The sequence below is a fragment of the Peribacillus sp. SRI_006 genome (assembly GCF_057586375.1).
On the sequence record NZ_JBYCZT010000006.1, the window covers coordinates 115,076 to 341,093 of the forward strand.

At 42.0% G+C, this 226,018-nt stretch carries 204 protein-coding genes, 1 tRNA gene, 1 other RNA gene, 3 pseudogenes and 5 riboswitches (1 of these 214 only partly in view); of the genes and pseudogenes, 58 read left to right on the forward strand and 151 right to left on the reverse strand.

Annotation, left to right across the window (positions count from 1 at the left end; translation table 11 throughout):
- A protein-coding gene (locus tag AC2YHV_RS10235; RefSeq protein ID WP_487373145.1) for a YuzC family spore coat inner layer protein crosses the window boundary here: on the forward strand, positions 1–65 show its 3' end. 307 nt of this gene lie to the left of the window's left edge; only the last 65 of its 372 coding nucleotides appear in the window; the start codon falls outside the window, past its left edge; the stop codon is at positions 63–65.
- A 63-nt stretch (positions 66–128) separates the two neighbouring features.
- Here the strand turns inward: AC2YHV_RS10235 and AC2YHV_RS10240 are convergent, their stop codons facing one another.
- Complete coding sequence (locus tag AC2YHV_RS10240; protein WP_487373146.1) at positions 129–1,634, reverse strand: leucyl aminopeptidase; 1,506 nt, start codon at positions 1,632–1,634, stop codon at positions 129–131.
- Positions 1,635–1,902: 268 nt separating this feature from the next.
- Between AC2YHV_RS10240 and AC2YHV_RS10245 the strand changes: the two genes are divergently transcribed.
- Together AC2YHV_RS10245 and AC2YHV_RS10250 are read left to right on the forward strand one after the other, a co-directional pair.
- Positions 1,903–2,385, forward strand: a complete 483-nt coding sequence (locus AC2YHV_RS10245; RefSeq protein ID WP_487373147.1) for a divergent PAP2 family protein — start codon at positions 1,903–1,905, stop codon at positions 2,383–2,385.
- Between the two features lie 9 nt (positions 2,386–2,394).
- Positions 2,395–3,183, forward strand: coding sequence for a cobalamin-binding protein (locus AC2YHV_RS10250; RefSeq protein WP_063574764.1), 789 nt, complete (start codon positions 2,395–2,397; stop codon positions 3,181–3,183).
- Positions 3,184–3,243: 60 nt separating this feature from the next.
- Here AC2YHV_RS10250 and AC2YHV_RS10255 read toward each other — a convergent pair whose 3' ends face one another.
- From AC2YHV_RS10255 to AC2YHV_RS10270, 4 genes are all read right to left on the reverse strand, one after another.
- Positions 3,244–3,936, reverse strand: a complete 693-nt coding sequence (locus AC2YHV_RS10255; protein ID WP_048687644.1) for a 3D domain-containing protein — start codon at positions 3,934–3,936, stop codon at positions 3,244–3,246.
- A 354-nt stretch (positions 3,937–4,290) separates the two neighbouring features.
- Positions 4,291–4,608 carry a YuiB family protein gene (locus tag AC2YHV_RS10260; RefSeq protein ID WP_063574762.1) on the reverse strand — a complete coding sequence of 106 codons (318 nt, stop codon included), beginning with the start codon at positions 4,606–4,608 and terminating at the stop codon, positions 4,291–4,293.
- A 107-nt stretch (positions 4,609–4,715) separates the two neighbouring features.
- Complete coding sequence (locus tag AC2YHV_RS10265) at positions 4,716–5,195, reverse strand: NUDIX domain-containing protein (RefSeq protein WP_053537405.1); 480 nt, start codon at positions 5,193–5,195, stop codon at positions 4,716–4,718.
- Between the two features lie 202 nt (positions 5,196–5,397).
- Positions 5,398–6,612: an NAD(P)/FAD-dependent oxidoreductase gene (locus AC2YHV_RS10270; RefSeq protein WP_063574761.1), complete on the reverse strand. Its 1,215-nt coding sequence runs from the start codon at positions 6,610–6,612 to the stop codon at positions 5,398–5,400.
- Between the two features lie 474 nt (positions 6,613–7,086).
- On the opposite strand from AC2YHV_RS10270, the gene AC2YHV_RS10275 reads away from it, so the two are divergent.
- Positions 7,087–8,079, forward strand: coding sequence for an NAD(P)/FAD-dependent oxidoreductase (locus AC2YHV_RS10275; protein ID WP_487373148.1), 993 nt, complete (start codon positions 7,087–7,089; stop codon positions 8,077–8,079).
- Positions 8,080–8,386: 307 nt separating this feature from the next.
- On the forward strand, positions 8,387–8,509 hold the full coding sequence (locus AC2YHV_RS10280) for a hypothetical protein (protein ID WP_328118308.1): 123 nt from the start codon (positions 8,387–8,389) through the stop codon (positions 8,507–8,509).
- A gap of 87 nt (positions 8,510–8,596) precedes the next feature.
- Here the strand turns inward: AC2YHV_RS10280 and AC2YHV_RS10285 are convergent, their stop codons facing one another.
- Both AC2YHV_RS10285 and AC2YHV_RS10290 read right to left on the reverse strand, forming a co-directional pair.
- On the reverse strand, positions 8,597–8,959 hold the full coding sequence (locus tag AC2YHV_RS10285) for a HesB/IscA family protein (protein WP_487373149.1): 363 nt from the start codon (positions 8,957–8,959) through the stop codon (positions 8,597–8,599).
- A gap of 353 nt (positions 8,960–9,312) precedes the next feature.
- Positions 9,313–9,549, reverse strand: a complete 237-nt coding sequence (locus AC2YHV_RS10290; RefSeq protein WP_034310204.1) for a YuzB family protein — start codon at positions 9,547–9,549, stop codon at positions 9,313–9,315.
- Positions 9,550–9,837: 288 nt separating this feature from the next.
- Here AC2YHV_RS10290 and AC2YHV_RS10295 point away from each other — a divergent pair, with 288 nt between their 5' ends.
- On the forward strand, positions 9,838–10,905 hold the full coding sequence (locus AC2YHV_RS10295; RefSeq protein ID WP_048687320.1) for an NAD(P)/FAD-dependent oxidoreductase: 1,068 nt from the start codon (positions 9,838–9,840) through the stop codon (positions 10,903–10,905).
- Between the two features lie 71 nt (positions 10,906–10,976).
- Here AC2YHV_RS10295 and AC2YHV_RS10300 read toward each other — a convergent pair whose 3' ends face one another.
- Positions 10,977–11,306 (reverse strand): YuzD family protein, encoded by a 330-nt coding sequence (locus AC2YHV_RS10300; RefSeq protein ID WP_487373150.1) that lies wholly within the window; start codon positions 11,304–11,306, stop codon positions 10,977–10,979.
- Between the two features lie 164 nt (positions 11,307–11,470).
- Here AC2YHV_RS10300 and AC2YHV_RS10305 point away from each other — a divergent pair, with 164 nt between their 5' ends.
- Entirely contained in the window at positions 11,471–11,707 is a 237-nt protein-coding gene (locus AC2YHV_RS10305; protein WP_034310199.1) for a NifU family protein, read from the forward strand.
- Positions 11,708–11,898: 191 nt separating this feature from the next.
- Here the strand turns inward: AC2YHV_RS10305 and thrB are convergent, their stop codons facing one another.
- The 5 genes from thrB to yutH all read right to left on the reverse strand — a co-directional run bounded on the left by thrB (position 11,899) and on the right by yutH (position 17,410).
- The gene (gene thrB, locus AC2YHV_RS10310; RefSeq protein ID WP_487373151.1) at positions 11,899–12,843 is read right to left on the reverse strand and encodes a homoserine kinase; all 945 of its coding nucleotides are present in this window, start codon (positions 12,841–12,843) and stop codon (positions 11,899–11,901) included.
- Positions 12,840–13,901 (reverse strand): threonine synthase, encoded by a 1,062-nt coding sequence (gene thrC, locus AC2YHV_RS10315; protein WP_053536744.1) that lies wholly within the window; start codon positions 13,899–13,901, stop codon positions 12,840–12,842. The genes thrB and thrC overlap by 4 nt, the downstream gene beginning before the upstream one ends.
- Positions 13,898–15,196, reverse strand: coding sequence for a homoserine dehydrogenase (locus tag AC2YHV_RS10320; protein ID WP_034310194.1), 1,299 nt, complete (start codon positions 15,194–15,196; stop codon positions 13,898–13,900). Before AC2YHV_RS10320 ends, thrC begins: the two co-directional genes overlap by 4 nt.
- A gap of 192 nt (positions 15,197–15,388) precedes the next feature.
- Complete coding sequence (locus AC2YHV_RS10325) at positions 15,389–16,303, reverse strand: L,D-transpeptidase family protein (RefSeq protein WP_231892148.1); 915 nt, start codon at positions 16,301–16,303, stop codon at positions 15,389–15,391.
- Positions 16,304–16,408: 105 nt separating this feature from the next.
- A complete protein-coding gene (yutH, locus tag AC2YHV_RS10330) occupies positions 16,409–17,410 on the reverse strand; it encodes a spore coat putative kinase YutH (RefSeq protein ID WP_057278053.1) in 1,002 nt (333 codons plus the stop codon).
- 206 nt (positions 17,411–17,616) lie between these two features.
- Here yutH and AC2YHV_RS10335 point away from each other — a divergent pair, with 206 nt between their 5' ends.
- Positions 17,617–18,114: a phosphatidylglycerophosphatase A family protein gene (locus AC2YHV_RS10335; RefSeq protein WP_034311650.1), complete on the forward strand. Its 498-nt coding sequence runs from the start codon at positions 17,617–17,619 to the stop codon at positions 18,112–18,114.
- Between the two features lie 61 nt (positions 18,115–18,175).
- On the opposite strand, the gene AC2YHV_RS10340 is transcribed toward AC2YHV_RS10335, so the two are convergent.
- Both AC2YHV_RS10340 and AC2YHV_RS10345 read right to left on the reverse strand, forming a co-directional pair.
- Positions 18,176–18,943, reverse strand: coding sequence for a TIGR01457 family HAD-type hydrolase (locus tag AC2YHV_RS10340; protein WP_034310188.1), 768 nt, complete (start codon positions 18,941–18,943; stop codon positions 18,176–18,178).
- Between the two features lie 24 nt (positions 18,944–18,967).
- Positions 18,968–19,405 carry a DUF86 domain-containing protein gene (locus AC2YHV_RS10345; protein WP_048688255.1) on the reverse strand — a complete coding sequence of 146 codons (438 nt, stop codon included), beginning with the start codon at positions 19,403–19,405 and terminating at the stop codon, positions 18,968–18,970.
- A gap of 343 nt (positions 19,406–19,748) precedes the next feature.
- Between AC2YHV_RS10345 and AC2YHV_RS10350 the strand changes: the two genes are divergently transcribed.
- Both AC2YHV_RS10350 and AC2YHV_RS10355 read left to right on the forward strand, forming a co-directional pair.
- A complete protein-coding gene (locus AC2YHV_RS10350) occupies positions 19,749–20,015 on the forward strand; it encodes a DUF3055 domain-containing protein (protein WP_034310182.1) in 267 nt (88 codons plus the stop codon).
- 70 nt (positions 20,016–20,085) lie between these two features.
- Positions 20,086–20,373: a cytosolic protein gene (locus AC2YHV_RS10355; protein WP_170946935.1), complete on the forward strand. Its 288-nt coding sequence runs from the start codon at positions 20,086–20,088 to the stop codon at positions 20,371–20,373.
- A gap of 30 nt (positions 20,374–20,403) precedes the next feature.
- Here AC2YHV_RS10355 and AC2YHV_RS10360 read toward each other — a convergent pair whose 3' ends face one another.
- Positions 20,404–20,679, reverse strand: a complete 276-nt coding sequence (locus AC2YHV_RS10360) for a YutD family protein (RefSeq protein ID WP_034310177.1) — start codon at positions 20,677–20,679, stop codon at positions 20,404–20,406.
- A 113-nt stretch (positions 20,680–20,792) separates the two neighbouring features.
- Here AC2YHV_RS10360 and AC2YHV_RS10365 point away from each other — a divergent pair, with 113 nt between their 5' ends.
- Complete coding sequence (locus AC2YHV_RS10365; RefSeq protein WP_063574755.1) at positions 20,793–21,455, forward strand: YhcN/YlaJ family sporulation lipoprotein; 663 nt, start codon at positions 20,793–20,795, stop codon at positions 21,453–21,455.
- 39 nt (positions 21,456–21,494) lie between these two features.
- Here the strand turns inward: AC2YHV_RS10365 and lipA are convergent, their stop codons facing one another.
- Positions 21,495–22,409 carry a lipoyl synthase gene (gene lipA / locus AC2YHV_RS10370; RefSeq protein ID WP_034310172.1) on the reverse strand — a complete coding sequence of 305 codons (915 nt, stop codon included), beginning with the start codon at positions 22,407–22,409 and terminating at the stop codon, positions 21,495–21,497.
- A gap of 187 nt (positions 22,410–22,596) precedes the next feature.
- Here lipA and AC2YHV_RS10375 point away from each other — a divergent pair, with 187 nt between their 5' ends.
- Complete coding sequence (locus tag AC2YHV_RS10375) at positions 22,597–23,580, forward strand: M23 family metallopeptidase (protein ID WP_487373152.1); 984 nt, start codon at positions 22,597–22,599, stop codon at positions 23,578–23,580.
- 89 nt (positions 23,581–23,669) lie between these two features.
- Complete coding sequence (yunB, locus tag AC2YHV_RS10380) at positions 23,670–24,419, forward strand: sporulation protein YunB (protein WP_063574753.1); 750 nt, start codon at positions 23,670–23,672, stop codon at positions 24,417–24,419.
- 22 nt (positions 24,420–24,441) lie between these two features.
- Here the strand turns inward: yunB and AC2YHV_RS10385 are convergent, their stop codons facing one another.
- From AC2YHV_RS10385 to AC2YHV_RS10490, 22 genes are all read right to left on the reverse strand, one after another.
- Positions 24,442–25,539, reverse strand: a complete 1,098-nt coding sequence (locus tag AC2YHV_RS10385; RefSeq protein WP_487373153.1) for an HD-GYP domain-containing protein — start codon at positions 25,537–25,539, stop codon at positions 24,442–24,444.
- 164 nt (positions 25,540–25,703) lie between these two features.
- Positions 25,704–26,006, reverse strand: a complete 303-nt coding sequence (locus AC2YHV_RS10390) for a YunC family protein (RefSeq protein ID WP_034310161.1) — start codon at positions 26,004–26,006, stop codon at positions 25,704–25,706.
- 61 nt (positions 26,007–26,067) lie between these two features.
- Positions 26,068–27,453 (reverse strand): bifunctional metallophosphatase/5'-nucleotidase, encoded by a 1,386-nt coding sequence (locus AC2YHV_RS10395; RefSeq protein WP_413000768.1) that lies wholly within the window; start codon positions 27,451–27,453, stop codon positions 26,068–26,070.
- A gap of 16 nt (positions 27,454–27,469) precedes the next feature.
- The gene (locus AC2YHV_RS10400) at positions 27,470–28,297 is read right to left on the reverse strand and encodes a sulfite exporter TauE/SafE family protein (protein WP_487373154.1); all 828 of its coding nucleotides are present in this window, start codon (positions 28,295–28,297) and stop codon (positions 27,470–27,472) included.
- A gap of 84 nt (positions 28,298–28,381) precedes the next feature.
- Positions 28,382–29,230 carry a DUF72 domain-containing protein gene (locus AC2YHV_RS10405; RefSeq protein ID WP_063574749.1) on the reverse strand — a complete coding sequence of 283 codons (849 nt, stop codon included), beginning with the start codon at positions 29,228–29,230 and terminating at the stop codon, positions 28,382–28,384.
- 198 nt (positions 29,231–29,428) lie between these two features.
- A complete protein-coding gene (gene sufB / locus AC2YHV_RS10410; RefSeq protein ID WP_053536753.1) occupies positions 29,429–30,826 on the reverse strand; it encodes a Fe-S cluster assembly protein SufB in 1,398 nt (465 codons plus the stop codon).
- Positions 30,827–30,881: 55 nt separating this feature from the next.
- A complete protein-coding gene (sufU, locus tag AC2YHV_RS10415) occupies positions 30,882–31,310 on the reverse strand; it encodes a Fe-S cluster assembly sulfur transfer protein SufU (protein ID WP_034310148.1) in 429 nt (142 codons plus the stop codon).
- Positions 31,300–32,529: a cysteine desulfurase gene (locus AC2YHV_RS10420; protein ID WP_048688225.1), complete on the reverse strand. Its 1,230-nt coding sequence runs from the start codon at positions 32,527–32,529 to the stop codon at positions 31,300–31,302. The genes sufU and AC2YHV_RS10420 overlap by 11 nt, the downstream gene beginning before the upstream one ends.
- Positions 32,529–33,830: a Fe-S cluster assembly protein SufD gene (gene sufD / locus AC2YHV_RS10425; protein ID WP_034310144.1), complete on the reverse strand. Its 1,302-nt coding sequence runs from the start codon at positions 33,828–33,830 to the stop codon at positions 32,529–32,531. The genes AC2YHV_RS10420 and sufD overlap by 1 nt, the downstream gene beginning before the upstream one ends.
- 15 nt (positions 33,831–33,845) lie before the next feature.
- Positions 33,846–34,631, reverse strand: a complete 786-nt coding sequence (gene sufC / locus AC2YHV_RS10430) for a Fe-S cluster assembly ATPase SufC (protein WP_034310141.1) — start codon at positions 34,629–34,631, stop codon at positions 33,846–33,848.
- Positions 34,632–35,081: 450 nt separating this feature from the next.
- Positions 35,082–35,234 carry a YuzK family famiily protein gene (locus tag AC2YHV_RS10435; RefSeq protein WP_474001829.1) on the reverse strand — a complete coding sequence of 51 codons (153 nt, stop codon included), beginning with the start codon at positions 35,232–35,234 and terminating at the stop codon, positions 35,082–35,084.
- A 784-nt stretch (positions 35,235–36,018) separates the two neighbouring features.
- On the reverse strand, positions 36,019–36,855 hold the full coding sequence (locus tag AC2YHV_RS10440; RefSeq protein WP_487373155.1) for a MetQ/NlpA family ABC transporter substrate-binding protein: 837 nt from the start codon (positions 36,853–36,855) through the stop codon (positions 36,019–36,021).
- A 15-nt stretch (positions 36,856–36,870) separates the two neighbouring features.
- Positions 36,871–37,539, reverse strand: coding sequence for a methionine ABC transporter permease (locus tag AC2YHV_RS10445; protein ID WP_034310130.1), 669 nt, complete (start codon positions 37,537–37,539; stop codon positions 36,871–36,873).
- The gene (locus AC2YHV_RS10450; RefSeq protein ID WP_268936074.1) at positions 37,532–38,566 is read right to left on the reverse strand and encodes a methionine ABC transporter ATP-binding protein; all 1,035 of its coding nucleotides are present in this window, start codon (positions 38,564–38,566) and stop codon (positions 37,532–37,534) included. The genes AC2YHV_RS10445 and AC2YHV_RS10450 overlap by 8 nt, the downstream gene beginning before the upstream one ends.
- Positions 38,567–38,719: 153 nt before the next feature.
- Positions 38,720–38,832, reverse strand: a riboswitch (SAM riboswitch).
- Positions 38,833–38,949: 117 nt separating this feature from the next.
- Positions 38,950–40,260 carry an O-acetylhomoserine aminocarboxypropyltransferase/cysteine synthase family protein gene (locus AC2YHV_RS10455; RefSeq protein ID WP_170946934.1) on the reverse strand — a complete coding sequence of 437 codons (1,311 nt, stop codon included), beginning with the start codon at positions 40,258–40,260 and terminating at the stop codon, positions 38,950–38,952.
- 99 nt (positions 40,261–40,359) lie between these two features.
- Positions 40,360–40,467, reverse strand: a riboswitch (SAM riboswitch).
- A gap of 145 nt (positions 40,468–40,612) precedes the next feature.
- A complete protein-coding gene (locus AC2YHV_RS10460; protein WP_440439140.1) occupies positions 40,613–40,921 on the reverse strand; it encodes a thioredoxin family protein in 309 nt (102 codons plus the stop codon).
- 3 nt (positions 40,922–40,924) lie between these two features.
- Positions 40,925–41,290: a toprim domain-containing protein gene (locus tag AC2YHV_RS10465; RefSeq protein ID WP_057278065.1), complete on the reverse strand. Its 366-nt coding sequence runs from the start codon at positions 41,288–41,290 to the stop codon at positions 40,925–40,927.
- A gap of 95 nt (positions 41,291–41,385) precedes the next feature.
- Positions 41,386–41,769 (reverse strand): glycine cleavage system protein GcvH, encoded by a 384-nt coding sequence (gcvH, locus tag AC2YHV_RS10470; RefSeq protein ID WP_034310122.1) that lies wholly within the window; start codon positions 41,767–41,769, stop codon positions 41,386–41,388.
- Positions 41,770–41,864: 95 nt separating this feature from the next.
- Entirely contained in the window at positions 41,865–42,221 is a 357-nt protein-coding gene (locus AC2YHV_RS10475) for an arsenate reductase family protein (RefSeq protein WP_034310119.1), read from the reverse strand.
- Positions 42,222–42,362: 141 nt separating this feature from the next.
- The gene (locus AC2YHV_RS10480; RefSeq protein WP_057278067.1) at positions 42,363–44,150 is read right to left on the reverse strand and encodes an acyl-CoA dehydrogenase family protein; all 1,788 of its coding nucleotides are present in this window, start codon (positions 44,148–44,150) and stop codon (positions 42,363–42,365) included.
- Between the two features lie 69 nt (positions 44,151–44,219).
- Positions 44,220–45,398, reverse strand: coding sequence for an acetyl-CoA C-acetyltransferase (locus AC2YHV_RS10485; protein WP_487373156.1), 1,179 nt, complete (start codon positions 45,396–45,398; stop codon positions 44,220–44,222).
- A gap of 71 nt (positions 45,399–45,469) precedes the next feature.
- A complete protein-coding gene (locus AC2YHV_RS10490) occupies positions 45,470–47,854 on the reverse strand; it encodes a 3-hydroxyacyl-CoA dehydrogenase/enoyl-CoA hydratase family protein (RefSeq protein WP_487373157.1) in 2,385 nt (794 codons plus the stop codon).
- A 208-nt stretch (positions 47,855–48,062) separates the two neighbouring features.
- Here AC2YHV_RS10490 and AC2YHV_RS10495 point away from each other — a divergent pair, with 208 nt between their 5' ends.
- On the forward strand, positions 48,063–48,197 hold the full coding sequence (locus AC2YHV_RS10495) for a YuzL family protein (protein WP_072273724.1): 135 nt from the start codon (positions 48,063–48,065) through the stop codon (positions 48,195–48,197).
- A 49-nt stretch (positions 48,198–48,246) separates the two neighbouring features.
- Here AC2YHV_RS10495 and AC2YHV_RS10500 read toward each other — a convergent pair whose 3' ends face one another.
- Entirely contained in the window at positions 48,247–49,164 is a 918-nt protein-coding gene (locus AC2YHV_RS10500; RefSeq protein ID WP_098185544.1) for a proline dehydrogenase family protein, read from the reverse strand.
- Between the two features lie 148 nt (positions 49,165–49,312).
- Here AC2YHV_RS10500 and AC2YHV_RS10505 point away from each other — a divergent pair, with 148 nt between their 5' ends.
- Together AC2YHV_RS10505 and AC2YHV_RS10510 are read left to right on the forward strand one after the other, a co-directional pair.
- Positions 49,313–49,594, forward strand: coding sequence for a hypothetical protein (locus AC2YHV_RS10505; protein ID WP_098185543.1), 282 nt, complete (start codon positions 49,313–49,315; stop codon positions 49,592–49,594).
- A gap of 13 nt (positions 49,595–49,607) precedes the next feature.
- Positions 49,608–49,943: a spore coat protein gene (locus tag AC2YHV_RS10510; RefSeq protein ID WP_063574745.1), complete on the forward strand. Its 336-nt coding sequence runs from the start codon at positions 49,608–49,610 to the stop codon at positions 49,941–49,943.
- A gap of 81 nt (positions 49,944–50,024) precedes the next feature.
- Here the strand turns inward: AC2YHV_RS10510 and AC2YHV_RS10515 are convergent, their stop codons facing one another.
- From AC2YHV_RS10515 to AC2YHV_RS10535, 5 genes are all read right to left on the reverse strand, one after another.
- Positions 50,025–51,197: an FtsW/RodA/SpoVE family cell cycle protein gene (locus AC2YHV_RS10515; protein ID WP_057278071.1), complete on the reverse strand. Its 1,173-nt coding sequence runs from the start codon at positions 51,195–51,197 to the stop codon at positions 50,025–50,027.
- A gap of 146 nt (positions 51,198–51,343) precedes the next feature.
- Complete coding sequence (locus tag AC2YHV_RS10520) at positions 51,344–52,225, reverse strand: metal ABC transporter permease (RefSeq protein WP_487373158.1); 882 nt, start codon at positions 52,223–52,225, stop codon at positions 51,344–51,346.
- Positions 52,222–53,145 carry a metal ABC transporter permease gene (locus AC2YHV_RS10525; RefSeq protein ID WP_487373159.1) on the reverse strand — a complete coding sequence of 308 codons (924 nt, stop codon included), beginning with the start codon at positions 53,143–53,145 and terminating at the stop codon, positions 52,222–52,224. Before AC2YHV_RS10525 ends, AC2YHV_RS10520 begins: the two co-directional genes overlap by 4 nt.
- A gap of 10 nt (positions 53,146–53,155) precedes the next feature.
- Positions 53,156–53,911 carry a metal ABC transporter ATP-binding protein gene (locus AC2YHV_RS10530; RefSeq protein ID WP_487373160.1) on the reverse strand — a complete coding sequence of 252 codons (756 nt, stop codon included), beginning with the start codon at positions 53,909–53,911 and terminating at the stop codon, positions 53,156–53,158.
- Between the two features lie 12 nt (positions 53,912–53,923).
- Positions 53,924–54,847: a metal ABC transporter solute-binding protein, Zn/Mn family gene (locus tag AC2YHV_RS10535; RefSeq protein WP_487373161.1), complete on the reverse strand. Its 924-nt coding sequence runs from the start codon at positions 54,845–54,847 to the stop codon at positions 53,924–53,926.
- A gap of 630 nt (positions 54,848–55,477) precedes the next feature.
- Here AC2YHV_RS10535 and AC2YHV_RS10540 point away from each other — a divergent pair.
- Positions 55,478–56,440, forward strand: a complete 963-nt coding sequence (locus tag AC2YHV_RS10540) for a LacI family DNA-binding transcriptional regulator (RefSeq protein ID WP_487373162.1) — start codon at positions 55,478–55,480, stop codon at positions 56,438–56,440.
- A gap of 260 nt (positions 56,441–56,700) precedes the next feature.
- Positions 56,701–56,886, forward strand: a riboswitch (Lysine riboswitch).
- A gap of 96 nt (positions 56,887–56,982) precedes the next feature.
- Positions 56,983–58,434 (forward strand): amino acid permease, encoded by a 1,452-nt coding sequence (locus tag AC2YHV_RS10545; RefSeq protein WP_487373163.1) that lies wholly within the window; start codon positions 56,983–56,985, stop codon positions 58,432–58,434.
- A gap of 49 nt (positions 58,435–58,483) precedes the next feature.
- On the opposite strand, the gene AC2YHV_RS10550 is transcribed toward AC2YHV_RS10545, so the two are convergent.
- The 7 genes from AC2YHV_RS10550 to AC2YHV_RS10580 form a co-directional block, all read right to left on the reverse strand.
- A complete protein-coding gene (locus AC2YHV_RS10550) occupies positions 58,484–60,163 on the reverse strand; it encodes a glycoside hydrolase family 13 protein (RefSeq protein WP_487373164.1) in 1,680 nt (559 codons plus the stop codon).
- 84 nt (positions 60,164–60,247) lie between these two features.
- On the reverse strand, positions 60,248–61,330 hold the full coding sequence (locus AC2YHV_RS10555) for a Ger(x)C family spore germination protein (protein ID WP_403187614.1): 1,083 nt from the start codon (positions 61,328–61,330) through the stop codon (positions 60,248–60,250).
- Positions 61,327–62,427: a GerAB/ArcD/ProY family transporter gene (locus AC2YHV_RS10560; RefSeq protein ID WP_487373165.1), complete on the reverse strand. Its 1,101-nt coding sequence runs from the start codon at positions 62,425–62,427 to the stop codon at positions 61,327–61,329. The genes AC2YHV_RS10555 and AC2YHV_RS10560 overlap by 4 nt, the downstream gene beginning before the upstream one ends.
- Before the next feature lie 24 nt (positions 62,428–62,451).
- Positions 62,452–63,963 (reverse strand): spore germination protein, encoded by a 1,512-nt coding sequence (locus AC2YHV_RS10565; RefSeq protein WP_487373166.1) that lies wholly within the window; start codon positions 63,961–63,963, stop codon positions 62,452–62,454.
- 143 nt (positions 63,964–64,106) lie between these two features.
- Positions 64,107–64,631: a YhcN/YlaJ family sporulation lipoprotein gene (locus AC2YHV_RS10570; protein ID WP_487373167.1), complete on the reverse strand. Its 525-nt coding sequence runs from the start codon at positions 64,629–64,631 to the stop codon at positions 64,107–64,109.
- 54 nt (positions 64,632–64,685) lie between these two features.
- The gene (gene sugE, locus AC2YHV_RS10575) at positions 64,686–65,006 is read right to left on the reverse strand and encodes a quaternary ammonium compound efflux SMR transporter SugE (RefSeq protein WP_063574735.1); all 321 of its coding nucleotides are present in this window, start codon (positions 65,004–65,006) and stop codon (positions 64,686–64,688) included.
- 48 nt (positions 65,007–65,054) lie between these two features.
- Positions 65,055–65,153, reverse strand: a riboswitch (guanidine-I (ykkC/yxkD leader).
- 40 nt (positions 65,154–65,193) lie between these two features.
- The gene (locus AC2YHV_RS10580; RefSeq protein WP_063574734.1) at positions 65,194–65,523 is read right to left on the reverse strand and encodes a DUF948 domain-containing protein; all 330 of its coding nucleotides are present in this window, start codon (positions 65,521–65,523) and stop codon (positions 65,194–65,196) included.
- A 118-nt stretch (positions 65,524–65,641) separates the two neighbouring features.
- On the opposite strand from AC2YHV_RS10580, the gene AC2YHV_RS10585 reads away from it, so the two are divergent.
- Positions 65,642–65,821, forward strand: a complete 180-nt coding sequence (locus tag AC2YHV_RS10585; protein ID WP_487373168.1) for a hypothetical protein — start codon at positions 65,642–65,644, stop codon at positions 65,819–65,821.
- Positions 65,822–66,227: 406 nt separating this feature from the next.
- Positions 66,228–66,848, forward strand: a complete 621-nt coding sequence (locus AC2YHV_RS10590) for an RraA family protein (protein WP_487373169.1) — start codon at positions 66,228–66,230, stop codon at positions 66,846–66,848.
- Between the two features lie 55 nt (positions 66,849–66,903).
- Here the strand turns inward: AC2YHV_RS10590 and ltaS are convergent, their stop codons facing one another.
- The 5 genes from ltaS to AC2YHV_RS10615 all read right to left on the reverse strand — a co-directional run bounded on the left by ltaS (position 66,904) and on the right by AC2YHV_RS10615 (position 73,751).
- Positions 66,904–68,871, reverse strand: a complete 1,968-nt coding sequence (gene ltaS, locus AC2YHV_RS10595; protein ID WP_487373170.1) for a lipoteichoic acid synthase — start codon at positions 68,869–68,871, stop codon at positions 66,904–66,906.
- A gap of 1,082 nt (positions 68,872–69,953) precedes the next feature.
- Positions 69,954–70,898, reverse strand: a complete 945-nt coding sequence (locus AC2YHV_RS10600; RefSeq protein ID WP_487373220.1) for a siderophore ABC transporter substrate-binding protein — start codon at positions 70,896–70,898, stop codon at positions 69,954–69,956.
- Between the two features lie 210 nt (positions 70,899–71,108).
- The gene (locus AC2YHV_RS10605; RefSeq protein WP_034310071.1) at positions 71,109–71,867 is read right to left on the reverse strand and encodes an iron ABC transporter ATP-binding protein; all 759 of its coding nucleotides are present in this window, start codon (positions 71,865–71,867) and stop codon (positions 71,109–71,111) included.
- Complete coding sequence (locus tag AC2YHV_RS10610) at positions 71,861–72,808, reverse strand: iron chelate uptake ABC transporter family permease subunit (RefSeq protein ID WP_487373171.1); 948 nt, start codon at positions 72,806–72,808, stop codon at positions 71,861–71,863. The genes AC2YHV_RS10605 and AC2YHV_RS10610 overlap by 7 nt, the downstream gene beginning before the upstream one ends.
- Complete coding sequence (locus AC2YHV_RS10615) at positions 72,801–73,751, reverse strand: ABC transporter permease (RefSeq protein ID WP_053536781.1); 951 nt, start codon at positions 73,749–73,751, stop codon at positions 72,801–72,803. The genes AC2YHV_RS10610 and AC2YHV_RS10615 overlap by 8 nt, the downstream gene beginning before the upstream one ends.
- Positions 73,752–74,016: 265 nt before the next feature.
- On the opposite strand from AC2YHV_RS10615, the gene AC2YHV_RS10620 reads away from it, so the two are divergent.
- From AC2YHV_RS10620 to shc, 8 genes are all read left to right on the forward strand, one after another.
- Entirely contained in the window at positions 74,017–74,358 is a 342-nt protein-coding gene (locus tag AC2YHV_RS10620; protein ID WP_231892147.1) for a DUF1450 domain-containing protein, read from the forward strand.
- Positions 74,359–76,575: 2,217 nt separating this feature from the next.
- The gene (locus AC2YHV_RS10625) at positions 76,576–77,265 is read left to right on the forward strand and encodes a WxL domain-containing protein (protein WP_413000729.1); all 690 of its coding nucleotides are present in this window, start codon (positions 76,576–76,578) and stop codon (positions 77,263–77,265) included.
- A 28-nt stretch (positions 77,266–77,293) separates the two neighbouring features.
- Positions 77,294–77,989 (forward strand): WxL domain-containing protein, encoded by a 696-nt coding sequence (locus AC2YHV_RS10630; RefSeq protein WP_487373172.1) that lies wholly within the window; start codon positions 77,294–77,296, stop codon positions 77,987–77,989.
- A 94-nt stretch (positions 77,990–78,083) separates the two neighbouring features.
- Positions 78,084–79,109 (forward strand): WxLIP family cell surface protein, encoded by a 1,026-nt coding sequence (locus AC2YHV_RS10635; RefSeq protein ID WP_487373173.1) that lies wholly within the window; start codon positions 78,084–78,086, stop codon positions 79,107–79,109.
- Entirely contained in the window at positions 79,096–81,420 is a 2,325-nt protein-coding gene (locus AC2YHV_RS10640; RefSeq protein ID WP_487373174.1) for an L-type lectin-domain containing protein, read from the forward strand. Before AC2YHV_RS10635 ends, AC2YHV_RS10640 begins: the two co-directional genes overlap by 14 nt.
- A 188-nt stretch (positions 81,421–81,608) precedes the next feature.
- Positions 81,609–82,292 carry a response regulator gene (locus AC2YHV_RS10645; protein WP_268936054.1) on the forward strand — a complete coding sequence of 228 codons (684 nt, stop codon included), beginning with the start codon at positions 81,609–81,611 and terminating at the stop codon, positions 82,290–82,292.
- 397 nt (positions 82,293–82,689) lie between these two features.
- Positions 82,690–84,228, forward strand: coding sequence for an AcpB/EbpR/MafR family transcriptional regulator (locus AC2YHV_RS10650; protein WP_487373175.1), 1,539 nt, complete (start codon positions 82,690–82,692; stop codon positions 84,226–84,228).
- Between the two features lie 289 nt (positions 84,229–84,517).
- On the forward strand, positions 84,518–86,413 hold the full coding sequence (gene shc, locus AC2YHV_RS10655; RefSeq protein ID WP_487373176.1) for a squalene--hopene cyclase: 1,896 nt from the start codon (positions 84,518–84,520) through the stop codon (positions 86,411–86,413).
- Between the two features lie 227 nt (positions 86,414–86,640).
- On the opposite strand, the gene AC2YHV_RS10660 is transcribed toward shc, so the two are convergent.
- The 17 genes from AC2YHV_RS10660 to AC2YHV_RS10740 form a co-directional block, all read right to left on the reverse strand.
- Positions 86,641–87,123, reverse strand: coding sequence for a tetratricopeptide repeat protein (locus tag AC2YHV_RS10660; protein ID WP_487373177.1), 483 nt, complete (start codon positions 87,121–87,123; stop codon positions 86,641–86,643).
- Between the two features lie 249 nt (positions 87,124–87,372).
- Positions 87,373–87,921, reverse strand: coding sequence for a PepSY domain-containing protein (locus AC2YHV_RS10665; protein WP_487373178.1), 549 nt, complete (start codon positions 87,919–87,921; stop codon positions 87,373–87,375).
- A gap of 64 nt (positions 87,922–87,985) precedes the next feature.
- Positions 87,986–89,341 carry a sensor histidine kinase gene (locus AC2YHV_RS10670; RefSeq protein WP_487373179.1) on the reverse strand — a complete coding sequence of 452 codons (1,356 nt, stop codon included), beginning with the start codon at positions 89,339–89,341 and terminating at the stop codon, positions 87,986–87,988.
- Positions 89,338–90,033, reverse strand: a complete 696-nt coding sequence (locus AC2YHV_RS10675; RefSeq protein ID WP_098185595.1) for a response regulator transcription factor — start codon at positions 90,031–90,033, stop codon at positions 89,338–89,340. The genes AC2YHV_RS10670 and AC2YHV_RS10675 overlap by 4 nt, the downstream gene beginning before the upstream one ends.
- 158 nt (positions 90,034–90,191) lie before the next feature.
- A complete protein-coding gene (gene msrA, locus AC2YHV_RS10680; RefSeq protein WP_487373180.1) occupies positions 90,192–90,713 on the reverse strand; it encodes a peptide-methionine (S)-S-oxide reductase MsrA in 522 nt (173 codons plus the stop codon).
- An 89-nt stretch (positions 90,714–90,802) separates the two neighbouring features.
- Positions 90,803–91,411 carry a response regulator transcription factor gene (locus tag AC2YHV_RS10685; protein WP_057278094.1) on the reverse strand — a complete coding sequence of 203 codons (609 nt, stop codon included), beginning with the start codon at positions 91,409–91,411 and terminating at the stop codon, positions 90,803–90,805.
- A 12-nt stretch (positions 91,412–91,423) separates the two neighbouring features.
- The gene (locus AC2YHV_RS10690; protein WP_487373181.1) at positions 91,424–92,545 is read right to left on the reverse strand and encodes a sensor histidine kinase; all 1,122 of its coding nucleotides are present in this window, start codon (positions 92,543–92,545) and stop codon (positions 91,424–91,426) included.
- 94 nt (positions 92,546–92,639) lie between these two features.
- Positions 92,640–93,704 (reverse strand): Delta(5) desaturase DesA, encoded by a 1,065-nt coding sequence (gene desA, locus AC2YHV_RS10695; protein WP_400450135.1) that lies wholly within the window; start codon positions 93,702–93,704, stop codon positions 92,640–92,642.
- A 292-nt stretch (positions 93,705–93,996) separates the two neighbouring features.
- The gene (locus AC2YHV_RS10700) at positions 93,997–94,704 is read right to left on the reverse strand and encodes a response regulator (protein WP_487373182.1); all 708 of its coding nucleotides are present in this window, start codon (positions 94,702–94,704) and stop codon (positions 93,997–93,999) included.
- Entirely contained in the window at positions 94,705–96,294 is a 1,590-nt protein-coding gene (locus AC2YHV_RS10705; protein ID WP_487373183.1) for an ATP-binding protein, read from the reverse strand.
- Positions 96,295–96,373: 79 nt separating this feature from the next.
- Complete coding sequence (locus tag AC2YHV_RS10710) at positions 96,374–97,900, reverse strand: tripartite tricarboxylate transporter permease (RefSeq protein ID WP_063574719.1); 1,527 nt, start codon at positions 97,898–97,900, stop codon at positions 96,374–96,376.
- A gap of 18 nt (positions 97,901–97,918) precedes the next feature.
- Complete coding sequence (locus AC2YHV_RS10715) at positions 97,919–98,374, reverse strand: tripartite tricarboxylate transporter TctB family protein (RefSeq protein ID WP_054398749.1); 456 nt, start codon at positions 98,372–98,374, stop codon at positions 97,919–97,921.
- A 57-nt stretch (positions 98,375–98,431) separates the two neighbouring features.
- Positions 98,432–99,454 carry a tripartite tricarboxylate transporter substrate binding protein gene (locus AC2YHV_RS10720; protein ID WP_034310025.1) on the reverse strand — a complete coding sequence of 341 codons (1,023 nt, stop codon included), beginning with the start codon at positions 99,452–99,454 and terminating at the stop codon, positions 98,432–98,434.
- A gap of 159 nt (positions 99,455–99,613) precedes the next feature.
- Positions 99,614–100,540, reverse strand: a complete 927-nt coding sequence (locus tag AC2YHV_RS10725) for an AEC family transporter (RefSeq protein ID WP_034310023.1) — start codon at positions 100,538–100,540, stop codon at positions 99,614–99,616.
- A 153-nt stretch (positions 100,541–100,693) separates the two neighbouring features.
- Complete coding sequence (locus AC2YHV_RS10730; RefSeq protein ID WP_063574716.1) at positions 100,694–101,566, reverse strand: LysR family transcriptional regulator; 873 nt, start codon at positions 101,564–101,566, stop codon at positions 100,694–100,696.
- A 376-nt stretch (positions 101,567–101,942) separates the two neighbouring features.
- Positions 101,943–102,740: a formate dehydrogenase accessory sulfurtransferase FdhD gene (gene fdhD / locus AC2YHV_RS10735; RefSeq protein ID WP_095679215.1), complete on the reverse strand. Its 798-nt coding sequence runs from the start codon at positions 102,738–102,740 to the stop codon at positions 101,943–101,945.
- 54 nt (positions 102,741–102,794) lie between these two features.
- A complete protein-coding gene (locus tag AC2YHV_RS10740; RefSeq protein WP_048688083.1) occupies positions 102,795–103,157 on the reverse strand; it encodes a Na-translocating system protein MpsC family protein in 363 nt (120 codons plus the stop codon).
- Between the two features lie 332 nt (positions 103,158–103,489).
- Between AC2YHV_RS10740 and fdhF the strand changes: the two genes are divergently transcribed.
- The gene (gene fdhF, locus AC2YHV_RS10745) at positions 103,490–106,429 is read left to right on the forward strand and encodes a formate dehydrogenase subunit alpha (RefSeq protein ID WP_487373184.1); all 2,940 of its coding nucleotides are present in this window, start codon (positions 103,490–103,492) and stop codon (positions 106,427–106,429) included.
- 18 nt (positions 106,430–106,447) lie between these two features.
- Positions 106,448–106,924 (forward strand): helical membrane plugin domain-containing protein, encoded by a 477-nt coding sequence (locus AC2YHV_RS10750; RefSeq protein ID WP_034310010.1) that lies wholly within the window; start codon positions 106,448–106,450, stop codon positions 106,922–106,924.
- Between the two features lie 218 nt (positions 106,925–107,142).
- Here the strand turns inward: AC2YHV_RS10750 and AC2YHV_RS10755 are convergent, their stop codons facing one another.
- The 6 genes from AC2YHV_RS10755 to secG all read right to left on the reverse strand — a co-directional run bounded on the left by AC2YHV_RS10755 (position 107,143) and on the right by secG (position 112,849).
- Positions 107,143–108,117: a nuclease-related domain-containing protein gene (locus tag AC2YHV_RS10755; RefSeq protein ID WP_487373185.1), complete on the reverse strand. Its 975-nt coding sequence runs from the start codon at positions 108,115–108,117 to the stop codon at positions 107,143–107,145.
- A 201-nt stretch (positions 108,118–108,318) separates the two neighbouring features.
- Positions 108,319–108,680: a transfer-messenger RNA gene (gene ssrA, locus AC2YHV_RS10760) on the reverse strand.
- A gap of 123 nt (positions 108,681–108,803) precedes the next feature.
- On the reverse strand, positions 108,804–109,271 hold the full coding sequence (gene smpB / locus AC2YHV_RS10765; protein WP_034310006.1) for an SsrA-binding protein SmpB: 468 nt from the start codon (positions 109,269–109,271) through the stop codon (positions 108,804–108,806).
- A 68-nt stretch (positions 109,272–109,339) separates the two neighbouring features.
- Positions 109,340–111,697 carry a ribonuclease R gene (rnr, locus tag AC2YHV_RS10770; protein ID WP_057278103.1) on the reverse strand — a complete coding sequence of 786 codons (2,358 nt, stop codon included), beginning with the start codon at positions 111,695–111,697 and terminating at the stop codon, positions 109,340–109,342.
- Positions 111,698–111,727: 30 nt separating this feature from the next.
- Positions 111,728–112,474: an alpha/beta hydrolase gene (locus tag AC2YHV_RS10775; RefSeq protein WP_487373186.1), complete on the reverse strand. Its 747-nt coding sequence runs from the start codon at positions 112,472–112,474 to the stop codon at positions 111,728–111,730.
- A 141-nt stretch (positions 112,475–112,615) separates the two neighbouring features.
- Positions 112,616–112,849 carry a preprotein translocase subunit SecG gene (gene secG / locus AC2YHV_RS10780; protein ID WP_034309999.1) on the reverse strand — a complete coding sequence of 78 codons (234 nt, stop codon included), beginning with the start codon at positions 112,847–112,849 and terminating at the stop codon, positions 112,616–112,618.
- A gap of 177 nt (positions 112,850–113,026) precedes the next feature.
- Here secG and AC2YHV_RS10785 point away from each other — a divergent pair, with 177 nt between their 5' ends.
- Together AC2YHV_RS10785 and AC2YHV_RS10790 are read left to right on the forward strand one after the other, a co-directional pair.
- The gene (locus tag AC2YHV_RS10785; RefSeq protein WP_283929621.1) at positions 113,027–113,569 is read left to right on the forward strand and encodes a hypothetical protein; all 543 of its coding nucleotides are present in this window, start codon (positions 113,027–113,029) and stop codon (positions 113,567–113,569) included.
- 54 nt (positions 113,570–113,623) lie between these two features.
- The gene (locus AC2YHV_RS10790) at positions 113,624–114,454 is read left to right on the forward strand and encodes a M15 family metallopeptidase (protein WP_487373187.1); all 831 of its coding nucleotides are present in this window, start codon (positions 113,624–113,626) and stop codon (positions 114,452–114,454) included.
- A gap of 169 nt (positions 114,455–114,623) precedes the next feature.
- On the opposite strand, the gene eno is transcribed toward AC2YHV_RS10790, so the two are convergent.
- From eno to AC2YHV_RS10835, 9 genes are all read right to left on the reverse strand, one after another.
- Positions 114,624–115,919, reverse strand: a complete 1,296-nt coding sequence (gene eno, locus AC2YHV_RS10795) for a phosphopyruvate hydratase (RefSeq protein ID WP_034309992.1) — start codon at positions 115,917–115,919, stop codon at positions 114,624–114,626.
- Between the two features lie 30 nt (positions 115,920–115,949).
- A complete protein-coding gene (gpmI, locus tag AC2YHV_RS10800) occupies positions 115,950–117,485 on the reverse strand; it encodes a 2,3-bisphosphoglycerate-independent phosphoglycerate mutase (protein WP_034309990.1) in 1,536 nt (511 codons plus the stop codon).
- Positions 117,478–118,239: a triose-phosphate isomerase gene (tpiA, locus tag AC2YHV_RS10805; RefSeq protein WP_048688041.1), complete on the reverse strand. Its 762-nt coding sequence runs from the start codon at positions 118,237–118,239 to the stop codon at positions 117,478–117,480. The genes gpmI and tpiA overlap by 8 nt, the downstream gene beginning before the upstream one ends.
- A 46-nt stretch (positions 118,240–118,285) precedes the next feature.
- Positions 118,286–119,470 carry a phosphoglycerate kinase gene (locus AC2YHV_RS10810; protein WP_487373188.1) on the reverse strand — a complete coding sequence of 395 codons (1,185 nt, stop codon included), beginning with the start codon at positions 119,468–119,470 and terminating at the stop codon, positions 118,286–118,288.
- A gap of 247 nt (positions 119,471–119,717) precedes the next feature.
- Positions 119,718–120,725, reverse strand: a complete 1,008-nt coding sequence (gap, locus tag AC2YHV_RS10815) for a type I glyceraldehyde-3-phosphate dehydrogenase (protein WP_034309982.1) — start codon at positions 120,723–120,725, stop codon at positions 119,718–119,720.
- 32 nt (positions 120,726–120,757) lie between these two features.
- Positions 120,758–121,792: a sugar-binding transcriptional regulator gene (locus AC2YHV_RS10820; protein ID WP_487373189.1), complete on the reverse strand. Its 1,035-nt coding sequence runs from the start codon at positions 121,790–121,792 to the stop codon at positions 120,758–120,760.
- Positions 121,793–121,931: 139 nt separating this feature from the next.
- Complete coding sequence (locus AC2YHV_RS10825) at positions 121,932–122,180, reverse strand: glutaredoxin family protein (protein WP_377330560.1); 249 nt, start codon at positions 122,178–122,180, stop codon at positions 121,932–121,934.
- A 9-nt stretch (positions 122,181–122,189) separates the two neighbouring features.
- Positions 122,190–123,527 (reverse strand): RNA polymerase factor sigma-54, encoded by a 1,338-nt coding sequence (rpoN, locus tag AC2YHV_RS10830; protein ID WP_222620024.1) that lies wholly within the window; start codon positions 123,525–123,527, stop codon positions 122,190–122,192.
- 313 nt (positions 123,528–123,840) lie between these two features.
- Positions 123,841–123,912, reverse strand: a tRNA-Arg gene (locus AC2YHV_RS10835).
- A 289-nt stretch (positions 123,913–124,201) separates the two neighbouring features.
- On the opposite strand from AC2YHV_RS10835, the gene clpP reads away from it, so the two are divergent.
- Positions 124,202–124,807: an ATP-dependent Clp endopeptidase proteolytic subunit ClpP gene (clpP, locus tag AC2YHV_RS10840; protein ID WP_034309977.1), complete on the forward strand. Its 606-nt coding sequence runs from the start codon at positions 124,202–124,204 to the stop codon at positions 124,805–124,807.
- Positions 124,808–124,908: 101 nt separating this feature from the next.
- Here clpP and AC2YHV_RS10845 read toward each other — a convergent pair whose 3' ends face one another.
- The 16 genes from AC2YHV_RS10845 to AC2YHV_RS10920 all read right to left on the reverse strand — a co-directional run bounded on the left by AC2YHV_RS10845 (position 124,909) and on the right by AC2YHV_RS10920 (position 138,485).
- Positions 124,909–125,166 (reverse strand): HPr family phosphocarrier protein, encoded by a 258-nt coding sequence (locus AC2YHV_RS10845; protein ID WP_034309974.1) that lies wholly within the window; start codon positions 125,164–125,166, stop codon positions 124,909–124,911.
- Between the two features lie 20 nt (positions 125,167–125,186).
- Entirely contained in the window at positions 125,187–126,140 is a 954-nt protein-coding gene (gene whiA / locus AC2YHV_RS10850; protein ID WP_034309971.1) for a DNA-binding protein WhiA, read from the reverse strand.
- Positions 126,141–126,207: 67 nt separating this feature from the next.
- The gene (locus AC2YHV_RS10855) at positions 126,208–127,194 is read right to left on the reverse strand and encodes a gluconeogenesis factor YvcK family protein (protein ID WP_057278110.1); all 987 of its coding nucleotides are present in this window, start codon (positions 127,192–127,194) and stop codon (positions 126,208–126,210) included.
- Positions 127,184–128,083: an RNase adapter RapZ gene (gene rapZ / locus AC2YHV_RS10860; protein WP_034309965.1), complete on the reverse strand. Its 900-nt coding sequence runs from the start codon at positions 128,081–128,083 to the stop codon at positions 127,184–127,186. Before rapZ ends, AC2YHV_RS10855 begins: the two co-directional genes overlap by 11 nt.
- Before the next feature lie 45 nt (positions 128,084–128,128).
- Complete coding sequence (locus tag AC2YHV_RS10865; protein ID WP_053536815.1) at positions 128,129–128,587, reverse strand: NUDIX hydrolase; 459 nt, start codon at positions 128,585–128,587, stop codon at positions 128,129–128,131.
- Between the two features lie 558 nt (positions 128,588–129,145).
- Entirely contained in the window at positions 129,146–130,093 is a 948-nt protein-coding gene (gene trxB / locus AC2YHV_RS10870) for a thioredoxin-disulfide reductase (RefSeq protein WP_034309960.1), read from the reverse strand.
- A 103-nt stretch (positions 130,094–130,196) separates the two neighbouring features.
- Positions 130,197–131,699 (reverse strand): tetratricopeptide repeat protein, encoded by a 1,503-nt coding sequence (locus AC2YHV_RS10875; RefSeq protein WP_053536816.1) that lies wholly within the window; start codon positions 131,697–131,699, stop codon positions 130,197–130,199.
- On the reverse strand, positions 131,692–131,871 hold the full coding sequence (locus tag AC2YHV_RS10880; RefSeq protein ID WP_487373190.1) for a hypothetical protein: 180 nt from the start codon (positions 131,869–131,871) through the stop codon (positions 131,692–131,694). Before AC2YHV_RS10880 ends, AC2YHV_RS10875 begins: the two co-directional genes overlap by 8 nt.
- 38 nt (positions 131,872–131,909) lie before the next feature.
- On the reverse strand, positions 131,910–132,566 hold the full coding sequence (gene hisIE, locus AC2YHV_RS10885; RefSeq protein WP_057278112.1) for a bifunctional phosphoribosyl-AMP cyclohydrolase/phosphoribosyl-ATP diphosphatase HisIE: 657 nt from the start codon (positions 132,564–132,566) through the stop codon (positions 131,910–131,912).
- The gene (gene hisF, locus AC2YHV_RS10890; RefSeq protein ID WP_034309948.1) at positions 132,563–133,321 is read right to left on the reverse strand and encodes an imidazole glycerol phosphate synthase subunit HisF; all 759 of its coding nucleotides are present in this window, start codon (positions 133,319–133,321) and stop codon (positions 132,563–132,565) included. Before hisF ends, hisIE begins: the two co-directional genes overlap by 4 nt.
- Positions 133,322–134,056, reverse strand: a complete 735-nt coding sequence (hisA, locus tag AC2YHV_RS10895; RefSeq protein ID WP_487373191.1) for a 1-(5-phosphoribosyl)-5-[(5-phosphoribosylamino)methylideneamino]imidazole-4-carboxamide isomerase — start codon at positions 134,054–134,056, stop codon at positions 133,322–133,324.
- Entirely contained in the window at positions 134,053–134,685 is a 633-nt protein-coding gene (gene hisH, locus AC2YHV_RS10900; protein WP_054398702.1) for an imidazole glycerol phosphate synthase subunit HisH, read from the reverse strand. The genes hisA and hisH overlap by 4 nt, the downstream gene beginning before the upstream one ends.
- Positions 134,686–135,273 (reverse strand): imidazoleglycerol-phosphate dehydratase HisB, encoded by a 588-nt coding sequence (hisB, locus tag AC2YHV_RS10905; RefSeq protein ID WP_048688005.1) that lies wholly within the window; start codon positions 135,271–135,273, stop codon positions 134,686–134,688. It abuts the gene before it with no gap.
- Between the two features lie 89 nt (positions 135,274–135,362).
- Positions 135,363–136,652 (reverse strand): histidinol dehydrogenase, encoded by a 1,290-nt coding sequence (gene hisD, locus AC2YHV_RS10910; protein WP_098185495.1) that lies wholly within the window; start codon positions 136,650–136,652, stop codon positions 135,363–135,365.
- A 26-nt stretch (positions 136,653–136,678) separates the two neighbouring features.
- Positions 136,679–137,308, reverse strand: coding sequence for an ATP phosphoribosyltransferase (gene hisG, locus AC2YHV_RS10915; protein ID WP_034311625.1), 630 nt, complete (start codon positions 137,306–137,308; stop codon positions 136,679–136,681).
- Positions 137,301–138,485: an ATP phosphoribosyltransferase regulatory subunit gene (locus AC2YHV_RS10920; protein WP_057278116.1), complete on the reverse strand. Its 1,185-nt coding sequence runs from the start codon at positions 138,483–138,485 to the stop codon at positions 137,301–137,303. Before AC2YHV_RS10920 ends, hisG begins: the two co-directional genes overlap by 8 nt.
- A 471-nt stretch (positions 138,486–138,956) precedes the next feature.
- Here AC2YHV_RS10920 and AC2YHV_RS10925 point away from each other — a divergent pair.
- From AC2YHV_RS10925 to AC2YHV_RS10940, 4 genes and pseudogenes are all read left to right on the forward strand, one after another.
- Positions 138,957–140,015, forward strand: a pseudogene (locus tag AC2YHV_RS10925) (processed acidic surface protein).
- Position 140,016: 1 nt separating this feature from the next.
- Complete coding sequence (locus AC2YHV_RS10930) at positions 140,017–140,235, forward strand: hypothetical protein (RefSeq protein ID WP_487373192.1); 219 nt, start codon at positions 140,017–140,019, stop codon at positions 140,233–140,235.
- 9 nt (positions 140,236–140,244) lie between these two features.
- Positions 140,245–140,649 (forward strand): annotated as a pseudogene (locus tag AC2YHV_RS10935) (class D sortase); the annotation flags it as partial.
- Positions 140,650–140,727: 78 nt separating this feature from the next.
- Entirely contained in the window at positions 140,728–140,871 is a 144-nt protein-coding gene (locus tag AC2YHV_RS10940; RefSeq protein WP_487373193.1) for a YwzD family small protein, read from the forward strand.
- A 40-nt stretch (positions 140,872–140,911) separates the two neighbouring features.
- Here the strand turns inward: AC2YHV_RS10940 and AC2YHV_RS10945 are convergent, their stop codons facing one another.
- The 6 genes from AC2YHV_RS10945 to AC2YHV_RS10970 form a co-directional block, all read right to left on the reverse strand.
- Positions 140,912–141,430, reverse strand: a complete 519-nt coding sequence (locus tag AC2YHV_RS10945) for an acyltransferase (protein ID WP_034309938.1) — start codon at positions 141,428–141,430, stop codon at positions 140,912–140,914.
- On the reverse strand, positions 141,427–142,098 hold the full coding sequence (gene ppaX / locus AC2YHV_RS10950) for a pyrophosphatase PpaX (RefSeq protein ID WP_057278119.1): 672 nt from the start codon (positions 142,096–142,098) through the stop codon (positions 141,427–141,429). The genes AC2YHV_RS10945 and ppaX overlap by 4 nt, the downstream gene beginning before the upstream one ends.
- Complete coding sequence (locus tag AC2YHV_RS10955; RefSeq protein WP_487373194.1) at positions 142,088–143,032, reverse strand: nucleoside recognition domain-containing protein; 945 nt, start codon at positions 143,030–143,032, stop codon at positions 142,088–142,090. Before AC2YHV_RS10955 ends, ppaX begins: the two co-directional genes overlap by 11 nt.
- A 27-nt stretch (positions 143,033–143,059) precedes the next feature.
- On the reverse strand, positions 143,060–143,872 hold the full coding sequence (lgt, locus tag AC2YHV_RS10960; RefSeq protein ID WP_057278121.1) for a prolipoprotein diacylglyceryl transferase: 813 nt from the start codon (positions 143,870–143,872) through the stop codon (positions 143,060–143,062).
- Between the two features lie 26 nt (positions 143,873–143,898).
- Positions 143,899–144,834, reverse strand: a complete 936-nt coding sequence (gene hprK, locus AC2YHV_RS10965) for an HPr(Ser) kinase/phosphatase (RefSeq protein WP_034309933.1) — start codon at positions 144,832–144,834, stop codon at positions 143,899–143,901.
- Positions 144,835–145,355: 521 nt separating this feature from the next.
- Positions 145,356–146,456, reverse strand: coding sequence for a DUF4097 family beta strand repeat-containing protein (locus AC2YHV_RS10970; protein ID WP_487373195.1), 1,101 nt, complete (start codon positions 146,454–146,456; stop codon positions 145,356–145,358).
- A gap of 298 nt (positions 146,457–146,754) precedes the next feature.
- Between AC2YHV_RS10970 and AC2YHV_RS10975 the strand changes: the two genes are divergently transcribed.
- Positions 146,755–148,103, forward strand: a protein-coding gene (locus tag AC2YHV_RS10975) for an IS3 family transposase (protein ID WP_487373196.1) whose coding sequence is annotated in 2 segments (ribosomal slippage) — positions 146,755–147,214 and positions 147,214–148,103 — 1,350 coding nt in all. Because the reading frame shifts where the segments join, the coding sequence is not laid out codon by codon here.
- Positions 148,104–148,422: 319 nt separating this feature from the next.
- Here the strand turns inward: AC2YHV_RS10975 and uvrA are convergent.
- The 4 genes from uvrA to AC2YHV_RS10995 all read right to left on the reverse strand — a co-directional run bounded on the left by uvrA (position 148,423) and on the right by AC2YHV_RS10995 (position 155,519).
- Positions 148,423–151,302, reverse strand: coding sequence for an excinuclease ABC subunit UvrA (gene uvrA, locus AC2YHV_RS10980; protein WP_034309930.1), 2,880 nt, complete (start codon positions 151,300–151,302; stop codon positions 148,423–148,425).
- A gap of 6 nt (positions 151,303–151,308) precedes the next feature.
- Entirely contained in the window at positions 151,309–153,294 is a 1,986-nt protein-coding gene (gene uvrB, locus AC2YHV_RS10985; protein ID WP_098185592.1) for an excinuclease ABC subunit UvrB, read from the reverse strand.
- Positions 153,295–153,513: 219 nt separating this feature from the next.
- The gene (locus tag AC2YHV_RS10990; protein ID WP_034309928.1) at positions 153,514–153,744 is read right to left on the reverse strand and encodes a CsbA family protein; all 231 of its coding nucleotides are present in this window, start codon (positions 153,742–153,744) and stop codon (positions 153,514–153,516) included.
- A 191-nt stretch (positions 153,745–153,935) separates the two neighbouring features.
- Positions 153,936–155,519, reverse strand: coding sequence for a catalase (locus AC2YHV_RS10995; protein ID WP_411740333.1), 1,584 nt, complete (start codon positions 155,517–155,519; stop codon positions 153,936–153,938).
- Between the two features lie 255 nt (positions 155,520–155,774).
- Between AC2YHV_RS10995 and AC2YHV_RS11000 the strand changes: the two genes are divergently transcribed.
- Both AC2YHV_RS11000 and AC2YHV_RS11005 read left to right on the forward strand, forming a co-directional pair.
- Entirely contained in the window at positions 155,775–157,997 is a 2,223-nt protein-coding gene (locus AC2YHV_RS11000; RefSeq protein ID WP_487373197.1) for an MMPL family transporter, read from the forward strand.
- A 382-nt stretch (positions 157,998–158,379) separates the two neighbouring features.
- Positions 158,380–158,913 (forward strand): YceI family protein, encoded by a 534-nt coding sequence (locus AC2YHV_RS11005; RefSeq protein ID WP_053536834.1) that lies wholly within the window; start codon positions 158,380–158,382, stop codon positions 158,911–158,913.
- 56 nt (positions 158,914–158,969) lie between these two features.
- Here AC2YHV_RS11005 and AC2YHV_RS11010 read toward each other — a convergent pair whose 3' ends face one another.
- Both AC2YHV_RS11010 and AC2YHV_RS11015 read right to left on the reverse strand, forming a co-directional pair.
- Positions 158,970–160,025 (reverse strand): FecCD family ABC transporter permease, encoded by a 1,056-nt coding sequence (locus AC2YHV_RS11010; protein ID WP_057278123.1) that lies wholly within the window; start codon positions 160,023–160,025, stop codon positions 158,970–158,972.
- Complete coding sequence (locus AC2YHV_RS11015) at positions 160,022–161,026, reverse strand: FecCD family ABC transporter permease (protein WP_057278124.1); 1,005 nt, start codon at positions 161,024–161,026, stop codon at positions 160,022–160,024. The genes AC2YHV_RS11010 and AC2YHV_RS11015 overlap by 4 nt, the downstream gene beginning before the upstream one ends.
- A 190-nt stretch (positions 161,027–161,216) precedes the next feature.
- Here AC2YHV_RS11015 and AC2YHV_RS11020 point away from each other — a divergent pair, with 190 nt between their 5' ends.
- Positions 161,217–162,206 carry an ABC transporter substrate-binding protein gene (locus AC2YHV_RS11020; RefSeq protein WP_057278125.1) on the forward strand — a complete coding sequence of 330 codons (990 nt, stop codon included), beginning with the start codon at positions 161,217–161,219 and terminating at the stop codon, positions 162,204–162,206.
- 66 nt (positions 162,207–162,272) lie between these two features.
- On the opposite strand, the gene AC2YHV_RS11025 is transcribed toward AC2YHV_RS11020, so the two are convergent.
- From AC2YHV_RS11025 to secA (AC2YHV_RS11065), 9 genes are all read right to left on the reverse strand, one after another.
- Positions 162,273–163,466: a PDZ domain-containing protein gene (locus AC2YHV_RS11025; RefSeq protein WP_487373198.1), complete on the reverse strand. Its 1,194-nt coding sequence runs from the start codon at positions 163,464–163,466 to the stop codon at positions 162,273–162,275.
- 192 nt (positions 163,467–163,658) lie between these two features.
- Positions 163,659–165,083 carry a S41 family peptidase gene (locus tag AC2YHV_RS11030; RefSeq protein WP_057278127.1) on the reverse strand — a complete coding sequence of 475 codons (1,425 nt, stop codon included), beginning with the start codon at positions 165,081–165,083 and terminating at the stop codon, positions 163,659–163,661.
- 141 nt (positions 165,084–165,224) lie between these two features.
- On the reverse strand, positions 165,225–166,616 hold the full coding sequence (locus AC2YHV_RS11035) for a murein hydrolase activator EnvC family protein (RefSeq protein WP_487373199.1): 1,392 nt from the start codon (positions 166,614–166,616) through the stop codon (positions 165,225–165,227).
- Positions 166,617–166,709: 93 nt separating this feature from the next.
- Entirely contained in the window at positions 166,710–167,603 is an 894-nt protein-coding gene (ftsX, locus tag AC2YHV_RS11040) for a permease-like cell division protein FtsX (RefSeq protein WP_487373200.1), read from the reverse strand.
- The gene (gene ftsE / locus AC2YHV_RS11045; RefSeq protein WP_034309898.1) at positions 167,593–168,279 is read right to left on the reverse strand and encodes a cell division ATP-binding protein FtsE; all 687 of its coding nucleotides are present in this window, start codon (positions 168,277–168,279) and stop codon (positions 167,593–167,595) included. Before ftsE ends, ftsX begins: the two co-directional genes overlap by 11 nt.
- 292 nt (positions 168,280–168,571) lie before the next feature.
- The gene (gene cccB / locus AC2YHV_RS11050) at positions 168,572–168,916 is read right to left on the reverse strand and encodes a cytochrome c551 (RefSeq protein WP_057278129.1); all 345 of its coding nucleotides are present in this window, start codon (positions 168,914–168,916) and stop codon (positions 168,572–168,574) included.
- Positions 168,917–168,965: 49 nt separating this feature from the next.
- Positions 168,966–169,829, reverse strand: a complete 864-nt coding sequence (locus AC2YHV_RS11055; protein WP_063574693.1) for a YitT family protein — start codon at positions 169,827–169,829, stop codon at positions 168,966–168,968.
- Positions 169,830–169,985: 156 nt separating this feature from the next.
- A protein-coding gene (gene prfB, locus AC2YHV_RS11060) for a peptide chain release factor 2 (RefSeq protein ID WP_223255851.1) occupies positions 169,986–171,084 on the reverse strand; the annotation gives its coding sequence in 2 pieces (ribosomal slippage) (positions 169,986–171,020 and positions 171,022–171,084; 1,098 coding nt in all).
- Positions 171,085–171,233: 149 nt separating this feature from the next.
- Complete coding sequence (gene secA, locus AC2YHV_RS11065; RefSeq protein WP_487373201.1) at positions 171,234–173,747, reverse strand: preprotein translocase subunit SecA; 2,514 nt, start codon at positions 173,745–173,747, stop codon at positions 171,234–171,236.
- Between the two features lie 419 nt (positions 173,748–174,166).
- Here secA (AC2YHV_RS11065) and AC2YHV_RS11070 point away from each other — a divergent pair, with 419 nt between their 5' ends.
- Positions 174,167–174,490 (forward strand): helix-turn-helix domain-containing protein, encoded by a 324-nt coding sequence (locus AC2YHV_RS11070; RefSeq protein ID WP_057278132.1) that lies wholly within the window; start codon positions 174,167–174,169, stop codon positions 174,488–174,490.
- A 146-nt stretch (positions 174,491–174,636) separates the two neighbouring features.
- On the opposite strand, the gene sinI is transcribed toward AC2YHV_RS11070, so the two are convergent.
- The 10 genes from sinI to AC2YHV_RS11120 form a co-directional block, all read right to left on the reverse strand.
- Entirely contained in the window at positions 174,637–174,777 is a 141-nt protein-coding gene (gene sinI, locus AC2YHV_RS11075; protein ID WP_082854487.1) for a DNA-binding anti-repressor SinI, read from the reverse strand.
- Positions 174,778–174,807: 30 nt separating this feature from the next.
- Positions 174,808–174,893: riboswitch (cyclic di-GMP riboswitch) on the reverse strand.
- A gap of 158 nt (positions 174,894–175,051) precedes the next feature.
- Positions 175,052–175,234: a hypothetical protein gene (locus tag AC2YHV_RS11080; RefSeq protein ID WP_152607932.1), complete on the reverse strand. Its 183-nt coding sequence runs from the start codon at positions 175,232–175,234 to the stop codon at positions 175,052–175,054.
- 288 nt (positions 175,235–175,522) lie between these two features.
- The gene (gene hpf, locus AC2YHV_RS11085) at positions 175,523–176,080 is read right to left on the reverse strand and encodes a ribosome hibernation-promoting factor, HPF/YfiA family (RefSeq protein WP_048684017.1); all 558 of its coding nucleotides are present in this window, start codon (positions 176,078–176,080) and stop codon (positions 175,523–175,525) included.
- A gap of 411 nt (positions 176,081–176,491) precedes the next feature.
- Entirely contained in the window at positions 176,492–176,755 is a 264-nt protein-coding gene (flgM, locus tag AC2YHV_RS11090) for a flagellar biosynthesis anti-sigma factor FlgM (RefSeq protein WP_063574691.1), read from the reverse strand.
- Positions 176,756–176,991: 236 nt separating this feature from the next.
- A complete protein-coding gene (locus AC2YHV_RS11095; RefSeq protein ID WP_057278134.1) occupies positions 176,992–177,399 on the reverse strand; it encodes a TIGR03826 family flagellar region protein in 408 nt (135 codons plus the stop codon).
- Between the two features lie 99 nt (positions 177,400–177,498).
- Positions 177,499–178,191, reverse strand: a complete 693-nt coding sequence (locus tag AC2YHV_RS11100; RefSeq protein ID WP_400450049.1) for a ComFC family protein — start codon at positions 178,189–178,191, stop codon at positions 177,499–177,501.
- A complete protein-coding gene (locus AC2YHV_RS11105) occupies positions 178,184–179,584 on the reverse strand; it encodes an ATP-dependent helicase ComFA (RefSeq protein ID WP_400450047.1) in 1,401 nt (466 codons plus the stop codon). The genes AC2YHV_RS11100 and AC2YHV_RS11105 overlap by 8 nt, the downstream gene beginning before the upstream one ends.
- 113 nt (positions 179,585–179,697) lie before the next feature.
- Positions 179,698–180,540: a DegV family protein gene (locus AC2YHV_RS11110; protein ID WP_057278136.1), complete on the reverse strand. Its 843-nt coding sequence runs from the start codon at positions 180,538–180,540 to the stop codon at positions 179,698–179,700.
- A gap of 186 nt (positions 180,541–180,726) precedes the next feature.
- On the reverse strand, positions 180,727–181,410 hold the full coding sequence (locus tag AC2YHV_RS11115; protein ID WP_048687855.1) for a response regulator: 684 nt from the start codon (positions 181,408–181,410) through the stop codon (positions 180,727–180,729).
- Positions 181,411–181,443: 33 nt separating this feature from the next.
- Positions 181,444–182,598, reverse strand: a complete 1,155-nt coding sequence (locus AC2YHV_RS11120; protein ID WP_034315684.1) for a sensor histidine kinase — start codon at positions 182,596–182,598, stop codon at positions 181,444–181,446.
- 609 nt (positions 182,599–183,207) lie between these two features.
- On the opposite strand from AC2YHV_RS11120, the gene AC2YHV_RS11125 reads away from it, so the two are divergent.
- Complete coding sequence (locus tag AC2YHV_RS11125) at positions 183,208–183,843, forward strand: YigZ family protein (protein ID WP_057278137.1); 636 nt, start codon at positions 183,208–183,210, stop codon at positions 183,841–183,843.
- A 178-nt stretch (positions 183,844–184,021) separates the two neighbouring features.
- A complete protein-coding gene (locus AC2YHV_RS11130; RefSeq protein WP_268564581.1) occupies positions 184,022–185,044 on the forward strand; it encodes an LCP family protein in 1,023 nt (340 codons plus the stop codon).
- 193 nt (positions 185,045–185,237) lie between these two features.
- Here AC2YHV_RS11130 and AC2YHV_RS11135 read toward each other — a convergent pair whose 3' ends face one another.
- From AC2YHV_RS11135 to AC2YHV_RS11145, 3 genes are all read right to left on the reverse strand, one after another.
- A complete protein-coding gene (locus AC2YHV_RS11135; RefSeq protein ID WP_413000837.1) occupies positions 185,238–186,287 on the reverse strand; it encodes a glycosyltransferase family 4 protein in 1,050 nt (349 codons plus the stop codon).
- Between the two features lie 88 nt (positions 186,288–186,375).
- On the reverse strand, positions 186,376–187,479 hold the full coding sequence (locus AC2YHV_RS11140) for a glycosyltransferase family 4 protein (protein ID WP_487373202.1): 1,104 nt from the start codon (positions 187,477–187,479) through the stop codon (positions 186,376–186,378).
- An 18-nt stretch (positions 187,480–187,497) separates the two neighbouring features.
- On the reverse strand, positions 187,498–188,241 hold the full coding sequence (locus AC2YHV_RS11145; protein ID WP_057278141.1) for a WecB/TagA/CpsF family glycosyltransferase: 744 nt from the start codon (positions 188,239–188,241) through the stop codon (positions 187,498–187,500).
- A 111-nt stretch (positions 188,242–188,352) separates the two neighbouring features.
- Between AC2YHV_RS11145 and AC2YHV_RS11150 the strand changes: the two genes are divergently transcribed.
- From AC2YHV_RS11150 to AC2YHV_RS11160, 3 genes are read left to right on the forward strand one after another with little or no spacing between them, the layout of a single operon-like run.
- Complete coding sequence (locus AC2YHV_RS11150; RefSeq protein WP_230134817.1) at positions 188,353–189,783, forward strand: O-antigen ligase family protein; 1,431 nt, start codon at positions 188,353–188,355, stop codon at positions 189,781–189,783.
- Between the two features lie 4 nt (positions 189,784–189,787).
- Complete coding sequence (murJ, locus tag AC2YHV_RS11155; protein ID WP_487373203.1) at positions 189,788–191,314, forward strand: murein biosynthesis integral membrane protein MurJ; 1,527 nt, start codon at positions 189,788–189,790, stop codon at positions 191,312–191,314.
- Between the two features lie 24 nt (positions 191,315–191,338).
- Positions 191,339–192,505, forward strand: a complete 1,167-nt coding sequence (locus tag AC2YHV_RS11160) for a glycosyltransferase family 4 protein (RefSeq protein ID WP_400450037.1) — start codon at positions 191,339–191,341, stop codon at positions 192,503–192,505.
- A gap of 37 nt (positions 192,506–192,542) precedes the next feature.
- On the opposite strand, the gene tagH is transcribed toward AC2YHV_RS11160, so the two are convergent.
- The 5 genes and pseudogenes from tagH to AC2YHV_RS11185 all read right to left on the reverse strand — a co-directional run bounded on the left by tagH (position 192,543) and on the right by AC2YHV_RS11185 (position 200,452).
- On the reverse strand, positions 192,543–193,340 hold the full coding sequence (gene tagH, locus AC2YHV_RS11165; protein ID WP_106026989.1) for a teichoic acids export ABC transporter ATP-binding subunit TagH: 798 nt from the start codon (positions 193,338–193,340) through the stop codon (positions 192,543–192,545).
- Positions 193,341–193,357: 17 nt separating this feature from the next.
- Positions 193,358–194,155, reverse strand: a complete 798-nt coding sequence (locus AC2YHV_RS11170; RefSeq protein WP_034315708.1) for an ABC transporter permease — start codon at positions 194,153–194,155, stop codon at positions 193,358–193,360.
- A 3-nt stretch (positions 194,156–194,158) separates the two neighbouring features.
- Positions 194,159–195,364, reverse strand: a pseudogene (locus tag AC2YHV_RS11175) (CDP-glycerol glycerophosphotransferase family protein); the annotation flags it as partial.
- Between the two features lie 123 nt (positions 195,365–195,487).
- The gene (locus AC2YHV_RS11180; protein ID WP_400450035.1) at positions 195,488–197,026 is read right to left on the reverse strand and encodes a glycosyltransferase family 2 protein; all 1,539 of its coding nucleotides are present in this window, start codon (positions 197,024–197,026) and stop codon (positions 195,488–195,490) included.
- Positions 197,027–197,122: 96 nt separating this feature from the next.
- On the reverse strand, positions 197,123–200,452 hold the full coding sequence (locus AC2YHV_RS11185; RefSeq protein WP_487373204.1) for a CDP-glycerol glycerophosphotransferase family protein: 3,330 nt from the start codon (positions 200,450–200,452) through the stop codon (positions 197,123–197,125).
- Positions 200,453–201,340: 888 nt separating this feature from the next.
- Here AC2YHV_RS11185 and tagD point away from each other — a divergent pair.
- From tagD to AC2YHV_RS11205, 4 genes are all read left to right on the forward strand, one after another.
- Positions 201,341–201,739, forward strand: a complete 399-nt coding sequence (gene tagD, locus AC2YHV_RS11190) for a glycerol-3-phosphate cytidylyltransferase (protein ID WP_057278149.1) — start codon at positions 201,341–201,343, stop codon at positions 201,737–201,739.
- Entirely contained in the window at positions 201,732–202,895 is a 1,164-nt protein-coding gene (locus AC2YHV_RS11195; RefSeq protein WP_063574677.1) for a CDP-glycerol glycerophosphotransferase family protein, read from the forward strand. The genes tagD and AC2YHV_RS11195 overlap by 8 nt, the downstream gene beginning before the upstream one ends.
- A gap of 293 nt (positions 202,896–203,188) precedes the next feature.
- Complete coding sequence (locus AC2YHV_RS11200; RefSeq protein WP_454861953.1) at positions 203,189–204,229, forward strand: C40 family peptidase; 1,041 nt, start codon at positions 203,189–203,191, stop codon at positions 204,227–204,229.
- A 263-nt stretch (positions 204,230–204,492) separates the two neighbouring features.
- Positions 204,493–205,419, forward strand: coding sequence for an LCP family glycopolymer transferase (locus AC2YHV_RS11205; RefSeq protein ID WP_487373205.1), 927 nt, complete (start codon positions 204,493–204,495; stop codon positions 205,417–205,419).
- A gap of 20 nt (positions 205,420–205,439) precedes the next feature.
- On the opposite strand, the gene AC2YHV_RS11210 is transcribed toward AC2YHV_RS11205, so the two are convergent.
- The 3 genes from AC2YHV_RS11210 to secA (AC2YHV_RS11220) all read right to left on the reverse strand — a co-directional run bounded on the left by AC2YHV_RS11210 (position 205,440) and on the right by secA (AC2YHV_RS11220) (position 210,307).
- Positions 205,440–207,227: an LTA synthase family protein gene (locus AC2YHV_RS11210; protein WP_487373206.1), complete on the reverse strand. Its 1,788-nt coding sequence runs from the start codon at positions 207,225–207,227 to the stop codon at positions 205,440–205,442.
- Between the two features lie 243 nt (positions 207,228–207,470).
- Entirely contained in the window at positions 207,471–207,932 is a 462-nt protein-coding gene (locus tag AC2YHV_RS11215; RefSeq protein ID WP_487373207.1) for an SLAP domain-containing protein, read from the reverse strand.
- On the reverse strand, positions 207,929–210,307 hold the full coding sequence (secA, locus tag AC2YHV_RS11220; protein WP_487373208.1) for a preprotein translocase subunit SecA: 2,379 nt from the start codon (positions 210,305–210,307) through the stop codon (positions 207,929–207,931). The genes AC2YHV_RS11215 and secA (AC2YHV_RS11220) overlap by 4 nt, the downstream gene beginning before the upstream one ends.
- Before the next feature lie 247 nt (positions 210,308–210,554).
- On the opposite strand from secA (AC2YHV_RS11220), the gene AC2YHV_RS11225 reads away from it, so the two are divergent.
- From AC2YHV_RS11225 to AC2YHV_RS11235, 3 genes are all read left to right on the forward strand, one after another.
- Complete coding sequence (locus tag AC2YHV_RS11225; protein ID WP_487373209.1) at positions 210,555–211,979, forward strand: alkaline phosphatase; 1,425 nt, start codon at positions 210,555–210,557, stop codon at positions 211,977–211,979.
- A 130-nt stretch (positions 211,980–212,109) separates the two neighbouring features.
- Entirely contained in the window at positions 212,110–212,298 is a 189-nt protein-coding gene (locus tag AC2YHV_RS11230; RefSeq protein WP_487373210.1) for a hypothetical protein, read from the forward strand.
- Positions 212,276–212,464 carry a hypothetical protein gene (locus AC2YHV_RS11235; RefSeq protein WP_487373211.1) on the forward strand — a complete coding sequence of 63 codons (189 nt, stop codon included), beginning with the start codon at positions 212,276–212,278 and terminating at the stop codon, positions 212,462–212,464. Before AC2YHV_RS11230 ends, AC2YHV_RS11235 begins: the two co-directional genes overlap by 23 nt.
- A gap of 37 nt (positions 212,465–212,501) precedes the next feature.
- On the opposite strand, the gene AC2YHV_RS11240 is transcribed toward AC2YHV_RS11235, so the two are convergent.
- From AC2YHV_RS11240 to AC2YHV_RS11250, 3 genes are all read right to left on the reverse strand, one after another.
- Positions 212,502–214,571 (reverse strand): SpoIID/LytB domain-containing protein, encoded by a 2,070-nt coding sequence (locus tag AC2YHV_RS11240; RefSeq protein ID WP_487373212.1) that lies wholly within the window; start codon positions 214,569–214,571, stop codon positions 212,502–212,504.
- Between the two features lie 323 nt (positions 214,572–214,894).
- Positions 214,895–216,901: a penicillin-binding transpeptidase domain-containing protein gene (locus tag AC2YHV_RS11245; RefSeq protein ID WP_487373213.1), complete on the reverse strand. Its 2,007-nt coding sequence runs from the start codon at positions 216,899–216,901 to the stop codon at positions 214,895–214,897.
- A 154-nt stretch (positions 216,902–217,055) separates the two neighbouring features.
- Positions 217,056–218,492: a hypothetical protein gene (locus AC2YHV_RS11250; protein ID WP_057278158.1), complete on the reverse strand. Its 1,437-nt coding sequence runs from the start codon at positions 218,490–218,492 to the stop codon at positions 217,056–217,058.
- 468 nt (positions 218,493–218,960) lie between these two features.
- Here AC2YHV_RS11250 and AC2YHV_RS11255 point away from each other — a divergent pair, with 468 nt between their 5' ends.
- On the forward strand, positions 218,961–219,104 hold the full coding sequence (locus AC2YHV_RS11255) for a hypothetical protein (RefSeq protein WP_156404388.1): 144 nt from the start codon (positions 218,961–218,963) through the stop codon (positions 219,102–219,104).
- A gap of 28 nt (positions 219,105–219,132) precedes the next feature.
- Here the strand turns inward: AC2YHV_RS11255 and AC2YHV_RS11260 are convergent, their stop codons facing one another.
- Entirely contained in the window at positions 219,133–219,450 is a 318-nt protein-coding gene (locus tag AC2YHV_RS11260) for a hypothetical protein (protein WP_063574667.1), read from the reverse strand.
- 547 nt (positions 219,451–219,997) lie between these two features.
- On the opposite strand from AC2YHV_RS11260, the gene AC2YHV_RS11265 reads away from it, so the two are divergent.
- The 3 genes from AC2YHV_RS11265 (at position 219,998) to AC2YHV_RS11275 (ending at position 225,966) form a co-directional block, all read left to right on the forward strand.
- Positions 219,998–220,891: a helix-turn-helix domain-containing protein gene (locus tag AC2YHV_RS11265; RefSeq protein ID WP_057278160.1), complete on the forward strand. Its 894-nt coding sequence runs from the start codon at positions 219,998–220,000 to the stop codon at positions 220,889–220,891.
- 484 nt (positions 220,892–221,375) lie between these two features.
- Complete coding sequence (locus tag AC2YHV_RS11270; RefSeq protein WP_487373214.1) at positions 221,376–223,001, forward strand: hypothetical protein; 1,626 nt, start codon at positions 221,376–221,378, stop codon at positions 222,999–223,001.
- Positions 222,994–225,966 carry a DEAD/DEAH box helicase gene (locus AC2YHV_RS11275; RefSeq protein ID WP_487373215.1) on the forward strand — a complete coding sequence of 991 codons (2,973 nt, stop codon included), beginning with the start codon at positions 222,994–222,996 and terminating at the stop codon, positions 225,964–225,966. The genes AC2YHV_RS11270 and AC2YHV_RS11275 overlap by 8 nt, the downstream gene beginning before the upstream one ends.
- The last annotated feature ends 52 nt before the right edge of the window (positions 225,967–226,018 follow it).

A 226,018-nucleotide genomic window follows, 5' to 3' on the forward strand; every position in this document is an offset into this window, starting at 1 on the left:
TCTATCCTAAAGCAGGGGAAGAAAATTGCCATATCATCGTCAGCTTGAAATGGAGGGAGGCATAACGTCCGTTCAACACCTTTTTGTTAAAAAAACCGAAGCCTATTTTCGGCTTCGGATATTTGGGTTCATCTTGTTTTCGTTTCAAAGGTTTCAACCAATAGTGCAAGCGTGCGTGCCATGACACCAGTAGCCCCCGATGTGCACAATTCGGAGTTGCTCGAGGTTGTGGAAGTCCCGGCAATATCCAGATGGACCCACGGAGTGTCTTCGGCAAATTCACCGATGAAGGCGCCGCCCATGATCGCATGTCCCGCCCCTCCAGGTGAATTATTCAAATCCGCTATTTTACTATTGCGTACCCGCTCTTTATCCTTTTCCGTAATCGGCAATCTCCAAATGGGCTCCCCGGCCTCCTCTGAGGCTTTGACCACTTGTTCATAGAATTCCGTGTCATTTGTCATTGCACCCGTCATATCCATGCCCAGTGCCGTTATGACACCACCCGTTAAAGTAGCAACGTCAATAAGATAGTCAGCACCATGATGTTTAGCGTAAGTCATGGCATCCGCCAAAACCAGACGGCCTTCCGCATCCGTGTTCAAAACCTCTATCGTCTTGCCGCTCATGGCAGTGATCACGTCATCGGGCTTGAATGCATCACCGCTGATCATGTTATCAGTGGAAGGAATGACCGCCACGACATTTTGGTCCGGTCCCAATTCGCCGATGATTTCCATTGCACCTAAAACGGCTGCCGCACCGCCCATATCCGTCTTCATTCCAACGATACCAGCCTTCGTTTTCAATGAGTATCCACCCGTATCGAATGTGATCCCTTTACCGACCAACCCGATAACATCCTTCCATTCATCCTTACCTTGATACTTCAGGACGATCATTTTCGGAGGCTCGACCGAACCTTTATTGACAGCAAGGAGAGCGCCCATTCCCAACTTGAGCATGTCTTCCTTCTCGAGGATCTCCACTTCAAACCCATAACGTTCGCCCAAGGCAGATGAATAATCCGCCAAATCCGTGGAAGTCAGCAAATTGCCCGGTGTATTGACCAATGTTCTGGCTGAGTTCGTCGCCCTTCCGAAGATCCTCCCTACATGCAGCGCAGCACCGACCTCTTCTTGATCAAATTCACTGTAAACCGTAATCGATTCAAGGCTTTTTTCGACCTGGTTCGATTTTTGCTTGTATCCGTCAAATTTATAGGATGCAAGTTCAAAAGCTTCGGAACAAGCATGCGCTGCATCCAATGCATCCAGATTTTCAGTCGTGAATGTATCCAACGCGATCGAAAGTGTCGTAATCTTGGATTCTTTAATCGTCTTACGCGCTTTTCCCAACGCTTCGCGGAGCGTTTCAAAAGATAGCTCCTTTTCCTTGCCCAACCCTACAAAAATCAATCTCTTTATGCTTAATTTACCTAATGTATGTATTTTGACCACTGATTTTTTCTTGGAAGAGATTTCACCGGCTTTCACCAACTCTGTCAGCTGGCCATCCAATCGTTCATCCGCTTCTTTTCCTATCCCTGTGAACTTTACGGGTCTGTCAAATACGCCTAGAATCAGGCATTCGTCAATCAAATCTATATTTAAGGAATTTTTTACTGTGAACATTCTGATACCTCCTCCATTCTATTACATTCATTATAACGAAATCTTCAAAAATTTTCGAATAAGCCGCAAAAATAATAATAACAAGGGATATTGTTTAGAATAGGTGACTTTAGAGTAATAGTATAAGAAAGATCATATTTATACTTATGCCGGCAGGGAATCGACAGGACTGAATGGAACTAATAATAAGGGCCTTATTCCGAACAGGATGCATTTACCCATATATGGATTTCATCTTTACTTATAACTAGAAAGAAGGCTGATACTCTTGGAATTATTACTCAACTTCCCTTTAATCGCAGCATTGATTGCCATTTTCTTTGCTCAATTCATCAAAGTGCCCATCCACTTCATAGCATTTCGCAAAGTGAACTGGTCACTCATTAACTCCACAGGCGGTATGCCAAGCTCCCACTCTGCGGCCGTGTCAGCCCTGACCGTGGCGGTAGGGATCGAAACCGGAATGGATTCCCCTGTATTTGCCGTTGCCGCGATCTTTGCAATCATCACGATGTTCGACGCGACAGGAGTGAGACGGCAGGCAGGAGAACAGGCAGCCGTCTTGAACCAGCTCGTTACCGACTTCAATACCTTTGTCGAGCAAGCAAAGAACTGGCAGAAAAAAGCAGATAAACAGAAACAGCAGCAATTAAAGGAACTGTTGGGCCATAAGCCAATCGAGGTATTTTTCGGAGCCTTGACCGGAGTATTCATTGCATTGGCACTTCACTTTTTCATTTTTAAAGGGTAGGTGTTCAATTTGAAAATAATCTCTCTTTGCCCCAGCAATACGGAACTATGCACATATCTAGGAATCGAAGATCAGCTGATCGCCATCGATGACTACTCTGATTGGCCTGAAACCCTACAGCATCTTCCTAAGGTGGGGCCCGACTTATCGATCGATATCGATCATGTGGAATCACTAAAACCCGATTTGGTGCTGGCTTCACTGAGTGTACCGGGCATGGAAAAAAACATTGAGGGGCTAAAAGAACGGAACATCCCCCATATCATCTTCAACCCGCAATCGCTTGAAGATATCGCAAAAGATTTACTGACCTTGGGCGAGGCGATGGATCTTAAGGAAAAAGCAGAGGAACAGGCTGCCAAATTCCGTGATGCGATCCTTCAATATAAAAACATCGCCGATAAAATCGAAACAAAGCCGTCCCTGTATTGGGAATGGTGGCCTAATCCCTTATTCAGCCCCGGGGGAGTTAATTGGTTATCCGAGATCAGTACGCTTGCGGGAGGATATAACCTTTTCGAGGATGTCGACATGGCAAGCATTCAAGTCACTTCCGAAGAGGTCCAAAAAAAGGATCCCGACCATATTTGCTTAGCTTGGGTCGGTGTCCCTTTACGTAAAGTAAACCCGGCGCTTGTCAAGAAACGGCAAGGGTGGACTGATATGAAGGCCGTCCGGAATAACCATATTCACATCATGGAAGAACCTTTATTCTGCCGGCCTTCCCCGCGTTTGCTGGATGGGCTGTCCATATTGGCAAAGACTCTGCATCCTGAAGCCTACAAAGGCATGCCCTAAGGGCGTCCCAAATGAAACAGAAAAGGCTGCCTCAATTGAGGCAGCCTTTCACTTTCCTCTTTAAAAAGCAAAAGAAGCTACATTCTCATTCAATGTTTTCTCAGCGATTTTCGGCTTGAATACCTGCTTGATCTTGGTTTCATTCAACCTGCTTAACTGTTGTTCGGATAACTCGCCGTTCCCTTTTTGGACAACATATACTTCAAGGGTTTTCTTTCCCCAGTTCTCGTACACATCCTGTACCGTTTCGTAGTATAGATCCAGATGATTCCCTTTGATCGCACCACCCTTGTCCGCTACAACCCCATATCCATAGCCCGGAATCCAAAGGATGGTTCCGAGAGGGAATATGGCAAGATCGGCGGCAATGGTGGAAAACAAATCCCGTTTCACCTTCACCCCTGAATATGTGATTCCATAAGATGGGCTTTCCGGGTACTTTCCGGTTGATTCATACCCTGCTGTATATCCTGTAGCCAAAACTTCATGCTTCGGGTATTTCGAAAGCTCGATTGCCTCCGCTATCGTCGTGGGACCATTGCTCGCGGATGCCGATGCCATTAGCGTTGCCACTTGCCCCCCACTATGAATCGCTTTATATTCGAGACCAAGCATTCGATGCTGTCTCATTGCCTCTTCAAAAGGATGATCTTCAGGAACTGCCCCAAAAACATGATTCAAGGTCGATTCGATGGCCAAGATAAATAATATGATAATAGCAACCCTCAAAAATAATGCCTTTACAATCTTCATATGTATCAATTCCACTCCTCTCACAAGGATATTTGTTCCCTTTACGGAGTGAAAGTATTCATAAAGCATGGAAAGAACCAATTTTTCATACAAAAAGGCTCTTTTCGTAAAGATCGTTGTTTTTAAAACGAAACTATTTAAGGTTGATTGGAGCGGAAGTGCCAGACTGCCTGCGGGAGCAGCGGGACAGGTGAAGACCCCACAGGGTTTACGCCGAGGATGCTCACCGCCCCGCGGAAAGCGAGCATCTGGAGGGGAAATCAACCACACCGCACTACTTGGTAAATAGCAACAAAGTATGCGAAAACAGCCTACAAAAAAAAGGACCGTCCATAAATGACGGCCCTTCCCTTATTAAAACATTTGATATCCTTTATTCCTTAGAATCCTGATGACCACACCAGCTAAAATCGCACCAAGCAGCCCGCTTGATAAAATAATGATGTCTGCCGTATGCAGGGATGTAAGGTTCGTACCAAGATTGGAAAAAGATATTCCCGGATTCCTAAAATATTCTATTAGCTTTGTTTCATTGACAATGATGATGAAGACGATTGGAAATAAGAAGACCATGATCCACGAAGAACGAAAGAGCATATTCAGCAAAAAGCCAATTCCGAAAAACAATATGAAAAATAAGAGTATTGAGATAATTAAAACAGGCAATGGCATGTTATTCTTGACCCTCCTTAAAAGCGACACCTTTAGTTTACTGAAAAAATAATTGCTGCGTCAACGACTTATACCAAATAATACCGAAGAAAAGATAATTACCCAAATTACAAGAATAGTTTATATGATGTATATCCAAATTGATCTCCCGGATTCAACCCGTCAAGCATCGTCTGCATTCTTTCCTTTTTAAAAGCTAAAAGCTGTTCCAATAGTAACGATTGCTTCCCTTCCTTCATGAGTAAATCAGGGTGATAAAATTTCGCTTCATATAATTCATCCAATTGAGCATTTACTTCAAAGCTGAGCGGTTTAAGTAAAAATATCAACATATTATCACTTATATCCCCTTTGATGACTCCGCTTCTCACTCCTACGATGCCTTCGATTTCTGTATGAATGCCCGTCTCCTCCAGCACTTCCCTTACGACAGCTTCATCGACGGTTTCATCATTTTTTACAAAACCTGCCGGAAGCGACCATTGCCCTTTCAATCCGCCATACCTTTTGTTCACGACAAGCCACTCACCTTTATCCGATATCACAAGGCCGGACACTGCCAGCCAAACATTTTTGCAACGTTCCACCAAAACCCACTTCCCCTACAATCATTATTTAGTAAAGATGATGCCAAAGATAATTTCCTTGATCAAACTTTGTCATCCTCATTATATTCCACACAAAAAAATTGCATACTCCGCTATGACACACTCATCGATGGATGGGCTGCCAATGAAAAAGCCATTCAGGGACAATCCCCAAATGGCCATTATTGATCTATCAAAAAAATTAAAGGACGTTGAATTTACCTTTTTTAGCAACAAGTGAGGCTCCGCCAATCATTAACAATGCCCTGTTATCAACCATTTTCTTCATGAATGATGCAGTCTTACCTGTAACTTTCTTGCCGAAGACAACACCAATCGCATTATCTTCACCGAGTGAACATACCGTTCCTTTGTTTTCGAAGGTGAACGTTTCCAGGTCGCTTTCGTTACGAACCAATTTAGTCAGGTTCTTCGCAATGACCTCACCTTGCTGCATCGCTATTTGTGCAGTTGGTGGATATGGACGATTAATTTCCTCGTTGATGATCAAAGCGCAATCCCCTACGATGAAGATATCGTCATGCCCCGGTGCCCGCATGTCAAGATTCACCTTAATACGTCCGCGCATAGCTTCAAAACCGGAAGCCTCTATCACGGAGTTTCCACGTACGCCAGCTGCCCATACAACGGTGCCCGCTTTGATTTCTTCCACTTCATCTTCGCCTTTTGCCACGATGATGCCTTCAGGAGTCGCCCCCTTGATCGGTGTGCCGATTTTGAATTCCACACCTTTTTTCTCAAGGTAAGATACTGCATAATCCACCAATTCCGGATCGAAGCCAGGAAGGACGGCTGGGGCTGCCTCCACACAGTACATGCGGACCTTTTGGAAATCGATGTCGTATTCTTTACAAAGTTCAGGGACACGGTTAGCCAATTCGCCAAGGAATTCGATACCCGTAAATCCTGCTCCTCCTACAACGATCGTCAAGCGGTCTTCATTCTTTTCGGCCTCAGTACTGTACGTCGCGAATTGCAATTGGATATGGTCACGGATTTTACGTGCCGTGTTCACGTTAGAGATAGAGAAAGCATATTCTTTTAGCCCCTGGATTCCGAATGTTTCCGATTCAGGTCCAAGACCAATCACTAAATAATCATAAGAAATTTCGCCGTTTTCAAGGATGACTTTTTTGTTCTCCGTTTTCACTTCCAAAACGGAATCCTGGATGAATTTAACTTTGCTGTTAATGACACTTTTGATTGGATAGCGCACACGATCATGATGAAGCGTTCCAGCGGATGCTTCATGCAGCCATGTTGTTTCATAGTGGTAATCATTTTTGTTAACTAATACGATTTCTGCTTCATTCTGACCTAACGCCTTCTGTAAGCGAGTAACAGTCATCAATCCACCATAACCTGCTCCTAAAACAACGATTGTTGGCTTTTTCAAAAGTATTCTTCCACCTTTACGATATTTTCTTGTGATGCTTTCCATAACTAAAATATATTGTCTATCTTTATAATTTCCATTATAAAAAGCACTCTTATACATTTGTGACGTATTTCACGTAACACTTCATAAATGTCATAAAAAATTCATAAAAAATTTACCAAATGATATCTAAGTAAATATTAGTCTTTTTCCTTACCTTTTTCAAGTAACAAACCGAACTTTTCCGGGTTAAAATATAGCCGAAAAACATTACTTTCCACCCAGTTGCGACCATATTTATACGATATGCCCAACATTGGCAAAGGGTAATTTCACCCGGATTTGAAAGCGGATACAGAACATTCATCAGGAAACTGCACAAATATAGTCAAAACTTTCCCACTTTTCTAACTTTCTCCGTTTTTTAAAAGATCATCTATGTTAAAATAAGAGAATAAATTTCAGCAAACCTAGTATATCGGAGGGATAACGTTGGAAGTTAATGAAAAAGTTTATGATATTACAATCATTGGCGGAGGCCCGGTTGGATTATTCACTGCATTTTATGGAGGAATGAGACAGGCATCCGTAAAAATCATCGAGAGCCTGCCACAATTAGGCGGACAATTGTCGGCCCTTTATCCAGAGAAATACATCTATGACATCGCTGGTTTCCCCAAAGTGCGCGCTCAGGAGCTAGTGAATAATTTGAAAGAACAAATGGCAAAGTTCGAACAGGATGTCGTCCTGGAGCAAGCCGTTCAAGAAGTGGAAAAGCAAGCCGATGGAGTGTTCAAGTTAACGACTGATAAAGAAATCCATTACTCCAAAACGATTATCATCACAGCTGGAAATGGGGCTTTCCAACCCCGCCGCATCGAAATTGAAGATGCAAAAAAATATGAAAACGGCAACCTTCACTATTTCATCGATGACCTCAATCATTTTGCCGGCAAAAACGTGGTCGTCTTCGGCGGTGGGGATTCAGCAGTGGACTGGGCCTTAATGCTGGAGCCGATCGCCGAGAAAGTGAGCATCATTCACAGAAGAGATAAGTTCCGTGCCCACGAACATAGTGTAGAAACACTTAAAAATTCAAAAGTGGAAATAAAGACTCCATACATACCTGCAGAGTTGATTGGTACAGACGGACGTATCCATACAATTGTCATCAAGGATACAAATGGTGACGATACAGAGACCATGGATGTAGATGCAGTCATCGTCAATTACGGCTTCGTTTCTTCTCTTGGTCCCATTAAGGAATGGGGACTTGATATCCAGAAGAACAGCATTTTGGTGAATTCCAGAATGGAAACGAATATCCCGGGGATTTATGCAGCAGGCGATATTGCAACCTATGATGGCAAAGTAAAATTGATTGCCAGTGGTTTTGGTGAGGCACCCACTGCCGTCAATCATGCCAAACAATATATTGACCCAAAAGCAAAAGTTCAGCCGATGCACAGTTCTTCCATGTTTTAATTATATTACGCAAAAACCGGCTTTCATGGCCGGTTTTTTTGTCCCCAATTCGATGATTGTGGATAAGTTTTTTCAATTAGTTATCCACAGCGCTTACCCTTTTCATTCTATGGGTAAAGAGTAGAAGAAGCCATGAAAGGGGAATGCATCCAAGAATATTTTAATTGCAGGGGCCAACGGAACGAACGGAAAGCAGATCATTGGGGAATTATCAAATGACCGTATACGGGAAGACCAGGAAGAGGAACAGGCTCAAACGATAAAAGAAGTGGGCGGGCATCCAATCCTTGCAGATTTAGAGGGAAATGTGGATAAAGCAGTGGATAACATGGAAGCCATCATTTTTGCCGCCGGATCCGGACCCGAAACTGGGCCGGATAAAACGACAGCTGTGGATAAGAATGGAGCCATTAAACTGGTCTCGTGTTAGGATGAGACCATCCTAATCCCTCTTGTAAAAAACAAAAAAGGGGGCACTTATTAAAGTGCCCCCTTTTTCCGATGTATTGGAGTTTACTTAGCAGTTCTCCGGCGTACCGGCATTTTTTGCCGTTTTGAAGGAAGACCCGCAACCGCATGATGCGATGGCATTTGGGTTTTCGATCGTAAAGCCTCCGCCCATCATCGTTTGCTTATAATCAATTACCGTTCCATTCAATATATCTGCATCCTCGGCATTAACAAGGATCTTAATTTCAAACTGTTCCAACTGGCTATCTTTTTCTCCGGGCTCTTGTTCAAAGCCCATTCCGTAGGATAATCCACTGCAGCCTCCGCCTTTAACGGCCACTCTTAAAAAGGAACCCTCTTCACCATTATTTTTCATCATTTCTTTTATCTGAAAAGCGGCAGCTTCCGTTATTTGAACAACTTCACTCACAATAAATCCCTCCTTCTTCTGAATATGTGAGATAGAACCATTTCTCTTTATAGTATATACCAAAGAAATTCCCGCGCTCAATTTTCCAGCTTGGAAAAATTCATATTCCCCCACCTATTTTACCAACTAAGATTAGTCTACAACAATAGGTATAGGTATAATGAACCAACTCATTGAACCTTATCCTAAAATTCGCATCCCCAAAAAAGGCCCGGAAAGCCTCCATCATCCAGATGGCCAGGGACCGCTTTCAGGAATTCCAACTGACCCAGGAAACAACCCACCCTTTGCTGCAGCACTGATAAAAAAAGGGCTGTCCCTTCCAGGAACAGCCTTTTATCCGCCGTTGATGATTAAGACATTTCAAATTCATCAATGTACTTATATATTTTATCTACCAATTCATCCGTTGTGTCACCAAAAACCACTTCACCGTTTACAAGTGCATATAAGTTACTGGAGCATCTGCCGCAATATCCCAGGCAACCATATTCTATGATATCCAAATTCGGATCCCGCTCCAATCTTTCGAGAGCCTCCTGAGCCCCGCTGGCTAGATTGCTTACGCAAAATTCAATAATCGGGTACATTGTTTCACCTCACAGTTACTAACAACCCATCTTATTACTTTTCCCATTAACAGTCAATATTTACGCATAAAAAATAAGCCTATTTCAAGATATCGGTTGTGATTTCCTTTTATATTCGTTATACTTTTGTCGGGGTACGTAAAAAAAGAAAATTATCTAATTTTTTATTCTTACTACAAATTGGGGTATATATATTTAATTAAACTTTTAAGGGGACCATTTGGGGGAATCCTATAGTTAAGTGCTAATCAAATTTTTCAAGAGATCAAATAAAGGGGAAAAAATCATATGAAGAATCTAGTCATACTTGGTGGCGGGTATGGTGGTATGCGCATGTTGCAAAGATTGCTGCCTAATCAGCTTCCTGAAAATGTGAGCATCACGCTTATCGACCGTAATCCTTATCACTGCTTAAAAACGGAATATTATGCTTTAGCAGCAGGTACCATTCCAGATCAGCACATCCGTGTTGCATTTCCTGAACATCCTCGCTTGAAGAACGTATACGGAGAAGTACTTTCCATCGACATGGAAAATAAACAGGTCATTATAGAAAATCAAGATCCTGTCGTTTATGATGATTTAGTCATTGGCCTTGGCTGCGAAGACAAATACCACGATATTCCTGGTGCAGACATACACACTTACAGTATCCAAACAATCGATAAATCACGCCGCACATATTCAGCTTTGAATAATTTAGGTGCCGGTGCAACCGTTTCTATCGTTGGTGGCGGACTGAGCGGTGTTGAGCTTGCAAGTGAATTGATTGAAAGCCGTTCAGATTTAAACGTTAAGCTATTTGACCGTGGACCGCATATTCTATCTGCTTTCCCAGAAAGATTAAGTACTTTTGTCGAATCATGGTTCGATAAACATACCATCGAAATCGTCCATCATTCAAATATTACGAAAGTTGAACCAAACCTTCTTTACAATGGCGACGAAGCCGTTCAAAGCGACGTCATCGTATGGACAGCTGGAATTCAGCCAAGCAAGATCATCCGCGATATGGATATTGAAAAAGACCGTCAAGGAAGAGCCGTTCTGACTCCTCAGCATTTCCTTCCTAATGATGACAGCATCTTTGTAGTCGGCGACTGCGCGAGCCTGCCTCATGCACCTAGTGCTCAATTAGCGGAGTCCCAAGCTGAGCAAATCGTCCAAGTCCTTGTGAAGAAATGGGCAAATGAACCACTTCCTGAAAGCTTCCCTACCATGAAATTAAAAGGAACATTAGGTTCCCTTGGGAAGAAACAAGGTTTTGGTCTTGTTGCAAATCGCCCAATCACCGGCAGAGTGGCACGCCTAATGAAATCAGGCATTCTGTGGATGTATAAATACCATAACGGTTGATTATAAACTGGCCCAATGAGCTGCATGCAGCCCATTCATGGGTCAGTTTTTCTTATTTCTTCCATTATATATTACACTTGCACTGAGTATCCATATTTCTCCATCGTTTCCACCACTTTTTTGAGACGGACATTTCCTTCCGCAATGATTTCACCTTCGATGAGGACCAGTGGATAAAATAAATCTTCCTCGATCATTTTCTCGGCAAAGCTCTTTTGCTTCAATGTTTCTGGTGGGTTATACATATCTATATAGGATATTTTGAATGGCTGCTCAGGAAATTTTCTCGTTAAAGCGGCTTCAAGCCACTCGCAGGTATCTTTCGAAGAGGGGTGATTCACACAACTGGCGCAAATTTGCTCAGCTCCATACACTTCTATCTCAATATCTTTCCTTACCATACTCTTCCTCCTTCAGTTTATTATAGTTGCTTCATTTGAATAATGTTTAAAACTTCACCTGTTTCCATCATACCAGAATAATATAGATTATATTTCCGCAAAGTTACAGTTGGATTTTTTATTACCTTCGCATTATAATATGATTAGGAAAGGAGTCGATTGCAATGTCTGAACAAACAATGGAAGTTCAAGTTCAAGAAGTCCTAGATAAGCTTCGTCCGTTTCTTCTTCGTGATGGCGGTGACTGTGAACTAGTTGACGTAGAAGATGGAATTGTAAAATTACGATTACTAGGAGCTTGCGGAAGCTGTCCTAGTTCGACCATTACGCTAAAAGCTGGGATTGAGCGTGCCCTTCTTGAAGAAGTTCCTGGTGTAGTGGAAGTTGAACAAGTTTTCTAATAGCCCTTTAAATAACATGCAGCGTATGGATGAAGGATCACTTCATCTATACACGTTCAACCTTTTTTCATGCAGGCCGGAATTTTTTTGCGGACTGTAATAAAAATAAAGCTGACTCGGCTTTTGCCCTATCAAATGAATTGATACGGCTTGACACGGGTCAGCTTTTTTATATGGCAAATGAACACGGCTCACGATTTCAAAAACTTCAATTCCTTTTTTTCCTGTTCAGAAAGGATTGCCGTATAACTTCCATCATTATCGATTTCCAATTCCTTCACATGGAATTCCGGAAATCTATCCTTCAATCCAGTGAGCAAACCTTCACTTTTTTCTGGAGATGCCAAGCATAAAACGGTTGGTCCTGCTCCGCTTAATGCCGCACCAAATCCGCCTTCATTGTGGACGACTTCTTCTATAAGCGCTAAATGAGGGACCAACTCCGCTCGATATGGCTGATGGAAACGATCACTTTGCATCATTTCACCAACAAGTTTCCAATCTTTCGATAGAACTCCTGCAAGCATTACATTTGCGGCTGCGCTCCCGCTTATCGCATCTTTATAGGAAAGCGAATTCGGAAGGACATTTCTTGAATCCTCAGTTAGCAATTCAAAATGGGGAATGACAGCGATCACCTTAACTCCCTCGATCGGAAACGACACGACATCCGTCCTTTCCTCCGTATGAAGGCCCACAACCAATCCACCATACACAGATGCCCCCGCATTATCGGGATGCCCTTCAAAGAGGGAAGCATGCCTATTCTTCTCCTCATTTGATAAATGAAGCTCACCAATGATGTTTGCCAATTCAATTCCCGCCACAATGGCAGATGCACTGCTTCCAAGCCCGCGCGCCAGTGGAATTTCACTAGAGACGAAAAGCCGGCATGGGGAAAGTTCCTTTCCATAGGAGGCCGCCGTTTCCTTGGCAATTTGGACGATATAATTATTATCATCCCTTGGAAAAACAGACATTTCCTCTGAAAGCGGGACGACTTCCCAATGATCTGATGGAGATCCGTGTATTTCCAAGTAAAGTCCTAGCGCCAAGCCGATGGAATCGAAACCTGGCCCTAAGTTGGCCGTACTTGCTGGTACACGGATCAAGAACATCTCTGATTCCGCACTCATGCCTGTTTCACACCTTGCAGATGTTCTAAAATGACTTCTTCATCCATTGGCAGCAATGTAGGTTGAATCGTACTTGTATTGACTGCCACATTCGGATCCTTCAATCCATTTCCAGTCAATACAGCAACAATCTTACTTCCTTTTTTGATTTCACCGCTTTTTAATTGTTTATAGATACCTGCAATGGAAGCACAAGATGCCGGCTCTGCAAATACCCCTTCTTTTTTAGCAAGGAAATGGTAGGCTTCCAGAATTTCTTCGTCTGTCACCTCATCAATTTTGCCTTTGGATTCATTTGCCGCTTCCACAGCAAACTTCCAACTTGCAGGATTTCCAATCCTGATGGCCGTTGCGATCGTTTCTGGATTTTCAATAATGCTATCCCGGACAATTGCAGCCGCTCCTTCAGCTTCGAACCCTCTCATTTCAGGAAGGCCCGTTTGTTTCGATTCGTTATATTCCTTAAAGCCTTTCCAGTAAGCCGTTATATTCCCTGCATTCCCGACTGGCAGCGCCAAAATATCCGGTGCGGAGCCGAGAGCATCACAAATTTCGAAAGCCGCTGTCTTCTGCCCTTCAATCCGGTATGGGTTGACCGAATTCACAAGAGTTATCGGTGAACTCTCACTAAGCGAACGGACGATCTTTAAAGCTTGGTCGAAGTTCCCTTCGATCGAGATGATTTCCGCTCCATACATAACGGCTTGGGCAAGCTTGCCCATGGCTATTTTACCTTCCGGGATGACGACGATACAGCGCAGGTTGGCACGAGCCGCATAAGCTGCTGCAGCTGCTGATGTATTCCCTGTGGATGCACAGATGATCGTGTCGCTGCCCTCTTCTATCGCTTTGGCGACGGCCATGACCATTCCGCGGTCCTTAAATGACCCAGTTGGATTTGCCCCTTCATATTTTACATGTAAGTCGATTCCCCACTCTTCGGATAATCGATTCAGTCTGATTAAAGGTGTATTGCCCTCCAAAAGGGTTAGTGCAGGTGTGTTTTCATTGACGGGTAAAAAATCTTTATACGTGCTTATAAGTCCTTGCCAGCTCATTTGATGTCCTCTCCTTCAACTCTGTATGTGCTTTTCACTTCTCTTACCATATTGTAATCATGTAATTTCTGTATTATTTGCTCAAATGCAGCCTTTGTTGCAGTATGCGTAACTAATACGATTTCGGAAGATTCCTTTTCATCCAGCGGCAATTGAAGGATTTTATCGAATCCTACCCCATGCTCGGCAAATAAATTCGTGATTTTGGCTAAAACGCCAACTTCATCCTGAACATGTAACCGAATGAAGAATTTAGCGAAAATTTCAGTGGCATCTTTTAATTGTTTCGGGTATTGAGGTGCAACGGCACTGCGGCCATTTACGCCCAGCCTCATATTCTTGATGACCGTCACCATATCCGAAACGACTGCAGTCGCAGTAGGAAGACTGCCAGCCCCCGGTCCGTAAAACATCGTTTCCCCTACGGCTTCCCCATAAACGTATACAGCATTATACTCATTATTTACCGATGCCAACGGATGTGCTTCCGGAAGAAGTGCAGGCTGGACACTTACGTCGACCCTATCCCCTGCCCTGGAAGCGACCCCGATCAATTTCATTGTATAACCAAGCTTCTTGCTATATCTCAAATCCTCTTCGGATATCTCGGTAATGCCCTGTACCTCAACATCATTCAAGCCAATGTTCATTGAGAACCCGAGTGTTGATAGAATCGCCATTTTACGGGCCGCATCCAATCCGCCTACATCGGCTGTCGGATCGGCTTCAGCAAATCCCAGCTCCTGGGCTTCCTTCAATACGTCATCATAAGCTCTGCCTTCCTTGCTCATTTTCGTTAAAATGAAGTTTGTCGTTCCATTGACGATTCCCATCATTTTCGTGATGCGGTCAGAAGATAACCCATCGACAAGACCGCGTAAAATCGGAATTCCCCCTGCAACACTTGCTTCATAGAACAAGTCACATTGATTATCGGTGGCCAATTCCAACAGTTCCGGTCCATGTAAAGCCATTAGGTCTTTGTTCGCCGTAACGATATGCTTTTTATTTTTTATCGCTTCTATTAGATAGCCGCGTGTTTCTTCGATTCCGCCCATCACTTCTATTACAACATCAATCTCGGGATTCGAAAGGATATCCTCAGGATTGTCCGTTAACATTCCTTTTTCGACCGCGACAAGCCGCTCCTTCGTCGTGTCTTTCACTAGTATCTTCTTAATGGATATGGAACAGCCCACTTGATGCATGAGCTTGTCCTGGTGGCTTTCAATGATTTGTACGACTCCTGATCCGACTGTACCTAACCCCAATAAACCGATCGAGATGGCTTTCATATTTTGGTTCCCCCTTAAAAACTGTTTGCCTGTAGAAAACATTTGTATTTGTATAGTAGACATTATAAGTTTAATTCACATAATTATCAATAGTTAGAAAAGATGGATGCACGAACTTTTTTCGTCCATCCCTTGAACGAGTAAGAACGGGTAACGTTTATTTTTTTTATGGGAAAACCATTTTGATGATTATTACTTAACACTCTTCAATGAATCATTTGTACCCATTACAATATGTGGCTTTTGCACGGGATCCATCCATTTCAGTAAACTGAGGACATTCCTTTCGGCCGTGGCTGTACATCCCGCCGTCGGTTTTGTACCCCCTCTCCATATATGGAGAAAGATTGCACTGCCTTTTCCTTTTATGATGGGATCCGTATTATAATTGATGACCGCTCCATACCTATACAGTTCATGATTCATCCTTTCAAAAGACTTCCATTTAACTGCAGGATTTCCTTTATAGGTTTTCCACTTGTTATAATCCTTGGATGTCTGATCATCAATCCAGTAGTCATATTTGGTCGTTTTCTTATAACCCATTTTCATTCCGGCCGGCTTCGTTTCGCTTCCAAAGGCCGTACCAAAGGAATAAATTCCAACCGGGGATTTCCCATCCCCCTCTTTTTTGCTCTTCGTGAAGCCGTTCTTCCCAATGACACCCTCCATCTTCTTCAATGCCCGGCGCCATTCCCCTTGTTTCTTCTCATAAGTTTGGATCGTTACCTTCGTATCACTCATCGATTTACCTGTCGCCGATACAACTTGGTTAACACCTTTCCTCCTATCGAATTTCTTTAGAAGAGCTTTTTCATCAGTACTGAAAACCTCTTTTACATCTGCCATATTGATATATGCGGCCTTATTTGCGTGACAGATTTCATACCAGTTTCCAGTTCTCCCGCTTGCCGATAATTCTTTATTTTTCTTATACGTTTTTAACGTTTTACTTGCAGCCGACGCCTTTTCTTTCACATCCGCTTCAGACTTCATGACAATCTTGAATTGAGGCGATTCGCAACTTGTTTTCGATTCAGCTTTCGCAAGATTCGCCGTTTGGATGATTAAAAAGGCTATAACGGCGGCCATCATCAATCTTTTCATGATCCCATCCTTCCGCAGTGATTAAATATCTAATTATTCTAAAAAATCTTGTTATTATCATAACATAGTAAGTAAGAATGAATCATATTTCTTTCCCGTTTTTATCTAAATCCAGTCAATTTTAGGCAAATCATAATGCTTGGCAGGGACCTCTGCCAATTCATAAAAATGTTTGAGGAAGGACTCATATTGTTGGGAGGATTTCGTGATCGAAGCTATTTTATCCTCCAATTCATTCGATCTTGATTCCGTCGTTTTTGAAAAATACTCTTCCACCGTTTCAAAATAATGAATGGGAAACAGCATCCTCGAATATAACAACCGGGCTGAAAAACTGGATAAGGGTTCTATGGACTGGTATTCGTGAAAGAAATGGCCAATGCCCCGCTGATGGGTATGCACATTTTGAAAATAATGTTCCCTCACCCATTCCGCGACATCCCTGGTTCCGTGGTCGAATACCCAATCGAACGGATTTTTCATCCACTTATTGCTTTTCCAGGTATCATGTAAAAAACGTTCATAACATACCGTTCCGCTATCGACAATTTGCGGGGTATCATCAATTTCCGTGTCGACTAAATATTGAATCGCATTTTCACCTAGGACCATATAATAGGGAAAGGTTTCTATAAATAATTTTTCAAACTGGTTATCAGGATGGGCGTTGAGCTTATCCCGCCAAATCTTTTCTAACTGATCGATCCTTTGTTCCCATAGTTCTTTCCATTTACCGATCCTTGAACAAGTTCGAATCGTTTCATTAATCGTTCTCCCACGCTGATGGAATCTTGCCAGACGTCTTCCCGGATTGAAATTTCTTGGTCCTTCCAATGCCTGATTGGCGAGAAGGATGAATAATTGTTCATCCGCTTCCGAAACATAACTTCCATGATTGGCAAGGACAAAGGCGGATACGTGACGATCACCTTGTGAAATCAGATGTTGAGACATTTTATACCGTTCCACTAATTCCTCCTGCTCCATATTTTCAATGGGAACAATACTGTACACCATATTTCCTGAGCGGAAGCTTGGAAACCTGACATTGGCTTCTTCAAGCTCCACCTGTATGCCATAATTATTAAAAATGATTTCTTCTATCATGGAATGGCCTCCTTCATCAAATGGATATAATAGAAATATTGGACATCATATACTTATATATATGTGGAATAACCCGTTTTCTGAATGATTATCGAAACCTAATTAGAAATTCCAATCAAAACATCCTCCATAGGTTTTCAGTTTAATAAAATCAAACTACCTGCATTAGAATTATCCCTTTAAAATATAGAGAAATGGGTGATGAAATGGCTAATATTGAACAATCAATGTCTGAAAAAACAGCTCGGAAATGGCTAATTGAACGAGGAGTGAAATTGGAGGATATCGCTGAGCTTGTCATGTATTTACAATCCGGCTACCATGAAAATCTCCAAATGTCCGATTGCCTTCACAATGTCGAACGGGTCCTTTCAAAACGCGAGGTCCAAAATGCCATCCTTACCGGCATACAGTTGGATATTCTGGCTGAGAAAAAACTCCTCGAGGAGCCTCTGCTGAGCATCATTGAAATAGATGAAGGCCTATATGGGGTCGATGAAATATTGGCTTTTTCAATTGTGAATGTTTATGGATCCATCGGCTTTACCAATTATGGTTTCATCGATAAACAAAAGCCGGGTATCTTAAAATATTTAAACGATAAAAGCACAGGTAAGGTGAACACCTTTTTAGATGATATCGTTGGGGCAATTGCCGCTGCCGCTTCAAGCCGGCTTGCCCATAGAACCGAAAATGCGGAATAGTAAACGAATGATATTGACGACATGAAAAAAACCAGGGCTGCATGCGCAGACCTGGTTTTCTTCATTCAAAGCGCCATAAGTCAAGGGTGTCCACCACATGCGTAGGCTGCTCCTTATATTGCTTTAAACGTTCTTTTGTCGTTACGCCAGTATGTACAAGCAGTGTATCGATCCCAGCATTAATGCCGGCAAGGATATCCGTATCATAGTTGTCTCCAACCATGATTGTCTCTTCTTTAGGAACCCCCAATACTCTTAGGGCTTGCTCCACTATGACGGATTCTGGCTTTCCAATGAAAATCGGCTGTACCTGGGTCGAAACGGAAACAACTGAAGTCAAGGAACCATTCCCAGGCAAAAGGCCTTGCTCGGTAGGAATGGCAATATCACCATTGGTCGAAATGAAAACAGCACCATTTCTTACAGCAAGACAGGCTTTTGACAGCTTTTCATAATTGATGCCGCGGTCGATGCCCATGACCAGATAATCGGGATGCTCTTCCACAAGCTTCATTCCTTTTTCCTTAAGAGCCTCGATTATGCCTTCTTCACCCACCACATAGACCGATGCACCTTTCTTTTGTTCAGCTATGTAATTGGCAGTGGCCATGCTTGTCGTGAAAACCTGGTCATCCTCCGTCGATATGCCGATGCTTCTCAATTTATCCGCTACCTGTGCCGGAGTGCGGGATGAATTATTGGTGACGAATAAATAAGGGATATCCCTTTTCCTTAAGTCATTAATAAACCCTGCCGCTTCCGCAATTTGTTCCGTTCCGCGATACATGGTGCCATCTAAGTCAATTAAATATCCTTTATACGACTTCATTTGAAATTCGCCTTCCTAACGCTGCTAGTTTTTAAAAGCTGAAACAGGTCCCAATTCATTCGTTAAATAGTTCCTCACCAAATCAGGGAATTGCTTGAATGCCTCGATATTTTCCGAAAATACGGCATGCAATTCTTTGTGATCCACTTCAATGAAGTCTTGAACCAGCATTTTCCTTAATGGCAAAACCTTTTTGAATTGCATCGCTTTTTCTTCTGAAATCACTTTTTCATCTTGAAGGATATCGATAATATCCTCATAACTTCCCGGATCACGCATAATGAAACCATCAATTACCGCATTTCCTACATCCAACACGGAATCGATGGAAGTTTGTATAAGCCTTTCAGCGATAAGTTCCGAATGGTCTCCATCCCAATTATCCTGCCCCTCAAAAAGTCCAAGCTGCTTTTCAAGAAAACCTAATATTTGTTCAATCTTTTGGCGGTCTACAAAGTACATTTTTCCAGATCCTTTCTGATCTAAGATGATATAGGGAATCATTGGTTGAATGAGCGGCATAGTTAAAACGCTGTACCGAACCAACCTTATTCCTTGATAATACCATAGCTTCTCCCTTACTCTCAATTCCTTCAACCACACATTGCTTTTCTACGGGGGTGCATTTCCAGACGTACACTCCCCGATTCCATTTATATTCTTGCCATTTTCATTTAATCGATGAATGCCATTATTGCTTGAGCGAAGTTCTTCAGCCGGAAGCCCCGAAAAATGTCTGTTCCCCTATTGAAGTCACTTTGTTATGATGGAACTACAAATGTGAAGATACGAAGGGAATGATACTATGGAAGATCGCTTTTATTTATACAATGACGTCGTTGATTCAAAAACCCGGTTCATAAGCTTCATGGGAGAGGAATCAAGATTCGATCTGGCCATTACGGCAACCGATCGTTTCTATGGAAAGAAGCTTGTTTTAAATATGCAGAGTAACCGTTTCGCGATTATTGGGCCTGATGATTTGGAAGAGGAAGGCTATCTTGAGCATGCCTTTCAATTGTCGGAAGCGGAAGCCGAAGAACTTCGTCACTTTTTAATGGAAATCGTCTGAGTGCTGAAGTTTTTTAGCTTAAACGGGAAACCTACTGAGTGTAAGACCGATTACATGAGGGGGGATTATCTTGGACAAAGAAGAATACCACGATTTTTCCAATGTCGAAAAACAGAGGGATTATTTAATTCCTGAAGAATTTCCCGAAGGACCTTTTGGATCAGCCATAGCAAAAGATGAACCAGTTCAGAATAAAAATACCCCGTGGCAGGAAGGGCAACGATATCAAAGTGCCTTTAATTATGAAAATAAATCGTTACATGAGGGTATGCCTCGACAATATCCTGGGGCACATCCGACACATGATGATTCAGAAAAAGACGAACAGCCTCCATATAAAGGATATGGTAACTCTTAACATGGAAGGCCAGAGTGAATTCTGGCCTTTTTATTTCTTTATTTTCTTCACGACGAAATAAGGACAGCCAAAATTGCAGTATTCATATAAATATTCACTAAGCGTGCTTATTTTCGTATCAAAGGTGGCTTTCTGATTGGAATCATCAAAAAATCCACGCAGCCTCAATTGCCCGTAACCCCAATCGCCCACTATATAATCATACTTCGTTAAAATCTCACTGTATCTGGCTTTAAACGCTTCCTCGTTATAGCCTTCCCTTTCATCCTCAATTATTTCATAGGTCATGTTATTGATGTTAATCATTGTTTTCACCTCTCATATATACATTCCTTCTTTAAATTATAACTGATTCCCCATCAATTACTAAGCGAAAAATAGAGAAATATGTTCATCCTAAAGTTATGGGGGTGTTATTGATGAAAAAAACGATAATAACGATAGGTTTAAGCTCGATTATTGCACTAACCGGATGTGCTGATAAAGATAAAGATCAGGGTCTCGGGGCAAAAAACAATGCCGGTAACCCAACAAACGTAAATAATCCAACTCAATATTATGATGAGGATTATCGCAATAATGACAATAAAAGTGATGATTTCGGTTTTACCCGCACAAATAGTGCAACCATTGACGGCCGTAACATTTCCAACAAAGCTGCTTCCATTGACCGTGAACAACTTTCTGATGTCATCTCTAAACTGAGTGTTCAGATTCCAAATGTCAATGATGCCGCTACCCTCGTTACTGATGAGGAAGTGCTTGTCGTATATGACACCAATGCAAAGGATCGGACGGAAACCGCAGACCAGGTTAAACGTACTGCCATGTCCGTCGTGCCTCGCTACTATCATGTCTATGTCAGTGATGATTATCAAACCCTTGCCCAAGATGTCGAGAACTTCGCTACAGTGAAATCCGGCAGCAGAGGGATTGACTATACGATTGAACAGACTATCAAAAGAATGCTGAAGTCGCCTCAAGGATACAAAATGAGTGACGGTGAAAATGAAAACGGCGAAATGGTTAACGATAAAAGAGATCATCACGATAACATCCATCAAAAAATGGATAACCGTTGAATACAAAAGGACCGAATTTTTTCGGTCCTTTATTTCACTCTATTTCAATAATTCTTCACCTTTGCTCTGCTTATGTTTTGCCGCAGCATTAACCTGTTCATCCGCATGGTAGGATGAACGGACAAGCGGACCTGATTCACAATGGCTGAATCCTTTTTCCAATGCACGTTCTTTCAGTTCGGCAAATTCTTCAGGCGTGTAGTATTTCAGCACTTTTAAATGCTTTTTAGTCGGCTGCAAATACTGGCCGATCGTCATGATATCCACATTATTGGCCCTAAGGTCATCCATTGTCTCAAGGATTTCCTCACGCGTTTCACCCAGCCCCACCATTAAACTGGACTTTGTCGGTATTTCCGGATACAGTTCCTTGGCTCTTCTTAAAAGCTCCAATGAACGATCATACTTGGCCTGAGCCCGTACACGGTCGGATAAACTTCTGACAGTCTCTATATTATGGTTCAGGATATCCGGTTTAGCATCCATCAAAGTCTTGATATTTTCAAACACCCCGCCCATATCAGACGGCAATACTTCAATTGATGTAAATGGATTTTTGCGACGGATGGCACGGACCGTTTCAGCGAAAACTTCAGCGCCTCCATCCTTTAAATCATCACGGGCAACAGCTGTAATGACGACATGCTTTAAATTCATCAAAACAACGGAATCGGCAACACGCTCCGGTTCAGCCCAGTCCAATTCATTCGGACGTCCGGTTGTTACTGCACAAAAACGGCAAGCCCTTGTACAGATTTCACCTAGAATCATGAAAGTAGCCGTCCTTCTCACTGCCCAGCATTCGTGAATATTCGGACATTTTGCCTCTTCACAGACTGTATGAAGATTTTTCTCGCGCATCATATTTTTTAAACCGAGGTAATTTTCGTTAGTATTAAGCTTTATTTTCAACCAATCTGGTTTTCGAAGAATTTCTTTATTTCTAGAAGACATGAAAATGCCACTCCATTCTATAGAAATTAACACACCCTACTTTAACAATAAAAAAGCATTTATACAAGTTATAGTTGGTTTCCCATTATTTATTTTTCATGTTTATTGGCAAATCAGCAAAACTATAAAAGATGGATGGACTGATGTCTTTTAATAACGGAGAATATCATGAAAGGAGCCTGCCCCGTTGAAAAAATTATTCCTTCTAACGATAACTTGTTTGTTTATCTTGGCACCAGGCCAAGTCGCCAATGCTGCCGATACCCCTGATGTTTATGCCGGGAGAATGGCGCTATATAAAAATATGGAGGCTGCCCTCCAAATCCCGTGGTATTACCTTGCTGGAGCAGATCAATATGAGCACAGCCTAAGGACCGCAAGAAGGGATTTAGAGCCGGCAAAGGGTTTTATAGGCATCCACATCGAGCCTTCAAAGTGGAGCGGGGCTCTCAATCCTGACTTAAACGATGTGAACCCGCTCACGATCACATTTTTTGATGGGTTGGGCCAGGATGGCAATGGTGATGGCAAAGCGGATATCACTAATGATACCGATCGATTGTATGCTTTTTCTAAGCATCTCCAAGCATATGGTGCAGATGAAGATAATATCCGGATCGGCTTTTGGGATTATTATAAACGCGATAAAGCCGTCAGCATCATTATGGGCAATGCCGAGATTTATAAGAAATACGACCGGTTGGATCTAAATGAAAAAGCCTTCCCGGTTCCAGTACGGACTCATTATACGTACTTGAATACATGGGGAAGCGCTCGCGGATGGGGCGGAAGGAGAATCCATGAGGGCACTGATATTTTTGCGGATTATAGCCTTCCCGTTCGTTCCACGAGCTATGGAATCATAGAAATGAAAGGCTGGAATAAATTCGGCGGTTGGAGGATTGGGATACGGGATTTAAATAATACCTATCATTACTTTGCCCATTTAAGCGGCTTCGCCAAAGGGTTGAAAGTCGGTCAAATCGTTGAGCCCGGACAAGTCATCGGGGGTGTCGGCAGTACGGGCTACGGTCCTCCAGGAACTTCCGGAAAATTCCCTCCTCATCTTCATTACGGAATGTACAAAGACAACGGAATCACAGAATGGAGCTTTGACCCTTACCCCTATTTAAAATTGTGGGAAAGGAAAGATCTGGCCAAAAAGAAATGATGAGCGGCGTGAATTTTACGCTGCTTTTTTTTGATTCGAACATAAACCCCTGAACTTGATGCATAGTTATTAGTAAAGGGGGCTAAAGCGTGTTCCGAAAAAGATTTCGAACGAAGAAATTCCGAAAAAAGGGGCCTCTTCCCACCCGAAAAGTATTTCTCTATTCATTTATCCTGTTCATCATATCAAGTATCATGACTCTTTGGTACGTGGACAAATCGATCGAACCCGTGATCATGAGTGTAGCCGAATATGAAATCAAACGGATTGCAACCGAAACGATTCATGAATCGGTTGATGAGAATATAGCCAAGATTGACATGAACAAAATCATCACCAACACCAAGGGTGGTGAGGACTCCAGTTCTTCCTATAGCTTCAATCCAGTCATATATAGTGAATTGCGGGCTAACATCACGAAGGATATTCAAAAGAAGCTTGGCATCAAACAGGGAAACCCTTTTAAAACAGGATCATCCAAAATAAATGATGAACAATATAAAAGTGTGGTGTATTATATACCATTTGGTGTCGTAACCGGGAATAACCTCCTTTCCAATTACGGACCTGAAATCCCAGTGAAAATGTCAGTCATCGGGAATGTTGAATCGGATTTGAGGACAAAACTGACAAACGCAGGCATCAATAATGTTTATTATGAATTGATTGTGGACTTTGATGTCAATATTCAAATCGTCATCCCCTCTTTCACGAAGGAGACCAAGGTAAGCCAGGAAGTGACAGTCGGAAGCCTGCTGATCGAAGGTGATGTTCCAAGTTATTTCAGTAACGGAAACGGCTCGGTTGCACCTGCCATCATGAAGGAAAACAAGGAATGAAAAAACCAGCTTATCCTTGAGGTTAGGCTGGTTCTTGTATATCGAGACATTTCATGATGAGCAAATGCAGGTTTTTATTCAAGTCCACTTCGTAGGGCTCTTTTATCTGCTCTCCATTCTCTTCAAGTATCCTTATCATGGGGCGGTCTCCTATCCCTTCACTTTGAGAGGATACTACCCCTTTCCTCCCATCATTCAATTCGACGGATAGACCATTGGGATAAATGGCAACCGCCCTGCGGAAAGCCTCGATGATCGTATTGTCGAACTTTTTCCCGACTCCGGCATAAAGGACTTCCAATCCTTGATGCGGCAGCATGGCCTTACGGTAAACCCGATTGGAAGTAACGGCATCAAACACATCGGCAACGGCAATGATCTTGCCGAAATAATGGATTTCATCCCCTTTTATCCCACGGGGATATCCAGATCCATCTAACCTTTCATGATGCTGATAGGCACAATTCGCAACTAAAAGTGAAACGGTATGAACATTTTTAATTAGATGAAATCCGTAATCGGCATGTTTTTGGATTTGTTCAAACTCCTTTTCCGTCAGCTTACCGGGTTTACGGAGGACTTCCAAAGGCACGAGCATTTTGCCGACATCATGTAAAATCGCTCCAAGCCCAAGAATTTCGAGATTCTTATCATTGATATTCAATTCCACCCCGATTGCCAAGGTATATAAGGTCACATTGAAGGAATGTGTGAAGATATAGTCATCGTATGTATAAACGTCGGCCAATAAAGTCATTAGCTCTTTATTCCTTTTCAGCTCGCTCATGATGTTCCGGACTATTTGAGTTAATTTGACGTTAGCCTGCTCTATCGTGAATGATCCATCCAGGTTCATTTTATTTTTCATGTCCAGGAAAGTGGTTTCAATCATATTAATGGCTTCTCTTCTAAGTTTCCCGGAAACTGGGGGCTTCGGAATAATGTCATCCGTCCTGGAATCTTGAATGTAAACATAGGGAATATTAAGGGAAACCAGTCGATTGATCATCTTCTGCGTTAATCTAAGACCCTCGCACAATAGGATATGGCCCCGATCATTATAAATGCTTTTACCGAGCCTTGCTCCAGGTCTTAGGGACTTTGTGATAGCTAGCCTCATACTTGTACTCCGTTTCAATATTTGTAATTCAAACCGATTCTTTCTTTTATAAGTTTTATCGGAGCATATTTTTATAAATGAATCTGTTAGAACATATTTATTGAAAAAATATTTACTTTGATAAAAAAATAAGGCCCCCTTCGGAAGAAAGAAAGCCCACCTTTTCAAATCATTTTGATTAATGCCTCTTTACCAATCATTCCTGGATGTATGCCCTTTTCCACAGCCTCCCAGGTGACTGATTCAAGCGGCGCTTCCAATAACTCTTCAATCGATTTAACTCCTGTGGCCCTCCCTGCAAGGATTTTACGATCTCTCAATTTATCGTTCAGCAGTCCAACATCTAACGCACCGCACATTATATACCCTTTTTCGGACGCGACAGCAAGTAAATTCGTTTTCGGCAGTCGGACAGAAATGGCTAGGAATGTATGATTATCAAGAATTATTGGGATCATGTTAATCAATTGGTTTCGCCCCTTCCTTCCCCATACTTTATGAAAAAAAGGGCAAAACCGTGATTTTGTATCAGGGGTTAGTGTATATTTTTTTCAGCTTCCATAAAAGGATATCCCGTAAGAATTCCGGCAGTAAGTATTCCTTGCGATTGGAGCGATGGATACTTGGAAAGAAGTGCCCGAACGTGAACATATCAGGTATTGCCAATTTATAGGACTTATCCGCCTGCAGTTTCTCTCCTTTTATAAGGATCCCTTTTACGATTCCATTCTCCATTTCGTTAAATTCAATTTGATCATAATGCATGACTCCCATGATTTTTCCGCGAAAACCAAAACCTTTCACCTGAATATGAGGCCACTCTTCATTTCTCGATTGCATCAAGATTTCCTTTAACTCATTCCCATCTACTTCAACGACGCAAGGATTGATGGGATGTGGGCAGATTCTGTGAATATCCCCTTTTGTGACAGATCCCTTCGGAAGCCCCTCGAGCAGAAGACCTGCATTCAAAAAGGAACAATCCGCCTGACTCCACTCCCTTAGGGCCTCCACAAGGATTTCCGTCAAAGGACTTCGTTTGAACCAATCATTATCCAGTGCCATCGGTAAATCCACAGCAACCTGTTTTAGCGTTTTTCCTCCGGCCTGGTATATTTCTTCAATCCATGACCGTTCATTCTCCAATTCCAAAAAGTCATTGGTATCATAAAGAATGGCTCTCTTCTGGCTAATTTTCTTTTCCGGATTGATGGTCATTTCCACCTGTCCAACAAAAAAACCATATTTCCCTGCCCCGCAAAGGAGTGTATCATTGATCAATTTACCTTGGTGGAGGATGTGGTGGGTATGCGCGCCAAGTATAATGTCAATCTCCGGAAAGTCCCTTGCCATCCTCTCATCATCGTGGATGCCCAGGTGGGAAAGGATGATGATTACATCCGCCTCTGTTTTGACCCTTTCGAGCTGCGCCTTTAACTCCATGAATGGTTCCGTTATTTCCCAGCCCATCGCAGAATAAAACTTTTGAAAAAAGGCTGTCAAACCTATCATCGCGATTTTGGTGCCTTTTGCCGTTGTATGTATCCAAAATGGAAGCGCCCATTCCGGCCTTTCATTATCACCGTAATAAATATTGGCTGCCAAGACCTTGAACCTTGCATGATCATATAAGGAATCCAATGCATCATGAGGTAAAGTGATCCCTTCATTATTGCCGATGGTCACATATTGGTAGCCCGCTTCATTAAGCAGTTCAATATTTCCTTTACCCAACGTACCTTCTGTATATGGATGCCAGCGGTCCACATGATCGCCTATATCCAGTATGATCGCTTCTTCTCCCGTTTCTTGATGAAGTTGTCTTCTTTCTTTAAGAAACTTATCAATACGAGGCCAATTCTCAAAATGACTATGGAGATCATTGGTGTGATATAAATGAATGATTTCTGACATCATTTTTCCTCCTCGTTTATCCTGTAATGCCTTGGTATATAAGACGTAAACCAATGATTATCAGCACTATTTTCAACATATTCTCCAGCGACGCACTCTTTAGGCGCGTATTTATGAATGCGCCCAATTTAGCACCGAACCACGCACCCGGAATCAGGGCAAAAGCATATGGCCAATTTACATTTCCAAGGGAAATATGCGTAATCGAATTAGTGATGGAAGATAGGAATACCATGAACATCGAAGTCGCTACAGCCATATGCGGAGGAAAGAAGAAAAGAAGCATCATGACGGGTACCATTAAGGCTCCGCCGCCAATTCCAAATAACCCGGAGCTGAATCCCACGACAAAAGAAATAAATACAGCTAACAGGGGGTGGTAACCATAGGAAAATGAATGTCCATTTTCGGTTTTATACGTTTTCACTATTTTCCCTTTTCCAGGCTTGAAAAGCATGGGCTTCAAATGATTTTTCACTAATAACACGATGGCCATGAAAACCATGAAAATTCCAAAGTACAATGAAAAAGCTTCGGCGTTAAGGTTTTTATTCACATGGGCCCCCATTATTCCCCCAGGTGCACCGCCAATAAAAAAGATTAAGCCGGCCTTATAATCCACCACCTTATGTTTTAAATAAGATAGAGTGGAAGATAAGCCGGTAAAAATCATGATTACGGTTGAAACACCAACGGCGACCTGTGGAGTCAGCTCATCGATAATATTTGTAGATGTTCCTAAATATAAAAGGGAAGGCACAATGATGATGCCGCCTCCCAGACCGACAAGAGCGCCGATTGATCCCGCTAATAATCCAATACCCACTAATACTAACCATACCATGAAAAAATCCGCCTTTACCTGTTTGTGAGGATATTACCTCTACTAGCTTGTCACATCATCTCATTATTCATTATATAATCCCTCTTAAAACAAACCAAGCTGCTTAGGAGCCAGTCCTTCATATTCTATACCAAGCAGCTCGATCATTTGTTTGGCATTATCAGCTGCATCCCCGCCTGAGTTATTATTGAACAGGACATATAACTCCTTGGATTCCTTTTCCAATACCCTGATTTTCTCCACCCATTCAGTCAATTCCTGATGATTATATCGATATAGGTACCTGACCTCACGCCAATTATCCCCCGAAGCAGGCCTTTGCCAACCATGCAGGTTACGGCCATGAAAGCGTACCAGGGTTTTATCTTTATCGGTGGCATGCAGAACGACAGGAATGGATCCCTCACCAGCCTGCGGCTCATCGCATACAGTATGGATCCAGCCTTCCTTTTCGATAAAATCCAAAGTTTGCTGGACTACGTTGGGCCTGTACCAGCTTTGATTCCGGAACTCTATGGCAACTGGGATATCGCCCATTTCAGCTTTGCACCATCGCAGGTAATTCACATTTTCACGTTTACAATCAAACCATGGCGGAAACTGAAATAAGACCATCGCGAGCTTGCCGGACTTCCGATATGCTTCCAGTGAGTCGCAAAACGCCTTGAACATCTCCTTCTTACTTTCAAATGGGATTTCCCCACGTTGATGTCCTGTCATCCCTTGGTAGGCTTTAACGACAAACCGGAATGATGCTGGCGTCTCGGATACCCACTTTTCACTGTTCCTCTTTGGCTGGACTGCATAGAATGAAGCATCCACCTCCACAATGGGAAAATGAGCGCCGTACTCTTTGAGTTTATCACGTTGGGAAACACCTCCATGATATAAACTATCATGATCACCCCAACCGGTCACACCAACATAAATCATCTGCATCACCACTCCTTTGGGACAGGACCATTTCCTGACTTCTTCTTTTATTTTTTTACCCTCATTGAGCCATATCTAATCTTTCGTATAAGGGTGTGGAATATCAAAATATCAAAACAAAAAGCCTGCCAGTCAAACCCGGCAGGCTTTTGTATGAATGATTATTCTAAATCGCCTTACAGGCAGGCCAGTCGGTTATTATCCGATGGAGCCTTCCATTTCGAACTTGATCAGACGGTTCATTTCAACCGCATATTCCATTGGAAGTTCTTTTGTAAATGGTTCGATGAAGCCCATTACGATCATTTCCGTTGCTTCTTGCTCAGAAATTCCTCGGCTCATCAAGTAGAACAATTGTTCTTCAGATACTTTGGAAACCTTCGCTTCGTGTTCAAGGGAAATATTATCATTCAAGATTTCATTGTAAGGGATCGTATCAGATGTAGACTGATTATCCATGATTAATGTATCACATTCAATGTTGGAACGAGCTCCATCCGCTTTACGTCCAAAATGAACGATACCACGGTATGTTACTTTACCGCCCTGTTTAGAAATTGATTTAGATACAATCGTTGAAGATGTATTTGGCGCTAGGTGAATCATTTTCGCACCCGCATCTTGGTGTTGGCCTTTACCTGCAATGGCAATCGATAATGTCATACCGCGAGCGCCTTCACCTTTTAAGATGACAGCAGGATATTTCATTGTCAATTTCGAACCGATATTACCATCAATCCATTCCATTGTTGCATTAGCGTCACAAACCGCACGTTTCGTAACCAGGTTAAACACGTTGTTGGCCCAGTTTTGGATCGTCGTGTAACGGCAGTAAGCATCTTTCTTGATGACAATCTCAACAACCGCACTATGAAGGGAGTTAGTTGTATACACAGGAGCTGTACAACCTTCTACATAGTGAACGGATGCGCCTTCATCAACAATGATTAGCGTACGTTCGAATTGCCCCATGTTTTCAGAGTTGATCCGGAAATATGCTTGAAGCGGAGTATCCACTTTAACGCCTTTTGGTACATAGATGAATGATCCACCTGACCAAACTGCCGAGTTCAATGCAGAGAATTTATTGTCAGTAGGCGGGATCGTTTTCCCGAAATGCTCACGGAAGATATCTTCATTTTCACGAAGTGCTGAGTCCGTATCTTTAAACACGATACCCAAGTCTTCCAATTCTACTTTCATGCTATGGTAAACCACTTCAGATTCATATTGGGCAGATACACCGGCAAGGTATTTTTGTTCGGCTTCAGGAATTCCCAATTTATCAAAAGTCTGTTTGATTTCATCAGGAACTTCATCCCAAGACTTCTCTGATTTCTCTGATGGCTTAACATAGTATGTGATTTCATCGAAGTTCAGGCTCTGCATGTCGCCGCCCCATTGAGGCATTGGCATGTTGTAAAAATGCTCCAATGATTTCAAACGGAAATCAAGCATCCATTGCGGTTCATCCTTCATTCGAGAAATTTCTTCCACGATTTCTTTTGTCAGACCACGCTTTGAACGGAAGATGGAAACATCTTTATCCGCAAAGCCATATTTATAATCGCCGATATCAGGCATTTTCTTTGCCATAGCTCGTATTCCTCCATTTCAAATGGCTGAATTACAACAGCTCATTTTAATTTAATTATTCCTTCAATCCCTTTTCCATGGCTTTCCAAGCTAGGGTAGCACACTTGATTCGGGCAGGGAATTTAGAAACACCCTGAAGGGCTTCAATATCCCCAAGGTCCATCTCATCGTCGTATTCTTTTCCCTGAATCATTAAGGAAAAAGTCTCGGACATCGCTAGGGCAGTATCAACGTCTTTGCCCTTAATGGCTTGCGTCATCATGGAAGCCGAACTCATCGATATCGAACAACCATCACCATCGAATTTAACATCGCTGACCTTGCCGTCTTCAATCTTCATCGTTAAACGAATCCGATCGCCGCAAGTTGGATTATTCATATCGATTGTCATGCTTCCATCTTCTAGCATGCCCTTATTACGAGGTTTCTTATAGTGATCCATAATGACTTGACGGTAAAGTGTATCAAGGTTATCAAAAGACATTACTGAAATACTCCTTCGTTTTAACAAGCCCGGACACAAGCTTATCAATATCTTCTTCCGTGTTATATAGATAGAAACTTGCTCTTGCTGTCGCTGATACGTCAAGCCATTTCATTAATGGCTGTGCGCAGTGGTGACCGGCACGGACAGCAATTCCATCTGCATCAAGAACGGTAGCGACATCATGTGGATGTACGTCATCAATATTAAAGGTTATTACACCAGCACGCTTTTCTGCATCTTTAGGACCGTAAATGGTCAGCCCTTCAACTGCTGACATTTTCTCCATTGCATAAGCGGCGAGCTTATGTTCATGCCGTTCAATATTATCCAAACCGATTTCCTCCAAGAAATCAATGGCAGCCCCCATGCCGATGGCGCCGGCGATGATTGGGGTACCGCCTTCGAATTTCCACGGGAGTTCTTTCCAAGTAGACTCATACAAACCTACAAAATCAATCATCTCTCCGCCGAATTCGATCGGTTCCATTTTTTCCAGAAGATCTTTCTTGCCATATAATGCGCCGATGCCTGTTGGACCGACCATTTTATGACCTGAGAAGGCAAAGAAATCACAATCCAAATCACGGACATCCACTTTTAGATGCGGCGTGCTTTGTGCCCCATCGACTACCATTACAGCATTGTGATCATGGGCAATTTGGGCGATTTCCTTCACAGGATTGATAACACCAAGCACATTCGAAACCTGCATGATGGACACGATTTTCGTTGCTTCCGTAATTGTAGCCCTCGCATCGTCAACGGAAATCGTGCCATCCTCCTGAAGCGGAATATACTTCAATACAGCGCCTTTTTCTTTGGCAAGCTGCTGCCACGGAATGATATTACTGTGATGCTCCATGTAAGAGATGACGATTTCGTCACCCTCTTTAATATTTGCACCACCGTAACTTCTTGCTACAGTATTTAAAGCAGTCGTTGTGCCTCTGGTAAAGATGATTTCTTCTGTAGAAGAAGCATTAATGAATTTACGTACCTTTTCACGAGCACCTTCATACGCATCCGTAGCTTTTGTTCCTAGTGTATGCACTCCGCGGTGAACATTCGAGTTATAGCCGCGGTAATATTGCTCAATCGCTTCAATCACTGCAGCCGGTTTTTGAGAGGTTGCAGCACTATCTAAATAAACTAATGGCTGACCATTGACTTCTTGATCTAATATTGGAAAAAGCTTACGAATTTCGTATGGGTTCATTACTGTACTTTCCTTTCAATGACCGCTACTAATTGTTTTTTGACTCCCTCAATTGGAAGCTCGTTAACAACAGGGGCCAAGAATCCGTGAATGACAAGTCTTTCTGCTTCTTTCTTTGTAATACCACGGCTCATTAAATAATACAGTTGAAGCGGGTCGACACGGCCGACTGAAGCAGCATGACCAGCCGTTACATCATCTTCATCGATCAAGAGGATCGGATTGGCGTCTCCGCGTGCTTTTTCACTTAACATCAATACACGTGACTCTTGTTCAGCATTGGCCTTTGTAGCACCATACTCTATTTTCCCAATGCCATTAAAAATGGAGGATGCGGATTCTTTCATGACACCGTGCTTAAGGATATAACCCTCAGAGCGTTTGCCATAATGAATGATGGCTGTCGTGAAGTTCTGCTTTTGTTCCCCGCGTCCGACTACAACGGTTTTTGTATCACCGTGAGAGCCATCGCCCATTAGATATGTTGTATTATCCGAAATCGTATTTCCGTCGTTCATCAGGCCAAGCGCCCACTCAATACGTGCGTCACGTCCTGCCACTCCACGGCGGTTAACATATGTCGTGAAGCCTTTTGACAGGGTATCGACCGCACCATATTGGACCTTGGCATTCGCATTTGCAAATACTTCAGTTACGATGTTGGCAACACCTTCGTTAGACTCAACGGTTGAGAAATAGTTCTCTACATATGTGACAGAGCTATTATCTTCAGCTACGATCAAGACATGGTTGAAAAGTGTAGTATCCGGATTATCCAGAAGGAATACCGATTGAATCGGCTCTTTGATTTCTACATTTTTCGGAACATAAAGGAATGCTCCCCCATTAACCAATGCAGCATGAAGCGCCGTTAAACGATGCTCATCTATTTTAACGCCGTCTTTCATGAAATATTTTTGCACGAGCTCAGCATGATCACGAGCCGCTGATAAAATATCCGTAAAAATGACGCCTTGTTCTTTCACATTAGCTGACAGATTGATATGTGCCGGCGTATTATTGCGTTGGATGTATAAGTTTTCATTTTCTTCAATGATGGACTTAATTTCTTCCGGAAGCTCCTCTAAAGAGGCAAAAGCTTCACTCTCAACCGTATGAGTTTGGAAAGAAGTGAAATTCCATTTATCGATTTTCGTTTTATCCGGCTTTGGCATCGGGAGCTTTTCTAATTCAGAAAACGCTTGAATCCGAAGCTCGGATAGCCAAGCTGGATCATTATTTTTAGTTGAATAGGAGCTTATATCCTCTTGTTCAAACGGTAATTTCGTTTCTGTAGTCATTGCAAATCCTCCTACTTACGCTTCTTCGCCAACAGTTTCGTCTTCAATGCCCAATTCTTGTTTAATCCAGTCATAACCTTCCGCTTCCAAGCGGGCAGCAAGTTCAGGACCGCCTGATTTTACGACACGCCCTTGCATCATTACATGTACAAAATCAGGAGTGATGTAATTTAGTAGACGTTGGTAGTGAGTGATGATCAAGCATCCAAAGTCTTCTCCGCGCATTTCGTTGATTCCTTTTGAAACGACTTTAAGTGCATCGATATCTAGACCTGAATCAATCTCATCCAAGATTGCAATTTTAGGTTGGATCATCATTAATTGAAGAATCTCGTTGCGTTTTTTCTCTCCGCCTGAGAAACCTTCATTTAAATAGCGTTGCGCCATATCTTCATCCATTTCAAGGAATTCCATTTTTTGGTCCATTTGACGGATGAATTTCATCAATGAAATTTCATCGCCTTCTTCACGGCGTGCGTTAATGGAAGAACGTAAGAAGTCTGCATTTGTAACGCCGCTGATTTCACTTGGATATTGCATAGCTAGGAATAGACCGACACGAGCGCGCTCGTCTACTTCCATCTCCAATACATCTTCACCATCGAATGTGATGCTTCCGCTAGTTACCTCATATTTAGGGTGACCCATGATTGCTGATGATAAAGTTGATTTACCAGTTCCATTTGGTCCCATGATCGCATGGATTTCCCCACCTTTAACTTCAAGGTTTACCCCTTTTAAAATCTCTTTGCCTTCAATTGATACGTGCAGATCTTTAACCGTTAATGTAGAAGCTGACATAATAATACCTCCGTGAACTAATTCCAATTTTATTACCAGAAAGTAAAGATTACTTTCATTACTATAATTTCCGTAAAAGCATTCTCACTTTATTCTCATTCCAATTTTATAACAAATCCAATTTGGAATCAACTAAATAGATAGGGGTTTCCACTTCGGCCATGTTAAAAACCTGTCCTATTCTTACAATACTAACAGATATGGCCTGTTTACTGCATATTCATACTTATTTTAGCTTTTGTTAAAATTATCTTATTATTCGGCAAATCTTCGTCCTTATTACTATATGTTCAAAGGATTCGATTGCAAGGTACGAACGTTCCGCTTAAAAAGAAAAAAATCGGACTGTCAGGTATTATGTAAGTTTATCCAATAAGGAAACCCTTATTTTATGGACCACTTTCCATTTTACCTCTACAGACCGATCTTTTAAAGAATTCTTTTATATGCTTAGCCGTGAATTTTGCGTTGTAGGTCCTGGACCATTTTGTTGCACTTTACATGTTCCCTATCCCGTTCTTTCTCAACCTCGATACGGAGGTCTAAGTCTCTACTGTACTCACTGTAGCCAATCCCATGTGAAGACTGCATCGCCTTTTCCATTTCGCTTGTTACATTTAAATCCAGAGTATTGATAGTGAACCATCCTTTCAAATTTGTGTATCATTTTTTCACCTTCATTATCTCTATACCCTTTCCTTTCCTGATTAAACATGAAAGGAATTAAAATTAAGCCGCAGACTATAGCGAGCTGGTTTGTCCGTTCAGCTTTTACATAATGCGTCGCTCATAATTTTTAGTTTGTATACAGTTTTTTAGATTTTTAGATTTTCAAAATTTGAACGTTACTTTCCACTTCAGGCACTCGCTTTCCGCGGGCGGTCCGGAAGCCTCCTCGGCGCTTTTGCGCCTGCGGTGTCTCCCCTTGACTCGCTTTTCCCGCAGGAGTCTCGTACACCCGCTCCAATCCACTATGACTACACAATCAGATAGAATCACTTTCACCTACTTTCTATATTCCGTTCAATGCCGGTTAGGATTTCCGTGATAATGTGCTTCACTTCTCTAAGTTCGGCAGCTTTAATCATTTGTTCAATCAGAGGCTCTTAATCGAGTATTTCCGGGTGTTACTATCGTCCCAACACAAATCCGTTACTGTCTGCTGAAGCATACATGAATAAAACCTGAAGCTGTTGACGCAGATTCCGCAACCATGGCTATGAGTAATATGAGCGTTTTGGTTGTTATCCCTGCCCATCGGAAAACTCAATAACAAATATAGAGGCCTATTATGATTCAAATCCAATAAAAAAAAGGTTTCGGAATGAGACCATTCCGAAACCTTTTTAAACTGCGACCTGAATTAAATCAGGTCGCCATTCTCGAATTATTTATCCGCCGGTACAACTGCACCTTTGTATTCTTTAAGAATGAAATCTTGAATTTTTTTAGAATGCAATACTTCTACAAGCGCTTTGATTGCTTCTTTATTTTCGTCACCTTTGTTTACGGCAATGACATTCACATAAGGTGATTCGGAATCTTCAATCGCAATCGAATCTTTAAGCGGATTCAAACCGGCGTCAATTGCATAGTTGGAGTTGATCAAGACTGCATCGCCTTCGCCGCTCTCATAAATTTTAGGAAGCAGGGCCGCTTCATAATCGGCATCGAATTTAAGGTTTTTCTTATTTTCAACGATGTCTTTCGTTGTAGCCGTCGTTTTATCGATGCCTTCTTTCAAAGTGATCAGGCCATTCTTTTCCAAAAGGGATAAAGCGCGTCCATGATCAGCAACAGAGCTGCTCATAATAATTGTTGCGCCTTCCGGAAGTTTATCAATGCTTTTATATTTTTGTGAATATAGAGCAATCGGCTCGATATGGATTCCGCCAGCATTGACGAAGTCATATCCATTTTCTTTAATTTGCCCCTCTAAATATGGAATGTGTTGAAAGTAGTTAGCATCCAATTCCTTATCATTCAACGCCTTATTCGGTAAAACATAGTCCTGGAACGTTTCAATTTCCAAATCGATTCCTTTTTCTTTAAGAAGCGGTTTAGCTTTCTCAAGGATTTCTGCATGAGGAACATTGGATGCCCCTACAACTATTTTCTTCGATTCTTTATCCGTATCGCTGCCGCTTTTATCCTTTTCACTTCCACAAGCAGCCAAAGCGATAGATAACACTAAGATTAATGCAAATCCTAAAAACTTTTTCATCCTATTCATCTCCCTTTATCTTTTGTCCAATTTAGATGTAATCACATCTCCAATAATTTGAATTATGAAGACGATAATTAGAATAACGATTGTCGCTACAAGCGTAACGTCATTTTGATTTCTTTGATAGCCGTCCAAATAGGCTAGGTTACCAAGCCCGCCAGCGCCGATGACCCCGGCCATTGCGGTATATCCAACCAATGCAATCGATGTTACCGTAATCCCGGAAATAAGGGCAGGCATCGACTCTGGAAGAAGGACCTTCCAAATGATCGTGCTCGTTTTTGCCCCCATCGATTTAGCGGCTTCAATTACACCTTTATCGATTTCACGAAGGCCGATTTCAACCATACGCGCATAAAATGGGGCAGCACCGATAATAAGTGCCGGCAGTGCAGCGTTCTCACCGATCATGGAACCGACAAGCGCTTTAGTGAAAGGAATGAGCAGCACGATCAAAATAAGAAATGGAATGGAACGGAATATATTGACGACAGCACTCATGACTCCGTTAACAGCCCGGTTTTGCCACATATTACCCTTCCCTGTCAGGAAAAGGATCAATCCTAGTATTATGCCTATAAAAAAGGTTGCCACTACAGAGACGCTTGTCATGTAAAGCGTTTCTTTCGTAGCTTCAATGATGTCTTCCCAATCAACATTCGGCAATAATTCTTCAAGCATGAGTAATCACCTCCACGCCTACCTGCTGTGCTTTAATGAATTCGATTGCGCGGAGCATTTCATCCTCTTTGCCATCTAGATGGATAAACAATGTTCCATATGAACCGCTTCTTGTTTGGGATATCTTACCTTGAACGATATTGACATCCAACTCGAAGTTACGTACAAGCTTGGTGATCAATGGGCTTTCTGCATGATCACCTACAAAGGTCAATTGAATCACTTTGCCTGCTGGATAGCGTTCGAGCAAATGGTCCATCGTTTCTTTCGTTTCTTCCGGTTCCGTTACCTGTTGCACGAAACGCTTCGTCATTTGTTCTTTAGGATTCTTGAAGACATCCAGGACAGGACCCTGTTCAACAACCTGCCCGCTTTCCATCACGGCGACGCGATGGCAGATTTTACGTATTACATGCATTTCATGCGTAATCAAGACGATCGTCAATCCCAAACGCTGATTGATGTCAACAAGCAATTCGAGTATGGAGTCGGTAGTCTGCGGATCCAAAGCAGAAGTCGCTTCATCACACAGCAGCACTTTAGGGTCATTTGCCAGAGCCCTGGCTATTCCCACCCTTTGCTTTTGCCCTCCGCTTAATTGCGAAGGATAGGCCTTTTCCCTGCCTTCAAGTCCGACTAACTTGATCAATTCGTTCACACGCTTGGTGCGTTCAGGTTTAGAAATACCTGCAATTTCCAACGGGAAAGATATATTCTCCTGAACGGTCCTTGACCATAATAGATTGAAATGCTGGAAAATCATGCTGATTTCTTGACGGGCCTTACGGAGCTGAGCCCCTTTAATTTTTGAAATTTCCTTTTCAGCCACCACAACGGATCCCTCTGTCGGTGTTTCCAATCCATTGAGCATTCTGATCAAAGTACTTTTCCCCGCTCCACTGTAACCGATGATCCCGAAAATCTCGCCTTTATTTATTTCAACATTCACATTATTTACAGCCTTGATCGTCTCACTGTTTCCTTTTCCTGTTCGGAACAGCTTACTGACTTTCGTCAATGTAATCATTAACCCTCACCTCTTTTATCCAATAAAACCTATGAACTTAGTTGATTTCTCTACATTATTAGTCTGTTTCTCCTATCATGTAAAAGTTTTCCCAATTAAAATAGAAAAAACCTTTCTGCATGAGCAGAAAGGCAGGTGAAGAAACAGGCCTTCCTCTCATCTTCCAAAGTGATTAAACTTTGTGTGAATTGGCACCTTTCCAAGGAAATCTCCTTGTCGGTTGCCGGGTTTCATCGGGCACATCCCTCCACCTCTCTTGATAAGAGCTAATATATAGAATATTTGTACATCATTAAGTTCTTTAGTATGGAGAAATTTTATCATAGATAAAAAAGGAGCGCAATGTATATTATTTCTAGTACAAGAATGAACAGGAACTTTGCTTAAAGCGTTTTGGAAGTCAAGGAGACGATGTTCGTCGCCTTTTCAATTGCCTGCTCCAAATCTTCTATTAAGTCGTCTACATTTTCAATCCCAATCGATAAACGGACTTGATCGGCACTTACACCCGCTTTCGCAAGACCCGCCTCATTCAATTGTTGATGGGTCGTACTTGCTGGGTGGATGATCAAGCTCTTCGCATCCCCTACATTCGCCACATGGGACCATAATTCCACCGAATTGATAAGTTTTGCCCCAGCTTCGCGATTACCTTGAATCCCAAATGTGACGACAGATCCAGCTCCCTTTGGCAAATATTTATCCGCAAGGGCTTTATCGGGATGATCCTCATCACCAGGATGTGAAACCCAGGTCACGGCAGGATGGTTTTTTAAATATTGGATGACAGACTTGGTGTTTGATAGATGCTCTTTCATCCTTACATGCAGCGTTTCAAGTCCAAGCGTGAACTGGAATGCACTTTGGGCACTTAGCGCAGGGCCCAAATCACGTAGTAACTGGACCCGGGCTTTCGTTATGAATGCGGCAGGGCCAACTGCCTCGGCGTATACCAGACCGTCGTAACTTGGGTCAGGCTCCGTGAAGCCAGGATAGTTCGGCGAGTTCCAATCGAATTTACCTCCATCCACGATGACACCGCCTAGCGTCGTTCCATTTCCAAGAAGCCATTTTGTAGCGGAATGGATGACAATATCCGCTCCAAAATCAATGGGTCTGCAAAGATACGGTGTCGCGAAGGTATTATCAATGATTAAAGGTATGCCGGCTTCGTGGGCGATTTCCGCTACCGCTTCAATATCGAGCACCCTCAAACTTGGATTTCCGATCGTTTCAGCAAAAATGGCTTTAGTTCTTGGTGTAATCGCCCTTTTGAAATTCTCAGGGTCATCGGGAGAAACGAACTTCACTTTGATCCCATATTTAGGAAGAGTGTTTTCGAAAAGGTTATACGTACCGCCATATAATGTAGAGGCTGAAACAATCTCATCCCCTGCAGCAGCAATATTCAGGATTGAAAGTGAGATGGCAGCCATTCCGCTTGCCGTTGCCAATCCGCCGATACCGCCTTCCAATAAGGCCATTCTTTCCTCAAAAACGCTGACCGTGGGATTATGAAGCCGTGAATATATATAGCCATTCTCCTTCAGGCCAAATAAATTTGCTGCATGGTCGGTGTCCTTGAACAAGTATGCATTGCTTTGGTAGATAGGAACGGCACGGACACCTGTTTCATCAGCTTGCAGACCGCCATGAACACTCAATGTTTCAAAACGCAACTTTTTCTCTGACATTTAATTTCACCTTTTTCTATGGATTTAGTTGGATTTATATGAAATCTGGCTTTTTATAAACAAAAAAACCACTTCAATAAGAAGAGGTTTCAAGAACACACCTCATCTACCAGAGCCAACACTCTGCTGGAATTAGCACCGTATATAAAAATTTATACCGGTTGCCGGGCTTCGTCGGGCCAGTCCCTCCGCCACTCTTGATAAGAACTATTAAATTCTGCCATTACTTAATTCAAAATATAGCATTTTAGATTAAATCAGTCAATGAATTGTTAGAATATTCTTTGTTTATTTCCTGCCCTCATTCAAATGTCAGCAACAAAGAAAACCAACCGCGGTTCTGATTGGTTTCCTAACTGATTTCCTTAAGCAATCCGTACAAATAAGGAACGGATTGAAAGGCATATATTTTTTTGTGCAGCTGCCCTTCTTTGAAAAGCAATAAGCAAGGAACACTTTCGATTTCATATGATTCGGCAATTGCTTGGATATAGTTCATATTCATTTTGCCTGCCTTCAATTCGGGGAAAAGCTCCAAGGATATCGTCAGCATCTTGGAGGCCACCTGACAGGTTCCGCATAAAGGTGTATATAAATATAAGCAAAAGGTTTCACCTTTTTCAACAGCAAGCTTACACTCTTCTTCTTTCCATTCTTGCATCAATTAGTCGTTCACCCTTTGACTTAAAAATTTCATTTTCACATTCATATTGGCAGATAGGAGCACAGTTGCGATATGATGTTCGGGTGAGCTCTCCACTTCTTTGTACATTTTATTAATATACAGGTGGTTCGCTTCCGGCATTTCCCTTCGGAACTGCTTCCGCAGCTTTTCTCCTGATTCATCTGCGTCAAAAAGGAGATAAACATCACGGTCCATCAATTCATCCACTAATTCATCCAGCTTAGTTAATGATATGGTCCCATTCGTACATCTTATTTCCACATCTTCATTTAAAACGGAGGCAACTTTTCTTTTATCGGAACTGCCTTCTACAATGATCACTTTATCGAATTCGCCCCACTCCATGTCATCACTCCATCTCACGAATTATGTGCGCAACTCACCCACTGTACAAATGAAAAAGAGAGCAGGCCTTTTCAGTCCCCCCTCTCCTTTCTTTTTTAACCGTTGATTAAACTCTCATACTCTTCAGCGCTCATCAAGTTTTCAATATCACTGCTATTAGATGGTTCAAGCACGACCATCCATGCCTTTTCATAAGGGGACTCATTTACATATTCAGGGTTGTCACTTAAATCTTCGTTCACTTCAACAACCTTGCCACTGATAGGTGCATAAAGCTCAGAAACGGTCTTAACGGATTCAACGCTTCCAAATGGTTCGTTCGCTTTCAATTCATCGCCGATTTCCGGAAGCTCAACGAATACGATGTCCCCTAGCTCGGACTGTGCGAATGCCGTAATTCCAATGCGCACTGTTCCATCTTCCGTTTTGACCCATTCATGTTCTTTAGTGTAACGAAGTTCTTTTGGTGTTGTTGTCATAATTAACCCTCCATATGTACATCTTATTTTATCTATTCCATTATAAGGTAGATTGTTTGTTTAAGTAAGGAATTAACCAAATATTTTGTGAAATTTCAGTTCCAAACCTGTTCGAATTGCTCTTCTTTGAATCCTACCGTCACTTTGGTGCCATCCGTAACAATCGGCCTTTTCAGAAGCATTCCATCTGTGGACAATATATCAAGCATCTCTGCTTCAGAAGCTTCTTTCAGCTTATCCTTTAAGCCCAGCTCCCGATATTTTTGACCGCTAGTATTGAAAAACTTCTTCAACTCCAAATTGCTGTTTTTATATAGTTGTTCTATTTCAGTTCGCGAAGGGGGATTATCCGCTATATGGATCGCTTCATATTGCAGTTCATGATTATCCAGCCACTTCTTCGCATTACGGCATGTACCGCATTTTGGGTACCAATATAATGTTAAGCCCATCATTTCACCACCTATCAATAGAATACCCGTTTTTACCACGCAATACAACGAAATGTCTTTTGAATTTCCAATGCGATTTCATCAAAGGAAATAAAGGGAATGCCTTTACGGGCATTCCCTTTACGGATTCTGACTCATTGCTTAAAGAGCATATTTTTCCGTTTCGATTACTTTGACGGATGCTTCGCGTTTTTTCGCAATGACATTGATCGGAGTGTGTCTTGTCAGTTTACGGAGCGATGAAAGCATGATGCGAAGAGTATCGCCTGTTTCCACTGCAATTAACGTTTCCTTTGCATGCTGTTCTATTTCATTGAAAGCTTCCTGAACGAAGATTTCAGTGTAAAGCACTTTTTGTTTGTTCTTCTCAAGACCTGTAGCTGCAATTGCTTTTTCCGTACGCAATACCACGGATTCAGCTGCATAGGCAAGGGATGCGATATCAGCAATGTTGGAGAGGATTTCTTGTTCTTGATCAAGATTTTTGCCATATTTCTGTGCCGCAAGCCCAGCTGCCAGAATACCGATTTTCTTAGCGTTCCTAACAAGCATTTTTTCTTGTGCCAGTGGCTCATCGCCAGGTTCTTCCGGCATCATCATCATTAATTCCTCTTGCAGGCCCTGAGCTTTTTGAAGTAGCGGCAATTCTCCTTTAAGTGCTTTCTTCAGGAATGTTCCCGGGACAAGCAATCTATTGATTTCATTTGTACCTTCAAAGATTCGGTTAATACGGGAATCGCGATATGCTTTTTCAATTTCATACTCCTGCATGAAACCATAACCGCCATGAAGCTGTACGCCTTCGTCCGTAACGTAATCCAATACTTCGGAAGCAAAGAATTTATTCAATGAACATTCGATGGCATACTCAGCGATTGCAGCCGCCATTGATTTCCCATCTTTCACTTGCTCATCCGTCAATTTGCTTTGTCTTTGATCATAAAGGCCAACCGTACGATATACAGAACTTTCTGCTGCATAAATTTTAGCTGCCATTGTTGCAAGTTTTTCTTTCGTCAAGTTAAAATCGGAAATTTTCGTTTTGAACTGTTGACGTTGATTCGTATAAGCAGCTGTAATCTCAAGGGCACGTTTAGATCCGCCGACAGCACCGACGCCTAATTTATAGCGCCCGATATTCAGGATATTGAAAGCGATGATATGACCTTTTCCGGCTACACCCAAAAGGTTTTCGACTGGTACATGAACATCTTCGAGGATTAAAGTACGTGTGGATGAGCTTTTGATCCCCATTTTCTTTTCTTCAGCCCCAGTTGATACGCCTTTATAATCACGCTCAACAATGAAAGCGGAGAATTGTTCGCCGTCGATTTTGGCGTATACACAGAAGACATCTGCAAAACCTGCATTTGTAATCCATTGTTTTTCACCATTTAAAATATAGTGTGTTCCTTCTGCATTCAATTTCGCTGTCGTTTTTGCTCCCAAGGCATCTGAACCTGAGCTTGGTTCCGTTAAGGCATACGCAGCAATCTTCTCACCCGTTGCTAGTAAAGGAAGGTATTTTTTCTTTTGGTCTTCATTCCCGAATAATACGATTGGCAAAGAGCCGATACCTACATGTGCACCATGCGTAATTCCGAAACCGCCTGCAAGTGCCATTTTTTCCGTAATCAATGCCGAACTGATTTTATCGAGACCCAATCCGCTGTATTCCTCAGGAACATCAGCACCAAGTAAACCGATTTCACCTGCATGCTTCAGTAATTTAACGGAACGGTCAAACTCATGGTTTTCTAAATGTTCAACCTGCGGCAGAATTTCATTCACTACGAATTCCTCGGAAGTTTTGGCAATCATTTTATGCTCATCAGAATAATCTTCCGGTGTAAACACTTGATCATACGTAATATCTTCTATTAAGAAGGCCCCGCCTTTAATGAGGTTATCTGTAGTTTGATTGGACATGTTATTTCCTCCTATGTGTTTAAGATAGTAAACCCGCCGGAAGCATGACAGCTTCCGGAAGGGGTCGGATTACGCCATTAATTCAAACACTCCGGCAGCACCCATCCCGCCGCCGATACACATTGTCACGACTCCGAACTGTTGGTTTCTGCGCTTCATTTCATGAAGCAGGCTTAATGTCAATTTTGCTCCCGAACATCCTAGCGGATGGCCTAGGGCGATGGCTCCGCCATTTACATTGACAATCTCTTCATTCAATCCGAGCTCACGAATGATTTGAATGGATTGGGAAGCAAAGGCTTCATTCAATTCAAATAAACCAATATCCGATAATTCAAGACCCGCTAGCTTCAAAGCTTTAGGTATGGCTGCAATCGGTCCGATGCCCATAATTTCAGGCGGTACTCCTGCTACAGCAAAGGAACGGAATTTCCCCATCGGTTTCATCCCCAAGGAAGAAGCCTTTTCCCCGTCCATGACCATGACCGCGGCTGCACCATCACTCGTCTGTGATGAATTCCCTGCTGTTACGGATCCCGTAACGGAGAATGCAGGTCTTAATTTTTTCAGCACTTCAGCAGTCGTTCCTGGACGAACGCCCTCATCCTGTGTAAAAGTAAATGATTTTTCCTTTAACTTAAGATCTGGCCCCACTGAACGAAGGGTAACGTCAACCGGTACGATTTCATCGGAAAACTTTCCTTCTGCAATGGCCTTAGCCGCCTTCTGATGACTTCTAACAGAAAATGCATCTTGATCGTCACGGGAAATGCCGTATTTTTTGGCAACGGCTTCAGCAGTGTGCCCCATACCCATATAATATTCCGGTGCCGTTTCCGCTAGTCTCGCGTTCGGACGTGTTACATGGCCCATCATTGGCAAAAGGCTCATGGATTCCGCTCCGCCTGCAATGACTGTATCACTTTGGCCGAGCATGATCCTTTCCGCTCCATATGCGATACTTTGCAGCCCGCTTGAACAGTAACGATTAATCGTTATGGCCGGTACTGTATAAGGCAATCCCGCCAATGCTCCAATGTTACGCGCCATGTTCAAGCCTTGTTCCGCTTCAGGCATTGCGCAACCGATAATCAGGTCATCTATCGTTCCTTCATAATTCCCTGCACGCTTTAACGTTTCCTTTATGACAAGAGCCCCTAAATCATCAGGGCGTACACTAGCAAGAGAACCTTTTTTCGCTCTTCCTACCGGAGTCCTTGCTCCAGCTACTATTACCGCTTCTTTCATGAGGATCCCCCTTACTCATTTTTAAGCTATCGATCTATTGATCTCGTTTTGGCCATATCTTCATCTATTCATCAATTACGGAGTGGTTTACCTTTAACGAGCATGTGCTGCATCCTTGCCTGGGATTTCGGAGTCGAAATCAGTTTTAGGAATGCCTGTTTTTCCAGGTTCAAGATATACTGTTCATCTACTTCCGTGCCAAATGGGAGTTTCCCCCCTGCCAGGACGTATGCCAGCTCTTTGGCTATGACAAGATCATGTTCAGATAAGAATCCTGAAAGGCGCATGGATTCCGCCCCTAATAGCAGTGCGGCATATCCAGTTTCACCTACGACAGGGATCTTTGTGCGGGCTGGAGCGGTGTAGCCTTGTTCATGCATGGAAAGTACCGCCTGTTTCGCATCATATAGTTGATGATCTGCATTCACGCTTATTCCATCAGCTGAATCAAGGAAATTATTCCCTCTCGCTTCCTCGGCGGAGGTCGAAACTTTTGCCATGGCGACCGTTTCAAATACTTGGTTGGCCACTTTCTGTAAGTCAAAGTCAACGCCCTTCGGCATATTCCTCAACGTCTTCACATAAAGTTCTTTAGTCCCGCCGCCGCCTGGGATCAAGCCGACACCAGGTTCCACTAGTCCCATATACGTTTCAGTCGTTGCCTGGATGCGCGCTGCCGGAAGGGACACTTCAGCACCCCCGCCAAGTGTCATATTAAACGGGGCAACCACTACAGGAACTGCACTGTACTTAATTTTAAGCATCGCCTGTTGGAATTGGCTGATGACCATATCGAGTTCAAAAATATTGTCATCCTGCGCTTCCATCAGCATCATTGCAATATTAGCGCCGACACAGAAATTCTTTCCTTGGTTTCCGATGACCAGGCCTTTAAAATTCGTTTCCGCTTCGTCAACCGCGGCATTGATCATTTGTATGATATCCAGACCGATTGCATTATTCGGCGAAGTGAATTCAAGCAGAGCCACTCCATCGCCGATATCGATCAAGCTTGCGCCACTGTTTTTCTTGATTACGCCTTTTTGCTTCTTGATCGCTTTAAGATTGATCACTTTAGGATTTTCGACAAGCTCTTTATATTCACCATTATCATAATAGTGAACTATGCCATTTTCTTCTTTATAGAATGACTTGATGCCTTTAGCAAGCATATCCTTCACCCATTGCGGGACTGTAATGCCTTCCGCTTCCATTCGGGCTTGCGATTTTTCTACACCTATCGCATCCCAGGTTTCAAATGGGCCTGTGGACCATCCAAATCCCCATTTCATCGCTTGATCGATCGCCACGATGTCATCCGCGATATCCCCAAGCAGCTGGGCAGAATACACAAGCGCCGGATTCAGGACATTCCATAGCAATTGGCCGGCACGGTCTTCACTATAAACAAGCGCTTTCATTTTATTATCCAAGCCCTTGGCCTGTTTAGCCATTTCGATGGAAGGCGTTTTTAATCTTTTTCGTGCAGCATATTCAAGGGTTTCGGGATTCAGTTCAAGGATTTCCTTGCCTTTTTTCAAGAAGAATCCTTGTCCTGACTTGCTTCCAAGCCACCCATTCTTAAGCATTTCATTCATGAAATCAGGTATCTTGAAAACTTCTTTTTCTTCTCCGTCCACCTGGTCATAAACGTTTCTGGCAACATGTGCAAAGGTATCCAATCCAACGACATCAAGTGTCCGGAAAGTGGCGCTAGTTGCCCTTCCAATCAACGGACCTGTAACCGAATCGACCTCACCGACACTGTATCCGCCTTTTTGCATTTCCCGCAAAGTGACCAATAAACCATAAGTTCCAATGCGGTTTGCGATGAAGTTGGGGGTATCCTTGGCTTCGACAACACCTTTTCCAAGAACATCTTCGCCAAATCGTTTCATATATTCGAGCACTTCTGGAGAAGTTGCCTTAGTAGGGATGATTTCCAACAATTTAAGATAACGCGGCGGATTGAAGAAGTGAGTTCCCAGGAAGTGCTTTTGAAAGTCCTCCGAACGTCCTTCTGCCATCGCTTCGATTGAAATTCCGGATGTATTCGATGAAACGATGCTTCCTGGTTTACGATGCTGATCAACCTGGGCGAATACGCTTTGCTTAACCTCAAGCTTCTCAACGACCACTTCGATGATCCAATCGACATCCTTTAAACGACTTATATCATCTTCCAGGTTTCCAGCCTCGATCAACGCGATGTTTCCCTTAGCCGAAAGCGGAGCTGGTTTCTGTTTTAAAAGTTTCGTAATCGCCGTTTGGCTGATGCGGTTACGCACTTGTTTATTATCTAATGTCAGTCCCTTTTTCTTTTCATCCTCAGTGAGTTCACGAGGTACAATATCCAATAATAAAGTCGGAATGCCGATGTTAGCAAGGTGTGCAGCAATCCCTGATCCCATAACTCCTGACCCTAGAACAGCAGCCTTTCGTATTTGTCGAACCAAGTTTATATCCCCCTTACACAATTTATTGAATGAATGCTCATTCATTTTTAATTCAAAAAAATTTTGAATATTTTTTCTTATTACTAATATAGAATATATTTGGAAATTCCGCAATGATTAAACAGGAAAAAATATATTTTTTTCTCCGCATTCTTTCGGTTATTTCTCCTCCGTTCAGTAAAAAATAACCGGGCAGGAGGTGACTTATATAATGAAGCGTAAAGATAATCCTTCTAAAGCAGCCGTGAGCGCAGCAAGTGTTAAAGGCAATGCCGGCCCTGGCGCTGAACGTCAACATGGAATCAATAAAGTGAACAGCCAGAACAATCAGTTCAAAAGATAATCCTTCTTGATTTGAGCAGCCGTCCCTTTTCCGGGGCGGCTCTCGCTTCCTATTTCTTGAATAGGCCTTTTAAAACGAAAGCAATATTGGCTGGCCTCTCCGCAAGGCGGCGCATGAAATATCCATACCAATCCGTACCATAAGGAACATACACCCTTACCTTATATCCTTCTTTAGCAAGTTCAAGCTGCTTTTCAGTGCGGATGCCATATAACATTTGAAATTCAAATGAATCCCGGGGTATTCCCTGATCTTTGACTAGGTCCCTCGTATAATCAATGATACTATCATCATGTGTGGCAACGGCTGTGTAATTCCCATTTTGCATATGCTTCTTGATGATTTTCTTGAAATTCTCATCCACATCTTTTTTTTCAGGAAAAGCCACGTCCCTTGGTTCTTTATAAGCCCCTTTAACAAGCCTTAAATTCGGATGGTATTCATCCAGCTCTTCAATATCCCTCTCCGTACGATACAGATAAGCTTGAATGACAGTCCCCAATTCATTATATTCAGACTTAAGGGTTTTGAATACATCCAAAGTCGGCTGACAGCGCGGAAAATCTTCCATATCAAGCGTCACGAAAACTCGATGGGCTCTAGCTTCATCCAAGATTCTCCGCATGTTATTCATTACGACTTGTTCGGACACATCCAAGCCCATCGAGGTCAGCTTCAGGGATAACTGTGAATCCAGTTCATTTGTGCCAATCATCCGGATGGCTTCGATGCACTCTTCTGCCATCTTCCCTGCTTCTTGTTCATCTTCAATGAATTCACCCAAATAATCAATGGTGACAGCAAGCCCCTTCCGGTTAAGTTCAGCAATCACATCACATGCCATATCCAAGGATTCTCCTGCCACGAAGCGAGATGCACCAAACCGCAGCCCGTATTTTTTCGCTGCCTGTGTCATAGCTTTATTCTTTGATAAAAAAAGGAATAGATTTTTCAAAATCCTTTCCATCTGCATTCCCCTCCAAATCATTTTGGAAAATAGATGCACAAGATTATTTTACCATTTAATTCATTTTTCAGATATTTAGAATCAAGAATAAAAAATTTCATGAAGGGAAAATTAAGCCCGATTAAAGAACACATAAGGAGGTAGAATGATGGAACAGCAAAATTCGTTTAATAGCCAACAACAGCAGTCGACCGGCTTTATGAAACAGCCGCCGGAGATGGTTTCGGTGAAAGATAGCTTATACTTAACCGATATGCTTGCATGGAATCTGAATGCGGTTAAAAAAGCACATTTTTTTGCCACACAATGTAAGGACCCGCAAATCATTGATGCGTTAAATCGGTGCGGACTCATGCATCAACGCCATTACGATACCATTTTGAAACATTTGAACCCGGACCAAAATCAGAGTCAACAACAATATCAATAAAGGAGGGTTCTTGATGCCCAATGAAAATAAAGTCCAAAACCCTGAATCTCCCGTGGCAAAAACACCGCAAATGAATGACAGGGATTTTATAAATGATATGCTCACAACTGAAAAGTACTTTTGTAACTCCCTTTCCGTTGCCCTGCATGAAATGAGCAATCAAGCATTATTCCAAGACATTTTCTCCATTTCCAAAGAAAATCAGGAGATGCAGCGTGAACTCTATAACCTTATGTTCGAAAAAGGCTGGTATAGTTTAGAAAAGGCGCAAGCTTCCAGCTTAAGCCAATCGCATCAACAATTTTCCGGTTATAAAAATCAATTTCCATCTGGAACGAACATTCAATAAACAAACATTCAGGGGGGGGATTCTGCTCCTTTTGTTTTTTTGCTAATAATAAAGCCGGCCCATCGGGGGCCGGCTTTATTATTAGATATCCGTGGAAAACATATACTTCTTATAGTGATACCGAATGCTGAATATTAAGCCCATCGCCATCATGTTCCCCATGAGCGAGCTTCCTCCATAACTGACAAATGGAAGCGGAATCCCGGTAATCGGCAAAAGGCCTACAGTCATGCCGATATTTTGAAAAACATGGAACGTCAACATGCTTATAACGCCAACACAGATATATGTATAGAAGTTATTTTTCGTGTCCATTCCCGTTTTTGTTATGTGGTAAATCAATAGGAAGAACAAGGAAATGATGATGCTTGATCCGATGAAGCCGAATTCTTCACCGATGATGCTGAAAATGAAATCCGAATGACTCTCGGGCAAATACACTTCCCTTGAACCGATTCCCTTGCCCGTTGTCTGACCGGAGCCTATGGCCAGTAAGGATCTTGTTAGGTGATACCCTTCGGAGCTGGCATAATTATATGGATCCAGCCAAGAATAGATACGGCCGAATTGATAAGATTTTACCCCAAGGTATTTTTCCAGGATCTCCGGCTTCCAAAGTACAAAATACAGGACCGTTGAAGCGACGACAATTCCTCCGGAAACGATCGGCAGCAGGATCTTCCATGTTACCCCTGATATGAAAATCATTCCGAGCATGATTGACAGGATGACAAGCGAGGTGCCCAAATCAGGCTGTTGCATGATTAACAGTAAAGGGGCACTGGTCACAAGACCGATTTTAATAAGCAGCCAGATATCCGTTTGAATCGTTTTCAACGTGTTGTTGAGATGATGGTTCGAGATGACATTCGCTAAAGCCAGGATCAGGAAAACCTTCATGAATTCCGATGGCTGAATTGAACCGATTCCCGGAATGACGAACCAGCTTCTTGCACCATTTATATTAGGTACGATGCTACTCGGCATAATGATCAGCAATAATAGCAAAAACAATCCGAATCCATAGGCATACCAAGAGATTTTCTTCAACTGGTCCGAATCCAGTGTGATGAACCCTAATACGATTCCAATCCCCACTATATACCAAAAAATTTGTTTAATTAAGAAGTTTTCAGCGTACTGTCCAGTCGTTTGGGCACTATAGATTGCCAGGCAACTTCCAACGCATAATAACAGCAATATTGTGACCAAAGAAAAATCTATTCGAGATGAAAATTTATTTTGTTCTTCCATACTTAACTCTCCCTTAAAAAGGCTCCTGCGATACATCTATAAATACACTTATTCATTATACTTTAAACAAATAAAATCACAACTATATAGAAGAATAGTTTACAGGCTTCATGGAGTTATTTCCATGAAGCCTGCAGGCATGGGAGCTATGCGTGTGATTCCTTTGATTTTCTCCGTTTCAGCAATAGGCTGACCAATCCATTGCCTGGGGAGAAGAGAAAGGCCAATCCGAATAATATGGCGGCCGACCCCACCATGCAACCTGATATCGAGGCATCCAAAATGGTGGCTGAATAGTAGCCGATGACGGAACTTAGCACCCCGACCCCGATACTGACCAATATCATGCGGCTTAAACGGTCTGACAGCAGATAGGCCGTTGCCGCAGGTATGATGAGCATTCCAACTACTAAAATGGAACCTACACTATCAAAAGAAGCAACAGTTGTCAGTGAAATGAGGCTCATCAATAAGTAATGAAAGAACAGTACAGGAATTCCCATCGCGGCAGCAAGTGCAGGATCAAATGAAACGAGTTTAAACTGTTTGAAGAAAAGGAAAATCAGTATGAGGTTCAGGATAAAACAACTGCCGACTATCCAAACAGCTTTTGGTCCAGCATCGATTCCCCCGATTGTCATCGTGTTCCACGGAGTATAGGCTATTTCCCCATAAAGGACATGTTCCAGGTCAAAATCTATTTGTTGCGTGTACAAGCTCACAAGTACAATCCCCGTTGCAAAAAGGGAAGTGAATACAATCCCGATAGCAGCGTCGGATTGAACGCCCGACGATTGGAAAAGCTGGATCAAGAACACGGTAAGCAAGCCGAGCGCAGCAGCCCCGATCAGCATTGGAACCGAATCACGGGTCCCGGTTATTAAAAATGCCAATACGATTCCCGGCAAAACGGAATGACTGATTGCATCACCGATCAACGTCATTTTCCTGACTATCAAAAAACACCCTAATACACTGCAAGAACCCGCCACTAATGCTCCGACTAAGATAATCCAAAAATCATTCATGATGAGTGGCTCCCTTTCCTTCTATCCTGTTCGAGAGAATATTTCTTTTTTGTCGAAACCCTTCTCCATATAGATGAAAGCACTCCGCGTTTAGGTGCAAAAAGCATGGAAAAGAAAAACCATACCGTCGCGGATAAGACAATTAACGGTCCTGTCGGCAAATCATTGACAGATGTACTGATCAACGTTCCAGACACACCGCTCAACATTCCGAATATACCAGACAGGATGACCATGATATGCAGGCGCTCCGTCCAATATCTTGCGGATACCGCAGGTGTTATCAGTAAAGATGCCATCAATACGACGCCTACAGCCTGGATACCGATCACTACAGCCGACACGATCAGCATCATGATGAAATAATCCAGAAAAACCACCGGCAATCCCAGCCCCTTAGCAAACCCGGGATCAAAGGACAGTAATTTGAATTCTTTAAAAAATACGGTACAAGTGAAAATGAGAATGAAGGAAACCGTCATCATCATATATACATCGGACATGACCATTGACGCCGTCTGTCCGAATAAAAAGGTATCCAATCCACTCTGGTTTCCATACTCGCTCTGCTGGATTTGCGTAAGCATCACAATTCCGAAACCAAAGAAAGAAGATAAGACGATTCCCAAGGCCGCATCCTGCTTGATCTTACTGTATCTCGTAAGCACACTGATCAAGAAGACAGCGACTAAGCCAGCCAGGGCGGCACCTATCAAAAAGTAAGAAGTGGATTTCACTCCAGTTAACATGAAGGCGACACAGATACCGGGTAATGCTGCATGTGCGAGCGTGTCACCAAGCAAAGACTGCTTTCTGAGGTAGGCAAAGCTGCCGATGACCCCGCTGCTTAATCCAAGGAACATCGTGCCAAGCAATATCCACCTTGTATTTGGATCGGTGATAATGTCCATTATATTCATCGTGTACACCTCATTTTAATAAAAGGCCGGACTTTGTGTCTGATAGTATCGCTAGGCGGCCTCCATATGTTGCCTGTAGGTATTCGGGAATGAACACTTCTTCTGTCGGACCTATTTTCATCACCTTCTTATTCAATAACATCGTCCAGTCGAAATATTCCTTCACGGTGGATAGGTCATGGTGCACAACCAGAACGGTTTTGCCTTTTTCCTTCAATTCCATCAGCAATTGTATGATCGCTTTCTCTGTTGCGGCATCCACCCCTACGAACGGTTCATCCATAAAATAAATATCCGCTTCCTGTGCCAGTGCCCGGGCCAGGAATATCCGTTGCTGCTGTCCGCCTGATAGCTGGCTGATCTGGCGGTTTGCGTATTCAGCCATCCCCACCTTCTCCAGGCACTCCATCCCCTTATGCCTTTCGGACTTCCCTGGTCGCCTCACCCATCCGAGATGACCATATCTGCCCATCATCACGACATCAAGTGCGTTGGTCGGAAAATCCCAATCCACTGACTCCCGCTGTGGTACATAGCCGATGCTCTTCCTCATCGATTTATAAGTAGAGCCCTTGATCGTGATGTGCCCCGATATTTTCGGGATCAATTCGAGTATCCCCTTTATCAAAGTGGACTTCCCTGCTCCATTGGGGCCTATGATTCCGATTAAATTCCCCTCCGGCACCTCAAATGAGACATCTTCGACAACCGGCTTCTTATGATAAGCAATCGTTAAATTCTCGACCTTCAAAGCTGTTAGATTCATAGTTTCTCCCCCTTATTTCAAAGCACGGACGATGGTGTCCGTGTTATGACGGACCATTCCGATATACGTTCCTTCTTCCGTCCCTTTTTCACCCATGGCATCCGAGAACAATTCACCGCCGATTTTCACCTTGTGCCCCTGCTTACCTGCTCCTTGAATGACAGCCTCGATGGCCTTCCTTGGTACGCTTGACTCAATGAAAATCGCTTTAATTTTGTTCTCCACAAGATAATTCCGCATATCCGTCACATCTTTTGATCCATATTCCGATAAAGTATTGATCCCTTGGAGCCCTCTTACGTCCAGGCCGTATGACTGACCGTAGTACCCAAAAGCATCATGTGCCGTAACGAGTACCCGTTGGTCTTCTGGCACTTTATTGATTTCCTCATGGACATATTTATCAAGTTCCTCCAATTGCAGAACGTACTCCTCATAATTTTCACGATACTCCGCTTCATGGTCCGGGTCCTTGGCAATCAATTCTTTCTTAACTGCCTCCGCCGCAACGATCCAAAGTTTTACATCAAACCATACGTGGGGATCATGCTCCTTTGCACCCACTTTGCGAAGTTGGTTCTCCTTGAAGTCCTCCGTTACGGCAATCGTCGGTTTATCCTTGCTCATCATTTCAAATATATCCGTCATTTTACCTTCAAGATGCACACCGTTATAAAAAATCATATCCGCCGAATCCAGTGTCTTAACATCACCCTGCGTCGCTTTATATAGATGGGGGTCGACTCCCGGACCCATTAAACTGGTGACCTCGACATGTTTACCGCCGATATTCTCAACCAAATCCCCAATCATTCCCGTTGTTGTAACGACATCCAGCTTGCCATTGCCATTATCGCTTTCGGCCGTATCATTGCCGCACCCCGTTAAAACCAGCAATGCAGCAAGCACGCTCCCAATAGATTTCAGAAAACCCATCCATATTCCCTCCCTTTTGTATCTCTCTAAAATAGTTTGCCATGTGCAAAATTAAGTGTAAATTTTTTTACATTGTCGTAAATGCTAAAAAGTTTCCCGAACACAACTTATTTTATACTATACACAAATATACAAAAAAAGTGCAACTATTTTTAAACATTTCAAAAAGGCGAATGACTTTTACACACAGCAAAAACTGTCAGGAAGCTCCACTAGGCAGCTTCTGACAGTCAGTCATTCCGTATGATGAAATTATATTTATATTGTGGAGTTTTACTGGTGAACATAACTAGGGGGAGCTATTTCTGGACGACGTGAAATTCACGAATAAACGCGATTTCCACGCGTAAAACCGCGGACTTCTTGACGGGCATTGCCACTCATTTCTCCTGTTTCAAGGAAATGGCCAAGTACGCAAATCCCAATTCGATTCCGCAAAGCAAAAACAGGGTGATTAAAGTTTGGAACATCATGTTTTCCTCCTCCTCTAAGACTTAGACCAATCTTAAAGGATGAAACCAATACCATAACAAGACCCTATTTGCAGAAATCTTCAGCAGTCCCCACTGTTCCCTTGCCCTGAAATGGGTTTCATACTGTACAATATAAAAAAAGAAAAACGGTGATACCATGACAAATATTAAAGAAATAGCTCAATGTGCTGGTGTATCTATCTCAACAGTGTCTCGTGTATTGAATGATCATCCTTATGTAAGCCCCGATAAAAGAAAGAGCGTCCTAGAAGCGATCAATCGTTTGAATTATTCGAGAAACATCAACGCCATCCATCTTTCAAAAGGGAAAACCAACCTTATCGGCGTCATCATCCCCTTCAACAATCACCCATATTACGGGGCAATCGTTAACGGAATCACAAAACAGGCAAATGCAATTGGCTGTCATATCGTCATCTTTCAAACAAATTATGACAGGGAGAAAGAGATCCAGGCTTTTAATATGCTGCAAATGAAGCAGCTCGATGGCATTATCGTTTGTTCAAGGATTTCGGAAATGAAAATCCTCTTGGATTATCAAAAATACGGACCGATTATTTTATGTGAAGATACCGCCCAGGCTGAATTCTCATCCATCAGCATTGATCATTATGCAGCTTTCTCCTGTGCCCTTGAGTACGTGATTGCTAAGGGATATAAGAAAATTGGATACAGCCTCGGCCGTAAAAAGAGCAGAAACAGTTCCCATCGTACAAAGGCCTTTAACGATATCATGAGTAAACATCAACTGATAAACAATAAAGAATGGCTGTTTGAAGGCAGTTATCACATTAAGGACGGTGAACAATTGTTTCAGGAATGGAATTCGATGATGGATAAACCTGAAGCCATCATCATCACGAATGATGACACGGCGGCGGGCTTCATTCTTACCGCTAAGAAATTGGGTATAAGGGTACCGGAAGATGTGGCCATTCTCGGCTTCAATAATGATAGCCTTGGCGAAATGCTCGACATCACGACCATTTCCTTACCGCTGGAATGGATTGGGAAAATGGCAGTGGATCTCTTTGAGAATCCTGAAGAGGTCAAACATGTAAAACTGGACTATGCCCTAATAAAAAGGAAAACCGTTTAGTTATCAGGATGTGCTATATTTAAGTACATCGTCGTCACTTGATTCTTCCTTACCGCCATCATTCATTAACTAGGAAAAAATAACCACATGAAATAATCATTGCGATATCCCAGAAGTTATTTTATAATTTTGATATAGTAAAGTTTACTCAATTACTAGCAATCTATTAGCGATTGCATGAATTTCATGAGTGAAATCGTCAGACGTCACCTACAAACTGACGCCAACGATTTTAGAAAATTGAATACTTCCTCATTTACCGATGAGTTAGAGGCTGCAGCTTATAAAAGTAAAACGGACGAGATTCTGGAAAATTAAAGACTCCGTTTGAAAGGATAAGTTGCCGAAGTTAGGGTATATTCCTTGTATATTCTTGCTGGCGGTGTAACCGAATAGGAACACCACTGTCACGTTTTTTCAAAAAAGCGTGGGGAGCTATCTTCGGAAGGATAAACGGGTTTATTATAAACAGCCGTCGATCTTTTTCGACTGCTGTTTTTTTATTTTTCGTTCCCTTCCAATAAAAAGGAGTGTAAAATCAATTGTCAAATTCACAATCAGCATCAAGCCCTACTGAATTGAAAAGGAGCCTGAAAGCGCGTCATTTAATGATGATTTCATTAGGTGGAACGATTGGAACAGGTTTATTTTTAGCAAGTGGCGGTGCCATTCATTCAGCCGGTCCCGGCGGTGCCTTGGTGGCATACGCGGTCATCGGCATCATGGTTTATTACTTAATGACAAGTCTTGCAGAAATGGCGGCGTTCATGCCAGTGGCCGGTTCGTTCCGTGTCTATGCATCCAAATTCGTCGATCCGTCCTTCGGTTTTGCGATTGGTTGGAATTACTGGTATAACTGGGCAATCACCATTGCCGCCGAATTGGCAGCCGTTGTCTTAATTATGAAGTTCTGGTTCCCGGATAGCCCTTCATTTATCTGGAGTGCCATTGCGTTAATCATTATGTTTCTTATCAATTACATGTCCGTTAAAGGTTTCGGTGAAACAGAATTCTGGTTTGCCATGATCAAGGTCGTGACAGTCGTCATTTTCTTGATTACGGGTGTTCTGATCATTCTTGGAATCATGGGTGGGAAAAACCCAATTGGTTTTTCCAATTTCACAATGGGCGAAGGTCCCTTTAACGGAGGGTTCTTCACGATTCTAGGTGTATTCATGGCTGCCGGCTTTTCATTCCAAGGTACGGAATTGCTTGGAGTGACTGCTGGTGAGAGTGAGGATCCAGAAAAAAATATCCCAAAAGCGATCAGATCCGTTTTCTGGCGTATCATCTTATTCTATATCTTAGCCATTTTTGTAATTGGCATGATCATTCCGTTCACCGATTCACGTTTACTGAGTCAAGATGTTGCCGTAAGTCCATTCACGCTTGTATTTGAACGGGCCGGCCTTGCATTTGCTGCATCGATCATGAACGCGATCATTTTATCATCGGTACTCTCTGCGGGTAACTCTGGCATGTATGCTTCAACCCGTATGTTATGGGACTTGGCACGTGATGGGAAAGCACCGAAATTCCTAGGCAAGTTAGATAAAAGAGGAGTGCCCGTGAATGCACTTATCGTGACTTCCTTAGTTGGCTGTGTTGCATTCTTAGCTTCATTTTTCGGGGACGGCGTCGTTTATATCTGGTTATTGAACGCTTCAGGCATGGCAGGATTCGTCACTTGGGTAGGGATTGCGATTGCCCATTATCGGTTCCGCAAAGCCTATGCAGCTCAAGGCCTTGATATGAATGCTCTACCATTCCGGGCAAAAGGCTTCCCATTCGGACCTATATTCGCGCTTGTCCTTTGTATTATCATTATCATCGGACAAGGCTATCAAGCGTTCAGCAGCGATGGGATCGACTGGAATTCAATGTTCGTTTCCTACATTGGCTTGATTCTATTTTTCGTCCTATGGTTCGGCTATAAAATAAAGCATAAAACGAAAATCATTCCGCTTGAGGAATGTGATCTTAAAACAAAATAATACGTAAAGGACCTGTTCTTCCCTAACCGGAGAAGGACAGGTCCTTTTTTCATTTCAAATGATAAACACGGCATTCATATGGTTGCAGGGGTTTGCTGGAGATTCCTTCTTCCTCCTGACCATAATTGCCGATCAGCTTTGTGGCAGAATATGCATGCAGCTCTTCAGGCAAATTATAAGCGGCCTGCTCTTCTTTAAAGTTGCATAGCACCAATAACTTCTCTTCCTCAAACGATCTCGTGTAGACAAATATTCGTTCATCATCCGGCAACAGCAGTTCAAAACGGCCATAAACGACGATATCATGTTCCTTGCGCAGTTGGATAAGCTTTTTATAAAAATGAAAAATGGAATTCGGATCATTATAAGCCTTTTCAGCATTAATCTCGGTAAAATTGGGATTAACCTTAATCCAAGGGGTCCCGTTCGTGAATCCTGCGTTCCGGGAGTCATTCCACTGAATCGGTGTCCTCGCATTATCCCTACTGCGGGCGTGGATGGCTGACATCATCCGCTCTTTTGACCAGCCATGTGAATGGACGAGTTCGTCATATGAATTCAATGTTTCGATATCCCTGTATTCATCGATGCTTTCAAATGCAACATTGGTCATGCCCAGCTCTTCCCCTTGATATATATAAGGTGTACCTTGCAGCATATGAAGACAAGCGGCAAGCATCTTTGCGCTTTCAATACGATACTTTCCATCATTACCAAACCTCGAGACAACCCGGGGCTGATCATGGTTGTTCCAGTATAAACTGTTCCAGCCATCCCTCTCCAAACCAGTCTGCCACTTAGAGAGGATTCGCTTTAAATCGGTTAGCTTCCATTTATCGTTACTCCATTTCCCTTCTGGTCCCCTCCCCAAATCCATATGCTCGAATTGAAAGACCATATGTAACTCACCACGATCTTTACCTGTGAACAATTGCGCTTCCTCCGGTGTGACGCCTGGCATCTCCCCAACCGTAATCACGTCATGTCCAGAAAGGGCCCGTTGATTGATTTCCTGCAGAAACTCATGTATGCGCGGGCCATTCAGGAAAAAGGGGCTTCCATCACCATACTGCTTCTCATGATGAACGGCTCCATCTGAGTAGCTTTGATCTTTTGAAAGGAAATTGATGACATCCATCCGGAAGCCATCGACACCCTTATCCAGCCACCAAGTCATGATGCTGTAGACTTCTTCACGGAGCTTAGGATTCTCCCAGTTTAAATCCGGTTGTTTCCTGCTGAATAAATGTAAATAATATTCATCGGTTCTTTCATCATATTCCCATGCTGAACCTTTAAAAATCGACTCCCAATTATTTGGCTCTTTTCCATTCCTGCCAGGTTTCCAAATATAATAATCACGTTTCGGATTATCTTTTGAGGATCGGGATTCCTCGAACCATGGATGTTCATCTGAAGAATGATTGACAACGAGGTCCATCATGATCTTCATTCCACGTTCATGAACGGCCTTCAACAACCTATCGAAATCAGCCATGGTCCCGAATTCAGTCATGATTGCTTTATAATCACTGATATCGTACCCATTGTCATCATTGGGAGATTGATAAACTGGGGATAGCCATATCACGTTCACACCCAGCTCTTGTAAATAATCGAGCTTCATCAAAATCCCGTTTATATCACCAATACCATCGCCATCACTATCCATAAAACTCCTTGGATACACTTGATACACAACTGCCTCTTTCCACCATGCTTTGTCCATGCTTTTCCCCCTTTTTAGCCGCATTGACACAATCCTTACACCAATACCCTATTATAAAGGGGGGAACTCCAGAATATTCTACTTTTATTCAGCTATTCCCGTTTGAATCATTTCAATATCCAGATCGACCTCGATTGGAATATCGGGATATGTCTCCTCCCAATGCTTTTGATCAAAATTTCTTGTTTTACTTTTAGCATGATCACCAAGTGCAAGCGGATCTATATGGTTCTCCTGAAACATGGTTACCATCTCATTTAATTTTTTACCAATGACCCGCTCGGCCCTGGCCTCTATTTTATTCAGGTCGACCTCTTTGCCCAAGTCATAGCCTTGGACCTCTAGCAGACTCGCTTTCATTTTCACTTGAATCCTGACCTTAGGGTCTTGATTGGCATTCGAAATATGATAATGGACACGTGACTCCACGTTATTGATATCGGTAAAGTCATTTTCCTTCCATTTAATTTCATAACTCCCCAGCTTAAAATTTTCACTAAGGACCTTATATAAGAAGCCTTCTTCATAAGGTATATATTTACCAATATAACGATCCTTTTTAAACAAGGCGATTCCCCTTACCCGTATTTGATCTCCTGTAGTTTCCAATAAGGGCAAGACCGGATCGATCCCGTTACCATGACACGCATATAAATACCTGTGAAGGTCTACATCAGGCAAATTGGTCCTTACATTCTGTTCGATCAGCTCCTTCACTTGAACCCCTGGAGTTTTAATCAACTTCGGCTCCATTTTAACTACATCCTCCGCTTTGCCATGAACGACCGCTAAATACAAATCCCTTCCCACCATTGGATCACGCCTATATGTATCGACATAATCATTCAATCCCTTACTTGCCAATTCCTCACCATATAGAGTGACTGTCAGTCTCCCGCCGACAATCGGGTATGGTGTTTTTGCATTTTCCTGCTGGCGGGCCGCCTTTATATCATGGGAGTCCGCTTCATATACTTCTTTACCCAGATTTGCTTCCTCTCCAGGCTGGGGAACGCTGACAACGACCGTACCCTTGATTTTCTTGTCTCCGGCATCATCATAACCTACGACTTCAGCAATTAATATATCTTCTAATATTTGCTTTTCCACGCCACAGGCCGCCATCAAAAAGCTCGCTAATGTTATCAAGAGAAGTTTGATTTTCATGATTTATGCCCCCTGACTTTATAGACGATCGACTGCCATATGAATAAGAGAGGAAGATACAAATAAACGATATAAAAACCAATTTGCGAACTGATCGTGTTAAACTTATCGATCCTATAGCGGTTATCCAAAAAAATGCAGAAAACCAAGATGATGATCAGGATGAGAACCATCATCTTTTTTTGTCTAAATCCGAATACTCTTTTCGCTGTCCTGCTTGCTGCCCAAACCCCTAGGCAAACATTCGGCAGCACCATGAACAGCCAAACGGAAATCCCTATGTATTCGAACCTTTCAATGAATGGAAGGTCTACAATTTTCCATAACGTCAAAGTTGCCCAGATTACATCTTTCAGCTGATCTTGATGATAGTAGGCTAATGAAACAAGGATGGATACTACATATACCACCATAGTGAACAACGCCCCTAAGTGGGCCCACTTTTGAGATTTTTCACGATTTTTAATGAAAGGATAATAAATGAGGATTAATTCAAAACCAAGGTAATTCAGGGTCATTTTCTTACAGGCCTTCATGATTTCCAAAAAGGAATGGTCAAGCAAAGGACCCAAATTTTCAAAGTGGGCGTACTTCAAAGGGAAATAATTCAAAAGGAATAATGGCGATGCGATTATAAGGCCGATTATGCAAAAGCCGGTAATGACCCTGAAACCTCCCTCCACAAAGTTATACACGAGAATAAGAATGATGGTTATCAGCATCAGGACATTGACACCAGGGAACATCCAAACCTGAATGACTTCTAAATAAGTCCTGATAAGAATGATGGAAATCATGATAAAGTAGAAGATGAATAAAATATTGAAAGCATTTCCGACCCATTTACCGAACAAATCCTTGTGGATGGCAACCAAATCAAGAGTTTGGGGGCCCCTGCCCAAAAGCTTGAAACACATCCAAAGCAGAACATTTATGATCAACCCTGATATCAGGACCGATATCCATGCGTCTTGGCCAGCCTCTTTCGCTATGATCCGTTCAAACCCCAATATCCCTACTCCAATCTGCATGCCGGGCATGAGGAAAAAAACAAAAAATGGAGATATTTGTTTTGTTTCATTTGGTTTGATTTCCATTCCTTCTCACCGCTTTCTACTTCCTTATTCATCGATATCATTACGGGGGTTTCGTTTTTCCGCCTCTTTCCTTATCCTTAGTGGATTTTCCGTCCGCAGAAACTGCGGGCGTTTTTTCTGCTTTGAAAAAGGGAGGCGAATCAGACTATCTTTAAAGTCATGAATTCTTAACGGGTACAGCGGGTCTAAATAAGGACTGCCAAGCGAAGTCAATTTCAATAAATGACTTAAAATGAATGCACTGCATAAAGCTATTCCAAACAGTCCGTATAACTGGGCAGCGATTAGAAAGGGAAAGCGGATAAGGCGAATCGTATTGCTGATTTGGTAAATCGGCACCGTAAATGAGGCCAAGGCAGCCAAAGCGACAAGCATCAACAAGACATTACTGACAAATCCCGCTTCCACAGCGGCTGTACCGATGACTATACCGCCAACAATACCGATGGTGGAGCCAACCTTGGCAGGCAGCCTGACCGCCGCTTCCCTCAGCAATTCGATCGTCCCTTCCAGCACGATCGCTTCCAAGATCGGCGGAAAAGGGATCACTCCCCTGGATGATATTAAGATTGGCAGCAAATCCGTTGGGATCACTTGATAATGATAGGTTAAAACGGCCGCATACAAAGGTGATGACAAAACGGAAAACAAAACGGCGAAAAGCCGAATCAAACGGAATGAAGTGCCGAGATTCCAAATTTGAAAATAATCTTCAAATGACGAGAAGAATGAAATGATGGTATTGGGACCAACCAATGCATGAGGAGATCCATCCAGCATGATCCCTATTTTCCCTTCCGATAATACACTGGCCAGATGATCAGGCCGCTCCGTATCAATCAATTGCGGGAACATCGAATTCCGATTATCCGTGATCATCTGGCTTACGAACGAAATATCGACGATTGTATCATATTCTATATCTTCTATTCTCTGTATGACCGTCTTGATGTTCTGTTGATTTACCACCCCATCTATGTAGAGTACCGCTACCCTTGTTTGCGAAATGCTCCCGACCCTAAATTCCTTGGACTGCAATTCAGGAGTGGGCAACCGGTTACGGATCAGATTCAAATTCGAATCAAGCGATTCAACAAACGCCTCCTTGGATCCAACGACCGTATACTCCGACTCAGGTGTGGAAATTTGCCTTTTCACACTGTGAACACACGGAATGAGCAAACACATTTCATCATCTTGCTTGTATTGAATCATGATCGATCCTGCCAAAACCAATCTTTGAATGTCTTTTAAATCAGCCGTCAATTTCATATCTTCCATCGGAATATCGCCTTTTAGTTGCTTAAGGACCTTCTTTGGCTGATTCGACATGACCGCCAATACTTGTTCATGGAGCTGTTGTACACTGACCAGTGAATTGAAGTAGGAGATGATATAGCCATCATCATTCGGGAATTGGAAGGTAAGGAAATCATCAGATGCTTTAAACTTTTTAAGGAGTTCCTGAAAATCCTTGGAAGTAACCTGAAAGGATCCTGAATCCATTTCCCTCTTGCCCTTAAATAGCCTCACCATCCTACCCCCCATACAAAGTTTTTCGTTCATTCGATTATTGTAACCACCCTATTTAAAGTTAGTCATGTTCCACAGATATCTTAAAAATAGGAAAAGACCTATCCGGAATCCACCGGATAAGTCTCCACTCCTTAATTTCCCAATTATCTTGAACTTGGAAAGATCCGTGTTACAAGTTCACGGAACTCTTCAGCAAATCCTTCAACAGGTTTTCCATTCTCGATATCATTCGCATACCTATCCATTCTTTGAACAAAGTCCGGATTTGCCGACACATAAACTTGGTCTACAGATGGATCCGCTCCCCTTACTGCATCAGCAACCCTTTCTTTAAGGTCATTCGAGATATCCTTATCTCCGCCGTCTTTTAATACTGCGCCTACATAGGCATTATTTTCAGTCACGATGACCTTTGCGTTACTTACTTCCTTCAAAGCTTCGACTCGATTTGAGATATCCTCGGAGACCCTCATACCGTTTACGCCATTATCATTATTGACATTATTGACATTTTGCCTTGTGTCGCTTACATTCATCGGATTATCCAAATTATCCTGATGAGTACGATTCAGGCCAAGGTTTTCACTGGCGTCTTCTTTATCATTCGTTGCACAACCTGTAATCACTAAAGCCATCATTGTACTTGATACTATCGCTTTATAGTTCATATTCTTCACTCCTCAAATATCATTTAACATTACTATTTGCGAGGAGTGGGCAGATTATTCAGAAGAGGTGACCTTCAAGCCGATAATTCCAACCAAAATAAAACCGGCGAATACCAATCGCATCGCATCCTTAGGCTCGTTAAAAACGATGATGCCTACCAGAACAGCCCCAAGAGCCCCTATTCCCGTCCAGATTGCATACGCTGTTCCCATAGGCAGAGTTTTTATCGCCGATGACAAAAAATAAAAACTAATAACCATGCCAGCAATCGTTATGATAGAAGGTAATAATTTCGTAAAACCCTCGGTATACTTTAGACTTGTCGCCCATACCACTTCAAATAATCCTGCAATCACCAATTGCATCCAAGCCATCTTTTTCCCCTCCAATTACAGAAAAAGCCCGGGAGGTCATCTTTCATAACCTCCCGGGCTTTTTTCCCTCCGTGTACGCAGATTCCTGCGCGTTTCTCTTGGACCATTCCGGTAACATTCAACCGAGGAACCCTAGAAACATAGTATTTCCATACTATATCATGTACATTTCAGATCGGTCAAACACTTATGCATCGCTTCTGTTTCTAAGCTTCCACTTGTCACCTTTTATTGAAAACCAAATATTCTTAAAGGGTTCAGGTATTTCTTTAGCCGCCTCAACCGTATATTGGACAGCCTCTTTTTTATATTCAACATCTTCAGTGATTTCCTGCTGTGTCATGGCGAGTTGGTCCGTTTCCGATTTAATCTGGTCCGTTTTGGCCTGGATGCGTGTAACGGTTTGAGTCACATTTTCAATTGTCGGTTTGGAATCCTTAAATGTTTTAAAAGCAAAAAACGCTAAATAAATAATCGATCCGATAAAGAGGGCAAGACTAATATATACAATGATCACCTAGATTCCTCCTTTTATTTTACCTTTACTATACCCGTAATAATTGAGCAGAAAACGAATCCCCATGTATTTTCTTTTATGCCTGGTCATATTATTGAAAGTAAAAGGAGGAATGAAAATGAATCAAATACCTCTTCTTAAAGCCTGTTTTAAAGCTGGAATCCACTTCATTAGACATATGACCATACAGCAGGCTGCCACGATTGCAGGAATCATTTTTTTAATCATTCACCCAGAAGTTTTCAGCCCCCTTTGGCTTACATTGGCAACATCCGTCTTGATTCTGCTCCTGCTTTGAAGATTGCAAGTATCCCCCGCACACTGGCTGTGTTATGGATTTCTTCGCTGACACCCCCATCCAGATCAGAAAAAACCGAGGATATGCACCAGCATTCTACCCTTGCTTCAGAAGAATGTTCTCCTGTACGGATCAAACTGCCATGGAGGCCCGACCATTAATATTGCTCGGACTGTTCCTATCCAGGATTTCAATCTCTTCATAGCTATGATCTATAAAGTTTAATCAATCGATTAATTAAAACGGAATTTGCCTTTAACCCCCTTGTGACAGCTGAGCTTCCCTCCCCCTTCAGATGTTAATAACACTACACTTACCATTTTATCAAGCTGAAAACTATTAGAAAATTATGAAATTTGTGTATAATTAGGCTATATTCATAAACTCTTAAGGAGGAATCATAGTCATGGATAATCTTATTCAACAGTTCAGGAATTTGCCCACCACGGCGATTTCAGATGCAATGGAAGGGTTAAGCAATCTTGATTCGGCAATTAAACCCTTAAAGGAAGAATTTCGTTTGGCCGGACGAGCTTTGACCGTAAAGATTCCCGTCGGTGATAATTCTGCCGTGTTAAAAGCGATCGGTGAAGCCAAGCCTGGGGATATAATTGTCGTTGACAGCAAGGGTGATACATACCGGGCAATAGCAGGAGACTTTGTTGTCGGCATGATGCAGACCATGGAAATAGGCGGCCTCGTAGTCGATGGGGTCATTCGCGACCTTGAAGCCATTAAAGAATTGAATTTCCCTGTATTCAGCAAAGGGACGACGGTTGCCTCAAGCGGCAAGGCAGGGGTAGGCGAAACCAATGTGCCCATATCATGTGGAGGTGTCACCGTATATCCAGGGGACATCATCATAGGGGACATAGATGGAGTCGTGGTCGTGCCCAAAGATAAGGGTGAAGAAATCCTGGTCAAAGCCAAGGATAAAACCATGAAAGACGAACAGCGTGCTGAAAAATATGCAGGGAAGCCTGATGAAATCAGAAAGTATATTGCCATGATGACCAATAAAGGATGACGCATAAAAAAACAGGCAGGAAGCGATGGCTTCCTGCCTGTTCTTTTCATTAGCATTATTTATCGGTCTTATCTTCCTTTGAACCTTCTTCATCATATGTGTAATCATAATCAGCGGGATCAATCGGTTTAAAGCCGTTTGGAGTATAGAAACGGAGTAAGTCGCCGTTCACTACTTGGTCGGATAAATTGAGCATCGTTTCAGCTCTCGTTTTATAATTGAGGATGGCATCATTTTCCTTGACCAATTCTCCCGTTTTAGTATCGTAGTATTTCCCTTTAATGGAAGTGACATCCGGTGTTACAAAATCACCATTCCTGAAAGGAACCACTTCATTATGATCTTTTGACAATAAATCGGAACCGAATTGTACATAATCTTTAGATTCAATTCCTAACAGATGCAATAAAGTCGGGAGAAGGTCAATCTGTCCACCGTATTGGTGCATTTCCCCGCCTTCAACACCTGGAACATGAATCAATAATGGTACACGTTGCAGTTGGGCATTCTCAAATGCGCCAACATCCTTGCCAAGCACTTTTGACATGGCTTCTTTATGGTTTTCGGAAATACCATAATGATCACCATACATAACGATTACCGAGTTATCATACAGACCGGATTCCTTCAGATAATCGAAAAACTCTTTAAGCGCCTCATCCGCATAGCGTGCAGTTTGGAAGTAATTATCTACGGAAGCATCGCCTGTCGTTTGTTTACCGATTGTTGCTTTCTCCTGGTCCATGGCATATGGGAAATGATGAGATACCGTTATGAATTTTGTATAGAAAGGCTGTTTAAGCGTTTCTAACATTGGAATCGATTCTTTAAAGAAAGGCTTATCCATTAATCCATAACTTAGTACTTCCTCTTTATTTTCCATATTATAATGGCTTGCATCGAAGAACTGATTAAAACCAAGAGACTTATACATCTTATCCCGGTTCCAGAAAGATTTGTAATTACCATGGAACACAGCAGATGTGTATCCTTGTTGTCCTAAAATCGCTGGTGCTGCTTGATACGTATTTTGGGATCTGTTTGTGAATGCTGCCCCCTGTGGTAAACCGAACAGGGAATTTTCAAGCATGAATTCTGCATCCGCTGTTTTACCTTGGCCTACTTGATGGAAGAAATTATCAAAGTGCATGAAATCTGATTTATCATGTGCAAGTGAGTTTAAAAATGGAGTTACTTCTTCCCCATTTAATTTATAATCGATCAAGAAATTCTGCATGGATTCCAAATGCAGGTAGATAACATTCTTACCTTTGGCTGCACCAAAATATTTAGGGTTCGGTTCAGCGCTTGTTGCCTTTGTATAGTTGACGACTTCAGCGATATCGGTGCTGTTTGCAGTCGCACGCTGGGCGTATGTTTTAGTATTCTGAACGGCATCATAAACCGTATAGTTGAACATGCCCAAATATTTGACGATATAGTTTCGGTCGAATGTTCTTGATAATAATTGCGGGCGATCCTTTTCAGCAAGTCCCAAATTGATTGCGAAAATTGCAAGTCCCGCTAGGTAAACCAATCCAACTGTACGGCGTTTGACTTTGAAGTCTTCCACTTTAAAACCTTTGAATCTGTACAACACGATCAAAAGAACCGTATCAAGGAAATAAAATACATCATGGCCTTTAAATAATTCTAAAATACTCGGCCCCAAATCCCCGGCATTTTGCACTTGCGTCAAGGTTGGCAATGTAATGAAATCGGTAAATGACCGATAGTATACAATATTGAAGAATAACCATAGTGACATCAATAGGTTCAACCTGATGATCCATTTAAAAGATTTTTTGCCTCTAGCCAATAATGCCAAGCCAAAGAATAAAATGGCTGAACTAATCGGGTTTATGAACAGTAAGAACTGTTGCAGGCCATTTTCAATACCTAAGTTAAATTCAACTCGATATCCAATATAAGTTTTTATCGTAAACAAGACTACCGCAATAAAGAAAAAGCCTAGTATGTTATCTGCAAATAAATGCCGGCTTTTTTTTACAAAATTATTCATGCTTTCACCTCTATTAATCTAGTGGTTTATTTATATAAATTTTTACAAACTTACAAAAGACGGAAAATCAGAAACCTTATAATAGCATTCTTTCACTTGGATAGTCAAGATTGTGAAAACCACCTTTTGTCACATCCATGACTCCTCAAATCCAGAACACTTCTTTAGCTTATGAACAAGCCTTTGAAAAAATAACAGAGTTTCCCCGTCCCGAATGTTTTAGCGCACCTATAACAAATATATAGGAACTACATGTCTTAATCCAATAAATATCACCGTAACTTTTTGGGGTGACTGCGGGTGACAGGCACTAATTAATTTCACGTCCTTCAGGCTTTTACCATTATAAACGACTCTTTATAAAAAAACCAGTACATTACAAAATATGTAAGATATAAATCTTCAATAATTTAAAGCTATAGATATATCCAGGATTTCTTTCCCGATAATTCGACAGTTAAAAATGGATGGCCGGTTACATGGATGCTTTTCTCATCCGCACTTTTGATACCCCGTGCCTGTAAAGTTTAACCTTTTAACCTATAAGCGTCCTGCCACCCCTAAATCCCATAAAATAACAAATGAATTGCACGAAGTATCGACATTATTCCCCTCCGGCTTTTTTATTCAGCTTTTTTCAAATAATTTTTCCTGAAAAATATTAATCCACAGAATTCTCCCCGATAATTTGAAGTGGAGATCATATTATTTTTATCATCCATAACAGATGCAATTTCCCAAATTTAACATAAATTACGATTTCAAATCCCTCCTGGAACCGGAATGAATGCAAATGACATTATAATAGGAAGAAACTGAATTTTTCCATATTGGCTGAAGGGTTAAATTCTTTCGATAGCAGCCCATATGACCATAGCAGCGGCAACAGGCGGAATATAGACCTTGTCCTTTCCCATTCCCCCTTAATTAGGTTGTGGGCGCCTTATTATAAGCTTACCTGTGTTTTGCAGGAATTCTTTTCTTCCCCTTTGTTAGTATATTTGTTTCATCCAGCTTTATTATAAAAAATAAAAAATCCTGCCCCTCGATCGAGGACAGGATTATCTTAAATCATATTTACATTACTTAATGCCTTCTGAAACTTCTTTAACCATAGCGTCAACAGATTCTAAACCGCCGCCTGATAAGTACCAGTAGTTAGGGTCTAGATAAATGATGTTACCTTCTTTAAATGCCTTTGTATTTTTTACAATGTCATTTTCAATCGTTTCTTTTGCTGCAGCTCCATCACCGGCAACCGCATCCCTGTCTACAACGAATAGGTAGTCAGGATTCTTTTCAGCAATATATTCGAAAGAAATACTTTGACCATGTGTCGATACTTCCAATTTATCATCCACTGCAGGTACTCCGAATACATCATGGATGATTCCAAATCTTGAATCCGGTCCGTAAGCACTTACTTTTCCACCGCTGGCAAGAACGATTAAACCATTTTTGTCAGTCGGGGCTTTTTCTTTCAAAGCATTAATGTTTTCTTCAACACTTGCCAATTCTTTAGCTGCTTCGTCTTCTTTATCGAAGATTTTACCTAAAAGTGTTACGTTCTCTTCAAATGATTCCATATACTTTGTTGTATCTACACCCACAAAAACAGTAGGGGCAATTTTGCTTAATTCTTTATATGCTTCAGATTGACGGCCAGAAATAAGGATTAAATCAGGAGCGATTTCGTTGATTTTTTCGAAGTCAGGTTCTTTTAATCCGCCGGCATTTTCAGTTGTACCTTTATATTTAGAAAGGTATTTTGGAAGGCCATCATGAGGAACAGCTGCCACTTTCACATTCAATTTATCAAGAGTATCAAGAGCACCCATATCGAATACAACTACTTTTTCAGGGTTTGTTTTCACTTTCGTATCGCCTAGTTGATGCTTAACTGTAATTTCTTCGCTTTTAGCACTTTCTTTTTTCGCGCTTGATTCTTCTTTTTCCTTATCTGATCCACAAGCAGCAGCCACTACAGCCAGCATTGCAACCAAAAGCAGCAAGGATAATTTCTTAATCATTATGGTCACCTCAAAATATTTTTTATTTAAAATTACATATTGAATCCTCACCATCACATAGTTCACCTTCAACACTTTCCCTGCCAGATGAGCAGGAGGCGGCTAAGGTCTTGGGCGCCCGCCAACTCTTAGCTGCCTAAGAAGCGTACGAGGTGATTTCTGGACGGCTACGAATACTGAAGTAATTTAAAACCGAATGGAATTGTCTTACGTGAAGTACACACAGATCTTATTATCATTGATACTTTGGATTTCAATATCCATATCATAAATTTCCTTTAATACATTGGAATTGATGACTTGTTCGGTAGGTCCATTATGAACAACCTTGCCATCCTTCAATGCGACGATATAGTCGGAATAACAGGATGCAAAATTAATGTCATGAATGACGATGATGACCGTTTTCCCCAATTCATCGGCCAATCTCCTCAATACCTTCATGATTTGGACGGAATGCTTCATATCAAGATTGTTCAGGGGTTCATCAAGAAGCACATACTCCGTGTTTTGAGCAATGACCATGGCAATGAAGGCCCGCTGTTGCTGCCCGCCGCTCAGCTGGTCAAGAAACTTATCCTGCATGTCAGCAAGTTCCATATATTCAATCGCTTCATCGACGTATTTCCAATCCTCTTTCGTCAGCTTTCCTTGTGAATAAGGAAAACGGCCAAAGGCGACCAGTTCACGAATCGTTAAACGGATATTGATGTGGTTAGCCTGCTTTAAGATGGCAATCTTTTTCGCAAGTTCATTGCTATTGAATTTCCCCATATCCTTACCCTCGATAAGGACTTCTCCTGAATCCCGGGTAATGAGACGGCTGATCATCGAAAGGACGGTACTTTTACCCGCTCCATTGGGACCGATGAAGGATGTGATTTTCCCTTTCATTATTTCGATGGAAACATCCTCGACAACCGTTTTATTATTATATTTTTTGAATAAATTTTTCACTTCTACCATGATTTATTCTCCTTTAATAGAAGATAGATGAAATAGACACCGCCGACAAAGTTGATGATGACACTTAAGGTCGTGGAAAACGTAAAGATCCTTTCTACAATGAATTGGCCGCCGACCAAGGCAATCACACTGATCAGCATTGCACCCGGGAGGATATGTTTATGCTGATAGGACTTAATGAATTGATAAGCCACATTTGCAACAAGCAATCCGAGGAACGTGATCGGACCGATCAAGGCAGTCGAAATGGAAATTAAAACTGTAACGACGATTAAAACCCGCTTCGTGACAAAATCATAATCCACACCCAAGTTTATGGCTTGGTCCCTCCCTAGGGACATGACATCTAAATACTTCAAAAATCTCATGAAATATATCATTGCCGCAATCATGAGGACAATAGCTAAGGTTAACAGGTCCGTGTTGACATTATTGAAGCTGGCGAACATTTTATTTTGAATGATTTGGAATTCATTCGGGTCAATCAATACCTGCATGAAGGAAGACATGCTGCCGAATAAGGTTCCGAAGATGATACCAATCAGCAATAGGAAGTAAAGATTGCGGTTTTTCTTGAACATGAACTTGAACAGCAGGCTTGCAAAAATGAGCATGGCCGCAAGTGTAATCAGGAAATTGAGATTTTTATTCATGATCATGATATGCGTTGAACCGAAGATGAAAATCACTCCCGTTTGAATCAGCATATACATGGAGTCCAACCCTAAAATGCTTGGCGTCAGGATTTTATTATTCGTGACCGTCTGGAAAATCACTGTTGAAAATGCAATTGCACAACCTACCACGATGATGGCGACGATTTTTATGACCCTTCTCGGCAGTGCATAATCCCAATTCGGGCCAAGGTCCCAAAAGATATAACCTGCCGTTAAAGCAGCTGCAAGAACAGCCAATACAATGATCCTAGTTTTATTATTCATATGCCTTTCTCCTCAGTATCAGATAGATAAATACGGCGCTTCCTATCACACCAACCACGAGTCCGATCGGGATTTCAAATGGATATATAAGGATCCTGCCCAGTATATCGCAGATCAATAGGAAGACTGCCCCTAGCAATGCTGTATGAGAAAGACTCTTTTTCAAATTGTCACCAAGGTAAAGGGATACAATATTTGGTACGATCAATCCTATGAAAGGAATCGTTCCCACCGTTAACAAAACGACAGTGGAGGATAATGCCACGATGATCAATCCAAAATTGACTATAAACTTATAATTGAGTCCTAGATTGATAGCAAACTCCTCTCCCATCCCTGCCACAGTGAATTTATTGGCAAAGAAGTATGCGAGAATGACTAGCGGGATACTCAGATATATAAGTTCGTACCTTCCCGACATGATCATCGAGAAATCACCATTCATCCATGTGTTGAGGCTTTGAATCAAATCATATTTATAGGCAAAGAAAGTCGAGATCGATCCTACGATATTACCAAACATCAAACCAACCAATGGAATGAAGATCGTATCCTTATATTTCACTTGATCAAGAATTTTCATGAACAAGAATGTACCTGCCAAAGCGAATATGAAAGCGAATGCCATTTTCTCAATAAGTGCTGCCGATGGAAAAATGATAATGGCAAGAAGAAGTCCCAGCCTTGCAGAGTCCATGGTACCGGCAGTCGTCGGGGACACAAATTTATTGCGGCTCAATTGCTGCATGATCAGACCGCTTATACTCATCACAATACCGGCAATGACTATGGTCACCATTCTAGGGAAACGGCTTTGCAGCATGATTTGCACTTTATCATCACTTAGATTCAATAAATCCAGGGGGGTAATATCTTTTACACCAATGAATAATGACGTAAATGATAAAACAATTAACGCCATGACTAAATATCTTATCTTCATCTACATTTCCTACTCTTCCTATCTCACTTTAATACAGCGATAATATTTTTAATTAAATATATTTGAATAAAGACTATCATTAAGTCACCTATTGAAATGGGACTCATTAAGTTGCAATAGTTACAAGGATCTTCCATTCATGATAATGAGATTCATTATCATCCATTCTTATTCTATCATTTCTTGGACATGTGTCAATATATACAAGGGAATTACTTGATATTCTCACGATAGTCCAATTGTAATGAATTCGGATGAACCAACCATGCATTTCATTTCAGGAAGTGATAAAATCAAAATAACAAATATTTACTCTTATAATGAAAGAAGCGATATGATGAAAAACTTGTTATCCAAAGTGTTCTCAAAAAAGGCGAAAATCCAGATTGAATTTTGCCAAAATAATCTTGACCGCTTCCTTAATGAACAAACAATTGCCGATTATGGTAAGTTCTTAGAGAATCCAAGGATTCAATATAAGGAATATGAATGTTTGAGTGAGTGTAAACTTTGTAAGAAAACCCCCTATGCGAAAGTGAACGGCCAGATAATGAGTGGCGAGGATTCACAGGATCTTTTAAATAAGTTATATGATGAATTGAAATGATACGGGTTAAGCAAATAGCTTAATCTGTATCATTATGACTTTCCACCTGTAATTATACAGAATACAGGTGATGAACATCTATTAAAAGGATTGCGAATTTTACCATGGAATCATTAATCTAGTCGTTACTTCCTGTTCACCTGTTTCAATTACTGCAAAAGCGAAGTTAATTCTAATCATACTTCTGCTTTTGTTTAATAATTAACCTATCTCACCATTCCTATGAAATACTCCCCCGAAAGTCTTATAAAATCCACAATCCCATTCCTTCAATTTCACCGTATATGTATGCTCCATCGCTATCAGCCTTCCCATTTTTAAACTAGTTCTATATATACAAAGGGAGTGAAATTCCCTAGTGTAATCAATAAACACACGAGAAGCTGATTCATCAGGAAATCCTTTCTTTAATAGCACACCCGGACCAAACGGAGCCTTGTGAGGAGATTCCGGAATTTTGTTTGTCCCCCTATGTTTAACCTTAACTTCTCCCCCCCCCTCTAAATTGAAGCCATTCCATCTGAAGGGCTCCATTGTCTTTAAGTAATTTTTTCTTATATATTCTGATTTATTGATTCTTTAATGTTTTTTGAATTTCACGCATGCTGACACTTCTTTCAATTGAGATTACTTTTAATTAATAGATTTCCTTCCCTTACCATTGATATGCTGATTGGAATATCATAGTAGGAGTTGGTAAGCCTTCAATTTCAAGGAAATTTGTATAGGATAGTGCCAAGTCTTTATCGTAATGAATGTCACTAAGAGATTTAATCCCTGATTTTCAATTCCCAAATAACGTCCGAAACCACATAAGTCATTCCCCACCCTAAATGAATGGCAAGTTGTCACTTTACAGTGCTTATATAAATTACATATTAATTCTTGTGCAGTTTCTATCATTCCGTACTCTCCTTATTAATAATCTAAATATGAGGTAGATAGAATAATTGAGTATTATTTATTAAATGTTAGTAAATAAAACATCAATTAAATTTATCACTTCTTAAAGAGTACCCCTTCAAAATTCAGACAATATATCTTTGTTGAAACCAAACAAATTAAAATTGGGACGTATTTTTTTTGCAAAGGAAGTATAATTGAATTACCTAATCCAAAAATCCATCTGTTTTTATGGGCTAGTACTAACAAGACCCTCAAAAAAGAATTTACATATATGATCTTAACTGTAGAGAAGTTTTGGTTAAGTTTCTATTTGCCCATCTATTTGCCCATCATCCCACTCTAAAAAAAATAGGTAAGTTCCGCCGAAAATAATCGGTGGAACTTACCTAAAAAAATAAGGGGTCGAGGGTATGAGGAAATAAGTATAAGACATGAAAATACCTATAGTATTTCTTTATTGGAGGATACTACTTCATATTAGATATATTTTTAAAGATAGTTTGTCCCAAAGCAATTGTCCTCTTATGTACTTTTTTCCGATTAGTCTTATGCTAATTGGAAAAGTGTCTCCCCCTCCCCCCTTCAGCTGTATCTTCTGCAAATCTTTCGTGCTGCTCCTGACCAGACAAGTATGATCTCAAAACCTTCGTTTTATAGTCCTGTTCAACATTCTCATAAGGCATCCATTTAACTCTTTCAAAAACAAGGCGAAAACTCATAAAACAACTTCAACAAATTTCCGTTTACAAAAACAGCCCAATAAATTTATTTAGACTAGAGTATATGCCGTTTATCGAAACCATGAGCCCTTTTGATTATTTAATGTCAAATCCCCTTTTCGTAACTTCTAATAGTGTTTCCTCCTCTTGAAATATAACTTTTTGAAACAATAATTTCATTCTTATCATGATCATTCTAAATTTCATTTAAATAAGTGAAATATGCTTCTTATTCCCTCTTTAGCCTTCTAGCGTTAAATTTACATAACCCGAAAAATCCCAACAGTCCTAAGTCATTCAAAGTAAATATCAGTAGGTCTAATTTCTTATATGAAGTCTCACAACCCATTTTTGAAATTAGATCTAACGATTTATTTTATAGAATGTAATTAACACATGACATTCCTTTTATCCTACAGACTACTCATTTCTTCATTGAACATAAATAACTGCAAGGAGGGAAAAACAACGGGAAAACGAGGAGTTATTAGTAGAATTGGTAACAGTGCTTTATCGAAGCACTGGGTTTTTCATCCAATCAAAGGCGTGGTCATGTTCAATATATATTAAAATTTAAAAGGGGAAATACAAAATGAGTATCAAAAAAGCCTTAATTAAAGGACTAATGTCCTCAGCAGCATTACTGTTATTCGCGACACCTACATTCGCAGCAATCGATCCCACTGCAGTGACAGGAAGTACAGATGGCCTTGGAGCAACTTCTCATGGTCATATTATGATAACACCAGGAGACGAAACTACAGGACCAACCGATCCAATTTTCCCAAGTGAACCAGGTGGCGAAACAGGTAACGAAGGTTCATTAACGATTGATAATGTTTCACCTTTAGAATTTGATACCCACCAATTAGCGAGTGGTGCCGTAGAATATACAACTACATCCAAAGATCCTAACGCACAAGTAACCGATAAGCGTGGTACAGGTGTTGGTTGGGCTTTGCAAGTTGCAACTTCACCATTTATGGATCAAACGGATGGCACTAAAATTTTAAAAGGTGCAATTGTTACATTACCAATCGGCACTGCTGAGACGAATCCAGGAAATGTTTCTCCACCACCTGAACTAAGGGAAGTACAATTAGGTACGGATAGTGGAACAACTAATCCCCAAATCCTTATGAGAGCTGATATGAACACAGGATTAGGGACTTGGGTAGATAAATTTGATCCAAGCAGAATTAAAATTTCTGTTCCATCAGGAAACTTGGCAGGGGATTATGTATCGACTTTAACTTGGAGTCTAGTGGACGCTCCACAATAATAAATAAACGAAATAGGAGATTAGAAAAATGAAAGCATTTAGTCTATCAGCAGTAGGCAGCATTATTTTGGCCGGAACACTTCTTTCAACAAGTTCAGCAGAGGCAGCTGTCATAAATGACGCAACTTCTAATAATTATATTGGCTTTATTGCAGATGAGGGACCGACTAATCCAGTAGATCCCACAAATCCGGACAATCCTAATCCACCAAGTCCAATTGATCCGGAAGACCCAGGCAATGGCGGTACTGGAAATGCTGGGGCTTTAACTCTGGACCATGTCTCAAATATCCAATTTGGAACACAAAAAATCATGAGCGGAAACACGACTTATCATGCTAAAAATAAGGATCCCTTTGTCCAAGTTTCAGATAAACGCGGAACGGGGGAAGGATGGTCTTTGACAGCAAAGGCTTCAGAATTTAAAAGCGATTCTGGAGAAGTCTTAAGAGGAGCTATTTTATCGTTCAAAAATGGACAAGTGAAATCACAAACCAGTAATGTTTCCACACCACCAACTGCTAATGATGTTGTATTTGATAATTCAGATTCCAAAGTACTTATGTTAGCTGAAATAGATGCAGGTCGCGGAACATGGCTAGATGTTTTTTCAGGTACCGAAGGCGATAATAGTAACGTACAATTAAAGGTTTTGGCGGGATCCGCTGATGCTCAAAACTATACGGCTACTATGACATGGGAATTATCTGACGCACCGAAATAAATTCAAATTAAAAAAACTTGGCTTAATTAATTATTTTAGCCAAGTTTTTTTTGAAAAATAACATCATGAAATTAGAGATGTGAGGGAAGAAAAAATGAAAAATATGTTATCCATTATGGTTTTAATATTATTGACTGGATTGGGATTTATCCCCACTAACCAAGTGGCCTTTGCTGGTACTATGGAGTATTCAGTAAAAGCCAATATCCCCAAAAACCAAATTAATAAAAAGCTTACCTATTTTGACTTGAAGATGGCTCCAGGTTCAAAACAAACGATATCTTTAACAGTTAAAAACACTTCTAGTGAAGAAAAAAAGATAATGATCGAACCCAATTCAGCTATTACCAATCAAAATGGAGTGATCGACTATAGCAAACATGGACACAAAAAAGACAGCTCATTAAAATATGCTTTTTCTGATTTGATATCTCCAAAGCAAGAAATTGTAATAAAAGGAAAAGAAACAAAGAAAGTGCCCTTTACTATTCAAATGCCCAAAGAGTCATTTGATGGAATTATTCTGGGTGGATTCTATGTTCACGAAGTAAATAAAGAGGAAAAAAAGAAAGAAAATAATAAAGTTCAAATCAAAAATGAATTTTCGTATGTGATTGGCGTGAAATTAACCGGAACGGATGAAGTTGTGAAGCCGAAACTAAAGTTAAATGAAGTTCAAGCAGGGTTGATGAACTATCGTACGGTTGTTACTGCGAATTTACAAAATACCGAAGCTGTCATAATAAATAACTTGGATGTAAATGCACGTATTACGAGGGAAGGAAAAAAAGAGAAGCTCCACTCAACGAAGAAAAGTAAGTTATCCATGGCACCGAATTCTAATTTTGACTTTCCTATTACCTGGGATAATCAAAAGCTGGAACCAGGTAAATACCATTTATATTTAACAATTACAGACGGTAATCAAACATGGAAATTTGATAAAATGTTTGAAATTAAAGGTGCAGATGCAAAAGCGATAAATAAAACAGCAATTGAAGTAGAAAAAGATTATACGTTCCTTTTCATCGGACTTGCTGTGTTTATTATATCATTAATCATCATTATCATTATCTTGCTGAAAAAGAAAAAAAGAGGGGAAGACAATGAAGAAGAGTAACAGGAAATTTCCTCGTGCTGCCCTTTCCGTGATGTTAGTAATGGGGTTAATTCTACCAAGTCCCGGTTGGTTGGCCCCTGCGCATGTTAAAGCAGCAAATAACGGCAATCCTCCATTTAAAATTGATTTGACTGGTATATTCGTTACTCCCGCTACCGGTTCAAATAGTTCCGTTATAGGAGGTAATATCGTTCAAGTAACCCCTGATACCGCTAATCAAAAGGGTGGTATCTGGTCGACTGAAGCTAATAAAATGGACTTAACAAAAGATTTTAAAGCGTCAATGTATATCTATTTCGGGGATCGCGGAGCTAACGCAGCAGATGGTATGGCCTTTGTTATGCATAATGACTCAAGGGGCACAAATGCCATATCACCTTACAGTGGTTCGGGTCTTGGAGTTTATGCTGGACAGACACATGGGTCATCCAAAACGGATGGCATTCAAAAAAGCTTTGCTGTTGAGTTTGATACCTTTATAAACAATAATGTGAACGATGGTTATTTTGATACAAATACAACCAAAGGGGACCATGTTGCTTGGAGCTACCCAGGTCAAGCTGAAACTTATATCGATTACTACACAAGTTTTCAGTATAGAAGAACGATGAAACATAATAACATTGATGGTCCAAATAATGGTGCTCAATATCCTGGCAATTTATCGAATGATACCTGGCGTAAATTCACCATTAATTGGAATGCAACAACTTCAACACTTACGTATCAATTAGAAGGTCTATCATCTGTTAGTATCCCAATAAATGTACAAGATATTTTTGGTGCAGATCAAGTCTATTGGGGGTTTACTGGTTCAACAGGATCTAAATATCAGAACAATCGTGTTGCATTTGAAGAAGTGCCAGGGTTAGTAAATGCAGAAGTGAAAGAAACAATTACGAGAAAAGATGGTGCTGTTGTTGACAATGGTGCCCTGGTCAATAATGGTGAGGAACTAACCTATACGATAAACGCGAAGTATCTTTCCGGCAAACAGGATTGGACCGATATTATAGTAAAGACTGTTTTAAATGATCATGTTTCCTATGTTCCTGGCTCAATGGCAATATCATCAGGGGACGGCTCAGGAGAATTGGATGATGGTTTTTGGACGGGACAATCTTTAGCAGCTAGTATTCCTAATATGAATACCAATCGGAACGATGTGACCATTTCCTTTAAAGTGAAAGTCAATCAAGTAAAGGTAAATACGCCAGTTACTGAGACTGTTAAGTTTGAAGGTAGTAACTATATAACGAATACGAATCCAGTAGATTATGTCATACAAGCTAACAATGTACCTGAAGTGACCATAACTGAAGAAGGCCCCATTCATTTAGCTGTTGGTGAAGATTATCAAGCAAAAGGAACTTGGAAAGATTCTGATGATTCCACAAATACCTTGTATTATGACTTAAATGGCGAGTTGCTAAAATCCGAAGTGCTAGACAATGGAGGTTCTACTGAACCGGTAGATTGGAGCTATCTTATAACATCGGATCAGTTAAAATTAGGAGAAAATAATCTTCAAGTCACAGCAAAAGATGGTAAAGGCGCTTATTCAGTTTCCGCTAAGTTGAAAATCATTGTTGAAAGTCCTCCAGCCATTACGTTAACGGATGCTAATCGGGAAATTCCTGTTGATTTTGGCACTGAGTATACGATGAGTGGCAGTTGGAACGACCTTGATAGTAATCTAGTTGATTTATATTATGCAGTGGACAGTAATACCCCTGTAAAATTTGCTTCTAATGTATCAAATTCTACTAACAAAGGTGAGGACATTAACTATCAATACAGCATTCCGGCAGATCAATTGTCTTTAGGCATGCATCAAGTTTCAGTTTATGCTGTAGATGATACGGGTCGAAAATCAAATATTGAAGTAGTGAACGTCAATGTAACGGGAAAATTAAGTTTCATGAGTGTAACTGAAAATGTTAGTTTTGAAAATATGAAAGTACCAAATCAACCAACCTATTCAAAAAGAAATGATGATTGGGAGATCCTTGTGAAAGATACCCGTGGATTGGGAAGTTCATGGCGTCTCACAGCAACATTAATGGAGGAATTCTCTGATAGTCAAGGGCATTTTTTGAGGGATGCATTAAAGTTTGTTAATGAAGATGGAATTGAAACAACAATGGCGCTTGGAGCTGAGACGAATGTTTATGAAATGATTACACAGGATGAACAAAATATATCGATTAACTGGGAATCGGATAAAGGTATACTGCTAAAAATTGATCCTTTTGTTTATATAGGTAATTATACTGGGAAAATTAATTGGAATCTAATTGATGCCCCATAATATAGAGGATAAATTGATATACTCATTCGGTTAAATCGTAACTTGAAGAAATGATATGAACTGAATAGGTTCCATCATCAATTAATACTTAGGACAATTCGTATACTTGCTTCCTTTCATTTTTACGAATAGGTTTAATAAACGTTTTAATAATATAGAAAATTAGAAGGGTAGGAGGAGCTGCCTAAATGACTACCACAATTGCGATTATAGATGATCATCAACTTTTCCGAGAAGGGTTTAAACGAATCCTTGAAATTGAAAAATCTTTCCAAGTTATTGCCGAAGGTGTAGATGGTATCGAAGTAGCTTCTATTGAAAAAGAATATAAGCCAGACATTTTCATAATCGATATCAGTATGCCACTAATGAATGGACTCGAAGCAACACGCAGGCTAATCGAAAATAACCCCAATACAAAAGTAATGATCTTATCCATAAGTGAAGATGAACATTATGTAACCGAAGCACTTCAAAGCGGTGCAATAGGTTATCTGCTTAAAGAGATGAGCGCAAGTGAACTTATTGATGCTGTTCATCTTGTTGCGGAGGGCGGTTCTTATTTGCATCCAAAGGTAATCAGCAATATCCTGAATGAATATCGAAAATTAGCTGAAAAACACTTAAGAGAAGATGAAGATTTTGAGCAATCTCTTAAGCTTTGTCGCCCTCTCCACCTGCTAACGAATCGCGAATGTGAAGTCCTTCAATTGCTTACAGATGGAAAAAGCAATTCCCAGATCGGTGAAGCACTTTTCATTAGTGAAAAGACTGTAACAAATCATGTCAGCAGAATACTCCAAAAAGTAAAAGTAAATGACCGTACTGAAGCAGTTATCCATGCGATTAAAAATAACTGGGTCAAAATTTAATAATAGATCAGGACTTTTAACTACGAAAGTTAATGGTTGAAATCATGTAACAATCACCTGCCTACTCTTTAACAGGCCACAAAAAAAGAAAAGACTATTTGAGCACTTACTTTATGTAAGTGCTTTTTGCTACACATTCGGTCATGATCACCATCTTCTTAAAAGTTGGGGATGATTCTAAGTTAATACCTTAAATAACGGGGTGTATGCCAAAAGTGGGATTATTTTTTCTGATTTTCTGAATATCACCCAAAGAGAAAAGGTATTATTAAAAAAACGGGACTTAGTTACTACCAATAAGAGATCGATGTAAATATTCTAAGTTAATAATGTAAATTCCTTAAACAGGGAAAATAAAATGAGAATCCTTTTGTAGTCTTAGGTTTAGGAATAGGCTATGATCGATTACGAAATAGGTGATAATATGAATCGATTTTATAAACGTTATTCAGACTTGATCTTTCATTTACTTAATAGTAACAAATGGATTAGTATAGCTGAATTATCCGAGAAAACAGAGTATTCAAGAAGTACTATTTGGCGTGATTTAGAAATCCTGGAGTCTATTTTCCCTGACGGATGGATTTTGAAAAAAAATGAAAACCTTGGAGTTCGTCTAATTAAACCTGAAAATGGTACATTAGAAAGTTTATTAACACAAATAAGAGAAAAGAATTCCTATTTACACACATTAAAGTTAATTCTTTTGAACGATGGTGTTGATATTCCCCAGATATCCCAAGCGGTTTATATTAGTCGTTCCACTGCATACCGTCACCTTGAAAAATTACAAGAGGTTGTAAGTGAGGCAGGTGTTACATTAACTGCAAGCCCCTTTAAAGTCATAGGGGATGAAAAAAAGATTAGAAGATTCATCACGCAATATTTGGACTTTATGTCAGTTGAAGCCAGTACCATTAAAGATGATTCAATCGATACGATAAAATTTCAAACAGATTTATTACAGCTGTTTTCAAAATATTCAATGTCTTGCAGAACAGGTGCCTTACAGCGATTAACAATGATTTTATTTATATCAAATTTTCGTGTCTCCATGGGGCATTATATCTCATTTCCTAAAAATCTAATAAATACTTACGAGGGTAGTAAATATTTTGAGCTCTCGAAAGAATTGGTAAAATATATGGCCAAATGCCCGACAAGAGATATTCAACTACAGGAAATTCTCTTCTTTTCCATTTATATCATGAGTGAGGAACGACCATTAAATAGATCACAGTACATTAATTATATTAAAAAAAGAATGAGGAGTAAAAGAGGTTTTCCCTTGGTTAAATTTTTAAAATGTCTTTCTAAATATGTTGGTTTTAATCTATCACAAGATGATATTTTTTTATTTCATTTATCCCAAACATTAAAAAGGATACAAGTTGAAACTGAATTTGAAACGGAAAGTGCAGGAAATTCAATGTTGCAGTTCCTTCCATATTTTGAAACAAATCCGATTTTCCAGGTAATTGAGGAACTGGCAATTGAAAGTTTTTCTTCAGTGCCTTTAACGATTAAGAAACTTGATGTTTTAGAGATATTTTCACTTCTACAGTCTGTTGTCTTGAGAAAACGGAATCAACATACAATACAGGTTGCATTAATGTGCAGAACTTATAACGAAAAAGATTATATTAGGGAAGTATTAAAATATCACTATGGTAATAAAGTGGCTATCTCAACATTGGATCCATCCAGTATTGATTTGCTCTTCAAATATGAGGAGTTTGATCTGCTCATTTCTACCGATATTGGTGATCATAAAAATATGCCAATTGAGCACATCCCTACCATTCAAGTATCGTCCTTTCCCACCCCTTCAGAATTAATAAATATTAAACATTTTATAGAACAGCATTTTTATGGGAATTTAGGTATAGAACCGGAATTGATCTATCCATTTGGTATTGATGAATGTCCTTGTTAATGAACATAAGAATTCGAGTAGAAGAAAATCAGTATATCTGGTAGCAATATACCTAACCCGAATTCCTCGCATAATTCGGGTTAGGTGATTTAAAGACATACCTTCTTTGAATCAAACCGAACTACTGATAGGATCCAAATGACGCTTTGGCAGCTTTCATTGCCAAAGCGTTTTTAGTTCCCCCTCCTTTATTCTTGTGGGACGATGCGCCTGACATGATTTCTTGAATGCAACGACAAGTTTTGAATATACATATAAACGGAAATGTGTTTTTAGAGGAGGAAAGTCATTGAACCAAGATGTACAATCGGAAATCAATCGCCTTGTTCATCGCTTGAAACAAGACCAATCCGCTGATGGTTCGTGGAATTATCCCTTTGACACCGGGGTAACAGCAGATGCCTATATGATCATATTATTGAAAATTCTAGATATGGAAGATACTCCTCTTATAGAGGCTTTAGTAAAAAGAATCGAAAGCAAGCAAACGGAAAAAGGGTCATGGAAACTATTCCAAGATGAGAAGGACGGCAATGTTACGGCTACGATCGAGGCTTACTATGGCCTTCTTTTTAGCGGACTCCGCAATAAGAATCATCCGCATATGAGGAAGGCCAAACAATTCATTCTTTCCAAGGGCGGCATCAAACAGGCCAAAATGTTAACGAAAATGATGCTTACTGTCACCGGACAATATCAATGGCCGCGCCTATTCCCCATTCCACTCGAAGTGGTCTTACTGCCTCCGACCTTTTTCGTCAGCATATATGACCTTTCCGTTTATGGGCGGGTCAATATGATTCCATTGCTATTGCTGGGCCATAAAAAGTTTCAGATCACGACTCCGGACACGCCAAGTTTAAAAGATTTATTCCAAACAAGGGAGGACAGTTCCGAAGAGCAAGTGTGGGAAGAATACCGTACCGAAAAATATCGTTCCTTCTTCTCCAAACTTCAAACAGGAGTCAAAACCTTGATTGGTTATCCGGATTATTTGCATTCCTTGGCCTTGGATTCAACGAAAAGGTTCATGCTCGACAGGCTGGAACCAGACGGGACACTGTACAATTATTTCGGCTCTACCTTTTTCATGATCTTTGCCCTCCTTTCAATTGGATATTCGAAAAGAGATCCAGTGATTCTAAGGGCCATTGCCGGTCTGAAGGGGATGGCCTGCTCCATTGAGGGACACACACATATCCAGTTCACGACGCCCCATGTTTGGAATACCTCCTTAATAAGCTACGCCCTTCAAGAAGCGGGAATGCCTTTCAAAGACAAAACGGTCAAGGCCGCCAATCAGTACTTACTGTCACGCCAGCATTATATGTATGGAGATTGGCTGATCCATAATCCTGATGCAATTCCTGGCGGCTGGGGGTTCTCGGATTTGAATACCATGAATCCGGATGTCGATGATACGACCGCCTCACTGCGGGCGCTGGCAAAGCAATTGCAAGCGAAACCGGATAATCGGGACAGCTGGCAGCGCGGTGTCGCCTTCACGATTTCCATGCAAAATGATGATGGTGGATTTCCAGCCTTCGAACGGAATAACGACCATAAATGGCTGCAGCTTCTTCCCATAGAGGGTTCGAGATATCTCCTGACTGACCCTTCCACCGCTGATCTGACAGGAAGGACGCTGGAATTCCTGGGGAACTATACAAATATGAAAAAGCCGGAAGAAGTCAGTAAAAGAGCGGTGGATTGGCTATTGGAAGACCAGAAGCGTGATGGCTCCTGGTATGGGCGCTGGGGCATCTGCTATCTATATGGCACATGGTCTGCACTGACCGGCATGAAGGCAGCAGGGCAAGCCACTGGACATCCATCCATCCAAAAAGCCTTAACTTGGTTGAAGAAAATTCAAAATGAAGATGGCGGCTGGGGTGAATCTTGTTACAGTGATATCAAGCAACGATATATCCCCCTCGGAACAAGCACACTGACACATACAGCCTGGGCTGTGGATGCGTTGATATCGGCATCAGAAAAGCCGACAGCCGAGATTGAAAAAGGCATTGCCTACCTCATCCGTGCAGGTCAACAAGAAAGCTGGACCAATGATTATCCTGCAGGCCAGGGAATGGCGGATTTTTTGTATATCCATTATCATAGCTATCGCTATATTTATCCCCTTTTAGCCTTAAGTCATTACAATAAAAAATTCCTGGAGACTTAATCGCCAGTGTTTTTTTCATATTAAAGGTGAATATGTGGATTACCTGTGGAAAAGTAGTGAATAACACCGGAAAGTTATCCACAATCCGAGGTTATCCACATTCATTTATCCGTAAAAGTGGCTAAAGCAAGAATTTCCCCATCAAATTTGTTGATTCATTCATTTCGGCTATGTAAAAATGACTGGTTTTATACAGGTTTGTGGATAGTTTGGGGATGAGCACGATTTTATGTGAAAACTTTATCCAGTTTATCACTATAAAATTCTATCGCCTTAGCATAAGATTGTATTTCTTGATCCCTCGAGGTTTCGGCAATGATCTTCAAAAGAGATTCCATCGCAAGATCATGTTGGCCCAAATTATAAAATGCCATGGCCCTGAATACCAATAAAGCCTTATCCCCAGGAAACTTCGCCAGTCCGGATTCCAATGTCCGTCTTGATTTTTCATATTCCCCTATGGTGCGATATGTGCTCCCCAACCCGAGGTAGGCCCCTTTTACATCCTCCTCCGGCAAACCTAATTCGAGTGCCGCTTCATAATAGGGCACCGCATTTACCTCAAGTCCGAGAATATCCAAACTCCAGGCACACTGATACTGTATGACTGCATTACCGGGATTTTGCTTTGCCAGATCCATCAATATACGATTGGATTTTTCGAATTCCTTCTTTTCCCTTAAGAACAGGGCCCTCTCCAAATTTCTCATTGTCATTCCTCCATTGTATATGATTCCTTAATGCCCCTATTCGCGATTCTTCTTTTCAATTCCTTCTTATATGTATAAACAGCCCATCTCCCAACAATGCTGCAGCCAGGAACTAATATGTTGTTAAGGATTTGGAAGCTTCACTTCCCCGACTGTCTTGGCAAATAAAAAAAGGATCTGCCTCCCGGCAAATCCTTTCATACATTTCAATCTCCATATATCATGGATTACTGTCGACATGACATATGATTAATCATCCAATTGGTTTTTCAATACTTTTCCCGTGGTGGCATCCACCACTACATCATATTCCTTTAGTCCTTGTTTTATTTCCAGCTCGTACACAAGGGTGCCATTCTCTGAATCCAGCTCCATATCCGTTACTTGACCATCCACCGCTTTCAAGGCAATCTTTTCAGCTTGATCACTGCTGACTTTTGCAGTTTCCACGGCTTGTTGAGTGCTCATATCCTCATCGTCACCGTCTTCCATCTCCTGAGAAAGAATCTCTCCTTTTTCAGCATCAACGTCAACCTCTTGATAGCCTTCTTTCGTTTTTACGGTCATTTCATAGGTCATCGGCTGGTCCCAATCCTTTTCAAATTGAGTAACTTCCCCGCCTAGTTTTTCTGAAATCATTTTGATAGCCTCATCCTCGGAAAGGTTCCCCTTATTGACTGCATATACCGCGGTTCCAGCAGCACCGCCGAAAAGCAATACGGACGCTATGGACACTGTCATGATTACCTTTTTCCTTTGAATGATACCTTCTTTAATCGTACTCCACTGTTTTTTCATGAATGATTCCTCCTTTAAGTTGTTACCCTTATAATAAGCACCCTTCATGAAATGAACATGAGCGTTAGATTAGAATTTGATGAGAAAGAGTAAGAGTCACCAACGTTCCCTCCCCCACCTCGCTTTGAATCTCCAATTTACCGTCGAATGACTCGACAAGCGTCCGGGCGATGGATAGCCCGAGCCCATTGCCTCCCGTTTTCCTTGCCCTTGATGAATCAACGCGATAAAAACGGTCAAATACATGTGGGAGATGTTCTGGTGATATCCCTCCGCCGTGATCTTTCACACCGATGACAATTTCATTATCCTGCCGTTTTATCATGATCTGTATGCCTGATTCACTATATTTCATTGCATTGTCCAATAGGATGACTATCACCTGTTCAAGCTTACTGGAAATGGTCATTGCATAGATTTCCTTAAACTCTGACTCTATCGTTATTTCACGGTTTCCCGTCCTTCTGAATGTTTGGGCAATCCCTTCACAAAACGAAATGAGTTCTATTTTCCCTTCCACATCTTCTGAAGATTCCGTTTGGGAAGCTGACTGCAGAAGATGTTCCGTCAGCTTTTTCATCCGGACGGCTTCATGATGGATTGCCTCCACTGCCTCTTCCTGAATCGCCTGATCCTTCATTCCCCAGCGTTTCAATAGAGAGGAGTAGCTTTCGATGACCGTAATCGGGGTTTTCAATTCATGTGAGGCATCTGAAAGGAATTGCTGCTGTTGGTTATAATTCCGCTCCAGCCTTTCCATCATCCTGTTGAATGCCGCTCCCATCACCTGCAGCTCGTCCTTCGATTGATCCGATAGCGGTATTCGTTTGAATTCCCCGCTTTTCTCAATATCCTTCATCGTTCCGCTCATGACCGATATCGGTTTGAGGATCAGGTTGGCCAGCCACTTACCGGCAAGAATCGATAACAGAATGACAAAAAGAGATGAACCGCCCAAAACGAGGGCAAGCGTCGATAAATTATCAAGGAGGGTATCCTGCGGCTGTGTGACCTCTATCATCCCCAGTTTCTTCCCCTCATCAGGATAAGGATAACGGTAGGTCAATACATATTCACCGTCAGCTTTGGCAAAATCATATCCTTTCTCGTTAATGGATTTAACCGCAAGCCCCTTGAGGTCCTCTTCATCCGTAAATGATTTAACCAGCCTTCCATCCGTGTCGAATATCCGCACCATTCCATCGTCCGGGATATACGGCTCCATTAAATCGGAATCACCGGAAATCAAATCTTTCGTCAGGATATTTTCTTCGATTAATGAAGCTTGATCTTCAAGCAGATCCCGTTCCCTCTCTAACGATATCCAAAGGAAGGCGATTAAAACGATGATACTCAACAATATGAGCATGACGCTTAAAAAAAGACTGGAATACGATTGGATTTTCGTCCGAATCTTCATACTGGCTCCTTCAGGCTGTAACCTACCCCGCGGTAAGTATGGATGAGCTGCAGCTCAAAGGGATAATCTATCTTTTTGCGCAAATAACGGATATACACATCAACCACATTCGTATCCCCTGCGAAGTCATATCCCCATACATGTGTCAGGATTTGCTCCCTTGAAAGTACTTGATTTTTATTTTGCAAAAGATAAACCAGCAAATCGAACTCGCGTGATGTCAGCTCAATCCTATTGCCTTGCCTGTGAATGTCCCTAGTCCCAAGGTTCAGCTTCAGATCGTGGATCTTCAGTTCATCCACTTCCCCTTCTGATAGGCTCACCCTTACATTGGTACGAAAACAAGCACGGATCCGTGCCAGCAGCTCTTCAATTTCAAACGGCTTCGTTACATAATCATTCGCGCCATGGTCCAGACCATTCACCTTGTCTGGCACAGCATCCCTTGCGGTCAGAAGGATGACCGGTGTCGATCCATTCTTTTTCCGGTAACGCCTAAGTACCTCTATGCCATTCAACTCGGGCAGCATCACATCCAATAAGATTAAATCCCACTCTTCGGCTTCCGCCCTTTCCAGACCTGCCTTTCCCGTAAATGCCGATTCTGTTTGATAACCCTCATGATTAAGTTCCAGCTGAAGGACCCTCGCTATTTTTTCTTCATCTTCTATTATTAAAATTCTCTTATTCATGATCATCACCACCTACCCCTTAGTGTACTGAAGAAATATGAAAATATCATGAGAAATTGACCCCTCCGCATAAAAATCCGATGAAATGATGAATTTAATTTTTGTACCTTTAAAAGGACAATAAAAAGAACCGGATGTGAAAACACACCCGATCCATTTCATTTACCGTTCCAATGCTGGCCAATGAATTCATCGCGTCCCGATTTCGCACGGTCCGCTTTATAATCATCTTTGTTTTTTTTATGATAGCCTTGATGGTACTCTTCGGCAGGGTAAAAGGTTTGGGCCGGAAGGATTTCCGTTACGATTGGTTTCTGGAACTTCCCGCTGGCCGCTACCTTTTCTTTCGCTTCAAGGGCCAGTTTTTCTTGAGCTTCATCATGATAGAAGATGGCCGTCCGATACTGGCTTCCTCTGTCATGGAATTGACCGCCATCGTCGGTTGGATCGATTTGCTGCCAATATAGTTCCAGCAATCTTTCATAAGGAAATAACTGAGGATCGTACGTGATTTCCACGACTTCATAATGCCCCGTAGTTCCCGTCTTCACTTCCTCGTAAGTCGGGTTTTCAACATGTCCTCCCGTATAACCGGATACGATCCCCCCAATTCCCGGTTGTTCTTCAAATGGTGTCACCATGCACCAGAAACAGCCTCCAGCAAATGTAGCCTTTTGCATAATGGTCATCCTCTTTCCTTATGTAATATATTTCAATCCTGACACTTTGCTTTTTTGATTTGCGAAGCCTCCAGGGATTTACGCTTTGTTCAATCCTTTGACCAGCCCTTTTCCTTGAATCTTACAATCGCTTCGACGCGGTTGCTTACATCCAATTTATCAAGGATGACCGATATATAATTACGAACCGTTCCATTAGTCAGATAAAGCTGGCTTGCGATTTCTTTTGTGGTCTTTCCATCCGCGATCAATTTGAGCACTTGGCACTCTCGTTCAGTCAAAGGGTTTTCTTCTTCGAAAGCCATATCCACCAGCTCAGGAGCATAAATGCGCCGCCCATCCATGATGACACGGATCGAGTTCGCCAGTTCCTCACTAGGGCTATCCTTGAGAAGATATCCGCCTACCTCGGCCTTTCTGGCTCTTTCAAAATACCCAGGACGTGCAAAGGTAGTCAAAATGATGACTTTGCATTGGTGGCCCTGATCCTTGATCTCCTCCGCTACATCGAGCCCGGTTTTAACTGGCATTTCAATATCGGTTATGCAGATATCCGGCTTTAATTGATTGACGAGATTCATTGCTTCTTCCCCATTGCTCGCTTTTCCGACAACTTCCATGTCACTTTCCAAATCAAGGATGGAACCTAAAGCGCCAAGCAGCATCCGCTGATCTTCGGCAATTACGATTCGAATCAAGGTTAATCCCACCTATCCATTATTTTTTATAGCATTCGGAACCCTTATATACAGTGTCGTTCCATCTGTTGATTGAATATCCAGGCTTCCATTAACGAATTCAAGCCTTTCTTTCATTCCTTGAAGTCCATTTCCTTTAATATACTCTGATCGATGTGAAAGTCCCACTCCATTATCCTGTACTTTAATCGTCACCCCTGTTTGTAATTCTTCGATGACGATATGACAGCAGTCGGCCCTGCTATGTTTGACGATATTGGTCACAGCTTCCTTCAAGCACATGCTCAAAACCGTTTCAACAAGCAATGGGGTATCTCGCAATTCCGCGTTGCCTTCCAACTTGAATTCTATCTCTGCCGCTTTCAATATTTGCTTGACCCGGATGATTTCATCGCTTAGCTTCGCCCCACGCATTTCCGACACCATTTCACGAACTTCCTTGAGTGCCGTCCTCGCCGTTTGCCGGATATCCTTGATTTCCTTCTTGGCCGTCTCCGGATTCAAATCGATCAATTTCCCTGCAAGGTCACTTTTCAAACCAATCAAAGACAGCTTTTGTCCAAGTGTATCATGTAAGTCACGGGCAATCCGCTGACGTTCTTCCATTTTGCCAAGCTCTGATATTCGTTTATGGGCATCCTCCAATTGTTCTTCCAGCATACCCCGTTTGTTCCGATTATACGTGTTGAAAGGGAGAAGGATCACGCCTACCACACAAATGAGCATAAAGGGAAATTGCGAAAAGAAGGTAGGGTCTTTCATGATGAAGCCAATATTGACAGACACGATGGTAGCCAATAGCTGGATTGAATATAATACGAAAAAGCCAACCTTATTTTGAACATTCCCAATAAAGAATGCCAAAAAGAGTGAAAAGTAAATGTAGCTGAAAAATATGGTCATCGATATGGAAATGATTATTTGAATCGCCGTCCATACGTATACGGGCCATCCCTTCGAAACGAATGAGAGACCATATGATATGAAAAACAAAATGATCATGACGATTCCAAAGACTATCTCCAACATCGAAGAGGATTTGAAGATGAAATAAAAGGGAAGGATACAAAAAATGATCCAGACATAAGGGCTCAGCCCTGTGTTTTTCGGAAAGATATGATACCAACTTTGCATGGCGCCGCCTCTATTTCTTTTTACCCTAGTATATACTAAGGAGTTTCATCAAAAAACCATCCAATGGAAATCGAATGGTTTTTTGATGAACTATTTATTTTTCTTGAAGACTTGGACGTTTATGATTGATTTCCACCTTGGATTTTGTTTCATTTAGACGTTCCTTAATCTCTTTAAAACTTACAAACGTCTTGTTTTCTCCATCATAAAGGCGGAAGCGAAGCGATTTTAAACTTGAACTAAGGGTGATTGTCGTTGCCTGCTGCAATGGCAGGGTGGAATCATGTACTTTTTCCAAGTTATAGTTTGGCACTCTTGGACTAAGGTGATGCACGTGGTGGAAACCGATATTACCGGTCACCCATTGCAAGACCTTTGGAAGTTTATAATAAGAACTTCCATCAATGGCAGCCTTCACGTAATCCCACTCAGATTCCTCTTCGAAATAAGAATCTTCGAACTGATGCTGTACATAAAACAGCCAGATACCCAGTGATCCCGTTACAAAAAGCATCGGTACCTGAATCATCAGGAATGCCTGCCATCCGATAGCCAAGCATAAAAGACCATAAATTGCCACGATTGCAGCATTTGTCAAATACGTATTCATCCGTTCTTTCTTTTTTGCGCCCTTTTTATTCAGACGGTTCGATACAAGAAATAGATAAAATGGACCCAATCCAAACATGACGATCGGATTTCTATATAAACGGTAAGCAAGACGCCCCCAGAATGAAGCGGCGATATATTCATCAACGGTCATGATCCAAATATCCCCTGTGCCACGTTTGTTTAAATTACTGCTTGTTGCATGATGTATGGAGTGGCTATGCTTCCATTGTTCATACGGAAATAATGTAACGATCCCACTGATTGTACCCAGGATGCTATTCGCTTTCCTGCTTTTGAAAAACGATTGATGGCAGCAATCATGGAAAATGATGAAAATCCTGACTACGAATCCTGAAGCAAGGACGGCAAATGCAAGTGTCAGCCAGTATGAAATGGTTAAGCTTTGATAAGCTAAAAACCATAACAGGAAAAATGGCGGAAATGTATTTATAAGCTGTTTCACACTTGATTTAGTATTGGATTTTTCAAAAGGGGCAATATCTTTTCTCAATTGTTTTTGATTATGATTATGATTATGATTACTCATGATTTCCTCCTCATAATATATAAGAATGGAGTGTTTAAATGGATTGGTTATGCTTACTTCTCTTCTTTAAGTATAGTAATAATAACCGATTTTCTATAGTCATAAACGTCAATTCCCTGCCATGACACTTGTCATATACTTGTCTGCTTCAACACTTTTCACACTATTTTTTCCTCTTTCATCATTTTTACACTTCAAAAAAAAAACGATGAACTCCAATCAATCTGATTCCAAGAAAATGCCTGACATTTTTTCGATCCAATAAAAAAAGATCCGCCGCTTGGCGAACCCATTATATCTTGATGGCATAAACCCGTTCAGGTCGTCCTACCGTGCCATAGGTTAAATCGGCATCAATTTTTTCCTCTGACATCAAGTGCTCCAGATAACGCCTTGCCGTTGTCCTGCTCACCCCGATCTCCTTTGCCACTATTTCGGCAGTTAACCCCGGGGAGGATTTCCCCAACACAACCATCACCTTCTCCAATGTCATCCGATCAATCCCTTTTGGCAGTGAAGCCTGTTCCCTCTCTTTTTCTTTCATATCCTTTCGCAAAAGCTTATCAACCTGTTGCTGCGTTACGGGAAAATTGCCCTTTTCCAATTCAGATAGTTTAATGTGATACTCTTGATACCGGCGTAAGGACTGCTTGAAACGTTCAAATGCGACAGGCTTGATTATATAATCGAATATGCCGATCTTGATGGCTTCCTGGACTTTTTCGATTTCTTTAGCCGCCGTTATCATGATGACATCCATTTGTTTGCTTTGCTGCTTGATTTCTTTCAGGATATCGAGCCCATTCATATCCGGAAAATACATATCGAGCAGCAATAGATCCGGCTGCATGATTTCAATGAAGCTTTTAGCCTCGTCATAGCTTGAGGCGATCCCGATCGTTTGAAACCCCTCAAGCTTTTCGATGAATAGCTTTTGTATCTCGGCAATCCGCAGGTCATCTTCTACGATCAGAACTTCTATAGCGCGATGGGTTATCATTTAATCCCCCCTCTGTTTTTTTGGTATGGCTACGGTAAAGATTGTATATTCCCCTTCTTTCGTCGAAAAAGTGATATATCCCCCTAAACCATCTATCGCTTCCTGAACAAGGCTCAAACCTATACCTGAATTGGTTTGATGGCTTTTCGTCGTAAAACCGTTCCGGAAAATCAGTTCGGTAACCTCCGAACCCATCCCTTTTCCATTATCTTCGACCTCTATGATCAACTCTTTACCCAAGTCCGTGACGAACAATGATACCCTTTTTTCCTCCCTTTCGTTTTCCCGTACAGCTTCGAAGGCATTATTGATGAGATTGCCGATGATCGTCACTAATAAATCCCGATCTATTTCAGACGGAATATCTTTAAAACTGCTTTCTCTATCGATGGTGAAATCAATTTTCAGCTCGCTGGCTAAACTTACCTTCCCTAAGATGAACCCCGCAATGATCGGATCGGGCACTTCCTTCATCAGAAAGTGAATGAAGCCCTGGGTCACATCAACTTCCTTCGATATGAAATCCATTGCTTCTTTATATGAACCGAGTTGAATCAAGCCCAGCAGTGTATAAAGCCGATTGGAATATTCATGTGTCTGGGCCCTCAGTCCTTCTGCATACGCCTTTACATGTGACAGTTCTTGCAGGAGATTGGATAGCTCCGATTTATTTCTCAAACTTGCAACGGCACCGATGATTTCCCCCTGTCCATTCAAAATGGGAATCCGGCTTGCCAAAAAAACTTCACCGTCAATCATGAATTCCTGGTCATATTCGGCCCGTGCCGTGCTGACTACATCAAGCAAATGTGTATGCGTGATGACTTCTTCGATTTTTCTTCCGCGAAGCATGACGTCTTTAGGAATATGAAGGATTTTATGCGCCGTTTCATTGACGATGGTGATTTTCCCATGAACATCAATGGCAATGATGCCTTCATGAATGGATTCCAAAATGGCATGCTTCTCTTGAAACATCCAGGCGATCTCTTTCGGCTCCAGACCCAATATCGCCTTTTTTATATTGAATGAAATGAAAAAGGCCACCAACAAACCGCCGATTAATATAAAAGAGATGATCAAGACGATCTTTCTTTGTATTCTGGACACTTCTTTTTCAATATCATCCTGTAGGTAGCCAACGGAGACGACACCAATGACCTTTTCATTGGCGATTATCGGGGATTTCCCCCTTATGGAAGGTCCCAATGTGCCAGTGGACTCCGTGATGATGGATTTCCCATCCCAAACCTCGGTGTTATCTCCCCCAACCATTTTCTTTCCGATCAGGTCGGGATTTGGATGGGACAGCCGTGTTTCATTTTCATCTCCTATCACTATGAATTCCGCATCGATCTGCCTGCGAATTCTTTCCGCGATGGGCTGGATGATTACAGAAGGATGATCCGTTCGAAAAGCTTGTTTAATTTCAGGCAGCAAAGAAACGGTCTGGGCAACCGACAATGCTTTTTCCCCTGTCTCCTGCTTCAGGTTATTTTCCAGGATATTTATGAAAATAACTTCAAAGATTCCACCCATTAAGATGATTAACGTACAGATGCCCAGCATCAACTTGGTGTGTAAACGCATTCAATCACCTCTACTTACATCATATAAAAAATAACCCCTTTAAAAAAGGGGTTATTTCGCAACATTCAGAAAATATCGATTAACCTTCAATATTGATGACAACATCCTTCCCTCTCTTCTTAAGTAAAACCGGAATGAGCAGCCATAATGCCGTTACGATCAGGAAGGTCAGCGAAAGCGGCCGAGTGAAAAACAAACTGTAATCCCCATCGGATATCGTCAGTGCCCTGCGCATATTGTTTTCTATCATCGGCCCTAAAACCAGGCCTAATACCAACGGGGCGATTGGATAATCATTTTTACTTAAGAAGTATCCCAAGACCCCGCACCCTAGTAATAGCAATAAATCATAAGTCGATACTTGTACCGCATAAACACCAAAAATGGAAATTGCGATAATGATAGGAATCAAATATTTCTTTGGCGTTTCAATGATTTTCGCAAAAACCTTAACGAGCGGGAGATTAAGGATGAGGAGCATCAGATTTCCTATGAACATACTGGCGATAAGTCCCCAAGCCACCTGGGGATGGTCCTCGAATAATAATGGACCCGGCTGAACATTGTACATCATGAGCGCACCCATTAAAATCGCCGTTGTACCGGAACCCGGAATTCCCAGCGTCAATAATGGTATCATCGCTCCGCCGGAAGCCGCATTATTGGCCGTTTCAGGGCCAGCCACACCAGCGATTGCCCCTGTACCGAATCTCCCAGGTTTTTTTGAAATCCGTTTTTCCATAAGGTATGAGAAGAAGGAAGCAAGAGTGGCCCCTGCCCCCGGCAGGATTCCTACAAAGAAACCTAAGAGCGATCCCCTCGCAATCGGCCCCGCAGATTCCTTGAATTCTTCTTTGGAAGGAAGCAAATTATTGATCTTTGCAATTTCCCCATCATCCTCGTCCTTTTCCAAGATTGTCTTGAATACTTCCCCAAGGGCGAATAGACCAACAGCGATCGTCAGGAATTCGATCCCTTGATACAGCCAAGGAAAGTCGAATGTAAAACGGGCGATCCCGGATACATTATCAATGCCTATCGTCCCGATCAACAAACCGCAAACCGTCATGATCAGTGCCTTGGTTACGGATTTTCCCGCAAGGCCGCTGACTGCCGCCAACCCTAGAAGCATGAGTGAAAAATACTCCGCAGGACCGAATTTAATGGCAATCGTCGATAATGGCTGAGCCAAGGCAATCATGGCGATAAGGGTGACGATCCCTCCTACGAAGGAACCGATCGCCGAAATGGATAAAGCACTCCCGGCTCTTCCCTTCTTGGCCATTTGATAGCCATCCAATGTGGTGACGACAGAAGAAGATTCGCCAGGTGTATTCAATAGGATTGAAGTTGTCGATCCTCCATACATCGCTCCATAATAAACACCTGCAAGTAAAATGATGGCGCTTGTTGCCGCTTGCTCTGGAGGAAGTCCACCTGTAATCGAAGCGGTTACCGGAATTAAAAGAGCCACACCGCTCATCGGCCCGATCCCCGGCAAAACGCCGACCGCCGTACCGATCAATACTCCGACAAATGCAAATAGTATGTTATACCAAGTTAGTGCCGTTTCAAATCCGTGCATTAAATAATCAAAAGTGCCCACTTCACATCCCCCTTCCTCTTATGAAAACCAGATTGGCCAACCCGGCAGTGTTCCCTTTAACACATTCACGAATAAATAATAGATGATTCCGGAAAAACCTGCGGAAATGATGAGCGATGTCACCCACTTATTCCGTTCCATCGTTTGAAAGCAAACAAACAAAAACAGAAAGGTTGTAATGACATATCCTATCGTTTCCAATGTCAAAATATAAATCAAGGTGGAGAGCAGAATGATGATAAACGGTTTATATTGCAGCTTGTCCTTACGTGATTCCTGCCCCTTGCCCCGAAATGCCTCATAGAACAGGCGAATACTTAAAAGAGAAAGGACGAGCCCCAATACAAAAGGGAAAATGTCCGGTCCTACCGAACTTCCATATGAAGAACTGGCCAGTTTCCTGCTTCCTATCATAAACAGCACTCCGACAGCCAGAAAGGCTGCAGAAGCAAAGCGATCAAATTTAACATCCATCACAATCCCCCCATTTCAGAAAATAAGAAGAAGGTGAAAGCACCCCCTTCTTCCCAATTATTTTTCCATCCCTAAAGCTTTCAATAATTGCTGCACCTGTTTCTCCTGTTCTACTAAAAACTTGCTGAATTCTTCACTATTTTTATATTCTTGTTCCCATCCTTGCACTTCCACTTCCTTTTTCCATTCAGAAGTTTCAACTAGCTTCTCAATGGTTCCGTCCCAAAAGGTTTTTGCTTCACCAGACATATTCTGAGGTCCAAAAACGCCTCTCCAAATCGTGAATTCAGCATCAACCCCTTGTTCCTTTGCCGTCGGTATGTCTTTAAGGTCCCCACCTAAACGTTCATTCGAGGTTACAGCCAACACTCTAATCTTTCCTGCTTTTAAAAATTCCCTGACACTGGATGCATCCGTTCCGATCACATCCGCATTTCCGCCAAGCAATGCCGTAATCGCTTCCCCGCCACCGTCGTAAGAAACGTATTTAAGTTCGGTTGGATTCAAGCCATATTCATAGGCTGGAAGAATGGAAATCAAATGATCCATGGATCCCGGTGCAGATCCCCCTGCAAAGGTCAGCTTACGCGGATCTTTCTTCACCGCTTCCAGCACCGATTTCAAATCCTTGAATTCAGAATCCGCCTTTACCACTATCGCCCCATAATCCTTTGTCAGCTGCGCCAAAGGAGTCGTATTTTTATATCCATAAGGACTGTTGCCTTCTTTTTTAAGGTTATTGATGATGACAGGCGGTGAATTAACGAACAGCATGTCATTATTATCCGCTTGCTGTGTTGCATAGTCCGCCATGAAGACAGCGCCCCCGCCGCCGGGTTTGTTTTCGACGGTCAATGGCTGGTTCACCAATTTCGTCTCACCCAAGACCTTTGTAAATGAACGGGCCGTTAAATCCCATCCCCCGCCTGCACCCGAAGGAGCAACGACCGTTATCGCTTTTTTCGGATAACCTGTATCTTCTTTCTTTTCTCCTGATGTCCCCGAACTGCTGCATGCACCTAAACTTAAAGCTAACGAACCTGCCAATAGTACCGCTGAAATCTTTTTACGAGAAAACATAGTAATCCCCCTTTTGAAAGCGTTTTCTTAATTCTACAAAAATATCTTCGCTTTCAATGATTGCCCAACTAAAATGCATAAATTCCAAAACCTTCATATTGTTCATAAAGTTTTATCGGGAGACATGGGAAAAAGGCCCACCCACAAAGAGCAGCCCTGCTAGAATAGTATTTTTGATAGATACACGACCATCGTTACCGTTATGCTGCTGAATAAAGTCGACATCAAAACCGCCTGTGCCGCATACTCCGGATGGTTGTCATATTCCAAAGCGAATAATGCGCTGTTTCTTGATGTGGGAAATGAGCTTGCGATAAACAACCCTTGGGCGACAGTCCCTTCCAAGCCCAGCATGAGAATGATCAGGAAGGCGATGGATGGTGAGAGTATTAAGCGCCCCGCCAAGCTAAGGATAAGCGGAAGCGGGAAATGCGTTATTTTCAAATAGGCACTCTGTGCACCTAATGTAATCAATGCAATGGCTATGAAGGCACTCGCGATATTATCAATCGGGGTCCATAAGAACAGAGGGATTTCGAAAGAAACGGAATGTAATATTAAACCAAGCAATAAAGCATAAATGACGGGGTTCTTCAAGAACTCGCGAATGGCACCCTTTGCACTTTTTGTATGGACGGAAACAGAATTCATCAATCCATAGGTATAGGTCAACAGGTTTTGAAAAATGATCACGATGACTTGAATCGACAGGCCAAGGGGGTTTCCATTAAAAACCATCTGACTGACAGGTAACCCGAAATTGGCCGAGTTATTCAGGACTACACTATTTTTAAACGTGGCCGAAAGACTTTGATCAAACCTGGCTAGTTTCGCTACCACTGTACTCACGATGATGAGACTTACTGCTTGAAGAGCAAGGAAGCTGAATATCTGGACGATCATCCCCCCGCCCAATTTACTTTGATAGATATTGACAAAGCTAATGGCGGGCATGAGCAGGAAGTGATTCAATTTAGACAGTGTATTCATATCCAACTTGAATTTACGATGCAGAATGGCTCCCGCCCCTATAAGGAAAAAAACCGGTACAATCACATTCAATACAATCAGAAACAGGACACTCACTTGACTTCCTCTCCATTCCTTAGGCAAATTCCTGATGATTTACATCTCCCATCTATCATAATGCCGGGATGGCCATAATTAAAATACCAATAAATTATCGTTATCCATTCAAAAAAGGAATGATAAAAAAGCACAGAGGTTTCTGCGCTTCAGTTAAATATCCCTCATGAAATCGACGCCTTTGACAAATTCGACAAACTCTTTGACCAGTTTTAATTCCAGCGACTTTTCATGATATAACATCCATGTATTCCTGATAAGGGGATTACCTTGCTTGTCCTTAAGGTCCATTTGACGGAGGTTTTGGTCATTCTCCAATAAAACACTGGGGAGGATGCCATATCCCAGGCCATTCTTGACCATTTCCTTGCATGTATCCCCTTTGTCCACTTCCATCCCCACCAAAGGAGGTCCGGAAAAATTGTCTCTCCACCAATTATCGATCATTGTTTTCAAAAGGGCATCTGTCCCATAATCAATCCTCGGCAGGAAAGGCAGGTTCCGGACTTCGATTTCTTCCTTGGAAGCAATGCAAATCGTTTCCTCAAAAAGATGATGCCTTGATCCCGACCATTGATAGTCCCCCCGAACAATCCCGACATGCACTTCTTCCTTATAAATGAGGTTCAGCACTTCTTTACTCCAGCCGGTTGTCACATGGAAATCCACTTTAGGAAATCGCTCACGAAAAATTTTCAGCAGGCCAGGCAGCTTATGCAGCGTAATATAGTTGGAAACACCCAGCCGTAATGTTCCACTGATCTCCTGACCCATATTGAATGCTGTCTCCTTTATCTGCCGGAGCCTGATCAGCATCTCATCTGCACAGATGGCCAAATATTCACCTTGAGGGGTGAACTGCACTCCCCTAGTTCCCCGCTCCACAATCTTCAGATTGAATTCCTTCTCTATTTGTTGAATCCGTTTCGTTAAAGAAGGTTGCGAGATATATAAACTTTGCGCCGTTTTAGTAATATTCCTGTGTTCATGCAACACCTTTAAAATATGCCAATCCCTTTCGTTCATAACCCTTCCCCCGATACGAGTTCCCTTGAATGTTTTATAAAAACTGTACCACAAAAGGCCTGTTGGAGATATCATTTAACAAGGCTGTTTTCACATACTTTGTTGCTATTTACCAGGTAGTGAGTTGTGGTTGATTTCCCCTCCAGATGCTCGCTTTCCGCGGGGCGGGCGGTGAGCCTCCTCGGCGTAAACGCCTGTGGGGTCTCACCTGTCCCGCTGCTCCCGCAGGAGTCTCGCACTTCCGCTCCAATCAACCTTAAATCGTTTCGTTTTAAAAACAACAATCTTTACGAAAAGAGCCTTTAACAAAGACAAAAAAAGCCCAAGCCATACCGGCAAGGACTTTCCCGTAAGCATCTTTCAAGCGGAAAGATGCTCAGTCATTCAATAGAATCCTTTCAGGACATGTGTAGATATTCAGCGAATCATTGCGAATGAACCCGACCGTCGTGATTCCCAATCCTTCAGCCAACTCCAAAGCCAATTCAGTTGGAGCGGACTTCGAGAGTATCAGTTCACAGCCGATTTTCGCCACTTTCAAAAGAATTTCCGATGAAATCCGGCCGCTGAACACGATCGCCTTCCCTTCCATCGAAATGCCATTTTTCAAGCAATGGCCGTATATTTTGTCCAAGGCGTTATGCCGTCCGATGTCCATCCTGCTTAATACGAGCCCATTGGCATCACATAAAGCAGCATTGTGGACTCCGCCCGTATTCTGGAAAGTGACAGCAGAATTTTGTAAATCCTTCATCAAGCGGAAGCAGTCATCAGGAGTCAGTTTCACCGAAACATCATCCATTTTCTTGGCAGTCAATGCATCATTTACAAAGACGAAACCTTGTCTGCTCATTCCGCAGCATGATGTAATATACCGCTTATTTTGAAAGTCCTGGAAGTAGGGATTCACTTTATCCGTCTTCACATGAACAAAGCCTTCTTTTTCCTGAACCCAGACTTCTTTTATCTCATCATATTTTTTGATGATTCCTTCCGAAGCCAAATAACCAATCACCATATCCTCGATGTATTCAGGTGTACAAACCATCGTGACGAATTCCTGGCCATTTATTTTGACAGTAACGGGATGCTCCGTTACGATCGCATCTTCCGTCCGCTCGATGTTACCTTTGGTTATCCGGATGATGTCCCTCTTGATTTCAATCGCTTTCATGTTCCCACTCCTTTTACTATCCAGGAGCCAATTGACCAAATGTAAGGAACATGGTCAATGCCCGTTGAGTTTGTCCGCTATATTCTTATCAAATACGAATACGGAAATCGCTATATTTTCCTTGATTTTGATGTCTGAAAACAAATGGAGCAGTTTAGCTCCAACCAGATCTTCCATTCCATCGGGAGGACTCTCCGAATACACATCCTGAACCATTTTGGTTCGTGCAGAATGGACCATATCCCTTCCTTCCTCCGATCTTGATATGAACATTTCCGTAGGAGTCAAATTTCCATATAACGTAGAAACGGCCATATTTTCCACGAAAACCGTGTGTATGCGTTCTGGTCCTTTACCGAATAGTTCCTTGCGCAGCTTACGAATCATATCATTGAATTCATGGATAACTTTTGACACCGTTGCGTCACTCCATTTCAAGAAAAATAGTTCTCAATTTTCTTATCATAAATCAACGCGAAGAAAAACGAAAGGAATTTGGGAATGATACCCTCTTTCCAGGATTGTTTCTTTTCATGATAAAAGGTATAATATCAATGATGAAAGTTGGGAGCATGATAGTGTACTGTTGTGTCCTATCTTTTTTAAAATTATCCATTATGGTATGGATTGGTATATTGGCAAGCTTTGCTATTAAACTATTCCACCATGACCTACATTTCCGTTCAGAGACGGAGGTGTAATCATGGTGGTTTTTTTGCGTCTTTTTGGCTATAAAAGGGGGAAATATAATGAGCGATTCAAACATCACCATCACAATCAACGGGAAGGCTTATACCGCTAATGAAGGAGCGACAATACTGGAGGTCATCAACCAAAATGAGATGGCCCATCCACAAATTTGTTATGTTCCTGAGGTGGATCCGATCCAAACATGCGACACATGCATCGTCGAAGTTAATGGGAAACTCGTCCGGTCATGTTCGACAAAAGCAGTGAGCGGCATGGATATAGCCTTGGACTCAAGCAAGGCAAAAGAAGCCCAAACCGAGGCCATGGACCGGATACTGGAAAACCATTCTTTATACTGTACTGTATGTGATAATAATAACGGAAATTGCAAGCTACATAACACAGCAGAATTAATGGAAATTGAACACCAAAAATATCCTTATACACCGAAAGTGGAATTGGGTGCCGTCGATATGTCCCATCCATTTTACCGCTATGATGCCAATCAATGCATCGCATGCGGGCAATGTGTTGAAGTGTGCCAAAACCTTCAGGTCAACGAGACGCTGTCCATCGACTGGGAAGCAGAACGCCCTCGGGTAATATGGGATGAAGGAACGGAAATCAATAACTCATCTTGTGTAGGCTGCGGACAGTGTGTAACGATTTGTCCATGTAATGCATTAATGGAAAAATCGATGCTTGGCGAAGCTGGTTTCATGTCAGGCTTGAAAAACGATATGCTGGAACCGATGATAGACCTTGTCAAAGAAGTGGAACCTGGATACAGCGGGATTTTTGCCATTTCGGAGATTGAAGCGGCAATGCGAGAGACACGGACTAAGAAAACAAAAACGGTCTGTACGTTCTGTGGGGTAGGATGCACATTCGAAGTCTGGACAAAAGGCCGTAAAATCCTTAAAGTCCAACCTGCTCATGAAGCACCCGTCAATGCGATATCCACATGTGTCAAAGGGAAATTCGGTTGGGACTTCGTAAACTCGGAAGAACGTTTGACAAAGCCCCTGATTCGGAAAAACGGAAGATTCGTTGAATCAAGCTGGGATGAAGCACTTGATTTGGTTGCGTCCAGACTGGGTTCGATCAAACAGCAATACGGCGGAAATTCAGTTGGCTTCATTTCCTCATCCAAGATCACGAATGAAGAAAACTATGTCATTCAAAAACTGGCACGGCAAATGTTCGAAACGAATAACGTCGACAACTGCTCGCGTTACTGTCAATCCCCGGCAACAGACGGACTGTTCCGTACAGTCGGCATGGGCGGAGATGCTGGTACGATCAAGGATATCTCCGCAGCAGGACTTGTCATCATCGTTGGGGCCAACCCGGCAGAAGGCCATCCCGTACTGGCGACACGCGTTAAACGGGCACATAAGCTTCACGGACAAAAACTGATTGTAGCTGACATCCGCAAAAATGAAATGGCCGAACGTTCCGACATCCATATCAGCCCAAAACAAGGAACGGATCAAGTCTGGTTGATGGCGGTTACAAAATATATGATCGATCAAGGCTGGCATGATCAAGAATTCATCAATGAAAATGTTAACTTCTTCGACGATTATAAAGAAGTACTTGAGAAATATACCCTGGAATATGCAGAAACACATACAGGTATTTCTAAAGAAACATTGATCCAAATAGCTGAGGCCATTCGCGATGCAGACGGTACATGCATTCTTTGGGGTATGGGCGTAACACAAAACACCGGTGCCTCCGATACTTCGGCGGCAATTTCCAACCTGCTATTGGCTACGGGTAACTACCGTCGTCCAGGAGCGGGAGCCTATCCGCTTCGCGGCCACAACAATGTACAGGGCGCTTGCGATATGGGTACCCTTCCAACATGGCTTCCGGGATATCAGCATGTTACCGATGACGTGGCACGTGCTAAATTCGAAAAAGCTTATGGAGTGAAAATCGCTGGCCAACCAGGCTTGAACAATATTGAAATGCTTAAAGCGATAGAAAAAGGCGACATGAAGGCGATGTATCTTGTAGGTGAAGATATGGCACTTGTTGACGCGGATGCCAACCATGTTGATAAAGTGTTATCCGGATTGGACTTCTTTGTTGTCCAGGATATTTTCCTTTCAAGGACAGCCCAATATGCCGATGTGGTATTGCCCGGAGCTCCATCTCTTGAAAAAGACGGAACGTTCACCAATACGGAGCGCCGTGTACAGCGATTATATAAAGCCCTTCCCACTATGGGAGATTCTAAGGCGGATTGGGAAATCACCCAAGAAATCGCCAACCGCTTAGGTGCGAATTGGAATTACTCTCACCCTAGTGAAATCTATGACGAAATGGCAAGCCTGTCACCGATATTCGGCCAAGCGAATTACGAAGTGCTGGAAGGATGGAACAGCTTCCTCTGGGGGAGCCATGATGGATCAAGCACGCCCCTTCTTTATGTAGATGGCTTCAACTTCCCTGATAAAAAAGCGCGCTTTGCACTGGCTGACTGGGTGGAACCTCATAAATTCCCGGAAGAATATGACCTTCATATCAATAATGGACGCATGCTGGAGCATTTCCATGAAGGCAATATGACGAACAAGTCCAATGGAATCCAATCGAAAGTACCTGATATTTTCGTCGAGGTTTCACCAGAACTTGCCAAAGAACGTAAAGTCAGTGATGGCGGACTCGTTCGCTTGGTGTCTCCATTCGGGGCCGTTAAGTTAAAAGCATTGATCACAGACCGTGTTAAAAATAATGAGCTATTTTTACCGATGAACTCCGTCGATAAAGACTCTGCCATCAACTTCCTGACCGGTCCCATCTATGATCGACGCACAAGCACGCCTGCTTACAAACAGACGATGGTCCGCATGGAAGTACTAAGCACAAGCGGAGACGTTCCATTACCGGGTACCAATCCACGGAACAAAAAACGTCATCCTCAAAATGGTGTCGAGGTTGAACGTAAGTGGGCCCGTCCAGGGTATGTTCACTTAACGGATAATTAAACAAGGAGGGTGAAGATCATGGCAGCTCCTATAACGGAAATCCATAATCCCATTACTGAGGAAGAGATAAAACTACAAAAACTGGAGGAACTGAAAACGCTGATCACCGATAATGAAGATGCCTTGAACAATATGTTTAAAATCGTCAATGAACTGAATGACTCGGGAGTATTCGAAGCCGCGACCTCCATGCTTCAAGGAAAAGAACAAATTGCGAAAATCGCACTTCAACAAATCACAAGGCAACCTGTAACAAACCTGATCAATACCCTTATGGGTGCAACAGGAGCCTTGATGAACGCCGATGCCGCACAATCCACGAAACTGCTGAACAGTGCACTTGCAGGAATCGATGAAGGAAACAAATTCCTTCAGGCCGATAAGAAGATCGGTGTTCTGGAATTAATGAAAACATTGAATGATCCAGACATAAACAGGGCGATCGGCTTTGGCGTCCACTTCCTCAAGGGAATGGGCAAGGAATTAAAAGAATAGAAACGGAACAAAGACTCAAGAGAAGCTTCTTTTGAGTCTTTTTCTATCATAGGGCTCTTAGTTGCTGCAAAACTGCTGAAAGTGCAGCGGTGGATAAGATTAGCATTGGAGTGGATGTGTAATGAATCAAGAAGAAAAAATTAAGAGCAAAAGAATTACATCTAGGCTCAGTAAGAATTTTCAAAATGTTGATGTGAATATAAAGAAATGAGTTAAAGTCATTCATCAAAATTCAGTCTGTACACCCTTCCCTTATTCGCACCACTGCTTGTCAGATTCAATGATTGCAAGATCCTCGTTGCACTGGATGAAGAGGAAATGTTTAAAAAGTTCCTCAACTGCCGATTCGTTATAGTCGAGCCTAATAGATAAAAATAATCTCGTAAAGCCAGGATATGTGCTTTTTTACTGGAGAGTTGGCATTGATTACAAAGCCATGTGCCATGCCTTCTAAATAATTTATTGCCCTTACAATTCTCACAAATCACTCCTTTAATTAGGTCCTTTTCGGTAAGATTGTATCGTTCCAGAATGGAAAAGTCCGCATCGATGTGGTGTTTATTCATTACGCGAATTGCTTTGTTCAAATCTTTCTCACTAAAACTGGATTCTGTTATGGAATGCTCCATTTGATTAATTTTATCGGGAAGTGCATCGCGATGGATAACTTTATTGTGGAGTTCATGGTTTTCAAGGGCTGTACGGATGATGGTTTGGGGATTACTGATGACAATCAATGAAAGGATGGGCAGTGAGGGAAAACCGTTTTTCAAGAACCAATTGGTCAATTGTGATTTCTGGCGGCTGACTTGTATGATGGGATCTGGAAAGGCCGTTTCTTTTCCTTCTATCGTTCGAATGAGCTGATTGAAATGCGGATCAAAATAGATCGACCCTGCAATGTTCTTCACTTCAATGATAAGCGCATATTTCTTGGAGATTAATAAGGTATCCAGCTGAAAAAATCGGGATTGATCCTGAAGCCTTAAATCGTGGAAGATGAAATGGCTTTTCGGTTCAAGAAAGCTTAATGGAAAATCAATGGAACATTCCCCTTTATAGCCCGCTTCCCTTTTATTGAGATCGTTCATGATTAAGGGAACTTTAGGGTGATTCGGAGGAAGCCTGCACGCTAATGCACGTAATTTGCGGACGGCAAGAGGAACTTTTCGTTTTTTTACAATCAATTTCATCGCTCCAATCCTATTTTCTTCAAAAGGATTCTACAGCAAATGATGGAAATTGTACAGTTTATCTGCGAAATCGGGAATATATCTTCGAAACTGGAGATATATCAACGAAAAATTCTGATATATCTGCGAATTATTCGATTTATCGATTTTTCGACAAAAACGACGAAAAAAAACCAAATAAAAAACCACCAATATATGTATTGGTGGAGACGGTGGGAGTCGAACCCACGTCCAGACATAACGGCACTTAAGCTTCTACGAGTGTAGTCGATATATTCGCATTTCGCGAACTCATTAGCCTATCGACAGGCGGCAGAGCAGCTAGTCTGATTGGTCTCTTCCTTCATCCTCAGACGGTGGATTCCGGCGTATCCCACTTAGAGTGAGTCCCTTACCCTACCACGTGGGCCATGGAGGGAGGAACAGCTATCGACTGTTATTAAGCAGCGAAAGCTAGGTTGTTGTTTTGTTTGCCAGTTATAGGCGTTGACGTTTTAACGAGGCCGATCCCCTCGACTCGCAACTTAAGCTCGAACTATCCCTGTCGAATCCGTAACGTCCCCATGATAGAAATGGAGCGTACGAGAGAAGAATAGTCAGCAAGTTGGCTGATATTCAATTGTCATCGGTACAGGATTAATTATAACAGATTGGTTCAAAAAATCAATTGTAAGGTCTTGGCAGTTTTACATCTTCTGACGATCACGGAAAGCACGTTCAATATCACGCTTCGCTTCCTTCTTCTTCAGGTCATCACGCTTGTCATATTGTTTCTTCCCTTTTCCAAGTCCGATTAAAACTTTGGCAAAGCCATTCTTTAAATACATTTTCAACGGGACGATGGTGTAACCTGTTACCTTTGTTTCCCCGATCAGTTTACTGATTTCTTTCTTATGCAAAAGAAGCTTCCGTGTCCGTAACGGATCATGGTTAAACTGGTTTCCCTGCTCATAAGGGCTGACATGCATATTATGAAGATAAACTTCACCATTTTCTATTTTAGCGAAGGCATCCTTCAAATTCACTCGGGCCGCACGGATTGCTTTGATTTCGGTCCCTTTTAAAACGATTCCTGCTTCAAACGTTTGTTCAATAAAGAAATCATGATACGCTTTTTTATTTTGTGCTAGTTGTTTACCTGAGCCTTTTGGCATCTAACTCTCCCCTTTTTTACATCCAATCGCGGCGAGAGGATGGAATGATCATCCCCCCGCCTGAATCTTTATCTCTTTTTAGGTTTTCTCTTGCGCTTGGCAGCTGGCGCATTTTCAAAGAATTTTTTCTTCTTTTTCGATTTTCTTCCAGAAGAAGTCGAATCTCCATTACGGTCGCCGCCTTTTCCTTCCTTACGTCCCCCATTGCCGCCTCGGCCGCGTTTGCGTTCACCTGAATTGGCTTTGAATATTTTCTTCTCGCCGGATGGACGCGGACGGCTTACCTTCATGCCGATAATTTCAAAATCGATGGCGCGTTCCTCTTTATTGACGTTGGAAACCCGTACGTCGATTTCATCGCCAATCCGGAACACATTACCGGTACGTTCCCCGATCATTGCAAGCTGACGCTCATCGAAGCGATAATAATCATCCGTCATGAAAGAGACATGGACAAGTCCTTCAATCGTGTTCGGCAACTCGACGAACATCCCGAAATTGGTGACTGAACCAATGATCCCGGTATATTCCTCGCCGATTTTATCCAGCATGTATTCCGCTTTTTTCAAATCATCCGTTTCCCGCTCGGCATCGACTGAGCGACGTTCACGTTTCGATGTATGATCGGCAATCTCAGGTAAATTGGCATTCCATTTTTCCTTCGTAGCTTCATCCATTTTACCTTCCACCAAGTAGGTCCTGATCAGCCTGTGCACGATCAAATCCGGGTAACGGCGAATCGGAGATGTGAAATGTGTATAAAACTCAGCAGATAACCCAAAGTGGCCTAAGCTCTCCGGATCATATTTCGCCTGTTGCATGGAACGAAGCATGACGGTGGATATGACCGTTTCTTCCGGCTTACCGGCAACCGCCTCAATGATTTCCTGTAACGCCTTAGGATGGACGTCATTGGCCGATCCCCTTACAATGTATCCGAAGTTCGTAATGAATTCGAAGAAACGCTGCAGTTTTTCCGGCTTTGGATCTTCATGAATACGGTAAATGAACGGTAGGTCAAGACGGTGGAAATGCTCAGCAACGGTTTCATTAGCTGCAAGCATGAACTCTTCAATCAGCTTTTCCGCAACCGACCTTTCACGTAAAACCACATCAGTCGGATGGCCCTCTTCATCAACGATGACTCTTGCTTCATTGAAATCAAAGTCGATTGCACCGCGGTTCATCCGGTTCTTGCGAAGGATGGCCGCTAGCTTTTCCATGTCCTGGAACATCGGCACCAACGCTTCATAGCGTTCAAGCTGTTCTTCATCTTTATCGACAAGGATTTTGTTCACATTGCCATATGTCATACGTTCCGTCGTCTTAATGACACTTTCAAAAATATCATGGTTGACGACTTTGCCATCCGGCGTGATTTCCATTTCACATGAGAGTGTAAAACGATCGACTTGTGGGTTCAAGGAACAAATGCCATTCGATAAACGATGCGGGATCATCGGGATGACCCTGTCCACCAAATACACGCTCGTCCCTCTTTCCAGGGCTTCCTTATCGATTGGAGAACCTTCCTTCACGTAATGACTGACATCAGCAATATGAACGCCCAGCTTGTAATTGCCATTCTCAAGCTTGGAAACAGTGACGGCATCATCCAGATCCTTTGCATCCGCTCCATCAATCGTGACCAAAACATCATTACGCAAGTCTCTGCGGTTGCCAATTTCACTTTCTTGAATGGTATCGGAAACGGCATTGGCCTGCTCCATGACGTCATCCGGGAACTCCATCGGCAAACCATACTTATGGATCACGGAAAGAATATCCACACCAGGATCATTTTTATGGCCAAGAATCTCAATGACTTCACCTTCGGCACTTATGCGTCCCTCAGGATAAGAAGTAAGCTTGACGACAACCTTATGTCCCTCTACCGCTCCATGTGAAGCATGCTGTGGAATGAAGATATCGTTTGCGATCTTTTTATCATCAGGGATGACGAAACCAAAACTTTTACTTTCGGAGTATGTACCTACCACTTGTGTAATTCCGCGTTCAAGTATTCTGATGACCGTGCCTTCTTGCCTTGAGCCCGATGTTTCCGAAGATACCCGTACCATGACGACATCTCCATGCATCGCTGTGCCCGTTTCATTTGGCGGAATGAAAATATCATCCATTCCCGGGTTGTCTTCAGGTGTGACAAAGGCAAACCCCTTTGCGTGCCCCGTTAATTTACCGCGGAACAAATTCATTTTTTGCGGCAGGCCGTAACGATTGCTCCTCGTTCTGACCACCAATCCCTTTTCTTCCATTTTTACTAAAGCCTTAACGAAATTCTTGAAATCTGCCGAGTCTTCGATTTTCAAAGCCTCTTCCAGTTCTTGTACCGTTAGCGGCTTATACGCTTCATCCGTCATGTATGTCAGAAGCTTATTAATATGTTCTTGAATGTTATCTTCCATGAAAACCCTCCTATTCAGGGTATATTTTTGTTATTCGGACCAATCCAGGCTGTCTAAAAATTCCAATACATCTTCATGCAGCTCGTCTTTTTCTTTATCAAGGGTTATGACATGACCAGATTCTTCATACCACTTGATTTTTTTGACCGGTGATTCTACGGAATCAATAATAATATCGGCACTTTTTGGATTGATAACATCATCATGCCGGCCCTGCACGACAAATGTCGGAGCATAAATAAGATCGACGTGCTCCCGTACATCCGTTATCAATTCCTGAAGGGCTTTCAATGTATTCATCGGTTTATCGGCAAGGAGGTCCATTTCAAGCTCTATTTGCTCTTGAGTTTTTCCTTCATACTTCTTAAATTCTCTGGCGTACTCCAATACTCCTTTAAACATCATTTCTTCACTTTTGATATACATAGGCGCACACATTGTTACGATACCCTTTATAGGTACAGTGTAACCTAATTTAAGAGAAAATACGCCTCCTAATGAGAGTCCGGCAACAGCAATTTCTTCATGGCCTTTGCTTTTCAGGAAATCATAGCCCATCATGACATCTTTCCACCAATCTTCCGGACCTGTTTTCACCAGCTCCTCTGGGGGAACGCCATGCCCTTCATAGTGCGGGGCATGGCAGGTGTATCCCTGTTTCTCCAAGTAACGGCCCAGCATCCGTACATCCGCTGAATTCCCCGTGAACCCATGTAAAAGTAAGACAGCCCTTTTTCCGCCTTCAAAAGTAAAGGGCTGCTGCAGCTTGATTTTCATGACCTTAAACTCCTTTATCAGTAAATAGAATTTTAAAAAATCCCTATCCTATAATTAAGTACTAAAATCACTATATCTATTCATGCAACTATTGTGCAAAGAAAAAAGCCTAGCTATTTAGCTAGACTCATTTTTGATCCATTACACATCAAAGTATGCAACAAGTAAAGTTAAAGCAAAGAATAGAATCGCCAATACTATTGTCGCACGATGTAAAACCAGGTCCAAACCGCGTGCCTTTTGCTTTCCGAATAACTGCTCAGCACCGCCGGCAATCGCACCTGATAAACCTGCACTCTTACCTGATTGAAGCAATACCGTCACAATGAGGGCGATACTGACAATCACTAAAAGCGTTATGAGAAATGCATGCATGCAATTACACCTCCTGAAGAACCAATAAACAATTACTTTAACTTTACCACACCCAATAAATATCCACAATCTTTGTTATACTATGATGGTAAGAATTCCTAAAAACCCATAGTCATTTATTTTCTTTTTGAATCAAAGTTTGAGATAATTTGCATAAATAGAGAAAGAGGTGTCAACATGTTTAAGTCCATACTACGGATTCTTGATCTCCTGACCATCCTATTCTCGGCGGTTGCCGGCTATTCTTTATGGGCAGGCGGAAGCAATTTCTTCAGCGTCCTATTAATCATCCTATCACCGCTTCTATTGCTGCTGGCAAAGTATCACGGAAATCGATACTTATTATTTGCTGCATATATCACGACAACCGTTTATTTTACTGCTATTATTTATAATGGACTTTCCAATAGCGGTATCGACTTTTTCCAATCAAGCTTCCATGTCCTCCTGATCGGGGCAGCAGCCGCCTTGCTGAGCGTCATAGCGGCGGTCATTGGGTTCGGGACCAATACCCTTACGATTCTTTGGTTATCGCTTCACGCCCTTGTCACATTCGAGACAATCAGGATGTCATCCGGTTTCCTTTCGAGCTTTTGGTCTGATCCCGTCGTGGAAACCGCAATCCGTAACGATTATCCATTTTTACTGATGGTCGTCTGGATTGGCTTATTTCTTGATAAATATCAAAGTGAATTAACAAGGGATTACTTATCACGATAATTTTCAAAACTACTTTTATTGGAAATCTTATATTAAAAGCAAGGGGCCTTTCATATGTTAAAACCTATATTTGCAGCAACCGCTCTATCATCTTTCATTCTGATGGCTGGCTGTTCATCCGACCTGACCAGTGAGCATGAAAAAGAGCAAAAAGAAGAACAACCGAGCTCCCAGGAGACTGAGAAGGAGACTGAGACCGACAAGAATAACGATTCAAAAGAATCGGCCCAACGCCAGGTGGAAGTTGATGAAACGGCTAAACCCGGACAGGCTGGCCTTCAGACATTAGCCCATCCGGAAGGCATTCCTGTACTTGTCAATAAACAATACAGCCTGCCTGAAGATTACAAACCTGCTGACCTCATCTACCCAAAAGTGGATTTCATCTTTGAAGATAAAATTGAAAAAAGAATGATGCGCGAAGAAGCGGGAAAGGCACTTGAAGTAATGTTCCAATCTGCCGAAAAAGAAAACATGCACTTTGCCGGCGTTTCCGCTTATCGCTCTCACCAAAGACAGATCGAGGTCTTTAATAACTATGTGGCTAAGGACGGGGAAGAAAAGGCGAAAACCTACAGTGCAATGCCTGGGACAAGCGAACATGAAACGGGCCTGGCTATTGATGTCACGACCCACGATGGGGCTTGCGCTGCCCAAGACTGCTTCGGTGATACGAATGAAGCTGCCTGGCTTGCTGAACATGCACATGAATACGGATTTATCATTCGCTACCCTGAAGGCAAGGAAAACATCACAGGTTATAAATACGAACCATGGCATATCCGCTATGTTGGTGTCGATGCCGCAACTGAAATCTTTGAAGCGAAGATTACATTAGAAGAATACTATAATGCCGTACCAGTGGAAGCTGTATCGAGTAAATAAAAAAAGGTGCCCGGATGCGGCACCTTTTTTTATATTAATCAAACGTTTGATTAAATCCTTTCAAGCTGGAAACAGTCACTGATTTATGGACATAAAAAACCTCCTATTCAATGTGGATGGCCACATTGAATAGGAGGGAAAATTTCTGTAATCCATCTTCTGGCAAAGATTACTTTTTCAAGTTATAGAAAGATTTCAAGCCGCCATATACAGCCAAGTCACCAAGTTGGTCTTCGATGCGAAGAAGTTGGTTGTATTTAGCGATACGGTCCGTACGGGACATGGAACCGGTTTTGATTTGTCCTGCGTTTGTTGCAACGGCGATATCAGCGATCGTTGCATCTTCCGTTTCACCTGAACGGTGGGAAACGACTGCAGTGTAGCCTGCGCGTTTAGCCATTTCGATTGCATCAAACGTTTCGGTCAGTGTACCAATTTGGTTCACTTTGATCAGGATGGAGTTACCGATGCCTTTTTCGATGCCTTCAGCCAATTTTTTCGTGTTCGTTACGAAAAGATCGTCACCAACAAGCTGAACTTTAGAACCGATGCGTTCCGTTAGAAGCTTGTGGCCATCCCAGTCATTTTCATCCAGGCCGTCTTCGATGGAGATAATAGGGAATTCATTCACTAGCTCTTCATAGAAAGCAACCATTTCTTCGGATGTAACACCATTGCGGCCTTCGCCTGCAAGATCATATTTGCCTGTTTCTTTGTTATAGAATTCAGATGAAGCCACGTCCATGCCAAGGTAGATATCTTCGCCTGCTTTGTAGCCAGCTTTTTCAATTGCCTCGATGATGACTTGAAGCGCTTCACGGTTTGAACCAAGGTTTGGCGCAAAGCCGCCTTCATCGCCGACTGCCGTATTCAAGCCTTTGGCTGAAAGGACAGATTTCAAGGCATGGAATACTTCTGCACCCATACGAACTGCTTCTTTGAAGCTAGGAGCCCCTACAGGAAGGATCATGAATTCCTGGAAGTCAACATTGTTATCGGCATGTGATCCGCCGTTAATGATGTTCATCATTGGAGTCGGAAGTTGTTTCGCATTGAACCCACCAAGGTAACGATACAATGGTAATCCAGAAAATTCCGCAGCGGCATGGGCAGCAGCCATTGATACGCCAAGGATTGCATTGGCTCCCAAGTTACCTTTGTTTTCAGTGCCATCCAATTCAATCATAGTAAGGTCAAGGCCTGCTTGGTTCGTTACATCCAAACCGATGACAGCTTCAGCAATGATATCATTTACATTATCGACTGCTTTTTGTACCCCTTTACCCAGGTAGCGAGATTTATCCCCGTCACGAAGCTCAACAGCTTCGTGTTCTCCTGTTGAAGCACCTGATGGTACGATTGCACGTCCGAAGTATCCGGACTCTGTTTGGATTTCTACTTCTATTGTTGGGTTACCACGTGAATCTAGCACTTCGCGTGCATATACATGTTCGATGTACGGCATTATAAATCTCTCCTTTTCCTATTCACAATTTTATTTAGATAATAGGGATTCCCCTGTCATTTCAACAGGTTTTTCGACTCCAAGCAAATCAAGCATCGTTGGAGCTAAATCGCCTAAGATACCACCTGTTCTTAATGTTACCTGATTTTTAGTGATAATGACAGGAACGGGATTCGTAGTATGGGCTGTCATCGGGTTGCCTTCTAGCGTTACCACTTCATCAGCATTCCCATGGTCAGCGGTGATGATCGCTGTACCGCCTTTTGAGACGATTAAATCGACAATCCTGCCTAGGCATTCATCCACTGTTTCAATCGCTTTAATGGTAGGCTCAAGCATCCCTGAATGACCGACCATATCCGGGTTGGCAAAATTCAAGAGAATGGCATCAAAACGGTCAGCCTCAATTTGTTCCACCAATGCATCCGTCACTTCATAAGCACTCATTTCCGGTTGTAAATCATATGTAGCGACTTTTGGAGAATTAATTAAAATCCTCTCTTCACCAGGAAACTTCTCTTCACGTCCGCCGCTCATGAAAAACGTCACATGCGGATATTTTTCAGTTTCGGCGATACGAAGCTGGGTAAGCTGGTTTTGGGAAAGTACTTCCCCTAATGTATTATCAAGATTTGTCGGATTAAATGCAACATATCCGTCAACTGTTTCTGAAAAATGTGTCAAGCAGACAAAATGGAGATGCTTCGGATGTCCAGGACCGCGGTCAAATGAGCGGAAATCCTCATTCGTGAACGTATTGGAAATCTGGATCGCCCGGTCTGGACGGAAGTTATAAAAGATTACGGCATCATCATCTTTAATCGTTGCCACCGGTTTACCGTCTTCCGCCGTTATGACTGAAGGTATCACGAACTCGTCGAAAATTCCATGTTCGTACGAATCCTCGACACATTCCATCGCAGAAGAGTAAGCAGGGCCATCACCATACACCATCGAACGGTAGGATTTCTCCACACGTTCCCAGCGCTTATCACGGTCCATCGAATAATATCTTCCGGAAATGGTCGCAAACTGACCAACACCGATTTCCTTCATTTTCGCTTCCGCTTCCTTAATATAACCCTGTGCCGTTTTCGGTCCGACATCACGGCCATCTAAAAATGCATGTACATATACATTTTTAACTCCTTCTTTAGCGGCCAATTTCAAAAGGGCATACATATGATCGATATGACTATGCACGCCGCCATCTGAAAGAAGACCGAAAAGATGAAGGTCCGTGCCTTTTTTCTTGGTATGGCTCATGGCATCGACCAAAGTTGGGTTTTGTGCAAACTCACCTTCACGTATTGCCAGGTTCACTCGGGTCAGGCTTTGATAAACGATCCGTCCTGCCCCGATATTCAAATGGCCCACTTCCGAGTTCCCCATTTGACCGGCAGGCAAGCCGACCGCTTCCCCGCTTGCAGTTAAATGGGAGTGCGGATACTGTTCCCAATATCGGTCAAAGTTCGGTTTTTTCGCATGAAAAACAGCATTACCCTTTTCTTCGTTACGGCAGCCAAAACCGTCTAAGATGATAAGTGCCACAGGCGACTTACTCATAGTGACCAGCCTCCAGCAATTGTAAAAATGAATCGGATTTCAAGCTAGCACCGCCAACCAATGCACCGTCTATATCAGGTTGTGCCATGTACTCTTTAATATTCTCAGGTTTTACACTGCCACCGTACTGAATGCGGATGGCTGCAGCTGCTTCATTTGAAAATTTGTCGGCAACGACTGAGCGGATATGCGCACAAACTTCATTAGCATCTTGAGCAGATGACGATTTTCCTGTTCCAATCGCCCAAATCGGCTCATATGCAATAACGGCTTGTTTCAATTGATCGTCAGATAATCCTGCTAGGCCTTTCTCAATCTGGCTGCCTACGAAATCATTCGTTTCGCCAGCTTCCCTTTGCTCAAGTGTTTCACCGCAGCAAACGATCGGGGTCAACTGGTGGGCAAAAGCGGCATGAGCTTTTTTATTAACGGCTTCATCCGTTTCGTTGAACATTTCCCTGCGCTCAGAATGACCAAGTATGACGTAGGATACCCCAAGATCAGCCAAGGCGATTGGGCTGATTTCTCCTGTGAAAGCACCGCTTTCTTCAAAGTGCATGTTCTGTGCCCCGATTTTCACATCGGTTCCTTTTGCTGCTTGAACGAGCTGATCCAAAAATAAAGCTGGAGCACATACAACCGTATCGATTACATCTTGCTTCGGAATCAAATTGCTCACTTCTTCTAAAAAGGCAGTCGCTTCAGATAGTGTTTTATTCATTTTCCAGTTTCCTGCAATAATCGGTTTACGCATTTGGTTTCTCATCCCTTCTAATGTTGAAATATGTAACGGTTCAATCTTATTTATCGTTCAAGGCTACAACGCCAGGCAACTCTTTGCCTTCCATGAACTCAAGAGATGCACCGCCGCCAGTTGAAATATGGGACATCTTTTCTGCCAGTCCAAACTTTTCTGCAGCTGCGGCCGAGTCTCCTCCGCCAACAATGCTGTACGTATCATTTGCTTCCGCCAAGGCTTGAGCAACGGTTCTCGTTCCATTCGCAAATTTATCGAACTCGAATACACCCATTGGTCCATTCCAAATGACAAGCTTGGAACTTTTGATTACATCCGCAAATAATTCACTTGTTTTTGGTCCGATATCAAGAGCCATTTTATCACTTGGAATAGCATCGATATCGACATTATCCGCCTCTGCATCAGGTGAAAATTCAGCAGTTACGACTGCATCGATAGGCAAGTGAAGTTTTACGCCTTTTTCTTTTGCACTTTCGATGAAAGATTTGGCCAATTCTATTTTGTCTTCTTCCAATAAAGAATTACCGATTTCATGACCTTGCGCTTTAATGAATGTGTAACCCAATCCACCACCAATGATCAAGTGATCGACTTTTTCCAAAAGGTTTTCGATAACGCCTATCTTATCCTTTACTTTTGCTCCGCCAATTATAGCTGTAAAAGGACGTTCTGGGTTGGATAGGGCTTTTCCAAGTACAGAAAGCTCTTTTTCCATCAGCAATCCAGCAACGGCCGGGAGATGGTGAGCTATTCCTTCAGTTGAAGCATGTGCACGGTGCGCAGCTCCGAATGCATCGTTAACATAAACATCAGCCAGTGCCGCAAATGACTTCGCCAATTCTTGATCGTTCTTCTCTTCTCCTGGATAGAAACGAACGTTTTCCAACAACAGGATCTCGCCATTTTGCATGTTTTCAATGATTGATTGAACGGTCTCGCCGTATGCTTCTTCTGCGTTTTGCACATCTTTGCCGCTAAGTTCGCTTAGTCTTTCCGCAACAGGTGCTAAACGCAATTCTTCTACGACTTGTCCTTTAGGACGGCCAAGATGGCTGGCTAAGATGACTTTTGCGCCTTGTTCTGTCAAATAGGAAATCGTCGGCAGTGCAGCCTTGATTCTCGTATCATCCGAGATCTTTCCGTCCTGCATCGGCACGTTGAAATCAACACGGCAAAATACGCGTTTCCCCTTTAATTCAATATCTTTAATTGACTTTTTATTCATAATCCAAGAACCTCCTTAGATATTGTTATCATATTTTTGATTCTTTTAGCCAAAAAGGGAGAGGGTAAATTTCCCAACTCCCCTTTTCTCTTTTTCATTATAGTCGGTTTCCAGGAAATTATCCAAAAACAAGAAATGTAAACGCTTGACTGATTAATGACTTACTAATAATATCATCTTCTGCCAAGTTTTTTTAGGGCTGTGATAAAAAAAACCTCACCTTGGTGAGGTTTTTTTATTATTCTAATTACAATCCTTTTTTAGCCAAATAGTCAATCAAATCAACAACACGGCTTGAATATCCTGTTTCATTATCATACCAAGATAATACTTTAACCATGTTTCCTTCCATTACCATTGTGGAAAGGGCATCGATTGTAGATGATGATGGGTTACCGTTATAGTCAGTTGATACTAGCGGAAGTTCGCTGTACTCAAGGATTCCTTTTAATTCACCTTCAGAAGCCTTTTTGAATGCTGCATTAACTTCTTCAACTGTTGTGTCTTTTTCAAGTTCAGCAACAAGGTCGACAACAGACACGTTTGGAGTAGGTACACGCATTGCCATACCATTCAATTTCCCTTTAAGTTCAGGAAGGACAAGTGCAACAGCTTTTGCTGCCCCAGTTGTTGTAGGAATGATATTCTCGGCAGCTGCACGTGCACGACGGTAATCTTTATGAGGCAAATCAAGGATTTGCTGATCATTTGTATAAGAGTGAACAGTAGTCATCATACCGCGTTTGATTCCGAATTGTTCATGAAGCACTTTAGCAAATGGAGCTAAGCAGTTCGTTGTACAAGAAGCATTAGAGATTACATGGTGGTTTGCTGCATCATATTTGTCTTCGTTTACACCCATGACGATCGTGATATCTTCATCAGATGCAGGAGCAGAGATGATTACTTTTTTCGCGCCAGCTTCTAAATGCTTAGCTGCATCCGCACGTTTTGTGAAACGTCCAGTAGATTCCACAACTACTTCTACTCCCAGTTCACCCCATGCTAATTGTGCAGGATCACGTTCAGCCAATACTTTTACTTTGTGACCATCAACAACAAGGTAATCCCCATCAACTGCTACTTTTTCATTAAGAGACCCATGAATTGTATCGTATTGAAGAAGGTGCGCTAACATATTAGCATCCGTTAAGTCGTTAATAGCAACAATCTCTACCCCAGGATTACTCAATGCTGCACGAAATACATTACGTCCAATACGTCCAAAACCATTAATACCAACTTTTACTGCCATGAAAAATTCCTCCTTTTAAGTTCGCAAATATATTAAGGGGTGTAATTCCCCTGAATTAACTCTTGTGCCGCAGCTTCATCCGTGATCAAAACGGTCGATGAAGGTGCGCCTTTCATGTAGGAACGGATAGCCTTTGCTTTAGTTTTGCCACCTGCCACAGTTATCACTCGCTTTTCAGGGCTAAGATCATCTAACTGGATGCCGACTGTCAAAACTTTATGAACAACTTTGCCGTTTTCATCGTAATAATAACCGAATGCCTCTCCTACAGCATTTCCATCTAACAGCTTCTTTAACATTTCTGGCGAAGAATTTCTTCTCTCTGCCATCGCCATGGCATCACCGATTCCATGAATGATCATATCGGCAGACTTGATTTGGGAAATCACTTCTTTAATTGCAGGTTCCTTCTGAAATGATGCATAAACCTCACCGCTTAATTGATCGGGTACATATAACACTCTGTAGGAGGCTTGAGCCTTCTGTGCCATTTTTTCGACAATCGTATTGGCCTGATTCTGCACCGCTTCACCAATTCCCCCGCGTGCTGGGACAAATGTCAATTTCCTGGATCCTTCATCAGGTGACAACGAATTAGCCACTTCGGCCATTGTCGATCCGCCAGTAACCGCAATGATATTCTTTGAGTTCCATTCTCGTTTCATACGGTTTGCACAAGCTTTACCCAATTCTTTTTTCACCCATGGGGTTTCATCACAATTTCCTGAGACAATTATGACTTCATCCACTTGTAACAAATCCTGCAATTGCTTTTCCATTATGTCTATACCCATTACTTCACGCATTATTCCTTCTAACTTATCCAGGATTTCAATCCCTTCATCAGTCAGCGTCATGCCAGAGCTGAAGATGTTAACCAGGTTCTGACTTTTCAGAAAATCAACCTCGCCTCTAAGCGTCCGCTCTGTCAAATTAAGGCTCACGGACAGACTGCGCCTTCCAACCGGCTGCATCATTTTGATATAACGCAGGATATCATATCTTTTTTGCATAACCAAAAGGAAATCGGGCAATAATTTTCTTTGTACCTCGAGTAATGTACGCATATTTAAAACTCCTAAAAAGTTAAGTTGGACATTTAACGTCCCGCGTAGTCATTTTCTGTCCCACTTAAAACAAAAAAATATTCCTGCTACATATTTTATTCTAGCAGGAACGGAATGTTTCTTCAAATGATTTGAAAAATTATTTTTCCAAAAGCCTATTTAGAGCTGATTTATCAACGTTTCCGAACTGAACGATTTCATCTTTCCATTCAACGACAGGAATCATCAGCCCGAATCTCTCAAGCAAATCATCATCGGTATGGATATCGATTTCCTTATAGCCTATGCCTGACTCCACTTTCACTTCTTCGAGTACCTGCTTGGCTTTATCACATAACGGGCATTTATCCCTACTATATAAAACAAACGCGTTCGTTTCCAAAACCACTCACCCTTTTCAGTCATATCTTTTTCGTTTTGATGAAGAAGGGATCCCTAATTGTTCCCGGTACTTGGCAACGGTTCGGCGTGCCAGGATAATTCCATGCTCTTCCTTCAGCCGTTCTGCCAAGTCTTGATCCGAAAGCGGCTTTTGTTTATTTTCCCCATTGATGGCTGCCTGGAGGCTCTTTTTCGCTTGCATGCCCGACATATCCTCATCAAGGCCGACCGACTGTAAAGAAGTAGTGAAAAATATCCGCATCTCTATCGTGCCAAATGGTGTCTGTACGTACTTCCCCTTAACTGCCCGGCTTACTGTGGACTCATGTATGCCAAGTTCGTCTGCGATTTCTTTCATCGTCATCGGCTTCAAATAGTTCAGGCCATGATGAAAGCACGCCGGCTGTTTTTCGACGATGCACTGAATAACCTTCAATATCGTTTCTTTTCTCTGTTGGATTCCCCTGGAGATCCATTGGTATTCCTGCCACTTATCCTGGATAAACCGCTGAACTCCCTGATCTTTATGGCTCTTCATTCGGTTTAAATACCCTTTATCCACATTAAGATTGGGTGTGTTACCATCATAATTCCCGACAAGCAGCATGCCATCCCGAACTTCCACGACCACATCCGGCACTATATAAGAAGGTTTTTCCTGAAAAAAGAGTGATGCCGGACGCGGGTTCAACGTCTGGACATAATCAAAGACCTCTTGAATCTCCTTCAGTGTAACACCGATTTTCTTACTTAGGTCTTTCCAGCGCTTTTCAGCAAAATCGAGGAAATGGTTTTCTATGATCGATTCTGCCAGCAGATTCTCCCCTTCTGCTTTCACTTGAAGCAAAAGGCACTCTTGAAGATTCCTCGCTCCGATGCCATGCGGTTCGAGTTCCTGTAAAATCGAGAGACACTCTTCCAAAACGGCCGGAGATATGCCTGGGATGCATATATCATCCAGCTGAGTCCTTAAGTAACCGTTTTCATCAAGGTTATGAATTAATAGAAGCATTGCCTTTTGCTGCTCACCGGAAAACTGCTGGTGATTCACTTGGGACATGATATGCTGTTCCAGCGATATGGTATCTTCACTGATCTGTTCAATCCAATAGTTGGCATCATACGTATTTTTAAGAGTCCGTTTACCTTTTTTGCGGTCAAAAGTTGGCTGAAATAAAGAAGATGTTGGCTGATCTATTGACAGTAATGGGTTCTCCACCATTTTATTTTCTAAAAAAGCCGATAGCTCCTGCGAGGAGTATTGCAGCAATGTAATAGCTTGCATGAGCTCCTGGGTCATTGCCATCTTTAATGTTTGCTGTTGAAAAAGTCCTGCTTTCATATTCATACTCATCGATTCATCCCTCCCCCACTCCATTTTACATTATCAGGAGAAAATTCTACACAAAAACCCATGAAAACGCTTACGTTTTTTTCTGAATAGTTTATTTGTTTTAAATACTATATGTTAGAAACGCAAATTTAACAACTACTTTTATTGAAAAATCACCATTTTTCAATAGTGTGGGCGAATATTTTCAAGACAGGATCGACATTACAGGATTCGATGGAATATTACGGAAAATGAGCAAATTCGGCAAAAATTTTAACTCTCCTAAAAATGACCAATAAAAAATCCCCCACTTTATTAAGCAGAAGATTGGTAATGCCCTCGGCAGGAATCGAACCTGCATTTCAAGCTTCGGAGGCTTGCGTTCTATCCGTTGCACTACGAGGGCGTAATAGAAAATATGTTTTCAACAGACTTCATTATATGATAGAATTCCCTCCTTTGCAAGGGTTATCAGGTTTAAAACTTTATCATTTGGGTATTATGGGTAATGTGGAAATTCATCCCTGTGCGGCATAATATATAAAACATTCTATCAGGAAGGAGCCTTAGCCAGAAAATTGTCGAACAAATTATCCATAATAGGGTTTGTTTTGTTTGACCTAAATTGACCAAAAAGTGTATCATACATACATAAAGAATTTAAATGATTCTCTTAATCGAAGGAGGAAATGAACATGAATTTAATTCCTACAGTTATCGAACAAACAAGTCGTGGGGAGCGTGCCTACGATATTTACTCCCGTTTATTAAAAGACCGGATCATTATGCTAGGAAGTGCAATTGACGATAATGTTTCCAACTCCATTGTTGCTCAATTACTATTTTTAGAAGCGGAAAATCCTGAAAAAGATATCACTCTATACATCAACAGCCCTGGCGGAAGCATCACTTCCGGTATGGCCATTTACGATACTATGCAATATATCAAACCTAATGTTTCGACAGTATGCATCGGTATGGCCGCTTCCATGGGTGCTTTCCTATTGGCCGCTGGCGAAAAAGGCAAACGTTATGCATTGCCAAACAGTGAAGTCATGATTCACCAACCACTTGGAGGAGCTCAAGGTCAAGCTACGGAAATTGAAATTGCTGCCCGCCGTATCCTTCACTTGAAAGATAAACTGAACCAAATCTTGGCAGAACGTACGGGTCAACCTATCGAAGTCCTTCAAAGAGATACGGAACGTGATAACTTCATGACTTCCGAAAGAGCTCTTGAATATGGCTTGATTGACAAAGTCATCACGCGCAGCGTTCTTGATGATAAAAACTCTAAGTAATCCTGCAACAAAAGAAAGGCTCCGGACATCGCCATAAGCGACTTCCGGAGCCTTTTTTTCCATGATAAAAGAAAAGGATGCACATTTAGGCATCCCCTTTTTTAACCCTCTTGCTGAACGAACTCTTCCAATGCTTCTAATGCTTCTTTTTCATCGCGTCCTTCAATGATTAACTTCACGGACACACCAGAACTGATGGCAAGGCTCATTAATCCCATTATACTTTTTGCATTCACTTTCTTTCCTTCTTTTTCAAGAAAAACATCTGAATGAAAGCGGTTAGCTTCTTGTACAAAAAGAGCCGCCGGCCGAGCTTGCAAACCCGTTTTCAATTTTACCTCAACTTGTTTCTCCACCATCTTGATCTCCCCTGTTAGCTTTATTTTTTCGCAGCAATAGCCTCTCCCCCACGGAGCCTGTCAGCTATTTCATCAATCTTTCGCAATCGGTGATTAATCCCGGACTTACTGATGGTTCCCCCGGATACCATTTCCCCAAGTTCCTTTAAGGTTATATCCTGAAACGCTATCCTAAGCTCCGCAATTTCCCGAAGCTTATCCGGTAAAATGCTAAGTCCTACCGTATCCTCGATATAATGGATATTTTCAACCTGTCGCAATGATGCCCCGATCGTTTTGTTCAAATTGGCTGTTTCACAATTCACAAGCCGATTCACTGAATTACGCATATCACGGACAATCCGTACATCCTCGAACCTTAATAAAGCTGAATGGGCGCCAACTATACTTAAAAACTCGGCAATCTTTTCGGCTTCTTTCAAATAAATGATGTACCCCTTCTTGCGTTCAAGTGTCTTGGCCTTCAAGCCAAACTTATTCATTAGCTCACAAAGTGCATCATTGTGCTCTTTATAAAGTGAGAAAATCTCAAGGTGATAGGAAGACGTTTCCGGATTGTTTACCGAACCCCCTGCAAGAAATGCACCTCTTAGATAAGAACGCTTACAGCATTTCTTCCCAACAATAGTATCGGATATATCATGGAGAATTTCAAAGCCATCGCCTAAAATTTCCAAATCGGTTAAAACCCGCTGCCCTCCGGATGACATCCTGACAATATATACATTGTTCTTTTTAAGCTTCATCTTCTTACGGACCAACAGCTCGACCTGGACCTCATAACTTTTTTTAAGCAGCGTATAAATCCTTCTGGCAATCGCAGCATTCTCAGTTTGAATATCCACAACAAGCTTCCGATTAGAAAATGAAAGGGATCCGTTCATCCGGATAAGCGCACACAATTCCGCTTTACCGCAGCAATCCTTTCCCTCTAATGTTGTAAGCTCTTTTTTTGTTTCTGAAGCAAAAGACATCCATTTCACCCCCAATCGAACGCAGGTAATCTATTTTTATCAATCAAAAAGCCGTCCCCGCTTATATCTACGGTTCTATGTGGCTTTTTGTTTCATTTACAAGCATATTATAAAGCAAATCCGCCACTTTTTTTGTATCATGGCGTATTACATTCCCTTCATAGCTGAAAATGCGTTCTTGTATGATTTCAAGACCCATCATTTTTAAGCTTTCCACATCATACATGACCGGTTTTGCATATTCAGCTTGATAGCGCTGCTGAATCTCGGTTGGTATTTCCTCATTATTAACAAGTATCCTGTCAATATATGCATTTCCCATATGGTCATATATCGCTTTTATATGATCACTCGCGCTATAATCCAGAGTCTCGCCGGCTTGTGTCATCAAATTGCAAATGTACACCTTCTTCGCCTTGGAACGGGCAACCTCTTCTCCTAAACCAGGGACAAGTAAGTTAGGCAGAATACTAGTATATAGGCTTCCTGGACCTATGACTATAAGATCTGCCTGCTTGATTTCCTGTAGAGTTTCACTAAGCGGCTTTATATGATGAGGAGACAGGAACACTTTTTTTATTTTCTTTCCTGAGAAGGGAATCTTGGACTCTCCTGTAACAATCGTGCCGTCATCCATCTCTGCATGGAGAACCACACTTTGATTCGCAGCCGGAAGCACTTTACCGCGGACATTAAGGAATTTACTCATTTCCTGGATCGCATGGACGAAATCCCCGGTCAGCGAAGTCATTGCCGCAAGTATCAAATTCCCCAGCGAATGCCCGGACAACTCATTTTTACTTTGAAAGCGATGCTGAAACATTTGTTCAACAAGGGGCTCTACATCCGATAACGCAGCCAGCACGTTACGAATATCACCCGGAGCGGGAATATCCATATCTTCGCGAAGGCGGCCTGAACTTCCACCATCATCAGCTACCGTTACGATTGCCGTTATATCCACCGGATGCTTCTTTAACCCTCTCAACAAAACAGGAAGGCCGGTTCCTCCACCGATGATCACAACCTTAGGCTGTTTCTTTTTATCTAACATCTGCTTTCCCCTTACTTTTTTCGATATCGCGATGTGATACTTGAACCCTGTAATCCTTTTTGAAGTGGTTTGAAATATACTCCGTCAATGCTACAGAACGATGCTGGCCGCCTGTACACCCAATGGCAACAACAAGCTGTGCTTTCCCTTCACGTTTATAATACGGAAGCATGAAAGCGAGCAGATCGGTCACTTTTTCCAAGAATTTTTGCGTTTCACTCCATTTTAAAACGTAACTAGACACTTCCTGTTCCAAGCCAGTCCTTGGCCTCATATGGTCAATATAATATGGATTTGGCAGGAACCGTACATCAAACACAAGGTCGGCATCTATCGGCAGACCATGCTTGAACCCGAACGACATGACATTGACTGTAAAACCGACACTTTTATCAGCAGAAAATTCCGAAGCGATTTTCTCCCTCAATTCGCGCGGTTTCAGTTGGGAAGTATTAAAGATCAACTGGGCCCTTCCCTTCAATTCGTCCAAAAGTTCCCGTTCCATTTTAATGCCTTCCAATGGCCGGCCTAATGGAGCAAGGGGATGGGTCCTTCTCGTTTCCTTATATCTGCGTACCAAGGAATCATCATCAGCTTCAAGAAAAAGGATTCTTGGTGATACTGCAGCTGCATCCGATAAATTATCCAGTGCAAGAAACAAGGAATCAAAAAATTCCCTTCCCCTTAAATCCATGACAAGAGCCACTTTATTCATCTTATTCCCGGAGTCCTTCATTAACTCCAAAAACTTTGGCAACAGCGTGGGCGGCAAATTATCGACGCAAAAAAAGCCGAGGTCTTCAAAACTTTGAACCGCCACTGTCTTACCTGCTCCGGACATTCCGGTAATGATGACCAATTGCGTTTCACTCATCTGCCCTGTACTCATAGTTTCTCCGCCCCCATGTATAGCAATCTTTTTTATCTCTAAAAATTAACCTGGATCCAACCGGTAAGAAAGCAGCTTGAACTCAGGCGTGTAGGTAAAGGTTCCATAGATGATCCCACTGCCATGAACCATATAATCCAGGATGTGAAAATCACCTTCAGCCATCATCAGCTTTTTAACATCTTCAACCGGATGCCAGCTAAGTTCCCCTTCTTCACAAACATCCACATTTATACCATCGGAATCCGTTGCAAAGAAAGTGAACATCATCCATTCTGATAAAACTTTATCTCCGTCCTTCATGATGAAGGTGAAAATACCTTTGATGGAAGGGTTTTTTAAATAAACGCCCGTTTCTTCGCGATATTCCCTAATGCAAGCATCGCGAACAGATTCCCCAGGTTCCATCTTGCCGCCTGGAGCTACCCACCATCCGCGTCTAGGCTTTTTCAATAAGAGGATTTGGTTATCTCTGATCAATACACAGTTTGTGACACGTTGCACGTTCTTCACCTCGATTGGCTCTGCTCGACTAATAGAAACCTTCACCCCCCGTGTTGAAGAGATTCAGTTTATATCCTTAAACCGCCGCAAGATATCCATTTGGCGATCTACAAATGCTAATAGTTCAAACAAGTTGTATTTTTCATCTTCTTACCATTATGAAAGATATATATATGTTTAGTATATCTTATCATTATACTATTTTTAAAATAAGCTAACAATAAAGTAAACTTCCTGCATTGGGGGAATCTTCAATCGCAAGGAATCACATAGGTAAGCCTTTATCCTGCTTACCTCCTATTCTTCTCCACTTTCGCTTCCTAAATGCAAAGGAACGACTTGTTTCACATTAAAAACCGCTGGGTACATCCTAAAAATTGGAACTAAAGATATAGTCTTAAAGCAGGAAAACAAAAAAAAGACACAGAAACTTATTCTGTGTCCTTAAACGTTTATAATTAAAGGGGGTCAACTTCTATCCCCTACTATACCGAATCATTATTTCACGCATGTTACAACCTCGTTAAAACGGAATTACGATTGTATATTCTTGTGAAATTAAGCCTTTGGCTGCAATTTTTCTTGAAGTTCCTCAACAAAATGCTGAGCGGATTGGGCGGCAATGCTTCCATCGCCTGTAGCTGTAACGATTTGGCGCAATGTTTTTTCACGAACATCACCTGCAGCGAAAATACCAGGTACACGTGTTTCCATCCGATCATTCGTTTCAATATAGCCTGTTGAGTTCAAGATGCCCAAGTTTTCAAATGGTTTCGTTAGCGGAAGCATTCCGATATAAATGAATACACCGTCTGCGTCCATCACTGTCTCTTCTCCGTTTTCAGTGGAAACTAGTGTGACACCGCCGACCTTGCCGCCTTTTTCATTGATTTCCTTCAAAGTGTGATTCCAGATGAAGTTAATTTTCTCATTGGCAAATGCACGATCTTGAAGAATCTTTTGAGCACGAAGTTCGTCACGTCTGTGAACGATCGTCACTTTCGAAGCAAAGCGGGTTAAGTACACACCCTCTTCAACAGCAGAGTCTCCGCCGCCGATAACGAACAGTTCTTTTTGCTTGAAGAATGCACCATCACAAACTGCACAATACGATACACCGCGGCCGCCCAATTCCTTTTCGCCAGGAACGCCGATTTTCTTGTATTCGGCACCAGATGAAATGATGATTGAACGTGCTTTGAATTCCTTTGAACCGGCTTTGATCGTTTTATACTCTTCACCGTCGATGATTTCCTTAACATCCCCATAGGCATACTCCGCACCGAATTTCTTTGCATGGTCAAACATTTTCGTTGAAAGTTCAGGTCCGAGTATAGTGTCGAATCCAGGATAATTTTCAACTTCCTCCGTATTGGCCATTTGCCCGCCCGGTACCCCGCGTTCTAACATCAATGTTGAAAGGTTCGCACGTGATGTATAGACAGCAGCCGTCATCCCTGCAGGACCAGCTCCAATAATAACAACGTCATAAATTTTTTCAGACATGTTTTCACTCCTCCATATTCCATTACAAATGGAACCTTCACTACGGTTAGTGTTCCCTACCTATTATCCTATATAACAAATAATTTTTCGTCCAAATATCTGCTCATCCGAGTAAGTTTTGAACCAACTTCACGTACTTAGATAAGGTGGACACCGAAATGAAATGTTTGTCTGCAATTGCCTGTTTGCTCGCCTTCTCACTTTTAAGCTGAATCCACACGTACTCCACCGCAGATGCCCATCCTGCAGGATTATTTAGCTTCTGCTCGGATTTCACCGCTTCTATGAAAACGGAAAACCACATTAAATAGAGCCCGGCTTCATTTAATTGTATCGGTTGGAAATGCTGATATAATAACTCAGCTGTGCGATCGGCAAAATCAATCGGTGTTAATTGGCGATCTTTAGCAGGACCTTGAACAAGTTCGGCATAATCACGTTCCAATTCAGTGAAATTCTGGTTTAGGTTGAGGACCTGGTTTTTCAATAGCTTCTGTTTATGAACCGAATGTTTCAGAAGGAAAATGGCAAAAAGCCTTTCTTCGATGAATTCACTTTCCAGCCTTTTTATAATAGAAGGAAAATGATGTTCAAAACCATCTGAAGTTGCATTCATATCTCCCCAAGGCTCCATGCCTTCCTTTTCCGGATTCATTTCCACGACCTTTTTCCATGCCTTTTTGGCAGCCTGTTCGTGGCCTAAGTGGTAAGCGGAAATGGTAAGCCAATAGTAGAAGGTTCCATCTCCTTCGAACCCTTGCTTTTGAAGTCCTTTAAGCCAATTATATGCAGAAGCATAATTTCCGATCAGAGCGAAGGTCGCTCCAAGCTTGAAACGGTGTTCGGATAGCATGGGCCTAATTTTCTCCAGCATCTGTATGAGCTCTTCAACCTTTGCCTCATCCTGTTGATAATGATGAAATACAACAAGGTTACAAAGCGCATGCAGGTTTCCCGGACTTTTTTCCAGTACCTCATCAAGTGTTGCAAAAGCTTCATTCACTTGACCAAGATAGAAATAGGCAAGTGCCAGGTTATTATAAGCGGACCAGTAATCCTCGTACTCGGCAATCGTTTCTTTCAGCACTTCGATCGCCTTCGGGAAATTGCCTGATTCCAGGTACTCGCGGGCTTGTTCCTGTTTGGTAATGAGCCCATCATGCTTAAAGGGATTTTCTTCTGACTCATCCGACTCAAAAGTTATCAATTCAAGCAAATCCTCTGCGTCATCGCTGAACTCCCCATCTTCTTCTTTATCAAGATAAGCACTGGCGTGACGATAAGCCTCCTTGAACATGCCTAAGTGGGCATAATTATTCGCCAGGAAGTAATGACATTCCGACATATAAGGATCCATCACATCCAAGATGTTTTCCAAAAGGTTGTTTGAATAATTATATTCACCGATTTCCGAACAAGTGATAGCCAATTGACAAGCTATCATCGGTTCAGCAGGTTCAAGTTCCAGCGCACGTTCCAGGTATTTCTTTGATTTAGGTAATTCCCGTCTATGATAAGCTTTTAAACCCTTGGTGAAATAATACTCACCTGTTGGGTGAAAGGTTAGAATTTTTGCCTGTTGGCCAAATTTAGAGTCTTTACTCATGTAATCCTCCATCTACAAGTTGATTAACCATAGTATTATAACATATTGGAGAAAATTTGCCGAACAATTCAAGAAAATGGAAAACGGGAATCATCATGCTTTCTTCAAGAAAAATTGAAGCATTTTCCCTGTCATATGTTGATTCACGATCACTGCCCGCCATCGTAAACACACACAAAAGCCCTCCTATTGACGGAGGGCAATCACCATTCATTCGGTTTCTTTCGGTTCGTCCTTATCGGCATGTCTAGCCTTCAATACATCAAGCACCGCTTGGAAAGGCAGCTCCTGCTCTTGAAGAAGAACGAATAAGTGATAGAGGAGATCGGCACTTTCCATCGAAAGTTCCTCTGCATCACGGTTCTTAGCAGCAATGATCACTTCTGCCGCTTCTTCACCGACTTTCTTCAGGATCTTATCAACGCCCTTATCGAATAGGTAGGTCGTATATGAACCTTCAGGCATTTCCGATTTTCTTTTTTCAATCAATCTTTCTAATTCCGTCAAGAAAGTCACATTCGCCTTCACGCCTTGTCCGGCTTCACCGTTTTGGTAAATCGTTTCGCTAAAACAGCTTGTTGCCCCAGTATGGCACGCAGGTCCTGCAGGCACGACCCGCACGACCAATGCATCTTGATCGCAGTCATACTTCATTTCGGTGATTTTCTGGATATTGCCGCTGGTTGCTCCTTTATGCCATAATTCATTGCGCGAACGGCTGAAGAAAACCGTTTCTCCTTTTTCAATCGACAATTGCAGAGATTCTTGATTCATGTAAGCAAGTGTCAGCACTTCGCCTGTTCCTGCATCTTGAATAATTGCCGGTACCAGACCTTTTTCGTCATATTTAATAGTTTCAAGATTCATCGTACAACCACTCCTTGTTGTTTGAGAAACGCTTTGACTTCTTTAACGGATGTTTCTTTATAATGAAAAATCGATGCCGCTAATGCTGCGTCGGCTTTACCTTCTTGGAAGGCTTCCTGGAAATGTTCAGCGTTGCCTGCCCCGCCAGATGCGATGACCGGAACTGAAACGGCTTCAGATACCGTTTTTGTCAAAGCGATATTAAACCCTTGTTTCTCGCCGTCACAATCCATGCTTGTCAATAAAATTTCCCCAGCACCGCGGGATACGGCTTCCTGCGCCCACTCGGTCACTTCCCATTCAGTCGGTTTCCGGCCGCCGTGGGTATATACGCGCCATGACCCAAGCCCTTCATCATATCGGGCGTCTATGGCAACCACGATACATTGGGAACCAAAATAATCAGCACCTTCATTAATTAACTCCGGACGCAGGATGGCTGCTGTATTTAGGGATACTTTATCGGCACCCGCCCTCAGGATCTTCTTCATATCCGCCAATGAATTAATGCCGCCGCCCACGGTGAACGGGATTGCCAAGCTGCCCGCTACCGCTTGAACGACGTCGACGATCGTTTCCCTGCCTTCATGTGATGCGGAAATATCCAGGAAGACAAGCTCATCGGCACCTTCTTGATCGTAAAAGGCTGCAAGTTCGACCGGATCTCCAGCATCCCTAAGGGAAACAAATTGTATGCCCTTGACTACGCGCCCATCTTTTACATCGAGACATGGAATAATTCGTTTAGTGAGCATTTAACCACGCACCTTTTCTAGTGCTTCTTCTACAGTAAAGCGGTTGGTATAAAGTGCCTTGCCGATGATAGCCCCCGCAATGCCTTGGGCTTCAAACTCCTTGAGGGTGATAAGGTCTTCGAGTGAACTAATGCCTCCTGAAGCAATCACGTTTTTACCAGTTGCCTCCGCCATGGCCAATATACCTTTCACATTCGGCCCTGAAAGCATGCCATCCGTCGCGATATCAGTCACGATAAAGGTCTCGGCACCAGCATCGGCCAGTAGTTTGCCAAGATCTACCGCAAGGGTTCCAGACGTTTGAAGCCAGCCATGAGTGGCAACCTTGCCATCCTTCGCATCGATCCCGATAGCGATATGGCTTCCATATTTTCTAATCATATCTCTAGTGAAATCAGGGTCTGAAACGGCCGAGCTGCCTAGAATGACACGTTCCACTCCATTATCCAGATAATGGGCTATATCCCGTTCCGTTCGGATGCCGCCGCCGATTTGAATGCGGGCTCCTAACTCACTTGCCGCTTTAATTACGTATGAATCATTGATTCTTACTCCCTCTTTAGCTCCGTCAAGGTCGACCATATGTATCCAACCGGCTCCTTGGTCCGCAAAGCTTTTAGCCATATCGAAGGGGGAATCACCATAAACGGTTTCCTGATTGTAATCTCCCTGGATTAAGCGGACGCATTTGCCTCCGCGCATATCAATCGCCGGGTAAATAGTAAAGTTGCTCATGCTTCTTCCTTCCCTTCTACTAATGACAGATAATTTCTCAAGAGTGACATGCCCATATTCCCGCTTTTTTCCGGATGGAACTGCATGCCGAACACATTCCCTTTACCGACGATCGCCGGAACTTCCACATCATACGTCGCCGAAGCGGTAACGAATGATTCATCTGTATCGACGTAGTATGAATGGACGAAATAAACATGTTCCTCTTCCAGCCCCTCATTCACTGGTGATGCGTGTTTGAATTCAAGTCGATTCCAGCCCATGTGCGGCACTTTATAAACCTGGTCATTCGCATCCACTCCCTTAAAACGAACGACTTTTCCCGGGATGAGGGATAATCCTTTTGCCGGTCCATTTTCCTCACTTTCATCAAAGAGAAGCTGCATACCAAGGCAGATGCCTAATAGGTATCCCCCATCCGCTACATATCCCCGCAGGAATTCATCAAGCTTTTGTTTTTCCAAAAGACTCATGGCATCCCTGAAAGAGCCAACGCCGGGAAGTATGATCCCTTTCGACTTTGAAAGTTCTTTTGGGTCATCGGAAATGAATGAATCGGCACCAAGGCGCTCAAGACCTTTACTTACAGAAAATAAATTCCCCATGCCATAATCGACGATCCCGATCATTTACAACATTCCTTTCGTCGAAGGGATGCCTTTGACACGTGGATCGATTGTCGTAGCTTCATCCAATGCACGGCCAAGCGCTTTGAATATTGCTTCGATCATATGATGTGTGTTGTGACCGTAATGAACGACTACATGAAGGTTCATCCTGGCTTCAAGAGCGAATTTCCAAAGAAACTCATGCACCAGTTCAGTATCGAAAGTACCGACCTTTTGCGACGGAAACTCAGCCCGGAACTCCAGATGCGGACGGTTGCTTAAATCGATGACAACCTGGGCGAGTGCTTCATCCATAGGTACGAAAGCATTTCCGTAACGCTTTATCCCGCGCTTGTCTCCAAGGGCCTCCAATAACGTCTGACCCAAGCAAATGCCAATATCTTCAGTTGTATGGTGATCATCCACGTCTGTATCCCCATTTGCATCTACTGTCAAATCAAACTTCCCGTGTTTCGTGAACAAATCCAGCATATGCGTCATAAACGGAACGCCGGTCTTAATGGAGGAATTACCTTCCCCATCCACATCAAACTTCAAACTTATTTCCGTTTCATTCGTCTTTCGCTCCACACTAGCAAAACGTTCCATTACAGCTCCTCCTCAACGGGGTACGACCCCTTTTCCCAAGATGTAAAAGCATGTCTAAAGTCTTTATATCACTGATTTCACTTATTTAATCATTCAGGACCTTTTCCCGATTCATTCACACCACGTGATTCGATGGCACGGGCATGGGCCTCAAGTCCTTCCATTCGGGCAAATGCTGCGATTTTTTCTGCATTTTTGCGGAAGGCCGTTTCACTATACATGATGATGCTCGATTTCTTTTGGAAATCATCCACATTCAGCGGGCTGGAAAAACGGGCGGTTCCATTGGTAGGCAACACATGATTGGGGCCTGCAAAGTAATCCCCGACGGGCTCCGAGCTAAAGCGGCCAATGAAGATTGCACCGGCATGACGGATTTTAGCCATGATTTCAAGTGCATCTTTGGTCACAATTTCCAAATGTTCCGGTGCAAGTTCATTAATCGCTTCAACAGCTTCTGCCATATTCCCGCATACAACGATTCTTCCATAATCCCTTATCGATGCTGCAGCAATATCATGACGCGGAAGCAACGCCACCTGCTTGGTCACTTCTGATGCCACTTCTTCTGCTAGAGACGCAGAAGTCGTGACCAAAACACTGCAAGCCCTGGCATCATGCTCCGCCTGTGATAACAAGTCTGCCGCTACTTCTGCAGCGAAGGCCGTTTCGTCCGCCAAGACTGCTATTTCACTTGGACCTGCTATCATATCAATGGCGACATCCCCGAATACTTCGCGCTTCGCTAACGCCACATATATATTTCCCGGACCCACTATTTTATCCACTTTCTTAATTGTTTCCGTCCCATAAGCGAGGGCAGCTATGGCCTGAGCCCCGCCAACTTTATAGATTTCCTTAACTCCGGCAATTTTGGCGGCTGCCAAAACCGCTGGCGATAATTTCCCATCTTTCCCTGGAGGAGATACCATAACGATCCGTTCCACCCCCGCGGCCTTCGCAGGCAGTGCATTCATCAATACTGACGAAGGATAGGCCGCTGTGCCTCCAGGTACATAAACACCTACAGCATCAAGAGGTGTCAATTTTTGTCCTAGCATCGTTCCTGTATCATCAGTCGTAAACCATGAATTTCGAATTTGTTTCTCGTGAAACATTCGAATATTATTCGCAGCTTCTTGAATAATATCAAGCTGCTCAGCAGTCAATGCCGCTGTCGCTTCTTCCATTTCCTGCTCCGATACAAGCAATTCTCCTGGACTGACACCATCGAAACGTTCGGTATAGGTATGTAAAGCCGCGTTTCCGCGTTTCCTGACATCATAAATAATATCCTGAACCGCTTTTCTTTGATCGGCAGTACCTGCTTCAACCGAGCGTTTCAGGGAAATCCCTTCAGCAAACCGTTCTATTTTCATACCTTCACCTCATTAGCGATTCTTTACTATTCAATAATTTCTGCTAGCCGTTCCACGATTTCGGTAATCCTTGCTTCTTTAATTCGATAGCTGACAGGGTTTGCTACCAGCCTCGAAGTCACATTGGCGATTTTCGCATATTCCACAAGACCGTTTTCCTTCAATGTCCGCCCGGTTGAAACGATATCGACGATTCGTTCGGCTAAACCAATTAACGGTGCTAACTCAATAGACCCATTCAACTTTATAATCTCGACTTGCTCCCCCTGCTCGCGAAAATAACTGGAAGCAACATTCGGGTATTTACTGGCTATTTTGGGGGCTATGTCACTTATTTTCGTACCAGGCAGTCCAGCTACGGCCAAGTAGCAGGCACTGATTTTCAAATCAAGTAACTCATAGACATCACGTTCTTCCTCAAGCATGACATCCTTCCCTGCAATTCCAATGTCAGCGACGCCGTGTTCCACATAGGTTACGACATCCATCGGTTTAGCTAAAATGAACCGCAGATTCTCTTCTTCCACCTCAAGGATCAATTTTCGGGAATCATCAAACTCCGGAGGGAGGCGAAAACCGGCCCTTCTTAATAGCTCTGCCGCTTCTTCAAATATTCTCCCTTTCGGCATGGCAATCGTTAAAAAGCTATTATTCATCTTTTCCATTCCCCCCGTTCCCCACGAATAAATGAACTTCAGAAAATGTCCGTGTAAAAGCATCGACATTTTGGACGACTGTAATATCTTGAATCGTTACCGATTTACCTTCGGAGCGTTTTTCCCTTGCAAAACCGATCGCTTCCAATCTTCGTTCGGGACTGAATAAAATACATTCTGGCGCGACAGGCTGAATCGGCTCCCCAAGAGCTTCTGCAAGACGATCCACCCGGATTGCAAAACCTGTGGCTGAAGCATTCCAGCCGAACTTCTCAAGCAGATTATCATACCGGCCGCCATTGCCGATTGGAGAGCCGACTTGTCCGGCATACACTTCAAATAAAGTTCCCGTGTAATAACTCATATGACTGACCAATGTTAGGTCGAAGCTCACATATTGTTCAACGTCAAATTCTTTTAGCTGTGCAGACAATTCCTTCAGTTCAGCCAAAGAATCTTGCCCTTTATTATTTTCAACCAACCCTAGCGCCTTTTCCATGGTTCCTTCACCGCCACGTAAGGAGGTAAATTCGATAAGCCGTTGTTTATCAATGGATGAAAGCGGAAGTGATTTAACATGCTCGCGATAACCAACATAATTTTTTTCATACAAAAACTTCCTTAATATAGAGGCCCTTTCCTCCGTACCTAGAATGCTCAAGAAAAACTCTTGCAGAAATCCGATATGTCCAATGGAAATTTTAAATTCCTGAAGCCCTGCAGCCTTTAGAGCATCCGCAAGCAGGGCAATCATTTCAGCATCGGCACTTATTGACTTATTTCCGATACATTCAATGCCAATCTGTTCGAATTCTGCCGGCTTGCCTCCTTCACGCTGCTGTGCCCGGTATACATTCGCGGAATAGGCCAGGCGAAGCGGAATTTGCTGTTTTAGCAGTTTGGATGCTGCGACCCGTGCAATGGGCGCTGTCATCTCGGGACGGAGTACGAGCGTATGCCCCTGGGAATCAAGAAGTTTAAACAACTGTTGATCCAATATTGCTGAAGCCTCGCCAATTGTTTCATAATATTCCAAAGCTGGCGTTTCAATAAATTGATAGCCCCACTTCTTGATTTCATCACTCATTTTATTTCTGGCCGACACTTTCGTTTCATACAGCACCGGCAATGTATCTCTCATGCCTAATGGTTTTTCAAACATAAATGGCTTTGTCACGACTGCACATCCTTTTGCAATATTGATTACTATCTATATCCAATCGGTCCGCCTATAGGCAAAAACCGATGCACCCATTCCCTATTTTGTTTATCCTTTATCTTTCCAAGGTTTTCACGCTTAAATCCAAATTTCGGATAACATATAAAAATAGTATCAAATAAAATGACATAATCCTATAAATAATCGCAATAATCTATTAAAACACTTTAGTTCGCTAATATGGTAGCAGGTTGAAGTTATTAATAGTTTACCCCTGCCCCCACCTCACGTCAAGGAAAATATGCCTAATCCCATTCCTTCAATACCACGTCGGTCTTGGATATTCTTCACGATCGGTTTAAGCCCTTTTCCCCGGATACTTCTTCCTATCTTTAGCCATTCATTGTTATTAATGTGTACCTTTTGGTTTAGCTGTTTTATAATACATAGGTGTTTGGAAATATTAGAGAAATTTAGGGGAATATGGGAATGAAGAAATATTTTTCGTTTTTTGTGGCACTTATCGTTCTTTTTTCACTGGGTTCAAGCGGAACGAAGGGTTTTGCGGCAACTAAGATCAACCAGGATGAGCTTAATGCATACCTTTCTGAAGTTAGAATGACGCAAGAAGAATTGGAAGAGTATTTATCCTATTATGACTTAACATTGAATGAACTGAAATCGGCAGAAGAGTTGCGTGAAACATTAGGACCTGCCGTCACTCCTGAGACCTTACAGAATCTACTTAAACAATATGAAATGACAGAAGCTGAACTTACTGAATTATTAATGGAATACGGCGAACTGGAAGAGGGTGATTCCATCATCGATACCTTCCATTTCATTTACGACATTGAGGATATCATCGATTTGGAAATGGATTATGATGAGGAAGAGATGGAATATGACGAGGAAGAGATTAGCGATTTAATGGATGGTCTCTTTACTGAGATCGGCCTTACTGACGAAGAGCTCGACAGATTCATGAACCACCTTATGCCTATCGTCGAAGACCCTTCTTTTGAATCTCGTTTAATGGCGATCTCCGATAGGATGAATTAACTCGAGTATTTTGAAACAATTGATGAATTATCTGCAGAACAAGTGGCAGAATTGCTTTCGATATATAATGATCTTCAAAGCTTGCTGCAAATTCAATTCAAATTTTCTTTAATTCAGGATGGTGTCACGACAAACCTATCCCTTGAGGCATTATTCCAGCTTAAGGAATTGACGAATGCTAGTTTACTAGTTTCCATTTATGATTTAAACGGCCATTTCCTGCTCGATTTTACATTGACCGGTGAAATGATCGGTTCCGATTTAGTGAAAGAAACCGGCAATGACATGAAACAGTCCACCGAGGTCATTTCTAAAGTGGCTGAGTTAAAAAAAGAAAAGAAGAAACCTTCGAAACCTGAGCATAAAACGGAAAAAGGCGGAGTGCTTCCTAAAACGGCAGGTAATTATTTATTCGGTGCTTTATGCGGTTTAGTGTTGATGGGTATCGCTTTCGGATTAATTAGAAAAGCGGGACTCACTAATTAAGATGAGCAAAAATAGGCAATCCAGGCATAAGAAAAAATCGCTGCTTATCACTGCTGTTTGCTTTTTAACCTTAGGTTTTTATTTTACAACGACAAACGCTTATACGCTGTTAAAAGGCTATGCCCTATATAAATGGAATGAATCTGACACGACGGAAGCGACGGCTAAGCTCCCCCAACCGAAGACGAAAGCAAATAGTCCCGATGGGCTTGAACTATAAGAAGAACGACCGGAGACAGGTGATTTGATGGGTGAGCTTTATATCCCAAAAATCGAGGCAACACTCCCAATTTATCACGGAACGGACGAAGATGAACTCGAAAAGGGCGTCGGTCACTATGCGGGGTCCGTCCTTCCCGGTGAAAAGGATAATTCCGTTTTATCCGGTCATCGAGATACAATTTTCAGAGATCTAGGTGAAGTCGGCGAGGGTGACTTGCTGATTGCCAAGACAGAAGCAGGTTCGTTTACATATAAAGTGAGGAAGGTCCGTATCGTCGATGCGGATGACCGTACCGTGATCGTTCCCAAGCCTAAAGCCACACTTACAGTAACAACCTGCTACCCTTTTTCATATATTGGTAGTGCACCGGAACGGTACGTATTGGTTGCCGATTTATTGAAATCGGAATAGATAAATGAGATGCGGGGCTGAAGTCGTTCAGCTCCCTCTTCATAAATCTTAACTAGATGATAGGAGGACAAGCTCAATATGGAAAAACAGGCACAGGAAAGGTTTTTTCAAATTTTAAAAGAAACGTATGAAGCGACGATGAACCAGGAAAATATATCAATCAACGAAGTGATAGAGCATCTAAAGAATGAACTGACTCCGTTATACCCAAAATGCCATTAAAAAAGGACCTGCCGCATATTGGGGCAAGTCCTTTCTTTTATCATAAGGAAGTTTGCTGCTCTCTCTCAAGCATTTCCTCTTTGGTATATATGATTTTCATTGGATTCCCCCCAACGAAAGCTCCCTCCGGAACATCCTTATGGACAAGCGTCCCCGCAGAGACAATCGCCCCATTACCAATTGAAAGTCCTGGAAGAATGGTCGAATTCGCGCCAATCAATACTTCATCGCCAATGACTACTTCTCCTAAACGATATTCATGAATCAAATATTCATGAGCAAGGATCGTCGTATTATAGCCAATGACAGTATTTATTCCGACCGATATTTTTTCCGGAAACATCACATCCGGCATGACCATCAAGGCAAACGAAGTATGCTTCCCGACCTTCATATGTAAAAAAGTCCTGTATAGCCAATTCTTCATGCCCAGAAAAGGCGTGTAACGCGCTATCTGTATCACCACAAAATTCTTGACGACTTTCCAGAATGGAACGGTCTTAAATACATGCCATAGTGAATTGGCCCCTTCAACTGGATAGCGGGACGTGCGCCTCATTTTTTTCTAGCCTCCGTGAGTTTTTCAACCTCAACGATATTCAATAAATCCGCCATCTGCTCAAGCATATAATCAGGGTGATAGCTTTCCAGGAATTCACGGCCTTTAATGGACCAGGAGACCCCTGCCGTTTTTGTACCTGTATTTTTCCCGCCCATGATATCATGATAACTGTCGCCAATCATGATCGCTTCTTCAGGGACCGAACCGAGTTGATGTAAAGCTTTTACCAAAGGCTCTGGGTCCGGCTTTGCCTTTTCCACCTCATCCAGTGTGACCACCACTTCAAAGAACTGATCCAGTTTGCTTAAACGCAGGCCCTTTTCGACGACATCACGCTTCTTTGTCGTAACGACTGCCAATTTATAACCGCTCTGCTTCAGCGTTTGAACGGTTTCGAACACCCCGTCAAATTGTGTGACAAGCAAATCATGGTTCCTCCAATTATGCTCCCGATAGTATGCGATCATTTCATCCACACGTTTTGGATCAATGGAAGAAAACGTATCGACCAAAGTCGGTCCGATAAATGGAATGATATCTTCCCGCTTGTACTTTCCAGGACAAAAGTGGTTTAAAGTTTCTGTAAAAGAGGCGATGATCAATTCATTTGTATTAATCAACGTACCATCAAGATCAAATAATAATGTAGTTATGTTACTGTTCATATACAGCTTCCTTTCTCTGTACCCTATCAGTCCGATTCCATATATACGCAACGACCATCGTTAAAACAATGGCAGTGAGCAGCCGAATAAGTAACAGCGGCAAGACCGGAATCCCCAGCGGAATAAAAATCAGTGTGTCTTCTACAACAGCATGGCAGGCAACTAAAAAGATGAATGCAATCGTCATATCCTTCTTCGAAACATTATCCTCTTTAGCCGCTTGAATCATTACGCCTGCGCCATATGCCAAACCGAGAGTCAGGCCTGTAACGAAAGGCATGGAAGCATTCGGCTTCATCCCCAGGACCTTCATGAAAGGAGCAAGGGTCTTCGAGAAGGCTTCCAGCCACTTTAAATCCTTCATGATTTGAACCGCCACCATGAGCGGAATAACGATGACCGCCAGCTGGCCAATTCCTGAAAGGGCCTGGATGACCCCATGCAAAAGGATTGCTCCGCTTCCGTTAATCTCTGCAGCCTCCCCGATAGCCGTTCCTTGGGCCATTTCAGATCCGCCCTGCCAAACAAGATTGATGACGACCGCGGACAAAAGCGCAAGCCCGATCCGTACTGTTAGAATGACCCACAGCTTGACACCGGTTTTCATCGCCACACCTGACTCAATCAATAAATTATGTGAAAAAGATAGCATCATAGCGATGATAAAAACTTCTTTCACAGTCAAATCAAGCGTTAATATGCCAGCAATCGCTGCGTATAAATTCAGGAAATTCCCTAATACAAGAGGAATTGCAGCATCCCCTGGAAGACCGATGAGATTCATCAAAGGCGCTATCAAGTTGATGATGAACGGCAATACAGGCGTATATTGAAGCACAGTGACGAACAGAGTAACCGGAAATATCACTTTCCCCAAAGACCAGGTTGTATTCAAGCCTGAAAGAAGTCCCTTTTTAACCGAATCTACTATCACTATGCCCTCTCCCTTTTCACATATTACCTATGCATCTAAATATCTTTTGTCTGCATGCCCGCGGACCCTTCTATAGACCACTAAAGCAATGGCTACAACTACCAACACTATCGAAATCACTTGTGCGATACGCAGTGACTCCGTCAGCATCAAACTGTCCGTCCGCAATCCTTCGATGAAATAACGTCCGATGGAATACCATATTACATAGGTTAAAAACAGTTCCCCCCTGCGCAAGTTCACTTTCCGTAAACTTAAGAGAATTATGACTCCGAGGATATTCCAAATCGATTCATACAAGAAGGTCGGGTGATAATACGTACCGTTTATGTACATTTGATTTATGATGAATTCAGGCAAATGCATATTTTCAAGGAATGACCTTGTTACTTCTCCCCCATGCGCTTCCTGATTCATGAAATTACCCCAACGGCCAATCGCCTGCCCCAACAATAAGCTCGGTGCAGCAATATCCACCAGCTTCCAAAATGAGACCTTCTTGACCTTTGCAAAAACGATTGCAGTCAGCACCGATCCGATCAACGCACCATGTATGGCAATTCCGCCATTCCATATTTTTATGATATCCCCCGGGTTTTGTGAATAGTACTCCCATTGGAAGATCACATAATAAATACGGGCACTAATGATCGCGATCGGGACAGCAAACAAAATCAAATCAGTAAATATTTCCTTATCAAGACCTCTTCGCTCAGACTCCCTTAATGCGATAATAAGTCCCAATAACACACCGAAACCGATGATTAGCCCATACCAATGTACCTGGATGGGCCCTAGATCAATCGCTATCGGATTCAGCGGCTGTATTCCTTGTTCCATTTTGTCCCCTCTTTTCCTATAACCTTTTAAAATTCATCATGTTCCGGATCTGCAATGGCATGGTTCAAGCGATCAGAAAACTGTTCTGCAGCATTTACTCCCATTCGTTTCAGGCGGTAATTCATGGCTGCCACTTCAATGATAACAGCTAAATTTCGCCCTGGACGGACAGGTACGGTAATTTTCGTCACTTCCGTATCGATGATTTTCATTTTCTCTTCATCAAGGCCAACCCGGTCATACTGCTTATTTTTTTCCCATAGTTCCAGATTGATGACGATTGAGATCTTTTTATTGCTGCGGACTGCACCAGCCCCAAAAAGTGTCATTACATTTATGATTCCCAATCCCCTAATTTCAAGAAGATGTTCGATTAAATCCGGGGCATTCCCGACTAGTGTATCTTGATCTTCCTGCCTGATTTCGACGCAGTCATCGGCTACGAGACGATGACCCCGTTTCACTAATTCCAGGGCTGTCTCACTTTTACCGACTCCGCTTTTACCGGTGATCAACACACCTAAACCATAGATATCCACCAATACGCCATGAACGGCAGTGGTTGGCGCCAACCTGCTTTCAAGGAAATTGGTCAGACGGCTGTATAACCTTGTCGTCTTCATATTGGATCTCATCACAGGAACGGATTCCCGCTCAGAAGCTTCGATCAATTCTATCGGCACTTCCTGACCACGCGTAATGATGATTCCTGGAGTGAAGTCCCGGCACAACTCTTCCATCCTCTGTATTCGATCCGGTTCATTCAACCGATTAAAAAAGGACATCTCCGTCATACCTAAAAGCTGTACTCGATCTGCTGGATAATAATCAAAAAAACCGGCTATTTCAAGTCCGGGACGAGATAAATCACTCGTGACGATCGGTCGGTTAATTCCTTCTTCCCCACTGATAAGTTCTAGACCGAACGCTTCTACTATATCCTTTGTACGGACTTTTGCCATATATCTTTCCTCCTTCTGGAGCGATGCTATTTTTTGAGATACTTTTTCTATTTTAGCATTTTTCTGTTAATAACCAAACAATGCATTATCGATTTATCGTTTTTTTATTCACTCCGCACGGATTGGCCACGTGAACAGGAAAGAGATGAGGATGAACATAAATAAAAGAAAGCCCGCCATTTTATATTGGCCGGCTCACTTTGGAGGCGAAAGGGATAGGAAAACGTACCTTTCATCAAATGATATTCCCGAACTAACTCCAAGCACCCCCTTAGGTGTGGTTTCGCTAAAATTGCATGTTGATTTCCGCTCCAGTCACTCGCTTATCCAGAGGCGGTCGTGGAGCCTCCTCGGCTTGCGCCTGCGGGGTCTCCCCTAGACGCTCTTTTCCCGCAGGAGTCTCGTACCTCCCTCTCCAATCAACCTTATTATTAAATTTTGAACAATCCATAAAAAAATGCAGGCAAACTCGTTTTCCATCGAGTTTGCCTGCATTTTGCGCCGCCAGTGAACTTCCCTTTTCAGGAAACCGTTATTGCTGCAGTCTTCGTTTCTGCAAAAACATGAAGCACAGGAACCTCTTCTTCAACCGTCTTGAACTTAAGGACCTTCTGAACCACATCACTTTTCTCTTCGATGATGGTCATCCCTTCCAAAGTTACATTAAAGCTTCCTAAATTGGATTTCAACTCTCCTTCGATCGCCTTGCCTGGAGGCAGGGTCAGCTGGACTTTTCCAGTGACTGACTTAGCATGGATCGAATCGCAATCCATTCCTGAATTCGTACAGATGACTTCACCATTGAACGTTTGGACATCCAATTTCTTGAAGTACCCATCGGCATTAATTGCTCCATTCAAGGTCTCGGCTTCCAAGTCATTAAAATTGGTATCTGAAATGGTGATCATCCCGTTACCAGTTTCAAGCTCACAGAAATCACCCGTACCCTGCATGATATGAATGGCACCATTCGCCGTTTTCGCTTTAAAGTTCTCTGATTTCAATGATTCAGCCGTGATTGCGCCATTGAACATCCTTACATGAATGTCGTCATATTCCTTTCTTGGAATGTACATGGTCGTATCAACCTTTATGGATTTTTCACGAACCTTGAACTTCAACTTTCCATTTTCAATCGTGAAATCGACTTCTTCCAAGAAGTTTTTCCTGGCTTCTTCTATATCTTCCACACGGTATACCTTAGCTTGGCATTCCACCCGGACATCATCATGGTCCCATGCGGCGATTTTCATTTTCCCATTTGCTATATCTACATCAACTACATTCAGGAAATCTTGATCATGCTGGAAAATATGACTGACCTCCACAGATTTCCCGAAATTGAAATCAAGATCCGTTTCTTTGATTTTCTTAAAAGCACTTTCAACGAAATCCATAATCTTTTCTTTCGATGACTGGATATTCTTCTTAAACGTATCCTGATTGCTTCCTTCGCTTTTCTTATCCACGACTACCGTCGATAATTCATTTTGCAATTTCTGCTCTTTAGCTTCACTTTCCTGACTGGCTTTATCTAATTCTTCCAATAGGCCCATGGCTTCTTCCGCTGATAACTTTCCATCCTGAATCATTTCTAAAATTTTCTTTCTTTCCTCCTGCATGAACATTCCTCGCTTTCTTCTATCATTTTATTCATACATACGCCTAGATATCTAAAAAGTTTCATAAATACCGTTTTTCCCATCATTCGACAAACGAAAATGACAATTTCCGAAAAGGAAGATGTTTGATTTCCCCGGAAATATCTTGTTTTCCCATTCTTTAATCAAATGATTGATTAAATGCACACCGTCATTTTTCTACAAAAAAACAAGCCTGATGGCTTGTTCAAGACTGTAGATAAACTTGAACTGTCCCGTAAATGTTAGACACCAAACTAACATTTACGGGGTGTTTTTTATGGCTAATTTTTCTGCCGAACAGAAAATATTCATTACACGACTTTACCTTGAAGGAGAGCAAAGCTATATGGATCTTCAAAAAATATTTGAGGTTTCGTATCAAATGATTCAAGGATGGGTTCGTTTATACCAAATTCAAGGAGCCGATGGATTTAAGAAATCCTATACAAGTTATTCTACGGAGTTTAAAATGGATGTACTTAATTATATGAATGAAACGGGTATATCTTCTTACGACGCAGCCGCAAGGTTTAATATTTCATCTCCAGCGCTAATTCGGACGTGGAGAATAAATGTTAATGCCTATGGATTAGATGCCCTAATTTCTAAGAAAAAGGGGAGACCATCCATGAAAAAAGATATCAATCCATCCAAACAAATTGAAGGTTCGGTTAAAGAGCTTGAAGAACGAATTAAACAACTCGAAATGGAGAATGCGTATTTAAAAAAGTTAAATACTTTAGTTCAAATGCAGGAAAAATTACAACCCAAATCAAAGCGCAAGTAATTTATGAACTAAAGTCCATTTATGAGGTTGTGGCCTTAATTAAAGTCGCTGATATTCCACGTAGCACGGACTATTATTGGGAAAAACGCTTGAATCGAGAAGATAAGTATTCGAAGGTAAAAGCCACTATTCAGTCTATCTATCATGAAAATAAAGGACGTTACGGTTATCGTCGTATCACAAAAGAGTTAAAAAAATATGGATTTTCTCACAATCCAAAGACCATCAACCGACTCATGAATGAAATGGGCGTAAAATGTTTAGTCCGTATGAAAAAGTATCGTTCGTATAAGGGGCGTGTTGGTCGAATTGCCCCCCATATTTTACAACGTGATTTTCAAGCCGAGAAAATGAATCAAAAATGGGTAACAGACGTAACGGAATTTCATTTATTTGGGGAGAAACGTTACCTATCCCCTATCCTTGATTTATGTAATGGTGAAATTATTGCCTACAAAGTGATGAAACGGCCTGTTTATAAACTTGTTGGAGATATGTTAGATGAGGCGATTAAACACCTGAAACCAGAAGATACGGTCATCCTCCATTCGGATCAAGGGTGGCATTATCAAATGAAGAAGTATCAAAAAACCTTAAAAGATTCCCGCATTATACAAAGCATGTCCCGTAAGGGAAATTGTTTAGATAACGCAGTCATTGAAAACTTTTTTGGCTTGTTAAAGTCTGAATTGCTTTATCTCCAAGAGTTTGAAAGTATGGAACACTTTGAAAAGGAATTAGATGATTATATTCATTACTATAACCACAAACGAATGAAGGTAAAATTAAAAGACCTGAGTCCGATAGAATACCGAACTCAGGTCTTAGAAGCTGCTTAAATTATATGTCTAACTTTATTGGGTCAGATCAACTCGAAGAAAAGCCAGTTTGCCTGCAGTTTTTATTTAAAAACGTTCCAATTGATTTCAGAAATCCGCTCCCCGCCGACTGTCTGCCAGGCCACCTCACTGCAAGCGGCTGTGGGGTATTGGCTAGCCAGTTATTCGGCAGGAGTATCGCAAATTTCTTCAATCCAATAAGGATTACTGTAAAAAACCATTAAGGAAAATCTAGTCTTGGTTTAAAATCATGGTTCGGCATTAGACCGTTCCGAACCCTTTTTGTCTAAAACCTTAATAAGCCTGATGGCTTGTTCTTTTAAGCATGTTCATGCTCTGTTTCTTTTTCTTCAATCCAATTTTCCATACGAATTTGATCACGGGTAAGTACAGGTTTTAAGTATTTTCCCGTATACGATTCGGAAACTTCACATATTTTTTCAGGTGTTCCATAAGTGACGATCGTACCGCCCTTATCTCCGCCTTCCGGTCCCAGGTCAATAATATGGTCCGCCGTCTTGATGACATCCAGATTATGTTCGATCACCAAAACTGTATCCCCATTGTCAACCAGCCGCTGAAGCACCTGGAGCAGCCTTGCTATATCGTGGACATGAAGTCCGGTAGTCGGTTCATCCAAGATATAAAATGAGCGCCCAGTGGAACGGCGATGCAATTCAGAAGCGAGTTTCACCCTTTGCGCTTCACCGCCTGATAAAGTGGTGGCAGGCTGTCCAAGCTTGATGTAACCCAAACCAACGTCATAAATCGTTTGTAGCTTCCGTTTGATTTTTGGGATATTTTCAAAGAAACTTACGCCTTCCTCGACTGTCATATCGAGGATGTCGGATATATTTTTCCCTTTATATTTCACTTCAAGTGTTTCCCGGTTATAACGCTTACCATGACAGATTTCACATGGGACATATACATCTGGGAGAAAATGCATTTCAATCTTGATAATGCCATCACCTCGGCATGCTTCACAGCGGCCGCCCTTCACATTGAAACTGAACCTGCCTTTTTTATAACCGCGTATCTTCGCTTCATTAGTCGAGGCAAATACGTCACGAACATCATCGAATACACCCGTATAGGTAGCTGGATTCGATCGTGGGGTCCTGCCAATTGGTGATTGGTCAATATCAATGACTTTATCTAAATGCTCAACTCCCTTAATCTCGCGGAAATCACCTGGTCTGGCTTTTGCCCGATTCAGCTTTTGAGCCAAAGATTTATGGAGGATTTCATTCACTAATGTACTTTTCCCTGATCCAGATACTCCTGTAACGGCTGTAAAGACCCCCAGTGGGAATTTCACATTAACGTTTTTCAGATTATTTTCCTTGGCACCTTTTATCTCAATGACACGGCCATCATTTTTCCGGCGTTCCAATGGCAATGGAATGAATTTCTTCCCTGCCAAATATTGACCCGTTAAGGATTTAGGGTCATTCATGACCTCTTCCGGAGTACCGGCGGCCACTATTTCCCCTCCATGCGCTCCGGCTCCTGGACCAACATCAATCAAATAATCCGCAGCAATCATCGTATCTTCATCATGCTCGACAACAATCAGGGTGTTCCCGATTTCACGCATATTCTTCAATGTTTCGATCAAACGGTCGTTATCCCTCTGATGCAGCCCTATTGAAGGTTCATCCAAAATATAGAGGACTCCCGTTAAACGGGAACCGATCTGCGTCGCCAATCTTATACGCTGCGCTTCACCGCCGGATAATGTTCCCGCTGCCCTGCTCAACGTCAAATATTCCAAACCTACATTAGCCAGGAAACCGAGCCGCTCACGAATTTCACGTAAAATCAATCTCGCAATTGCCGCTTCCTTTTCAGTCAAATCAAGCTCATCGAAAAATACTAATGCATCTTCCACTGATAAAGCTGTCGTTTCACTTATATGGACCCCTTGAATGAGCACGGAAAGACTCTCTTTCTTCAAACGGTGACCCTTACAGGTTGGACAGTGATGTTCTGACATGTATTTCTGCATTTGCTCACGAATATAGTCTGAACTCGTCTCCTTGAAGCGCCTTTCGATGTTTCTTAAAACTCCTTCAAATGGAATATATCCTTCTTGCACTCTTCCAAAATCATTTTTATAACGGAAATATATCTTATCTTTACCTGAACCAAGCAAGACCTTATCCATCTTCTCTTCCGGTAAATCTTTAACGGGCACATCCATATCTATTCCATAATGGTTGGCTACCGCTTCAAGGAGCTGAGGATAATATTGAGAACTCGTCGGCTCCCATGGCGCAATCGCATGTTGACGGAGGCTTAATTCGTTATTCGGGATGACGAGATCACGGTCCACCTCAAGCCTCGCCCCCAAGCCATCACAATCCGGACAGGCCCCGAACGGGCTATTGAAGGAAAACATCCTCGGCTCTAACTCTTCAATCGAAAATCCGCAGTATGGACAAGCATGATGTTCACTGAAAAGCAGCTCTTCCTCACCCATTACGTCAATGATGACTTTGCCTTCGCCAAGCTGTAAAGCACTTTCCAATGAATCTGCAAGCCTGGCCATGATCCCCTCTTTAATGACGATCCGGTCAATGATGACTTCAATCGAATGTTTCTTATTTTTTTCGAGAGTGATTTCCTCACTGAGATCATGCATTTCCCCGTTCACACGAATGCGGACATAACCTTGTTTCTTAACATCCTCCAAAACCTTCGCATGTGTCCCTTTTCTGCCTGAGACGAGCGGTGCCAATACTTGAAGCTTGGTTCTCTCAGGGTAATCAAGAATGCGGTCCACCATTTGTTCGATCGTTTGTGAGGTGATTTCAATATTATGGATCGGACAGGTCGGCCTGCCGACCCGTGCAAATAACAGCCTTAAATAATCATAGATCTCCGTAACAGTCCCTACAGTTGAACGAGGATTCCGACTGGTCGTTTTCTGGTCTATGGAAATGGCTGGTGACAAACCTTCGATCGCATCGACATCCGGTTTATCCACTTGGCCTAAGAATTGACGAGCATAAGCGGACAGTGATTCCACATAACGTCTTTGCCCTTCTGCATAAATCGTATCAAAAGCCAAGGAAGACTTTCCAGATCCGGATAATCCGGTAAGCACAACAAGTTTATCTCTCGGTATCGTGATATCAATATTCTTTAAATTGTTGGCCCTGGCGCCTTTTATCACAATTTTATCCATCGCCATGTTTCGTCACCCTTCCGCTTTTAACTCTAGTAATAAATCACGCAGCTCGGCAGCTCGCTCGAAGTCCAGTGCCTTTGCCGCTTCCTTCATTTCTTTTTCCATGCTCGCCATCACTTTTAAACGCTCTTTTTTAGGGAGCTTCGCAAGGCTTGGTGCAAGATCTTCCTTATACTCTTCGCCTTCTTCGGCTACATGCGTCGCCCTTATGGAATCACGGATATCCTTTTGAATGGTTTGAGGCATTATTCCATGCTCTTCATTATACTTCTCCTGGATTTCACGGCGCCGCCTCGTTTCATTGATGGCAATTTCCATCGAATTCGTGATGCGGTCTGCATACATGATGACATGGCCGTTGGCATTACGGGCTGCACGGCCCATCGTTTGAATAAGCGAACGTTCCGAGCGAAGGAACCCTTCCTTATCGGCATCCAAAATGGTCACTAACGACACTTCCGGAATATCCAGGCCTTCCCTTAAAAGGTTGATTCCAACGAGTACATCATATTTGCCCATTCGGAGTTCCCGGATGATTTCTATCCTTTCCAAGGTCTTCACTTCCGAATGAAGATATTGGACCTTGATGCCGATTTCCTTTAAATAATCAGTTAAATCTTCAGACATCTTTTTCGTCAAGGTCGTTATGAGTACACGCTCGTTCTTTTTGACGCGCTCCTGTATTTCACCGATCAGGTCATCTATCTGCCCTTCAATCGGCCGCACTTCTACCGTCGGATCCAGCAATCCGGTAGGACGGATGATTTGCTGAACCATTTCTGGTGTATGTTCGAGTTCATATGGTCCCGGAGTTGCCGAAACGAATATGGATTGATGGACCTTTTTTTCAAATTCTTCAAATCTTAGCGGGCGGTTATCTTTCGCAGACGGCAGACGGAAGCCATGGTCGACGAGCACTTGCTTCCGCGCCTGATCTCCATTGAACATTCCGCGGATTTGCGAAAGAGTTACATGTGATTCATCCACGACCAATAGGAAATCCTCTGGAAAGTAATCTATTAAAGTGTATGGTGTCGCACCTGAGGGACGAAGCGTCAAATGACGGGAATAGTTCTCGATCCCAGAACAAAAGCCCATTTCCCGCATCATTTCCAAATCATAGCGGGTCCGCTGCTCCAAGCGCTGTGCTTCAAGGAGCTTTTCATCTTCCCTTAATTCCTTCAGTCTCTCTTCCAGTTCCGTTTCGATATTTTGAATGGCTATCCGCATTTTCTCTTCGCGGGTTACGAAGTGGGAAGCCGGGAAAATGGCGATATGTTCCCGTTCACCGGTAATTTCACCGGTCAGGGCATCGACTTCACGGATACGGTCGATCTCATCCCCGAAGAACTCGACCCGTACACAATGTTCATCACGGGAGGCCGGAAAAATTTCGACGACATCGCCGCGAACGCGGAAGGTCCCCCGTTGGAAAGCAATATCATTCCTCTCATATTGAATATCCACGAGTCTGTGCAGCAAGGCATTCCGGTCTATTTCCATGCCAGTTCGGAGGGAAACGACCATCTCCCGGTACTCTTCAGGAGAACCGAGTCCATATATGCACGAAACACTGGCAATGATGATGACATCTTTCCTTTCGAACAAAGATGATGTGGCCGAGTGACGCAGTTTATCGATTTCATCATTGATGCTTGCATCTTTTTCGATGAATGTATCCGTGGATGGAACATAAGCCTCTGGCTGGTAGTAATCATAATAGCTAACGAAGTATTCGACGGCATTATTAGGGAAGAACTCTTTGAACTCACTGTAAAGCTGCCCTGCCAACGTTTTATTGTGGGCAATGACAAGAGTCGGTTTATTGATCTTTTGGATCACATTGGAAACGGTGAACGTTTTCCCTGTACCCGTTGCCCCCAATAACGTCTGCATTTCCTTGCCTTCCTTAATCCCTTCGACCAGCATTTCAATTGCTGCCGGCTGATCTCCTTGAGGAGAGTATTTTGAGACTAACTCAAACTTATCCTTCACCAAGCATGGCCTCCTATTGAAATATTTTTATATGAAAACGGGACATGCCTATATCCCTTCTATTTATTCCGGTTTAATAAAGCATATATACACATTCTACCACAATAGCCTTAAAACAAACCAGCAATAAGCGAACATCCATTCGATTCTTGTTTTAATGAACTTCATGATGTGTTGAGGAGAATGACAAGTTTGAGTACAAAAAAAGCACCTTTGATGTCAGGCGCTCTTGGATGTACGTTTCATCATTCTTTTTGATAACCAAAATCCCACTGTCAGGGATAAGGCATCGACGATGATCAATAAGTTTGTATGCGTATAACCTTTATATGCGGAAGCTGTAATCAAGGCAACAGTTAAAACAAGGCCTACGACATTGTTATAGGTGACTCTTGAAAATAGCATGACAAGTAGACAAGGAAGGAAAAGGGCAGAAAGAATTTTAATCATTTTTTCATCTCCTTTATAAGAGAAAAATAGAGTAGTTTCAGTTTAAATGATTATGAAGTTTTTTGCCAATCAATTTCCTGCTTGATTTTTAAAAAGGCATCCTTGGAAGAGCATCCACACATCCATTAATTATGCCCATAAAAAAAAGAGGCAAACCCCTTTATAAGGAAGTTTGCTTCTTTTCAGTTCAATCAATATGGATCCGCTCCATGACCTTTTCTAACGGCGGCCTCAGGGTTATCCGTCCCACCCAGCGGTTTTGAAGATTCCGTATGTTCTGAGGCCGCGGCCAGTCCCTCTTTCAATCTGCGGCCATACTCTTCATCGGCCTCTTCGGCAAGTGCTATCATTTTTTCCTGAATGCGCTTGTCGGCAGGAGCCAATGCCGCCACTAAATTGGAAATTAAATCGTCTTTTTCCCAATCCTCAAATTCCCGGTACGTTTCCCCGGCCTGTTTCGTATTGTTTTGGCGATCGATTGTCTCACGGACAAGTTTCCCTTCCACCATAGGTGTATACTCTTTGCCCGTTTGATTGGCTTCCTTCAAGCCGCCGACAGTGGATGGTTCGTAGTTGATGTGGGGGCTTTGGCTGCCTCTGCCAACTTCATATTGCATCTGTCCGCCAGTCTGATTCGTGGCAGTTCGTTTCTTTGGAGCATTGATCGGCAGTTGCAAATAATTCGCGCCAACACGGTGACGCTGTGTATCGGAATAAGAAAATGTACGTCCCTGTAACATCTTGTCATCAGAAAAATCCAGTCCATCCACTAGGACACCGGTACCGAATGCAGCCTGTTCGACTTCAGTGAAATAGTCTTCAGGGTTTTTATTCAATACCATCGTACCGACATGCAGCCATGGGAACTCATCTTTCGGCCAGATTTTCGTATCATCCAGCGGATCGAAATCCAATTCAGGATGATCATCATCACTCATGATCTGTACGTTGAGATCCCATTCCGGATAGTCCCCGCGTTCGATCGCTTCATATAGATCCTGTGTGGCATGATTGAAATTCGTAGCTTGAATTTCATTGGCCTCTTGCTGCGTCAGGTTCTTGATCCCTTGTTTCGGTTCCCAATGATACTTGACGAGCACCGCTTTCCCTTCCTCATTCACCCATTTATAAGTATTGACCCCTGATCCTTGCATCATCCGGTAGTTAGCTGGGATGCCCCAAGGGGAAAACACAAAGGTAACCATATGGAATGTTTCAGGCGAACTCGAGCAAAAATCGAAAATCCTCCTGCCGTCCTGAATATTCGTGACCGGATCCGGTTTGAATGCATGAATCAAATCCGGGAATTTCATGGCATCACGGATAAAGAAAATTTTCAGGTTATTGCCTACAAGATCCCAGTTTCCATCTTCCGTATAAAATTTAACGGCAAATCCCCTTGGGTCACGTAACGTTTCCGGGGACGTCCCTCCATGAATAACAGATGAAAATCTCACGAATACCGGGGTTTTTTTACCTTCTTCCTGAAAAACCTTCGCTCTCGTATATTTTGAAATTGGCTCGTCCCCCGCTTTACCTGTCGGAACGAAATAACCATGCGCACCTGCACCGCGAGCATGCACAACCCGTTCAGGGATGCGCTCCCTATCGAAGTGGCTGATCTTTTCCAGGAAATCATAGTTCTCAAGTGTACTAGGACCTCTGTTCCCTACAGTTCTTAGACTCTGGTTATTCGTTACCGGGTGCCCTTGCCTGTTCGTTAATGTTTCATTCGTTTCATCATTTGTTTTTTTGGATTTATCAGACAAAAAAATCCCTCCTTTGTTAATAAAGGCCACAATACTACTATACTTTCCCTCATTTCCTATATTTAACTCTTCAATCTTCAAAATTTAATTGAAATTAGGTAAATAAGTACTTTTCCCCTATATATCGATGAGCCTATTTTCATGCCATTAACGACTTGAAGAGTTTAGTAGTTGGAGTGAGCATACCCATTTTTGTATAAGTCAACATCACACCACTATAATGAAATGAGGATAAAAAATTCAAAAAGCGGGGTGCCTTCATTGGACGAATCAATAATAGGAAGACTTGGCAGGGTGATGACAGGAAAAACCAGTCGTTGGGTTGTCATTGCCGCATGGATAATTGCAGCAATCGCATTAACCTTCACATTGCCTGCCGTTAATGATCGAACAGCAAATAATGCCTCAGACTTGCCTGAAGACTCGCCTTCTGTCGTGGCTGATGAACTTATTAAAGAAGAGTTTCCAAATTCCTCTGGAATACCTGCCCTGCTTACATGGCATCGCGAAGGTGGACTGACAGAGGCCGACTTGGCTGAAATCCAGTATCTTTCCAAGGAACTGACAGATAATCCATTAACACAGCAATCTTTCTTACCGCCGATTCATGAAATTCCGTTGCCTGCTCTTAAAGGATCGGTTTCAGAAGATGGAACGACTTTCGTGCAGCCGCTTTTCTTTAAAGAAAAGACCGAGACTGAAATTCTCGGAAAAAATCTTGAAAGCATTAATGAAGCAGTAACGGAGCGCATTGGAACGGACCCATTCAAGGTCCCGACCGATTCAGATGAATTATCCCTTCGAGTGACAGGCCCTGTAGGGATATCAGTCGATGCAACGGGTTTATTTTCAGGTGCTGATTTCAAATTGCTTTTAGCGACAGTAATACTTGTACTTGTCGTATTATTACTCATTTACCGCTCTCCTCTTTTAGCCATAATTCCTTTAATCGGAGTAGGCTTCGCCTATATTGTCACAAGCCCGATCCTTGGCTTCATGGCAGATCATGGTTGGATTACAGTCGATTCACAGGCCATTTCAATCATGACCGTATTATTATTCGGTGCCGGAACGGACTATTGCCTATTTTTAATTTCTCACTACAGAAGTGAATTAAGGAATCATGAAAGCAAACGGGAAGCCATGATCGCCGCATTTAAAGATTCATCAGGCGCCATTGCGATGAGCGGCCTAACGATCGTCATCTCCCTGCTAACATTGCTTGTAGCCAAATACGGAGCCTACCACCGTTTCGCTGTACCATTCAGCTTGTCGATTTTAATCATGATGCTGGCAGCTTTAACACTTGTACCTGCATTGCTTTCTGTATTCGGAAGGGCTTCCTTCTTCCCAATCGTCCCGCGTACACCTGAAATGGCAGAAGCACGGGCCAAGAAAAAGGGAAAAGCCGTCAAAAAGCATAAAGAAGGCCGCATCGGTAACTGGATTGGCCATATCGTCACAACCAAGCCATGGACCGTCATTCTTACATGCCTGATCATCTTCAGTGTTTTAGCTGGATATTCTTCACAAATAAAATATTCATATGATATTCTCTCTTCCTTCCCTGAAGATATGAACTCCCGTGAAGGCTATTCTGTCATTTCCGACTCTTATTCACCAGGCGAACTGGCACCGGCGACAGTGGTTGTCGATACGGATGGTGAAGATATTGATTTAGCACCGGTATTAAAAGGGATGGATATTGTGGAAACTGTTGCCGATCCAGTCTCAAGTAAATCGAATAAAGATCTGCAATCCTATGAGGTCACATTCAACATCAACCCATATGATATCGAGGCCATAGATTCCATTCCGGAAATCCGCACAATGGCGGAGAAAGAATTGAAAGCCGCCAATATATCTTCCGTAGATGAAAAGGTTTGGGTTGGCGGGCAGACTGCGACTCAATTCGATAAAAGGGATACCGTCAAATCCGATGAATTCTTGATCATCCCGATCATCATCGTCCTGATTTCCCTGCTCCTTTTAGCCTACTTGCGATCTGTGACAGCCATGGTGTATTTAATGGGGACAGTCATTCTATCATTCTTTGCAGCTATGGGGTTAGGTTGGATTATCCTGCACTATTTCATGGGTGTCGATGCGATAGAGGGGACAATTCCACTTTATTCTTTCGTATTCCTGGTCGCACTTGGAGAAGATTATAATATTTTCATGGTTTCAAGCATTTGGCGTAAGAAAGAAACGATGCCAATCAAGCAGGCCATTAGAAAGGGCGTTGCCGAAACTAGCGGTGTCATCACCTCCGCCGGAATAATCCTGGCAGCCACTTTTTCCGTTCTAGCCACACTTCCGATTCAAGTATTGGTCCAATTCGGGCTCATTACCGCCCTTGGTGTGTTAATGGACACATTCATTGTGCGCCCGTTCCTTGTTCCTGCAATCACCTCCCTCCTTGGCCGCCGTGCTTTTTGGCCGGGTAAAGTGACCAATCAAGAAGAGAAAGAACAGGCCAATTAATAAAGATGTCCGCTTTACCCTTCTTCATTAAAAACCCTGTGCCCCATAAATGCACAGGGTTTGAAGATAAAAGGGTTTTTACCAGAAATTTCAAAACAAAGTCGATTGTAACGGAAGGTGCGAGACTCCTGCGGGAAAAGCGCGCCCAGGAGGCTTCCGGACCGCCCGCGGAAAGCGAGTGCCTGGAGTTGAAATCATCATTCGAGTTTGTCTACAGTCTGAAAACCCTGTGCACCATAAACGCACAGGGTTTTTCATGTTTTCAAAATTAAGGAAAACTTTCAGTTGACACTATTGCTTTCAGCTCTTATAATTACATTAAGTTAAGATATCTCAAATTAAAGATATATAAATTCAAGATTAATAATCAGGAGGAATAAATATGACAAATACAAAATGGATAGTCGACCCGACTCACAGTGCTATTGAATTTTCCGTAAAACATATGATGATCGCCAAAGTAAAAGGAAGTTTTAATAAGTTCGAGGCAAGCATTCTAGCAAACCCATCGGATCTAACGACTGCAGAGATTGATTTTACCGTTGATGTGGCCAGTATCGACACACGCAATGCAGACAGGGACAATCACTTACGTTCCGCTGACTTCTTTGATGTAGAAAAAAACCCAACATTAACATTCAAATCAACGAAAATCGTGAAAACGGATGAAGATGAATACGATGTAACTGGAAATGTGACTCTTAATGGAGTTACACAAGAAGAAACTTTCAGCATCACCTTCGAAGGCCAAGGGAAAGATCCATGGGGAAATGAAAAAGCAGGCTTCAGCGGAAAAGGGAAAGTCAAACGCAGTGATTATGGTCTAACCTATAACGCGGCATTAGAAACAGGCGGCGTACTGATCGGCGATCAAATCACGCTTACCATCGAAATCGAAGCAGCTAAAGAAGCTTAAATAAATAAAGAAGCAGCCATCCCTAGGATGACTGCTTCTTTTTGCATTTACCGGAATTACGAATTCCTCGTTTTATATAGTAAATAAATGAAGTATGGTGCCCCGATGCTCGCTGTGAAGACACCAGCCGGTATTTCCAAAGGTGAGAATAAAGTCCGTCCAATCAAATCCGCCACCATAACCAGGATGCCGCCAAGCAAAGCCGAAGTCGGCAGTAACACTCCAAAACTAGAACCAACCAGCCTTCTGGCCATGTGCGGTGCCATTAATCCCACAAACCCTATTCCCCCAGCAAAAGCTGTGGAACCGCCAATCAAGGCCGTACTGATCATCAATAATGTAAACCGCTGTTTTTGGACATGCCCCCCAAGCCCCGTTGCCAGGTCATCGCCTAGCTCCTGTAAATTAATATTCCTGGCATACAGGAAGGCAATTAACAGGAATAGAATCGTCCATGGTGCCAGTACAGCGATATTATTCCAAGTGGAGGTGGACACTGACCCGGTGATCCAAAGGTTTGCCTGGCTCGCTTGATAGACTGGACCAAGAATCATCATCATCGTGGTGAGCGCCTTCATTAAAGCCATCACCCCAATCCCGATCAACACAAGCCTGATCGGGGGAACCCCATTTTTCCAGGCTAATGAATAAACGAGTAAGGCCACGACTGTCGCCCCAATGAATGCAGCTACCGGCAGCCAATTGATGCTCACCGTTAATGAATGGTTCTTATCGCTAAAAATGGCCAAGAATCCAACGACCGCTACAGTCGCTCCTCCCGTAATCCCCAAGATATCAGGCGAAGCAAGTGGGTTTCTAATCATCCCTTGAAGGATACCCCCAGCTACAGCAAGGCCCATCCCTACCAACAGGGCAACAATTATTCTAGGCAGGCGGAAAGATTGGATAATAAGCCGGTCGCTCTCCGTCCCCCCTCCGATAAAGACCTGGAGAACGCTTAGCGGATTTATATTCATTTCACCCACTCCAGTACTGATCACAAACACTAGTGAAGTGACTAAAAATAATATGAAAATCACGATCATGGCTTTTTTATCCATCAAGAATGATATTTTTTCATTAAACAAACGAAAGCTCTTATATGACTTCATCGACCGCTGAACCCCTTTCTAGCTATATAAATAAAGAATGGGGTCCCGATTATGGCTGTCATGACTCCAACCGGAACTTCGCGAGGCATCAGGATATACCTGGATATGACATCGGCTGCAATCAAAAGCACCGCCCCGAAAAGTCCAGAGAAGGGAATCAACCAGCGATGATCGATGCCAACTATAGAACGGGTAAGATGCGGAACGACGATTCCTATAAAGCCAATCGGACCCGCAACCGCTACTGATCCTCCAGAGAGCAGGATGATTGCCAGCCCCAGGACCAGTTTAAGGAATACTATATTCAGTCCAAGACCCTTTGCAACATCTTCACCCATGGATAACACATTCATTTTACCGGACATGATCAAGGCAAGGACCCAGCCTGCGGCAAGATAAGGCAGGACGGCAACTAAATTGTCCAGGCTTCTACCGGAAACGGATCCGGCAAGCCAGAATAGGACTTGCTCTAAAAGAGCCTCATTAGAAACAAGAAGACCTTGTGTAAGTGAGGCTACCATCGCCGTCATGGCTGCACCTGCCAATGTCAGCTTCATCGGTGTCAAGCCGCCGCGTCCCATGCTTCCAATCATAAATATGCTTATCGCGGCTATGGCGGCCCCTAGGAATGACAGCCATGTGAATACTTGAAGATTGCTTATCCCAAAAACGGTGACACCAGTGACCACCGCCAATCCCGCCCCGGCGTTGACTCCGAATATATCCGGGGAGGCGAGGGGGTTTTTAGTTAGCGTTTGCATCAAAACCCCGGAGATGGCTAAACTTGCACCGATGGCCGAAGCGATCAGGGCACGCGGAAGTCTGACTGATTGAATGACAATGTGCTCATTCGTCCCATTGAAATCGGTAAAAGCATCGATGGCCATTTTCCATGTTGTATCCGTATAACCGTATACAATGCTTGAGCACAGTAAAAACAGCAGCAAAAGAATGGTAATGAACAGCCCCATCCATTTCTGCCATGAATTTTTTAATAACATATCCAGTTACCTTTCCAATCACGTTTGTATATCAGTATTTAATTCAATTGTACTGGCGTTAACAGGACTATGTCAACGAATTTGAGAATCATTTTCAATTATATATTGACAGAAAAGTATATTCATTTTATGATGATGCTGTTAAGTGCGAATGATTATCATTTGCTGACAATTTGGGAGGGATACATAGATGTTTAGATTTAAGTCTTTATTAACGCTTTTTACAATATTTGCAGTCTTCCTTCTAGCAGCTTGCGGGAATTCGGATGAAAAGGCCGATGGAAATAAAGCTGAAGACAAGAAAGAGGAGAAAAGCTACACAATTAAGCATGCCATGGGCACTGCCGAGTTGAAAGAAACGCCTAAAAGAGTCGTCGTTTTAACAAATGAAGGTACTGAAGCATTGATCGCTTTAGGAATTAAACCTGTTGGTGCCGTTCAATCATGGCTTGGTGACCCTTGGTACGACCATATTAAAGATGATATGGATGGGGTCGAAGTTGTTGGTGTTGAACATGAAGTTAACTTAGAGAAAATCGCATCACTGAAGCCTGACTTGATTATCGGAAGCAAGATACGCCAAGAAGCTGTTTATGATAAATTAAATGCAATCGCCCCTACCGTTTTCTCGGAAACGCTAAGAGGAGATTGGAAAGAGAACTTCAAACTTTATGCAAAAGCCTTGAACCTTGAAGAAAAAGGTAACGATGTAATTGCGGAATTCGATAAAAATACTGAAGATCTTAAAGCTAAATTGGGTGATAAAGTAAATCAAGAAGTTTCCATTGTTCGTTTCATGGCTGGAACTACTCGTATTTATTACACAGATTCATTCTCTGGAGTGATTTTCGATCAATTAGGATTTAAACGTGCAGAACAACAGAAGGAACTTTTCACTGCAGATAATAAATTAGGCAATCTTGCCATTGAGGTTGGAAAAGAAGTCATCCCTAAAATGGATGGAGATATTCTCTTCTACTTCACCTACGCTCCTGAAGGCGACAAACAAGCCCTAAGCACAGCAAAAGAATGGACGAATGATCCACTTTGGAAAAACCTTGATGCAGTCAAAAACGGAAATGCCCATGAGGTCAGCGACGCAACATGGAATACAGCTGGCGGAGTAATTGCAGCTAATAAAATGCTGGAAGATATAGAAAAAATCATGCTGGAAAAGTAATAACACGTTTCCATTGAAAAAGGCCTTTCTCGATATAATTCGAGAAAGGCCTTTTATTTTATATCATTAACCCACTTGTCCGCTTTCCTTCAATTGATCGTCAACGAACAAGAGGCCCAGTTCGTAATGCTCCCCGTCAAATAGAGCTCTTTGCACAAAACGAATCTGTTCATTATTATCGATGACCTCGAGCTTGCAATGTGCCCGGTTTATTTGTAGCGCCCTGTATAGCTCTTCTTCTTCCCTGACGACGACCCCATTTATTTTCGAAATGACCTCGCCTTTTTGCAACCCCATTTTATCTGCCGGAGATTGAGGGATAACGCCTAAGATCTGGACACCCAGCTTACTTTTCGAAAAATAAAAAGGAAGCTTTTGATCCATTGCCTTTTGGGAATGATGCAGGAATTCACGGCAAAGGATTGCCAAAACAACCGTTATGATTGCCAATGGAGGGTACCAGTAACCAGCTGCAGCCAATACCGTAATCACAATTCCCAATGCCCCTACCTTTTTGCCTTGCGCCTTAATTGCCAGTTCCGGGAGCGTCCCATGAACTTTTTGCTCAAAGCCGATTAAAATGGGCAGTACGATCGGCGACAGGGACATGTCCCCGATTGTAAAAACCGGATACCATTCGAAAGGCGCTGGAAGTTGTCCTCCAGGAATCATAACGAACATGGGAATTAGCCAGACCCGCTGTGAAACATACACACCTATCGGCTGCCCCCTTTTGGATACCTCCAAGTGAGGAGAGACCTTTTTACTTCCATTAGCAACAATCAAAAACCCTTCAGCAATCAGTAATAACCCCATTAAAATAACAAGTGTCGGATATACGGACCGATCTAGCTGATTAAGGGAATCCTGAAATAACGTCAGCTCGATATCTCTATCATATAGAAAGAACAGGATAAAGAAAGTGAGCCCCATTGTATAAACGGGGGAAACAAACCTCTTTTTCATGGATAGCATCGCCAAAACCGTAACCACTGCCATGATGGACATTGCCGCAAAAGGAATGGCGAGTCCGGTGGCCAGCGTGAGGAAGGAAAGGATCAATCCCCCTATCAATCCTAGAGGCAGCATGGAACGCAGCTCCATGGAAAAACTGTAGATCTTCGTATTAAAATCATGGCGTTCCCGTTTAACGCGAAGATAGCCGATGAATAAGCAATAGGCAATCGAAACATAAAGCAAAGGGTGAAGGAAAAGTTTTCCTAATCCCATTAAGCATGCAATCAGCCAATCCGTTGTCAATTTCTTTCCACCATCCTCAAAAGTAATCAAAATTTTGTCAAACTTCGTTCTGGTCAGTTACCTCCTATTCTATCAAAAATGTAGCCTCAATGCCTATTAAGATGCAGAAAAATTAGGTTTATCTCAAGTTGGCAGGCAAGGAACGATTAAATGCAAAAAAGGCACCGCTCCAAGGGGAACGATGCCATCAAGTTACTTCACTAAATAATTCAAAGCCGTGCGTAACTGGATATCATTATCTTCATCCTGGATCTTTTCCAGAATGGCAGATTCCAGATGCGCTGCGGTTTTAGCATCCAGCTTACCGGTCACTTCCAGGCCGAATTGTTTTTGGAATGCCTTTACTGCGATTTCTGTACTCCAATCATAATATCCATCCTCACGACCCGGTTCAAATCCGAGTCCTTTCAGAATGCTTTGGGCATACTGGATTTGTTCATCATTCATATCCCGCTCCAACACCTTCTCAATCGCCAGCTGATGGGCATTAAAATACTCCGGTTGTTTGACTTTGATCGTCGGTTCGATCCCTTTTTTATGGATCCAGTTCCCTGAAGGAGTCAGCCACTTATATAACGTAAGTTTAATCTTACTGCCATCACCCATTGGTACAGCTTGCTGTACTGTGCCTTTACCGAAAGTCTTCTCGCCAACCAATGGATAGCCTCCCGCCTCTTGCATGGCGCCAGCCAGGATTTCCGAGGCAGATGCGCTCCCTTTATCCGTCAAGACAGCAATGGGATAACTTTTCGCTTTCTTAAGGCTTGTGAAAAACGATTGTGTTTCCCCCGTTCTTTCGGCAATTTGCAAATAGGGCTTGTCTTTTGTGATGAACTCGCCAAGAATCGTTTCCACACTGGAAAGAAGGCCGCCTGGATTGCCGCGTACATCTATGACCAAGCCCTTGATTCCCGTCTTTTCCAGCTTCTTAATCTGCTTTTTGAAATCACTTGCAGTATTTTCCGAGAATGTGGTCAACTCGATATAACCGATTTGTTCTCCGCCGACTTCCTTAATTGATGAAAATACGGTATCCAATGGAATTTCGGCGCGCACCATATTGAATTCAAGTGGATTATCAATCCCTGCCCGCTTTATTTCAATTTTGACGGGTGACCCTTTTTCACCGCGGATTTTCAGGCGTGTTTCATACAGATCCAGCCCTTCAACACTTTCACCATTCACCTTGAGGATTTGATCTTTCGGCTTTAATCCAGCTTTTTCTGCAGGCGAGTCTTTGTAAGGAGAAACAATGATGACCTTACCATCTTCCATTCCGATTTCAGTCCCGATCCCTTCAAAAGAGGAGTCCAGGGTTTCATTGAATTGCTTAGCGGTCTCCTTGTCCATATATACGGAATAAGGATCTTTCAGCGCTGACAGCATGCCTTGGATGGCACCCTCAACCAGGTTGGAGCCATCCACCTGCTCTACATACTGACTTACGATTAAGCCGTAAGCTTGTTCCACTTTTGCCCATTCCTTATCCTTCGATATTTCTTGGCTTTCATCCTTTGCTTCATTCTTGGCCGGAAGGCTTGTCCAATATATGCCCCCCACTGCTCCAATGGCTAGTGACATGATGATTGCTAGAGGAAGTACCCATTTTTTGACCATATTTATCCCCATTTCTGACCTGATATGTATTTCACTATATGAGGGGAATGAAAAGAATATGCTTATAGAAAATGGTGACACCACATAAAAAAACAGACAAGGAATTTATCCTTGTCTGTTTTTCCATTGATATATTGGGTATTAGATATTTACATAGTTTAATGGATTAACAGCATTTGACTTGCTATAATTCCATGGGCCTTTATGTAGCTCAAAGTGTAAATGCTGACCGAAGGAATGGCCTGTGTTACCCATGATGCCCACTTGTTGACCTTTGGCAACTACAGCACCTTCGCCTACTTGTCTAGAACTTAAGTGTGCATACACAGTAGTCCATTGCTGACCGCTGATCGAGTGGGTAACGAAGACGACATTACCGTATGTACTTGAGAAGTAAGAACGGCTTACGACCCCGTCGGCTGCCGCTACAACCGGAACCGTTCCACTAGCAGCTATATCGATGCCGGCATGCTGTTTATTCCAGCGTTCACCCATTGTTGAAGATACATACCCTGCACTAGGTCTAGTGAAAGTACCCGATGAAACGGCTGGCGCTTGACTTACATTAGACGAAGCGGGTGAAGATGATGATGAACTGTTGCTTTTTGCACTATATCCTGAAGAAGTGGATTGTTTTTTTGTTTCGGTTGCCTGTGATGCTTGTGATGCTGCTTGTGCAGCCGCTTGTGCAGCTTCTTGCTCTGCACGTTTTTTCGCTTCGGCTGCCGCTTTTTTACGAGCTGCTTCCAATTCGGCAAGACGTTGATGTTCCAAGCTGATGGCTGATTTGATGGCTTTTTCTTGAGCAGCAAGATTCGCTTTTTCTTCCTCTAGACCCATCTTCTCATGTTCATGCTTTTCAGTTTGTTGCTTTAATTTTTTAACCAATGCATCCTTTTCTTGCTTCTGCTGTTTTTGTTGCTTTTGAATTTCCAATAGTTCAGCTTTTGCCACTTCTAAACTGGCAAGCTTCGTTTCAACGGCTTTTTGCTTTTCTTCGAGATCCTTTTTATCCAGCTCATGCTGCTTTAAAATATCGCGGTCGGCTTCAGCGATTGTCGCTACAGCTCCGACACGGTCAACTAAATCCCCAAAACTGGATGATCCGAATAATACTTCAAGGTAGTTCACGTCCCCGCCAGTCTCCTGGAAAGAAAGTGCCCTTTCCTTCAATACTTCATTACGTTTCGTAATCCGCTCTTTTAATACTTTAATCTCTTCTTTCAATGCCTCGATTTCTTTTTTCGTTTGTGTAATTTCAGCATTTTTAGCATCGATTTTTTTTGCGGACTCTGCGATTTTCGCTTCAATGGCAGCGATTTGGTCTTCTGCTGTCATTTGCTTATCCTGCAGGTTATCGATTTTCTTTTCCGTGTCGGAAATATTCGATTCAACACCTGAACGTTTTTCCTGGATGGATTCTTTCTGTTTCTCTAAATCCGATATAGACTCAGCATAAACCGAAGGTGCCGCCAGAATGCTTCCCAATCCGATCATGATGGAGGCATTCATGGCAATGATATTTTTTTTCACGTTTCATTTCCCCTTTCAACCCGTTACATCCTTGCCTTGTAACGTCTCTCTATTTATGTCTGGCTACTTTTGGCTTTCGAGTAAAGATACAATTTAAACTTTCAAGAACTTCCTGACTGACATCAAGCTGCCCCATATTCCGATAACCGCACCAATTACGATGAGGATGGCCGATACTTGATAAATAAACGGATTTGCAGGCAGGAAATCTATGAATTTGAACGTAATCTGCGGCGCTGCATATTTATAAAGATTATAGTAGAGTACTGCAATCAGTCCTATCGGAATGATGGAACCGAGGACTCCCAACCAAAGTCCTTCCAAGAAGAATGGCCAACGGATGAATGTATTCGTCGCTCCTACCAATCTCATGATCTCAATTTCTTTTCTTCTGGCTACAATGGTAATTTTAATCGTATTCGAAATCAGGAACATTGCAGTAAATAGTAAGCCTACAATAAGAACGATCCCTATGTTTCTAGCAATATTAACAAAGCTGAATAGCTTCTCGACGTAGCCTTGTCCATATTTAACACTTTGGATATATTCCATACCTTCGATTTTCTTTGCCACCTTGATGACATCTTGCGGAGATTTCGTTTTGATAACATAAACGTCCCTTAATGGGTTATCCTGTTCAAATGGTTTAAAAGCATCACCATTATCTCCTAAATCATCTATTAAATTAGTAAGCTCTTCATCTTTTGGAGAGAAAATCACTGATTCGATACCGTTTATCTCCATAATTTGCTTACCGATAGCTTTTATATCGTCATCATTCGCCGCATTATCAATATGTGCACGAACTTCGACATCTTTCTCCACATTTCCCGCGATATGATTTAAATTCATCATGAGCACTAAAAAGACGCCAACCAAAGTTAGAGTGACCGTTACTGCACTGACAGAAGCAAACGTCATCCATCCATTACGGCCAATATTTTTAAAACTTTCACGGAAGTGACGGAGCAATGTTCTAAATTTCATATCCGTAATCACCTCGATGTTCATCGCGAACTATTTTTCCACTTTCAATGGCAATGACACGTCGTTTAATATTGTTGACGATGTCCCTATTATGTGTGGCCATGACCAGTGTAGTTCCGCGTTTATTAATTTCTTCGAATATGTTCATGATTTCCCATGATGTTTCGGGATCAAGGTTACCTGTAGGCTCGTCGGCTATGACTACCTTGGGATCATTGACGATCGAACGGGCTATTGCAACCCTTTGCTGTTCCCCACCAGATAACTCGGAAGGAAGCATTCTCGCTTTATGTTTAATGCCAACCAGATCAAGAACTTCCATGACTCTCTTTTTGATTTCTTCTGGTTCCTTTTCAATAACTTCCATGGCAAAAGCAACATTTTCATATGCAGTGAATGTTTGAAGGAGTTTAAAATCTTGGAATACCATACCGATATTACGGCGGAATAGAGGAACTTTCGAATTGCGGATACTTGGCAGGCTTACACCATTGACCAAAATATTACCGCTTGTAGGCTTTTCTTCCCTATACATCATTTTGATGAAGGTCGATTTTCCGGCACCGCTCGGACCCACTACATAAACGAATTCGCCAGGCTTTATTTTCACATTGATACCATTAATGGCAATTACGCCATTTGGGTATGTCTTTTTCACATCTATCATTTCTATCATTCTAAAACCACCTAATTTGCTTGGATTATCACTATGTATCTACAGCTTTTCGACAATTTTCACTGAAATCTGACAGGAATCTCCCTTACTTGAGCACAGAAACATTATAACATCATATTTTGTCAAATTAAGCATAAAAAATATTACAGTTTCATTTCAGTTAGACATATATCAACATCTATGTAATAATTCCAGGATTTGATTGCTTGATAAGTGGTTGATCGTGAGTTGTTTCGAGGGTTTAATGGAGGCTAAATGAAACGTCCCGCTAAGCAGAACGTTTCATTAATCATTATTTATGTTCAGCAAGCCATTCAGCGACCATGCTCGCTTCCTTGCCCTTGATTATACCTTTTGGCATTCCGCCGCTTTGACCATTCGCAATGACTTTTTCAATGTCTTCTTTTGATAGCTTGGAACCTACCTTCGTCAAGTTCGGTCCCACGCCGCCTTCAAGATTCACTGCATGGCAGCTTGAACATTTGTTTTCATAAATTTTTGCGGCATCACCGGCACCTGCCGTAGTCGTTTCGTTATTTTCACTTGCAGGCTCTTTATCTGCAGCATCATCGTTCCCACCGCATGCAGCCAAGGCCAAAGAAGTACCCAGAACTAAAGCTAACCACTTCATTTTCATTGAACTTACCCCCTCTGATTTATACCAGCACAAGAACATTATACCAATTTCAATCCAGTTTAAAACCCTCCCCAAGTACCTCCGAAGCGTCCATTACAATTACAAACGCTTTAGGGTCAACGAGTTTCACCAATTGTTTCAATTTGGTGAATTCCGACTGGTCTATTACGCACATCAAAATTGGACGAGTATCATCCGTATAGCCGCCATACCCGGATATGCCTGTTACACCCCGGTCCAGCTCATGTAAGATAGCATCCCTTACTTCCATTTCTTTATTCGTGATGATCAGTGACATTTTCGAACGGTTCAATCCAATCTGGACAAGGTCGATCGTCTTGCTTGTCACATATAGTCCAATCAATGCATAAAGGCCTTTTTCAATATCAAAAACGATGGCAGCACTTAAAACGATGATTCCATCAATGACAGCCACACAGGTCCCCAATGACAGATGGGAATATTTATGGAAAATCTGTGCCGCCAAATCGGTCCCCCCAGTGGAACCCTTGCCCCGAAAGACGATCCCCAGCCCAAGCCCGACCATCATCCCCCCGCAAATCGAACCAAGCAATGCATCATTCGTCCATGCCTCCCAATCCTTTGTCAGAAATACCACTAAAGGCAGGAACAAGGTTCCAATCAGGCTTTTGGCTCCGAAATGCCTTCCGAGGATAATAAGCCCCGCAATGAACAAAGGGATATTAAAACCCCAAAGAACATAAGCCGGCTCCCAACCGAGAGTTGACCTGAGAATCGTGCTAATCCCGCTGACCCCTCCGGATGCGACCTGGTTAGGCAGTAAAAACACATTAAAACCAATGGCAATTATGGACGAACCGACAATCACCAATCCATACTCCGTTAACTTTTGAATGAAAGGATGCCTCTGCTCCCTGTATCTTCTCTTCATTTTGCATAAGTCTCCTCGAACCATCATTATTATCTAGTATTGGCCGAACGAGGTAGAGCATCCCTTTTCAATCCTGTAAATGTCAGCCAGAAGATTCATTAAAAAGGGAAATCATAAAAAAAGCCGGACCGGGGAAACCGGTCCGACTGGCTGATCTTATAATTTTGAACGCAAGTACGCATCAATGAACATATCGATATCCCCATCCATGACAGCTCCCAAGTTTCCGGTCTCCGCACTAGTACGGTGATCTTTAACCATGGAATACGGATGGAAAACATAAGAACGAATTTGGCTTCCCCAGCCAATTTCCTTTTGCTCCCCGCGGATTTCATCCAATTCCGCTTGTTGCTGTTCAATTTCACGTTGATACAATTTGGCTTTCAGCATATTCATGGCCTGGGCCTTGTTTTTGATTTGAGATCTCTCGTTTTGGCACGTTACCACGGTGTTCGTAGGTAAATGGGTGATCCTGACCGCCGAGTCCGTTGTATTGATATGCTGACCACCTGCACCACTTGCCCGGTACGTATCGATTTTCAAATCTTCCGTGCGTACTTCTATATTGATCGTCTCATCGAATTCCGGCATGACTTCACATGAAACGAATGAAGTGTGGCGTCGTCCTGAGGAATCGAAAGGAGAAATACGGACAAGACGGTGTACCCCTTTTTCCGCTTTCAAATAACCATAGGCGTTATGGCCTTTGAAAATTAAAGTGACACTCTTGATCCCAGCTTCATCACCTGGAAGGTAATCAAGGGTTTCCACTTTAAAGCCTCTTTTTTCACCCCATCTTGTATACATGCGCAACAGCATGGAACCCCAATCCTGGGACTCCGTACCGCCTGCACCAGGATGCAGTTCAAGAATGGCATTTTTCGAGTCATATTCTTCACTTAATAAAAGTTGAAGTTCAAAGTCATTCATCTTTTGTGCAAGAACCGTGATTTCTTCTTCCAGCTCAGCTAAAAGTTCTTGATCATTCTCCTCTTTCACTAATTCATATGTCAAATCCAGATTTTCATATGATTCATTCAGATCGGACAATTGATTGACTTGTTCTTTCAAAGCATTCGTTTCATTGATGACAGTTTGTGCTTTTTGCTGATCATTCCAAAAATCGGGATGTGTCATCTCATTTTCTAGCTGTGCGATTCGTGCCTCTTTTTCATCTAAGTCAAAGAGACCCCCTAAAGTCCGTTAATCGCTGCGCTGTCCGTTCAAGTTCATTTCTTATTTCTGCTAATTCCATTTCTCTTCACCTCATTAAGTATGTTAAAAAAAATCCCTGAAGAGGGATTCCCTTCATTACAATAAACCTCTTCATTATATGCAAACTAAACATGAAAAGAGGCGGCTAGCCTTGGACTTAACCGTCTCATCTTCATTATACACCTAACTTTAGCCTAAATTGCCATGGCAATTCTTATATTTTTTACCGCTGCCGCATGGGCATAACGCGTTTCTTCCAACGTCTTCCTTTTTACGGGCAGGGGCTTTTTTCACTTTTCCCCCGTCTTCTTCCTTCGGATTGACCGCTTGTCCTTTTATGACTTCCTTACGTTCCAAATTGTTGCGGATTTCAGCCTTCATGATGTATTTCGCGACTTCATCTTCCATTGAAGCAATCATCGCTTCAAACATCGCAAAACCTTCGGATTGATATTCACGAAGCGGATCGATTTGGCCATAAGCACGAAGGTGGATCCCTTGGCGCAGCTGCTCCATTGCATCAATATGGTCCATCCACTTACTATCGACTGCACGAAGAACGATTACTTTTTCGAATTCACGCATTTGTTCTTCAGATAGCTCTTCTTCTTTTTGGTCATAGCCTTCTTTCACTTTTGCTAAAATGAACTCAACCAATTCCGATTCGTTTTTCCCTTCCAAATCAGCCACAGTGATTGAACCTTCATTGAATAGGTTACCATTCAGGTAATCGACAAGGCCTTGTAAATTCCAGCCTTCCTCATCGCCCATTGGAGCAAACGCGACAACATTTCGCTGGATGGATGCCGTGATCATCGTTTCGACGATTTCACGTAAGTTTTCACTTTCCATGACATCAAAACGCTGTTTATAGATAATTTCCCGTTGTTGACGGAGAACATCATCATACTGCAGTAATTGCTTACGTGAATCGAAGTTATTGCCTTCGACCCGTTTCTGTGCGGATTCAACGGCCCTTGTCACCATTTTACTTTGAATTGGCTGGGAATCATCCATACCTAGGCGTGCCATCATGTTTTTCATGTTATCCGAACCGAAGCGGCGCATCAATTCATCTTCCATTGATAAATAGAATTGAGTGACCCCTGGATCACCCTGACGGCCGGACCGGCCACGCAGCTGGTTATCTATACGCCTGCTTTCATGACGTTCCGTGCCGATGACAGCAAGGCCCCCAAGCTCCTTGACACCTTCACCAAGCTTGATATCCGTACCGCGACCTGCCATGTTAGTAGCGATCGTAACTGAGCCTTGATTACCCGCATTCGCAATGATTTCCGCTTCACGCTCATGGTTCTTGGCATTCAAAACATCGTGAGGGATGCCTTTTTTGGATAAATAGGCAGATATGACCTCAGATGTTTCGATGGCAACCGTACCGACAAGCACAGGCTGACCCTTTGTATAACGTTCGGCGATGTCTTCCACAACAGCCTTGAATTTCCCATCAGTTGTCGCATATATAAGATCTGCCCTGTCATCCCTGATGATATTCCTGTTTGTCGGGATCGCAATGACATTCATATTATAAATATTGCGGAATTCCTCTTCTTCCGTTTTGGCTGTACCGGTCATACCTGAAAGTTTTTCATACATCCTGAAATAGTTCTGGAATGTAATCGTCGCAAGAGTCATGCTTTCATTTTGAATTTCAAGTCCTTCTTTCGCTTCGATTGCCTGGTGGAGACCTTCACTGTAACGGCGGCCTTTCATCAAACGGCCGGTGAATTGGTCAACGATGACTATCTCGCCTTCCTGGACGACATAATCCACATCCAAATGCATGGAAACATGAGCCTTTAACGCCTGATTGATATGATGATTCAAAGTAACGTGACTAATATCGAATAAATTATCGATATTAAACGCTTTTTCAGCTCGATTCATCCCATCTTCCGTCAGCTGAACACCTTTTGTCTTTTCATCATATGTGTAGTCCGTATCTTTCTTTAAGGTTCTTACAAACGCATTGGCCTGGATATAAAGCTGAGCCGATTTCTGTGCCGAACCGGAAATGATCAATGGCGTTCTCGCCTCATCAATCAAAATCGAATCGACCTCATCGATGACAGCGAAGTGCAGCGGACGCTGTACCATTTGTTCTTTATATAACACCATATTGTCACGAAGATAATCAAAACCTAACTCATTATTCGTACTGTACGTAATGTCAGCATTATACGCTGCCTGCTTTTCTTCTTTAGAATGACTGTTCAAATTCAACCCGACGGTCAAACCGAGGAAATCATACAATACACCCATTTCGGTGGCATCACGGTGTGCCAAGTATTCATTGACGGTAACGACATGTACACCTTTACCGGTAAGTGCGTTTAAATAAACTGGCATCGTGGATGTTAAGGTTTTACCTTCCCCTGTTTTCATCTCGGAGATATTTCCATCATGAAGGGATGCCCCACCCATGATTTGAACACGGTAAGGATATAAGCCCAGAGCACGCTTTGCCCCTTCACGCGCAACCGCAAAAGCCTCGACAAGCAAATCATCAACGGTTTCCCCATTTTGATAACGCTCTTTAAACGCTTCCGTTTTGGCACGCAACTGTTCATCCGAAAACGCAGCAGTCTCATCAGCCAGCGCTTCGACCTGATCGGCGATTTTTTCTAAACGTTTGATTTCTCGCTTATTCGGATCAAAAACTTTATTTAATATATTAAGCATTCAATAACGCTCCTCTATTATGGTAATGATCGTTCAATGATAAAATTCATATAAGTAAGAAGAAACACACCTTCTATTATTACTAATGCACGCTTAATTTTACCACTTCTATCATAGAGGTACAACTTCATGTCACTTCGCTGGTATAGACCTGAATGCAATTCTTGCGAAAAACAATGGATAAATGAGGAGTAAAACTGTTAAAATAGGAGAAAGTATAAAAAATATGTTGCAAACTCCCCACTATTCCATATGCAAATGTGAATTATCCATAACCTTCCATCACTAGATGCTGTGTCCTCTCTAGAGATAGCATGTCAAGGTAATCCAACCTTACAGGCGTCATGTTTTGAATGATAAGGTGGGCTGCCGAAACTTATTAGCGGAAAATAAATAGAACATGTTTCGAGGTGGTATTGATGATTGGTGAACGTGTAAAAAAACTGCGAGAAGAAAAGAAAATGTCGATGACTGAACTTGCCGATAAAGCAGGTGTTGCAAAGTCTTATTTAAGTTCGCTCGAGCGGAACTTACAAACGAATCCTTCTATTCAATTTCTTGAAAAAATCTCCTCCGTACTTAACATCCCTGTTGATGCCCTGCTTTACGATGCACCAAATAAGGAAACCTTGGACAATGACTGGATGAGAATCGTTGAGGAAGCCATGAATTCGGGTGTCTCAAAACAACAATTCAGGGAATTCATCGAATTTAATAAATGGAGAAAAGATAAAGAAGAGTAGAGTGGTAGTGCACTAGTTTACCTACATAACCCTGAAGAATACAGTGAATAAGCTAGACTCACAAGAATCCCAAGGAAGAATAAACCCTATAAACAGCTATGAATCGAACCACTGTTTATAGGGATGTTCTCGAATTTGTTCGGAACCTATTTTCCATCGTTCTCCTCAAAAATTGCCTCAGGGCTTTCCCGTTTCAAAAAAGCGATGATTTCCTCTTTTTTGAAACCCAAGCTTCTTGCTTCAGAAATCAATTTCACCCATTCTTGATCCAGTTCCACATTAGCCACCTCTTCTACCTCCTAAAATACTCTTGTATTTCAGGCAGACCAGCCATCATAGTCAAAAGGACCTTAGACCTGTGCCTTTGCGCCCTCATTTTTCAAGGAGTTTGCCTTTGCCGTGGTATTTATTACCAAATACATTACCTATAATCATATTATAACGGATACGCACTCCATATATTGCTATTTTATGTCGGTAATCCACATAAATGCAAAAACTTTCATCCGACAAAATATTACAATATTAAGAAAATTTGAAGTTCAGGTGATTTTTCATAGACTAATTCAATTTCGTTTTGCTCTTCTTAAAATTTCTTTGGGGTGTATTGATTCTTTCGATTGTAAGTGCATCGTGGGCTTTTTGCGAAGTTAAATCCTCACCGCAGGTCGGGCAAAGCCACTTTCCATATTCCGCACTGCTAAAAGAAGCCCTATGGCATGTATGGCAATTCTTTCGATACAAATAATCCAACCCCCTCTGCACCTTGATCAAATTGTTTTCTACAAATAACTTATTGTTCCTTTTAAAGAACTGGCGATTCGAATATAGTGCAAAAGATAGGGGGATTTGAATAGGTAAAATTGTTAACCATTTATCTCAATGAAGAACAAATTTTGTTCTTTTAAGTGATCTTTGTGTTTTTTTAGAGAACCAAAAGAAACAATCATTTTTACGTTCTAACGGATTCTATCAACATGCAAAAAAGCACAACCCAGAGGCTGGGCTGTGCTTTTGATCTTAGAATAATAATTAACTAGGTTCAATCAACCCATAGCGTCCATCTTTTCGGCGGTACACTACGTTTGTTGTATTAGTATCCGCATTCGTGTAAACAAAGAAACTGTGACCAAGCATATTCATTTGTAAAATCGCTTCTTCACTGTCCATTGGCTTTAAATCAAAGCGTTTATTGCGGACCACTTCAATATCATTATCGTCTTCGAATTCATCCACCACTTCGTCAGCTTCCGTATTGAAGGCGAATGCATCGGGTGTAGTCGATAGATTGTTTCGGAACTTGCGATTGACCTTCGTTTTATGTTTACGAATTTGGCGTTCAAGCTTATCATTGATCAAATCAATGGCAGCATACATATCCGCATTTTCCTCTTCAGCGCGAAGAACCAAATTCTGCATGGGAATCGTCACTTCGACCTTAGATGTATTATTGTTCACTTTTAAATTGACTAACACATTTGCATCTGGTGTATTGTTAAAATATCGTTCTAACTTGCCAATTTTCTTTTCGACGTATTCTCGAATTGCTGGAGTTACCTCAATGTTTTCACCGCGTACGTTGTAATTCATAAAGTGAGTCCTCCTTAAATTAAGACTATACAGTTAGATTCTACAATACCCCTCCGGTTCCTTTTAGAAACACATCATGAAATATGTCGAAATAATGAAACAACTGTCGGAAGGTTTGGAAAGGGTTGATGTCTGCCCTAGCTTCATTATATCAAATGCTATGCTAGAAAGAAAAAATTAAGCCTATTTTATTTACAGAAAATTTAAAAATATTTAACATGGAAACCGTTTGGACTCCAAAAGGGAAGGAAATCAATTTCTTTTATCATAGAACACGCCATCCACTGATAGACTTTCATACGGATTCGTGTATTTATTGGAGGACTTTTTCTTCTTATTCATTTCCTGGATATCCCGCTGGCTCCTCCGCTCATAAATGAAGGACGGAAACTAGCTCCGTCCATGGAAAATTCATTTTCGGTAAAAATCGATGAGACCCTTAGCCGTGGCCTGTGCATTCAATTTATAATTTCCTTTTTCAATCTGGATTTTCAGTTCATCCACTTTTGCTTGTCTTGCAGCAATCATCTTCGATTCTTGCTGCATTTCTTTTGCCGCTGAAGAAATTTCAACTTTATCCGAGGATTTGACCTTGGATTCCTTGATATTCCCCGTTTTATTGGCTTGAAGATTATAAGGGTTAACACCTGTCATACCGACGTTATTGATTTTCATATTCCAGATCCTCTCCTTCGGTCGATTTTATAAATCCCATTATGTTTCGATTCCTTAACACATGAAAATGGCTCTGGACTGTGTTATTCTCCCTATCTTTTTTATCGACAACGAACTGATTTCTTTAATTGTTTGCTGTAATCTTTCCTTCGACACCCATTGTCGATTATTGTTCTCAATATCGAATATTCTAACAAAAACGGCATTATGTTTCCATGAATGAATTACCCTTTTTGCTAATCTTTCATGTAGTACGTATTTTTTTTATCATTTCCTTGAATTTCAGTCAGGCGCTTTTCTTCATTTTCAAATGCCTGCAAATCCGTAACGAGCGAATTGGTGCATTTGCCGCATAACCTTCCGCTCTTGATGTTGGCGCCGCACTTTTCACAAGGAATTCCGAGATTGGGAAACTGTGAAATTCTCAGCTTTCCGGTTCTCACAAATTTAATAATTAACCTTTCTTCAACGCCGGTTTCCATAACCACCTGCATCATGGACGCCGTTCTATTTGTTTTCTTGCGAATATATGCATACACTTTATCATATTGGGCTTCTTCTTCTTTATAACAGGCATCGCACACATCACGGAATTTCGTCATAACGAATAACGAATTACAGTTTGGACAGTTGAATACATCCATCGAGGCCCCTCCTTCACCATCACGGCGATTATTCTTCAGTACTGTATATATCGAATAATCCCGGCGATACTTTAGGAAGTTTTATTAAAATAAGCTTTTTCACCTAGCCAGGGTGATCGATGATACTTCTTTGGCCCCAGCCGTTATCAATGCCTTTGCTGCATGCCTGAGAGTTGTGCCAGTTGTGTAAATGTCATCGATGATCAAAATGGATTTATGCTCCAGCATATCAGATTGCATGACCTGAAAAACCTGCGGTAATGACATTCTCTCTTTACGAGATTTTTTTGATTGTTTTTCGGTATGGATTCTTGTCAAGGTCTCAACCGTATGAAGTCCAACTAGATCTGCCAAAGCCTTTCCCTGGTTGAACCCCCGCTCCTTAAGCCGTTCATCGCTAAGCGGGATGGCGGTTACCAGGTCAAACTCCACCTCCTTTAACCTTTCTTTCAAAAAAGGGACGAAAATCTCAGCCAACGCATAATCACCCCGGTACTTATATTTAGCAATCAGATCTTTTAAGTATTCATTATAATGAAATAGCGCTATGTTCTTCGACAAATAGCCTCCCCATTCCCCATTCCTTTCCCATCTTGAACAATCGGGACAGAGGTCACCGGTCATATTGTCCCCTCCCAGCTCCCTTGAGCACATTGTACATGTATCTCCGGTTATCCTATTAAGTTTCCCCTCACATCCTTCACAGATTGCCCTTGCCTCGGCCTGCTTAAGCAGGCTCCCCCATGTCAAAGCTTGCTGCATTCCTTCATCACAAACTAGACATCTATTCATCCAGCAGCCCCCTTTTCATGGCATTTTTATTCATCATCTGTATATGGCGGACCGCCTCGGCCATCGCTTCACTTTTACCGTAATGAAAAAAGGTGACCGTCCCGGAAGGATTCGCAAAGCTTCTCCCTACCCTGCCGGCAATCTGAACGAGAGCACTTTCAGAAAACACTTCATGTTCAGCACCGATCACGGCTACTTCCAACCGCTCGATTGTCACGCCCCGTTCCAGGATGGTCGTGGTCAGTAATCCCGGAACGAGTCCATTCCTTAAGGCCATTACTTTTTCCTTTCGATCAGGGTGCCGGGAGTGGACAATCGATAATTCAGGGGACAGCCTTTGAAACAGCGGAAGGACTTGCTCCATCACTCTGATGCTTGGAAAAAACAATAGGAAGGGGATATTCTGGTTAAGGCGCTCACTTACCCATGCGTTGATTTTCGTTGGAATCTTTTGTTGAAGGAATAGTTTTTGCCAATTGCCGCTCCACTTCATTTCAGGAACGGGGATTGGCTGGCGATGATAACGGGCCGGGATTATGAAGGCTTTCAATTTGCCGCTTCGGTATAGCCGCCGCATGCTCTTCGAAGGTGTGGCGGTCAAGTAGATGGTTGCCGCGGATACCTTTTTCGACTTATTAACCGCATAATGCAGCGAATCATCCATTGAGTAGGGAAACGCATCGACTTCATCAACGATGATGACATCGAAAGCTTCAATAAAACGGAAAAGCTGATGGGTCGTGGAAACGGTCAGTGGCGAAAAACCATGTCGATCTTCACTGCCGGCATGGAGGGTAGTGACTTCAATGGCAGGAAAAGCTTTTTTTAACCTTGGGGAGAGTTCGAGAACGACATCGGTACGCGGTGTTGCCAAACAAATCCGTTTCCCGGCAAGCAAGGCTGCCTCAATCGCTGGAAATAACACCTCCGTCTTCCCTGCCCCGCATACAGCCCATACTAGGAATTCATCTTTTCCGTTTACGGCTTCAACGACACAGTCGGACGCATTCTGTTGACCTGCCGATAAAGTGCCCATCCACCTCATCACATTGTCAGGAATCGTATATTGAATGCCGGGACCGGTCCACCTATAAAGCTTTGCACATTCACTTACCCGTCCCATCATGATGCATGAGCGGCAGTAAGTGCAATCTTGATTGCAAATCTTGCAAGGGAAAGTATAAAACAAGGTTTGATCTTTGTTACCGCAGCGTACACAGTGATAACTGCCGTTCCCGGATTGCACGCCGCAAGTTTCCGAGACATACCCATTCTTGAGGTGCTCTGTGAGGATTTCTTGGGAGAAGGGGATTTCGAAGGCCAAAAGATGTTTTCCGGTGAGATGGTTCTGAAGTTCAGGGGAATAAGGCGGGGAAATGCTCGTTTTTTTCAAACTGCAACCTCCATTTCTTGATAAATTACACTCCCCCTTATCATTCGCTTTTAACTCCCGGATTCCTTTTTGTTCATAAAAAAACGCCTTTCACTTAGTAAAGGCGTCAAAGCTTAAATTTTATACCAGCCCATCCCCATCGAGCCTTCGCCCAGATGCGTTCCGATTACTGGGCCGAAGTAGCTGATGTCGAATTCGACATTCGGGAACCGTGCTTCAAGTTCCGCTTTCCAGTCTTTGGCTTCACTTTCCCGTTTTGCATGAATGATGACGGCCTTATACTTCTCGCCGCTCGCCGCCTCTTCTCCAAGTAAATCGGCAATCCGTTTCATCGCTTTTTTCCTTGTACGGATTTTTTCGAATGGGACGATGACTTTATCAACAAAATGGAGCACCGGCTTCACTTGAAGCAGACTGCCGATCAAAGCTTGGGCACTGCTTAAGCGGCCGCCGCGCTGGAGATGGGATAGGTCATCTGCCATGAAGTATGCCTTGACCGATGGTTTCATTTCTTCAAGCCTGGCCATGATTTCTTCTGCACCTTTGCCATCAAGTGCCATCTTTGCCGCCTCGATCACGTAAAACCCCTGTACCATGCAGCTGATTTCCGAATCAAACGCATGAACCCTGATTCCCTCGACCATTTCACCTGCAGATGCCGCTCCTTGATACGTGCCGCTGATGCCGCTCGATAAATGAATGGAAATAACATCATCATATTCTTTTTGCAGTTCCTCGAACTTCTCGACAAACTTTCCGATTGGAGGCTGTGAAGTGGTCGGCAATTTCTCCTGCCTCTTTACTTCCTCATAAAACTCATCCGCAGTAATATCAATTTCCTCCCGGTAAGCTTCATTGGAAAAAATGACATTAAGCGGCATCATATGTATATGTAAACGATCACGCATTTCCTTTGGTATATATGCAGTGCTATCTGTTACGACTGCGGTTTTCATATCAGTACCATCCTTATAAAAATTTACTTCGTACCATATTCAACATTCTATCTGAAAATGCCTTTATTTGCATTAAATAGCTTTTTTAATTACCAAAAATTTGAATATGATCACATCAAACAAAAAAATCCAGCCCTTCAGCACGCATTGCGGAATCTGAAGGGCCGGACTTATCGAACGCTTTGATTACTTCACTTCTACCCAGCCGTTTTTAATAGCTAGGACAACCGCTTGTGTACGGTCATTCACATTCATCTTCTGAAGAATGTTACTCACATGGTTCTTGACTGTTTTTTCACTGATATATAGAGTTTCGCCGATGGCCCGGTTGCTTTTCCCGTCAGCTAAAAGCTGAAGCACTTCACATTCACGTCGAGTCAATAGGTGAAGCGGCCTCCTGATTTCTATCGTATGTACGGAATCACGATCAGCACCCTCTTCAGCTGCTAAACGGCGATATTCTTTAACTAAGTTATGGGTGACCTTCGGATGAAGGTATGAGCCGCCTTCAGCGACTACACGCACAGCATCGATCAACGCGTCTGCGTCCATCTCTTTCAACAGATAACCTTGTGCTCCTGTTTTCAATGCGTGCTGCACGTAGTTTTCATCATCATGAATGGAAAGGATGATGACTTTTGTTTCAGGGTAACGGCTCACGAGCATTTTTGTAGCTTCGACCCCATTCATGTTCGGCATGTTGATATCCATGATAACAACATCAGGTTTATGTGTTTCAACAAGATCCATAGCTTCGCTTCCGTCATCACCCTCGGCAACAACATCAAAGGATGATTCAAAATCTAATATGCGCTTTACGCCTTCACGGAAAAGCTGATGGTCATCGATTATGACGATACTAGTCTTCAACGGCTTCTTCCTCCTAGTTTCTATTTAATATGTCTATTCTCTATTATTTAAATGGTAGGGAATTTGGATAAATACCAAAGTGCCTGCTCCCGGTTGTGAATCGATAGTCATTTCACCTTCCAGCAGCTCGACTCTTTCTCTCATTCCAACCAAGCCAAATGAGCCTTCTTTTTGAATCGAAGAGTCAAACCCCTTTCCATCATCTTTGACGACGACGGTCACCATCTCCTTGGAAATGGACAGTTTAACTTGAATCTGTTTTGGGTCCGCGTGCTTCAATGAATTTTGTACAGCCTCTTGAACCAGCCTGAATAATGCGACCTCCATATCGGAAGGGAGCCTTTTGACCTGCCCAAGGTTGACGAAATTCAGATTCACGCCATTATTATAGTCTTCGGTCGTTTGCAGGTACTTTCTGAGGGTAGGAACAAGTCCTAAATCATCAAGCGCCATAGGCCGAAGGTCATAGATGATTCTTCGCACTTCATATAAAGCATTCCTTACCATGACCTTTAAACTGCGGATTTCCACTAACGCTTCATCGGGACCTCTCTCCCGCTGCACTCGTTCTATCAGGTCTGAGCGCATCATGACGTTTGCCAGCATTTGCGCCGGACCGTCATGGATTTCACGTGAGAGCTTTTTACGTTCCTGCTCCTGGGCTTCGATTATTTTCAGTCCGAAGTCCTGCTTGCGTTTCGCTTCTTGAAGGGCTTCCCCCACAAATTTAAGATCTTGTGTCAAATAATTCTGCACCACCGATATTTGCGAGACGAGATGCACCGCTTTATCGATCGTCTGCTGCAAACCCCTTAACCTTAACTCAAGTTCATCCCGGCGATTACGGAGCTCTTTCTCCAATTGCCGGTTAATTTGTAAATCAACTTGCAGCTTATGTGCCCTTTCATAAGCATCGCGCACTTGTTCTTCAGAAAAATGGTTGAAGTGCATACTGACTTCTGAAAGCCTTTTTCGAGCAAACCTGGCTTTTGAATCCAGTGCATCGCTGTCGGTTATCACAATGGCAACCCTGATTTTCACATCATCAAGCTCTTTTGATAATGTCTCGAAGTCCTTTCGGCATTGTTCGCCGATATCAAAGACTTCATCCTTACTTTCACTAACAGTGCTCACCATTGTTTCTAAGATCTTGTCCAATGCTTTAGCATCAACCTTTTTTATGGACATTAAGATCCCTCCACTTAAATCAAAAGACTTAAACAATTTATTGTCTTAAAGACTATGTATATGGAAAAAGTTCTTTCCCTTTTTCATGAATGGTTAAATTTCAGGAAACATTTGTATGAAGTAACCTTCATGAACATATTGTACCAAAAAAAGTTTAAAAATACGTTAATTCCCTTTTTGATTTCCATAAAATGTACTTACTATACATCTCATAATCCGGCCATTAAGTCTGCCTATTAAAGGCAGAAAGCCATATCAATTATCCTAATACAAAATATCCTTTTCAATCAAATGGGATATTCCGCTCCATTGATTATCATATGAAACAGATGCATTTATTAAATGGCAAAATCCTTGAAATGAGAGGACATGTTAAGGTAAAGCCAGGATAATGGCACAGAACTCATGTTTTTCCTATAATGTTATTCTTTTAAGCATATATGACCAGCTAATAACCATAACAGGCAATGAAATTAATTATAACACGTACAGCTTTATCTTATATTAAAGTTTCTTTACACATGCAGTATGTAAATGAATCGTGATTGCCACTTTTTCCGCAAAGCCTTATAATAAATCAACTAATAGGAAGCACGAAGGTGGAATAATATGCTCACTCAATATTTAACGGTGGCTGGTCGCGGCGAACATGAAATCGTCATTGAAAAATCCCGTTTCATTTCCCACATCGCCCGGGTCGAAACCGAAGATGCCGCACAAGCTTTTATCCAGGAAATCAAGAAAAAGCACAAAGATGCTACACATAATTGTTCAGCTTATATGATTGGGGAACAAAATCAAATCCAAAAAGCCCTCGACGATGGGGAACCTAGCGGAACGGCAGGCGTCCCTATCCTAGAAGTGCTTAAGAAGAAAGAACTGAAAGACACAGCTGTTGTGGTCACTCGGTATTTTGGCGGCATCAAACTTGGTGCTGGCGGTCTCATTCGCGCTTACAGCAAAGCGACTTCAGAAGGGATAAATGCCACTGGTGTCGTCATTAGGAAACTGATGCGGGTCATTTCGACAACCGTCGACTATACCTGGCTTGGAAAATTGGAAAACGAATTGCGCTCTTCCATTTATCAAATAAAGGAAATTCAATACCTTGATCAGGTCAATATCCTTGTATATGTTGAGGAAACACAAAAAGAGACATATATCGCTTGGATTACAGAGCTGACAAATGGTCAGGGCCATATCACCGAGGAAGAAATGCTTTATTTGGAAGAGGAATTCTCCTGATATACTCCTGCATATTTTCCCTTTTTTTTGCTGTAATATAATTGAAAAGAAATATTTATTTTACGAAATTATTAAATCATTGTAAAATTAGGTGTAATATATGACGAAATATAAACTGCAGGATTCGAAAAATAGCGATATATGTCTGATGTTCGTTATTTAAAAGGAGAAGAAAAAGATGTCTACTACTAGGCGTGTTTATAAAATTAAAAAAACAAAGAAAAAAAGGCGAAAGAGGCTTTGGTTATTGCTTGTTCCCCTTCTGGTACTTGGTCTGGGGGCTTCTACGTATGCTGCAACCCTGTATATGAAAGCCCAGAATGTATTCAATGATTCCTATGACCCTGTGGAAGCTTCAGCAAAGCGGGATGCAGCGATCGACCCGCTCGAAGATAATTTCTCGATCCTTTTCATAGGAATCGATGATAGCAAGGACCGTGACTTAAAAGGAAACTCCCGGTCGGATGCTTTAATGCTGGCCACATTCAATAAAGATCAAAAATCTATAAAGCTATTAAGCATTCCGCGTGATTCATATGTTTACGTGCCTGCTAAAGGCGTAACCACGAAAATCAACGCGGCCCATGCAGCCGGCGGTCCGAAAGCGACGATGGACACCGTAGAGGAGTTACTCGATGTCCCTGTCGATTATTATGTTCGCATGAACTTCAATGCTTTCATCGATGTCGTAGATTCATTGGATGGCATCGAAGTCGACGTCCCTTATGAAATAAATGAAATCGATTCACATGACAAAAAGAATGCCATCCACCTCGAAGAAGGATTACAGACCGTTGATGGTGAAGAAGCATTAGCATTTGCACGGACACGTAAAAAAGACAGTGATATCCAACGCGGCGAGCGTCAGCAGGAAGTCCTGAAAGCCATCATTGCCAAAGCAACCTCTGCTGGATCACTAACGAAATATACAGACGTAATGGAAGCTGTCGGTGACAATATGACAACGAACCTTAAATTCTCGCAAATGAGAGGTTTCATAAAATATGTGACTACCGATAAAGGCATCAATCTTGAAACCATCAAACTTGAAGGACAGGATTCTACCATTAACGGAACCTATTATTATCAACTGAACGATACATCATTAGCGAACACTAAGCTGTTGCTTCAATCCCACTTGAACCTGGGACCAGCTGAAGGCAATCAAACTGAAGCAGTTCAATCACAAATACAAGAATAAAGCGAACCCCCCACTCGTCATGAGTGGGGGGGTTTTTAATGCATTCCATACCATGTCTTATTTGCAACCACCTACTGCCGCAAGAATGGCCCTAATAAGATCAAGCACGCATTACAAAAAAAGCCACCAACCGTTACTTCAAACGATTGGTGGCTTTCCAAACTAGCGAATCTAGTAATCTATTCCTAAAAGATCATGGCTTGTTTTTAAAGTTGAGCATCTTGAGCAACGGCTGGTAGTTTGAATTGACCAAGCCAATTTTCTCCACGAAAATCTCTATGATCAGCAGAAGTCCCGTTACAAGGATCAAAGCCCCCCACATCGTGGCAAATGAAAAGATTATGGCCGCTAAACCAAAGCAAGCAGCTAAAGCATAAATGAGCAAGACAGTTTGCTTATGGGTGAATCCCAAGTTTATCAAACAGTGATGTAAATGTGATTTATCAGCAGCCGAGATCGGCTGTTTATTGACGACCCTGCGGATAATCGCGAAAAATGTATCCGAAATGGGAACACCCAAAATGATGATCGGTACGATCAAGGAAATCATCGTTACGTTTTTAAACCCTAGAAGGGAAAGAACGGCAATGATGTAACCTAAGAATAAGGCACCTGTATCCCCCATGAAAATCTTTGCCGGATGGAAGTTATATTTCAAGAAACCAAGGGTGCTTCCAATCACGATCAATGCGACCATGGCAACAAATAGATCCCCTTTAATAAGGGCCATAGTTGCGATTGTCACTAATGCGATCGTCGAGACACCGCCTGCAAGACCATCAAGTCCATCTATTAGGTTGATTGCATTAATGATGCTGACAATCCACAAAATGGTGATCGGTATACTGAAAACACCAAACTCAAGTGTATCGGTAAAGAACGGCAAGTTGATGAATTCCACTTCAAGACCGCCCCATAATACGATAATGAGGGCAGCCAAAACCTGGCCCAGGAATTTGGGTGCAGCTCTTAATTCAAAAATATCATCTGCCATCCCAATCAAAATGATGACAAGGGCTCCCACCAGAAGGGGCAACTGCTCCCAAAAATCATTCATGAAAAGCAAGAAAGTAATGAAAAAACTCAAAAATATAGCTAAACCGCCCATGCGCGGCATAACTTTACTATGCACTTTTCGCTCATTCGGTTTATCGGTAGCTCCTAATTTAAAGGCCAGCTTTCCGACAAAAGGAGTCAAAAAAATGGATAATAAAAAGGATACCAACAAGGCCCCTATTAACATCAGGAACGACATCAAAAACCACCTCAATTCAACTAAAAATCTAATACCCGTAACGATCTATAAGAAAACCTATATATAAATGCTTATTTTAATTTTTCATCCTCAAATAAACATTATATACGTTATTGGCTAAAATCTCTATAGAAAAGTTGTTTTTTGCAAATTTTTGTAAATCCGCCCCTATCTTTGTCAGGTTCCCGGATTTTTTTAATTCCAAAGCATTGCAGATGGCCAATTTCAGCTGTTCGACATTGCCGATATCCGTAATCCAGCCCTTGCCCCGATCGGGAATCAATTCCTTTACACCGCCGACATTACTTGTGATTGCCGGAAGACCGGATCTTGCTCCTTCAAGTAAAACCAGTGGAAAACTTTCGCTTAAGGAAGTCAATAATGTGATATCCCCCAACGGGTAGATTCGATCTAAATCTTCACGATACCCTAAAAAGTGCACGTGATCGGATAATCCCTTTTCCGAGACCATCTCTTCCAAAGCGGATCTCCTGCTCCCGTCCCCTGCAAGCAACAGCTTTACATGGGGGAACTCTGATACAACTTCACTTAATGCTTCTAAAGCAAATTCATGACCTTTCACCGGCTCAAGCCTTGCAGGCATGATGACGATGAAATCGTCTTTCCTAAACCCAAAATCTTCTCTTTGAAATGGGAAAGGCAATTCCTTTTCAAAGTCAATTCCGTTTAGGATCTTTGTTATTTTGGACGAATGGATTCCTTGGTCAATCAAGTCCTGCTTAAAGCGGTCGGAAACTGCCAGTATATGATCGGCATATTGAAATGACCTTACATGAAGGCCCGTAAACAATTTTCCTTTTACACCCTGCCCTAAAAAATCATGATGAGGCGAACTGTGAACAGTAAGGAGCCATGGGCATTTAATGAGGCGCCTTATAAAAGCACCATATATATTGGCCCGCGGACCATGTGTATGGATGATGTCTATATTATTTAGACGGATAAAGTCCCTTAAAGGTTTCAAAATTGAAAGGTCATATTTGGAATGTTGCCTGAAAAGTTCAGTTTGTATCCCAGAGGACATGGCCCGCCGGTATAGTTCACCCTTTTCAAATACACCAAGCAAACACTCCTCTTTATTCAATTGGTTCAGTAAGGACATAATATGAAACATACCGCCGCCGGTTTCATTCCCAGCGTTTAAGTGCAAGATTCTCATCCAGTCCACTCCTTATGTTCAGGAACGCTGCACCGTTTTCCTTAACCGCCTAACCTTTAATACGAATCTTGGCAGCGCAAGCATCCGTTTCCACCGTGAAGGTTGCTGGATCAGTCGGTACAACCATTCAAGACGCATTTTTTGCCAGAAAACCGGGGCGCGGTTCACCTTTCCCGCAAGTACATCAAAGCTTCCCCCTACTCCCATGAATAACCCTTTATTGAATAACGCATAGTGTCTGGATACCCATTTCTCCTGCCTAGGGAACCCTAATGCAGTCAAGATGATGTCAGGTTCAAGTTCCGCTATCGACTTCGGCAGGGCATCATCCTTGATATCAATGTAACCATGGTTGTATCCCACCAACTCGAGACCCGGGTATAATTCTTTTACTTTCAGGGCCGCTGCTTCAATCACGTTTTCCTCCGCTCCAAGCAGATATACCTTCAACGCTTTTTCATCAGCGACCCGAAATAATTCATTCATCAAGTCGAATCCTGTAATCCGCTCTTGTAAAGGTTGATTTAGCCATTTAGAGGCCATAATAATACCAACGCCATCCGGAGTGATGTAATCAGCCGATATAATGATGTCTTTATAGTCCTTATGTTCATTTGCATACTCGACTATTTCGGGATTTGCCGTAACGACAAACGTTTTTTCCTGATTCATCAATCTCGGATAAATCATTCTATTCATGAACTCATCCATATTGCTATCAATGAATGGTATGGTTAGTATCTCAACAAACTTCTCTGTCATTTCACTTCAGCCTTTCATATGTACTATACATCTAAAGGGTGGGGTATTATTCAAGAAATTTTTTCATACACATCATAGAACATGATTTTTGATTCAAAGGTGGTTAATCAATTGAAGTTTATAGAAAAACAATCGTTACCCATTCTATTTCTGTGCCTGCTCATCCCATCGGCAGTACCTCACCCTATCGCCGGTTATATGGCAACGGCGTTGATGCTCGTTTTTATCGGTATAAATAAAAAAAACCTGTTATTAATTCTATTCATTTATTTCCCTGCCCGTCCCCTATTGATGGAACTGAATAGCGGCTTGACTTATACAGGTGACCTGATCATCCTCACCTTATTCATTTCTTTGCTTATTGAAAAATTCAAAAAGAACGAATGGCCATTTTCGAAATATCATTTCACTGCGCCATTTTGGTTGTTTTGTTTAATTGGTGCCGGTGCTGCACTCATAAACGGGGTGGGAATCCTCCCCATCTTGTTTGAACTCCGTGCATTGCTTATTACATTCTTGCTTCTTTACATTATCGGTGAATTAAATCTAGAAAGAAAGGATATCTTTCGCTTTTTGAAGGTAATCCTAATATTTACTATCTTACTTTGCCTGCATGGCATAGTGGAGAAAATCTTTTCACGTACCATCCTGCTTCCCCGCGCATGGGAATTGTGGAATCTTTCCCCAGCAAACCGGATGAGGATTTATGGAGCACCAGCCAATCCTAATGTATTTGCCTTATTCTTAAGCATCCAGTTATTCCTTGGTTTCTTTCTGTTTCAGTCGCTGAAAAAATATAAATGGATCGTCTTCCTGGCAGCCATCCTGATTTCCGGAACGTTACTGCTTACCTATTCGCGGGGCACGATGATCGCATTCGGGTTCGCTGCGCTTGTCTTTATAATTTGGACTAGAAATAAACCATTTCTCAAATATGCTGTAGGAGCATTTTGTCTCGGCCTGCTTCTTATTTATTACCCAGTTTTATTTGCATCAAGCAAAGTGGAGGTATCCGCATCAATTCCCATGGAAAACGTGGTGATTGGCAGCACCCCCTCTTCCGAACACGAACATGCCCTCTCCAATCGATTTTCAGAAATGTTCTCTGATAAGACCCTGCACCAAAGTACGGAATGGGGCCGGTTATATGTCCTAATCAAGGGAATTGAAATTTTCAAAGATCACCCGATAATCGGCACCGGGCTAGCAACCTTCGGAGATTCTGCCACACTTTCCTTCTCCTCACCAATCTATCAGGAGTACCAAATTGGTGAAAGGATGTATACCGATAATCAATATATCCAGATTCTGGTCCAAACTGGTGTGCTGGGCTTCCTTGCAGTTCTTGCATTCATCTTTTTCACCTGCCGGCAAATCCTGAAATCGGGAAAAGGCACATTCGCGGCGTTCAACATCTGCCTGATGTTAGCCGCATTACTAGCAGGACTTTTCTACAATATTCTCGAAGATAAAACGTTTACGCTGATATTTTATAGTTGTTTGGGATTCTGTTTACAGAAGGACATCATTTTAAAGGATTGAAAATATGCCTACTCTTTCAAATGTCATTAAATCGGTCGGGCTCGTCACCATTATTGCAGCCATTGGAAAAGTCCTCGGATTCGGGCGGGAGTCGATCATAGCCGCCTATTTCGGGGCATCATCCATGGCGGATGTTTTTTTCGTGGCAAGCCTCATACCAACCATTCTTTTTACGGCTCTCGGCAGCGGTCTTCAGGCCGGCGTTATTCCTATTTATTTGGAAAAGAAAGCGGATAACCCAAAAAAGGCGGACGAATTCATCAGTGTTTTAGGTTCTTTCTTCATGCTGGTTGCCGGAGTCCTGACCATTGCCTGCATGATTTTCATAAAGCCGCTCGTCATGATGACAGCCCCGGGTTTCTCCGATTCAGAGCTTGCCCTGACGGAATCACTGACCCGGATCATGCTGCCAAGTTTACTATTTTTCACGCTTTCATACATGGCGACGGGGGTCCTGAATGCGAATAAGCGCTTTATTCTGCCGGCACTCACTTCAACTGCACAAAACACGGTCATTATAGCAGCCACCGTATTATTCGCTGCTCCCTTTGGGATTGAAGGACTGGCTTGGGGGTTTGTGTTCGGTGCAGCAAGCCAGTTCCTTATTCAATACCCATCATTGAAGAAATACGGAATCCGGCCCATCGTCTCTTTCCTGCCTCATAAAAGGCAGATCGCACAAACACTGTTCACCTTTTACCCAATCATTATCGCCGCCTTGGCGATCCAGTTGAATAGTGTCGTCGATCGGATCATTGCGACTTCGCTCGAAACTGGGAGCGTATCGGCCCTTAATTATGCGAATCGCCTGCTGTGGCTGCCATTGAGCATTGTCCTTACGCCGCTGATTACCGTATTGTACCCTTCAATCGTCGAGCGCGCGCTTATAAGCTATCAATCTTTCCTTAATTTGACCTTAAAAGGGTTGAAATCGCTGTTATTTCTAGCGATTCCGTTCATGGTCGTCATGTTAATCAGCGGAAACAGCCTAATCACTCTGGCTTTCCAACGCGGGGCTTTCGATGCTTCAGCAACTGACATGACTTATAGGGCATTCCTCTTTTATTCAGCTTGCCTCCCGTTCTTTGCACTGAGGGATTATTTGATGAACGCCTTTTACGCCTTGAAGAAAACGAAAGTGGCCATGTATTCCTGCCTGATTGCCGTTTTGCTTAACGTGCTGCTCAGCTGGGTTCTATCACGTTATCTCGGCGTCGGTGGCATTGCTTTAGCATCGGGGATTTCCATGCTCCTGCAATCTCTCTACCTTTTCGGCTACCTATGGCTGAAGACAGGAAAAACGGACAAGGCCGCTTTCAGGGATGTTTTTCAGGAAAGCGGCAAGCTTACCATCATCGGAGCCATCCTTTACGGAATCGCTCTCTGGATCCATCCGCTTACCCTATCGTTGCCCATCATCATGGAATTGGTGATCATCACGCTGCTGGTATTCGGATTATATCTCGCATTATCCATGCTTTTTAAAGTAAGCAGCCTGCAAGGGATGAAAAGGATCAGACCATCAAAGTAATCCATTAGAAGAAGGAGTGCCAATATGAACATTTTAATCACAACGATTTTTAACTACCCTCATGAAGGGGGGCTATCGAGCCATATCACTACGTTAAAAAAGGGGTTAATGTCACGGGGCCATAATGTGGACATATTATCTTTCTCTCAATTACCAGCTTTCAAGAGGAAGATGCTCGCCCAGGCTCCAGGATTTTTATTAAATAAAGTAAAACAGGGGAGCGGCCAGCTTTTCAATGATCGGCAACGCCAAAAATTATTGGCTTCATCTATTAACGCCTTGAAAAAGGACTATGATGTCATTAATGCCCAAGACATTTTCGCCACGCTTGCCTCCATCGAATCCGGGATACCAACGGTGCAAACCGTGCATGGGTATTATTCATTCGAGGCCGTCAGCAGGGGCGCCCTTCTTCCGGACAGTGAAGAAGATTTGATCATTCGCGAGCTAGAAAGAAAAGCTTATCAGTCCGCTGCAAAAGTTGTGACGGTCGATCAAAGGATCAAAGACTATATAAATCATTTGGCACATATAGAGGCGGATACGATCAAGAACTTCATTGACGTGACTGCTTTTAAACCGGAGATGGCAAAGCGGGAGCAAACTCGCCGGGACTTTCAAATACCGCTACATAAAAAGATGCTTTTCGTTCCGAGAAGAATGACGGAAAAGAACGGTGTCATCTACCCGCTCCTTGCTCTGCCGGAGGTGCTGGAAAACCATCCTGAAACGGTTTTGGTCTATGCAGGTACAGGGGAACAGCGGAGCCGGCTAGAGGAAACCGCAGCCAGTCTCAATATATCCGCTTCCGTACTTTTCCTGGGTTCTGTGCCGTTCGAGAAAATGCATAACCTCTATGAAGCATCGGACATCGTACTCATCCCTAGCGTTCATTCCCATGGGGTGGAAGAAGCGACTTCCATTTCCGCTTTAGAAGCGATGAGTTGCCGCTCACCCGTCATTGCAAGCGCAATCGGAGGTTTAAAAGAGATTCTCATTGATGGCGAAGATGGCCTTTTAGTAGAGGAAAAAAATAAAGAAGAACTTGCACAAGCCATCTCCCTTCTGCTTAAAGACCCTGAATATGCAGCAAAGTTAGCTTCCAAAGCAAGGTTTAAAATGGAAAGCGAATACTCCCACCTTTCAGCAGCTGAGCGGTTTGAGAAAGCTTATGTTAAAGTGCTTAACTAAAAAAAGCAGACCCGAAGCCCGGGTCTGCTTTTCACGTTCATACCAGTGTTGAACTACGCCTTTTCATTTGCTCTTCACGGTATTTTTTCTGTTCTTGTTTAGACATGGCGTTATATTCTTTTAAGAATGCCTCATATTGCGGCATTACTTCCTTCATGGCACCGTATGCCTTTAACTCTCCATATTCAAGCCATAATGCCTTTTGGCAAAATTTCTTCATCTGACCGATTGAATGGCTGACAAAGAACATCGTTTTGCCCTTTGCCTTAAATTCGTTCATTTTTTCTAAACACTTCTCAGCAAAGTTTTTATCCCCGACAGATAAGGCCTCATCAATAATCAGGATATCTGGATCGATATGCACGGAAATGGAAAAACCAAGCCTGGACTTCATGCCGCTTGAGTAGGATTTCACCGGTTGGTCAATGAACTTACCAAGCTCCGAAAACTCAATGATCTCAGGCTCAAGTTCTTTGATGCGATTTTTATCGAATCCGAGCATCAGCATTTTCAGTTCGATGTTTTCCCTGCCCGTCAACTGATTATTCAGGCCCGATGAAACGGCAATCAAGGCCGTTTTCCCATTAGTTTGGACATTTCCGTCCGTAGGCGGGACAATGCCTGCAATAATATTGGACAATGTGGATTTACCTGATCCGTTGACCCCGACAAATCCTATTACATCGCCCTTTTCTGCTTCAAAACTAACATTCCTCAGAGCGAAGTACTCTTCCCCATAGCTTTTAGGCAAAAGGAGATCCAATAATTTTTCCGAGTTTTTATTATATAATTTATACTTTTTCGTTATATCTTTGACTACCACCGATTTTTCCAAATTTTCTCACTTCCAGTTTACTTAAAGTCAACAAAGCGATCTCTGAACCTGACATGCAGCGAGGAACCTATCATAAACAAGATGATAACGACTGCCCAGAAATAAAGCGTATACTCCCAATGCGCTATCAGATACCATGATTCCCCCAACAACGAAGCTCGATACCCTTCCACAATATAATATAGTGGATTCAGCTTCATGATGTTGACTATGGTAGGATGTTCCTTAGCATCCATTACCCAAAGGATTGGTGTTAAATAAAACATGACTTTCATTAAGGACACGATGATATTATGAACGTCACGAATGATGGTTGATAATGTTGAAGTGATTAAACCCAATGAAAATAACAGCAAGACCGTCGCTGCAACATAATACGGCAGTTGCAAGATGTAGAGTGTAGGGAGGTAACCTGTAAACCCTAATAGGATGATGATGACTCCCAGCAGCATGAGATGCTGATACAACTTAGCAAAGATGACATACGATGGAATTACACTCATCGGAAAGCTCATCTTGGATACCATATTCATTCGGGAATAGACGGATTTGGACGTTTGGGTTATGGCCGGGTTCACAAAGAACCAGACAACGATCCCTGCCATCAGCCATGGAAGGAAATCATCCCCGCGATTCAAGATGATAAATCCAAATACAAACCAATAAATCGCAATCTGTATCATCGGATTGATGATTTCCCATAGGACTCCCAGGTAGTTACTGCTGTTGGCACTTTTCACCTCATAAACAGATAAACGCCTTACCAAATAAAAATGTTTGATTTGTTCTTTTAAAACGGTCAAAGCTGAACTCATAAATTACACAGACCTTCCTAAAAACACTTTTTCTACGACACGGCGTGAAGCCTGGCCATCCTCGAGTGCACAAAACCGCTCGTGAAAATGATTGATATCATTGGTATTTTCATATTTCATAGTCTTGATACTATCAATGACCGCATCAGATGTTTTGACTAACAAACCTGGTGCATTCTTTTCGAAATCAAAGTAAAATCCGCGAAGCTTATCCCTGTAATTTTCAATATCATATACATAGAAAAGCATCGGACGCTGTAAATTTGCGTAATCAAAGAATACGGATGAATAATCGGTTATTAATAAATCCGAAATAAGATACAAATGACTAATATCTTCGTAACTGGATAAATCATAGGCGAATCCTTCATACGCCGATAAATCCAAGTTCTCAGAAACCAAATAATGAAGTCGGAGCAAAATGACATACTCCTCCCCCAATTCCCGTTTCATTCGATCCAGATCCAGTTTTATTTCGAACTTATATTTTCCCTTGCTATAAAACTCATCATCCCTCCAAGTCGGGGCATATAAAACGATCTTTTTCTCTATTGGTATACCCAACTTCTGTTTCAATGAGTCGATTGTATCACGATTATTCCCGTTGTAAAGGATATCATTACGTGGATAACCGGTTTCCAGAATTTTAGAGGCATCGACATTGAAGGCCCGGGCAAAGATTTCACTTGAATAAGCATTCGGTGAGATTAAATAATCCCATTTACTTGATTCGGCATGGAAATTTTCTTTATATTTATCCGTCGTCGTTCCAGGCATATGAACTTCATTCATATCCGCCGCAAGCTTCTTTAGTGGAGTACCATGCCACGTTTGCAAATAGATCGTGTGCTTCGGCTTCGGAATCCAAAGCGGAAGCCTGCTGTTCGTCACCCAATAACGGGCCCTTGTCATTTTGAGCAGCCAACTGAATGAAAAACGATCGAGATATGGAATGCCTGCCTCTTCGAAAAGAGCTGCATATCTTTTATCCACGCTCCAATACATTTTATATTCAGGATGGTTACTCTGCAAGTATTCATAAATCGCCCGGGGATTACAGCTATACTGCTTGCCCAAAAAGCTCTCAAAAATGACAAGCTTCTGGTCCACTGGCAACACTGTGCCCGCCAATGCAAAAGCCATTTTATATCCTCTTAAAATAATTGCTTTAGCCTTATTTTTAACTAGCGATAGAAAGGAAGGTCTCTTAGAGGTTTGTACATTTTCATTTGACATATCCGATCTCCCTTTTTATTGATTAATGATCATTTCAAACTAAAAATAAGCTCACCCAATAAAAGGGAGAGCTTATTTTTGGCGTACTTCTAACAGCTACTCCAAAGACTTAATTGCCAGTCCCAAATTATTTGCCACTGTTGTATAAAACTCCACATTTTTCTTATTATACGTCATCTTATTTTTCAAGATCCTTTTAATATTCACCAATTGATAATCATTGTAGCGAATGAACACTGTAAATAATGACATTTCCATTTTATCAATTTCTTCTAAAGAAACAGTAAACTGACCTCTATTACCTTCTATTTGAACTCCGCAATTGATTTCATTGTCCATTCTTTTTCGATCACGTATCAATACTGAATCTATGTTGTCTATATCATCACCATAAATCTCAAAACTTTGGTGGTAGACATTATCCATGATAAAGGAATCCATTGCACGGGCAAGCATCGGTATCCTGACAAAGCGATATTCGTCCTCCAGAAATGGCAGTTCATAATATGGTAAACCGTCTTTAATGTGATACTTTTTATTAGAATCTCGCTTTAACCATTCAAATAACTTTACGAAATCCTCAATGCGATCCCCCATGAATAATTCAAGAGCCAATTTATAAATAGGCACCTTAAATTCATTCTTAAAATCATATGACAAGTTTTTCGCAGTTTCGACAGCTTCCCTTAATATTTCTATAAAATCTTCTTTATTCTTGGATTTTACAAAAGTTTGGCTGTCGAACGTTTTTACAATATCGTACTCATAAATCCGGTTAAGGGCCACCTTTTTCAATTCAATGGCAATGTCTTTGGATTGAATATACTTTATTATGTCGATATCCGCTTTTCTTTTTTCCAGCACATTCGTAACACGTGTTAAAGAAGAGGGATTTTCTGAAGTCCTATTGACATAATAAATAGGTTTTTTAGTAGTTGATACTGCTCTGACTTTAAAGAAAACATCATTAAAAAACCATTTATCTTCACCGAATTTCATATTCGGAAAACCAATTTCATGTTCTTTAACCATAGGCAGATCCATCATCCTGGCCGTTGGACCCATATGATAAAAAAAGTGCGGAACATCCATTGGGGTGATGCTTCTTCTTTCTTTAATGGAAGCAAACTCACCGATGACACTCTCTGCCTCAGATTCGACTTTTACCGTTTTGCCCACTACATAATCATCACCGGTTTCCTCCAGGATATTATAGAGGCTTTCCAGTCCATCATGGGCAAGCCAGTCATCCGCGTCTAAAAAAGTTATATATTTGGATGTTCCCAATTCAATTCCAATGTTTCTAGGGGTCCCAGGTGACCCATTATTTTCTTGAAGAGTAACTGAACAGATATTTTTATATTTAGCTGTATACTCCTGAATGATTTTATTGGTAGCATCAGTCGAACAATCATCAATAATGATATATTCTATCTGATCTATACCCATTGTCTGATTTATTACCGATTCAATCGTTTTTCTGATGAATTTTTCAGCATTATAAGCAGCCGTGACTACAGTGACCTTTTTTTCTTTTCCTAAAAATTTATTCCTTAAGCCTACAGGGTTATTTTTTATTGAAATTTTACCGCTCTTTAAAAGTTCCCTCGCCTTTTGACGTACCAAGAAATTCATACGATTCCCTCCTTTTATGTAGAGGTAACATAGATGTTTCTATCAGGCAGCCAGTTACCAGTTACTTAAAAGCAACAATACCCTTTATTTCAGGAATCAATCATTAAAAAATTTATCCACGATTCTTTGTGTAGCTTTACCATCCTCTATTCCACAATACTTCTCTCTAAATAAACCATATCTCTCTTTGTATTGCATGTTTATTTCATCAATATTGGTAATAGTATCGATAATCTCCTCAGTCGTTTTTAAAAATGGACCTGGTGCTTCCTTTTCAAAGTCCATATAGAATCCGCGGATGTTATCTCTGTAATCTTCCAAGTCATACGTGTAGTACAAAATCGGCCGGGCAGTATTAGCAAAATCGAACATTACGGAAGAATAATCCGTAATCAATATATCAGAAATCAGGTAAAGTTCCTGGATATCTGAATAATTGGATACATTTATCACGAAATCCTCGAATTCGCTCGGAATGCTGAGATTATTACTTATAACAACATGCATCCTTAACAACAGGATATATTCATCCCCTAGTTCTTCCTTCATTCTTTCCAAATCAAATTTCAGCTCGAAAATGAATTTATTGTTTTTCGAAGTTTGATTATCCCGGAATGTAGGAGCATATAAGACGACTTTTTTTCCTTTTGGTATCTTCAGTTTTTCCATCACTGAGTCGGCAACCATTGAAGCATCTTCCTTGTAAAACAAATCATTTCTCGGATATCCCGTTTCCAATATTCCCCCCTCATATTTAAAAGCACTTCTGAAGGCTTTGGATGCGTATGGACTTGGTGATATTAAATAATCCCACGTCCTCGTTGCACCATGCACCCGATTCAAGTACCCCTCGTCTCTTCCTTGAATATTATCGATATCAAACAGCATTTTTTTCAAAGGGGTTCCATGCCAAGTCTGAATATATGTCGTTTCCTTCCTTTTGCTTAAATAAGTAGGGAAGTTTTGATTATTTATCCAATAACCTGCTTTAGCCAAATAATAATAATATTCCGGGCTTAGGCGTTTGATCAGCTTCGTGTTCTTTCCTTTTATCGGTAAATTACCATTATACACCCAAACTTTTTTATATTTATTATCCCTTTTGACCAGTTCTTCATAAATATATTTGGGGCTATCGGAGAATTGCTTCCCTATCCCACTTTCAAAAAGAATAAGGTTCCGGTCAACCGGTATGATCCTGGACATGATTTTATAAACTTTTTTCATGACAGGGAAATACTGTTCACTTTTCCTAAATCGATTCATAATGAGTTTTGATATCGGGTGGTTATATAATTTAATAAGTGAATTCTGATCTTTTTCTGCATGTTTAATCACTTCGAATATCCTTGAATTAGAATGGACATCGCGATATTTAATAAAACGGTTGGCCTTATCGATATACTTTTTCTTCATGACAAAATCAGTATTGGCGTATTCGGTTAATACACCCAACAATCCATCCAATTCATCAACGATTTCACCCGGAAGATCGTTATCCAAATCCAAATGTGACGGTCTTTTCCCTATGAAACGATCTCTATCAAATTGATAGTAAATAACCGGTTTATGCAGGAAACTAAAGTCGAAAGCAACACTTGAATAGTCCGTGATCATTATCGCGCTTTCCTTAATTAACCTTTGGACATCCACTTCACCCTGACTAATCACCCGAACAGGGGCATCTTTAAAATAAGACGTGAATTTCTGCATATTAGGGTGAAGGCAAAATATGATTTCAAACCCATTATTTTTAGATAACTCATGTAAAACCGGGTGATTCACCAAGTTCTGATACCTTTCGAAATACTCACTTTCCAAAAATATTTCATCGGATGTAATCCAATCTCGCCATGTCGGAATGATGAGTAATTGCCGCTTTGTTAAAACATCATCCTTAAACAGTGAGTCGAACCTAGAAAGTCCGGTCGTGAATACTTCCTTTTCGTTGTACCCAAAATCCGTTACGATCATATCCTTTTCGAAGTCTGAACTAACTAGAAAAACATCCGTACTAAAACCGGAGGATGCATTTTTCCCGTAGTTTGCAACCATGTTCTTTGTGCCCATAACACCATGTTGAAGAAATACCTTAACTCCCTTAACACGATTTTTAAATTCAGATGTTCTTAAGGGATATAAATAATCCGGATGATGTGATGAAATGATACGTGTCGATTCCATTGTCTTTTTAATATGATCCTTTGACTTGAAATAAAGGATATTCCCAAAGGGCTCGACGTTCTTGGCTTCCACGGAATTTTCTTCTATTACATAATAGACTTCTTTTTCAGGGTGGTTTTCCCTCATATATTTAAAAAAGTGATATCCGGTATCTTGGGCTTTATAAGTTCTTTCGCCAATTAGCCAAACATCCTTTTTCTTTTTAAATAGGGCCAAAAAACGCCTCCATCCCATCATCTTTTTTAAATATCGATAACTTTCCGTAGAGAAGTTAAACACTTCCAAAGATAAATTGGATGCTTTAAAGGTATAATATGGATTGATGATGGCCACCCCATTATTCGAGCTCACATCGGTCTTTTTTGTAAATAATTTAGTTCTCGTGGTCGGTCTTCCAACGCGTACCATTTTCGGCTCTTCCTGATCATGTAAATGTAATTTCATGTAAATATCATAGACATCATCTTCCAAATCCACACTGACTAATTGTTCTAAATCCAATTTCAAATCATATATATAACGATTCAGTCCAAATTTCTTAATATTCATTTCCTTATTATGAATAAAAGATAGATTGGCCTGATATTCTTTGCCACTTTGTCTTCCTCTAACTAGGCCCTCACCTTTTATGATCGCGGAATGCTTGGTGAAGATTTGACCATTAACATGCATGGTCTTCGAATTGTTTTTCATTTTTTCAATTTGAGACTTAATCTGAATTTTAGGGGTTTTATTGATGTAAAGAGATATATTTCCTTTATTCGTTATCGAGAATATACTTTGCTTATCTTCATAGGTGTAAATACTTAAATTGTTCGTGTACGTCTCCTGAAAACGCCCTAGACGAATTGGAAATTCAATATGAACCTGTTCGTTCTCTTCTACATATTCAGCTTTATGTTCGATATTAAGTATTGTTTTCTTGCTCAGCTTTTCAATCGGAACGGCTACCTTTATATAACAGTCATAAACAGTCGGTTCATCATCTGCTAATTTCCGCATTAAATCTTTCATATCTACTTTAAAATCAAATTTAGACGAGCTCACCGATTCAGCTATTTTTATTTTCTGATCTTCGTTTTCCCTAGAATATAGCCATAGTTCTTTTGCGCAATAATGTTCTATTGAAAATTCTCCTTTAATCAATAGCATATTTTCCTCTTGCGCAATGGTCAGAACTTGTTTTAGCTTAATTTTAGGCGCTTTTTTTGCTTTCCCTTTTCCAAGAAGCTTTTTAATCATTTTAGACCACCTATAACAAATTATTTATTTAAATAAAAATGAATCATTCATTGTACTTTAAAATCATAAACTTTTTTTGGTTTTTCCTCAATATCATTAAACAGACAGGTGATTTTCCCTTAATTCCCCTTCAATTCCATCTATGAACAAAAAAGAAAATATCCAGGTGATTCATTGTCGTACCAAAACAAAAAACCGCAAAAATCAAATGCATGTCCTTCCATGTTGCCAGAATGGAAAGGGAATAGCAAAAACATGTCTTTCAATTACAAAGAAGTCTTCTTACTATCAAAGTGAACGCTTTCAAAACAGGTCAACCGTTTATATTTTCCCCTCATTAAATGGTTCCATAAAAGTTAAGCGATAGATTTATGGCCGATAGATACCCATCCTCTGTCTTTCACCTTCCACTTTTAGAAAACAGGATTTATGAAGCTCCTCTAGTTGTTCTCTCCTAAACGTGGTAAAATTGTGAGTGGCTTTTCTGATTGCAGCAAGAATGATGAAATCTTTTTTCATTCATTAATGTGAGGGGAATTATTTTTAAATACCATTAAGTATAAATCCTTACATTAATTATGGACACTTTATTATGCCCTTCAGAGTCATACAAATTAGTCAACATTTAATTTTAACTTAAAAAATAATATTTACAAGAATCATCAATGTAAAAAAATGTGGTTTATTTGTAAAAAAATTGTGGTTTATTTGTAAAGCTATTAAGTTATAATTAGTTAGAGAATGTCATTGCCTAAAAAATATAGGAAAACAACAAGCAGAATTAAAGAGCTGGTTGCCTGTTTTATTGTTCCATTTCATATTCTAATAGACCAAATATATATTAATTTGATTGAATAACAGTTCAAGAGTCTTAAAGGAGGAATAAAAATGAAAAAAGTAATCACTTACGGAACCTTTGATTTGCTTCATTGGGGTCATATCAATCTATTAAAACGTGCTAAAGATTTAGGGGATTATCTGATCGTTGCCATTTCTACGGATGAATTCAATGCTTTAAAAGATAAAAAAGCTTATCACAGCTTTGAAAACAGAAAAATGATCCTAGAATCAATTCGTTATGTGGATGAAGTCATACCTGAAGACAATTGGGAACAAAAGAGGGAAGACATCGTTCGCGAAGGTGTGGATATCTTTGTAATGGGTGATGACTGGAAAGGCCAATTCGATGAATTATCCGAAGTTTGTGAAGTGGTCTACCTTCCAAGGACAATCGGCATTTCGACTTCCCAAATTAAAGATGACCTTCTACAAGTTACTAATGGCTAAAGAATTCGCGATAGGGATTTATCTTTTTTGTTTCAAAGTTTTATTCTCTATCTTTAAACTTTTCCCTTTATATGACAAAACGACCTTTGTCACATCATTCGGGGACAATTGCCAATATATCGCAGATGAAATGGACAAGCAGGACATTTCCGTTCAAAAGGTATTTTTAATGAAATCAAGCAGTTCTATACAAGTTAAGGACGATGGGGAAACCATCGTCCTTCCGTTTGAATCAAAAAATATCAGTGCCATGATCCGATCGATTTATCATCTGGCTACATCAAAATGGATTATCATCGATAATTATTTTGGCTTTCTTTCAGCCATTTCATTCAAAAAGCAAGTGACATGCGTGCAAGTGTGGCATGCGGCTGGTGCCGTAAAGCAATTCGGAGCAAAAGATCCTTCCATTAAAAACCGTTCAGCCGGTGCAAGGAAAAGATTTTTTGAGGTATATGGTAAATTCGATTATGTTACGGCAGGTTCAGAGAGAATGGCCGAGATTTATCAAGAAAGTTTCCAACTGCCGGCATCCCATATCCTAAGGACCGGGATCCCTCGGACCGATTTCTTTTTTAATGATGAATCAAAAAGGACTGCCCGTAATGCTTTGCTGGCCAAGTATCCGGAACTTGAGCATAAGAAAATCATGTTATATGCCCCAACATTTCGTAATGACGGCTTGAACAACGGAGAGATTGCTCTTGATTTGGAATTGCTCTACAAGGAACTTAAGGGCGAAAATTATGCGTTATTACTAAAGCTGCATCCAGCTGTAAAAGCAGAGCATGATTTACAAGATAAATTCCCGGGATTCATTTACCCTGTCAATAGTGACTTTCACGTTAATCAACTGCTGATCAGTACGGATCTTTTAATAACCGATTACTCATCGATTCCATTTGAATTCTCTTTTTTGGGAAGACCCATGATATTCTTTGCATATGACTTAGAAAAGTATGTGCAGGAACGGGGATTCTGGGAGGATTACTCTTCTTCCATGCCCGGACCCGTGGTATCCACCACGGAAGAGCTCTTGAGGAAAATCCGTACCGCCGATCATTCATCAATGAAGATCGCTTCCTTTAACCAAAAATGGAATGAATACTCCACGGGAAATTCAAGCAGGAACTTAGTTGATTTCCTTTATAAATAAAACCACCCACTTCGTAAAACGAAGTGGGTTTTCTATTTTTCCATAACCACTGAGCGGAATGCACGCCCTACAAAAAGGTACATTTTTTTCATAAAGTGACAAAGGGAAACACCACGCTCCGAAATATGAAAAAAGACTCACAATATAGAAAATATTGTAGATTACAATACTCAAACGCCACCAATATAAACCAGTAAAATACTACTATTTTCCCCTTGTAACAAAAATGTAATATGTTTAAACCTATTTATTTTGTTAGAATAGGGAAAAAGACATATTCGAGGTGGAAAACCGTGAAAAAAAGTGTTGTCGCATTTTCGACATTAGCCATTTTATCTTCGACTTTTGTTTCTCCTGCCCTTGCCGGTACATATACAGTCAAAAGCGGTGATAACCTAAGTAAAATCGCCCAAAATCATAATACGACGGTAAAAGACTTAAAACAGCTTAATAACTTAAAATCAGACTTTTTGAGAATCAATCAAAAATTAATTACACCCAACTCCAAAACAACATCAAATGCTCCTTCAGTTTCCGTGAAAACAACAAAGAAAACCACATATACCATTGTTTCAGGTGATACCTTAACCAGGATAGCAAACAAGCATAACCTTACACTTGCTGAATTGATGAAACTGAATAACTTAAAATCCGACAGAATTTATGCAGGCGCCAATCTTATCGTATCCAAATCAACCACCACCACTACCATTGATTTACCCGGCAGCTCCAAACCATCCAGTGGCACACAGACCCCAGCCAATTCGTCTACATACATTGTGGTAAAAGGTGATACTCTTTCCAAGATTTCCAGAAAAACAAACTTGACTGTAGCCCAGCTTAAATCAATCAACTCGTTAAAGTCCGATTTAATCAGAGTGGGGCAAAAACTGAAATTAAGTACCTCGGCAAGCACTGCCCCTGCAGATAAAAACGATGGTGGAAAAGTGGAAGCCCCAAGTTCAGGAAACAAAGTGGCCAAGCTCGTTTCCGAAGCAAAGAAATTGATTGGCACACCTTATTCGTGGGCGGGTTCCTCCCCATCAGGATTCGATTGCAGCGGATTCATCTACTATACGTTCAAGAAGGCTGGGTATGATGTTCCAAGGCTTTCATCATCCACCTATTATGATATGGGCAAAAAAGTTACTTCACCGAAAAGCGGCGATCTTATCTTCTTTGCAACGGGTTCCAATAAATCAGTCATAAGCCATATGGGAATTTACTTGGGCGGCGGGGAATTCATTCATGCCTCATCAAGTAAGGGAGTAACGATCAGTACTACTTCAAACTCTTATTTCAAAAGTAAAATCATCGGTTATAGAAGTTTATAAGATTTACTTGCCAGACTTTCTCTTAAAGTCTGGCAAATTTATGAAAAGATTCATAACTTCTATAACTTTTGGAAAAAATGAACGCTGTGTAAACGAAGGAATTCAGAATCCTTCGTTTTTTTGAATGAAAAAAGGTAAATATGCACTCTAACTACAAAAAGAAACTATTCTATTTTTGACAAAAAAAAGGTATAGTTAAAAATACCGACTAGGTACTTTTTCACACCTTCCATTTTGTGGGATGGTAAAGGGAGGAATATTAAATGAGATCCGAACATAAAAAAAAGAAAAAGAAACGTAAAACGTTTAAAATAATCGGCTTCACCCTTCTTATCCTTATCATTGGCGCAGGTGTTTATGGCGCTTCAGTATATCAATCATTAGCCGGTGCGATCAGCACTATGCAGGGCACAGCCCATAAAACGGATAAACGTGTAGAGGACATCAAGTTCAAAAACCAAGATCCATTTTCATTACTAATTCTTGGTGTGGATGAAAGAAAAAATGACTCAGGTCGATCAGATACGATGATTGTCATGACCGTTAATCCTAAAAAAGAATCGATTGAGTTATTGAGTTTACCGAGAGATACGCGTACAGAGATCGTCGGTAAAGGTATAACTGATAAAATGAACCATGCCTATGCATATGGCGGAGTCGCCATGTCGATAAATACAGTGGAATCCTATTTGGATATTCCGATTGACTATTACGTCAAAATGAATATGGAAGGCTTTCAGGATATTGTGAATGCCGTTGGCGGTGTCACGGTCGATAATGATATGGACCTTGCCTATAAAGGATATAACTTCAACAAGGGCACAATCGACTTAAATGGTAAAGAGGCCTTGATTTATTCTCGAATCCGTAAAGAAGATCCCCGCGGGGATTATGGACGGCAAATGAGGCAACGCCAAGTTATCCAAGCTGTCATGAAAAAAGGGGCAAGCCTATCAACACTTACCAATTATGACGATATATTCGAAGCTTTAGGTAAAAACGTGGAAACCAATTTAAGTTTCAATGAAATGTTGAGCATTCAAAATAACTACAAATCATCCCTCAAAAATATTGAACAATATACACTTGAAGGTGACAATCAACGGGTAGATGGCATTTGGTACAACATCGTTCCAGAAGCTACAAAGCTTGAGGCCCAAAATCGTGTTAAAACACATTTGGGATTATAATGGAAGGAGGATGACTTTTATCAGTCATCCTCTTTTTTTACCTCTTTCTCAATTTTTTTAAAGTAATCGGAACGTATCACCTGATCACTCAGACCAATCTCCTTTTGATCTTGTGGTGAAAATCCTTCGGCCTTGCCTTCCCCATTTATTTTCATTTGAGAACCATAATCCCCTTTTAATATCAAGGCATCACCCTGTTCGCCATCCAGCATGCTCTCTCCAAAGTATGAAGAACTCTTTATATTGAACAAATCATATAGAGTGGGCAGAATATCGATTTGGCCCGCCACCTTATCAATCGTTCTCCCTTCCATATCCTCCTGATAAATGATCAGGGGAATGGGCATATATTTTTCAATCCACTCTTCATCGCTAATTTTACTACCATAATACGCTTCAACCTCGTGTTTATCTTTCAAAAATAGCCCATTATGATCTCCGTAAATGACAATTACGCTGTCTTTCAACTTCCCGTCATCCTTCAACTTCTTCACGAAATCCCCGATAGCTGAATCTGTATAATGAATGGCTTCGAAATATTTAGTCAGGTAACTATTTTCTTTTCCAACTTCAGGCTTCATTGTTATCTGTTCCTTCGGCAGAGAAAAAGGTACATGGCTGGTCAAAGTAACGAAAAAAGCGTAATAGGGGTTTTGTTTATCTTTTAAGAAATCATAGCTTTGATTAAAGAAACTGCGGTCTCCCAAGCCCATCGAAATCATCTCGTCCTGCTTCATATCCTCTATGGAAAGATAGTCATCAAAACCTAGCGAAGGATATGCGTGCTGCCTATTCCAAAAGTCTTCTTCATCTCCGTGGAAAGCAAAACTTTGATAATCCGACTTCTTTAATTCCTTGGCAAGACCAGGAAAATCATTATAAGGGAACCGAAAAAAGGTCGCACCTTGCTTTAAAGGAAATAGTCCGGTATTCACGATAAGCTCTCCATCAGATGAATTTCCAAATACCGTCTGCGGATATACATGCGGGAAATACAATCCCCCTTTCGCCAGCCCATTCATGAATGGCGTGACCTCCTGCCCGGCACTGGTTTGAAAGAGCGGAAACGACTGTAAAGATTCCACCTGGATGATAATGAGATTCTTCCCCTCCAAGGATTCTGAATGGGCATTTTCCTTTCTTTTCTTTTTATTGAAGTAATCAGAAACGGCCTTCTTTTCTTCCGAAGATATTTCATCCCTTCCCGAGTCAGTAAAATAGGCATACGCATCCAATGCATGATGACCGATAGGGCCCCAGGTTCGCAAGAAGGTATTTGCCTCATAACGCCGGGTTATATCTACTTTGTCGATAAAGATATTCTTGACCGGTTTTAATCCTGCTATCATCAGGAATATTACGGCCGGCACAAGTGCCATATGCTTAAGGGGGTATTTTTTCTTCACAAAAGATTCAGCAATTGGAATGCCTGCCAGAAGAAAGATTGCATCCTTGATTTCCATCATACTGAATATACTTTCACCTAGCCCATTCAGATTGCTTTTTTGCATCCACATATAGGATGTTATAGGTGTCGAATAATAACGATAAAACCAGATGTCCCCAAGGAAAAAGACCATGATCGAAAGAAGGAAAACTGAAAAAATGATGCCCTTTACGATTCGATTCGATATCCATTCCTTCAGATAAACAACAAAACCGGCAGCACCGATGATTATCGTAATTATTCCAATAGAAAGATCGTTACCCATCCTATCATTCGTATAAATGAAAAGTATGGCCACGATTGAGAATGACAATAACTCAAATAGCCTCTCCTTCAAGCGTTGATTACGGTTATTCTTCATGCTCCTGCCACTTTCCTCTTCATTATTTCCAAGCCTTGGTTAGGCTAGATTGCGGAAGATTACTTATAAATATTACTTAGCGTTACCATTTATGAGAAATTGCACACAGAAAATGGCATAAATATTTGGTACTACTGACCTCCCTTATAAACAAAAAACCTTCATCACTAAAAGGATGAGGGCTTTGCTTTGGCGCTCCGGCAAAAAAGTGCCGATTGCCGCTAGACTCATGCGGTTGTTTTTCTACTTTCTCTTCCATTCAAAAGCAATCTTCCAACCTTCATCAGGAATCGATTCCGCCAACATATCCCCTTCCTCGAACAAGAAACGCCATGGCATGCATGAAAGTGCTGGAAGCTCACCAAGCTCTGTGAGATCGAATGTCTTTTTCGCGAGGAATTTTCCATCTCGATCAACTAACAGTAAATCCACGATATCAAAACTGACAGCTTTCTCTATTGAACTTCGCAGAAAAGCCTCTATGATGACATCATCTTCCACCCTAGTCAGCTTGATGCCGGATATAGAAATTTGGTTCGGTTTTAATGCAGGCAGCCTTTGATGGTGGAATTTATATACATATTCCTCTTGCTTGGAAATATCCCACCCCTTGTGAAACATCAGGACAGTATGAAGGGTGTCATCATGATTTGCTAACTTAGGTACATCTGAAGCTGCATTATCCCTTTTTCCAAATAAACTCATCGTTCCTCCCCCTCGAAAGAAGCTGCATCTTGCTGATTGCTTTTCATATATTCCATAAAACGGATGCTTATCTCCGCCTCAATTTTACTTAATAGAAGGTTGAATTGACTGAGAGCTGCTTTTTCAAACAACGCATATGGGTCCTGCTGACCATATTCGCTTAAACCAATGCCTTCCTTCAAACTGTTCATTTCATCTAAATGGTTCATCCAATTTGTATCGATGTGCTGCAGCATGAAAGCGCGCAACTGGTTTCCCCATTCTGCATCGGCTTGAAAGATCACCAGTCTCGATTCCCATTCACCTAAAGCCTCCAATACCCTTCCTTCAATTTGGCCTTCTATATCCTTCAAATCACTTTCCTGCCAACCTAACGTCAGCAAAACAAAGGTCAGCTCTTCAATTAAGGCAGAGGAGTCAGGCTCCGCTATATGTTCACGGTCATATTTCACGGTGAGCCGAGTAATGTATTTTACGATGTAGTCAAGTAAAATGGCCGACATCCGTTCAGGCTCCATATCAAGAATCCGATCTCTCATTGCATAGATGATTTTACTCTGCTCATTTAATGCATGTTCCAACTTCAATATGTGATATCGGCTTGATTGATGCATCTGCTCTACCGAATCCTGAACCATTTTAACGAATTTATCGGGTGCAGGGCCCAGCACCAACCCATTTTCATCCGTTTTGATTTTCTTGATATAACGTCCCAATTCTTCTTCATCATAGTAATGAAACAAATCATCTTCCAAAGAAATGATGAATTGTGTTGAACCAGGATCACCCTGCCGCCCGGAACGTCCTCTTAACTGCATATCGATCCGACGGCTTTCGTGACGCTCCGTCCCGATAATATGAAGGCCGCCCAATTCCTTGACATCATTCCCAAGTAATATATCCGTTCCTCTCCCAGCCATGTTCGTAGCCAGCATCACTTGTTTTTTTTGCCCGGCATTCGCAATGATCTCCGCTTCATCCTCTTCCGTCTTCGCATTAAGGATTTGATGTTTAATTTTCCGATTATCCAGTTGAACCGAAATTTTTTCAGATTGCTCAATGGAGGTCGTCCCGATCAGGATAGGTCTGCCTTCATCATGAATCCGTTTTACTTCCGTGATAATTTTGTTGATTTTGCATGTTTCATCTTTATAAAGCAAATCAACCTCATCCACTCGAATAATAGGCTTATTAGTTGGAATTTCAATGACGGGGAGCTGATATATTTCCTGGAATTCAGACTTTGATGGTATGGCACTCCCTGTCATCCCAGACATTGAATGATATAATCGAAAATAATTTTGGACGGAAATCATAGCCTGTGTTTCATTCTCTTCGGAAATCTCCAATCCCTCTTTTGCCTCAATGGCTTGATGCAGCCCGTCACTGAAGCTTCGCCCTTCCATCACCCTGCCTGTGAATTTATCGATGATTGCAATCTTTCCATCGATGACAATGTAGTCCACATCCAACTTCATGATTGCCCGCGCTTTCAGCGCCTGTGTAACATTATGTAATAACTCTTGATGCTCCATTCCATACAGATTGTCGATGCCAAAGGCCTCTTCAATCTTGGAAGCACCTTGATCCGTGAAGAAGGCGGACCTTGACTCGATGGAAATCTCGTAATCATCCTTTTCTATAAATGTCTTCATGATTTGCGCCGTGATCTGGTGAAGCTCGGTTCCGTCGTTTGCCCTGCCCGCAATGATTAATGGTGTCCTCGCTTCATCTATCAAGATGCTGTCAACCTCATCGACAATGGCAAATCGGTGTCCTCTTTGAACCTTGTCTTCCCTTCGATAAACCAGATTGTCACGCAAATAATCAAAACCGAACTCTGTTGCCGTCCCATACGTGATATCTGCCGCATATGCTTCACGTTTCGCGGAAGGTCCCATTTGGGAAATGTTCAAACCGACCGTCAATCCTAGAAATTCATGAATTTGTCCCATTAACTCTTTATCACGTTTGGCCAAATATTCATTGGCCGTAATAATATGGACACCGTTACCGAACAGTGCATGTAAATAGCTAGGCAATGTAGAGACAAGCGTCTTCCCCTCGCCCGTATTCATTTGGGCAATGCCCCCTTCACTCAGGACAAAACCGCCTGCAAGCTGAACATCATGGTGTCTAAGATTCAATACTCGCTTGGAAGCCTCCCTCACGACCGCAAAAGCTTCGGCTTGTATATCCAAAACATTATCACCAGCATCCAAAATGCTTTTAAATCTATCCTTCATTCCGCTTAATTCCAGATTTGAATATTTTTCATATTTACCCTCTAGCCGATTCACTTCTTCTACCAACTTATAAATTCTCTTCAAGTCTTTAGAACCTTCTTTGAAGAACTTTTTCATACTGGATAGCATAGGGTTTTCTCTCCTATTAATTCAATTGACCTTTAGTGAAATTATATCAGTTATGTATTTACTGTTTATAAACTTTATTGTAATTATATAGAAATTCTTTTTTTTTTTGAAAGACAAATTATACAAAAACTGACTTGATGCCGCTAACCATGCTAAAAAGATTAGCTCCATACTGAATATCAGGGAGGGGTTTTTTTATCGATTTAAACAAATAATAGGAAGACTTTCACCCAATGGAGGATTTCAGATGAATAAGACAACCAGATATAAACTCGTACAGCCGCATCGCTTTGGATTATTCGTTCTTATAATTTTCATTATTAGCCTGAGCTCCCCTATTCAAGCAGAAACAAGAAACACCCCCAAGAATGTCATATTGCTGATTGGCGACGGCATGGGGCTAGGGGCAATAGAAATTGCCCGGCAATTGGAATATGGAAAGACAGGTGTACTACATTTGGAAAAACTGGAGCATGTCGCCCTGATGCGCACCTATTCCGCCAATAATTACGTCACTGACTCGGCAGCAGGAGGGTCGGCGATTGCCACTGGTATAAAAACCAACAATGAATCAATCGGTGTCGATGCCAATGGTTCCGAGGTGGATAGTGTATTGGATGCCTTTCAGAACAATGGCAAAAAAGTCGGGATCATCTCAACCAATATGGTAGTCGATGCCACACCCGCTGCCTTTGGTGCAAGTGTGCCTAACCGCTGGACAGGTGGCGCAAATATCGCGAGGCAGCTCTTTGATAACCGGATCGATGTCATTCTCGGCGGTGGTGCCAGCTATTTCGATGTGGATAAGCAGAATGGCGAGAATTTAATCGCCAAATTTAAACAAGCTGGCTATGGGATTACGACGACTAAAGAAGAACTTAGTTCCATTAATAATCCGGCAAAACTTTTAGGATTATTTCACCCTACCTATATGAATTTCAAACTGGATAAAGAAGTTTTACATTCCCAAGAGCCATCCCTCCCCGAAATGACATCCAAAGCGTTGGATATTTTATCCCGGGGTGATAAGGGATTCTTCTTGATGGCCGAAGGTGCGCGTATTGACCATATGGAGCATGCAGCCGACATCACTGGAATATGGAAAGAAACCATCGAATTTGACCAAACCGTGAAAGAGGTTGTAGATTGGGCAAAAAATCGAAATGATACGTTGATCGTTGTACTTGCAGACCACGAAACAATGGGGACCTCCGCTTCTGAAACAATGGATATCACGGCATTGAAAAAAATCAGGGTTTCATCCGAATATATGTCCAAACAGCTTACATTCGATAAAAATAATGAAATCAATCCAGAAAGTGTCGTTTCCACATTCAAGAAGTATGCACATATATCTCTTACGGATCAGGAAGTCGATCAATTCATTGATAACGTGAGAAAGAATAAAACGCTTGTCTATCCAAAGCATCAAATCGACTGGGAAATCGGTAGCACCATCGCCAGGCACCATAAGGCGGGCGTAGCTGATCGAAGCATACGGGCAGCCAGTTCCACAGGAGGACACACAGCCAATATGATTCCCGTTTTCGCCTCGGGTCCAGGCAGTGAAGCCTTTGATGGAGTCATTGAAAATACCGATATTTCAAAAATCATCACAAAAGCCGCTGGCGTTCCATTCACACCCGGTCAGCATAAAACAAAAGAGGAATGAATGCATTCATTCCTCTTTTAAGATTCTCATTTTCATTTTGATTAGCGTCCGTTAACTCAAGTTATGGCGAAGTTTGCGGGCATTACTCACGAGTTTAATGCATTTACTCGTGAGTTTGGGGCATTTACTCGTGAATCCTTGCTTTACTCGTGATTTTGCAGCATTTACTCGTCAGTTTACGCCTTTTACTCGTGAATTTGGTGCATTTACTCGTGAGTTTCCGCCTTTTACTCGTGAATTTGGTGCATTTACTCGTGAGTTTCTGCCTTTTACTCGTGAATTTGGTGCGTATACTCGTGAATCCGTGCTTTACTCGTGATTTTGCAGCATTTACTCGTGAGTTCACGCCTTTTACTCGTGAGTTTGGGGCATTTACTCGTGAGTTTCCGCCTTTTACTCGTGAATTTGGTGCATTTACTCGTGAGTTTCCGCCTTTTACTCGTGAATTTGGGGCATTTACTCGTGAGTTTGATGAAGAGTCATGATGGCAAAAAAAGACGCCATGATTGGCGTCCTGCTCATTCATTTTTTTATATGTTTTTTTAATACATACCCAATTTGGCTTCCCTTTTTCACTTTGTACCACTCATCTTGTTGAGCCAAGATCGTTACAGATTGGTCCCTGTATAGATTCCCAACCGTTTCAGAAGATGCATTTCTATTTTCTTTAATATATAATTCGCTTGCTGTCACTATTCCCGTCGTCTTCTTGATCGAGATTTTCGTTGAAATGGTTTTCTGATTGTCACTCTTATCCTTAGCTGAGATTGTCACCGTAAATATCCCGCTGGACATATTTTTGAAATCCCATGTTGCGGATTGCCTGCCTTTACTGAACGGCCTTTCAGAAAGGATACCGACAACCTTCCCTTTACTGTTCTTGATTTCCACTGTTACATTAGCGTTTTCATTAATTATATATGTTATGTTCGCTTGCTCGGTACTATAGTCACCCGATGTTTTGACTTCGGTGATTTTCGGTGCCGACGTATCTTTACTGATCTTAATCGGCATTGTTGCCAAACCTTCATTCCCGTTGCGGTCCATTGCTGATATTTCTGCTTTATATGTACCGTTACTCACCGCTTTTGTGTTCCAGATTGCTGAATGGGTACCCTTTTTCATTGTTTGGTCACGAACTGGGGTAGCTATAGATTTCCTTTTACCATCTTTAATCGTAAGTGTGACCACAGTATCTTCTTTTAGGGAGTATGTGATTCCAACCTCATCATTGACATGATCCGTTTGCGCTTTCATGCTTACTGAATTCGGTTCTGACTTGGCGACATGATCCGTTTTAAATCCAGCGCCTGGTCCATATTCCCTTTCTATAGTTGTGTCAGGATAATAAAATCCCAAAATATCTAGATAGGATTGTCCTGCTTCCGCTCTGTTTTTCGCCCCAAACTGACTTAGCCCGACACCATGCCCATATCCTGATCCTTTAATAGAAATTTTGGAGTGATCGGAGGATGAATGGTCAACCAGATAGCTTTTCATCACCTCTTGCCCCACCATGCCCCTGATTTTGGAAGCTGATACATTAGTAAGCCTAACCGTTTGCGGCAGAAGCTTTCCCCGGTCATCAACGAGGTCCCTTACATAGAAATTCAATTGGATGGAGCCTTTCGTTACACGGCCTCCCATTTTCTCATCTGAAAATGTTAATAAAGGAATCTCCGTTATTTTAATATCTTTCTGCGCATATCCATTATTCTTCAGCCAAGCCTTAAGCTTCGGCACAACCGTTTTATCTTTTTCCTCTACACTTGTCCACCATTCTTCCGGTTTAGCTAAGTCCATTTTTGAAAGGTCGATTTGCTGCTTGTCCAGCGTTATCTCCCAACTGGTTTTCGGATCATAGAAATCTTCTTTTATTGATAAATATGCAAGGGGGTTGCCACTTGACCAAACATTTGAATTCGATTCGGTCATTCCTCCATTGCTTGAGGAAAAGAACGCTTCGATTATTTCGCCATCATGCTTGATTACCATGCCCTTCGTCTGCTCAATGGCTGAATTAGTTCGATAGTGACCGGCAGCCCCGCCATATACTTGGTAAGAAACCGTATCATCAATTATTGTGGATTGATGGCGAAGTGCATAGGTCCGGGCGGCAATCGCCTGTGCTTTTAAGGCTTCGGAGTGCCATAGTGCAGGCATCTCCAGCGGGACGACGCCCTTTAGGTAATCTTCCATATAAACAGTATTGATCGGCCGGATGTAACCGTCCTCCGCTGTAAATGAAAATAAGCCTTGGTACGGACGGCCGTTTATGGATAATGAAGAATCAGGTTTAACTGGTATTACCTTAAAAGAAGCATAAGATCCCTTTTTCTTAGTTCCTTTGTATACGGCAAGTTTAGCCGACTCCACTTTCAAAGTCAGATGTTCCCCCGCCTTTATGAATATCTCTCCCCTTGATGTACGGTAGTCCCCGGTTGCCGTTATTTCGGCACTGGTTCTATTGCCCAAATAATTCTTCAGTTTCACTTCCATCGTTGAATTTTCTTCTGCTGCCGTCGCTTCATGAGAAGGAAATGCAAAAAAAGTGATAAAAAAAGCGATAAACAAATACTTTAATCTTTTCATTCCTTTTCATCCTCATTCCCATTCTATTCATCTTTCAAGGATTTTTGAATTAATCCTATTCAATCCATCGGCATGTGGTAACATAACGGCCTGGATGATGTCACTCTGTAAACATCATGATTTCAGGACGTTCCGGGTATACTAGCAAGTTATTGAACTCCCTTTTTACATTCTGTATGCACGACCCATTCTCCTTCAAATCCAGCTTCATTGCCGCCACAAATTAGAATCCACAACCAAAATAAAGCAGGACATGGAAGAAGCCAATGTCCTGCTTTTTAATGTTTAAATGCTTGCCCAGTTCAGATGGGTGAATTTTTTCTTTACTTTAAATACTTCTTCAACACCGGTTTCATTTGGTCGACAACGACATGGCTGCCGCCTCGTCCTTTTACATCTTCCATCATCCATGCCATGAGAAGTTCCGGGTCTTCTGTGTCCATGGCAACAAACCAGCCGTTTTCTGTTCCGTCCGCGTTTTTGGATGCCTTGATTTCAGCAGTTCCCGTTTTGGCAGCGATTTTGATGCCAAGATCAGCTATTCCATGTCCGCTTCCCTTAGGATGCTCCACTACTTGTGTCAACATCTTGGTGACCTGATTCGCTTGGTCTGCTGATATCGCATTTTCTTTCCATATTTTCTTTTCTATTTTATCTCCAGTTATTAAGAAAGGTGCAGGAATGTTTCCTTCATTCAAGAAGGCTGAATAGGTCATGGCGAGGTGGAGCGTGCTCATTTGAACTTGCGCTTGACCATATCCGGCATCTGCCAATCTTCCCTCACTGTCGATCTTGCCAATGCTCGATGCTTTGATCGGATAATCATAATTCAAAGACTCATCAAAGCCGAAAGCCTTGAGTCCATTCGTGAATTTTTCCTTTCCAAGCCCGAGAGCTTTTTGGGCAAAGTAAATGTTGTCTGAATAAATTAATGCCTTTTCCATATCGATTGGAACTCCAGGGTCCGAAACCCTTGTAATGGAATGATCTTTCCATGTCGATTTGGCCCACGTTTTCCCTTGGATATTGATCGACTCTTTCGGATCCACACCATTTTTCAAGGCGATCGCCGCAGTGAGGGCCTTAATGGTTGAACCAGGTGCAAACGTCGAACTGAAGCGGTTCAGAAGTGGTTTTTTCGGGTCTTCTTCAAGCGCTTTTTGTTCTGCTTTCGTTATTCCGAAAATATATTTATTAGGATCGAATGACGGACTTGAAACAAGTGCAAGCGTTTCGCCTGTCTTCGGATCAATTGCTGATGCCGAGCCAGTTTCGTTCTTATATTGCTTGAAGATATCCTTTTGAAGCTCAGCGTCGATGGTCAATGTAATTGTTTCTCCCTCTTCAGCAGGCTTTTCAGCAATCACCTTTTCTTCGCCATCTTCGGTTTTAATGAAGATTTTACCGCCAGGTTTGCCTTTAAGCCGAGCTTCCAACACTTCCTCAAGACCTCGCTTGCCAATTACATCACTTGCGGTATATCCTTTTCCTTTCAATTTCTCCAGGTCCTCGGCCGATGCCTCACCGACATATCCGATTAGGTGGGCAGTGGCCTCTTTATACGGATATATGCGCTCTTCCGTATTATTGACAGATACCCCGGCAATGCTCAATAGCTTTTCCAAAGTTGCGCTATTATCATTTGACACTTTCTTGATGGGCACGAAATAGCTTGGCTTTACCCATGTTTGTTTTAATTTCTGATTCACTTCGTCAGTGGACATGTTGAGGATTCCAGCGACCTTTTTAACTGTTTCGGATTCGTTGTCCATTTTCTCTGGCACGATTCCCACTTCTGCCACCGTTCCATTCATGGCGAGGCCGCGTTCATTTCGATCGACAATTTCCCCGCGAATGGCTGGATACGATTCAACCGATACCTTCTCACCAGCTTCCAATTGAGGGAATATGTAGCTTTCATCCCACTTGATGTACCAGTTTTCTTCCTCGCCTTCCCCTTCCTTGACAAGTGTCGCTTTATGATCAGAGCTGACAGCGCCCGCCATAGTGGACATATCAACGGTATATGCAAGGCTTACCTTTTCTCCATCTTTATGATCTTTTTCTTCTTTTGGCTGTTTATAGTCCACCTTTAATTGGTCGGCTTCAATGCCCGTATAGATTTTTTCATAACGCTTCTCAAATTCATCCGCACTGATTTCTTTCCTTGTCTCAGGTGACAGATACTCATACATCTTCGCAAAATCTTGTTTATTCCAAAGCTTCGTGTATGCCGCAAAGCGCTCTTCCGGACTTGGCTCATCCGAGCATCCGGCCAGGAACAATACGCTCATCAACAATAAGCTGGAAACTAAAGCTAGTTTCTTCATGATTTCCTCCTAATGAATAGTTAGAATGATATACCTATAGTTTAGCAAAATATTAGGGGAATGGGGGATTTTACATGCTTAATTTCTTCATTTTTCTAATTAACCATGATTTTTCTAAAACAAAAGTCCCGTACATCGCGTACAGGACTTTACTTTAAAGCATTCTTTTTTTTCGGCTTTTTTTCTCTTGCAGCCATTTTTTCAGGAAGAAAAAGCCCAGGATGGCTGAAATGATGAGTCCGCTTGTCGTTACAATGACAGCTACCCATTCGTATAAGGTGTAATCCATATACGCTTTCCATGGTAATTTCCCTTTCCAATCTTCAATGTATAGATTCATTCCGAATATACCGGAGACCACCGTATAAATCGTTAGTATTTGCAAAAGATAATTACTGCTTTTCCCAGACAGTTTATCCTGATTTTGATAAAGGTAGGAAAGTGTTTCCTTCACTTCTCTGTAGAGAGGGGCAATCCTGAAGGTTTCATCCGTTTTTTTGAAAAGCTCTTTACCGATTGCCGTACTATTCACTTCAGTGAATAAGTACTTTGCAGAAAACTGAGTGATCATGAAAATCAGCTGTTCTGTATCCGATTGATCTTTTTCCACATCAATCTGGGAATGTTCATGAGCCAATTTAAGCAGTACGATCTTATAATAGAAGAAAAGCAACAATGTATAAAAATGCTGGCCGTACATTTCGCTTGCCAGTTCTTGTTCCAGTTTACCTGTCGCTTTCGTGACACACGCGAAATGATACATGCTAGTTACATAATAGGTTTCCTTGCCCCACCTGTCATATACCCTTTCTTGATAATATTTTTCTATATAATCAGGGTTTAATGCGCCTATATATGGCTCACCATCATTGTCATACCCGTTCAGCTCACTGATCCGGAATAAATCATTTTTAGAAATATCACGATTCTCAGGGAATGCCGTATAACTGATCACATACATTCTTTCATCGATGAAAAAGGGCAAACTCCCAAAATAGGTCGGATCCGCTTGTTCTTCATCTATATATTCCTCAATAGGCGGCAACAGTTCATTAAAGATGAAATCCTTCACTTGTTCATACTGATTTTCCCGGCAGCCAACTTTCGTTTTTTCTTCATCATCAGCAATCGGTTCGAGGATTCTAAATGTATCGCCAAAATAGAGCACATCATTATGTGAAAGCCCTTCAGGTAAAGTAACACGAAGATTCATCATGCCAATATGAAATGGGCATATGAAGATATCTATAGAGTTAATAATAAATGGGGTATTTAGATAGGGTGATTCGAAGGTACAATCAATATCCAGTTTTTTCGTGAAACGCCGCAAGCCTTCCTTCTGTTTTGCATGACCCGGAAATAAAATCGGCTCGATGTATGGCATGAAATACTTTTCCAATTTACGGTGTGAAACTTTATGGCCGCCGTAAAATTGATTTTGTTGTTCCATATCTTTCAAGTTCAAAAAAACGAAATTGTCCTCAAGCAATTTTCCCACAAACTTTTCAATCATTTTTCCTTCAAGCGTAAATGGAAAAATGAACTGCTGGAAAGTTCGCTTCGTGGGATCATTCTTCACTTTCACATCCATAAAATATATTCCTCCGATTAAACTGCTATAACACAGGTTTAATTCATCTTGATTCTTATATATTTACCCATGTATATACAAACAAAACGAAACATAATATAGAAATAAAGTGGACAAATTATCCAAAAAGCAAAAAGATCCCCCAAGCAAGTGCTCGGGGGCCATCGAAAAGAGTTCTTCAACCCTCTTCACTTTAGGGTACTAGAAACTGATGTTTCTAATGAAAAATCCGATATTCGGACCATTTTAGCATTTTTTTAAAGTATGATAAAACTCGAAATTCTCCCATATTTAGGCTTTACCACTTATTATCATCTAATTAATCCTTATATGCAGGGATTGACAGATGAAAATATAACTCTAGGAATAATTTGTAATCTATTGGCTCATTATTCTTATCCCTTTATCAGGAAATCACGTTTTATTTTAAAAAAAAGGGGTAAATAAAAAATACAAAGGAGAGACATCATGAAATCCGATAGATATAAACAACACTTTAAATTTTTTGAGAGAGCAAATAACGCTAAACCAAGTGAAAGGAAACAATTGAGCGATTTCATCAAAAAGAAAATGAATGCTCAAAACACTCATTTAAATGGTAAAAACTCATGACATATGGGATGTCATGAGTTTTTGTCGTTTAAAATGCGATTTCTTTTCCCTGAAGGTTGTGCTTCACACATTTTTTGATACCGATTACATTCAAAAAATGTTTAATTTTCTTCATTGAGGTTGCCTGATATTCATCCGCAATGGAAAACTCTTTAATATAGGCAATTTTTTCTTGTACATCTGTATCTATATGATCTTGGCTGTATTCTTTTTCATCTGATTTTTGGCATGTGTACACCACAGCTTCACCAATATTCCTTGTTGCCTTATCAAAATAAAAAGAAAACACAATGGCACATTCATCATCGTAAAAAGAGGGTTGAACTTTCATATTAATATCAATCATTAACCTTACACCTCTCTCCGTTTTGTTATTTACACTATAACAAAATCATTAAAAGGAAATAGGCGTTACAAACTACCCTCACGTTTCTTCCACGCCTACCAAATGGACCTTACTCTCCCCATTCATAGATAATTATAACTACAGGAATATGCGCAAAAGAATAATCATTCAAAAATGATAATAAAAAAACATCTTCAATTGAAGATGCTTGAATCAGTAATAGTAAGCTTCATTTACTTATTTATATAAACCTGGAAGTTCTGCGTAAAGGCCTGGTAATTCGCTTGGGACAATAACAAAAGCAGCGATGATAAGAAAAGATACGACTAATGCTTTAGTACTTTTTTTCATAGGTCATTCCTCCTTTTCTTTTAAAAAAATATTGGTTAAAATAGAAATAAATTCTATAGTTATATTTAACCACATTTCTTAAAACTATATATTTCGACTAAAGAATCTATTTAAACCGTTCAGGACCTGTACATACCGCTTTCACCGATTTTTCATAACAAAATATAACTCTAGGCATATTTTAAGGAGAATCAAAATGGATTTTTTTGCAGTTGGACAAAAGATCAAAGAACTACGTAAACAAATCGGGCTTTCCCAGGAAGAGTTGGCAACCGGTATTTGTACACAAGCACAGATAAGTAAGATTGAAAAGGGCGATGTCTATCCATATGCATCCACTCTCTATTTAATTTCCCAACGTTTAGGCGTTGATGTAAACTATTTTTTCGATATTGGAATGACCCCTAGGCTGGATTACGTGGAAGAAGTGATTTATCAATTAAAAATAGCCAGAAGAACCCGAAATTATGAGGAAATGCAGCAAATTGTAAAGGCTGAGGAAAACAGTCCCCTCTTTCTTCAGAATAAAAAGAATCATCAATTGATTCTTTGGCACAAGGGAATATACGAATATGAAAAAAATAAAGATTTAGATAAAGCCATCGATTTCATTAATCAGGCCATAGCCATTACTCATACGACAGACAAAATTTATTCGGAACGGGAGCTTGAAATCTTAAGCAGCCTTGGTGTAATGTATGTTGCCGAAGAACAGTACGAAAATGCATTCGCCTTGTTACGGAAAGCTTTAGATCACTTGAAAGCCCTGCCCTTTTTGACGGATAAAACGCTTAAGACACGTCTATCCTATAATTTCGGCAGAGTGTTAACACGCCTGGTCCGATACGAAGAGTCCATTGCCTGCTGCCAAGATGCCATAAAGTGGTGCCTCGAACATGACCAATTATATGCTTTAGCTGATTTACATTACCATTTAGGGTATAATTTTGAACTCGTAGGTAACTTTGAAGAGGCAAAAGAGTACTTGGAAAAGTCAGCTTTTCTATTCAATTTACAAAAAAATCATACCTTTGTTACATTCATCAACAAAAAGTTGGACAGTTGGAAGAATGAAATGAAAGTTAACTAATTTTATATTTTAGAGCCATTCCCGCTGGAATGGCTCTTCCCATTAACCAAGAATATGCATAATCTCACACTCATCATTTTCAAAACCTCTATTCTACATTTTAAATTCCAAGCCAAAATGAAGTATAATAAAGAGATGCTTCAAAAAAAGCATATTAAAAAAGGGTTCCGTCCCCTCATCCCTTAGTTTTGTGAAGCTAATGAGGATGAAGGATTCCAGGCATGCTCATCGTGAATGCCGGTTATTCCTGTTTATATCCGAACCGCTTATATTCAAGCGGATTTTTGACGATATTGACTTTTACAGGGTATTTATGAATATAACGGCAAGAGGCAGTGATTAAATTGAATAGAACGTAAAGAACGATTCCGGCATTCGATCATATATACACAAAGCCGGGATGGGAATTACGAAAAGTTAAGAACTGATGGTTCATAATCATACAAAAATATATAACTAGGGCTGGTCCCTGAAGGAGGAGAGTATGGAGCGGGAGTTGTTGTTAGTTGGGGAGCGGCTGGCGGAATTTTTGGAGGCCGGGGATCCGGAAGATTCGGATGTGGTGAATCAAGGGCTCCAGTTATACCGTCAGGGGCTCGTTGATATTAAAGAAGAAGCGGTAGATACGATTGCGGCTGAGGTACAGGAAGAGACACGATTTAAGGCTAGGCTGAATCTGCTCTCCCCACAGGATGGAAGCTGTACATGTGATTCAAGGTTCATTTGCCGGCATCAAATGGCCGTTTTCTTTTCTGCATATTCCGAACACGCTAGTGTTTCCGAATGGCTTGGCGATTGGAAAGCACCTAAAAACGCCTCAGCCGCCCAAGCACTGCAGCAGGTGAAACCGGCAAGTGAATTACTTAAACAGGCGGCGGGGAGATCCATCACCTTAGATAAAAGCTATCCATCATGGAAGCAATTCGTGAATGATGCCTTTGCGGAACATGTCGAGCCCCATATAGGCGAGGCTACTTACATGATTGAAAATCATATACAAACTTACTTTAAACGCCTTAGCTCAAAAGCTCCAATGGAAAGGGAATGGAAGTTGCTTTATCATTTCGTTACGCAATTTTGCACAATGCAGCAGACACTGAGAATGATTCAGCTGCATAAAAGTGAGACGCAAACGATCAGGGTCTTTTATGCACTTGCCGTCGACTTGGCAGAAGAGCTGCATGAAACGGTACAGCCGCTAAGCAGGCAAGCGCGGCCCTTCGCCTTTGACCCCTTCGTTTTCAGCATCAAGGAAGATGTAGCTAAACTGCTGGATGGAGGGGAAGGCCTCGAATATGAAAAGATCGACCTCTACCGGGAGATATGGAGCTACTTATTCTCCAACTCCTCATGGCGTAAAGAGGAACTTGAACGGATCAATAAAGAACTTCCCGAGAAGTATATGGGCACCACTGAGAGGACGTCCTATACCCTCGCAGCCATTCACCTATCCCTTTTGGAAAACCATGATAAACAAGCGATTGAGCTTCTTCATGAATTGAAGAAGGATGCCTGTCCATACATTTTTTATTGGCTGAATCTCCTGGCTGAATCTGATAACCGGGCACGGACCATCCCTTTCATTGAATTCATCAATAATAATGTCCAGGAATTCCTTGCCGGCCTATCCGATTATTATAAACGGGTAGATTTCGTCCGGACCTTTACGACTTTAATTAACAGTTGCTGTTATAAATTAAAACGGACTGATTTGCTTGAGAAATTTTACAGGGCCACCCTTCCGCACAGCTATTGGAACTATGCAAATTTCCTTTTTGAACAAGGACAATACAAAAAATGGGTGGAGATGCATATTTACTCGGAAATCAGCATTGACTTAATCAGCAGTGAATCCATCAAAGAAGTGGTATCAAAAGAACCGGAACTAATCCTTCCCCTTTATTATCATGCGGTCCAGGAAAAAGTTTCTTTGAAAAACAGGCCTGCTTATAAGCAAGCTGTCCGTTATTTGAAAAGGATGCGCACCATCTATAAAAAGAGCAAAAAGGAAGACGTATTCGAACGGTATATACTTTATGTAGCAGATTCGACCAAACGGCTTCGCGCTTTCCAAGAAGAATTAAAAAGGGGTAAGCTTATCGATGTTTAATCCAGGGAAATTAAAAATCAAAATAGCCGCTCTCGAAAACGGAACTTACGCCCTTGGTGTCGTCAATGAAGAGAATACCTTCCTCACCACGAATCATATACGCAGGCTGTTATTCAACTGGGATGACGCAAGCTTTTATGGAACTAAAATGACTACGGATATGGTGGATGGAAGTCAAGTATTCATTCTTGACGCTTGGGGACTTCTCAACTTTTTTGCGAGGGAAAGCTTTAACTCCTTCATAGAATGGGAATGGTCCGAAATATCCTCCCTTTGCCTGTCAGCAGCGCCCGTTCTTCATGAATCCATAGAAGCTGGAATCCCCGTACCGGATTTCACTAATCTTCAATTGGACTCCATCGGCTGGAAACTGCCGGAAGAAGTGGAAGAGGAATTCGTCCCGTCCTTTTGGGAAGAAGAAATATCTTTGGATCTTCCTTCACCTGAACCGGAAACCAACCGTACTTTTATCGAAAAGTGGTATAACGGTGCCGCTAACATGTATTTAAAAAACTATTCACCCATGCAGCATAAATGGAGTGAAGCCGTCGGGGCGTTAAAGGATACACGACTTTCCCCCGAAGAATTACAGGCCTTTTTTGACAAAGACAGCTGGCAGGAATGGCTCGGTACCCTGCCCGACCCAAAACCATTCACCATAGGTCTCCGTTTAACTGAGCCTCCTGAGGGTAATGGGCCTTGGATACTTGATGTTACCCTTCGTTCCAAAAGGGATGAGAATATCATTGAAACATATACAGGAAAAAAACTGCCGCGGGGCTGGAACAAGTATGCAAGTGATGTGGTTCGTGCCACGAAACGCTGGCAACTCGTCGTGCCATGGCTTGGGGAGAATGGCCGTCTGAAAAGGGAGATTTCGGAAACGGACGCATGGGAGTTCTTGACCGATGCAAGCGAAAAGCTCCTGTTTCTTGGCGTCGAAATTCTCCTTCCATCGTGGTGGCTTGCCTTGAAGGAATCCTCATTGAAGGTCAAGGCGAAAGTGAAGAGCCAATCGAATCGCGGCCCGTCTTATGTAGGGTTAAAAGCTTTGATGGACTTTGATTGGCGATTCTCATTAAATGGCAAAGAGCTCACTGAGGCGGAGTTCGAGGAGCTCGTCAATGAAAAAAGGCGGCTTGTCTTCATCCGTGGCCAATGGGTCAAGCTTGACCCAGCTTTCATTAAACAAATTCAGGAGCTTATGGAAACAGCCAATGAAAAAGGCATCCAACTGACTGACTTGCTGCAGCAGGAACTGTTGAATGGCGTAAATGAAGATGGCGATGATGATTCTGAAAACGATGAAATGCTTCGGATTCAATTTGAATTGAACCAGGAGCTCCGTAAAATGGTGGGAAGGCTCAGGGAAACCAAGAACATATCCGTCCTGCCCGTCCCTAATGCACTTCAAGGAGATTTACGCCCCTATCAAAAACTGGGCATGAGCTGGCTCCTTTTTTTAAGGGAGCATGGTTTTGGTGCTTGTCTGGCCGACGATATGGGACTTGGAAAAACAGTCCAGATGATTGCCTACCTGCTTCATGTGAAAGGCAAAGAAGGAGCTGGTGAAGAGCTGCCCGCTGCGCACAGGGACGAACAAAAGAGTGAACCGATCATCGTCGAAGAGGATCGCGGCACAGAGAGCAGTGATGAGGCTGAGGTCATTGCCACTGCCCCTGAATCCGTCTCTGTTCAATCGGCGCTCATCGTCTGCCCGACATCGGTCCTTGGCAACTGGCAAAAGGAATTGGAAAAATTCGCACCTTCACTTAAAGTTCACCTTCACTATGGATCGAATCGTGCTAAAGGTGAAACATTTACTAAACTGGCAGCCGAACATGATATTGTCTTAACATCATATGGACTGACCCACCAAGATGTGGCTGAACTGACCTCGATCCACTGGAGCAGCGTTATCCTTGATGAAGCACAAAACATCAAGAATGCCCAAACGAAGCAATCCAAGGCGGTCCGAAAGCTAAATGGCAGACATCATATCGCCTTATCGGGTACGCCGATGGAAAACCGTTTAAGTGAGCTATGGGCGATTTTCGACTTCATCAACAAAGGTTATCTCGGAACGCTAGGTCAGTTTCAGGAAAAATATGTGGCGACCATTGAGCGTGATGAACAAAAGGATAAAATCAAGGAATTGCAGCGTTTGATACAGCCATTTTTGCTTCGCCGTACAAAACGCGATAAGGAAGTCGCTCTTAATCTTCCGGATAAGCAAGAACAAAAGGAATTCGTACCGCTTACCACCGAGCAAGCATCGTTGTATGAACAACTGATTAAAGATACATTCACTGATATCGAACAACTGTCTGCCTTTGAAAGAAAAGGCATCATCCTCCAGATGCTGAATAAGCTAAAGCAACTATGCAACCATCCAGCTCTTTACTTAAAAGAGACGGAAAGGGAAAACATCATGAAGGCACCTAACCGATCAGGCAAACTCGAGAAGCTGACCGAGCTTATCGATGCGGTCCGCGAACAGGATGAAAGCTGTCTCATTTTCACACAATATATCGGGATGGGCAATATGATTAAAGAATTGCTGGAAAAACGATATGGCTTTGAAGTGCCATTCCTGAACGGGAGTGCGAACAAGAAGCAGCGTGATGAAATGATCACCCGATTCCAAGATGGGGAATTCCCTATTTTCATACTCTCGTTGAAAGCAGGCGGCACGGGTCTTAATCTTACAGAAGCAAACCACGTGATTCATTATGATCGCTGGTGGAACCCAGCTGTTGAAAATCAAGCCACCGACCGTGCTTACCGAATTGGTCAACAGCGTTTCGTTCACGTTCATAAGCTAATCTGCACAGGGACCCTGGAAGAAAAAATCGACCAGATGCTTGATAAAAAGCAAGCCTTGAACGACGAAATCATCAGCAGTGACAACTGGATCACTGAACTTTCCACAGAGGAAATCAAGGACTTGGTCGCTCTTCAATAACCAGATTTCACGATTATGAGATGATTGAGGGCAAAAAAAGGGAGAATGCATA

Coding starts and splice junctions, on each gene's coding strand:
- AC2YHV_RS10255 (WP_048687644.1), bottom strand. CDS start 3,936: ATGAAGATTGTAAAGGCATTATTTTTGAGGGTTGCTATTATCATATTA.
- AC2YHV_RS11265 (WP_057278160.1), top strand. CDS start 219,998: ATGGATTTTTTTGCAGTTGGACAAAAGATCAAAGAACTACGTAAACAA.
- desA (WP_400450135.1), bottom strand. CDS start 93,704: ATGAGTAATCATAATCATAATCATAATCAAAAACAATTGAGAAAAGAT.
- AC2YHV_RS10340 (WP_034310188.1), bottom strand. CDS start 18,943: ATGAAGTCGTATAAAGGATATTTAATTGACTTAGATGGCACCATGTAT.
- AC2YHV_RS10360 (WP_034310177.1), bottom strand. CDS start 20,679: ATGATTAACATCAATAACATGACCTATGAAATAATTGAGGATGAAAGG.
- AC2YHV_RS10535 (WP_487373161.1), bottom strand. CDS start 54,847: ATGGGTTTTCTGAAATCTATTGGGAGCGTGCTTGCTGCATTGCTGGTT.
- AC2YHV_RS10240 (WP_487373146.1), bottom strand. CDS start 1,634: ATGTTCACAGTAAAAAATTCCTTAAATATAGATTTGATTGACGAATGC.
- lgt (WP_057278121.1), bottom strand. CDS start 143,872: ATGGAACAAGGAATACAGCCGCTGAATCCGATAGCGATTGATCTAGGG.
- AC2YHV_RS10875 (WP_053536816.1), bottom strand. CDS start 131,699: ATGAGTAAAGACTCTAAATTTGGCCAACAGGCAAAAATTCTAACCTTT.
- AC2YHV_RS11245 (WP_487373213.1), bottom strand. CDS start 216,901: ATGAAGAAACTAGCTTTAGTTTCCAGCTTATTGTTGATGAGCGTATTG.
- AC2YHV_RS10570 (WP_487373167.1), bottom strand. CDS start 64,631: ATGAACTATAAAGCGATAGTATCAAGTACAATGATGGCTTTAGTGATT.
- AC2YHV_RS11095 (WP_057278134.1), bottom strand. CDS start 177,399: ATGGATGTATTCAACTGTCCAAACTGTAATTCGTTATTCGTTATGACG.
- hprK (WP_034309933.1), bottom strand. CDS start 144,834: ATGGCAAAAGTCCGTACAAAGGATATAGTAGAAGCGTTCGGTCTAGAA.
- AC2YHV_RS10640 (WP_487373174.1), top strand. CDS start 79,096: ATGAAGAAGAGTAACAGGAAATTTCCTCGTGCTGCCCTTTCCGTGATG.
- AC2YHV_RS10750 (WP_034310010.1), top strand. CDS start 106,448: ATGGCAGCTCCTATAACGGAAATCCATAATCCCATTACTGAGGAAGAG.
- AC2YHV_RS10635 (WP_487373173.1), top strand. CDS start 78,084: ATGAAAAATATGTTATCCATTATGGTTTTAATATTATTGACTGGATTG.
- hisF (WP_034309948.1), bottom strand. CDS start 133,321: ATGCTCACTAAACGAATTATTCCATGTCTCGATGTAAAAGATGGGCGC.
- sugE (WP_063574735.1), bottom strand. CDS start 65,006: ATGGCTTGGATGCAATTGGTGATTGCAGGATTATTTGAAGTGGTATGG.
- AC2YHV_RS11260 (WP_063574667.1), bottom strand. CDS start 219,450: ATGATTGATATTAATATGAAAGTTCAACCCTCTTTTTACGATGATGAA.
- AC2YHV_RS11110 (WP_057278136.1), bottom strand. CDS start 180,540: ATGAAAACCGCAGTCGTAACAGATAGCACTGCATATATACCAAAGGAA.
- AC2YHV_RS10460 (WP_440439140.1), bottom strand. CDS start 40,921: ATGCAAGAATGGAAAGAAGAAGAGTGTAAGCTTGCTGTTGAAAAAGGT.
- AC2YHV_RS11255 (WP_156404388.1), top strand. CDS start 218,961: ATGAAATCCGATAGATATAAACAACACTTTAAATTTTTTGAGAGAGCA.
- AC2YHV_RS10845 (WP_034309974.1), bottom strand. CDS start 125,166: ATGGTGGAGAAACAAGTTGAGGTAAAATTGAAAACGGGTTTGCAAGCT.
- AC2YHV_RS10970 (WP_487373195.1), bottom strand. CDS start 146,456: ATGCAGGAGGAAAGAAAGAAAATTTTAGAAATGATTCAGGATGGAAAG.
- AC2YHV_RS10295 (WP_048687320.1), top strand. CDS start 9,838: ATGAAGAATCTAGTCATACTTGGTGGCGGGTATGGTGGTATGCGCATG.
- AC2YHV_RS10625 (WP_413000729.1), top strand. CDS start 76,576: ATGAGTATCAAAAAAGCCTTAATTAAAGGACTAATGTCCTCAGCAGCA.
- AC2YHV_RS11215 (WP_487373207.1), bottom strand. CDS start 207,932: ATGAGTTTATTTGGAAAAAGGGATAATGCAGCTTCAGATGTACCTAAG.
- AC2YHV_RS11160 (WP_400450037.1), top strand. CDS start 191,339: ATGAACATTTTAATCACAACGATTTTTAACTACCCTCATGAAGGGGGG.
- AC2YHV_RS11020 (WP_057278125.1), top strand. CDS start 161,217: ATGTTTAGATTTAAGTCTTTATTAACGCTTTTTACAATATTTGCAGTC.
- sufD (WP_034310144.1), bottom strand. CDS start 33,830: ATGACTACAGAAACGAAATTACCGTTTGAACAAGAGGATATAAGCTCC.
- trxB (WP_034309960.1), bottom strand. CDS start 130,093: ATGTCTGAAAAAATTTATGACGTTGTTATTATTGGAGCTGGTCCTGCA.
- AC2YHV_RS10720 (WP_034310025.1), bottom strand. CDS start 99,454: ATGTTTTCTCGTAAAAAGATTTCAGCGGTACTATTGGCAGGTTCGTTA.
- AC2YHV_RS10730 (WP_063574716.1), bottom strand. CDS start 101,566: ATGAACGAAAGGGATTGGCATATTTTAAAGGTGTTGCATGAACACAGG.
- AC2YHV_RS11055 (WP_063574693.1), bottom strand. CDS start 169,829: ATGAAGAGAAGATACAGGGAGCAGAGGCATCCTTTCATTCAAAAGTTA.
- AC2YHV_RS11140 (WP_487373202.1), bottom strand. CDS start 187,479: ATGAGAATCTTGCACTTAAACGCTGGGAATGAAACCGGCGGCGGTATG.
- AC2YHV_RS11180 (WP_400450035.1), bottom strand. CDS start 197,026: ATGAATTTCTTGGTACGTCAAAAGGCGAGGGAACTTTTAAAGAGCGGT.
- AC2YHV_RS10525 (WP_487373159.1), bottom strand. CDS start 53,145: ATGAATATAATGGACATTATCACCGATCCAAATACAAGGTGGATATTG.
- AC2YHV_RS10305 (WP_034310199.1), top strand. CDS start 11,471: ATGTCTGAACAAACAATGGAAGTTCAAGTTCAAGAAGTCCTAGATAAG.
- sufB (WP_053536753.1), bottom strand. CDS start 30,826: ATGGCAAAGAAAATGCCTGATATCGGCGATTATAAATATGGCTTTGCG.
- cccB (WP_057278129.1), bottom strand. CDS start 168,916: ATGAAAATGAAGTGGTTAGCTTTAGTTCTGGGTACTTCTTTGGCCTTG.
- AC2YHV_RS10345 (WP_048688255.1), bottom strand. CDS start 19,405: ATGTACTTTGTAGACCGCCAAAAGATTGAACAAATATTAGGTTTTCTT.
- AC2YHV_RS11005 (WP_053536834.1), top strand. CDS start 158,380: ATGACAAATACAAAATGGATAGTCGACCCGACTCACAGTGCTATTGAA.
- AC2YHV_RS11170 (WP_034315708.1), bottom strand. CDS start 194,155: ATGAGTTCAGCTTTGACCGTTTTAAAAGAACAAATCAAACATTTTTAT.
- secG (WP_034309999.1), bottom strand. CDS start 112,849: ATGCATGCATTTCTCATAACGCTTTTAGTGATTGTCAGTATCGCCCTC.
- rnr (WP_057278103.1), bottom strand. CDS start 111,697: ATGGAAGATAACATTCAAGAACATATTAATAAGCTTCTGACATACATG.
- AC2YHV_RS10385 (WP_487373153.1), bottom strand. CDS start 25,539: ATGAGGCTAGCTATCACAAAGTCCCTAAGACCTGGAGCAAGGCTCGGT.
- AC2YHV_RS10810 (WP_487373188.1), bottom strand. CDS start 119,470: ATGAATAAAAAGTCAATTAAAGATATTGAATTAAAGGGGAAACGCGTA.
- AC2YHV_RS10530 (WP_487373160.1), bottom strand. CDS start 53,911: ATGAATCTAACAGCTTTGAAGGTCGAGAATTTAACGATTGCTTATCAT.
- AC2YHV_RS10420 (WP_048688225.1), bottom strand. CDS start 32,529: ATGAACCCATACGAAATTCGTAAGCTTTTTCCAATATTAGATCAAGAA.
- sufC (WP_034310141.1), bottom strand. CDS start 34,631: ATGTCAGCTTCTACATTAACGGTTAAAGATCTGCACGTATCAATTGAA.
- AC2YHV_RS11135 (WP_413000837.1), bottom strand. CDS start 186,287: ATGTTAATAGGGGCCTTGTTGGTATCCTTTTTATTATCCATTTTTTTG.
- AC2YHV_RS10510 (WP_063574745.1), top strand. CDS start 49,608: ATGCCCAATGAAAATAAAGTCCAAAACCCTGAATCTCCCGTGGCAAAA.
- AC2YHV_RS11015 (WP_057278124.1), bottom strand. CDS start 161,026: ATGTTATTAAAAAATTCATGGCAGAAATGGATGGGGCTGTTCATTACC.
- AC2YHV_RS10485 (WP_487373156.1), bottom strand. CDS start 45,398: ATGAAAGAAGCGGTAATAGTAGCTGGAGCAAGGACTCCGGTAGGAAGA.
- rpoN (WP_222620024.1), bottom strand. CDS start 123,527: ATGAGTATGAATATGAAAGCAGGACTTTTTCAACAGCAAACATTAAAG.
- AC2YHV_RS10755 (WP_487373185.1), bottom strand. CDS start 108,117: ATGAAATTGATTGTAAAAAAACGAAAAGTTCCTCTTGCCGTCCGCAAA.
- AC2YHV_RS10300 (WP_487373150.1), bottom strand. CDS start 11,306: ATGGTAAGGAAAGATATTGAGATAGAAGTGTATGGAGCTGAGCAAATT.
- AC2YHV_RS10670 (WP_487373179.1), bottom strand. CDS start 89,341: ATGAAGATTCGGACGAAAATCCAATCGTATTCCAGTCTTTTTTTAAGC.
- hisB (WP_048688005.1), bottom strand. CDS start 135,273: ATGGAACGTTTTGCTAGTGTGGAGCGAAAGACGAATGAAACGGAAATA.
- AC2YHV_RS10440 (WP_487373155.1), bottom strand. CDS start 36,855: ATGAAAAAGTTTTTAGGATTTGCATTAATCTTAGTGTTATCTATCGCT.
- AC2YHV_RS11030 (WP_057278127.1), bottom strand. CDS start 165,083: ATGGTCAAAAAATGGGTACTTCCTCTAGCAATCATCATGTCACTAGCC.
- AC2YHV_RS10325 (WP_231892148.1), bottom strand. CDS start 16,303: ATGAAAAGATTGATGATGGCCGCCGTTATAGCCTTTTTAATCATCCAA.
- AC2YHV_RS10465 (WP_057278065.1), bottom strand. CDS start 41,290: ATGGAGTGGGGCGAATTCGATAAAGTGATCATTGTAGAAGGCAGTTCC.
- AC2YHV_RS11205 (WP_487373205.1), top strand. CDS start 204,493: ATGAGATCCGAACATAAAAAAAAGAAAAAGAAACGTAAAACGTTTAAA.
- AC2YHV_RS10675 (WP_098185595.1), bottom strand. CDS start 90,033: ATGAATAAGAGAATTTTAATAATAGAAGATGAAGAAAAAATAGCGAGG.
- clpP (WP_034309977.1), top strand. CDS start 124,202: ATGAATTTAATTCCTACAGTTATCGAACAAACAAGTCGTGGGGAGCGT.
- AC2YHV_RS10335 (WP_034311650.1), top strand. CDS start 17,617: ATGGCTAATATTGAACAATCAATGTCTGAAAAAACAGCTCGGAAATGG.
- AC2YHV_RS11070 (WP_057278132.1), top strand. CDS start 174,167: ATGATTGGTGAACGTGTAAAAAAACTGCGAGAAGAAAAGAAAATGTCG.
- ppaX (WP_057278119.1), bottom strand. CDS start 142,098: ATGAACAGTAACATAACTACATTATTATTTGATCTTGATGGTACGTTG.
- AC2YHV_RS10775 (WP_487373186.1), bottom strand. CDS start 112,474: ATGAAAATCAAGCTGCAGCAGCCCTTTACTTTTGAAGGCGGAAAAAGG.
- AC2YHV_RS10585 (WP_487373168.1), top strand. CDS start 65,642: ATGAATCAAATACCTCTTCTTAAAGCCTGTTTTAAAGCTGGAATCCAC.
- AC2YHV_RS10610 (WP_487373171.1), bottom strand. CDS start 72,808: ATGAATAATAAAACTAGGATCATTGTATTGGCTGTTCTTGCAGCTGCT.
- msrA (WP_487373180.1), bottom strand. CDS start 90,713: ATGCAAAAGGCTACATTTGCTGGAGGCTGTTTCTGGTGCATGGTGACA.
- AC2YHV_RS10520 (WP_487373158.1), bottom strand. CDS start 52,225: ATGAATGATTTTTGGATTATCTTAGTCGGAGCATTAGTGGCGGGTTCT.
- hisD (WP_098185495.1), bottom strand. CDS start 136,652: ATGAAAATAGAACGGTTTGCTGAAGGGATTTCCCTGAAACGCTCGGTT.
- AC2YHV_RS10405 (WP_063574749.1), bottom strand. CDS start 29,230: ATGATTTATGTTGGTGTGACCGGTTGGGGTGATCATGATAGTTTATAT.
- AC2YHV_RS10480 (WP_057278067.1), bottom strand. CDS start 44,150: ATGTCCAATCAAACTACAGATAACCTCATTAAAGGCGGGGCCTTCTTA.
- lipA (WP_034310172.1), bottom strand. CDS start 22,409: ATGTCTTCTAGAAATAAAGAAATTCTTCGAAAACCAGATTGGTTGAAA.
- AC2YHV_RS11250 (WP_057278158.1), bottom strand. CDS start 218,492: ATGGATGTGAAAGTGAAGAATGATCCCACGAAGCGAACTTTCCAGCAG.
- AC2YHV_RS10260 (WP_063574762.1), bottom strand. CDS start 4,608: ATGCCATTGCCTGTTTTAATTATCTCAATACTCTTATTTTTCATATTG.
- AC2YHV_RS10350 (WP_034310182.1), top strand. CDS start 19,749: ATGGAAGATCGCTTTTATTTATACAATGACGTCGTTGATTCAAAAACC.
- thrB (WP_487373151.1), bottom strand. CDS start 12,843: ATGAGTGCGGAATCAGAGATGTTCTTGATCCGTGTACCAGCAAGTACG.
- AC2YHV_RS10445 (WP_034310130.1), bottom strand. CDS start 37,539: ATGCTTGAAGAATTATTGCCGAATGTTGATTGGGAAGACATCATTGAA.
- gpmI (WP_034309990.1), bottom strand. CDS start 117,485: ATGAGTAAGTCGCCTGTGGCACTTATCATCTTAGACGGTTTTGGCTGC.
- AC2YHV_RS10820 (WP_487373189.1), bottom strand. CDS start 121,792: ATGCGTACATTACTCGAGGTACAAAGAAAATTATTGCCCGATTTCCTT.
- AC2YHV_RS10505 (WP_098185543.1), top strand. CDS start 49,313: ATGGAACAGCAAAATTCGTTTAATAGCCAACAACAGCAGTCGACCGGC.
- gcvH (WP_034310122.1), bottom strand. CDS start 41,769: ATGACAACAACACCAAAAGAACTTCGTTACACTAAAGAACATGAATGG.
- AC2YHV_RS10365 (WP_063574755.1), top strand. CDS start 20,793: ATGAAAAAAACGATAATAACGATAGGTTTAAGCTCGATTATTGCACTA.
- AC2YHV_RS11125 (WP_057278137.1), top strand. CDS start 183,208: ATGCTCACTCAATATTTAACGGTGGCTGGTCGCGGCGAACATGAAATC.
- AC2YHV_RS11270 (WP_487373214.1), top strand. CDS start 221,376: ATGGAGCGGGAGTTGTTGTTAGTTGGGGAGCGGCTGGCGGAATTTTTG.
- thrC (WP_053536744.1), bottom strand. CDS start 13,901: ATGAGCTGGCAAGGACTTATAAGCACGTATAAAGATTTTTTACCCGTC.
- AC2YHV_RS10560 (WP_487373165.1), bottom strand. CDS start 62,427: ATGGAAATCAAACCAAATGAAACAAAACAAATATCTCCATTTTTTGTT.
- murJ (WP_487373203.1), top strand. CDS start 189,788: ATGCCTACTCTTTCAAATGTCATTAAATCGGTCGGGCTCGTCACCATT.
- yutH (WP_057278053.1), bottom strand. CDS start 17,410: ATGATAGAAGAAATCATTTTTAATAATTATGGCATACAGGTGGAGCTT.
- AC2YHV_RS10700 (WP_487373182.1), bottom strand. CDS start 94,704: ATGATAACCCATCGCGCTATAGAAGTTCTGATCGTAGAAGATGACCTG.
- AC2YHV_RS10555 (WP_403187614.1), bottom strand. CDS start 61,330: ATGAAAATCAAACTTCTCTTGATAACATTAGCGAGCTTTTTGATGGCG.
- AC2YHV_RS10715 (WP_054398749.1), bottom strand. CDS start 98,374: ATGGATGTTAAATTTGATCGCTTTGCTTCTGCAGCCTTTCTGGCTGTC.
- fdhD (WP_095679215.1), bottom strand. CDS start 102,740: ATGAAAGCGATTGAAATCAAGAGGGACATCATCCGGATAACCAAAGGT.
- AC2YHV_RS10650 (WP_487373175.1), top strand. CDS start 82,690: ATGATCGATTACGAAATAGGTGATAATATGAATCGATTTTATAAACGT.
- AC2YHV_RS10395 (WP_413000768.1), bottom strand. CDS start 27,453: ATGTCAGAAATCATTCATTTATATCACACCAATGATCTCCATAGTCAT.
- gap (WP_034309982.1), bottom strand. CDS start 120,725: ATGGCAGTAAAAGTTGGTATTAATGGTTTTGGACGTATTGGACGTAAT.
- AC2YHV_RS10620 (WP_231892147.1), top strand. CDS start 74,017: ATGCATTTCATTTCAGGAAGTGATAAAATCAAAATAACAAATATTTAC.
- AC2YHV_RS11210 (WP_487373206.1), bottom strand. CDS start 207,227: ATGAAGAATAACCGTAATCAACGCTTGAAGGAGAGGCTATTTGAGTTA.
- hisA (WP_487373191.1), bottom strand. CDS start 134,056: ATGAGCAACTTTACTATTTACCCGGCGATTGATATGCGCGGAGGCAAA.
- hisG (WP_034311625.1), bottom strand. CDS start 137,308: ATGAATAATAGCTTTTTAACGATTGCCATGCCGAAAGGGAGAATATTT.
- ltaS (WP_487373170.1), bottom strand. CDS start 68,871: ATGAATAATTTTGTAAAAAAAAGCCGGCATTTATTTGCAGATAACATA.
- AC2YHV_RS10690 (WP_487373181.1), bottom strand. CDS start 92,545: ATGCAAAGTTGGTATCATATCTTTCCGAAAAACACAGGGCTGAGCCCT.
- AC2YHV_RS10665 (WP_487373178.1), bottom strand. CDS start 87,921: ATGAAAAAACAGTGGAGTACGATTAAAGAAGGTATCATTCAAAGGAAA.
- AC2YHV_RS10990 (WP_034309928.1), bottom strand. CDS start 153,744: ATGATTAAAATTCTTTCTGCCCTTTTCCTTCCTTGTCTACTTGTCATG.
- hisIE (WP_057278112.1), bottom strand. CDS start 132,566: ATGAATCTTGAAACTATTAAATATGACGAAAAAGGTCTGGTACCGGCA.
- AC2YHV_RS10590 (WP_487373169.1), top strand. CDS start 66,228: ATGGATAATCTTATTCAACAGTTCAGGAATTTGCCCACCACGGCGATT.
- AC2YHV_RS10855 (WP_057278110.1), bottom strand. CDS start 127,194: ATGTTAGATAAAAAGAAACAGCCTAAGGTTGTGATCATCGGTGGAGGA.
- AC2YHV_RS11010 (WP_057278123.1), bottom strand. CDS start 160,025: ATGAAGTCATATAAGAGCTTTCGTTTGTTTAATGAAAAAATATCATTC.
- hpf (WP_048684017.1), bottom strand. CDS start 176,080: ATGAATTACAACGTACGCGGTGAAAACATTGAGGTAACTCCAGCAATT.
- AC2YHV_RS10940 (WP_487373193.1), top strand. CDS start 140,728: ATGGAAAAACAGGCACAGGAAAGGTTTTTTCAAATTTTAAAAGAAACG.
- AC2YHV_RS10630 (WP_487373172.1), top strand. CDS start 77,294: ATGAAAGCATTTAGTCTATCAGCAGTAGGCAGCATTATTTTGGCCGGA.
- AC2YHV_RS10450 (WP_268936074.1), bottom strand. CDS start 38,566: ATGATTACATTGACGAAAGTCAGTAAGCTGTTCCGAACAGGAAAAGGA.
- whiA (WP_034309971.1), bottom strand. CDS start 126,140: ATGTCTTTTGCTTCAGAAACAAAAAAAGAGCTTACAACATTAGAGGGA.
- AC2YHV_RS10455 (WP_170946934.1), bottom strand. CDS start 40,260: ATGTCAGAGAAAAAGTTGCGTTTTGAAACATTGAGTGTTCATGGCGGT.
- AC2YHV_RS10930 (WP_487373192.1), top strand. CDS start 140,017: ATGAGCAAAAATAGGCAATCCAGGCATAAGAAAAAATCGCTGCTTATC.
- AC2YHV_RS10435 (WP_474001829.1), bottom strand. CDS start 35,234: ATGGAAAAGGCGATGCAGTCTTCACATGGGATTGGCTACAGTGAGTAC.
- smpB (WP_034310006.1), bottom strand. CDS start 109,271: ATGCCAAAAGGCTCAGGTAAACAACTAGCACAAAATAAAAAAGCGTAT.
- uvrA (WP_034309930.1), bottom strand. CDS start 151,302: ATGGCGATGGATAAAATTGTGATAAAAGGCGCCAGGGCCAACAATTTA.
- AC2YHV_RS10565 (WP_487373166.1), bottom strand. CDS start 63,963: ATGGTGAGGCTATTTAAGGGCAAGAGGGAAATGGATTCAGGATCCTTT.
- AC2YHV_RS10550 (WP_487373164.1), bottom strand. CDS start 60,163: ATGGACAAAGCATGGTGGAAAGAGGCAGTTGTGTATCAAGTGTATCCA.
- AC2YHV_RS10945 (WP_034309938.1), bottom strand. CDS start 141,430: ATGAGGCGCACGTCCCGCTATCCAGTTGAAGGGGCCAATTCACTATGG.
- AC2YHV_RS10785 (WP_283929621.1), top strand. CDS start 113,027: ATGTTTAAGTCCATACTACGGATTCTTGATCTCCTGACCATCCTATTC.
- AC2YHV_RS11130 (WP_268564581.1), top strand. CDS start 184,022: ATGTCTACTACTAGGCGTGTTTATAAAATTAAAAAAACAAAGAAAAAA.
- tpiA (WP_048688041.1), bottom strand. CDS start 118,239: ATGCGTAAACCGATTATTGCAGGAAACTGGAAAATGAATAAAACACTA.
- AC2YHV_RS10645 (WP_268936054.1), top strand. CDS start 81,609: ATGACTACCACAATTGCGATTATAGATGATCATCAACTTTTCCGAGAA.
- AC2YHV_RS11240 (WP_487373212.1), bottom strand. CDS start 214,571: ATGAAAAGATTAAAGTATTTGTTTATCGCTTTTTTTATCACTTTTTTT.
- AC2YHV_RS11275 (WP_487373215.1), top strand. CDS start 222,994: ATGTTTAATCCAGGGAAATTAAAAATCAAAATAGCCGCTCTCGAAAAC.
- secA (WP_487373208.1), bottom strand. CDS start 210,307: ATGCTATCCAGTATGAAAAAGTTCTTCAAAGAAGGTTCTAAAGACTTG.
- AC2YHV_RS10320 (WP_034310194.1), bottom strand. CDS start 15,196: ATGAAAGCCATCTCGATCGGTTTATTGGGGTTAGGTACAGTCGGATCA.
- AC2YHV_RS11120 (WP_034315684.1), bottom strand. CDS start 182,598: ATGTCCATAAAAAAGGTTGATGCTAAAGCATTGGACAAGATCTTAGAA.
- AC2YHV_RS11185 (WP_487373204.1), bottom strand. CDS start 200,452: ATGATTAAAAAGCTTCTTGGAAAAGGGAAAGCAAAAAAAGCGCCTAAA.
- AC2YHV_RS10475 (WP_034310119.1), bottom strand. CDS start 42,221: ATGGGCTTAACATTATATTGGTACCCAAAATGCGGTACATGCCGTAAT.
- rapZ (WP_034309965.1), bottom strand. CDS start 128,083: ATGAGTACAGGGCAGATGAGTGAAACGCAATTGGTCATCATTACCGGA.
- tagD (WP_057278149.1), top strand. CDS start 201,341: ATGAAAAAAGTAATCACTTACGGAACCTTTGATTTGCTTCATTGGGGT.
- AC2YHV_RS10500 (WP_098185544.1), bottom strand. CDS start 49,164: ATGGAAAGGATTTTGAAAAATCTATTCCTTTTTTTATCAAAGAATAAA.
- AC2YHV_RS10660 (WP_487373177.1), bottom strand. CDS start 87,123: ATGAGAAATTTGGAGAGGGCCCTGTTCTTAAGGGAAAAGAAGGAATTC.
- AC2YHV_RS10605 (WP_034310071.1), bottom strand. CDS start 71,867: ATGGTAGAAGTGAAAAATTTATTCAAAAAATATAATAATAAAACGGTT.
- fdhF (WP_487373184.1), top strand. CDS start 103,490: ATGAGCGATTCAAACATCACCATCACAATCAACGGGAAGGCTTATACC.
- AC2YHV_RS10790 (WP_487373187.1), top strand. CDS start 113,624: ATGTTAAAACCTATATTTGCAGCAACCGCTCTATCATCTTTCATTCTG.
- AC2YHV_RS11100 (WP_400450049.1), bottom strand. CDS start 178,191: ATGAATAGATGTCTAGTTTGTGATGAAGGAATGCAGCAAGCTTTGACA.
- flgM (WP_063574691.1), bottom strand. CDS start 176,755: ATGAAAATCAATAACGTCGGTATGACAGGTGTTAACCCTTATAATCTT.
- AC2YHV_RS10290 (WP_034310204.1), bottom strand. CDS start 9,549: ATGTACCCGATTATTGAATTTTGCGTAAGCAATCTAGCCAGCGGGGCT.
- AC2YHV_RS11195 (WP_063574677.1), top strand. CDS start 201,732: ATGGCTAAAGAATTCGCGATAGGGATTTATCTTTTTTGTTTCAAAGTT.
- ftsE (WP_034309898.1), bottom strand. CDS start 168,279: ATGATAGAAATGATAGATGTGAAAAAGACATACCCAAATGGCGTAATT.
- AC2YHV_RS10400 (WP_487373154.1), bottom strand. CDS start 28,297: ATGGTATGGTTAGTATTAGTGGGTATTGGATTATTAGCGGGATCAATC.
- AC2YHV_RS10515 (WP_057278071.1), bottom strand. CDS start 51,197: ATGGAAGAACAAAATAAATTTTCATCTCGAATAGATTTTTCTTTGGTC.
- sufU (WP_034310148.1), bottom strand. CDS start 31,310: ATGTCTTTTGATAACCTTGATACACTTTACCGTCAAGTCATTATGGAT.
- secA (WP_487373201.1), bottom strand. CDS start 173,747: ATGCTTAATATATTAAATAAAGTTTTTGATCCGAATAAGCGAGAAATC.
- AC2YHV_RS11145 (WP_057278141.1), bottom strand. CDS start 188,241: ATGACAGAGAAGTTTGTTGAGATACTAACCATACCATTCATTGATAGC.
- ftsX (WP_487373200.1), bottom strand. CDS start 167,603: ATGAAATTTAGAACATTGCTCCGTCACTTCCGTGAAAGTTTTAAAAAT.
- AC2YHV_RS10540 (WP_487373162.1), top strand. CDS start 55,478: ATGACAAATATTAAAGAAATAGCTCAATGTGCTGGTGTATCTATCTCA.
- eno (WP_034309992.1), bottom strand. CDS start 115,919: ATGCCGTACATCGAACATGTATATGCACGCGAAGTGCTAGATTCACGT.
- hisH (WP_054398702.1), bottom strand. CDS start 134,685: ATGATCGGGATCGTCGATTATGGCATGGGGAATTTATTTTCTGTAAGT.
- AC2YHV_RS10705 (WP_487373183.1), bottom strand. CDS start 96,294: ATGCGTTTACACACCAAGTTGATGCTGGGCATCTGTACGTTAATCATC.
- AC2YHV_RS11225 (WP_487373209.1), top strand. CDS start 210,555: ATGAATAAGACAACCAGATATAAACTCGTACAGCCGCATCGCTTTGGA.
- AC2YHV_RS10615 (WP_053536781.1), bottom strand. CDS start 73,751: ATGAAGATAAGATATTTAGTCATGGCGTTAATTGTTTTATCATTTACG.